The organism is Streptomyces sp. AC1-42W, from assembly GCF_003248355.1.
Lineage (GTDB): Bacteria > Actinomycetota > Actinomycetes > Streptomycetales > Streptomycetaceae > Streptomyces.
In genome coordinates this window covers 1,324,060-1,554,745 of the sequence record NZ_QKWY01000001.1, presented here as the reverse complement: position 1 = coordinate 1,554,745, position 230,686 = coordinate 1,324,060, and the positions used below count along the sequence as shown (strand labels likewise).

Annotated in this window: 184 protein-coding genes, 4 tRNA genes, 7 pseudogenes and 1 CRISPR repeat array (2 of these 196 running past the window's edge); of the genes and pseudogenes, 98 read left to right on the top strand and 97 right to left on the bottom strand. The window is 71.9% G+C overall.

What is annotated here, in order from left to right:
* On the bottom strand, window positions 1-2,062 hold the 5' portion of the coding sequence (locus DNK56_RS07035; RefSeq protein WP_111331490.1) for an alpha/beta fold hydrolase. It extends 599 nt beyond the left edge of the window; only the first 2,062 of its 2,661 coding nucleotides appear in the window; the start codon lies at window positions 2,060-2,062; its stop codon lies off the left edge, out of view.
* 162 nt (window positions 2,063-2,224) lie between these two features.
* On the opposite strand from DNK56_RS07035, the pseudogene DNK56_RS07030 reads away from it, so the two are divergent.
* Window positions 2,225-2,490: pseudogene (locus DNK56_RS07030) on the top strand (hypothetical protein); the annotation flags it as partial.
* Window positions 2,491-2,617: 127 nt separating this feature from the next.
* Here DNK56_RS07030 and DNK56_RS07025 read toward each other — a convergent pair.
* Window positions 2,618-2,824 (bottom strand): DUF397 domain-containing protein, encoded by a 207-nt coding sequence (locus DNK56_RS07025; RefSeq protein ID WP_111335565.1) that lies wholly within the window; start codon window positions 2,822-2,824, stop codon window positions 2,618-2,620.
* A gap of 16 nt (window positions 2,825-2,840) precedes the next feature.
* On the bottom strand, window positions 2,841-3,704 hold the full coding sequence (locus DNK56_RS07020) for a helix-turn-helix domain-containing protein (protein ID WP_111331487.1): 864 nt from the start codon (window positions 3,702-3,704) through the stop codon (window positions 2,841-2,843).
* A 1,251-nt stretch (window positions 3,705-4,955) separates the two neighbouring features.
* Between DNK56_RS07020 and DNK56_RS07015 the strand changes: the two genes are divergently transcribed.
* Together DNK56_RS07015 and DNK56_RS07010 are read left to right on the top strand one after the other, a co-directional pair.
* A complete protein-coding gene (locus DNK56_RS07015; RefSeq protein ID WP_111331485.1) occupies window positions 4,956-5,822 on the top strand; it encodes a radical SAM protein in 867 nt (288 codons plus the stop codon).
* Window positions 5,823-6,033: 211 nt separating this feature from the next.
* A complete protein-coding gene (locus tag DNK56_RS07010) occupies window positions 6,034-6,993 on the top strand; it encodes a methyltransferase domain-containing protein (RefSeq protein WP_342211061.1) in 960 nt (319 codons plus the stop codon).
* 230 nt (window positions 6,994-7,223) lie between these two features.
* Here the strand turns inward: DNK56_RS07010 and DNK56_RS07005 are convergent, their stop codons facing one another.
* Window positions 7,224-8,045 carry a hypothetical protein gene (locus DNK56_RS07005; protein WP_111331480.1) on the bottom strand — a complete coding sequence of 274 codons (822 nt, stop codon included), beginning with the start codon at window positions 8,043-8,045 and terminating at the stop codon, window positions 7,224-7,226.
* Window positions 8,046-8,295: 250 nt separating this feature from the next.
* Here DNK56_RS07005 and DNK56_RS07000 point away from each other — a divergent pair, with 250 nt between their 5' ends.
* Window positions 8,296-8,997 (top strand): VC0807 family protein, encoded by a 702-nt coding sequence (locus tag DNK56_RS07000; protein WP_111331478.1) that lies wholly within the window; start codon window positions 8,296-8,298, stop codon window positions 8,995-8,997.
* 77 nt (window positions 8,998-9,074) lie between these two features.
* Here DNK56_RS07000 and DNK56_RS06995 read toward each other — a convergent pair whose 3' ends face one another.
* From DNK56_RS06995 to iolC, 4 genes are read right to left on the bottom strand one after another with little or no spacing between them, the layout of a single operon-like run.
* Entirely contained in the window at window positions 9,075-10,574 is a 1,500-nt protein-coding gene (locus tag DNK56_RS06995) for a CoA-acylating methylmalonate-semialdehyde dehydrogenase (protein ID WP_111331476.1), read from the bottom strand.
* 11 nt (window positions 10,575-10,585) lie between these two features.
* On the bottom strand, window positions 10,586-12,556 hold the full coding sequence (gene iolD / locus DNK56_RS06990) for a 3D-(3,5/4)-trihydroxycyclohexane-1,2-dione acylhydrolase (decyclizing) (RefSeq protein WP_111331474.1): 1,971 nt from the start codon (window positions 12,554-12,556) through the stop codon (window positions 10,586-10,588).
* Window positions 12,553-13,431 carry a 5-deoxy-glucuronate isomerase gene (gene iolB, locus DNK56_RS06985; protein WP_111331472.1) on the bottom strand — a complete coding sequence of 293 codons (879 nt, stop codon included), beginning with the start codon at window positions 13,429-13,431 and terminating at the stop codon, window positions 12,553-12,555. The genes iolD and iolB overlap by 4 nt, the downstream gene beginning before the upstream one ends.
* Window positions 13,432-13,433: 2 nt before the next feature.
* A complete protein-coding gene (iolC, locus tag DNK56_RS06980) occupies window positions 13,434-14,453 on the bottom strand; it encodes a 5-dehydro-2-deoxygluconokinase (protein ID WP_111331469.1) in 1,020 nt (339 codons plus the stop codon).
* Window positions 14,454-14,635: 182 nt separating this feature from the next.
* Here iolC and DNK56_RS06975 point away from each other — a divergent pair, with 182 nt between their 5' ends.
* On the top strand, window positions 14,636-15,571 hold the full coding sequence (locus DNK56_RS06975) for a sugar phosphate isomerase/epimerase family protein (RefSeq protein ID WP_111331467.1): 936 nt from the start codon (window positions 14,636-14,638) through the stop codon (window positions 15,569-15,571).
* Window positions 15,572-15,591: 20 nt separating this feature from the next.
* Here the strand turns inward: DNK56_RS06975 and DNK56_RS06970 are convergent, their stop codons facing one another.
* Window positions 15,592-17,841 (bottom strand): MMPL family transporter, encoded by a 2,250-nt coding sequence (locus DNK56_RS06970; RefSeq protein ID WP_111331465.1) that lies wholly within the window; start codon window positions 17,839-17,841, stop codon window positions 15,592-15,594.
* A gap of 184 nt (window positions 17,842-18,025) precedes the next feature.
* Between DNK56_RS06970 and DNK56_RS06965 the strand changes: the two genes are divergently transcribed.
* The 3 genes from DNK56_RS06965 to DNK56_RS06955 all read left to right on the top strand — a co-directional run bounded on the left by DNK56_RS06965 (window position 18,026) and on the right by DNK56_RS06955 (window position 21,757).
* On the top strand, window positions 18,026-18,748 hold the full coding sequence (locus tag DNK56_RS06965) for a TetR/AcrR family transcriptional regulator (protein WP_111335563.1): 723 nt from the start codon (window positions 18,026-18,028) through the stop codon (window positions 18,746-18,748).
* Window positions 18,749-18,830: 82 nt separating this feature from the next.
* Window positions 18,831-19,142 (top strand): heavy-metal-associated domain-containing protein, encoded by a 312-nt coding sequence (locus DNK56_RS06960; protein ID WP_111335561.1) that lies wholly within the window; start codon window positions 18,831-18,833, stop codon window positions 19,140-19,142.
* A 125-nt stretch (window positions 19,143-19,267) separates the two neighbouring features.
* Window positions 19,268-21,757 (top strand): heavy metal translocating P-type ATPase, encoded by a 2,490-nt coding sequence (locus DNK56_RS06955; RefSeq protein ID WP_111331462.1) that lies wholly within the window; start codon window positions 19,268-19,270, stop codon window positions 21,755-21,757.
* 501 nt (window positions 21,758-22,258) lie between these two features.
* Here DNK56_RS06955 and DNK56_RS06950 read toward each other — a convergent pair.
* Both DNK56_RS06950 and recD2 read right to left on the bottom strand, forming a co-directional pair.
* Window positions 22,259-23,557, bottom strand: a complete 1,299-nt coding sequence (locus DNK56_RS06950; RefSeq protein WP_111331460.1) for a citrate synthase — start codon at window positions 23,555-23,557, stop codon at window positions 22,259-22,261.
* Between the two features lie 129 nt (window positions 23,558-23,686).
* Window positions 23,687-26,008 carry an SF1B family DNA helicase RecD2 gene (gene recD2 / locus DNK56_RS06945; protein ID WP_111331457.1) on the bottom strand — a complete coding sequence of 774 codons (2,322 nt, stop codon included), beginning with the start codon at window positions 26,006-26,008 and terminating at the stop codon, window positions 23,687-23,689.
* A 138-nt stretch (window positions 26,009-26,146) separates the two neighbouring features.
* Between recD2 and DNK56_RS06940 the strand changes: the two genes are divergently transcribed.
* Window positions 26,147-26,632, top strand: coding sequence for a hypothetical protein (locus DNK56_RS06940; protein WP_241989785.1), 486 nt, complete (start codon window positions 26,147-26,149; stop codon window positions 26,630-26,632).
* Between the two features lie 60 nt (window positions 26,633-26,692).
* On the opposite strand, the gene DNK56_RS06935 is transcribed toward DNK56_RS06940, so the two are convergent.
* From DNK56_RS06935 to DNK56_RS06925, 3 genes are read right to left on the bottom strand one after another with little or no spacing between them, the layout of a single operon-like run.
* Window positions 26,693-27,520, bottom strand: coding sequence for a sugar phosphate isomerase/epimerase family protein (locus DNK56_RS06935; protein ID WP_111331453.1), 828 nt, complete (start codon window positions 27,518-27,520; stop codon window positions 26,693-26,695).
* A complete protein-coding gene (locus DNK56_RS06930; protein ID WP_111331451.1) occupies window positions 27,517-28,662 on the bottom strand; it encodes a dihydrodipicolinate synthase family protein in 1,146 nt (381 codons plus the stop codon). The genes DNK56_RS06935 and DNK56_RS06930 overlap by 4 nt, the downstream gene beginning before the upstream one ends.
* A 40-nt stretch (window positions 28,663-28,702) precedes the next feature.
* Window positions 28,703-29,854, bottom strand: a complete 1,152-nt coding sequence (locus DNK56_RS06925; RefSeq protein WP_111331449.1) for a Gfo/Idh/MocA family protein — start codon at window positions 29,852-29,854, stop codon at window positions 28,703-28,705.
* A 118-nt stretch (window positions 29,855-29,972) separates the two neighbouring features.
* Here DNK56_RS06925 and DNK56_RS06920 point away from each other — a divergent pair, with 118 nt between their 5' ends.
* Both DNK56_RS06920 and DNK56_RS06915 read left to right on the top strand, forming a co-directional pair.
* Window positions 29,973-31,037 (top strand): LacI family DNA-binding transcriptional regulator, encoded by a 1,065-nt coding sequence (locus tag DNK56_RS06920; RefSeq protein WP_111331447.1) that lies wholly within the window; start codon window positions 29,973-29,975, stop codon window positions 31,035-31,037.
* Between the two features lie 77 nt (window positions 31,038-31,114).
* Window positions 31,115-31,903, top strand: coding sequence for a sugar phosphate isomerase/epimerase family protein (locus tag DNK56_RS06915; protein WP_111331445.1), 789 nt, complete (start codon window positions 31,115-31,117; stop codon window positions 31,901-31,903).
* 19 nt (window positions 31,904-31,922) lie between these two features.
* On the opposite strand, the gene DNK56_RS06910 is transcribed toward DNK56_RS06915, so the two are convergent.
* On the bottom strand, window positions 31,923-32,867 hold the full coding sequence (locus DNK56_RS06910) for an EamA family transporter (RefSeq protein ID WP_111331443.1): 945 nt from the start codon (window positions 32,865-32,867) through the stop codon (window positions 31,923-31,925).
* A gap of 102 nt (window positions 32,868-32,969) precedes the next feature.
* Between DNK56_RS06910 and DNK56_RS06905 the strand changes: the two genes are divergently transcribed.
* From DNK56_RS06905 to DNK56_RS06890, 4 genes are all read left to right on the top strand, one after another.
* On the top strand, window positions 32,970-33,890 hold the full coding sequence (locus DNK56_RS06905) for a LysR family transcriptional regulator (protein ID WP_111331441.1): 921 nt from the start codon (window positions 32,970-32,972) through the stop codon (window positions 33,888-33,890).
* 181 nt (window positions 33,891-34,071) lie between these two features.
* On the top strand, window positions 34,072-35,922 hold the full coding sequence (locus tag DNK56_RS06900) for a glycoside hydrolase family 3 protein (RefSeq protein WP_111331439.1): 1,851 nt from the start codon (window positions 34,072-34,074) through the stop codon (window positions 35,920-35,922).
* A gap of 736 nt (window positions 35,923-36,658) precedes the next feature.
* The gene (locus DNK56_RS06895) at window positions 36,659-37,978 is read left to right on the top strand and encodes a hypothetical protein (protein ID WP_111331437.1); all 1,320 of its coding nucleotides are present in this window, start codon (window positions 36,659-36,661) and stop codon (window positions 37,976-37,978) included.
* Window positions 37,975-40,185 (top strand): tetratricopeptide repeat protein, encoded by a 2,211-nt coding sequence (locus DNK56_RS06890; RefSeq protein ID WP_111331435.1) that lies wholly within the window; start codon window positions 37,975-37,977, stop codon window positions 40,183-40,185. Before DNK56_RS06895 ends, DNK56_RS06890 begins: the two co-directional genes overlap by 4 nt.
* A gap of 59 nt (window positions 40,186-40,244) precedes the next feature.
* Here DNK56_RS06890 and DNK56_RS06885 read toward each other — a convergent pair whose 3' ends face one another.
* Together DNK56_RS06885 and DNK56_RS06880 are read right to left on the bottom strand one after the other, a co-directional pair.
* Entirely contained in the window at window positions 40,245-41,759 is a 1,515-nt protein-coding gene (locus DNK56_RS06885) for a S28 family serine protease (RefSeq protein ID WP_111331433.1), read from the bottom strand.
* A 133-nt stretch (window positions 41,760-41,892) separates the two neighbouring features.
* Window positions 41,893-42,309, bottom strand: a complete 417-nt coding sequence (locus DNK56_RS06880) for a hypothetical protein (RefSeq protein WP_111331431.1) — start codon at window positions 42,307-42,309, stop codon at window positions 41,893-41,895.
* A 186-nt stretch (window positions 42,310-42,495) separates the two neighbouring features.
* On the opposite strand from DNK56_RS06880, the gene DNK56_RS06875 reads away from it, so the two are divergent.
* Window positions 42,496-42,987 (top strand): hypothetical protein, encoded by a 492-nt coding sequence (locus DNK56_RS06875; protein WP_111331429.1) that lies wholly within the window; start codon window positions 42,496-42,498, stop codon window positions 42,985-42,987.
* Here the strand turns inward: DNK56_RS06875 and DNK56_RS06870 are convergent, their stop codons facing one another.
* From DNK56_RS06870 to speB, 4 genes are all read right to left on the bottom strand, one after another.
* The gene (locus tag DNK56_RS06870) at window positions 42,988-46,749 is read right to left on the bottom strand and encodes an ABC transporter ATP-binding protein (protein ID WP_111331427.1); all 3,762 of its coding nucleotides are present in this window, start codon (window positions 46,747-46,749) and stop codon (window positions 42,988-42,990) included.
* A gap of 114 nt (window positions 46,750-46,863) precedes the next feature.
* On the bottom strand, window positions 46,864-47,823 hold the full coding sequence (locus DNK56_RS06865) for a serine hydrolase (RefSeq protein ID WP_111331425.1): 960 nt from the start codon (window positions 47,821-47,823) through the stop codon (window positions 46,864-46,866).
* Window positions 47,824-47,957: 134 nt separating this feature from the next.
* Complete coding sequence (locus tag DNK56_RS06860; RefSeq protein WP_111331423.1) at window positions 47,958-49,643, bottom strand: thiamine pyrophosphate-binding protein; 1,686 nt, start codon at window positions 49,641-49,643, stop codon at window positions 47,958-47,960.
* Complete coding sequence (speB, locus tag DNK56_RS06855) at window positions 49,640-50,608, bottom strand: agmatinase (RefSeq protein WP_111331421.1); 969 nt, start codon at window positions 50,606-50,608, stop codon at window positions 49,640-49,642. Before speB ends, DNK56_RS06860 begins: the two co-directional genes overlap by 4 nt.
* A 221-nt stretch (window positions 50,609-50,829) precedes the next feature.
* Here speB and DNK56_RS06850 point away from each other — a divergent pair, with 221 nt between their 5' ends.
* The 13 genes from DNK56_RS06850 to DNK56_RS06785 all read left to right on the top strand — a co-directional run bounded on the left by DNK56_RS06850 (window position 50,830) and on the right by DNK56_RS06785 (window position 66,032).
* A complete protein-coding gene (locus tag DNK56_RS06850; protein WP_111331419.1) occupies window positions 50,830-51,096 on the top strand; it encodes a hypothetical protein in 267 nt (88 codons plus the stop codon).
* A 119-nt stretch (window positions 51,097-51,215) separates the two neighbouring features.
* Window positions 51,216-52,556: a type VII secretion integral membrane protein EccD gene (gene eccD / locus DNK56_RS06845; RefSeq protein ID WP_111331417.1), complete on the top strand. Its 1,341-nt coding sequence runs from the start codon at window positions 51,216-51,218 to the stop codon at window positions 52,554-52,556.
* Between the two features lie 46 nt (window positions 52,557-52,602).
* Window positions 52,603-53,736 (top strand): MinD/ParA family ATP-binding protein, encoded by a 1,134-nt coding sequence (locus DNK56_RS06840; RefSeq protein WP_111331415.1) that lies wholly within the window; start codon window positions 52,603-52,605, stop codon window positions 53,734-53,736.
* Window positions 53,737-53,833: 97 nt separating this feature from the next.
* Window positions 53,834-57,844, top strand: a complete 4,011-nt coding sequence (gene eccCa / locus DNK56_RS06835; RefSeq protein WP_111331413.1) for a type VII secretion protein EccCa — start codon at window positions 53,834-53,836, stop codon at window positions 57,842-57,844.
* Window positions 57,845-57,965: 121 nt separating this feature from the next.
* Window positions 57,966-58,298, top strand: coding sequence for a hypothetical protein (locus DNK56_RS06830; protein ID WP_111331411.1), 333 nt, complete (start codon window positions 57,966-57,968; stop codon window positions 58,296-58,298).
* Between the two features lie 56 nt (window positions 58,299-58,354).
* The gene (locus DNK56_RS06825) at window positions 58,355-58,672 is read left to right on the top strand and encodes a pore-forming ESAT-6 family protein (RefSeq protein ID WP_111331409.1); all 318 of its coding nucleotides are present in this window, start codon (window positions 58,355-58,357) and stop codon (window positions 58,670-58,672) included.
* Window positions 58,673-58,698: 26 nt separating this feature from the next.
* Window positions 58,699-59,127, top strand: coding sequence for a DUF6507 family protein (locus DNK56_RS06820; RefSeq protein ID WP_111331407.1), 429 nt, complete (start codon window positions 58,699-58,701; stop codon window positions 59,125-59,127).
* The gene (locus tag DNK56_RS06815) at window positions 59,124-61,820 is read left to right on the top strand and encodes a hypothetical protein (RefSeq protein WP_111331405.1); all 2,697 of its coding nucleotides are present in this window, start codon (window positions 59,124-59,126) and stop codon (window positions 61,818-61,820) included. Before DNK56_RS06820 ends, DNK56_RS06815 begins: the two co-directional genes overlap by 4 nt.
* Entirely contained in the window at window positions 61,817-62,677 is an 861-nt protein-coding gene (locus DNK56_RS06810) for an immunity 49 family protein (RefSeq protein WP_111331403.1), read from the top strand. The genes DNK56_RS06815 and DNK56_RS06810 overlap by 4 nt, the downstream gene beginning before the upstream one ends.
* A 37-nt stretch (window positions 62,678-62,714) precedes the next feature.
* Entirely contained in the window at window positions 62,715-63,689 is a 975-nt protein-coding gene (locus tag DNK56_RS35780; RefSeq protein ID WP_241989784.1) for a hypothetical protein, read from the top strand.
* 26 nt (window positions 63,690-63,715) lie between these two features.
* Complete coding sequence (locus DNK56_RS06795; RefSeq protein WP_241989783.1) at window positions 63,716-64,186, top strand: hypothetical protein; 471 nt, start codon at window positions 63,716-63,718, stop codon at window positions 64,184-64,186.
* A 125-nt stretch (window positions 64,187-64,311) separates the two neighbouring features.
* The gene (locus DNK56_RS06790) at window positions 64,312-65,115 is read left to right on the top strand and encodes an immunity 49 family protein (RefSeq protein ID WP_111335555.1); all 804 of its coding nucleotides are present in this window, start codon (window positions 64,312-64,314) and stop codon (window positions 65,113-65,115) included.
* Window positions 65,116-65,297: 182 nt separating this feature from the next.
* Complete coding sequence (locus tag DNK56_RS06785; RefSeq protein WP_111331401.1) at window positions 65,298-66,032, top strand: immunity 49 family protein; 735 nt, start codon at window positions 65,298-65,300, stop codon at window positions 66,030-66,032.
* A gap of 20 nt (window positions 66,033-66,052) precedes the next feature.
* Here DNK56_RS06785 and DNK56_RS06780 read toward each other — a convergent pair whose 3' ends face one another.
* Window positions 66,053-67,009, bottom strand: a complete 957-nt coding sequence (locus DNK56_RS06780) for an Imm49 family immunity protein (protein ID WP_241989782.1) — start codon at window positions 67,007-67,009, stop codon at window positions 66,053-66,055.
* 228 nt (window positions 67,010-67,237) lie between these two features.
* Between DNK56_RS06780 and DNK56_RS06775 the strand changes: the two genes are divergently transcribed.
* From DNK56_RS06775 to DNK56_RS06765, 3 genes are read left to right on the top strand one after another with little or no spacing between them, the layout of a single operon-like run.
* Window positions 67,238-68,395 carry an acyl-CoA dehydrogenase family protein gene (locus DNK56_RS06775; protein WP_111331399.1) on the top strand — a complete coding sequence of 386 codons (1,158 nt, stop codon included), beginning with the start codon at window positions 67,238-67,240 and terminating at the stop codon, window positions 68,393-68,395.
* Between the two features lie 16 nt (window positions 68,396-68,411).
* Window positions 68,412-69,323: an acyl-CoA thioesterase gene (locus DNK56_RS06770; RefSeq protein WP_111331397.1), complete on the top strand. Its 912-nt coding sequence runs from the start codon at window positions 68,412-68,414 to the stop codon at window positions 69,321-69,323.
* Between the two features lie 60 nt (window positions 69,324-69,383).
* Window positions 69,384-70,361, top strand: coding sequence for a cation diffusion facilitator family transporter (locus DNK56_RS06765; RefSeq protein WP_111331395.1), 978 nt, complete (start codon window positions 69,384-69,386; stop codon window positions 70,359-70,361).
* A 49-nt stretch (window positions 70,362-70,410) separates the two neighbouring features.
* Here the strand turns inward: DNK56_RS06765 and DNK56_RS06760 are convergent, their stop codons facing one another.
* Window positions 70,411-71,190 (bottom strand): phosphatase, encoded by a 780-nt coding sequence (locus DNK56_RS06760; protein WP_111331393.1) that lies wholly within the window; start codon window positions 71,188-71,190, stop codon window positions 70,411-70,413.
* 251 nt (window positions 71,191-71,441) lie between these two features.
* On the opposite strand from DNK56_RS06760, the gene DNK56_RS06755 reads away from it, so the two are divergent.
* On the top strand, window positions 71,442-73,115 hold the full coding sequence (locus DNK56_RS06755) for a glycosyltransferase family 2 protein (RefSeq protein WP_199563861.1): 1,674 nt from the start codon (window positions 71,442-71,444) through the stop codon (window positions 73,113-73,115).
* A gap of 16 nt (window positions 73,116-73,131) precedes the next feature.
* Window positions 73,132-76,134 carry an acyltransferase family protein gene (locus DNK56_RS06750; protein ID WP_111331391.1) on the top strand — a complete coding sequence of 1,001 codons (3,003 nt, stop codon included), beginning with the start codon at window positions 73,132-73,134 and terminating at the stop codon, window positions 76,132-76,134.
* On the opposite strand, the gene DNK56_RS06745 is transcribed toward DNK56_RS06750, so the two are convergent.
* Window positions 76,131-76,799, bottom strand: coding sequence for an SACE_7040 family transcriptional regulator (locus DNK56_RS06745; RefSeq protein ID WP_111331389.1), 669 nt, complete (start codon window positions 76,797-76,799; stop codon window positions 76,131-76,133). The two genes, DNK56_RS06750 and DNK56_RS06745, sit on opposite strands and share 4 nt — an antisense overlap.
* Window positions 76,800-76,918: 119 nt before the next feature.
* Between DNK56_RS06745 and DNK56_RS06740 the strand changes: the two genes are divergently transcribed.
* The 5 genes from DNK56_RS06740 (at window position 76,919) to DNK56_RS06720 (ending at window position 83,953) form a co-directional block, all read left to right on the top strand.
* Window positions 76,919-78,526 carry a carboxyl transferase domain-containing protein gene (locus DNK56_RS06740; RefSeq protein WP_111331387.1) on the top strand — a complete coding sequence of 536 codons (1,608 nt, stop codon included), beginning with the start codon at window positions 76,919-76,921 and terminating at the stop codon, window positions 78,524-78,526.
* A gap of 13 nt (window positions 78,527-78,539) precedes the next feature.
* Entirely contained in the window at window positions 78,540-80,630 is a 2,091-nt protein-coding gene (locus tag DNK56_RS06735) for an ATP-binding protein (RefSeq protein ID WP_199563928.1), read from the top strand.
* Between the two features lie 23 nt (window positions 80,631-80,653).
* Window positions 80,654-81,580 carry a hydroxymethylglutaryl-CoA lyase gene (locus DNK56_RS06730; protein ID WP_111335549.1) on the top strand — a complete coding sequence of 309 codons (927 nt, stop codon included), beginning with the start codon at window positions 80,654-80,656 and terminating at the stop codon, window positions 81,578-81,580.
* A 23-nt stretch (window positions 81,581-81,603) separates the two neighbouring features.
* On the top strand, window positions 81,604-82,770 hold the full coding sequence (locus tag DNK56_RS06725; protein ID WP_111331383.1) for an acyl-CoA dehydrogenase family protein: 1,167 nt from the start codon (window positions 81,604-81,606) through the stop codon (window positions 82,768-82,770).
* A 196-nt stretch (window positions 82,771-82,966) separates the two neighbouring features.
* Window positions 82,967-83,953 carry an ABC transporter substrate-binding protein gene (locus tag DNK56_RS06720; RefSeq protein WP_111335547.1) on the top strand — a complete coding sequence of 329 codons (987 nt, stop codon included), beginning with the start codon at window positions 82,967-82,969 and terminating at the stop codon, window positions 83,951-83,953.
* Between the two features lie 71 nt (window positions 83,954-84,024).
* Here the strand turns inward: DNK56_RS06720 and DNK56_RS06715 are convergent, their stop codons facing one another.
* A complete protein-coding gene (locus DNK56_RS06715; protein ID WP_111331380.1) occupies window positions 84,025-85,674 on the bottom strand; it encodes a beta-N-acetylhexosaminidase in 1,650 nt (549 codons plus the stop codon).
* A 347-nt stretch (window positions 85,675-86,021) separates the two neighbouring features.
* On the opposite strand from DNK56_RS06715, the gene DNK56_RS06710 reads away from it, so the two are divergent.
* Both DNK56_RS06710 and glmS read left to right on the top strand, forming a co-directional pair.
* Window positions 86,022-86,297, top strand: a complete 276-nt coding sequence (locus DNK56_RS06710; RefSeq protein ID WP_111331378.1) for a hypothetical protein — start codon at window positions 86,022-86,024, stop codon at window positions 86,295-86,297.
* Window positions 86,298-86,350: 53 nt separating this feature from the next.
* A complete protein-coding gene (gene glmS, locus DNK56_RS06705) occupies window positions 86,351-88,180 on the top strand; it encodes a glutamine--fructose-6-phosphate transaminase (isomerizing) (RefSeq protein ID WP_111331375.1) in 1,830 nt (609 codons plus the stop codon).
* Between the two features lie 120 nt (window positions 88,181-88,300).
* Here glmS and DNK56_RS06700 read toward each other — a convergent pair whose 3' ends face one another.
* On the bottom strand, window positions 88,301-88,822 hold the full coding sequence (locus tag DNK56_RS06700) for a universal stress protein (protein WP_111331372.1): 522 nt from the start codon (window positions 88,820-88,822) through the stop codon (window positions 88,301-88,303).
* A gap of 901 nt (window positions 88,823-89,723) precedes the next feature.
* On the opposite strand from DNK56_RS06700, the gene DNK56_RS06695 reads away from it, so the two are divergent.
* The 3 genes from DNK56_RS06695 (at window position 89,724) to DNK56_RS06685 (ending at window position 91,744) form a co-directional block, all read left to right on the top strand.
* Entirely contained in the window at window positions 89,724-90,944 is a 1,221-nt protein-coding gene (locus DNK56_RS06695) for a helix-turn-helix domain-containing protein (RefSeq protein WP_111331369.1), read from the top strand.
* Window positions 90,945-90,954: 10 nt separating this feature from the next.
* Window positions 90,955-91,557, top strand: coding sequence for an oligoribonuclease (gene orn, locus DNK56_RS06690; protein WP_111335545.1), 603 nt, complete (start codon window positions 90,955-90,957; stop codon window positions 91,555-91,557).
* Between the two features lie 114 nt (window positions 91,558-91,671).
* Window positions 91,672-91,744, top strand: a tRNA-His gene (locus DNK56_RS06685).
* Window positions 91,745-91,810: 66 nt separating this feature from the next.
* On the opposite strand, the gene DNK56_RS06680 is transcribed toward DNK56_RS06685, so the two are convergent.
* The 7 genes from DNK56_RS06680 to DNK56_RS06650 all read right to left on the bottom strand — a co-directional run bounded on the left by DNK56_RS06680 (window position 91,811) and on the right by DNK56_RS06650 (window position 99,292).
* Entirely contained in the window at window positions 91,811-93,175 is a 1,365-nt protein-coding gene (locus DNK56_RS06680; protein ID WP_111331366.1) for a hypothetical protein, read from the bottom strand.
* Window positions 93,172-94,200, bottom strand: coding sequence for an SIS domain-containing protein (locus DNK56_RS06675; RefSeq protein ID WP_158558541.1), 1,029 nt, complete (start codon window positions 94,198-94,200; stop codon window positions 93,172-93,174). The genes DNK56_RS06680 and DNK56_RS06675 overlap by 4 nt, the downstream gene beginning before the upstream one ends.
* Complete coding sequence (locus DNK56_RS06670) at window positions 94,197-94,799, bottom strand: GNAT family N-acetyltransferase (protein WP_111331364.1); 603 nt, start codon at window positions 94,797-94,799, stop codon at window positions 94,197-94,199. Before DNK56_RS06670 ends, DNK56_RS06675 begins: the two co-directional genes overlap by 4 nt.
* Window positions 94,796-95,755 carry an O-methyltransferase gene (locus DNK56_RS06665; RefSeq protein WP_158558542.1) on the bottom strand — a complete coding sequence of 320 codons (960 nt, stop codon included), beginning with the start codon at window positions 95,753-95,755 and terminating at the stop codon, window positions 94,796-94,798. The genes DNK56_RS06670 and DNK56_RS06665 overlap by 4 nt, the downstream gene beginning before the upstream one ends.
* A gap of 62 nt (window positions 95,756-95,817) precedes the next feature.
* Window positions 95,818-96,951 (bottom strand): GNAT family N-acetyltransferase, encoded by a 1,134-nt coding sequence (locus DNK56_RS06660; protein ID WP_111331361.1) that lies wholly within the window; start codon window positions 96,949-96,951, stop codon window positions 95,818-95,820.
* Window positions 96,948-98,195 carry an MFS transporter gene (locus DNK56_RS06655; protein WP_158558543.1) on the bottom strand — a complete coding sequence of 416 codons (1,248 nt, stop codon included), beginning with the start codon at window positions 98,193-98,195 and terminating at the stop codon, window positions 96,948-96,950. Before DNK56_RS06655 ends, DNK56_RS06660 begins: the two co-directional genes overlap by 4 nt.
* Window positions 98,192-99,292: a GNAT family N-acetyltransferase gene (locus DNK56_RS06650; RefSeq protein WP_111331357.1), complete on the bottom strand. Its 1,101-nt coding sequence runs from the start codon at window positions 99,290-99,292 to the stop codon at window positions 98,192-98,194. The genes DNK56_RS06655 and DNK56_RS06650 overlap by 4 nt, the downstream gene beginning before the upstream one ends.
* Before the next feature lie 104 nt (window positions 99,293-99,396).
* Between DNK56_RS06650 and DNK56_RS06645 the strand changes: the two genes are divergently transcribed.
* On the top strand, window positions 99,397-99,822 hold the full coding sequence (locus DNK56_RS06645) for a gamma-glutamylcyclotransferase family protein (protein WP_111331355.1): 426 nt from the start codon (window positions 99,397-99,399) through the stop codon (window positions 99,820-99,822).
* Here the strand turns inward: DNK56_RS06645 and DNK56_RS06640 are convergent.
* The 5 genes from DNK56_RS06640 to gntD all read right to left on the bottom strand — a co-directional run bounded on the left by DNK56_RS06640 (window position 99,815) and on the right by gntD (window position 104,892).
* On the bottom strand, window positions 99,815-101,080 hold the full coding sequence (locus tag DNK56_RS06640; RefSeq protein ID WP_111331353.1) for an ATP-grasp domain-containing protein: 1,266 nt from the start codon (window positions 101,078-101,080) through the stop codon (window positions 99,815-99,817). The two genes, DNK56_RS06645 and DNK56_RS06640, sit on opposite strands and share 8 nt — an antisense overlap.
* A 4-nt stretch (window positions 101,081-101,084) precedes the next feature.
* Window positions 101,085-102,143, bottom strand: coding sequence for a diiron oxygenase (locus tag DNK56_RS06635; RefSeq protein ID WP_111331351.1), 1,059 nt, complete (start codon window positions 102,141-102,143; stop codon window positions 101,085-101,087).
* A 128-nt stretch (window positions 102,144-102,271) separates the two neighbouring features.
* Entirely contained in the window at window positions 102,272-103,207 is a 936-nt protein-coding gene (locus DNK56_RS06630; RefSeq protein ID WP_241989781.1) for an LLM class flavin-dependent oxidoreductase, read from the bottom strand.
* A gap of 32 nt (window positions 103,208-103,239) precedes the next feature.
* Entirely contained in the window at window positions 103,240-103,869 is a 630-nt protein-coding gene (locus DNK56_RS06625; RefSeq protein ID WP_111331347.1) for a LysE/ArgO family amino acid transporter, read from the bottom strand.
* 3 nt (window positions 103,870-103,872) lie between these two features.
* Window positions 103,873-104,892 (bottom strand): guanitoxin biosynthesis L-enduracididine beta-hydroxylase GntD, encoded by a 1,020-nt coding sequence (gntD, locus tag DNK56_RS06620; protein ID WP_111331345.1) that lies wholly within the window; start codon window positions 104,890-104,892, stop codon window positions 103,873-103,875.
* 264 nt (window positions 104,893-105,156) lie between these two features.
* On the opposite strand from gntD, the gene DNK56_RS06615 reads away from it, so the two are divergent.
* On the top strand, window positions 105,157-108,159 hold the full coding sequence (locus DNK56_RS06615; RefSeq protein WP_146610519.1) for an AfsR/SARP family transcriptional regulator: 3,003 nt from the start codon (window positions 105,157-105,159) through the stop codon (window positions 108,157-108,159).
* 121 nt (window positions 108,160-108,280) lie between these two features.
* Here DNK56_RS06615 and DNK56_RS06610 read toward each other — a convergent pair whose 3' ends face one another.
* The 6 genes and pseudogenes from DNK56_RS06610 to DNK56_RS06585 all read right to left on the bottom strand — a co-directional run bounded on the left by DNK56_RS06610 (window position 108,281) and on the right by DNK56_RS06585 (window position 115,635).
* On the bottom strand, window positions 108,281-109,312 hold the full coding sequence (locus tag DNK56_RS06610) for a LacI family DNA-binding transcriptional regulator (RefSeq protein WP_111331341.1): 1,032 nt from the start codon (window positions 109,310-109,312) through the stop codon (window positions 108,281-108,283).
* 255 nt (window positions 109,313-109,567) lie between these two features.
* A complete protein-coding gene (locus DNK56_RS06605) occupies window positions 109,568-111,034 on the bottom strand; it encodes a GH1 family beta-glucosidase (protein ID WP_111331339.1) in 1,467 nt (488 codons plus the stop codon).
* Window positions 111,035-111,157: 123 nt separating this feature from the next.
* A complete protein-coding gene (locus DNK56_RS06600) occupies window positions 111,158-112,078 on the bottom strand; it encodes a carbohydrate ABC transporter permease (RefSeq protein ID WP_111331337.1) in 921 nt (306 codons plus the stop codon).
* A 15-nt stretch (window positions 112,079-112,093) separates the two neighbouring features.
* On the bottom strand, window positions 112,094-113,089 hold the full coding sequence (locus DNK56_RS06595; RefSeq protein ID WP_111331335.1) for a carbohydrate ABC transporter permease: 996 nt from the start codon (window positions 113,087-113,089) through the stop codon (window positions 112,094-112,096).
* Window positions 113,090-113,216: 127 nt separating this feature from the next.
* Window positions 113,217-114,275 (bottom strand): annotated as a pseudogene (locus DNK56_RS06590) (ABC transporter substrate-binding protein); the annotation flags it as partial.
* 4 nt (window positions 114,276-114,279) lie between these two features.
* Window positions 114,280-115,635, bottom strand: a complete 1,356-nt coding sequence (locus DNK56_RS06585) for an RNA-guided endonuclease InsQ/TnpB family protein (protein ID WP_199563574.1) — start codon at window positions 115,633-115,635, stop codon at window positions 114,280-114,282.
* Between the two features lie 23 nt (window positions 115,636-115,658).
* Between DNK56_RS06585 and tnpA (DNK56_RS06580) the strand changes: the two genes are divergently transcribed.
* Window positions 115,659-116,087, top strand: a complete 429-nt coding sequence (tnpA, locus tag DNK56_RS06580) for an IS200/IS605 family transposase (protein ID WP_111331333.1) — start codon at window positions 115,659-115,661, stop codon at window positions 116,085-116,087.
* A gap of 104 nt (window positions 116,088-116,191) precedes the next feature.
* On the opposite strand, the pseudogene DNK56_RS06575 reads toward tnpA (DNK56_RS06580), so the two are convergent.
* A pseudogene (locus tag DNK56_RS06575) lies at window positions 116,192-116,461 on the bottom strand (carbohydrate ABC transporter substrate-binding protein); the annotation flags it as partial.
* Window positions 116,462-116,987: 526 nt separating this feature from the next.
* The gene (locus DNK56_RS06570; RefSeq protein WP_446750443.1) at window positions 116,988-117,692 is read right to left on the bottom strand and encodes a FadR/GntR family transcriptional regulator; all 705 of its coding nucleotides are present in this window, start codon (window positions 117,690-117,692) and stop codon (window positions 116,988-116,990) included.
* Window positions 117,693-117,858: 166 nt separating this feature from the next.
* Here DNK56_RS06570 and DNK56_RS06565 point away from each other — a divergent pair, with 166 nt between their 5' ends.
* A complete protein-coding gene (locus tag DNK56_RS06565; protein WP_111331329.1) occupies window positions 117,859-119,622 on the top strand; it encodes a 2-isopropylmalate synthase in 1,764 nt (587 codons plus the stop codon).
* Between the two features lie 230 nt (window positions 119,623-119,852).
* Here the strand turns inward: DNK56_RS06565 and DNK56_RS06560 are convergent, their stop codons facing one another.
* Both DNK56_RS06560 and DNK56_RS06555 read right to left on the bottom strand, forming a co-directional pair.
* Window positions 119,853-121,268, bottom strand: coding sequence for a sensor histidine kinase (locus DNK56_RS06560; protein WP_111331327.1), 1,416 nt, complete (start codon window positions 121,266-121,268; stop codon window positions 119,853-119,855).
* Window positions 121,265-121,978 carry a response regulator transcription factor gene (locus DNK56_RS06555; protein ID WP_111331325.1) on the bottom strand — a complete coding sequence of 238 codons (714 nt, stop codon included), beginning with the start codon at window positions 121,976-121,978 and terminating at the stop codon, window positions 121,265-121,267. The genes DNK56_RS06560 and DNK56_RS06555 overlap by 4 nt, the downstream gene beginning before the upstream one ends.
* Before the next feature lie 73 nt (window positions 121,979-122,051).
* Between DNK56_RS06555 and DNK56_RS06550 the strand changes: the two genes are divergently transcribed.
* Window positions 122,052-122,627, top strand: coding sequence for a hypothetical protein (locus DNK56_RS06550; RefSeq protein WP_111331323.1), 576 nt, complete (start codon window positions 122,052-122,054; stop codon window positions 122,625-122,627).
* Window positions 122,628-122,633: 6 nt separating this feature from the next.
* On the opposite strand, the gene DNK56_RS06545 is transcribed toward DNK56_RS06550, so the two are convergent.
* A complete protein-coding gene (locus DNK56_RS06545; RefSeq protein ID WP_199563863.1) occupies window positions 122,634-123,545 on the bottom strand; it encodes a spermidine synthase in 912 nt (303 codons plus the stop codon).
* Between the two features lie 93 nt (window positions 123,546-123,638).
* The gene (locus DNK56_RS06540) at window positions 123,639-124,016 is read right to left on the bottom strand and encodes a hypothetical protein (protein WP_199563930.1); all 378 of its coding nucleotides are present in this window, start codon (window positions 124,014-124,016) and stop codon (window positions 123,639-123,641) included.
* A 253-nt stretch (window positions 124,017-124,269) separates the two neighbouring features.
* Between DNK56_RS06540 and DNK56_RS06535 the strand changes: the two genes are divergently transcribed.
* A complete protein-coding gene (locus DNK56_RS06535; protein ID WP_111331319.1) occupies window positions 124,270-125,634 on the top strand; it encodes a tetratricopeptide repeat protein in 1,365 nt (454 codons plus the stop codon).
* Between the two features lie 30 nt (window positions 125,635-125,664).
* Here the strand turns inward: DNK56_RS06535 and DNK56_RS06530 are convergent, their stop codons facing one another.
* Entirely contained in the window at window positions 125,665-126,261 is a 597-nt protein-coding gene (locus DNK56_RS06530) for a histidine phosphatase family protein (RefSeq protein ID WP_111331317.1), read from the bottom strand.
* A gap of 241 nt (window positions 126,262-126,502) precedes the next feature.
* On the opposite strand from DNK56_RS06530, the gene DNK56_RS06525 reads away from it, so the two are divergent.
* The 4 genes from DNK56_RS06525 to DNK56_RS06510 are packed head-to-tail and all read left to right on the top strand — an operon-like array spanning window position 126,503 to window position 131,475.
* Complete coding sequence (locus DNK56_RS06525) at window positions 126,503-127,471, top strand: phosphatase PAP2 family protein (RefSeq protein WP_199563931.1); 969 nt, start codon at window positions 126,503-126,505, stop codon at window positions 127,469-127,471.
* Window positions 127,452-128,543: a hypothetical protein gene (locus DNK56_RS06520; RefSeq protein WP_111335535.1), complete on the top strand. Its 1,092-nt coding sequence runs from the start codon at window positions 127,452-127,454 to the stop codon at window positions 128,541-128,543. The genes DNK56_RS06525 and DNK56_RS06520 overlap by 20 nt, the downstream gene beginning before the upstream one ends.
* The gene (locus tag DNK56_RS06515; RefSeq protein ID WP_111331313.1) at window positions 128,534-130,144 is read left to right on the top strand and encodes a hypothetical protein; all 1,611 of its coding nucleotides are present in this window, start codon (window positions 128,534-128,536) and stop codon (window positions 130,142-130,144) included. The genes DNK56_RS06520 and DNK56_RS06515 overlap by 10 nt, the downstream gene beginning before the upstream one ends.
* The gene (locus DNK56_RS06510) at window positions 130,141-131,475 is read left to right on the top strand and encodes an AAA family ATPase (RefSeq protein WP_111331311.1); all 1,335 of its coding nucleotides are present in this window, start codon (window positions 130,141-130,143) and stop codon (window positions 131,473-131,475) included. Before DNK56_RS06515 ends, DNK56_RS06510 begins: the two co-directional genes overlap by 4 nt.
* 531 nt (window positions 131,476-132,006) lie before the next feature.
* On the opposite strand, the gene DNK56_RS06505 is transcribed toward DNK56_RS06510, so the two are convergent.
* From DNK56_RS06505 to DNK56_RS06475, 7 genes are all read right to left on the bottom strand, one after another.
* Window positions 132,007-132,765, bottom strand: a complete 759-nt coding sequence (locus DNK56_RS06505) for a GntR family transcriptional regulator (protein WP_111331309.1) — start codon at window positions 132,763-132,765, stop codon at window positions 132,007-132,009.
* A 110-nt stretch (window positions 132,766-132,875) separates the two neighbouring features.
* On the bottom strand, window positions 132,876-133,589 hold the full coding sequence (gene deoC, locus DNK56_RS06500; RefSeq protein WP_111331307.1) for a deoxyribose-phosphate aldolase: 714 nt from the start codon (window positions 133,587-133,589) through the stop codon (window positions 132,876-132,878).
* A 121-nt stretch (window positions 133,590-133,710) separates the two neighbouring features.
* Window positions 133,711-134,166, bottom strand: coding sequence for a D-ribose pyranase (gene rbsD, locus DNK56_RS06495; RefSeq protein ID WP_111331305.1), 456 nt, complete (start codon window positions 134,164-134,166; stop codon window positions 133,711-133,713).
* Window positions 134,167-134,222: 56 nt separating this feature from the next.
* Window positions 134,223-135,785: a sugar ABC transporter ATP-binding protein gene (locus tag DNK56_RS06490; protein ID WP_111331303.1), complete on the bottom strand. Its 1,563-nt coding sequence runs from the start codon at window positions 135,783-135,785 to the stop codon at window positions 134,223-134,225.
* Window positions 135,785-136,816 (bottom strand): sugar ABC transporter substrate-binding protein, encoded by a 1,032-nt coding sequence (locus tag DNK56_RS06485; protein WP_111331301.1) that lies wholly within the window; start codon window positions 136,814-136,816, stop codon window positions 135,785-135,787. The genes DNK56_RS06490 and DNK56_RS06485 overlap by 1 nt, the downstream gene beginning before the upstream one ends.
* A gap of 49 nt (window positions 136,817-136,865) precedes the next feature.
* Window positions 136,866-137,900 (bottom strand): ABC transporter permease, encoded by a 1,035-nt coding sequence (locus DNK56_RS06480; RefSeq protein WP_111331299.1) that lies wholly within the window; start codon window positions 137,898-137,900, stop codon window positions 136,866-136,868.
* Window positions 137,897-138,814: a ribokinase gene (locus tag DNK56_RS06475; RefSeq protein ID WP_111331297.1), complete on the bottom strand. Its 918-nt coding sequence runs from the start codon at window positions 138,812-138,814 to the stop codon at window positions 137,897-137,899. Before DNK56_RS06475 ends, DNK56_RS06480 begins: the two co-directional genes overlap by 4 nt.
* A 212-nt stretch (window positions 138,815-139,026) precedes the next feature.
* Here DNK56_RS06475 and DNK56_RS06470 point away from each other — a divergent pair, with 212 nt between their 5' ends.
* The 3 genes from DNK56_RS06470 to DNK56_RS06460 all read left to right on the top strand — a co-directional run bounded on the left by DNK56_RS06470 (window position 139,027) and on the right by DNK56_RS06460 (window position 140,224).
* Entirely contained in the window at window positions 139,027-139,368 is a 342-nt protein-coding gene (locus DNK56_RS06470; protein WP_111331295.1) for a hypothetical protein, read from the top strand.
* A 120-nt stretch (window positions 139,369-139,488) separates the two neighbouring features.
* On the top strand, window positions 139,489-140,160 hold the full coding sequence (locus DNK56_RS06465; protein WP_111331293.1) for a bifunctional DNA primase/polymerase: 672 nt from the start codon (window positions 139,489-139,491) through the stop codon (window positions 140,158-140,160).
* A tRNA-Lys gene (locus DNK56_RS06460) sits at window positions 140,151-140,224 on the top strand. Before DNK56_RS06465 ends, DNK56_RS06460 begins: the two co-directional genes overlap by 10 nt.
* 63 nt (window positions 140,225-140,287) lie before the next feature.
* Here the strand turns inward: DNK56_RS06460 and DNK56_RS06455 are convergent.
* On the bottom strand, window positions 140,288-141,502 hold the full coding sequence (locus DNK56_RS06455; RefSeq protein ID WP_111331291.1) for a M6 family metalloprotease domain-containing protein: 1,215 nt from the start codon (window positions 141,500-141,502) through the stop codon (window positions 140,288-140,290).
* A gap of 439 nt (window positions 141,503-141,941) precedes the next feature.
* Here DNK56_RS06455 and DNK56_RS06450 point away from each other — a divergent pair, with 439 nt between their 5' ends.
* A complete protein-coding gene (locus DNK56_RS06450) occupies window positions 141,942-143,744 on the top strand; it encodes a putative bifunctional diguanylate cyclase/phosphodiesterase (protein WP_111331288.1) in 1,803 nt (600 codons plus the stop codon).
* A gap of 12 nt (window positions 143,745-143,756) precedes the next feature.
* On the opposite strand, the gene DNK56_RS06445 is transcribed toward DNK56_RS06450, so the two are convergent.
* Together DNK56_RS06445 and DNK56_RS06440 are read right to left on the bottom strand one after the other, a co-directional pair.
* Entirely contained in the window at window positions 143,757-144,893 is a 1,137-nt protein-coding gene (locus DNK56_RS06445; RefSeq protein ID WP_111335533.1) for an LLM class flavin-dependent oxidoreductase, read from the bottom strand.
* 103 nt (window positions 144,894-144,996) lie between these two features.
* Complete coding sequence (locus tag DNK56_RS06440) at window positions 144,997-145,776, bottom strand: maleate cis-trans isomerase family protein (protein WP_111335531.1); 780 nt, start codon at window positions 145,774-145,776, stop codon at window positions 144,997-144,999.
* A 348-nt stretch (window positions 145,777-146,124) separates the two neighbouring features.
* Between DNK56_RS06440 and ehuB the strand changes: the two genes are divergently transcribed.
* From ehuB to DNK56_RS06405, 7 genes are all read left to right on the top strand, one after another.
* Window positions 146,125-147,027, top strand: coding sequence for an ectoine/hydroxyectoine ABC transporter substrate-binding protein EhuB (gene ehuB, locus DNK56_RS06435; protein ID WP_111331286.1), 903 nt, complete (start codon window positions 146,125-146,127; stop codon window positions 147,025-147,027).
* 19 nt (window positions 147,028-147,046) lie between these two features.
* Entirely contained in the window at window positions 147,047-147,784 is a 738-nt protein-coding gene (gene ehuC, locus DNK56_RS06430) for an ectoine/hydroxyectoine ABC transporter permease subunit EhuC (protein WP_111331284.1), read from the top strand.
* On the top strand, window positions 147,781-148,425 hold the full coding sequence (gene ehuD, locus DNK56_RS06425; RefSeq protein WP_111331282.1) for an ectoine/hydroxyectoine ABC transporter permease subunit EhuD: 645 nt from the start codon (window positions 147,781-147,783) through the stop codon (window positions 148,423-148,425). The genes ehuC and ehuD overlap by 4 nt, the downstream gene beginning before the upstream one ends.
* Window positions 148,415-149,266 (top strand): ectoine/hydroxyectoine ABC transporter ATP-binding protein EhuA, encoded by an 852-nt coding sequence (gene ehuA, locus DNK56_RS06420; RefSeq protein ID WP_111331280.1) that lies wholly within the window; start codon window positions 148,415-148,417, stop codon window positions 149,264-149,266. The genes ehuD and ehuA overlap by 11 nt, the downstream gene beginning before the upstream one ends.
* A 183-nt stretch (window positions 149,267-149,449) precedes the next feature.
* Window positions 149,450-150,208 carry an IclR family transcriptional regulator gene (locus DNK56_RS06415; RefSeq protein WP_111331278.1) on the top strand — a complete coding sequence of 253 codons (759 nt, stop codon included), beginning with the start codon at window positions 149,450-149,452 and terminating at the stop codon, window positions 150,206-150,208.
* A 76-nt stretch (window positions 150,209-150,284) separates the two neighbouring features.
* Window positions 150,285-150,358 (top strand) — tRNA-Lys (locus DNK56_RS06410).
* A 131-nt stretch (window positions 150,359-150,489) separates the two neighbouring features.
* Window positions 150,490-152,037, top strand: a complete 1,548-nt coding sequence (locus tag DNK56_RS06405; RefSeq protein ID WP_111331276.1) for an MFS transporter — start codon at window positions 150,490-150,492, stop codon at window positions 152,035-152,037.
* Between the two features lie 125 nt (window positions 152,038-152,162).
* On the opposite strand, the gene DNK56_RS06400 is transcribed toward DNK56_RS06405, so the two are convergent.
* The 3 genes from DNK56_RS06400 to DNK56_RS06390 all read right to left on the bottom strand — a co-directional run bounded on the left by DNK56_RS06400 (window position 152,163) and on the right by DNK56_RS06390 (window position 156,160).
* Window positions 152,163-152,753, bottom strand: a complete 591-nt coding sequence (locus DNK56_RS06400) for a lytic polysaccharide monooxygenase auxiliary activity family 9 protein (RefSeq protein WP_111331274.1) — start codon at window positions 152,751-152,753, stop codon at window positions 152,163-152,165.
* A gap of 166 nt (window positions 152,754-152,919) precedes the next feature.
* Entirely contained in the window at window positions 152,920-154,749 is a 1,830-nt protein-coding gene (locus tag DNK56_RS06395; RefSeq protein WP_111331272.1) for an SPFH domain-containing protein, read from the bottom strand.
* Between the two features lie 25 nt (window positions 154,750-154,774).
* Window positions 154,775-156,160: a peptidoglycan-binding protein gene (locus tag DNK56_RS06390; RefSeq protein ID WP_111331270.1), complete on the bottom strand. Its 1,386-nt coding sequence runs from the start codon at window positions 156,158-156,160 to the stop codon at window positions 154,775-154,777.
* A 181-nt stretch (window positions 156,161-156,341) separates the two neighbouring features.
* Here DNK56_RS06390 and DNK56_RS06385 point away from each other — a divergent pair.
* A tRNA-Lys gene (locus tag DNK56_RS06385) sits at window positions 156,342-156,415 on the top strand.
* Window positions 156,416-156,714: 299 nt separating this feature from the next.
* Here DNK56_RS06385 and DNK56_RS06380 read toward each other — a convergent pair.
* The 5 genes from DNK56_RS06380 to DNK56_RS06360 form a co-directional block, all read right to left on the bottom strand.
* Window positions 156,715-157,446, bottom strand: coding sequence for a class F sortase (locus tag DNK56_RS06380; protein ID WP_111331268.1), 732 nt, complete (start codon window positions 157,444-157,446; stop codon window positions 156,715-156,717).
* Between the two features lies 1 nt (window position 157,447).
* Window positions 157,448-158,008 carry a hypothetical protein gene (locus tag DNK56_RS06375; RefSeq protein ID WP_111331266.1) on the bottom strand — a complete coding sequence of 187 codons (561 nt, stop codon included), beginning with the start codon at window positions 158,006-158,008 and terminating at the stop codon, window positions 157,448-157,450.
* A 136-nt stretch (window positions 158,009-158,144) separates the two neighbouring features.
* Window positions 158,145-158,933 (bottom strand): HAD-IIA family hydrolase, encoded by a 789-nt coding sequence (locus tag DNK56_RS06370; RefSeq protein ID WP_111331264.1) that lies wholly within the window; start codon window positions 158,931-158,933, stop codon window positions 158,145-158,147.
* A 123-nt stretch (window positions 158,934-159,056) separates the two neighbouring features.
* Window positions 159,057-160,070, bottom strand: a complete 1,014-nt coding sequence (locus DNK56_RS06365; RefSeq protein ID WP_111331262.1) for a hypothetical protein — start codon at window positions 160,068-160,070, stop codon at window positions 159,057-159,059.
* A gap of 537 nt (window positions 160,071-160,607) precedes the next feature.
* Window positions 160,608-160,928, bottom strand: a complete 321-nt coding sequence (locus DNK56_RS06360; protein WP_111335529.1) for a hypothetical protein — start codon at window positions 160,926-160,928, stop codon at window positions 160,608-160,610.
* A 246-nt stretch (window positions 160,929-161,174) separates the two neighbouring features.
* On the opposite strand from DNK56_RS06360, the gene DNK56_RS06355 reads away from it, so the two are divergent.
* On the top strand, window positions 161,175-162,380 hold the full coding sequence (locus tag DNK56_RS06355; RefSeq protein WP_241989780.1) for an RNA-guided endonuclease InsQ/TnpB family protein: 1,206 nt from the start codon (window positions 161,175-161,177) through the stop codon (window positions 162,378-162,380).
* A gap of 163 nt (window positions 162,381-162,543) precedes the next feature.
* On the opposite strand, the gene DNK56_RS06350 is transcribed toward DNK56_RS06355, so the two are convergent.
* The 4 genes from DNK56_RS06350 to DNK56_RS06335 all read right to left on the bottom strand — a co-directional run bounded on the left by DNK56_RS06350 (window position 162,544) and on the right by DNK56_RS06335 (window position 165,529).
* Window positions 162,544-163,314 (bottom strand): YidC/Oxa1 family membrane protein insertase, encoded by a 771-nt coding sequence (locus DNK56_RS06350; protein ID WP_111331260.1) that lies wholly within the window; start codon window positions 163,312-163,314, stop codon window positions 162,544-162,546.
* A 146-nt stretch (window positions 163,315-163,460) separates the two neighbouring features.
* Window positions 163,461-163,796 carry a DUF6412 domain-containing protein gene (locus tag DNK56_RS06345; RefSeq protein ID WP_111331258.1) on the bottom strand — a complete coding sequence of 112 codons (336 nt, stop codon included), beginning with the start codon at window positions 163,794-163,796 and terminating at the stop codon, window positions 163,461-163,463.
* A gap of 66 nt (window positions 163,797-163,862) precedes the next feature.
* On the bottom strand, window positions 163,863-165,374 hold the full coding sequence (locus tag DNK56_RS06340; RefSeq protein WP_111331256.1) for a sodium:solute symporter family protein: 1,512 nt from the start codon (window positions 165,372-165,374) through the stop codon (window positions 163,863-163,865).
* A complete protein-coding gene (locus DNK56_RS06335) occupies window positions 165,371-165,529 on the bottom strand; it encodes a DUF3311 domain-containing protein (protein WP_111331254.1) in 159 nt (52 codons plus the stop codon). The genes DNK56_RS06340 and DNK56_RS06335 overlap by 4 nt, the downstream gene beginning before the upstream one ends.
* 132 nt (window positions 165,530-165,661) lie before the next feature.
* Here DNK56_RS06335 and DNK56_RS06330 point away from each other — a divergent pair, with 132 nt between their 5' ends.
* The 7 genes from DNK56_RS06330 (at window position 165,662) to DNK56_RS06300 (ending at window position 174,540) form a co-directional block, all read left to right on the top strand.
* Window positions 165,662-166,669 carry an SEC-C domain-containing protein gene (locus DNK56_RS06330; protein ID WP_111331252.1) on the top strand — a complete coding sequence of 336 codons (1,008 nt, stop codon included), beginning with the start codon at window positions 165,662-165,664 and terminating at the stop codon, window positions 166,667-166,669.
* A 5-nt stretch (window positions 166,670-166,674) separates the two neighbouring features.
* Complete coding sequence (locus DNK56_RS06325; RefSeq protein ID WP_111331250.1) at window positions 166,675-167,181, top strand: GNAT family N-acetyltransferase; 507 nt, start codon at window positions 166,675-166,677, stop codon at window positions 167,179-167,181.
* Between the two features lie 129 nt (window positions 167,182-167,310).
* On the top strand, window positions 167,311-168,840 hold the full coding sequence (locus DNK56_RS06320; RefSeq protein WP_111331248.1) for an ATP-binding protein: 1,530 nt from the start codon (window positions 167,311-167,313) through the stop codon (window positions 168,838-168,840).
* Between the two features lie 91 nt (window positions 168,841-168,931).
* Window positions 168,932-171,853 (top strand): Z1 domain-containing protein, encoded by a 2,922-nt coding sequence (locus DNK56_RS06315; protein ID WP_111331246.1) that lies wholly within the window; start codon window positions 168,932-168,934, stop codon window positions 171,851-171,853.
* Window positions 171,854-171,867: 14 nt separating this feature from the next.
* Entirely contained in the window at window positions 171,868-172,320 is a 453-nt protein-coding gene (locus tag DNK56_RS06310; RefSeq protein WP_199563864.1) for a very short patch repair endonuclease, read from the top strand.
* A complete protein-coding gene (locus DNK56_RS06305; RefSeq protein ID WP_111331242.1) occupies window positions 172,317-173,285 on the top strand; it encodes a DNA cytosine methyltransferase in 969 nt (322 codons plus the stop codon). The genes DNK56_RS06310 and DNK56_RS06305 overlap by 4 nt, the downstream gene beginning before the upstream one ends.
* A 127-nt stretch (window positions 173,286-173,412) precedes the next feature.
* The gene (locus DNK56_RS06300) at window positions 173,413-174,540 is read left to right on the top strand and encodes a DNA cytosine methyltransferase (protein ID WP_241989778.1); all 1,128 of its coding nucleotides are present in this window, start codon (window positions 173,413-173,415) and stop codon (window positions 174,538-174,540) included.
* A 23-nt stretch (window positions 174,541-174,563) separates the two neighbouring features.
* Here DNK56_RS06300 and DNK56_RS06295 read toward each other — a convergent pair whose 3' ends face one another.
* From DNK56_RS06295 to DNK56_RS06285, 3 genes are read right to left on the bottom strand one after another with little or no spacing between them, the layout of a single operon-like run.
* Entirely contained in the window at window positions 174,564-175,460 is an 897-nt protein-coding gene (locus tag DNK56_RS06295; RefSeq protein WP_111331226.1) for a DUF6339 family protein, read from the bottom strand.
* On the bottom strand, window positions 175,457-176,449 hold the full coding sequence (locus DNK56_RS06290; RefSeq protein WP_199563865.1) for a hypothetical protein: 993 nt from the start codon (window positions 176,447-176,449) through the stop codon (window positions 175,457-175,459). Before DNK56_RS06290 ends, DNK56_RS06295 begins: the two co-directional genes overlap by 4 nt.
* On the bottom strand, window positions 176,446-178,545 hold the full coding sequence (locus DNK56_RS06285; RefSeq protein WP_111331224.1) for a helix-turn-helix domain-containing protein: 2,100 nt from the start codon (window positions 178,543-178,545) through the stop codon (window positions 176,446-176,448). Before DNK56_RS06285 ends, DNK56_RS06290 begins: the two co-directional genes overlap by 4 nt.
* Before the next feature lie 606 nt (window positions 178,546-179,151).
* Here DNK56_RS06285 and DNK56_RS06280 point away from each other — a divergent pair.
* The 5 genes from DNK56_RS06280 to drmB all read left to right on the top strand — a co-directional run bounded on the left by DNK56_RS06280 (window position 179,152) and on the right by drmB (window position 191,307).
* A complete protein-coding gene (locus DNK56_RS06280; protein WP_241989777.1) occupies window positions 179,152-179,505 on the top strand; it encodes a hypothetical protein in 354 nt (117 codons plus the stop codon).
* A gap of 81 nt (window positions 179,506-179,586) precedes the next feature.
* Entirely contained in the window at window positions 179,587-184,353 is a 4,767-nt protein-coding gene (locus DNK56_RS06275) for a DEAD/DEAH box helicase (RefSeq protein ID WP_111331222.1), read from the top strand.
* Window positions 184,350-186,263, top strand: a complete 1,914-nt coding sequence (locus DNK56_RS06270) for a UvrD-helicase domain-containing protein (protein ID WP_111331220.1) — start codon at window positions 184,350-184,352, stop codon at window positions 186,261-186,263. Before DNK56_RS06275 ends, DNK56_RS06270 begins: the two co-directional genes overlap by 4 nt.
* On the top strand, window positions 186,260-189,475 hold the full coding sequence (locus tag DNK56_RS06265; RefSeq protein WP_111331218.1) for a helicase-related protein: 3,216 nt from the start codon (window positions 186,260-186,262) through the stop codon (window positions 189,473-189,475). The genes DNK56_RS06270 and DNK56_RS06265 overlap by 4 nt, the downstream gene beginning before the upstream one ends.
* Entirely contained in the window at window positions 189,472-191,307 is a 1,836-nt protein-coding gene (gene drmB, locus DNK56_RS06260) for a DUF1998 domain-containing protein (protein ID WP_111331216.1), read from the top strand. Before DNK56_RS06265 ends, drmB begins: the two co-directional genes overlap by 4 nt.
* 49 nt (window positions 191,308-191,356) lie before the next feature.
* On the opposite strand, the gene DNK56_RS06255 is transcribed toward drmB, so the two are convergent.
* Genes DNK56_RS06255 through DNK56_RS34625 form a run of 3 tightly spaced genes read right to left on the bottom strand, consistent with a single transcriptional unit; the run spans window position 191,357 to window position 192,342 of the window.
* Window positions 191,357-191,638 carry a hypothetical protein gene (locus tag DNK56_RS06255; RefSeq protein ID WP_111331214.1) on the bottom strand — a complete coding sequence of 94 codons (282 nt, stop codon included), beginning with the start codon at window positions 191,636-191,638 and terminating at the stop codon, window positions 191,357-191,359.
* Window positions 191,607-192,257 (bottom strand): RNA polymerase sigma factor, encoded by a 651-nt coding sequence (locus DNK56_RS06250; protein WP_111331212.1) that lies wholly within the window; start codon window positions 192,255-192,257, stop codon window positions 191,607-191,609. The genes DNK56_RS06255 and DNK56_RS06250 overlap by 32 nt, the downstream gene beginning before the upstream one ends.
* The gene (locus DNK56_RS34625; protein WP_146610520.1) at window positions 192,250-192,342 is read right to left on the bottom strand and encodes an LPXTG cell wall anchor domain-containing protein; all 93 of its coding nucleotides are present in this window, start codon (window positions 192,340-192,342) and stop codon (window positions 192,250-192,252) included. The genes DNK56_RS06250 and DNK56_RS34625 overlap by 8 nt, the downstream gene beginning before the upstream one ends.
* Before the next feature lie 330 nt (window positions 192,343-192,672).
* On the opposite strand from DNK56_RS34625, the pseudogene DNK56_RS06245 reads away from it, so the two are divergent.
* Both DNK56_RS06245 and DNK56_RS36655 read left to right on the top strand, forming a co-directional pair.
* A pseudogene (locus DNK56_RS06245) lies at window positions 192,673-193,590 on the top strand (DUF2716 domain-containing protein); the annotation flags it as partial.
* Window positions 193,591-193,619: 29 nt separating this feature from the next.
* Window positions 193,620-194,045: a DUF2716 domain-containing protein gene (locus tag DNK56_RS36655; protein WP_111331208.1), complete on the top strand. Its 426-nt coding sequence runs from the start codon at window positions 193,620-193,622 to the stop codon at window positions 194,043-194,045.
* 63 nt (window positions 194,046-194,108) lie between these two features.
* On the opposite strand, the gene DNK56_RS06235 is transcribed toward DNK56_RS36655, so the two are convergent.
* Window positions 194,109-195,236 carry an NADAR family protein gene (locus tag DNK56_RS06235; RefSeq protein ID WP_111331206.1) on the bottom strand — a complete coding sequence of 376 codons (1,128 nt, stop codon included), beginning with the start codon at window positions 195,234-195,236 and terminating at the stop codon, window positions 194,109-194,111.
* A 132-nt stretch (window positions 195,237-195,368) separates the two neighbouring features.
* Between DNK56_RS06235 and DNK56_RS06230 the strand changes: the two are divergent.
* Both DNK56_RS06230 and DNK56_RS06225 read left to right on the top strand, forming a co-directional pair.
* Window positions 195,369-195,548, top strand: a pseudogene (locus DNK56_RS06230) (hypothetical protein); the annotation flags it as partial.
* Between the two features lie 117 nt (window positions 195,549-195,665).
* Window positions 195,666-195,854: a hypothetical protein gene (locus tag DNK56_RS06225; protein WP_111331204.1), complete on the top strand. Its 189-nt coding sequence runs from the start codon at window positions 195,666-195,668 to the stop codon at window positions 195,852-195,854.
* A gap of 228 nt (window positions 195,855-196,082) precedes the next feature.
* Here the strand turns inward: DNK56_RS06225 and DNK56_RS06220 are convergent, their stop codons facing one another.
* From DNK56_RS06220 to DNK56_RS34620, 6 genes are all read right to left on the bottom strand, one after another.
* Window positions 196,083-196,277, bottom strand: coding sequence for a hypothetical protein (locus DNK56_RS06220; protein WP_111331202.1), 195 nt, complete (start codon window positions 196,275-196,277; stop codon window positions 196,083-196,085).
* A gap of 177 nt (window positions 196,278-196,454) precedes the next feature.
* Window positions 196,455-197,384: an aminoglycoside phosphotransferase family protein gene (locus tag DNK56_RS06215; RefSeq protein WP_111331200.1), complete on the bottom strand. Its 930-nt coding sequence runs from the start codon at window positions 197,382-197,384 to the stop codon at window positions 196,455-196,457.
* A gap of 233 nt (window positions 197,385-197,617) precedes the next feature.
* A CRISPR array of direct repeats spans window positions 197,618-197,948; the repeat unit is 26 nt; unit sequence ACCATCCCCGCGGGCGCGGGGAGCAG.
* A 187-nt stretch (window positions 197,949-198,135) separates the two neighbouring features.
* On the bottom strand, window positions 198,136-198,744 hold the full coding sequence (locus DNK56_RS06210; protein WP_146610522.1) for a hypothetical protein: 609 nt from the start codon (window positions 198,742-198,744) through the stop codon (window positions 198,136-198,138).
* A 444-nt stretch (window positions 198,745-199,188) separates the two neighbouring features.
* Window positions 199,189-199,902 (bottom strand): DUF4232 domain-containing protein, encoded by a 714-nt coding sequence (locus DNK56_RS06200; RefSeq protein WP_111331194.1) that lies wholly within the window; start codon window positions 199,900-199,902, stop codon window positions 199,189-199,191.
* 475 nt (window positions 199,903-200,377) lie between these two features.
* Complete coding sequence (locus tag DNK56_RS06195; protein WP_111331192.1) at window positions 200,378-201,592, bottom strand: methyltransferase domain-containing protein; 1,215 nt, start codon at window positions 201,590-201,592, stop codon at window positions 200,378-200,380.
* A gap of 52 nt (window positions 201,593-201,644) precedes the next feature.
* Entirely contained in the window at window positions 201,645-201,923 is a 279-nt protein-coding gene (locus tag DNK56_RS34620) for a hypothetical protein (protein ID WP_111415645.1), read from the bottom strand.
* 94 nt (window positions 201,924-202,017) lie between these two features.
* Here DNK56_RS34620 and DNK56_RS06190 point away from each other — a divergent pair, with 94 nt between their 5' ends.
* Window positions 202,018-202,857: a helix-turn-helix domain-containing protein gene (locus DNK56_RS06190; RefSeq protein ID WP_111335523.1), complete on the top strand. Its 840-nt coding sequence runs from the start codon at window positions 202,018-202,020 to the stop codon at window positions 202,855-202,857.
* A complete protein-coding gene (locus DNK56_RS06185; protein WP_111331190.1) occupies window positions 202,854-203,069 on the top strand; it encodes a DUF397 domain-containing protein in 216 nt (71 codons plus the stop codon). Before DNK56_RS06190 ends, DNK56_RS06185 begins: the two co-directional genes overlap by 4 nt.
* A gap of 34 nt (window positions 203,070-203,103) precedes the next feature.
* Here the strand turns inward: DNK56_RS06185 and DNK56_RS06180 are convergent, their stop codons facing one another.
* Together DNK56_RS06180 and DNK56_RS06175 are read right to left on the bottom strand one after the other, a co-directional pair.
* A complete protein-coding gene (locus DNK56_RS06180; RefSeq protein ID WP_111331188.1) occupies window positions 203,104-203,571 on the bottom strand; it encodes a GNAT family N-acetyltransferase in 468 nt (155 codons plus the stop codon).
* A 70-nt stretch (window positions 203,572-203,641) separates the two neighbouring features.
* The gene (locus DNK56_RS06175) at window positions 203,642-204,856 is read right to left on the bottom strand and encodes an RNA-guided endonuclease InsQ/TnpB family protein (RefSeq protein WP_111335521.1); all 1,215 of its coding nucleotides are present in this window, start codon (window positions 204,854-204,856) and stop codon (window positions 203,642-203,644) included.
* A gap of 50 nt (window positions 204,857-204,906) precedes the next feature.
* Between DNK56_RS06175 and tnpA (DNK56_RS06170) the strand changes: the two genes are divergently transcribed.
* Window positions 204,907-205,335: an IS200/IS605 family transposase gene (tnpA, locus tag DNK56_RS06170; protein WP_111331186.1), complete on the top strand. Its 429-nt coding sequence runs from the start codon at window positions 204,907-204,909 to the stop codon at window positions 205,333-205,335.
* A gap of 227 nt (window positions 205,336-205,562) precedes the next feature.
* Here tnpA (DNK56_RS06170) and DNK56_RS06165 read toward each other — a convergent pair whose 3' ends face one another.
* Window positions 205,563-206,297 carry a dienelactone hydrolase family protein gene (locus DNK56_RS06165; RefSeq protein WP_111331184.1) on the bottom strand — a complete coding sequence of 245 codons (735 nt, stop codon included), beginning with the start codon at window positions 206,295-206,297 and terminating at the stop codon, window positions 205,563-205,565.
* Window positions 206,298-207,451: 1,154 nt separating this feature from the next.
* Here DNK56_RS06165 and DNK56_RS06150 point away from each other — a divergent pair.
* Window positions 207,452-207,652, top strand: coding sequence for a DUF397 domain-containing protein (locus DNK56_RS06150; protein ID WP_111331178.1), 201 nt, complete (start codon window positions 207,452-207,454; stop codon window positions 207,650-207,652).
* Between the two features lie 1,012 nt (window positions 207,653-208,664).
* Here the strand turns inward: DNK56_RS06150 and DNK56_RS36650 are convergent.
* Both DNK56_RS36650 and DNK56_RS06140 read right to left on the bottom strand, forming a co-directional pair.
* Window positions 208,665-208,721, bottom strand: a pseudogene (locus DNK56_RS36650) (GNAT family N-acetyltransferase); the annotation flags it as partial.
* Window positions 208,721-209,035: a GNAT family N-acetyltransferase gene (locus tag DNK56_RS06140; RefSeq protein ID WP_342211068.1), complete on the bottom strand. Its 315-nt coding sequence runs from the start codon at window positions 209,033-209,035 to the stop codon at window positions 208,721-208,723. The gene DNK56_RS06140 and the pseudogene DNK56_RS36650, both read right to left, overlap by 1 nt.
* A 131-nt stretch (window positions 209,036-209,166) precedes the next feature.
* On the opposite strand from DNK56_RS06140, the gene DNK56_RS06135 reads away from it, so the two are divergent.
* The 3 genes from DNK56_RS06135 (at window position 209,167) to DNK56_RS06125 (ending at window position 212,639) form a co-directional block, all read left to right on the top strand.
* Window positions 209,167-210,090: an aminoglycoside phosphotransferase family protein gene (locus tag DNK56_RS06135; RefSeq protein WP_111331176.1), complete on the top strand. Its 924-nt coding sequence runs from the start codon at window positions 209,167-209,169 to the stop codon at window positions 210,088-210,090.
* A 343-nt stretch (window positions 210,091-210,433) separates the two neighbouring features.
* The gene (locus tag DNK56_RS06130) at window positions 210,434-210,790 is read left to right on the top strand and encodes a DoxX family protein (RefSeq protein ID WP_111331174.1); all 357 of its coding nucleotides are present in this window, start codon (window positions 210,434-210,436) and stop codon (window positions 210,788-210,790) included.
* 157 nt (window positions 210,791-210,947) lie between these two features.
* A complete protein-coding gene (locus DNK56_RS06125; RefSeq protein WP_111331172.1) occupies window positions 210,948-212,639 on the top strand; it encodes a cellulase family glycosylhydrolase in 1,692 nt (563 codons plus the stop codon).
* 59 nt (window positions 212,640-212,698) lie between these two features.
* On the opposite strand, the gene DNK56_RS06120 is transcribed toward DNK56_RS06125, so the two are convergent.
* Window positions 212,699-213,304: a dihydrofolate reductase family protein gene (locus DNK56_RS06120; protein ID WP_111331170.1), complete on the bottom strand. Its 606-nt coding sequence runs from the start codon at window positions 213,302-213,304 to the stop codon at window positions 212,699-212,701.
* Window positions 213,305-213,535: 231 nt separating this feature from the next.
* Here DNK56_RS06120 and DNK56_RS06115 point away from each other — a divergent pair, with 231 nt between their 5' ends.
* The 6 genes and pseudogenes from DNK56_RS06115 to DNK56_RS06090 all read left to right on the top strand — a co-directional run bounded on the left by DNK56_RS06115 (window position 213,536) and on the right by DNK56_RS06090 (window position 223,344).
* A complete protein-coding gene (locus DNK56_RS06115) occupies window positions 213,536-215,503 on the top strand; it encodes a serine/threonine-protein kinase (RefSeq protein ID WP_111331168.1) in 1,968 nt (655 codons plus the stop codon).
* A 646-nt stretch (window positions 215,504-216,149) separates the two neighbouring features.
* Window positions 216,150-216,599, top strand: a complete 450-nt coding sequence (locus DNK56_RS06110; RefSeq protein WP_111335519.1) for a hypothetical protein — start codon at window positions 216,150-216,152, stop codon at window positions 216,597-216,599.
* Window positions 216,596-217,246 (top strand): hypothetical protein, encoded by a 651-nt coding sequence (locus tag DNK56_RS06105; RefSeq protein ID WP_111331166.1) that lies wholly within the window; start codon window positions 216,596-216,598, stop codon window positions 217,244-217,246. Before DNK56_RS06110 ends, DNK56_RS06105 begins: the two co-directional genes overlap by 4 nt.
* A 3-nt stretch (window positions 217,247-217,249) precedes the next feature.
* Window positions 217,250-221,962: pseudogene (locus tag DNK56_RS06100) on the top strand (putative T7SS-secreted protein).
* A complete protein-coding gene (locus DNK56_RS06095) occupies window positions 221,959-222,765 on the top strand; it encodes a colicin immunity domain-containing protein (protein ID WP_241989776.1) in 807 nt (268 codons plus the stop codon). Before DNK56_RS06100 ends, DNK56_RS06095 begins: the two are co-directional and overlap by 4 nt.
* A 33-nt stretch (window positions 222,766-222,798) precedes the next feature.
* Entirely contained in the window at window positions 222,799-223,344 is a 546-nt protein-coding gene (locus tag DNK56_RS06090) for a hypothetical protein (protein WP_241989775.1), read from the top strand.
* Between the two features lie 64 nt (window positions 223,345-223,408).
* On the opposite strand, the gene DNK56_RS06085 is transcribed toward DNK56_RS06090, so the two are convergent.
* Window positions 223,409-223,987: a TetR/AcrR family transcriptional regulator gene (locus tag DNK56_RS06085; protein ID WP_111331164.1), complete on the bottom strand. Its 579-nt coding sequence runs from the start codon at window positions 223,985-223,987 to the stop codon at window positions 223,409-223,411.
* Window positions 223,984-225,486 (bottom strand): MFS transporter, encoded by a 1,503-nt coding sequence (locus DNK56_RS06080; protein ID WP_111331162.1) that lies wholly within the window; start codon window positions 225,484-225,486, stop codon window positions 223,984-223,986. The genes DNK56_RS06085 and DNK56_RS06080 overlap by 4 nt, the downstream gene beginning before the upstream one ends.
* 243 nt (window positions 225,487-225,729) lie before the next feature.
* On the opposite strand from DNK56_RS06080, the gene DNK56_RS06075 reads away from it, so the two are divergent.
* Window positions 225,730-226,032: a hypothetical protein gene (locus DNK56_RS06075; protein WP_111331160.1), complete on the top strand. Its 303-nt coding sequence runs from the start codon at window positions 225,730-225,732 to the stop codon at window positions 226,030-226,032.
* Window positions 226,033-226,084: 52 nt separating this feature from the next.
* Here the strand turns inward: DNK56_RS06075 and DNK56_RS06070 are convergent, their stop codons facing one another.
* Entirely contained in the window at window positions 226,085-227,296 is a 1,212-nt protein-coding gene (locus DNK56_RS06070) for a DUF445 domain-containing protein (RefSeq protein ID WP_111335513.1), read from the bottom strand.
* Between the two features lie 484 nt (window positions 227,297-227,780).
* Between DNK56_RS06070 and DNK56_RS06065 the strand changes: the two genes are divergently transcribed.
* Entirely contained in the window at window positions 227,781-229,031 is a 1,251-nt protein-coding gene (locus DNK56_RS06065) for an SGNH/GDSL hydrolase family protein (protein ID WP_111331158.1), read from the top strand.
* Between the two features lie 31 nt (window positions 229,032-229,062).
* Here the strand turns inward: DNK56_RS06065 and DNK56_RS06060 are convergent, their stop codons facing one another.
* Both DNK56_RS06060 and DNK56_RS06055 read right to left on the bottom strand, forming a co-directional pair.
* Complete coding sequence (locus DNK56_RS06060) at window positions 229,063-229,725, bottom strand: DUF1707 SHOCT-like domain-containing protein (RefSeq protein WP_111331156.1); 663 nt, start codon at window positions 229,723-229,725, stop codon at window positions 229,063-229,065.
* Window positions 229,726-229,786: 61 nt separating this feature from the next.
* Window positions 229,787-230,686: the 3' portion of an ABC transporter ATP-binding protein gene (locus DNK56_RS06055; protein ID WP_111331154.1), read on the bottom strand. It continues 93 nt past the right edge of the window; only the last 900 of its 993 coding nucleotides appear in the window; its start codon lies off the right edge, out of view — the gene reads right to left on this strand; the stop codon is at window positions 229,787-229,789.

Here is a 230,686-nt window from a genome sequence, read left to right as displayed (position 1 = left end):
GGCGGCCGGTGGCCTGCCAGTACAGCTCCAGATTGGCGCGGCCGGACAGATGCGGGAGGAAGCCGGCGCCCTCGACGAAGCAGCCGACGCGGGACAGCACGGGCGCGCCGGGGCGGATGGCCTGGCCGAAGACCCGGATCTCGCCGTCGTCGGGGGTGATGAGCCCCATGAGCATGCGCAGTGTCGTCGTCTTGCCGGCGCCGTTGGGCCCGAGCAGGCCGAGCACCTGCCCCTTCTCGACCCGGAAGGACAGGTCGCGGACGGCATACCGCTCGGCGGACCCGGCGTACTTCTTGGCCAGGCCGGTGATCCGCAGCGGTACGTCGGCGAGTGCCGGATCGGGTGCGGGCGTCGCGGTACGGCGCCGGGCGGTGAGCAGCAGGGCCGCGGCGGCGGCCAGCGCGGCGGCGGGCAGCCCCCAGGTCCACCAGGGCAGCGGGGCCGCGCCGGTTTCGAGGCCGGGCGCGGTGGGAAGCGTGAGAGGCCCTTCGAGGGAGACGGTGTACGTGGCCGGCGCGGCCGGGGACGCGTAGCCGAGGTCGGTCGTGGCGAGGACGAGCCGGAGCCGGTGGCCCGCTTCGAGTTCGTGGTCGATCGCGGGCAGCGTCAGCTCCAGCGGCTTGCCCTGCCGCTCGGGCGTGATCCGGTACGGGGCGACGAGCTGGGCGGGCAGTACCTGGCGCTTTCCGTCCGGGGAGACGTCGTACACCTTGCCGAACAGGACCGCGTCGCCGTGGTCGGCCTCGACGGTGACCCGGACGGTGGGGGCGCCGGTGACGCGGCGGGTGGTGGTCAGCGGGGCGGAGTCGAAGCGGGCGTACTGGCCGGGGAAGTCGAGGGCGAGGCCGAGGCCGAAGGTGGAGAGCCGGGCCAGTGAGCCGCCGGCGCCGGGGACCGCGGAGATGGCGGGCGGGTTGCCGCCGGGCGGGTTGGCGATCTTCTGCGGTTCGCCGCGCAGTTCGACGGGGACCCCGCCGCTGTGCAGCCCCGGGTAGGTGTCGGCGGTGGCGCCCCGGGTGAGGGCGGCGCCGTCGGTGGAGTCGAAGCCGCCGGTGCGGGTGGTGCGGAAGGCGGGGCCGGTGTCGGCGCCCTCCTCCCCCTTCAGATAGCGGTCGAACCAGGTGCCGATCCTCTTCTCGACCCGGTCGGTCTCGCGGTCGCCGCCGTCGTGGCCGCCGGCGATCCAGTCCACGGAGACGGGGGCGCCGTTGGCGGCGATGGCCTTCGCCATGGCGTCGGCCTGGCCGAGCGGGAAGAGGGAGTCGGTCTGGCCCTGGACGATGAGGGCGGGGGCCTTGATCCGGTCGGCGACGGCGCTCGGGGAGCGTTCGGCGAGCAGGGTGCGCGCGGCGGCGTCGGGCTTGCCGCTGACGGCGACCCGTTCGTACAGCTCGCAGAGCTTCTTCTCGAAGTTGCCGCAGCCGCCGCCGGAGTTGACGAAGATCCCGGCCCAGAGTTTCTTGAACACCCCGTCCGGGAAGAGCGCGTCGGCGAGGTTCCAGTAGGTGATCTGCGGGGCGATGGCGTCGACGCGGCGGTCGTGGCCCGCGGCGAGCAGAGAGACGGCGCCGCCGTAGGACGCGCCGGTGATGCCCACGCGGGGGTCGCCCTCGGCGTCGAGGCGCACCTCGGGGCGGCCGGCGAGCCAGTCGATCAGCCGTGAGACGTCCTTGACCTCGCGGTCCGGGGCGTTCAGCGAGATGGTTCCGCCCGACTTGCCGAAGCCGCGCGCGGACCAGGTGAGCACGGCGTATCCGTCGCGGGCGAGCCGCTCCGCCTGTGCGCGGGTCTCCGCCTTGCTGCCGCCGAACCCGTGGCCGATGAGCACGGCGGGCCTGCGCCCGGCGCCGCCGGCCGTGAAGTAGGAGGTGTCCAGGGTCACCCCGTTCACGTGCATCATCCGGTCCTGGCGGTGCACGGCGGGCCCGCCGTCGTCGGCCGCGGCGCTCCAGGTGCCCGCGCCGGCCAGTGCCAGGAGCGCGGCACCGGCCGCCGTCCAACGGCCTCGGGTGCGCGGCAGCAGCCGCCGCCACCGGGGCGTACGCGCAACAGGGGTGTCCATGCACCGACCCTATGCGGCCCGCCGCCCGGCCCCGCCTGCCCCGGGGCGGAACTCCCGCACCTCCTCAAGAGGTACGGAAGCGGGCCTCGTACTCCGGACGCGGTATGCCCGCACCGGCAAATCGCGTCGAGCGCCGCCCCCGCGCCCTGGAACGCTGCCGCCATGGAACAGCCAGAAGTACTGCCCATAGGCGGCCGCGCGGGCGTCGGGAAGACCACGGTGGCCCGGGAGGTGTCGGCGCGGCTGCGCGAGCGGGGGCCGTGCACGCCGTGGCCGACGGCGACTTCATGTACGCCGTGCACCCCGCGCCGGACGGCGACCCGCACCGCTCCCTGATCACCGAACACAATCGGACCGCGGTCTGGACCAACTACGCGGCCCTGGGCGTGCGCCACCTTGTCTACACCAGCACGGTGTGCGTGCTGCCCTAGACCGCCGCCATGTTCGAGCGCGCGATGGGGGCCGGAGCGCGGACTCGCCTTCTCACCTTGATCCCCGGCAAGCGCGTTGCACCGGAAAGCGAGGCCCAACCTTGCGGAGCGGGCACGTCAGAAGTCAGGAAGCGGCTCCGTGACCACCCTCACGCACCCCGGTCACGAAGGCGGACCACGTGTCGACGCCGAAAACCAGGACAGGGCCACTTGTGACTTTGCTGTCCCGTACGGGAACGGTGCCTCCAACAGTGGTGACCTCAACGCACTGACCGTTGCCACTGCTGTAGCTACTCGCCCGCCATACCAGGCTGGTGGCCTCGTACTGCACGTCCAAACACCCTCTCTCAGTCACTCTGACCAGCAACACTATCCAGCAGCCTGACGCTGTCGTCCATGTCCAGCGCCACAGCTTGCAGGTGCTCGAACATCGACTTGTACCACCGGATCTCAGTCTCGGACTCCAGGAACAAGTCTCCCGCCGGCGTGTCCACGTAGACCAAGTCCGGATCTTGCGCGTCCGGGAAGTCCATATGGACGAAGCTCCCGGTCATGCCAGCATGCGCCCCCTTCTCGAACGGGATCAACTGCAACGTCACGTGGGGCTCTTCCGCGAGTTGGGCAAGGTGCCGCGCTTGTTCGACCATCACCTCGCGTCCACCGACCACCCTGCGTACCGCCGCCTCGTCCATGATCGCCCAGAGCTGGAGCGGGTTGGACTTGGCGAGCACCGCTTGGCGCTCGATTCGCGCTTGTACACGCTGCTCAACTTCCTTCTGACTGGCAGTGGGCAACACGCCCTTGATCACAGCCCGCGCATAGCGCTCGGTCTGCGCCAGCCCCGGGACGAACAGCGATTCGTAGTTCCGTACGCTCCGAGCCTCGGCCTCGAAACCGATGTACGACGTGTATTCCTCGGGCAGCTCGGAGTGGTATGGACGAAGCCACCCCTGGTCGTTGGAACCGCTCTGCACGGCGAGCAAGTCCTCTCGCTGCGTGGCGCTCGCCCCGTAGAGGTCCATAAGCGCCAGCAGCGTCCGCTTCTGAGGACGGGCACGAGCCTTCTCGATCCGGTACAGGGTGACGCCGTTGATGCCGGTCCGCTCGGTGACCTCCTCGCGCGTCAACTGAGCCGCTGAGCGGAGAAGTCGCAGTTCGGCAGCCAGGCGCCGCAGCCTGACCGTGGGTGGGTTCTGCCGCTTCGCTGACACGGTGCGCGCCTCCCGGCCTCGGTGATACCGCGAGTCTCATCTCTGACCGCCCTCACCTCAAGTCAACACAAAACACCATCACGCATTTCGCAACCCTTGCGTTCTACCGCCATGCGGATGCATGCTGGTCGCGCAGCTACCCATCGTTGCCGTTTGGTGACGCTGGATAGTCATGGGCGAACACGCCTGCATGGAAAACCCCGGCGACGGTGGTAGCCGTCCCGGGGCGTGGCCAACGCTTTGAAGGAGCGTCAACATGCACAACCTTATCGCCCGGTTATTCGAACCGGTCTTCCTGTTCCTGCGGAAGCATCGCCGGGGCCCGTCAGCGCCCCCGACGCCACCCCCGCCGACACTGCCGCCCGCTGTTGCCGCTCCTCGGCGCCTGCTGCTGTGCCGAGCAACTATGCCGGTCGGCATGACTCCGCGACCGCCTCACGGGCCCTACTCCCAAGCTGCCTACAACCGCTGGAAGCGCGCAGAAGCCAGAATGCGGCGAGAGCGGCGGCGGACGCTATGGCTGGCGCCGCACGGCATCGACGTGGGCCCTTGCATCATCCACGGGATGGCGGTGCGGTGATGGACCTCGAAGAGTGGGAGGGGTCTGACCCGACCGGCAGGTCACCGCTTGTCTACCCTCCCTGCCAGTGCGGTGCGAATGGGTGCCCCGACAAGCCCGGCCAGAACGAAGAGCGCGCGGCGGATCTTCAGGTGAAGCCCGATAGCCAAGTGCTTACGGGGCTCCGAGCACGCGTCCGCGATGAAAACGCACGGCGCAAGTTCGGGAGGCTGTCGTGAGCACCCGAGAGATCAAGGCCCCCGCCGCCCCAACCGCGAGACAGCCTCGTATCCGTCCACAGCCAGGCATGTTCGCCGGCTGGCGCCTGAACCCTGGACAGGTCGTCTTCGATCGGGTCAAAGAGATGCCCTGCATGGTGATCCAAGCCCGAGTTGACTACGCCCTCGTTGTGCGGCCTGGTGGCTCGCCCTGGGAAGTCCCCACGCGGCAACTCCTGCCGGGCACCGAGTACCACTGCCGACAACTCGACGCCCTGGCCAAGCATGTCGCCTATCAGCGGCGCGGTGGGCAACACCCGTGCTGACTCCGGCTGCTGATCGTCAGTGCAGCCTGTGGTCCTGCCTGCCATGGAGTGTGGCGCCGCAGGCAGGGCCACCACCTCAAGCGTCCCGCCTGGCCTCGCCTGGCGGGGTCAGTGAAGCACACACCCACTCAGCGGAGAGGAACGCGGCGTGACCACGTTCGTTGAACGAAACGCCCATGAAGCGGTCGCCAACATCCAGTCTCTTGAACTGGAGATCACCGGTAAGTGTCAGCTGTCCTGCACTCACTGCCTGTCGGAGTCCAGCCCGCAGGCAACGCACGGAACGATATCCGTGGATGACTGGCGGGCGGTCATCACCGACGCCGCCGCTCTGGACATCCGCACAATCCAGATCATCGGAGGAGAACCGACAGCCCACCCCAACTGGCAGGCACTTGCTGAGCACGCTCTTACGCTCGGGCGTCATGTGGAGGTGTACAGCAACCTGTACAAGGTTCAAGAACAGTGGTGGGAGCTGTTCACACATCCCTCGGTGACCCTCGGAACCAGCTATTACAGCGACGTTCCCAGAGAGCACGACGCGATCACCGGGCGTCGTGGCAGCTACGCCCGGACCCGATCGAACATCCTCGAAGCGGTGAAACGGGGCGTCCCGATCCGGGCCGGAATCGTGGAAGTCCTGCCGGGACAGCATGTCGCCGGGGCTCGTGAAGAACTGCTATCCATGGGCGTGACCAGGATCAGCATGGACAGGGCACGGGCGGTCGGGCGGGCGCTTCCGCCGGGCCAGTCACCGACGCTGGATGAGATGTGCGGGCGGTGCACGCGCGGGCGTGCCGCCGTCCTCCCGAACGGGAACCTCGTGGGGTGTGTGCTGGCGCGGGACTTCCCGGCGGGCAATGTGCGCGAGAGCCGGTTAGCTGAACTACTCGGCGGCAAGACCTGGGCTGAACTGGCGGCACGGATTCCGCTGCCTGCCCGGAGCGCCTGCCCGCCTGACGACAGCAGCGACTGCAACCCGGCGAACACGACAGCCTGCGGACCAAAGTACTGAGAGGCTGATCAGCATGGATTGGCACAAGCCTGCGGAACGGCTTGCAGATCAGGTGACGGACCCCGATTCCCGGTGGTTGTCGAGGGTGGCGAGTGTGCCCCGTCACGAATTGGTTCCTCGGTGGTGGGAGGCGGACGGGGCCGGGTGGGTGCTGCGGGACGGTGCCAGTGACCCGGGTGCCTGGATGCAAGCGGCCTACTCGGATCGGTCCTTGATCACGAAGGTTGGCACGCTCTACGCCGATCACGCACGGACCGGGCAGCGGGCCAACGGGCTGCCCACTTCATCAGCCACGATGCCGAGCCTGCTGGTGCGAATGCTGCGGCACGGTCGGCTGGGCGACGGACTGCCGGTCCTGGACCTCGGAACTGGCAGCGGCTGCCTGACTGCATACGCGGCGCGCCGTGTCGGGGATCGGAACGTGACCAGCGTGGACGTGGATGGCTACTTGATCGAGGCGGCGGGACAACGACTGGCGCGGCTCGGGCTGCACCCTGAGTTCATCACCGCAGACGCGACCGAGCACATCCCAGGGGCGTACGAGCGGATCGTCTCGACGGTTGGCGTACCTGCCGGTCGGGGGCTTCGACCGCTGGTCGCCGCCCTGGTGCCCGGCGGGCACATCGCCATGACGCTCGGGCGGACTTGCCTGGTCGTCACCGGCTGGAAGCACACCAACGGTGAGGTGATCGGGCGGGTGGAGCGCGATATGGCCGGGTTCATGCTGACCCGGTCCGGCGACAACTACCCGCCCCCGCTCGTCGATCTGTTCTCCCTCGCGCGCACGGCGGACGGAGACGAAGCGAGCGTGGGCCGCTATCCCGTAGTAGACGTGGCAAATGCATGGGAGGTCCGTTCCATGCTGGAGATCACCACACCTGAGGTTGAACTCGCGTACGAGGAGCTGAACGGAACTCGTACCGCCTACCTCGTCCACCCCGACGGGTCCTGGGCGCGCGCCTCTGCCAAATGGACCGACCCGCCGGAAGTGCACCAGAGCGGACCTCAGCGACTTTGGACAGCGGTGGAACGCATTCTGAATCGCCTCATGATCGAGGGGGCCCTTCCCCTCCTCGGCGCACGAGTCCAGATCACGCCGGACGGCGTGTGCCACTTCACCCGTGGAGGGTGGACTGCGTCCCTCGGGGAAGCGCCGGCCACGAGAGACTGATCGTGCCCGCTGCTGATCTGCTCCAGGTGCCCGCCTGCCTACGCAAGGCAAGGAGGCGGGCACCTGTCTGCGAGACAACCACGGTGGTCCAGTCCGCGGCCCGAGCCCGTGGGCAGCGGGATGCCCTGCGGTAGCGGTTACGGCGTCTCGGTGGGGCAGAAGCTCGGTCGCGGCCTCCATCTCGCCCGCCAGGCCAGTGCGTGAATCGGCGAACGAGTTTGCGTACGTCCCTACCGGGCGGCGTGCATGATGCGGACGCCGGACCAGACGACGACGTGGTCACCGGAGGACGCCTTCGCGCCGGAGGTGGAGTTCCCGTAGTACTTCCATCGCCAGGTGCCCGACGTGGTCGCCTTCACGGTGGTCCTGAGCGCCCCGGTCGAGCTGGACGTCGCCTTCTTGACCGTGGTGTACGAGGAGGCGCCGTCGGCCTTGAACTGGAGGCTGACCGTGCGGCCGCCGTATCCCTGGTAGGTGTGCTTCTCCCAGTTCGCACGGGACACCTTGCCCGTCACGGTGATCGTCCTGCCCTTGATGACCGGTTCGGGCGCGGCGTTGACGGTGACACGGGTGGCGCGCTGGACCTGGACGGAGCGGTTCAGGTCGGTGGAGACACCGGCCCCGCCGGGGAGGGAGAGGTATGCGCCGCTCTTCCAGGTACCGGCGGCCCCGTTCGTCTCGATGACCGTCGGATTGATGGACAGCCGCCCGTCATTGACGACGCAGCTCCCCCGTCCCTGGACCGGGCAGTCGTTGTCGGAACCGCCGAAACCGCTGCGCAGGCTGTCCGATTTCCAGTAGTCGACCTTTCCCCGGTAGAGGTAGACGACCGGCGGCCAGTCCCAGGTCCGCGAGGTCGTCATCCGGTAGGTCACCGGCACCGTGACCTCCTCCTGGATGCCGATCACGATCGGCTTCCCGCCGTTGATCGAGACGCCGGAGTACGTCACTGCGCCGCTCGCGGCCCCGGCCGGGGCCGCCGTCAGCGCGGTAAGCGCGACAGCCGCGGCCGCGCCCGCGGCCCCCATCACGTTCCGTCTCTTCTTCGCCATATGTATGAGCTCGCTCTTCCTCGAAGCAACCGGACCGATTGTGGGACCGCGCAGGGCCGTTCACGGTTGTACGCCGCACGACAACGATCCGGTCACGCACCCGGAGCCGTGCGATCGCACGCGCATGCGGTGACATCTGTCATGCGGAGGTCGGGACACGCGGCTCTGCCGGGCAGGGGGGCCGGCGGAGCAGTCTGTACATGTCGAGAGCGGGAGCCGCGAGGGCGCCGCCGGAACGGGAGGAACCGACATGAGCAGCACGGCCGTCACACTCCACGCACCTGTCGCCGGCGCCGCTCCGATCGCTCCCCGCAAGGCGCTCGTGGACAGTCTGAAGCCGCTGCTCGTGGATGTCGCGCTGCCGCTCGCCTCCTACTACGCGCTGAAGGCTGCGGGGCTCAGCACCTTCGCCGCGCTGGCCTGGAGCAGTGCGGTGCCGGCGGTGCGCACGGTGTGGGGCGCGGTGCGCGAGCGGCGGCTCAACGGGCTCGCGGCGCTGATGGTTTCGGTGAACGCGGTGTCGCTGCTGCTGGGGCTGGTGGCCGGTGACCCGCGGCTGATGCTGCTCAAGGACAGCGGGGTGAGCAGCATCGTCGGGCTGACGTTCCTGGTGACGGCGGTGCGGGGGCGGCCGATGCTGTCGGCGGGGCTGCGGCCGTGGCTGACGCGGGGCGAGGCCGCCAAGTCGGCCGCCTGGGAGCGGCTCGCGGCCGGTTCGCCGGAGTTCCGGCGGGCGGAGACGCGGTTCTCGGCGGTGTGGGGCGGGGCGCTGCTCGCGGAGTGCGCGGTGCGGGCGGTGGGGGCGTACACCGTGCCGGTGGAGACGATGGTGTGGGCCGGGACGGTGCTGATGATCGGCGCGATGGTGGTGGCGTTCCTGGTGTCGGGGCGGTTCGGGGTCGTGCCCATGGAGCGCATGATCGCGGCCGAGGCCGGCACGACGGAGCGCTGAGGCCGTCCACCGGATTCCGCAGGGCCACTCCGGGGGGGGGTGGCCCTGCGGTCGTGTCCGCCCGTGCCGGCGCCGGGTCAGTGGTTGCGGGGGAAGCCCAGGTCGACGCCGGAGGGGGTGTCGGCCGGGTCGGGCCAGCGGGTCGTGGTGACCTTGGCGCGGGTGTAGAAGCGCACGCCGTCGCTGCCGTAGATGTGGTGGTCGCCGAAGAGGGAGTCCTTCCAGCCGCCGAAGGAGTGGTAGCCGACGGGCACCGGGATGGGCACGTTGACGCCGACCATGCCGGCCTCGATCTCCAGCTGGAAGCGGCGGGCCGCCCCGCCGTCGCGGGTGAAGATCGCGGTGCCGTTGCCGTACGGCGAGGCGTTCATGAGGGCCACGCCCTCCTCGTACGTGTCCACGCGCAGCACGCACAGGACCGGGCCGAAGATCTCGTCGCGATACGCGTCGGAGCCGGTGGCGACGTGGTCGAGGAGGGAGAGGCCGATCCAGTGGCCGTCCTCGAAGCCCTCGACGGTGAATCCGGTGCCGTCGAGGACGACTTCGGCGCCCTGGGCGGCGGCGCCCGTGACGTAGGAGGCGACCCGGTCGCGGTGGGCGGCGGTGATCAGGGGGCCCATCTCGGAGTCCGGGTCGGTGCCGGGGCCGATCTTGATGCGGCCGGCCCGCTCCTTGATCCGGGCGACCAGCTCGTCGCCGATCGCGCCCACGGCGACGACGGCGGAGATCGCCATGCAGCGCTCGCCGGCGGAGCCGTACGCGGCGGAGACGGCTGCGTCGGCGGCGGCGTCCAGGTCGGCGTCGGGCAGCACGAGCATGTGGTTCTTCGCACCGCCCAGCGCCTGGACGCGCTTGCCGTTGGCGGAGGCGGTGGCGTGGATGTGGCGGGCGACGGGCGTCGAGCCGACGAACGAGACGGCGGCGACGTCCGGGTGGGCCAGGAGCGCGTCCACCGCGGCCCGGTCACCGTGCAGCACGTTCAGGACGCCGTCCGGCAGCCCGGCCTCGGCGGCCAGTTCGGCCAGCAGGTTGGCGGCGGACGGGTCCTTCTCGCTGGGCTTGAGCACGAAGGTGTTGCCGCAGGCGATGGCGAGCGGGAACATCCACATCGGCACCATGGCCGGGAAGTTGAACGGGGTGATCCCGGCGACGACACCGAGCGGCTGCCGGATCGAGGAGACGTCGACCCGGCTGGAGACCTGGGTGGACAGCTCGCCCTTGAGCTGGGTGGTGATCCCGCAGGCCAGCTCCACGATCTCCAGTCCGCGCGCGACCTCGCCCAGCGCGTCGGAGTGCACCTTGCCGTGCTCGGCGGTGATGAGCGCGGCGATCTCGTCCCGGTGGGCGTCGAGCAGCGCGTGGTAGCGGAAGAGGATCGCGGTGCGGGCGGACAGCGACGACTGACGCCATGCCGGGTACGCGTCCTTCGCGGCGGCCACCGCGGCGTCGGTCTCCGCGGCCGAGGCGAAGGCGACCCGGGTGGTGACGGCCCCGGTGGCGGGGTCGGTGACCTCGCCGTGGCTGCCGGGCGTGCCCTCGACGGTCTTGCCACCGATCCAGTGGTTCACGGTCTTCATCTGCGACTCCTTCAGAGGTGATGGCGCCGGCCGGTGCGGTGTCGTTCGTACTCTTTCCGTGCTTCGACCGCCGGGGGGCGGGTGGCCGTCGCGGCCACGGGAACATCCCACCACGCCTGCGCCGGCGGGGGCCCCTGCCCGGCACCGGGTGTTTCGGTCTCGACGTGGACGCAGACGGGCCGGTCGGCGGTACGGGCCAGGGCCAGGGCCTCGCGCAGTTCGGCGACCGTCGCGGCGCGCAGCACCCGCATGCCGAGCGAGGCGGCGTTGGCGGCGAGGTCCACGGGCAGCGGCGGGCCGGTGAAGCCGCCGTCCTCGCGGTGGCGGTAGTCCGTGCCGAAGCGTTCGCCGCCGGTCGCCTCGGAGAGGCCGCCGATCGAGGCGTAGCCGTGGTTCTGCAGGACGACGAGTTTGACGGGCAGGTTCTCCTGGACGGCGGTGACGATCTCGGTGGGGTTCATCAGATAGGTGCCGTCGCCGACGAGCGCCCAGACGGGGCGGCCGGGGGCGGCGAGCTGGACGCCGATCGCGGCCGGGATCTCGTAGCCCATGCAGGAGTAGCCGTACTCGACGTGGTACTGGCGCGGGGAGCGGGTGCGCCAGAGCTTGTGCAGGTCGCCGGGGAGCGAGCCGGCCGCGTTGATGAGGATGTCCTCCTCGGTGACCAGCTCGTCCAGCAGGCCGAGGACCTGGGTCTGGGTGGGGCGGGCGGCCGGGTCGGGGGCGGCGTACGCGGCGTCGACGCGCTGCTCCCAGCGGGCCTTGGCCGCGGTGTACTCCGCCTCGTACGCCGGGTCGGCGCGGTGGCCGGCGAGGGCGTCGGTGAGGGCGTCGAGGGCGGTGCGGGCGTCCGCGACGAGTGGGAGCGCGGCGAGCTTGTGGGCGTCGAAGCCGGTGATGTTGAGGTTGAGGAAGCGGACGTCCGGGTGCGCGAAGAGGGTCGCGGACGCGGTGGTGAAGTCGGTGTACCGGGTGCCGACGCCGATGACCAGGTCGGCGGTGCGGGCGAGGTCGTCGGCGGTGGCGGTGCCGGTGTGGCCGATGCCGCCGACGTCGGCGGGGTGGTCGTGGCGCAGGGAGCCCTTGCCGGCCTGGGTGGAGGCGACGGGGATGCGGGTGGCTTCGGCGAACGCGGCGAGGGCGTCCTCGGCGGCGCTGTGGTGGACCCCGCCGCCCGCGACGACGAGCGGGCGGCGGGCGGCGCGCACCGCCCGGACCGCCCGGTCGAGTTCGCCGGGGTCGGGGGCGGGGCGGCGTACGTGCCAGACGCGCTCGGCGAAGAACTCGGCGGGCCAGTCGTGCGCCTCGGCCTGGACGTCCTGGGGCAGCGCCAGGGTGACGGCGCCGGTCGCGGCCGGGTCGGTGAGGACCCGCATGGCGTGCAGCGCGGCCGGGATCAGCGCCTCGGGGCGGGTGATCCGGTCGAAGTAGCGGGAGACGGGGCGCAGGCAGTCGTTGACGGAGACGTCACCCGCGTACGGCACTTCCAGTTGCTGGAGTACGGGGTCGGCGGGGCGGGTCGCGAAGGTGTCGCCGGGCAGCAGCAGGACGGGGAGGTGGTTGACGGTGGCGAGGGCGGCGCCGGTGACGAGGTTGGTGGCGCCGGGGCCGATGGAGGTGGTGACGGCCTGCGCGGAGAGCCGGCCCGTCTGGCGGGCGTGCCCGACGGCGGCGTGCACCATGGCCTGTTCGTTGCGGCCCTGGAGGTAGGGCATGGCGGGGCCGGTCTCCAGGAGGGCCTGGCCGATGCCCGCGACGTTGCCGTGGCCGAAGATGCCCCAGGTGGCGGTGATCAGCCGTTGGCGTGTGCCGTCGCGCTCGGTGTACTGGCGGGCGAGGAAGGCGATGAGCGCCTGGGCGGTGGTGAGGCGGCGGACGGACCGCCCGGTGACCGGGGGCGTCGGGGGCGGCGTGGGTGTTCCGGGTGTCGGGGGTGTTCCGGGTGTCGGGGGTGTTCCGGGTGTCGGGGGTGTCGCGGTCATGCGGGGTCCTCCGGGCCGTGGAGCGGGAGGCGGGGGTCGACGGGCTGGGACGGCCAGGTGTCGCGCACCCAGCTGTGGTCGGGGTGGTCGCGGATCAGCCACTCCCGCTGCTCGCCGGGGCCCGCCATGACGTTGAGGTAGTACATGGTGCGGCCGGGTGGCGCGATGGACGGGCCGTGCCAGCCGTCCGGAATGAGCACGGTGTCGCCGCTGCGGACCTCTGCCAGCACGTCCGTGCCGCCGGGGCGGGACGGTGAGACGCGGTGGTAGCCGAGGCCGCCGCCCTCCACCTCGAAGTAGTAGATCTCCTCCAGGACGGACTCCTGGCCGGGGTGGTGCTCGTCGTGCTTGTGCGGCGGGTAGGAGGACCAGTTGCCGCCGGGGGTGAGGACTTCGACCGCGATCAGCCGGTCGCAGTCGAAGGCGTCGGCGGCGGCGAAGTTGTGGACCTGCCGGGAGCAGGTTCCGGAGCCGCGCAGCTCCACGCGTACCTCCGGCGCGGGGCCGTAACGAGCGGGGAGTCGTCGCTCGCATTTCGCTCCTGCCAGGGCGAAGCGGCCGCCGGCGCCGGAGGCGATCTGTGCGTGGGCATCGCGCGGTACATAGGCGAAGTCGGTAACGCCGCTGAACACACTCCTACGGCCCAGCAGTTCAAAGATCTCATCTGAGGTGTGCACCGTACAGCCGCCGGTCAACGGCAGAATGATCCACTCGCTCTCCCCGGTGACAAGTGGGTGAACTCCTCCCGGTTCCAGCTCCACCACTTTGAGGCCGGATCGCTCCCAGCCGGCCTGTTCCGGCCCGATGTCCACGGTGTACGGCCCGTGCCCGGTGCTTCCGGCGGGCAGATGGTACGTCGTCGGTTCCCGTCGCATGCTCAGTTCCCCTTCCCCTGCTGGACGGTGACCGCGCCCTCGGCGAGGGCGGCCTCGACCTCGTGCGGGAAGGGCATGGCGGAGGAGCAGGCGAGCCGGGCGGCGACGATGGCGCCCGCCGCGTTGGCGTAGCGGATGGTGCGGGCCAGGTCCCAGCCGCTGAGCAGGCCGTGGCAGAGGGCCCCGCCGAAGGCGTCGCCCGCGCCGAGACCGTTGACCACGTCGACGGGGAGCGGCGGCACATCGGCGACGGTGCCATCGCGGTGGACGGCGAGGACGCCGGCCGGGCCCTGTTTGACGACGGCCAGTTCGACGCCGGCGTCGATGAGGGCACGGGCGGCCGCGTACGGTTCGCGCTCGCCGGTCGCCACCTCGCACTCGTCGAGGTTGCCCACGGCGACGGTCGCGTAGGCCAGGGCCTCGCGGTAGCGGGCGGCGGGCCGGGGCGCGGCGGGGTCGTTGCGCTCGGCGACGCCGGTGCGCTCGGCGGGCGGCCAGAACGCGGGGCGCCAGTCGAGGTCGAAGACGGTGAGGGCCGCGCGGTCGCGGGCGCGCAGCGCGGTGAGCGTCGCGGTGCGGCTGGGCTCGGCGCAGAGTCCGGTGCCGGTCATCCAGAAGACGGCGGCGGACCGGATCGCCGCCAGGTCGAGTTCGGCGGGGTGGATCTCCAGGTCGGGGGCCTTGGGCTGCCGGTAGAAGTAGAGGGGGAAGTCGTCGGGCGGGAAGATCTCGCAGAAGGTGACCGGGGTCGGGTAGGCGGCGACGGGCTTCACCCAGCGGTCGTCGACGCCGAACTCCCGCAACTGCTCGCGCAGATAGGTGCCGAAGGGGTCCTGTCCGGTGCGGGTCACGACGGCGGTGCGCCGGCCGAGGCGGGCGGCGGCGACGGCGACGTTGGACGGGGAGCCGCCGAGGAACTTCCCGAAGGTGTCGACCCGTGCCAGCGGCACGCCCGTGCGCAGGGGGTAGAGGTCCACCCCGATCCGCCCCATGGTGATCACGTCGTACGGCTGCTCGGGCATGCAGTGTCCCTTCCGCTGGGCACCGTTCGGGCTGCCGGAGGTACTGGCCGCCGCGTCGGTGGCGGCCGGGCTCCGGTACGGCTCTTCCCTGTCTCACTCTCCCTTTTGATCATCGTCAACCCTGTGCACGGACATGCGGGTGCGTGCTTGACACCCGTTTCACCGCGTGATGAGCCTTGGTCATGACCTCATCCACGGCTTCCGCCCCGGACCGCATCCGCATCGGATCGGCGCCCGACTCGTGGGGGGTGTGGTTCCCCGACGATCCTCGGCAGGTGCCCTGGCGGCGCTTCCTCGACGAGGTCGCGGCCGCGGGCTACGAGTGGATCGAGCTGGGTCCGTACGGCTACCTCCCGACCGATCCGGGGCGCCTCGCGGAGGAGACCGGCAGCCGTGGGCTCTCCGTCTCGGCGGGCACCGTCTTCACCGGATTGCACCACGGGCCGGACGTCTGGGACCGGACCTGGGCGCATGTCGCCGGCATCGCGGCGCTCACGCAGGCGATGGGGGCGGCGCATCTCGTGGTCATCCCCTCGTTCTGGCGGGACGACCGGACGGGCGAGGTGCTGGAGGAGCGCACGCTGACCGCCGGGCAGTGGCGGAACCTGACCTCGCAGACGGAGCGGCTGGCGCGGGAGGTGCGCGAGCGGTACGGGCTGCGCGTCGTCGTCCACCCGCATGCCGACACCCATATCGACACCGAGGAGAACGTCAGCCGGTTCCTGGACGCCACCGACGCGGGCCTGGTCTCGCTCTGCCTCGACACCGGGCACTACGCGTACTGCGGGGGCGACAGCGTGGAGCTGATCGAGCGCTACGGGGAGCGGATCGGCTACCTCCACCTCAAGCAGGTGGACCCGGAGGTCCTCGCGGAGGTGGTGGCGGACGAGGTGCCGTTCGGGCCGGCCGTGGCGCGCGGGGTGATGTGCGAGCCGCCGGGCGGGGTGCCGGCGCTGGAGCCCGTGCTCGCCGCGGCCCGCCGGCTGGACGTCGATCTGTTCGCCATCGTCGAGCAGGACATGTACCCCTGTCCGCCCGACCGGCCCTTCCCGATCGCCCGCCGCACCCGCGACTACCTCCGCTCCTGCGGCACGGGCGGGAGGCCCCGGGGGGCGTGAGGCTCCCCCGCCCCTCGGGGTCAGGTCCGGCTGGGGACCCGCTCCGGCTCGCTCACCCCGGGGCTCGGTATCGCCCCGTCCCCGGGGCGCGGCGCCTCGCCCTCGCTCAGCCCGAACCGTTCGTGGAACCTGCGCAGCGGGGCCGGGGCCCACCAGCTCGCGCGGCCCGTCAGCTTCATCACCGCCGGGACGAGCAGGCTGCGGACCACCATGGCGTCCATCAGCACGGCGAGCGCGATGCCGAGGCCGAGCATCTTGGTGTTGGTCACCCGCGAGGTGCCGATGGCGACCATCACGACCGCCAGGATCACGGCCGCCGCGGTGATCAGGCCGCCGGTGTGCCGCAGACCGAACCCGACCGCGTGTTCGTGGTCGCCGGTGCGGTCGTACTCCTCCTTGATCCGGGAGAGCAGGAACACCCCGTAGTCCATGGAGAGCCCGAAGGCGACGCAGAACATGAGTACCGGCAGCGTCGTCTCAATGTCGCCCGTGCTGGTGAAGGAGAGCGGCCCGGACAGGTGGCCGTCCTGGAAGACCCAGACCACCGCCCCGAACATCGCGGTCAGGCTCAGGGCGTTGAGGACGACGGCCTGGATGGGGATCAGCACACTCCCGGTCAGCAGGAACACCAGCAGCAGCGTCACGACGGCGATGATGCCCACCGCCCACGGCAGCTTGTCGCCGATGGCCTCCTTGGAGTCCACCAGGACCGCGGCCGTGCCCGTCACGGAGGTCTCGAAGGGGGCGGGCTGCGCCCGCAGGTCCTTCACCAGGCGCTGGGTCTCCTCCCCGACCGGCTCGCCCTTGCCCAGCACGCCGAAGTAGGCCGTCCGCCCCTCGGTGAACGGGCCGTCCACCCGGAGGACGCCCGGAAGCGCGGCGATCCGGTCGCGGTACGCGGCGTACTGGGCGGGGGTCGCCGCGCCCTCGGCCAGGATGTCGAGGCTGCCGCCGGGGCTGCCGGGGAAGCCGTCCCGTACGTGCTGCTGCACCACGTGGGACTCGGCCGTCGCGGGCAGCTGCCGGTCGTCCGCCGTACCGAACTTCACGCCCAGGAAGGGCAGCCCGAGCAGGACGAGCCCCACGCTCGTGGCGATCGCGAACAGGGGCGCCCGGCGCATCACCAGCTTCGCGAACCTCCCCCAGCCCGCGCCGGCCTCGGTCCCGGCCCCGGCGGAAGCGGCGTCCGCAGCCGATGCCGGCCGCCTCCGGCGCAGCGCCTTGCGCAGGTCCAGGGAGTTGACGCGGGGGCCCAGGAGCATCAGGGCGGCCGGCAGGAGGACGAGCGCGGCCGCTGCGGCCAGCAGCACCACGGCGATCCCGGCGTAGGCGAAGGAGCGCAGGAAGTACTGCGGGAAGACCAGCATCGCGGCGAGCGACACGGCGACCGTCAGCGAGGAGAACAGCACCGTACGGCCCGCCGTGCGCAGCGTCGTCCCGACGGCCGTCCGGGTCGGGGCGCCGGTCGCCAGCTCCTCGCGGAACCGTCGCACGATGAACAGGGCGTAGTCGATGGCGAGCCCGAGGCCGAGGGCCGTGGTGAGGTTCTGCGCGAAGACGGAGACGTCGGCGAACTCGGTGATGCCGCGCAGCACGGCGTTGGTGCCCAGGATGGCCACGATGCCCACGCCCAGGGGCAGCAGGGCGGCGATCGCGCTGCCGAAGACCATGACGAGCAGCACCAGCGTCACCGGGAGGGCGATCATCTCGGCCCTCAGCAGGTCCTCCTGGATGATCTTCTGCATCTCGTGCTGCACGGCGACGGGGCCGCCGACCGATACGTTCACCGGGCCGTGCCCTCCCCGGAAGACCGGGGCCAGCCGGTCCAGCACCTCGCCCGCCGCCTTGTCGTCCCCCTTGATGCGGGCGGCGATGAGCGCTTCCCGGCCGTCCTTCGCACGCAGCGCGGGCGCCTTGTCCTGCCAGTAGGAGCGGACGCCCACGACGTCCGCCTCCTGGGCGAGCCGGGCGGCCAGGCGGGTCGCCTCGGCGGCCACGGCGGGATCGTCCACGGAGGCGGCGCCGCTGTCCACGAGCAGCAGGAGGTTGGGCTGGGAGGCGGGGAACTCGCGCTCCAGGGCCTTGGTGGCATAGGTCGACTCGGCGTCCGGCGCCTGCCAGCCGCCGCTGCCCATCCGGTCGGCGACCCCGCCGCCCGCGAGGACCGCGAGCGCCGTGATCACCAGAGCCGCCAGCAGCGTGAGCCGGGGGCAGGCGGTCACGAAGCGCGTCCAGCCCCCCGGACGCTGTGGACCATTGACTTCGGGCATGGTGCGAGATCCCCTTTTCCCCCGGACCCGGGCACGCCAGGCGGCCGCACGAGGCGGTCGCGCAGGGCAGCATGGATCAGTCGTTGCCACATACACTGGCAAACACGAGTCTTCGCTCGCGTTTCATAAGAATGCGAGCGACCACTCGTGTTTGTCAACCGCTCACGAAAGCTGGGGATTGACCGTGTCGCAGGCCAAGGACACAGGGAGCGCCGGAAGCACAGGGAGCCCCGGAAGCGCCGGAAGCGCCGACCGGGCGGACGCCCCGGCGCGTCCGCGCCGGCGGCAGGCCCGGGGCGAGGCCCGTATCGCACAGCTGCTCAAGGCCGCCGCCAACGTCTTCTGCACGACCGGCTACACCGCCGCCAGCACCAATGCCATCGCCCGCGAGGCCGGAGTGTCCCCCGGCACGCTCTACCAGTTCTTCCCGAACAAGGAGGCCATCGCGGTCGAGCTGGGCGACCAGCTCCTGGCCAGCTGGCGGGAGACGTACGGGGCCGCCTTCCTGGTCGACCACCTGGAGCTGCCGCTGGACCGGATGCTCGACGCCACCCTCGATCCGCTGATCGAGTTCAACTGCGCGAACCCGGCCTTCACGGTCCTGATGCACGGCTCCGAGATCCCCGGCATGATCACGCGGGAGCACGACGCCGTGCACGTCACGATGCTCGCGCGCGTCGAGACGATCCTCACCGGCTACCTGCCGGACACGCCGCCCGCCGACGTCACCCGGGTCGCCACGATGATCTTCACCGTCTTCAAGTCCGGGCTCGACGTGATCATGGCCCACGAGGGCGAGGAGCGCGAGGCGTACATCCGGGAGCTGAAGACGATCCTCTTCCGCTACCTCGAACCCATGCTTCCCGACGACACGTGCCCGCACACCGACTCGCGTTATACCCCCTAGGGGTATACAGTGGGGACATGGAAACGCACCGAGTGCGTCTCTCCAGCCCTGTGTGTCCGTCGAAGTCGAAGAGGAGAACACCATGACCGCCGAGACCCAGCTCCCCCAGGCCACCGGCTCCTGCTGCTCGCCGAGCGGTTCCTGCCACGGCGACGCCGGGGCGGACACCTCGCAGACGGGCGGGGTGACCACCGTCTACCGGGTCACCGGCATGACCTGCGGTCACTGCGAGGGCGCCATCTCCCAGGAGGTCTCCGCCATCGAGGGTGTCACCTCGGTGCAGGCCGTGTCCGCCACCGGGCTGGTGACGGTGGTCTCCGCGAGCCCCCTGGACGACGAGGCCGTACGCGCCGCCGTCGACGAGGCGGGTTACGAGCTCGCCGGCCGCGCCTGACGCCCTCCGGGAGCCCTCGCGCTCCGCACCACCAGCACCATCCGCACCACCCCTTCGCCGCCGGGCCGGCCCGACCAGCAGATACTGGTGGGGTACGGCCCGCTCGGCGTTCCAGGAGCTCGGACATGCACAGCGCATCGGACACCCCCGGCACGACGGGGTCCGGCACCCCGACCGCGGAGCCCTCGCGGGCCGAATTCCTGATCGGCGGCATGACCTGCGCCTCGTGCGCGGCCCGCGTCGAGAAGAAGCTCAACCGGATGGACGGCGTCACCGCCACGGTGAACTACGCCACGGAGAAGGCCCGGGTCAGCTACGACGGGGCCGGCGTCAGCGTGGACGACCTCATCGCCACGGTCGAGAAGACCGGCTACACGGCGAAGCGGGTCACCCGGCCGGGCGAGGAGCGGACCGCCCCGGCCCCGGAAGCCCAGCGTCCGACTCCGGAAGCCGAACGTCCGGCTCCGGAAGCCCAGCGTCCGACTCCGCCGCCGATCCCGGCATCCCCCCGGCCCCCGCAGCAACCGGAACCGGAAGCGGAGGCCCCGCACCGGCCCGAGTCCGACCACACCCCCGGCCACGCCCCCGAACCCGATCGCACCCCCGAACCCGACCGCACCCTCGAACCCGAGCCCGACAACGACCCCGCGCTCAGCTCCCTCCGGCAGCGTCTCGTCGTCTCCGCCATGCTCGCCGCCCCCGTCGTCGCCCTGGCGATGATCCCCGCGTTGCAGTTCGACTCCTGGCAGTGGCTCTCGCTCACGCTGGCCGCGCCCGTCGTCGTCTGGGGCGGGCTGCCCTTCCACCGGGCCGCCTGGACCAACCTCCGGCACGGCGCGGCGACCATGGACACGCTCGTCTCCGTGGGCACCCTGGCCGCCTTCGGCTGGTCCCTGTGGGCACTGTTCCTCGGGGACGCCGGGATGCCCGGCATGCGGCACGGCTTCGACCTCACGGCCACCCGGACCGACGGCTCCTCGACCATCTATCTGGAGGTCGCGGCGGGCGTCGTCACCTTCATCCTGCTGGGCCGCTACCTCGAAGCGAAGCCCAAGCGGAGGGCCGGGTCCGCGCTGCGCGCGCTGATGCACCTGGGCGCCAGGGACGTGGCGGTCCTGCGCGGCGGCGCCGAGGTCCGCGTGCCCGTCGACCGGCTCGTCGTGGGCGACCGCTTCCTCGTCCGCCCCGGCGAGAAGATCGCCACGGACGGCACGGTCGTGGAGGGCTCGTCCGCGGTGGACGCGTCCATGCTCACCGGCGAGTCCGTCCCGGTGGACGTGAGCGCCGGGGACCGGGTCGCCGGGGCGACCGTGAACGTCTCGGGCCGGCTCGTCGTGGAGGCGACCCGCGTCGGCTCGGACACCCAGCTCGCCCGCATGGCGAGGCTCGTCGAGGACGCCCAGAACGGCAAGGCCGAGGTGCAGCGGCTGGCCGACCGGATCTCGGCGGTGTTCGTCCCCGTCGTCCTGCTGATCGCCCTCGCCACCCTGGTCGCCTGGCTGCTGGCCACGGACGACGTGACGGCGGCGTTCACGGCGGCGGTGGCCGTGCTGATCATCGCCTGCCCCTGCGCCCTGGGCCTCGCCACCCCGACCGCCCTCATGGTCGGCACCGGACGCGGCGCCCAGCTCGGCATCCTCATCAAGGGCCCCGAAGTCCTCGAATCCACCCGCCGCGTCGACACCATCGTCCTGGACAAGACCGGCACCGTCACCACCGGCCGCATGACCCTCCAGACCATCCACACCACGACCGGCACCACCGAAACCGACGTCCTCCGCCTGGCCGGAGCCCTCGAACACGCCTCCGAACACCCCATCGCCCAAGCCGTCGCCACCGGCGCCACCGACCGCACCGGCACCACCCTCCCCACCCCCGAGGACTTCACCAACGTCCCCGGACTCGGCGTCCAGGGCATCGTGGACGGCCACAAGGTGCTCGTCGGGCGCCCCAGCCTGCTCGCCGAGGCCGGAATGCCCCTCCCCGACACCCTGGCCGCCGCCGTCGCGGACGCCGCCGCCCGGGGGCGTACGGCCATCGCGGTCGGCTGGGACGGCGAGGCGCGCGGGGTCCTGGAGGTCGCCGACGCGGTCAAGGAGTCCAGCGCGCAGGCCGTCGCCGCACTCCGGGACCTCGGCCTGAAACCGATCCTGCTGACGGGCGACAACCGCGCCGTGGCGGAGGCGGTCGCGGCGGAGGTCGGGATCGACGAGGTGCGCGCGGAGGTGCTCCCGGAGGAGAAGGCACAGGTCATCCGGGATCTGAGGGAGCGGGGGCGGGTGGTCGCCATGGTCGGCGACGGGGTCAACGACGCGGCCGCGCTGGCCACCGCCGACCTCGGACTCGCGATGGGCACCGGCACGGACGCCGCGATCGAGGCGAGCGACCTGACGCTGGTTCGTGGAGATCTCAAGGTGACAGCCGACGCCATCCGCCTCTCGCGGCGCACCCTCACCACCATCAAGGGCAACCTCTGCTGGGCATTCGGCTACAACGTCGCCGCCCTACCCCTTGCGGCGTTTGGGCTGCTCAACCCTATGATTGCCGGAGCGGCGATGGCCTTCTCATCGGTCTTCGTCGTGACGAACAGCCTGCGCCTGCGGTCCTTCACGTAACTTCCACAATGAGATTCAGATCACATCGGTTTCAGGGTAACCATTCGATGGGTTCGTAAGTCTTAGAGTGCGATGCCAAGGATGTCTTGGGGGACGTCCGGCGGAGTGTCTTGGGGGACGCTCCGGGCTAGCGTGGGCCGGGGCACGTACACCGGGGAGCTTTGAGCGGCCCTCCCGTCGGTACGTACCCCGGCAGACCACAGCAGCAGTGCGCAGTACCGAGGCACGGCTCCCACCGAACGCCCGGCCGGATCCCGTGGGGGGAATCCGCTCCGGGACATGGGAAGCGCCTCGCTGTCGGCCCGTGGGGGGATCGACGGCGGGGCGCTTCTCGCTTACACGGGAGCGCTCCCGGCGCGAAACCGCAGCGCACGCGGCACAAAGCACACCCACCGCACACGCACCGCGCCCCCGGCTCCGCGTCGCTCGGGGCGAGGCGCGGCAGGCGGGGGCGCGGGGGTCCGGCGTCAGTCAGGGCCGGGGTGATGCGGAAGAGGTCGTTCAGCGGCTCTCGACCGGGACGAAGTCGCGCAGGACCTCGCCGGTGTAGATCTGGCGCGGGCGGCCGATGCGGGAACCCGGCTCCTTGATCATCTCGTGCCACTGGGCGATCCAGCCGGGGAGCCGGCCGATGGCGAACAGCACGGTGAACATCTCGGTCGGGAAGCCCATCGCGCGGTAGATGAGGCCCGTGTAGAAGTCCACGTTCGGGTAGAGGTTGCGCGAGACGAAGTACTCGTCGGAGAGCGCGTGCTCCTCCAGCTTGAGCGCGATGTCGAGCAGCTCGTCGGACTTGCCGAGCGCGGACAGCACGTCGTGGGCGGCGGCCTTGATGATCTTGGCACGCGGGTCGAAGGACTTGTACACCCGGTGGCCGAAGCCCATCAGGCGGACGCCGTCCTCCTTGTTCTTCACCTTGCGGATGAAGGAGTCGACGTCGCCGCCGTTGGCCTGGATGCCTTCCAGCATCTCCAGGACGGACTGGTTGGCGCCGCCGTGCAGGGGGCCCCAGAGGGCGGAGATGCCGGCGGAGATCGAGGCGAACATGTTCGCCTGCGAGGAGCCGACCAGGCGCACGGTGGAGGTCGAGCAGTTCTGCTCGTGGTCCGCGTGCAGGATGAGGAGCTTGTCGAGCGCCGAGACGATGACCGGGTCCGGCACGTACTCCTGGGCCGGCACGGAGAAGGTCATGCGCAGGAAGTTCTCGACGTAGCCGAGGTCGTTGCGCGGGTAGACGAACGGGTGACCGATCGACTTCTTGTACGCGTACGCGGCGATGGTCGGGAGCTTGGCGAGCAGCCGGATCGTCGAGAGGTGGCGCTGCTCCTCGTCGAACGGGTTGTGGCTGTCCTGGTAGAACGTGGACAGCGCGCTGACGACCGAGGACAGCATGGCCATCGGGTGGGCGTCGCGCGGGAAGCCGTCGAAGAAGCGCTTGACGTCCTCGTGCAGCAGGGTGTGCTGGGTGATCTCGTTCTTGAAGGCCGACAGCTCGTCGACCTTGGGAAGCTCGCCGTTGATCAGCGTGTAGGCGACCTCGAGGAACGTCGAGCGCTCGGCGAGCTGCTCGATGGGGTAGCCGCGGTAGCGCAGAATGCCCTGCTCACCGTCGAGGTAGGTGATGGCCGATTTATAGGCAGCGGTGTTGCCGTATCCGCTGTCCAGCGTCACCAGGCCGGTGTTCGCCCGGAGCTTCCCGATGTCGAAGCCCTTGTCGCCGACGGTGCTGTCGATCACCGGGTAGGTGTACTCGCCATCGCCGTACCGAAGTACCACAGCGTTGTTGGTGTGCTCGCTCACGTCATCCCTCACCGACGTAGTGCCTCTTCTTCGAGGTTCCCTGACTGTCTCCACCCTCCCCCATTTGGCTCAGGAGAGTGCACTCGGGGTCGTCCATTGGACCTACTCGCGGCACTGAGTGCCGCGAGCTTAGCCATCCTGCCCCCTTGACTCCGGTTCCGGAAGACCTCCGTGATGTTTCCCACCGTTTTGATCGATCATTTTTACCGACGCTCCTCCATCGAGGTCTCCGGAGAGCCGGTGATCCAGCGCCGTACAGCGTCTGCCTGCGGAAACCGTGCGGACCGCCTGGCCGATCGCCTGCCGGGAACCGACGAGGACGACGAGCTTCTTGGCCCGGGTGACGGCGGTGTACAGAAGGTTCCGCTGGAGCATCATCCAGGCGCTCTTGGTGACGGGGATGACCACGGCCGGGTACTCGCTGCCCTGGGAACGATGGATCGTCATGGCGTACGCGTGGGACAGCTCGTCCAGCTCGTCGAAGTCGTAGCCGATCTCCTCGTCCTCGTCGGTGAGCACCGTCAGCCGCTGTTCGTCCAGGTCGAGGCCGGTGACGACGCCGACCGTGCCGTTGAAGACGCCGTTGGCGCCCTTGTCGTAGTTGTTGCGGATCTGGGTGACTTTGTCGCCGACCCGGAACACCCGGCCGCCGAACCGCTTCTCCGGCACGTCGGGCCGGCCGGGGGTGATCGCCTGCTGGAGCAGCCCGTTGAGATGACCGGCCCCGGCCGGGCCCCGGTGCATCGGCGCGAGCACCTGTACGTCCCGCCGCGCGTTCAGTCCGAACTTGGCCGGAATACGGCGGGCGGCGACGTCCACCGCGAGCACCCCGGCGTCCTCCGTCTCGTCCTCCACGAAGAGGAAGAAGTCGCTGAGCCCCTGGGTGAGGGGCGGTACGCCGGAGTTGATGCGGTGCGCGTTGGTGACGACGCCCGACTGCTGGGCCTGGCGGAAAATAGTGGTCAGCCGGACCGCCGGCACCGGGCCGCCGTCCGCCAGCAGATCCCGCAGCACCTCCCCCGCCCCCACCGAGGGCAGCTGGTCCACATCGCCGACGAGCAACAGGTGGGCACCGGGTGCCACCGCCTTGACCAGCTTGTTGGCCAGCAGCAGATCGAGCATCGACGCCTCGTCCACGACGACGAGATCGGCGTCCAGCGGACGGTCCCGGTCGTACGCCGCGTCGCCGCCGGGCTTCAGCTCCAGGAGCCGGTGCACGGTGGACGCCTCGGCCCCCGTCAGCTCCGAGAGCCGCTTGGCCGCCCTGCCGGTGGGCGCGGCGAGCACCACCTTGGCCTTCTTGGCCCGCGCCAGCTCCACGATGGACCGGACCGTGAACGACTTGCCGCAGCCGGGGCCGCCGGTCAGCACGGCGACCTTCCGGGTGAGCGCGAGCCGTACGGCGGCCTCCTGCTCGGGCGCCAGCGTGGCGCCGGTCCGGCCCGCGAGCCACCTCAGCGCCTTGTCCCAGTCCACGTCCGCGAAGGCCGGCATCCGCTCCTCCGGTGTCCGCAGCAGCCGGCGCACCTGGGCGGCGAGCGAGATCTCCGCGCGGTGGAACGGCACCAGATACACCGCCGTGACCGGCTCGCCGCCCTCCGGCGACGGCACCTTCTCGCGTACGACGCCCTCCGGTTCCCCGGCCAGCTCGGCCAGGCAGTCGATGACGAGGCCGGTGTCCACCTGGAGCAGCTTCACCGCGTCCGCGATGAGCCGTTCCTCGGGCAGGAAGCAGTGGCCCTGGTCGGTGGACTGCGACAGCGCGTACTGAAGGCCGGCCTTGACCCGTTCCGGGCTGTCGTGCGGGATGCCGACGGCCTGGGCGATCCGGTCGGCGGTCAGGAAGCCGATGCCCCAGACGTCGGCGGCCAGCCGGTAGGGCTGGTTCTTCACGACGGAGATCGAGGCGTCCTCGTACTTCTTGTAGATCCGCACGGCGATCGACGTCGAGACGCCGACGCCCTGGAGGAAGACCATGACCTCCTTGATCGCCTTCTGCTCCTCCCAGGCGGCGGCGATCATCTTCGTCCGCTTGGGGCCGAGGCCGGGCACCTCGATGAGCCGCTTGGGCTCCCGCTCGATGATGTCCAGCGTGTCCACACCGAAATGGGTGGTGATCCGGTCGGCCATGACGGGCCCGATGCCCTTGATCAGACCGGAGCCCAGGTAACGGCGGATGCCCTGGATGGTGGCGGGCAGAATCGTCGTGTAGTTCTCCACGACGAACTGCTTGCCGTACTGCGCGTGGGAGCCCCAGCGCCCCTCCATCCGCAACGACTCCCCCGGCTGCGCGCCGAGCAGCGCCCCCACCACGGTGAGCAGATCGCCGCTCCCCCGCCCGGTGTCCACCCGCGCGACGGTGTACCCGTTCTCCTCATTGGCGTACGTGATCCGCTCCAGGACGCCTTCGAGGACGGCCGGGCCGGAGTGGTGGGGTGCGTCGTCAACCATGCCGCGACGCTACCGCCCGGCCCCGACAACGCGACCCGCGCACCGGGAATCGGTGGTCGGGCCCGCCCGGCGCACTGTCGGGTGGTGGTGGGTCGGTTGTACGTTGGCGTTCCGTTCGGCCGGTGAAAGGTGTCGCGTGTGTCCAGGTCCCGTGCGTTGTCGCTGTCTCTCGTGGCGCTCGCCGCTGCCGCGCTCGCGCTGACCGGCTGCTCGTCGGACGACGGCGGCTCCGGCAAGGGCAGCGAGGGTACGAGCGGCGGCAAGGGGAGCGCCGAGTTGACCTACAAGGGCGGGGACGGCGGGAAGCTGAGCATCGACAGCGTCGGCTGCGCCACCCTCGACGGCAAGCTCACCGCCATCACCGCGCCCGCCAATGCGGACAGCGAGAACCCCGCGAAGCCGTCCTTCACCGCCGCCGTGAGCGGCGAGAAGGCGATGGTCACGCTCACCACGAAGGACGGCACGACCTATCTGCACGCCGCCGCACCCGGCGTCACCGGCCGTGAGAGCGGCGACACCTGGGTCGTCACCGTGGCCGGGCTGAAGCTGGAGCCGACCGATCCGAGCGGCGCGTCGATCACCGTGGACGGCACGATCACCTGCGGCAGCGTCGTCGGGATCTAGGGCCACGCCCTCCTCGGGGCCCGGACCGCACAGCCGGGCCCCGGGGAGCGGGGGCGTCGTTCAGCAGGCGTGCTCGGTGTAGCGGGCCGCCACCTCCGCGAGGACCTCCGCGCCGTCGCGCGCCCACAGGGCCTCGTTGAAGATCTCCACCTCGATCGGGCCGTCGAAGCCCGCCTCTTCCACCGCGCGGCGGAAGAACCGGAAGTCCACGCTGCCGTCGCCGAGTTGGCCGCGGCCCAGCAGGACGCCCGCCGGGAGCGGGGTGATCCAGTCCGCGAGCTGGAAGGAGTGGATGCGGCCGCCCGCGCCGGCCCGCGCGATCTGGGCGGGCGCCCGGTCGTCCCACCAGAGGTGGTACGTGTCCACGACCACGCCGACGTGCTCGGCCGGGAAGCGCTCCGCGAGGTCCAGGGCCTGGGAGAGCGTCGAGACGACGCAGCGGTCGGCGGCGAACATCGGGTGCAGCGGCTCGATGGCGAGCCGCACCCCGCGCTCCGCCGCGTACGGGACCAGTTCGGCCAGGGCGTCCGCGATGCGCTCGCGGGCGCCGTACAGGTCGCGGCTGCCCTCCGGCAGCCCGCCCGAGACGAGGACCAGGGTGTCCGTGGCCAGGCCCGCCGCCTCGTCGAGCGCGGCCCGGTTGTCGTCCAGGGCGCGGGCCCGCCCCGCCGGGTCCGACGCGGTGAGGAAGCCGCCCCGGCACAGGCTGGTGACGGACAGTCCGTGGTCGGCGAGGAGGCGGGCCGTCGCCCCGACCCCGTACGCCTGCACCGGGGCCCGCCACAGGCCGACCTTGTCGACGCCCGCCTTCGCGCAGCCCGCGGCCAGCTCGGGGAGCGACCACTGCTTGATGGTCTCCTGGTTGAGGGAGAGCCGGCCGTCGCTCATCGGGTGCCTCCGTTGACGGTCAGGAACGCGCGCATCCGGGACTCCGCCAGCTCCGGGTCCGGGAACAGGCCGAGCCGGTCGGCGAGTTCGTACGCCTTCGCCAGGTGCGGCACCGAACGGGCCGACTGCAGGCCGCCCACCATCGTGAAGTGGTCCTGGTGGCCGGCCAGCCAGGCCAGGAACACCACACCCGTCTTGTAGTAGCGGGTCGGCGCCCGGAAGAGGTGCCGGGACAGCTCGACGGTCGGGTCGAGGAGTGCGCGGAAGCCCTGGGTGTCGCCCGTGTCCAGCACCCGTACCGCGTGCGCGGCCAGCGGGCCCAGCGGGTCGAAGATGCCGAGCAGCGCGTGGCTGAAGCCCCGGTCGTCGCCGGCGATCAGCTCCGGGTAGTTGAAGTCGTCGCCGGTGTAGCAGCGCACCCCGCCGGGCAGCCGGCGGCGCACGTCGATCTCGCGGTCCGCGTCGAGCAGCGACATCTTGATGCCGTCGACCTTGTCCGGGTGCTCCGCGATGACCTGGAGGAAGGTGTCGGTGGCCAGGTCCAGGTCGGTGGAGCCCCAGTAGCCTTCGAGCTCCGGGTCGAACATCGGGCCCAGCCAGTGCAGGACGACCGGTTCGGTGGCCTGGCGCAGCAGGTGGGCGTACGTGTCCAGGTAGTCCTGGGGGCCCTTCGCGGCGGCGGCGAGGGCGCGGGAGGCCATGAGGACGGCCTGGCCGCCGCTCTCCTCGACGACGGCGAGCTGTTCCTCGTACGCGGCCCGCACCTCGGCGAGCGTGGCCGGGCCGGGCGGCAGCTGGTCGGTGCCGACGCCGCAGGCGATGCGGCCGCCGACCGACTTCGCCTCGGCGGCCGAGCGGCGGATCAGCTCCTCGGCGCCCGCCCAGTCCAGGCCCATGCCGCGCTGCGCGGTGTCCATGGCCTCGGCGACGCCCAGCCCGTGCGACCAGAGGTGGCGGCGAAAGGCGAGGGTGGCGTCCCAGTCGACGGCGGCGGGCGAGTCGGGGGTGACGTCGGCGTACGGGTCGGCGACGACGTGCGCCGCGGAAAAGACCGTACGGGAGGCGAGCGGCGCCCCGGCCGGGGCGAGGTCGAGCGGGATGGCACGGGGCTCGTAGGGGCCCTGCGGGAGGTGAAGGGTCACGGTGACGGCTCCGTTGGTCCGTGGGAGGGATGGCGACGGGTCACAGCGACAGCTCGGGGACGTCCAGGCGGCGGCCCTCGGCGTGGGACTTCAGGCCCAGCTCCGCGAGCTGCACACCGCGCGCGCCCGCCATCAGATCCCAGGTGTAGGGCTCGTCCAGCACGATGTGACGCAGGAACAGCTCCCACTGGGCCTTGAAACCGTTGTCGAAGACCGCGTTGTCCGGGACCTCCTGCCACTGGTCGCGGAACGGCTCGGTGACGGGCAGGTCCGGGTTCCAGACCGGCTTCGGGGTGGCCGAGCGGTGCTGGACACGGCAGTTGCGCAGGCCGGCGACGGCGGAGCCGTGGGTGCCGTCCACCTGGAACTCGACCAGTTCGTCGCGGTTGACCCGGACCGTCCAGGAGGAGTTGATCTGGGCGACGGCGCCGCCCTCCAGCTGGAAGATGCCGTAGGCGGCGTCGTCGGCGGTCGCGGCGTAGGGCTTGCCGTGCTCGTCGCGCCGCTCGGGGATGTGGGTCTGGACGTGGGCCTGCACGGTGGTGACCCGGCCGAACAGCTCGTGGAGCACGTACTCCCAGTGCGGGAACATGTCCACGACGATGCCGCCGCCGTCCTCCGCGCGGTAGTTCCAGGAGGGGCGCTGGGCCTCCTGCCAGTCGCCCTCGAAGACCCAGTAGCCGAACTCGCCGCGCACGGAGAGGATCTCGCCGAAGAAGCCGCCGTCGATGAGGCGCTTCAGCTTCAGCAGGCCCGGCAGGAAGATCTTGTCCTGGACGACGCCGTGCTTGACGCCGGCCTCCTGGGCGAGGCGGGCCAGGTCGAGGGCGCCCCGCACGTCCGTGGCGGTGGGCTTCTCGGTGTAGATGTGCTTGCCGGCGGCGACGGCCTTCTTGATCGCCTCCACCCGTGCCCGGGTGACCTGGGCGTCGAAGTAGATGTCCACGGTGTCGTCCGCGAGGACCGCGTCGAGGTCGGTGGACCACTCGGTGAGGCCGTGGCGCTCGGCGAGTTCCTCCAGCGCGTGGGCCCGGCGGCCGACGAGGACCGGTTCGGGCCACAGCACGTCGCCGTCACCGAGGTCGAGGCCGCCCTGCTCGCGGATCGCGAGGATCGAGCGCACCAGGTGCTGCCGGTATCCCATGCGTCCCGTGACGCCGTTCATGGCGATGCGCACTGTCCTGCGTGTCACGAAAGTTCCCTCCATACGGCCGTAGCAAGCGCTTTCTATACGAGATGACGCTAGCCTGCGGACTGCGGCCCGGACAAGAGGGGGCGCCCCGATCCGTTTCAGGCCCCGGAGGAATGCGATGACAGTCACCCTGGCGGACGTGGCGGCCCGCGCCCGGGTGTCCCCGGCCACCGTGTCCCGTGTGCTGAACGGCAACTACCCGGTGGCGGCCGCCACCCGGGAGCGGGTGCTGCGCGCGGTGGACGAGCTGGACTACGTGCTGAACGGGCAGGCCAGCGCCCTGGCCGCCGCCACGTCCGACCTGGTCGGGGTCCTCGTCAACGACATCGCGGACCCGTTCTTCGGGATCATGGCGGGCGCCGCGCAGACCGAGATCGGCGGGCCGGGCGACGGCTCCGGGCGGGCGGGCGGCGAGAAGCTGGCGGTCGTCTGCAACACCGGCGGCTCCCCCGCCCGCGAGCTGACCTATCTCACTCTGCTCCAGCGCCAGCGCGCCGCCGCCGTCGTCCTCACCGGGGGCGCGGTGGAGGACCCGGAGCACCAGTCGGCGATGGCCGCGAAGCTGACGAAGCTCGCCGAGGCGGGCACCCGCGTCGTGCTGTGCGGGCGGCCGCCGCTGCCGGACGGGGCCTCCGTGGTGGCCGCGCTCGCCTTCGACAACCAGGGCGGGGCCGCGCGCCTGACCCGGCATCTGCTCTCGCTGGGCCATCGCAGCATCGGCTATGTCGCGGGCCCGCTGGAACGCACCACGACCCGCCACCGGCTGGCCGGGCACCGCGAGGCGATGCGGTCGGCGGGCGCGGCCGGCGACGAGGACCGGCTGACCGTGCACGGCTCGTACGACCGGGGCTCCGGCTACGACGCCACCGTCGAACTGCTGCGCCGTGAACCGGGGATCACCGCCGTCGTCGCCGCCAACGACACGGTGGCGCTCGGCGCGGCGGCGGCGATCCGGGACCGGGGGCTGCGCATCCCGGAGGACATCTCGGTGGCCGGCTTCGACGACCTGCCGTTCTCGGTGGACGTGGTCCCGGCGCTGACGACCGTACGGCTGCCGCTGTTCGAGGCGGGGGCGCGGGCGGGCCGGCTGGCCATGGGCAAGGAGGAGCCGCCGCCGGGCGGCATCGCGCTGATCCCGGCCGAGCTGATGGTGCGCGGCTCGACGGCCCCGCCCCGGGCGTGAGTCCCGCGCGGGACGGGGTACGCGAGGGGGCACCCGCCTGCTGACCTGCGGCGGCGAATGACGGAAGGACCACGGACGTGAAGCTCGCTTTCTCCACCCTCGGGGTGCCGGGACTGCCCCTGCCCGAGGTGGTCCGGCTGGCCACCGGGCACGGCTACCAGGGGGTGGAGCTGCGCGCCCACCCGGAGGAGCCGGTGCACCTGGGGCTCGACGCCTCCGAACGGGCCGCCGCGCGCGCCGCGTTCGAGCGCGCCGGGGTCGGGGTCCTGGGGATCGCCGGGTACGCGAAGGTCGCCGCCGAGGGCGACGACGGGCCGGTCCTGGAGGAGCTGGCCGCGCTGACCCGGCTGGCCGGCGAGCTGGGCGCGCCGTACGTCCGGGTGTTCCCCGGCGGCGGTGATCAGGCCCCGGGGGCGGCCGACGCGATCGCCGCGCGCCGGCTGGGCGCGGCCGCCCCGTACGCCGCCGATCTGGGCGTACGCATCCTGCTGGAGACCCACGACTCGCACCGGGCGGGGGCCGACGTGGCCCGGGTGGCCGGTGCGGTGGGGCACGGGGCCGTCGGCGCGCTGTGGGACGTCATGCACACCTGGCTGGCGGGCGAGGAGCCGGTGGCCAGTCACGCGGTGCTGGCCCCGCACCTGGGCTACGTACAGGTGAAGGACATCGCATCGGCTGCGGACACCACGCCGCTGGTGCCGGGTGCGGGGGTGCTGCCGCTGCGGGACTGCCTGGACGCGCTGGACCCGGACGGCTGGGTCTGCTGGGAGTACGAGAAGCGCTGGTACCCGGAGGCGGCGGAGCTGCCGGGGCTGCTGGGCGCGGGGCGCGAGTATCTGCTGCGGCTGGGGGCGCCCAAGCAGTAGGCCGGGGCAGCGGTCCGGGTCAGGCGGGGGCAGGCTCCTCGGCCGGCTTCTCGGCGGGCTTCTCGGCGGGCGCGGGCGCCGGCTCCCGTACCGCCGTTCCGCGCGTCCGGCGCGTTCCCGCGAGAGACGTGAGCGCGACCCCGCCGACCAGCAGCGCCGCCGCGCACCACCGCAGCGCGCTCACCGACTCGCCCAGGAACAGCGCGGCCGAGGACATCCCGAAGACCGGCACCAGCAGGGTGAACGGGGCGACGGAGGACGCCTGGTAGCGGCTGAGCAGGAAGCCCCAGGCACCGAAGCCGAACACGGTGGTGATCCAAGCGACGTAGACGATGATCCCGGCGCCGCTCCAGTCGAGCCCGGCCAGCGCCGCGCGGTCGCGGTCCCAGCCCTCGAAGAGCAGCGAGAGCCCGAGCAGCGGCAGTACGGGCACGGTCGAGACCCAGACCATGAAGTTGAGGGCGTCCGGCGGGGCCGCCTTCCGGGTCAGCACATTGGACACGCCCCAGCAGGCCGCCGCCGCGACGACCAGGACGAACGCGAGGACCGGCCCGCTCGCCCCCTCGTCGACGGCCGCGACCCCGATACCGGCCAGCGCCACCGCCATGCCCAGGAGCCGTACCCCGCCCGGCCGTTCGCCGAGGGCCACGGCCGCGAAGAGGGCGGTGAACACGGCCTGGACCTGGAGGACAAGCGAGGAGAGCCCGGCGCCCATCCCCCGGTCCATCCCGATGAACAGCAGCCCGAACTTGGCGACCCCCAGCACCAGCCCGACGCCCACGATCCACTTCCAGGCGACCTTCGGCCGGCCGACGAGGAGGACGGCGGGCAGCGCGGCGGCCAGGAAGCGCAGGGCGGAGAACAGGAGCGGCGGGAAGTGGCCGAGACCCAGCTCGATGACGACGAAGTTGACACCCCAGACGGCTGCCACCAGGGCGGCCAGGGCGATGTGCAGGGGACGCATGCAGCGAGGATCACCCGGCCCGACCATGTAGCACCAGCGCGCGTTTCTTCATGGTGGAATTGAGCAACGCTAATGACTCATGGCCCGCTCGGGAGGTCCCGGATGCTCGATCTCGCCCGGCTGCGCGCCCTGCACGCGGTCTCCGTCCACGGATCGGTCGCGGGTGCGGCGGCGGCCCTCGGCTACACCGCGTCGGCCGTCTCGCAGCAGATCACCAAGCTGGAGCGGGAGACCCGCACCACCCTGCTCGAACGGCGCGGGCGGGGCGTGGCCCTGACCGACGAGGCGGTCCATCTGGTGTCCGCCGCCGAACAGCTGCTGACGATCATGGAGAGCGCGGAGACCTCGCTGGAGGAGCGCAGGGGGCTGCCGACCGGGCGGCTCTCGGTGGCCGCGTTCGCCTCGGCGGCGCGCGGGCTGCTGCCCGGTGTGCTGGCGGATCTGGAGCGGGCCCACCCGGAGCTGGACGTGCGGCTGACCGAGGTCGATCCGCATCTGTCGGTGGACCTGGTGGCCAAGGGCGTGATCGATCTGGCCGTGGCGCACGACTGGGACATCGCCCCGCTGCCGGCGCCGGAGGGCGTGGCGCAGGCGGTGATCGGGGACGACCTGTGCGATCTGCTGGTCCCGGCGGGGCACCGGCTGGCGGGCCGGGACGGGGTGCGGCGCGAGGAGCTGGCCCGGGAGCGGTGGATCTGCCAGCCGCCGGGCACGGTCTGCCACGACTGGCTCGTACGGACGCTGCGCGCGGCGGGGTACGAGCCGGACATCCGGCACCGCGCGGAGGAGAACCACACCCAACTCGCCCTGCTGGCCGCGGGGCTGGGGGTGGCGATGATCCCCCGGCTGGGGCGCGGCCCGCTGCCGCAGGGTGTGGTGGCGGTGCGGATGGACCCGGTGCCGGTGCGCCGGCTGTACGCGCTGTGGCGTACGGGCGCCGCGCGGCGGCCCGCGATCACGGCGGCGGTGGCGGCGCTCCGGGCGCACGGGGCGGGCGCGGGGCTGCGGTCGGACAAGGTGTAGCAGCGGCGCGCGCGAGAAGCGGCGACGAGCGGTGGCGGGCCGGCAAGGAGCGGCAACGGACAGGAGGGACGCGCGCGGAACCGCCCGCACCCTTGACCGGAAGTTATTTTCTGGATATCCGTGCTTCTTGGCAGTTTCTTTCACCACCCCCTCGTCACCGAGTACGGCCGAAGGAGCTCACGTGCCCCACCGCACCTCCAGACGGACCCTTCTCACCGCCACCGCAGCCACCGCCGTCGCCGCGGCCGCGGGCATGGCCACCGCCCCCGGCGCCCTCGCCTCCCCCGGCGCCGCGCACAGCAGCCACACCTCAGCCGCCACGACCCGGCGGCTGAAGCGGCTCATCTCCCGGATGAGCCTGGAGGAGAAGGTCGGCCAGCTCTTCGTCATGCGGGTCTACGGGCACTCGGCCACCGACCCGGACCAGGCCGACATCGATGCCAACCTCGCCGAGATCGGAGTGCGTACGGCGGCCGAGATGATCGCCAAGTACCACGTGGGCGGCATCATCTACTTCGCCTGGGCGCACAACACCCGTGATCCGCACCAGATCGCCGAGCTGTCCAACGGCATCCAGCGCGCGGGCCTGGCGGGTCCGACCCCGCTGCCGCTGCTGATCTCCACCGACCAGGAGCACGGCATCGTCTGCCGCGTCGGCGAACCGGCCACGCTGATGCCCGGCGCGATGGCGCTGGGCGCCGGGGGTTCGCGCTCCGACGCCCGCCGGGCCGGGCGGATCGCGGGCGCCGAGCTGGCCGCCATCGGCATCCGGCAGAACTACGCGCCGGACGCCGACGTCAACGTGAACCCGGCCAACCCGGTGATCGGCGTCCGCTCCTTCGGCTCGGACCCGCAGTCCGTGGCGGGTCTGGTCGCCGCCCAGGTGAAGGGGTATCAGAGCGCCGGAATCGCCGCCACCGCCAAGCACTTCCCCGGCCACGGCGACACCAGCACCGACAGCCACACCGGCCTGCCGGTCATCGGGCACACCCGCGAGCAGTGGGCCGAGCTGGACGCGCCGCCGTTCCGGGCGGCCGTCGCGGCGGGCATCGACTCCATCATGACCGCGCACATCGTGGTGCCCGCGCTCGACCCGTCCGAGGACCCGGCCACGCTCTCCGCGCCGATCCTCACCGGCATCCTGCGCGAGGAGCTGGGCTACGACGGTGTGGTGGTCACCGACTCGCTGGGCATGCAGGGCGTGCGCACGAAGTACGGGGACGAACGGGTGCCGGTCCTCGCGGTCCGAGCCGGTGTGGACCAGCTCCTCAACCCGCCGAGCCTGGACGTCTCGTGGAACGCGCTGCTGGCGGCCGTCAAGAGCGGCGAGATCACCGAGGCCCGGCTCGACGAATCGATCCTGCGCATCCTGCGCCTCAAGGCGAAGCTGGGGCTGTTCGACCGGCCCTACGTCACCGCGCGCGGCGTGGACCGCACGGTGGGCACCCACGCGCACCTGGCCGCCGCCGACCGGATCGCCGAGCGCACGACGACCCTGCTGGCCGACGAGGGCCGGCTGCTGCCGCTGTCGCGCCGCTCGCACCGCAACCTGCTGGTGGTCGGCGCCGACCCGGCGTCCCCCTCGGGCACCACGGGGCCGCCGACCGCGACGCTGGCCGGGGCGTTCACCGAGCTGGGCTTCACGGCGACCGCGCTGTCCACCGGGACCGCGCCGAGCCGGGCCGCCATCGACGCGGCGGTGGCGGCGGCCGCGGGCAAGGACGCGGTGGTGGTGGGGACGTACAACGTCTCGGCGACCAGTTCGCAGCGGACGCTGGTGAGCGCGCTGGCCGCGACCGGCATCCCGGTGATCACCCTCGCCATCCGCAATCCGTACGACATCGCCCAGCTGGCGGGGACCGGGCACGCGGCGCACCTGGCCGCGTACTCCTGGACCGATGTGGAGCTGCGCGCGGCGGCCCGGGTGATCGCGGGCCGGGTCCGGCCGGAGGGGAAGCTCCCGGTGCCGGTGCAGCGGGCCGACGACCCGTCGAAGGTGCTGTATCCGGTGGGCTACGGGCTGACGTACTAGGGGCGCCGGGCACCCCCGCCCAGGGGTCACCGGGCTCCGCCGCCAGGGGTCGAACGTTCGCCGCGCGTTCACGCCCCCTCCACAGTTCGGGGTCGGCGTCCCGGCTGCACGGGGCCCCGATGACGAGTTCTGGTCAGGAGTACCGGGGGCGGTGCGCGCGCCCCGGCGGGGGCGCCGGCGGGGGTCGCGGTACCCGGGCGGGCCGCCGGATTCCGCTTCCGGTACCCCGTGACCTCGGGCTTCGGGCCCGTCACCCCGGGAAGAGGCGTTCCGCTTCCTGGGGCGGCGGGCCCGCGCCCTGCCCGGCCCCGTGCGCCGGACGACCGTTCGAACAGCAGGTGGAATGGTCGTGGCCGCGTCAAACCCGTAATCCCCACCTCGGCCGAAATAAATCCCACCGGCCGCACGGGAACTTTCACGTCCTGGCAACAAACGGGGAGCCGGTGCTATAACTGACGAGCCCAAGGCCCAGGACTGAATGCAATTCGCAGTCCGCACGCCGGCACCGAAAGATCATTCCATCGAAAAGGGGGGATTCCCATGAAGAAGATCGTCGTGCGCAAGACCGGTGGCGTGAAGCTCACCACGAGCGCCAGTGCTTACTGGCCGACGATGTGCATCGCGGCCCAGAACTGACGCAGTACATGGTGCCCGGAATTCAGTGAATTCCGGGCACCACGCCGGTTCACCCACACAATGCCGGGAAGTTCGCCGGCGCATCCGACACGGAGAAGGCATGGCGGATACTCGGCGGACCGCGGGGCCCGCCTTCCATCGACTCACCTTCGTGCCCGAGGGCGACGAGGTGCTCGTCGGCCGGACCGGCACCGACTCGTACGCCCTCTTTCCCGCCGACGGCGCGCTGCTGCTCCACAAGCTCACCACCGGCATGCCCCTGGCCGAGGCGGTCGCCTGGTACAACGCCGCCTACGACGAGCCCGTCGATATGGACGCCTTCCTGGAGACCCTGGATGACCTGGGGTTTCTTCTCAGCGAGGGGGAAGAGCCGGCTCCGGAGGAACCGGCTGCGGTGCGGTACGAACGGCTCGGCCGGGCCGTCTTCTCACCTGCGGCCTGGATCGTCTACGCGGCGGTGGCCGTGGTGTGCGTGGTGCTCCTGGTACGCATGCCCGATGTGCGCCCCTATCCGAGGACCCTGTTCTTCACCGAGTCGCTGCTGCTGGTGCAAGTCGGCCTGCTCTTCGCGCAGCTCCCGTTCGTCTTCCTCCATGAGTCCTTCCACGCGCTCGCGGGCCGGCGCATAGGCATTCCGTCCAGCCTCGGCGTGGGGCGACGGCTTTATTTCGTGGTGTTCGAAACAACACTGAACGGACTGCTCGGAGTCCCCAAGAAGAAGCGATACCTGCCTTTCCTCGCCGGAATGGTCGCCGATACCCTGGTGTTCTGTCTTCTGGTCTTCGCAGCCGCTCTCGACGCGCATCTGAACGGCAATGAACTTACCCTTATCGGGCGTTTCGCGGTGGCCCTCGCATTTGCCACCGCACTCCGGTTCGTCTGGCAGTTCTACCTCTTTCTGCGCACCGACCTCTATTACGTCTTCTCCACGGCTCTCGGCTGTGTGGCCCTGCACGACACGACGCGGGCGCTGATCCGCAACACCGGCTGCCGGCTGCTCGGCCTGCACCACCGCATGGTCGACCTGGAGCAGTGGTCGGAGCGGGACCGCAGGGTCGCGCGCTGGTACGCGCCGTTCGCCGCGGTCGGTGTCCTGGTGATGCTGCTGACGGCCGCCCTCACCGCGGTTCCGGTTCTCGCCCACTTCGTGCGCCTCCTCGTCGACCGGCTCGGCCGGGCCGGCGACCCGGACTCCGGTTTCTGGGACACCGTCGGCTTCCTGGTGCTGAGCGTCGTGCAGTTCGGGCTCGCCGGTGTGGTCGCCCTGCGCGACCGCTCCCGCGCCCGTGCCGAGCAACGGCTCCGGCAGGAGCGCAAGCAGAACGGGAACCCCGCGCAGGCCGCACCGGCCGACACCCCCGCACCCGAACCCGCGCCCACCACCGCGGCCCTTCACGCAGAACAGGAACACAGCCGATGAGCGAGCAACCCGCCCACCTGTGGATCGTCGGTGGCACCCGCCGGGACCGTGACGCGGCGCTGGACGCCGTCCTGCCCCGGTCCGCCGCAGGGGAGTTCCACGCGGTCGCCGCCCACCGGGACGGCCGGGGCCCGTACGCGGGCACCGCCGCCCTGCTCGACCGGGTGGTGCCCCGGATACGGGCCGGCTCCCCGGACACGGTCACCGCCCACGACGTGGAACTCCTGTCGGTCGCCCCCGGCCTGGAGTCCGTCGTACGGCCCTCGCGGGAAACGCTCACCTCGCTGGCCGTCCCCGAGGAACGCACCCGCTTCTACGGCCCGGCCCGGACCCGGCGGCTGGTCCACGGGGTGGTGGAGTTCCTGAACCAGTGGGCCGCCGCCACCGACCGGCCGGTCACCGTGCGGTTCGACGCCGTGCACGCGGCCGACGCCACCGAGCAGGAGCTGCTCGCCATCGCCCTGCGCCGCGTCGATCCGGCCCGGCTGCGCATCGTCGTGGCCACCACCGGCGACCCGCTGCCCGCGCACGCCGCCGAACTGGCCGGTGCCCTGGACCGGTACGCCGTGCGCGTGGACGCCCCGGTCGCCGCCCCGCCCGCCGCGCCCGCCGCGCCGAGGGAGGCCGCCGAACTGGTCCGCGCCTACGTGGAGTCCGACGGCGGCTGCGACGACGCCGACGAGCGCGCGGCCTACGAGGCGGCGCCCGCGACGGTACGGGCCGCGCTGCACGACGCCAGGGCCGCCGAGCTGGAGCGGACCGCGCCGCAGGCCCACCGGCTGGGCGCCCTCCCGTACCACCTGGAGCGCGGCAGCGACCCGCACGGGGCCGGGCTGCGCGCGGTCCTGGACGCGGCCGGCCGCTGTGTGGACATGGGCTTCTACCACGCGACCGCCGACCTGGCCCAGCGGGCGCGGGCGCTGGCCGACCCGGAGCTGCAGGAGGACGCGTACTGCACGGCGAGCACCCGGCTGACCAGCGCGCTGGCCGTGGTGGGCCGGGTGGACGAGGCCGAGGAGATCTACTTCGATCTGCGCAGCCGCTTCACCACCCCGATGGTCCATCTGTTCTCCAACTACGCGCTCGGCATGCTGTACACCCGCCACCGCGCGCCCGGGACCCGCAACCACCTCACCGCCCGCGTCCATCTGCACACCGCCATCGCGCTGGCCTCGCAGATGCCCGAGGCCACCCGCTCGTTCCAGAAGGTCTTCCAGGAGAACGGACTCGCCCTGGTCGAGATGCACATGGGCAACCTGGAGCGGGCCGAGGAGCTGGTGACCGAGGGGCTGGCCCGGCTCGACGCCGACCTGGCACCGGGCGAGCACGAGCTGCACCGCTCGGTGCTGCTGCACAACCGGGGGCAGGTACGGGCCGCGCGGGGCCGGATCGAGGAGGGGATCGCCGACCTCTCCCGGGTGATCGCCGCCGACCCCAACCACCCCGAGTACTACTTCGACCGGGCCTCGCTGCACCGGCGGGCCGGCGACACCGACGCGGCCCTGGCCGACTACCAGACCGCCATCGACGTCAGCCCGCCGTTCCCCGAGGCGTACTACAACCGGGGCGATCTGCGCGCCGAACTCGGTGACGTCAAGGGAGCCCTGGCCGACTTCGGGTACGTCCTGGAGCTGGAGCCGGACTATCTGCGGGCCAGGATCAACCGCGCGTCCCTGCTGCTGGAGGGCGGTGACCCGGAGGGCGCCCGCGCGGACGTGGCCGAGGGGCTGCGCCATGACCCCGACAGCGCGGATCTGCTCTGCACCCGGGGCCTGCTCGCCCTGGAGGACGGTGACACCGCGGCCGCGCTGGCCGACTTCACCGCGGCCCTGGAGCACGACCCGGAGCTCTACGAGGCGCTGGCCAACCGCGCGGTCATCGCCCAGGAACAGGGCCGGACCGACGACGCGGTGGACGACCTCACCCGCGCCCTGGAGCTGGTCGGCCCCGACGCGTCCCTGCTCTACAACCGCGGCTATGTGAACCGCTCCGCCGGACGGTGGCCGCAGGCGATCGACGACTTCACCGCCGCCCTCGGGCTGCCGGACGCCGAGCGGGACGAGCTGCTGTGGGAACGGGCGGGCTGCCGCGCCGAGAGCGGCGACCTCGACGGCGCCCGGAGCGACCTGGGGCTCTGCGCCGGGCTGGACCCCTCCCCGTACGCCGACCGGGCCCGCGTCCGCCTCGCGGAACTCGCCGGGGCGTAGTGCGGCACCGGGCCCCCGTCCGCCGCCGGGTGCGGCGGACGGGGGCCCGGTCAGTCAGCTCACGGGCGCCGGACGCCGAGCCGGTGATCCGTCGTCAGGTCCTTGTTGTCCAGCCGGGCGTCGAACTTCGCGAGCGGCTTCGCCTTCGACTCGTCCTGCTGGACGGCGGCCGGGGCGACGCCCGCCCAGCGCAGGATGGCGGCCGTGGCCGTGGCGTTCTCCGAGGGGACCAGCCCCGCGACGTTCGAGCCGTGGTTCCCGCCGGGCACCGTGAAGACGTAGCTGTCACGGGCGCCCGCGCCGAGCCGGAAGCGCTCGGCGCCCCACGGGTCGTTCTCGCCGTAGACGTACAGCATGTTCCGGGCGTGGTGGCGCACCCAGGTGTCGACGTCCCGCATCGCCCGCGGCCGGAACCGCATCGGGATGGAGCGCGGGACGAAGTTGCGCGGCGGCTGGTAGCCGTAGCGGCTGAGGTCACCGAGCCAGGGCTGCTCGATGTCCGGCGAACCGAGCTGGGTGCCGGCCTGGTAGTAGTACGGCGTGTAGCGCTCCAGGCCCTGGTCGGTGTAGGCGGAGAAGCCGGAGATGGCGTCGACGGACTTCCAGATCTCCTCGTCGCTCGCCTTCGCCGCGTCGGCCGGCAGGCGGTCGCAGTCGGCGAGGAGGCTGTACTGCCAGAACGCCCACACGTAGTCCATGACGACGGCCTCGTACGCCCGGTCCAGGGAGCCGGTGGTGCGGAAGGTGTAGCCGTTCTCCCGCGCGTACTGCTCGTACATCTCCTCCAGCGGCCCCCGGCGGATCAGGGCCTGGCGCTGGACGCCGCTCAGCTTGTCGCGGCACTCCTTCGTGCCGACGCGCGCGAAGAAGCGGTCGTACGCGGAGTCCTCCCTGTTCACCACGTCGTTGGGGGCGACGTACGCGACGACGCCGTCCATGTCCCTCGGGTAGAAGCGCTCGTAGTACGTGGCGGTCATGCCGCCCTTGGAGCCGCCGGTGGTGATCCAGTTCTCGGAGTAGATCCGCTTGAGCGCGGTGAAGATCCGGTGCTGGTCGCTGGCCGCCTGCCAGATGTCGAGCTTGGACCAGTCGGCGGGCGAGGGGCGCGACGGAGTGAAGAATCGGTACTCCAGCGACACCTGGTTGCCGTCCACGATCCGGGTGGGCTCGGAACGGCTGGGGTTGGTGGAGACGTTGTAGCCGCCGGTGTAGAAGACCGTGGGGCGGGAGGTGTCCTTGTGCAGCACGGTGAGGCGCTGCTGGAACGTTCCCTTCCACGGGCGGCGGTGGTCGACGGGCTGGGTGTATTCGAGGACGAAGTAGCGGTAGCCCGGAGTGGGGTCTCCCCTGTTCGAACGAAGTTGAGAACTTGGGGAAGGCTTCTCCTCGACGAGACGCATGCCCGGGATGGCCAGGATGCGGTCCTTGATGTCCGTACTCGTGCCGCGGTCGCTCGCTGCGGTGCCGAGCGGGGCCGGTCCGGCGGCGGTGGCCGCCCCGGCCGAGGCTCCCGTCGCGCCGACCGTGCCGATGAGCACCGCGAGCGACAGGATTCCTCTGAGCGCCTTGCGCATGACGCGTCCTCCCCTGAGACGTCTCCGGAATCCCGCGAGACGCCTCTTGGTCCACAACTGACGCGGTGAACCTAGCGGGGCAACACGCCTGCCACCAGACCGCCTTGCCCGGGGTCCAGGAGGTGTCACCCGGTCAGCACAGAATCCAGTTCGTGCGGCTGCCCTTGCCCGCGACCGTGCCGGAGACGCGTACGCACCGGTTGAGCGCGTGGACGGTCACCGGGCCTGCCTGGCGGGTGTAGCGCCCGCTGTCCGTGACGGGGTGGCCGCCGCGCGGCTGGATGGTCACGGCCATCGGGCGGCGCTTGCCGGGTTTGGCGGCGACCGCGGTGGCGCAGGCATAGGCACGGGACTTGTACACGCGCAGCTCGCCCGTCGCGAACTTCACCGTCGTGCGGGGGCGCCCGGCGCACACCGAGGCCGCGTCCGCGCTGCCCGCGACCGCCCCACCGAGAACCAGTGCGAAGGCCGTCGCCAGGGTGAGCGCCGCGAAGCGGCGGCACAGCCCGCGCCGTGCGCCACAGGCGTGTCCTACTGTCCCTCTGGTCACCGCAGCCCCATCACTTCGTCGAACATCTGCGCCCGAATCCGACACCTGGGCGCATAGGTGTGTACCTGCGTACGACGCCGGAGGCCACGGAGAGGTTGCGTTCGGCGGGTCCGGCATATGCCCGGGACGCCCCCGGCCCACCATGGACCCCGGCAGGACAGACCCCCACGAAAGGCAGGAACCGCCATGACCCGAATCGGCTCGGCCCGGCGCCCCCGCGGCCGTACGCTGCTCGCCGCCGCCCTCCTGGCCGCCACCGCCCTGGCCGTCCCCTCCGCCGCCGCGGCCCCGCGCGCGGCGGACCGGACGGCGCCCGTCCGCGACGAGACCTCCACGCAGGAGTCCCGGCTCGTCGACCACTTCTACGCCGCGTACATCGACGCCGCGGCCGCCGAGGACGGGGGCTCGCTGGCCACCGCGCTGCGCGGCTTCTACCTCACCCCCGCGCTGCGCGACCGCCTCCGCGACTGGGAGGCGGCCCACCACGCCGACGGGGTGCTGCTCGCCCAGGACGTCCCGGTGGACCACCGGGTCACCGCCGGACACAGCGGCGCCGGCCACACCTGGTCCACGGTCCGCCTCACCTGGGGCACCCCCGACGACCCCTCGTACACCTATGTGACCGTGCGCTCCGACCTCGCGACGGGGAAGATCTCCGGCATCCGCGAGGGCGACTGATCACACCCCGGCCGGCTCGTCCTCCCCTATGAACGTGCGCCACAGCACCGCGTAGTGCCCGTCGCGGGCGAGGAGTTCGCCGTGCGTGCCGTCCTCGACCACCCGGCCGTGGTCCATCACCACGACCCGGTCGGCACGCGCGGCGGTGGTCAGGCGGTGGGCGACCACGAGCGTGGTGCGCCGGCCCGCGAGCCGGTCGGTCGCCTGATTCACCAGGGCCTCGCTGGCCAGGTCGAGCGAGGCGGTGGCCTCGTCGAGCAACAGGATGTCGGGGTCCACGAGTTCGGCGCGGGCGAGCGCGATCAGCTGGCGCTGACCGGCCGACAGGTTGCGGCCCCGCTCGGCCACCTCGTGGAGGTAGCCGCCGTCCAGCGTGGCGATCATGTCGTGTGCGCCGACCGCCCGCGCCGCCGCCTCCACCTGCGCGTCGGAGGCGTCCGGGCGCCCGTAGGCGATGGCGTCCCGCAGCGTGCCCGCGAAGAGGTACGCCTCCTGCGGGACGACGCCGAGCCGGCGCCGGTACGCGGTGAGCCCGAGGCCGCGCAGATCGGTGCCGTCCACCGTGACCCGGCCCTCCGTGGGGTCGTAGAACCGGGCGACCAGCTTGACCAGGGTGGACTTGCCGGCCCCGGTCTCACCGACGAACGCCACGGTCTGGCCCGCCGGGATGCGCAGGTCGACGCCCCGGAGGGCGGCCTCCTCGTCCCCGTACGCGAACGACACGTCCTCGAAGGCGATCTCGCCGCGCAGCTCGGTCACCTCGCGCGTCTCGCCCCGGTCGGTGGTGGACGCCGGTTCGCGCAGGAGCTCCTGGATGCGGCCGAGGGAGACGGCGGCCTGCTGGTAGCCGTCGAAGACCTGGGAGAGCTGCTGCACGGGCGCGAAGAACAGGTCGATGTAGAGCAGATAGGCCACCAGCGCGCCCGCCGTGAGCGTGCCGTCGTCCACCCGGCCCGCGCCGACGATCAGCACGGCCGCGGCGGCCACCGAGGACAGCAGCTGGACGAACGGGAAGTAGACCGAGATCAGCCACTGTCCGCGCACCCGCGCCTCGCGGTACTCGTCGCTGCGGGCGGCGTAGCGCTCGGCGCCGTCCCGCTCGCGGCGGAACGCCTGCACGATCCGCAGCCCGGCGACGGATTCCTGGAGGTCGGCGTTGACGACCCCGATCCGCTCACGGGCCAGCTCGTACGCCTTGACGCTCTTGCGGCGGAAGAAGATCGTCCCGACGACGAGCAGCGGCAGCGTCGCGAAGACGACGAGCGCCAGCTCCACGTCGAGGACCAGCAGCGCGACCATGATGCCGAGGAAGGTGACCACGGAGACGAAGGCGGTGACCAGGCCGGTCTGCAGGAACGTGGACAGCGCGTCCACGTCGGTCGTCATCCGGGTCATGATGCGGCCGGTCAGCTCGCGCTCGTAGTAGTCGAGCCCCAGGCGCTGGAGCTGGGCGAAGATCTTCAGCCGCAGCGCGTACAGCACCCGCTCGCCGGTGCGGCCGGTCATCCGGGTCTCGCCGATCTGGGCCGCCCACTGCACGAGGACGACGACCAGCGCGACGGCGGACGCCGTCCACACCGCGCCCAGGGCCAGCTTGGTGACCCCGTCGTCGATGCCGTTCCTGATCAGCACCGGCAGCAGCAGCCCGGCCCCCGCGTCCACGGCGACCAGGCCCAGGCTCACCAGCAGCGGCAGCCCGAAGCCGCGCAGCAGCCTGCGCAGCCCGTAGGAGTCCTCGGCGTGCACGGCACGGGCCTCGTCCACGTCCGGCGTGTCGGTCGCCGGGGGCAGGGCCGCCACCTGGGCGAGCAGCTCCGGGGTGGCCGGGGTGCCCGCCGTGTCGGTGCCGCGGCCCTCCTCGCGGCGCACCCACAGCTCGGGGGTGATGCCGCGCTCGGCGTCGAACTCGGCGTCGATCTCCTCCTGGAGGGCGCGGTCGCGCGCGGGGTCCTCGACGGCCTTCGCCACGGCGGCCGGGCGGTGGCCGGGCGAGGGCGCGCCCAGCTCGTCCGGGTCGGTGAGCAGGCGCCGGTAGAGCGGGCAGCGGCGTTCCAGTTCCTCGTGGGTGCCGAGGTCGGCGAGCCGGCCGTTCTCCAGGACGGCGATCCGGTCGGCGAGGTTGAGGGTGGAGCGGCGGTGGGCGATGAGGAGGGTGGTGCGTCCGGCCATCACCTGGCGCAGCGCCTCGTGGATCTCGTGCTCGACGCGGGCGTCCACGGCGGAGGTGGCGTCGTCGAGGACGAGGAGGCGGGGGTCGGTGAGGATGGCGCGGGCGAGCGCGATGCGCTGGCGCTGGCCGCCGGAGAGGGTGAGCCCGTGCTCGCCGACCTTGGTGTCGTAGCCGTGGGGCAGTTCGGCGATGAACCGGTCGGCCTGGGCGGAGCGGGCGGCCTGTGCTATCTGTTCGTCGGTGGCGCCGGGCAGCCCGTAGGCGATGTTGGCGCGGACGGTGTCGGAGAACAGGAAGCTGTCCTCGGGGACGAGTCCGATGGCGGCGCGCAGCGAGTCGAGGGTCAGTTCCCGCACGTCGTGGCCGCCGACGAGGACGGCGCCGTGCGAGACGTCGTAGAAGCGGGGCAGCAGCAGGGAGACGGTGGACTTGCCGCTGCCGGAGGCGCCGACGACGGCGACGGTCTCGCCGGGTTCGATGGTGAGCGAGAAGCCGTCCAGGACGGGGCGGTCCTCGTCGTAGCCGAACCGCACGTCCTCGAACTCGACGCTCGCCGGGGCGTCGGCGGGCAGTTCCTTGGTGCCGTCGGTGAGGGTGGGTTCGGTGTCGATGAGTTCCAGGACGCGTTCCACGCCGGCGCGGGCCTGCTGGCCGACGGTGAGGACCATGGCGAGCATCCGGACCGGGCCGACGAGCTGGGCGAGGTATGTGGAGAACGCGACGAACGTGCCGAGGGTGATCTCGCCGCGGGTGGCCAGCCAGCCGCCGAGGGCGAGCATGGCGACCTGGCCGAGCGCGGGCACGGACTGGAGGGCCGGGGTGTAGCGGGCGTTCAGCCGGATGGTGCGCAGCCGGCCGGCGAACAGCTTGCGGCCGACCTCGCGCAACTTGCCGGTCTCCTGCTCCTCCTGGCCGAAGCCCTTGACGACGCGGACGCCGGAGACGGCCCCGTCCACGACGCCGGCGACGGCGGCCGCCTGCGACTGGGCGTACCAGGTGGCGGGGAAGAGGCGGGTGCGGGAGCGGCGGGCGATGTACCAGAGGGCGGGGGCGACGGCGACGGCGACGAGGGTCAGCAGCGGCGACAGCCACGCCATGATCACCAGGGAGATCAGGAAGAGCAGGACGTTCCCGATGGTCATCGGGAGCATGAAGAGCAGACCCTGGATGAGCTGGAGGTCGCTGGTGGCGCGGCCGACGACCTGTCCGGTGGACAGTTCGTCCTGGCGTCTGCCGTCGAGCCGGGCGATGGACGCGTACATGCCCGTACGCAGGTCGTGCTGGACGTCGAGGGCGAGCCGGCCGCCGTAGTAGCGGCGGATGTACGTGAAGGCGTAGACGACGACGGCCGCGGCGATCAGCAGTCCGGTCCAGACGGCCAGGGAGCGGGTGTGGCCGACGACCACGTCGTCGATGATGACCTTGGTGAGGAGCGGGACGAGGGCCATCACGGCCATGCCGCCCAGCGAGGAGCCGAGCGCCAGCAGGACGTTGCGCCGGTAGCGCCAGGCGTAGCCGCTCAGTCTGCGCGCCCAGCCGCTGTGCTGCCCGTGCCCCGCGTCCCGTGTGTCCGCGTCCCGTGTGCCCGCCACCCGGTGCCTCCCGTCCGACCTGATCCGACGGAAGGCACCAACGCGGTGGGCTGCGGATTTCATCCCGCCGCAATGAAGACGAGACCTTGGTCGTAGGTCCCGTACGGCGGGTCGCTAGCGGAGCCGGGCGGTGAACATGCGGCCGGCGGGGGCCTCCGGGACCGGCGGGAGGGCTTCCTGCGGGGCGGCGGGGACGGTGAAGGTCGCGGCGTGCATGATGCGCGGGTTGAGGTCCGTGTGGACGACGCGGGCCACGGCCTGGATGGTGTTCACGCCGTCGCTCATCGTCTTGTTGTCCTGGGTGAGGACGGTGAGCGCGTAGTCGTGGCGGTTGCCGGTGAAGGCGCCGATGCTGTGCACCCGCCAGCCGTGCGTGGAGCGCTGGAGCCAGCCGTTCTTGACCTGGACCGTGGTGCCGGGTCGGGCGCCGGCCGGGGTGCCCCAGCGCTGCGAGGCGACGACCTTCTTCATCAGGCCCAGCTCGTAGGTGCGGGAGCCGGCGGTGAGCACGGAGTTCTTCGAGGTGAGCAGGGAGAGCAGCCGCTGCTGGTCCTGGGCGGTGATCTGGGTCAGGCCCCAGTAGCCGCCGGAGCCGGGGACGGTGTGGGTCATTCCGGCCGCCTTGAGGAAGGCCTTGACCTTGCCGACGCCGAGCTGCTTCCACAGGGCGGTGGTGGCGTCGTTGTCGGACTTGGTGATCATCCGGGTGCTGAGGTCGATCTCGCGCTGGGTGAGGTGGCGGCCGCGCTTGGCGTTGTCCCACAGGAGCGTGGCGAGCACGGTCGCCTTCACTATGCTCGCGGAGTCGTACTTGGCGGTGGCGCGGAGGGTGCAGGTGGTCTTGGTGCGCCGGTCGTAGAGCGCGACGGACACGGTCGACTTGCGGCCCTTGAGCGCGGCGGTGATGTCCTTGGAGAGCTTCGCGGCGAGGCCGGCCCGGCCGGAGGTGCAGCTCACCTTCGCGGTCGCGGCGGACGCGGGCGCCGCCGCGAAGGTTATGGGTGCGAGGACCCCGGCGGCGACGGCGGCACAGAGCGCGGCGCGGGCGCGGGCGGCGGTACGGGACGTGGTCATGGTGCGTTCCCCCTGAGTGATCCGGGCGTGGTCCGGGCGGCCCCCCCGGCACGCCCGCAAGTGATGACTCACGGGCGCCCGGAAGGTTGTACGCGCCACCGGGATCCCGGCGGGGCCCGTCACAGGTGGGTCCTCTACAGGTGGGTCGGCTCGAACATCTTCAGCAGGGCCGGGAGGACGACGACCGAGGGGCCGGGCCGTCCGAACGCCTCCGCCAGGTCCGCGGCGAGCGTCTCGGGGCTCGTCCGCACGGCGGGCACGCCGAACGACTCGGCGAGGGCCACGAAGTCGGGCCGGGCCAGCTCCGTGCCGGTGGTCTCGCCGAAGGCACCGGTCAGGTACTCGCGCAGGATGCCGTAGCCGCCGTCGTCCACGATCAGCCAGGTGACCGGGAGGTTGTACTGCCGGGCGGTGGCCAGTTCCGCCAGCGAGTACATCGCGCCGCCGTCGCCGGAGACCGCGAGGACCGGCCGCGTCGGGTCGGCCACCGCCGCGCCGAGCGCCGCCGGGTAGGCGTAGCCGAGGCCGCCCGCGCCCTGGGCGGAGTGCATGGTGTTCGGGCGGCGGGCGTCGAACGCGGCCCAGGCCCAGTAGCCGAGGATCGTCATGTCCCAGAAGCTGGGCGAGGCGTCGGGCAGGGCGGTCCGGATCGCGGCCAGGAGCCGCTGTTCCAGGTCGCGCCCCTGGCCGGCGATCCGGTCCCGTACGCGGTCGAGGACGGCGGTGACGCGGGTGGCGGCGGCCGGGTCGGTGCGCGGGGCGACCGCGTCGAGGAGGTCGGCGAGCGCGTCGCGGGCGTCCGCGTGGATGCCGAGCGCCGGGAGGTTGGCCTCCAGCTTGCCGGCGTCCGCCTCGATCTGGATCACCCGGCCGCGCGGGGCGAAGGTGTAGTAGTTCGAGGAGAGTTCGCCCAGTCCGGAGCCGACGACGAGCAGGACGTCGGCGTCCTCCAGGAAGTCCGTGACGTGCCGGTCCTCCACCCACGACCGGAGCGAGAGCGGGTGCTCGTGCGGGAAGGCGCCCTTGCCGCCGTACGTGGTGACGACCGGGGCGTCGAGCCTCTCGGCCAGCGCGCGCAGCTTGCCGGCGGCGTCGGCGCGTACGACCCCGCCGCCGGCGAGGACCGCCGGGCGCTCGGCGCCGGACAGCAGGTCGGCGGCGACGGCGATCAGTTCCGGGCGGGCGTGGAGTGCGCGCGGGGTGGCGTCCGGGGCGAGCACGACGGGCAGCGAGGTCGCCGCCTCCAGGACGTCCTGCGGGATCTCGACCCAGACGGGGCCGTGCGGGGCCGTCAGCGCGGACTCCCAGGCGGCGGCGATCGCGGAGGGGATCTGCGAGGCGGTCCGCACGGTGTGGACGGACTTCACCACGTCCCGGAACGACGCCTGCTGGTCGCGCAGTTCGTGCAGCATGCCGTGCCGGCCGCCGCCGAGGCCCCGGACGGGGACCTGGGCGGAGACGGCGAGGACGGGCGCGGAGGCGGCCGCGGCCTCCTGGAGCGCGGCGAGCGAGGTCAGCGCGCCGGGCCCGGTGGACAGGAACAGCGGGGCGGCCTCGCCGGTGATCCGGCCGTAGCCGTCGGCGGCGAAGCCCGCGTTGTTCTCGACGCGCAGGCCCACGTACTCCAGCGGCGAGCGGCGCAGCGCGTCGAACAGCGCGAGCGCGTGCTGTCCGGGCAGCCCGAAGACGGTGGTCGCGCCGAGGCCGCGCAGCGTCTCGACGACGAGGTCGCCGCCGGTGCGCCCGGGTGGAGGATTCAGCGCGGCCTCGATCTGCGCCGGGGTGAGCTCGGGCCGCTCGTCGTGGTGGTCGTGACTCAACTCTGCCGGGCCTCCGCGATCTGGCGGGTCATGATCGTCGTCAGCTCGTACGCGGTGTGCGAGGCGGCGACGGAGGTGATCTCCGCGTGATCGTACGCGGGGGCGACCTCGACCAGGTCGGCGGAGACCAGCCGGCAGGAGGACAGGCCGCGCACGATCTCAAGGAGTTCGCGGGAGGTGAGGCCGCCGGCCTCGGGGGTGCCGGTGCCGGGGGCGTGCGCCGGGTCGAGCACGTCGATGTCGATGGAGATGTACAGCGGCCGGTCGCCGATGCGCCGGCGCAGCTGGTCGGTGATCTCGTCCACGCCGCGCCGCATCACGTCGGCGGAGGTGACGATCCCGAAGCCCATCTTGGCGTCGTCGGTGAGGTCCTGCTTGCCGTAGAGCGGGCCCCGGGTGCCGACGTGGGAGAGCGCCGAGGTGTCGAGGATGCCCTCCTCGACGGCCCGGCGGAACGGGGTGCCGTGGGTGTAGGCGGCGCCGAAGTAGGTGTCCCAGGTGTCGAGGTGGGCGTCGAAGTGGAGCAGCGCGACCGGTCCGTGCTTCTTGGCGACGGAGCGCAGCAGCGGCAGCGCGATGGTGTGGTCGCCGCCGAGCGTCATCAGCCGGGCGCCGGTGTCCAGCAGCGCGTCGGCGGCGGCCTCGACGGTCTCCACGGCCTCCTCGATGTGGAACGGGTTGGCCGCGATGTCCCCGGCGTCGGCGACCTGCGCGAGGGCGAACGGGGAGGCGTCCTGCGCCGGGTTGTAGGGGCGCAGCAGCCGTGACGCCTCGCGGATGGCGTTCCCGCCGAAGCGGGCGCCGGGCCGGTAGGAGACGCCCGAGTCGAACGGCACCCCGACGACGGCGACGTCCGCCGTGCCGACCTCGTCCAGGCGGGGCAGCCGGGCGAACGTCGCGGGCCCGGCGTAGCGGGGTACGCGTGAGGAGTCGACGGGTCCGCGCGGCGTCTCGTTGCTGGTCATGAGCGGTGTGCCCTTCCTCGGATGCGATGTGCCGGAGCGACGCTAGGCGGCCTCGGGGCCGGACTGAAGTGTACGTTTCGTCCACTGACCCACCGGAACGGATGAATCGCGCCGCCCCGCCGGTCCCGGGCGCTCCCGCGCCGTACCCGCCCCGATCCGGCCACCCGGTGTGCCGATCATCGCTTCATGTGACATATGTTGCAGTGGCAAAGGGGGGATGCATGGCGCGGGATTACGACAGCCAGCTGCTGGAGTCGGTGGGCGTACGCCGCCGCCGGATGCGGGACGCGCTGCTGTTCGGTACCGGACGCGCGCGGCGCACGGCGGACGAGCGCCTGGGCAAGGTCTTCGCGGGGATCGCGATCACCGCCGTGCTGTGCGCCGGCTGCGTCGGCTGGTCCTTCCTCCAGCACACCCTGGACAAGCAGAGGGCCGAGCAGGAACAGCGGCAGCGGCAGTCCCAGCAGTACGGCCTTCCGGCCCGCTGACGCCGCCGTCCCACCGGTCCTGCGATCCGAGCCTGGAATCCGGGTCTGGAATCCGGTCCTGGACCGGTCATGGAGTTCCGAGAAGTCACGACGATGGGGTTTCGCCAGTGAGTACGGCAATGACGTCCCGTGCCGAGATGAGCCGGGTGACCCTGGTCGGCGAGCGGCGCCGCGCCGATCTCGTCCTGCCCTCCGACACCCCGGTGGGGCAGCTCCTTCCGGACATCCTCCGGTTGCTCGACGACCGGGCCGCCTCGCGTCCCCTGACCAGGCAGCTGCTCACCGCCGACGGCTCGGCCCTGCCGCACGACTCCACCCTGGCCTCCGCCGGCGTCGGCGACGGCGCCGTCCTGCGGCTCGTCCGCATCCACGCCGCCCCGCCCGCGCCGGTGGTCCACGACGTCACCGACCAGGTGGCCGACAGCCTGGACCTCCAGGCGTGGCGCTGGCGCCCGGCCGCCCGCCGGGTCACCGCCGGGGTGGCGGCCGTGGTCTTCGCGGTGGCCGCCGCACTGCTCGCCCGCCGGGAGTTCCCGCTGGGCGCCCTGGCCGGCGCGCTGGCGGGCGTCACGGTCCTGCTGCTGGCGGCCGGGGCGCTGGTCGCCCGGATCGGGCGCGGCCACCACGCGCCGGCGACCGCGCTGCTCCTGCTCGGCGCCGGGCTCGGAGTGCTCGGCGCCTGGACCGCGGCCGACGCCCACGACTGGCCGGGCGCGCTGCGGCTCGCCGCCGTCGCCGGGGCCCTCGCCCTCTCGCTCGCCCTACTGGGGCTGCTGACTCCGCTGGGCCGGGGCGGCCTGATCGGCGCGCTGGCCACGGCCGTGCTGACCGGGGTCTGGGAGGCCGTCGCCGCCGCCGCTTCGGGCCCGGCCCGGCTCGGCGCCGTGATGGCCGTGTTCTCCGTCGTGCTGCTCGGTCTGCTGCCCCGGCTCGCCCTGATGGCGTCGGGCCTCACCGCGCTGGACGACCGGCGCTCGGGCGGCGCCTCCGTCAGCCGCCACGACGTGCGCAACGCGCTGGCCGCCACGCACCGGGGCCTCGCCCTGGCGACCCTGGTCACGGCGGTGTCGGCCGCCGCCGGGGGCGTCCTGCTCACCTCGGCGGACCGGCCGACGGTGTGGACGGTGCTGCTGGCCTGCCTGGTCGCGGTGGTGCTGCTGTCCAGGGCGCGGGCGTTCCCGCTGGTCGCGGAGGTGGTGGCGCTGTTCGCCGCCGCCGCGTTCGTCGCGGTGCGGCTGGTGGTGCTGTGGCTGGACCACTCCGGGGGCGCGGGGCCGATCGCGGCCCTGTGCGCGGCGGCGCTCCTGCCGCTGCTCGCGCTGGTGGCGGAGCCCCCGGAGCACGTACGGGTCCGGCTGCGGCGGACGGCGGACCTCATCGAATCCATCGGCGTGGTGGGGCTCTTCCCGCTCGCCGTCGGGGTGTTCGGCGTCTACGGACAACTGCTGAACAAGTTCTGACCACCCCCGACACGACGACGCGGGCGCTCCGGGAGAAAGCGACGACATGCCGAACGCGGACCACAACTGGCAGCACGACATCCTGCGCGACCTGCGGGGCCCGGCGGACCCTGCGGACACCCCGGGCCCGGCGGCCCCCGCGCCGTCGCCGCGTCCGGCCCCCGCCGCCCCGGCCGCCACCGAGCGGCCCCGGCCCGCCGTGCCGGAGCAGCCCCACGCCCCGGCCCCCGCCGCGTCCGCGCGGCCGGCGCGGCCCGCCGCCCCCGACTCGCTGCCCGCCCTCGACACCGCCATGGCCGCCGTCGCGCGGCGCCCCACGCGCGGTGAGCCCGCCGTCGTACGGGGAGCGCGCGCCCTGCGCCGGATCGTCTCCGGGTCCGCGTCCCGCGAGGTCGCCGTCCTCACCCGTACCGCCGAAGTGCTCCAGCGACCCGTCACGACGGGGCGGCAGATCGCGGTCACGTCCATCCGGGGCGGCGCCGGCAAGACCACGGTGACCGCCCTGCTGGGCACCACGTACGCGCACTACCGCCAGGACCCGGTCCTGCTCGTGGAGGCCGACCCGGCCCTCGGCTCGCTGCCGCTGCGGCTGGGCGCCGCCTCGCTGCGGTGGACCACCGCCGACCTGGCGGACATCGTGGCACCGCAGATGTCGCTCCTCGACATCACCGGCTACCTCGTCCAGCTCCCGGACAACGCCTGGCTGCTGCCCGGCAGCCAGGGCCGGATCGGGGCGATGGTCGACACCGTCACGTACGAACGGGTCATGGTCGCCCTGCGCCGCTACTTCGGCGTGACCGTGGTGGACTGCGAGACGCTGCCCGCCGAGGTCGCCCGCGCCGCGCTGTCCGCCGCGCAGGCCCGCGTACTGGCGGCGCCCGCCACCCTGGACGGGGTGGCCGGCACCTACGCCGTGCTCGAATGGCTGCGGTCCCTCCCCCCGCACGTCATCGAGGGGACCGTCGTCGCGCTCTCCGTCATGAGCCCGCGCCCCGGCATCGACGTCGAAGCGGCCGCCGAACGCCTCGCGACGACCGGCGCGCGCGTCCACGTCCTGCCCCACGACCGGCACCTCGCGGCCGGCGGCCGGCTGCGCACCGACCTCCTGTCCCGGCCCGCCCGGCTGGCCGCCACCCACCTCGCCGCCGAGGTCTTCGAACTGTCCCGGAAGCGCCGGTGAACCCGGAACCGAGGGCCTGTCCCCCGCCTCCCGTCCGCCGCGCGACGCCATGCCCGTACGCCCACGCCCACCCGGCCGCGACCCCCGGACGGAGCCGATGAGCACCCGCCTGATCCACCGCCCCGCCCGCACCACGCGCCCGCCGGCCGACTCCGAGCCGCGCACCGTCGAGGCGCCGCCCAACCTGCCCGAGGGCAAGTCCGGGAACATCGCGATGTCGCTGCTCCCGGTCGCCGGGGTGATGTCGTCCGTGGTGATGATGACGGTGGTCCGCAACAGCCAGTTCGCCGGGCTCGGCGCGATCATCCTCGTCGTCACCGTCATCGGCTCGGCCGTCCTGCTGCTCTCCCAGCGCGGCAAGGCCCAGCGCACCCGCCGCACCCAGCGCGAGGCGTACCTCGCCTACGTGGAGGACCTGCGCGAGGAGCTGTCCGCCGAGGAGCGGGTCCGGCGCGAGCGGGCGGACGTGCTGAACCCGTCCCCGTACGCCCTGTACGACGTCGTGCGCGACCCGGCCCGGCTCTGGGAACGGCGCAGGGCCGACGACGACTTCCTGCGGATACGGGCCGGCACCGGCGAGATGCCGCTGCGCGACCTGCGGATCGGCGAGCAGGGCTCCTCCGTCCTCACCCCGCCCGACCTGTTCATGCTCAACGAGGCGTCGGCCCTGGTGAACCGGTTCCGCAACGGCACCGAACTACCCCTGACCGTCCCGCTGGACCGGGCCGGCAACGTCAGCGTGGTCGGGCCCCGCGAGGACTGCCTGCGGGTCGTACGCGCCCTGCTCGTCCAGGCCGCCGCCCTGCACGCGCCGGACGACGTGGGGATCGCGATCGCCGCCCCCGGCGAGCGGGCGGCCGACTGGGAATGGACCAAGTGGCTGCCGCATCTGCTCGACCCCGAGCAGTCCGACGGCCCGGTCGCCGCCCGCCGCATCGCCCCCTCCGCCCCGCAGCTCGCCCGGCTGCTCGGCCCGGAGCTGCGCCGCCGCGCGTCCTACGCCGCCGAGGTGCGCCGGGGCCTGGCCGGCCGGGACGCGCTCGCGATGAACTCCCGGCTGCTGGTCATCGGCGACGGCCACGGCGAGGACGCGGTCGAACTGCCGCGCCCGGACGACGCCGTGGGGCTGCGCGAGATGGGCGTGACCGTGATCCATCTCCTCGAACGCAGGGTCCAGGAGCCGGACCACGTCGGTGTCCGCCTCACCGTGGACGGCACGGACGTGGTCGTGGAGGACCTGCGCGGCACGGAGAGCGTCGAGTCGCACGGCACGGTGGACGAGGTCGGGGTGCCGTTCGCCGAGGGCCTGGCCCGGATGCTCGCGCCGCTGCGGCTGTCCGCCGAGTCCCTGGTGGACGCCCCGCTGGCCGGGCCCGTCGAGTTCGCCGCGATGCTCGGCATCCAGGACGTGGCGGCGCTGGACCTCGACCGGCTGTGGGCGCCGCGCGGCGAACGCGCCTTCCTGCGGGTGCCGATCGGGATCAGCGACGCCCACGAGCCGGTCCTGCTCGACCTCAAGGAGTCCTCCGAGCTGGGCATGGGCCCGCACGGGCTGTGCGTCGGCGCGACCGGCTCCGGCAAGTCGGAGCTGCTGCGCACCCTGGTCCTCGGTCTCGCCGCCACCCACCCGCCGCAGGACCTGGCGCTGGTCCTGGTCGACTACAAGGGCGGCGCCACCTTCGCCCCCTTCGCGGACCTGCCGCACGTGGCGGGCGTCATCACCAACCTGGAGAACCAGGCGGGCCTGGTCGAACGCGTCCACTCCTCGCTCGCCGGCGAGGTCAAGCGCCGTCAGCAGGCGCTCAAGGACGCGGGCAACGTGGCCGACATCGGCGACTACGCGGCGCTGCGCGCCCAGCGGCGCCCGGACCTGGAGCCGCTGCCGCACCTGTTCGTGGTGATCGACGAGTTCGGCGAACTCCTCACCGCCAAGCCGGACTTCATCGACCTGTTCCTGTCCATCGGCCGGATCGGCCGCTCCATCGGCGTCCATCTGCTGCTGTCCAGTCAGCGCATCGAGAGCGGCAAGCTCAAAGGTCTGGAGACCTACCTCTCCTACCGGCTCGGGCTGCGCACCTTCTCCGCCGACGAGTCGCGCATGGTGCTGGACACCGCGGACGCCTTCCAGCTGCCGCCGCTGCCCGGCTTCGGCTTCCTCAAGGTGGACACCAGCCACTACACCCGCTTCAAGGCGGGGTACGTCTCCGGCGCCTACCGGGGGCCCGTACGGACCGCCGACGCGGAGGAGACCGGGCCGCTCGTCCTGCCCTACGAGGCGTACAACACGCTCGCCGGCCCCGACAGCGCCGCGCGGGAACGGGAGCCGTCGGCCCGCCGCCGCGAGACCGGGCCGACCGAACTCGGCGTCATGGTGGACCAGCTGACCGGCGCCGCACCGGGCGTACGGAGCATCTGGCTGCCGCCGCTGCCCCCGGCCCTCACCCTGGACGCCGTCGCCGGACCGCTGGACGCCGGGCCGCGCGGGATGCGGCTGACCGGGGTGCGGCCGGACGCGGGCAGGCCGGGCACCCGGCAGCGCGGCCCGCTCCTGGTCCCGCTCGGCCTGCTGGACGACCCGGCCAAGCAGTGGCAGGGGCAGTGGCTCCTGGACCTCACGGTGGCCGGCGGGCACGCGGCCGTCATCGGCGGGCCGCAGTCCGGCAAGACGACCCTGCTGCGCACCCTGGTCCTGTCGCTGGCGCTCACGCACACCCCGCAGGAGGTCGGCGTGTACGGCCTCGACCTCGTCGGCGGCGGCCTCCAGGCCCTCGTCGGGCTGCCGCACGTCGGCGGGGTCGCGGGCCGCGCCGACCGGGAGCGGGCCGCGCGCACGGTCGAGGAGGTGCGCGCCATGCTCGCGCTGCGCGAGGACCTCTTCCGCGAGCACGGCATCGACTCCGTCGAGCAGCTGCGCACCCTGCACGCGGCGGGCCGGCTGCCGGAGCTGGCCTCCGCCGAGATCGTCCTGGTCGTCGACGGGTTCGGCGCGCTGCGCGACGACTTCGACGAGCTGGACGACGCGGTCGCCGACATCCTCAAGCGGGGCGGCGGCTACGGCATCCACGTCGTCGCCGGCATGCTCCGCTGGAACGACGTGCGCATCGCCATCCAATCCAACTTCGGCACCCGCGTCGAACTGCGGCTCAACGACGCGGGCGAGTCCAGCATCGACCGCAAACTCGCCGAGACCCTCTCCCCCGACGAGCCCGGCCGCGTCCTCACCGACGGCAAACTGTTCGCACAGGTCGCCCTCCCCCGCACGGACGGGGTCGCGGAGACGGCGGAACTGGGCGCCGTCCTGGAGCGCGCGGCCCGTACGGTCCGGGCCACCTGGCACGGCGAGGTCGCCCAGCCCGTACGGGTGCTGCCGCATCTGCTGGAGCCCCGGCTGCTGCCCAGCCCGGCGGCCGAACCGGAGCGGGTGCCGCTGGGGCTCGACCAGTCGGCCCTCGCCCCGGTGCTGCTCGACCTCTTCGGCCACGACCAGCACCTGCTGGTGCTCGGGGACAGCGAGTGCGGCAAGACGAACCTGCTGCGGACGGTCGCCGAGGGCCTGGCCCACCGCTACGGCGAGGACGACCTCGTCTTCGCCGTGATGGACCCCCGGCGCTCGCTGCGCGGGGTGGTCCCGGAGGAGCTGAACGGCGGCTACGCGTACAACTCCAAGCTCTGCATGGGCCTTTCGGCCGCCATCGCCTCGGAGCTGGAGAAGCGGCTGCCGGACGAGAACGCGCCGCTGGAGGACCTGGAGCCGGGCAGTTGGGGCGCGGGCCCGCGCATCGTGGTCCTGGTGGACGACTACGACGTGCTCACGACGGCGGGCCAGTCGCCGCTGGCCGCGTTCCTCCCGTACATCCCCTCGGCCATGGACATCGGCCTGCACTTCGTGCTGTCGCGGCGCGTGGCGGGGGCGGCGCGCGGGATGTACGAGCCGCTGGTGCAGAGCCTGCGCGAGTCGGGGGCCTCGGCGCTGGTCATGTCCGGCGACCGCAGCGAGGGCCAGCTCTTCCCCGGTGTGTACGCCTCGCAACAGGCGGCCGGCCGGGGCGTGTTCATCCGGCGCGGGCGCCCGAACCGGCTGATGCAGACGGTGTACGCGCCTCGCTGACCCGCGCCCCGGCGCGGTCACCGTGACGATATGGCCGATTGCAGATTGCAGTAGCGACGCGCGCATTGATAGACATGAGTGCGGAGAGGACACGTTCGTTCGATCACTGGGGGGGAAACGAATGAAGTTCGACATGGGGTCCACGGTCCTGTCGACCCTGATCTCGCACTCACAGGGCTCCAGCACGGATCTGGGCACGCTCATCCGGCAGTTGATCCAGGCGGCGGAGCCGCTGGAGGGCAAGTTCAACGGCTCCGGCAAGGTCGCGTTCGACGACTTCAAGAACCGCTCCGACGAGATCACCGCCGCGCTCAACGCCTCGCTGTCCGGCATTCTCGGCGGCCAGCAGGGCATGGACGCGGCGTTCGGCTCGGGCGACCAGGAGCAGGGCGAGAACGCCCGTACGCAGATGGCGTCGGCCAACTTCGACGCGGCCCGGTTCGGCGGCCGCTGACCCGGCGCGGGCTTCCACGCATCCGTACACATTCCTGACGGGGAGAGACAAGAGTCATGGGGAACGCGGGCAACACCGACCGGCGCTCGTACGACACCGGCGCGTCGACCGAGGTACAGGCCAATCTGCAGGTGGTCATCGCCCAGCTTGAGCTCGTCATCACGGCGCGGGACGGCCAGGTCAAGGCCGCGATGAGCGACTTCGCGGCGGACGGCGTGGCCGACGAGTACCACGGCAAGGAACTCCGCTGGAACGCGGCGTCGCAGGAGGTCAAGAACATCATCCACCTGCTGCGCTCCACCCTGGAGAAGAACGACGGCACCGCCCAGCAGACCCTGGCCCGCGCGAAGGCGGCCGTGGACAACATCGGCTGACGTTCACGACTCGGGGGGGGCGGCCGGTGACGGCTTGGGACATCGAACCGCAGGGTGTGCAGGGGCAGTTGAAGAAGGTCGGCGCGCACGCCGGTGACCTGGAGAAGGCGTTGAACGCCCTGGTCACCGCGATGTCGGACGCGGCGACGCACGCGGGCACGGCGGTCCCCGGCTCGGCGGCGTCGCTGCCGGTGGCCGGGCCGGTGGCGGTGGGGGCGGAGCCCCTCTCCCACCCCACCCTGGGGCCGGTCGCCGCGGCACTCGGCACGTACGTGACCGAGCGGAAGCCGCAGCTGAAGTCGATGGCGGAGCGCATCCAGGCCGCCGTGCTCGGCGCGGCGACGGCGACGAGCGAGTACGTGGAGGGCGACCTCGACACGGCCAAGCGGGCCCAGGACGCCGCCAGGTCCGTCCGCCTGGACGTGCTCAAGGACATACGGGCGGGCGGCAGGTGAGCGAGAACGAGGCGGTCATCCCGTCGGGCATACCCGTCTTCACCGGCAATCTCGCCCTGCTGGACACCAGCGTGACCACGCTGACGAAGAGTGCGGCGTCGACCGCCACCGCCGCCGGTGACGTCCACAGCAGCTTCGGCGGCCTCCAGGCGTTCTACAAGGCGCCGGAGGCCGACCAGCTGTTCGCGACGACGCAACCGGTCGCGGACCGCGGGACCTCCCTGAAGTCGGAGCTTGAGACGATCACGGCCGCGCTGTCCGCGTACGGGACCGACGCCGCCCCGCTGGTCGAGAAGCTGAGGGAGCTCAAGCGCGAGGCCGAGTCCTTCGTCGTCCGGATCAAGGACGACGACAAGTGGCGCGAGGACGGCGACCTGGTCGAGGAGAACAACCGCCGCCACGACGAGATCGCCGAGACCTGGGCGGCGTTCCAGGCGGTGGAGCGGGCCTGCCACGACAAGATCGTCGCACTGGTCGGCGGCCCCGCGCTGAAGACCGACGACGGCTCCGGCAAGAAGGGCACGTACGGCTACGACGCCGAGACCCTCAAGCACGCCGAGGGCCTGCCCTGGGGCGACCCGGTCGAGGAGTCCAAGCCCTGGTGGCAACTGCACGAACACGCCTGGGACTTCGCCAAGGGGTTCTTCGTCGACGGCGTCTGGGGCACGATCAAGGGCCTGGGCACCCTGGTCGGCACCGAGGGCTGGGACTCCGCCAAGCAGGCGTGGTCGGGCCTGGGGAAGCTCGCCACGGGCGTGGTGATCTCCACCACCCCGTTGGCCGGCCTGTACTGGGGGCTGCCGGACGACCGGCTCCCCGCCTATCTGCGGGACTCCCGCAAGGCGATGAAGGAGACCGGCAAGGCGCTCCTGGCCTGGGACCAGTGGAGCGAGAACCCGTCCCGGGCGCTGGGCGCGGTGGCGTTCAACGTCGTCACGACAGTGTTCACCGGCGGCACGGGCGGCGCGGCCTCCGGCGCCGGAAAGGCGGCCGTCGCGGCGAAGGCCCTGTCCACGGCGGGCAAGGTGGGCCGGGTCGTGGACCCGATGACGTACGTCTTCAAGGGCGCGGGCATGGGCCTGACGAAGATCGGCGACGGCCTGGCGGCGCTCAAGGGTCTGGGGCAGTTCGAGATACCCGCCTTCCCCGAGGGCACGGTCACCCTCCCGGAGGGCGCGTTCAAACTACCCGACGGCACCCTGCACCTGCCGGAGGGCGCGGCGGTCCCGGAGGCCGCGTTCGAGGTCCCGGCCAACTCCTTCAAACTCCCGGACGGCGCGGAGGTCCCCCCGGGCGCGATGGACCTGGGCGACGGCGTGGTCCGCCTCCCGGAGGGCGTACATCCCCCTGAAGGCGCCCTCCGCGTACCCGAAGGCGCGCTCAAACTCCCCGACGGGACGACGGCCCTCCCCGAGAACGTGCTCAGGGGCACGGACGAGGCCGGCAACACGGTCTACCTGGACGGCCACGGCAACCTCCTGCGCGAGGACGGCACCCTCCTCCAGCACAACTCGGCGGCCCGGCAGGAGGGGGCGGGGGTGGGCGCCACCCGCCCGGATACGCCGAGCAGGGTTTCCGAAATGGCCGGCGTCGGCGCGCACTCCGCTCAGAACTCGGTCAGCCATCAGTCACCTGGCTCCGGCGCAACTGACAGCACCCCCACCGGCGGACACGGCGACGGCACGCCGACTGCCGCCGGCCACGGCGGCGGAACCGGCCGTGCCGTCCCTCACCAGAGCGCCGGCCACGGTGGAGGCGACGGCGGCGGACCGGGTCACCGTCCCGCCGCCGGGCACGGTCTGCCCGACCCCCGCGATCCACGCACGTACACCCCCGCTGAACGCCAAGCAATCATGGAACATCAAGTGGAGCGCGCGAATTCCGATCCCGCGTACCGCAAGGAGTACTACCGAAAGAACGGCTACCGCCTCAGCGAGACCCGCACCGACTGGACGAATACTGTCCCTCCGCAACTCGTCGAATTGCCCGATGGTACCTGGGTGGCGAAATCAGATCTCGCACCCCCGCTGCCCCCTGCCTACCTCGACGACATGCCGGTGGAACGAGGACGAACTGCGGCCACTCCAGAGGCGCGCGCGGAGCTCGACGAATTGGCGAAGGCCCGGCACGACGCCATAGCCGCAGACCACCCGTTCCATGTGGAGCACGGCAACGCCAGGAGGGAATACAAGCTCCACCGAACCGACGAATTGCGCGCAGCATTGGACGAAGCAGCCGAAAGACACAGGGGCCCACACAACGCATCAACCAAAGCCAGCGAAATCTACGGGGAGGGCGTAGCACGCCTGCACGCGATCCCTGAACTTTATCCGAACGCCAAGCCGGAAACCTTGCACGGGCCTAAAAATGGCAACGCCCAGTTCGATCAAGTCTATAAGGACGGAGATCGATTCATCGTCGTTGAGGCAAAGAGTCACGTGGATACACCGCTGGGGGAACGCCTGATCAATGGGGCGCGCTACTCTCAGGGGTCACGTACGTACTTCCTCGACATTCTCGACCAAATGGAAAAGAGACGGCGTAATTTTCCCAGCGACGGAAGATTGTCGGCTGACCTACGAAGCGCGCTTCGGGACGGTCGAGTCGATTACATCGTCGTCAGGGGCCAGGACAATGCAGGCACATACACTGGGTACTCCACTCAAAAGTTCGACATCAGGGAGCCTTCGTGACCACCATCCCTCGCCATGGCGTGCCAGGGCCCGACGACGAAGGCTTTGCACGAGCCCTGACCGAGGAGACCATCGAGGAGATCTCCTCGATCGAGCAGTCGCCGCACATGCTCGACGCCCTGTGGAACTCCGTGCGAACGTGCGTCGGCGCCCGTTCGACGGTCGACCCGACGTGCTCAGGCATCGAAACCTGGGAAGCCGTGGTGAACGCCATGCAAGTGGGATCGGCGATCTTCCGCGCCGCCACTGCCACAGGTGACACCTTCGAGTGCCGCATCCATCACGAGACGCGCACGCTCCCTGTCACCGGCCCCAGGATCTACGCCAACGCACCCTCGTGGATCGATGCCTTCTACTTCGCCCTCATCTGCCGGGACCAAGAACGGCTGACCGAACTGTGCGAAGTACCCATGGCCGTGCTGCGCGACTCCGGTGCACAACACGACGAATACCTCTACCACTGGGTAGCCACGCTGCAGACGTATTGGTCACGTCAGCAACCCGCAATGGTCGAGGCCCTCACAGCAGCCTTCCGGACCTCCCACCCGGACGTAACCCAGATCGCCCCGCGAGACTGGCTGCAGAACATCTCGTACCCGCCGATCAATCTCTTCTACCGGTTCATCAAGCATGACCATGACGGTTTCAACGCTGCCCTGATCGAAGCCCTTGAACTTCACAAGAGCTACTGGACAAAGACCGAGGACCGCGAGGAGGACACCGAGGGCCTGTGGGCCGTCGGTCCACTCGCCATCGCGTGCCTCGCCTACGACGGCGACTTCCCCATCGACGTCGAATCCGAATACCTCCCTCAGCACCTCCTCCAACGCAGCTGGGTCGGAGAATTCCCCGTCTGACGCTCCGTGCGAACCGTTTCACTTTGGAGGAATACCCATGCTTGCCAGCACCCCTGTCGCCCGCTGGACCTGGGGACGTAGCGACGCCGACGGGGATGACTTGGCGCTGTGTTTGCGCGACGCGTTGGCCGCGCACTCCGTCCTCGCTGCACATGGGCTCGCTGCCGCCGAGGCCCAGGTGCGCCTGTCCGTCGCAGAGCGGGGTAGGCCGCAGAACTCATTGTTCCGGGGCGAGTTGAGAACGTCCGACGATTCGGGGCGCTTCAGCGAGACGGTCAGAGCCCACTTGGGCGACCACCCAGTCGGCCCTGTGGACGCCAACCTGCGGTGCGACGGGATGCTCGCGTCGACCGAAGGAGACACGCTCCAGTGCGGCCTGTTCGAGCTCAGGGCCTCGGCGTACGCCGGCTTCGTGTCCGTGGAACTGGTGACGCTCCACGACTCCTGGATGCCGTACGACCTCAGGGGGCGTGCCCAGGGCGCCGGCTATCCGGTGAATGCGGCGCGCCTGGCCGCCGCCCTGCCCGCACTCGCCGACGCTCTCCATGCCGAGACCGACCCGGACAACCAGAGCCATTTCGCCAGACCGACCACGACCGGCGCCGACAATGTCTACGAGGAGGGCGGAACCCCGTCCGACGTGTGGGCCACTTTCGAGATTCCCCGTAGGTATGACGAATTCACTCACGCCCCGGGCTTCGGCCGCATCGGCTACAAGCGCACGGCGGAAGGCGAAGTCCAGTACGTGCCCGTGCTGGTTGGGCACGCGGTGCTGGGGTACCTCTGGGCCTCCGACGCGGAGAACGCTGCAAGCTTCGAGCCGAAGGATGTCGGCGACGACGAGACGTACCACGCTGGACTCCACTGGCTCGACCGCCTGCACACCGCACACGACCAGGGCCTCGCACCGTCCGAAGCCCTTCAGCAACTCACCGATGGCCTCCCCCAGGGGGACCACGCCCCCGGCCGCATGCGCCTCGGCGCCCTCCGGGAAATGGCTGCCGACCTGTGAGGGGGCCTTCGGCAGGAACCGACCCCATGACCGGCGCTACGGAATCCGGCTCGTACGCCTCCGAGTGGACCGCTGGCATGCACCGCCACGCCGTGGGCCTCGCCGAAATGCTGGGCCTGAGCGGGCAGCGGTACATGAGAGACCCGCTGGTTCTCCTGCCAGGCCTCCAGAACTATGTGGACCGCCTTCCGCTCGCAGAGTTCGAGCAGTCGGACTGGATCACCCTTCACACAGACCTCACCGCTTACCTGGGAGACCTCATGGTCCTGCGCCATGAGGCGACCTGGGTGAATGCGGAGGACTCCACGTCTCCTGCTGGGTACCGGTGGTACATCGAGGCGACCGGCCTCGACGGGATCCGCTATCGCGTAGAGCCGTACGACGTCGCCATGGAGGAATTCGAGCATCTCCCCATCGAGGTCGGTCGATTGATCGCAAACGCCGAAGCAGTACTGCACCTGACACCCTCACCCGGCACGGGACGCCCGAGCCTGTAGTGCCCCGAGGGTGGCAGCATCGACAGACGGCTCGACATCAGCAGGGGGACCCTGTCGTGACCACCACCAATATCGCCCGCCATGACGTATTCAAGGGGCGCAATACGGAACAGTTCGCAGCCGACTTGGAGGAATACCTGTTCGAAGACATCAACGAGCTGGCCAGAAGCTCCAAGCTCATCGATGCAACCTTCAACACCTCCGTGATGGGTCTGCGTGCCCGGTGCCTGATTGATCCCGAGGCTGCTGCGATCGAGACATGGGAGTCAGCGGTCAACGCCCTGCAGATGGGCTCGGCACTGTTCGCCGTCGCCGTCGCCGGCGCCGGCGAGGGAACCGTGGAGTGCCGGATCAATCACAAGCTGCGGACCATCCCGGCCCCCGGCTGCAGGCTGGTAGCCGGCGAGGGTGCCTGGCTGACCAGTTTCTGGCTGGCCCTCATCTGCCGCGACCAGCCACGCCTGACCCAGCTCAGCCAGATCCCGCTGGAACAGCTGCGCTCACCCCAGGCTCTGGCCGATGAATACCTCCACCACTGGATCGACACCCTCCAGACCTGGTGGCTCCGCGGACCCGGCCTCGCCGACAAGCTCATCGCCACCATCGAGACGTCCGACCCCTCGGTCGCACGCGTCGCACCCCTCGACATGCTGCAGGGCGTGCTCTACCCGCCGATCAACCTCTTCTACCACTACGTCCGCCAAGACCAAGACGGCTTCGCCCCCGCCCTCGCCGAGGCACTCCAACTCCACAAGGCGTACTGGACCCTCAACGAAGAACGCGCCACGGACATCGACGGCTCCATCGCCCTCGGACCCCTCGCCATCGCCTGCCTCGCCCACGACGCCGACTTCCCCCTCGACATCGAATCCGACTACCTCCCCAAGCACCTCCTCCAGCGCACCTGGATCGGCGAATTCCCCACCTGAGCCCTCAGCCACGAGGTCGCACCGAGCGCACGTTTCCGAGAGAGTGGGGCCCAGTGACCAGAGCCATCGCCCGACACGCGATCACCCGACAGCATTTGCCCGAGCGGAAACCGTCTATTTTTCCGCATACCGAGCAATTGCTGGAAAGAATCCACAAAGCGCCTTACGCTCTCGAGAGCGTCATGTCCACGTCGCTGGTCATGGCCTACGAGAAGTCTGCGGTCGATCCCACCGCCGCTTGGATCGAATCGTGGGAGGCCTGGGTCGCGGCCATGCAGGCCGGGTCGGCTGTCTTCGCAGCCGCTACGACCGCCGAGGACAGCGTGGACTGCCTCATCCACCATGAAGTGCGTGTAGTTCCCGCCTTCGTCCGTCCCGAGTCGTACGCGGACGCGGGGCACTGGCTCACTGCCTTCTACCTGGCGGTCGTCTGCCGCAACGCCGAGCGGCTGACGGCACTTTGCCACGTCCCGACTTCGAAGCTGCATGAGTCGGGAGCAGTGTGTGACGACTACCTTTACGCGTGGATCGAGGCGCTGCAGGCGTTCTGGCTGGGCCGGCCGGAGTTCGCCGACAAACTGGTCAAGGCAGCATCGGGAACGGCTCCCGGCGTGCCGTCCGTCACCGGACAGGATTACGTCTCCCAGCTCATGTGGCCCCCCATGGACCTCCTCCGCCGACGGGCCACCGGGCAGCACGCCGAGTTCAACAGCGCGCTGGAGCAGGCGCTCCGCGCCCACAGGGCCTATTGGTCGGCCGACCAGGAGCGATCCGACTCCTGCTTCGGCTGGGTCGCCCTGGCCCCGCTGGCCATAGCCTGCCTGGCAGCCGACGCCGATTTCCCCGTCGACATCGAATCCGAATACCTCCCCAAGCACCTCCTCCAGCGCACCTGGATCGGCGAATTCCCCACCTGAGGAAGCAAAGCGCGACCGCGCTACTCGCCCGGACGCCCGAAGAGTTCCGCCCCCGAGCGGAGCGCGGCGATCATGTCGGCCCGGTGGGTCGTCGCGGGCCGGCCGGCCCCGAAGCCGGTGATCACGGCGTGGGGAAGGTAGTCGCTGTCCACGGCGGGCGCCCAGCCCCGGCGGCGGTGGGCCAGCGCGGCGAGCGCCAGGGGTGTGAGCGGCAGGAGGGAGCGGGGGTGGGTGCTGACCTCCCCGAACGACTTGTACGTCAGCAGTAGTCGGCCCAACGCCGCGTCGAATTCCTCCCCGTCCCCGGCCGCAAGGGCGCGCAGCGCGAGGAGGGCCAGGTAATCGCGGCGGCCCCCGACGTCGCTCCCCAGCTCGGCGACGAACGCGCGGATGAAGGCGAGCCCGCCGTCGATCGCCGCGAGCACCTGCGCCTCCGTGGGCGGGTAGTCCGCGTCTTCGTCGTCGCCCAGGTCCCCCAGTACGTACGCCATGAGGCCGTCGGCGAGCGCGCCAATGGGGAAGCGGGCCTGCTGAGGGTCGCGTGCGTGGTAGAACGCCTCGCGGTGGCGCTCGACCGTATCCGTGAGCACGGCCAGGCAGAAGGCGTCGAGCCAGTCGAACGCGCCAAGGGAAACAGGGCTTCCGTCCGCACCAGCGTCGTAGGACACCCCGAAGTTCACGTAGTCCAGGGAGACCGTGAAGGGGTGGCCAGGGAAGTACGCGGCGAAGGCTACGGCGCCGCTCGCAGCCTGTTCCGCGGCGCGGAGGACGGCTTCCGCCTGCGGGGTGTCGAGAGCGGGGTGGCGTACGGACAGCGCGCCCAGATGGTCGAGCAACTCCCCCGCCAGCAGGGACCAGTCGTTGGCGGTCATCCGCTCCGAGGACAGACTCCGCACCAGCCCGCCGATCCGGCGGTCGAAATCGTCCCGGGCGGCCGCCACGTGCGCGTCATCGAGTACATGCCGCTGCAGGTGCACAGCCCAACCATCCCGTCCCGTCCCGCCCCACGTCCGGCCGGATGTGGATCGCGCATCACCCTACTGACCGGCGGTCGCCGCCGTCCCGCTCCCACGTGCTCCGCATCACCCTGGACAGCCCCATGACCGCCGGGTAACTTTTAACCATGGCTGAGCAAGCGCTTAGCCATGCTCCGGAAGACGTAGCCCCAGAAGACGTAGAAGTCGCAGCCACCAGGGAGGCACCCCGTGCGCCGTACGGTATTCAACGAGGACCACGAGGCGTTCCGGGAGACCATCCGGGCCTTCATCGCGGCCGAGGTCGTGCCCGTGTACGAGGAGTGGTTCGCCGCCGGGCAGGCGCCGCGGGAGTTCTACAAGCAGCTTGGTGAGCTGGGCGTCTTCGGGATCAACGTGGACGAGGAGTACGACGGCGCGGGCATCGACTCGCACAAGTACGAGGCGATCATCTACGAGGAGACCGCTCGGGCCGGCGTCTCCTTCGGCGGCTCCGGCGTGCACACGCTGCTCGGCCTGCCGTACATCAAGATGCTCGCCACCGACGAGCAGAAGAAGCGCTGGCTGCCGAAGTTCGTCAGCGGCGAGGAGATGTGGGCCCTCGCGATGACCGAGCCGGGCACCGGGTCGGACGTGGCGGGCATGAAGACCACCGCCAAGCTCTCCGAGGACGGCACGCACTACGTGCTCAACGGCGCCAAGACGTTCATCACCGGCGGCGTGCACGCCGACCGCGTCATCGTCTGCGCCCGCACCTCCGCCCCGCGCGAGGACGACCGCCGCTTCGGCATCTCGCTGTTCGCCGTGGACACCAAGTCCGAGGGCTACTCCATCGGCCGCAAGCTCGACAAGCTGGGCCTCAAGGTCTCCGACACCGCCGAACTGGCCTTCGTCGACGTCAAGGTGCCCGCCGAGGACCTGCTCGGCGAGGAGAACAAGGGCTTCGGCTACCTCGGCACCAACCTGGCGTCCGAGCGCTGGGGCATCGCCTTCGGCGCGTACGCCCAGGCCGCCGCGGCCGTCCGGTTCGCCAAGGAGTACGTGCAGGAGCGCACGGTCTTCGGCAAGACCGTCGCCTCGTTCCAGAACACCAAGTTCGAGCTGGCCGCCTGCCAGGCCGAGGTGGACGCGGCCCAGGCCGTCGCCGACCGCGCCCTGGAGGCGCTGGACGCCGGTGAGCTGACCGCCGCCGAGGCCGCCTCCGCGAAGCTGTTCTGCACCGAGGTCGCACACCGCGTGATCGACCGCTGCCTCCAGCTCCACGGCGGCTACGGCTTCATGAACGAGTACCCGATCGCCCGCCTCTACGCCGACAACCGCGTCAACCGCATCTACGGCGGCACCAGCGAGGTCATGAAGTCGATCATCGCCAAGTCCATGGGCCTGTAGGGACCGCGTTCCCCCCATGAGCACCGCACTCGATTCCCTGCTCGATCTGCTCGACCTGGAGCGGATCGAGCAGGACATCTTCCGGGGTGCCAGCCGCTCGGCGGTCGTGCCCCGGGTCTTCGGCGGACAGGTCGCGGCCCAGGCGCTCGTCGCCGCGGGCCGCACCGTCCCCGCCGACCGGTCCCCAAGCTCTCGAATGAACTCGAGCAGGGGAGGCCCCATTGCCCACTCGCTGCACTCGTACTTCCTGCGCATGGGCGATCCGGGCGCCCCGATCGTCTACACCGTGGACCGCATCCGCGACGGCCGGTCGTTCACCACGCGCCGGGTCGTCGCCGTCCAGCACGGGCAGCCGATCTTCCACCTGTCCGCGTCCTTCCAGACGTACGAGGAGGGGCTGGAGCACCAGACGGCCATGCCGGCGGCGCCCGACCCCGAGACGCTGCCCACGGCCGCCGAGATGCTGCCCCGCCACGCCCACCGGTTCAGCGACCCGGGCATGGTGGACCGGCTGATCGAGGCGCGCGCCGCGGTCGATCTGCGGTACGTGGACGCGCCGCCGTTCGGCACGGTCGGCGTGCCCCGCGAGCCCCGGTCGCAGGTGTGGTTCCGGACCAACGGCAAGCTGGCCGACGACCCGCTGCTGCACGTGTGCATGGCGACGTACGTCTCCGACATGACGCTGCTCGACTCGGTGCTGCTCGCCCACGGGCGGGGCGGCTGGGCGGTCGGTGACGTGGTGGGCGCGAGCCTGGACCACGCGATGTGGTTCCACCGGCCGTTCCGGGCCGACGAGTGGCTGCTGTACGACCAGGAGTCGCCGTCCGCGTCCGGCGGGCGCGGGCTCGGCCAGGCCCGGATCTACACCCGGGACGGCCGGCTGGCGATCACCGTCATCCAGGAGGGTGTCGTCCGCGTCCCCCGCTGACCGGCCGGCCCCGGCCGCGCGTCGGACACCGGCGGCCCGGCCGCGGACATACTCACCGGCATGACTGACGCGAAAAGCAGTGGCGGCGGGTCCACCTTCACCGTCGTCGTCGCGGCCCTCGCCAACCTCGGCATCGCCGTGGCGAAGGCGGTCGCCGGGCTGATCAGCGGATCGAGCGCGATGCTCTCCGAGGCGGCCCACTCGGTGGCCGACACCGTCACCGAGGTGCTGCTGCTCACCGCGCTCAAACGCAGCGAGAAGCCGGCCGACGAGGACCATCCGCTGGGGTACGGCCCCGAGCGGTACATCTGGGCGCTGCTCGCCTCCGTGGCGACGTTCGTCGGCGGCGCGGTCTTCTCGATCTACGACGGGGTGCACACCCTGCTGGCGGGCGAGGAGCTGGGCGACCCGCTGCTCTCGTACCTCGTGCTCGTCGTCGCCTTCCTGCTGGAGGGCTTCTCGCTGCGGACCGGGCTGCGCCAGGTCCGGGAGGAGGCCGTACGGCTCGGCGCGCCCGCCCGGCACTATTTCCGGCGCACCCCGGACACCGCGGTCAAGGCCGTCGTGATGGAGGACTCGGCGGCCCTGGTGGGGCTGCTGCTCGCGGCGGGCGGGCTGCTCGGCGGGCAGCTGACCGGGTCCGGGGTGTGGGACGGAGTCGCCTCGCTGCTGATCGGGGTGCTGCTGGTGTACGTGGCCTGGGTGCTCGGGCGGTCCAATGTGCAGCTGCTGATCGGGCGGCCGGTGTCCGCGCCGATGCGGGAGGGCATCCGGGAGGAGCTGCTCGCGGTGGAACACCTGGTGGCCGTGCTGGAGCTGACCACGCTCATCCAGGGGCCGGACGAGATCCTGGTGGCCGCGAAGGTGGACTTCGTGGACACGGTCAGCGCCGGGCAGATCGAGTCGGCGTGCGAGCGGGCGGAGCGCCGGCTGCGGCAGCGGTACGCGTCGATCAAGCGGGTGTACCTGGACCCCACGTCGGGCCGGGAGGCGCGCCGCCGGGCCCGCGCGGCGGAGGACGGGGAGCCGGGGGCCTGACGGAGCGGCCCCGAAAGCGGCCCCGCCGCCTCGGGCCGGCCCCGTCGCGTCAGAGCAGTCCCGCCGCCGCCAGCAGGTAGTCCGTCATCGGGTCGTAGAAGCGCGGGTCCAGGACGTGGTCGTCGAGCGGGACGGCCACCTGGAGGGTGCCCTCCGCCTCGCCGAGGAACAGCGCCGGGTCGTTGCAGTCGGCGTACCCGATGGCGTCCAGGCCGCGCTGCGCGGCGCAGCCGGCCCAGCCGTGGTCGGCGACGACGAGGTCGGGCAGCGGGCGGCCCTCCCGTTCCAGGCCGTCCAGGACGGCGGCCATCGGGGCCGGGGAGTGGGTGTGCCAGAGGGTCGCGCCGCGCTCCTGGACGGCGACGTCCGCGAACTGGAAGACCATGCCCTCGTCGGCCATCAGCCCGCCCGGAATCCGTACGATCTCGCAGCCGGCCGCCCGCAGCGCCGCCGCCGTCTGCCGGTGGACGTCCAGGAGGCCGCCGGGGTGGCCGGTGGCGAAGAGGACCCGTTCGCGGCCCTCGGCGGCCTTGCGCAGCAGGGCGGCGGCCCGTTCCAGGGCGTCGACGGTCAGCTCGGGGTCGATGGTGTCCTGGCCGAACCGGTGCTCCGGATCGTCGCTGACCCCGCACCTTTCGGCCATCACGGCGAGCACGTCCTGCTCGTCGCGCCACCGGTCGCCCAGCTCAAGGCCCAGCCAGTAGTGCCGGTCGCCGTTGGCCAGGCTGCGGTAGTGGGCCAGGTTGTTGTCGCGCGGGGTGGCGACGTCCCCCGCGATGCGCGTACGGACGAGGTGCTCGACGAGGGCGGCGCGGCTGGGTATCGGCATGGGGCCATTGTGCCGTGGCCGGTGCGCGGCGTCCCGGCCATCCGCAGGCCGGATGTTGAGTGAGCGTTCACCCGCCGGTGACCTGGAACTTTCCGCTCCGCCCGGCCTCCCCGCATGAAATGGGTATAGACCACTGACTTTGCGCCAAACCCCTGTCTCATTCACCCGCGAGCGCCAAGTGGTCTATACCTCTGACACTAGGGTGGGGTGGGTCACCCGATACCAGGATATGCACAGCCGTGGGGGGCTTTATGTCCGTGCGTCACTTACCGCAACCACCGTCCGATCAGGAGCTCTACTGGTACTTCGGGCCGCAGCGCCGCTGGGTACTGATCAGCTCCTCGCTCGCCTTCGTACTCACGGCGGCGACCATGCTCACCTTCGCCCTGCGCACACCGGCCCTCTGGGCCTTTCTCGCGGTGCTCTCGCTGAACGTCGTCGCGCTCGCGCTGTCGTCGGTCAACAGCCTGCGCGCCCGCCGGCTGACCCGGCGTTCGCACGAGGTGCTCGTCCACGCCTGGGACCCGCCCGAACTGCCCACCGTCGACCTCTACCTGCCGACCTGCGGGGAACCGCTCGACGTGCTGGAGAACGCCTACCGGGCGGTCGCCGCCCTGGACTGGCCGGACGCGCTGACCGTCTGGGTACTGGACGACGCCGACAGCCCCGAGGTGGCCGCGCTGGCCGCCGCGTACGGCTTCCGTTACGTCGTCCGGCCCGACCGCGGCCATCTGAAGAAGGCGGGCAACCTCAACCACGCGCTCACCCTGAGCAGCGCCGAGCACATCGCCATCCTGGACGCCGACTTCGCGCCCAGGCCCGACTTCCTGCGCCATCTGGTGCCGTATCTGGCCGACCCCGGCGTCGGCATCGTGCAGAGCCCGCAGTGCTTCGACACCGACGAGACCATGGGGTGGATCCAGCGCGCGGCCGGCTCGGCGCAGGAGTGGTTCTTCCGCTGGATCCAGCCGTCCCGCGACGCGAGCGACGCGGCGATCTGCTGCGGGAGCAACGCCGTCTACCGGCGCAGCGCCATCGACCGGGCCGGCGGCTTCGCCCGGCTCGACCACAGCGAGGACCTGTACACCGGACTCGCCCTGCACGCCGAGGGGTTCAGGACCCTGTACGTGCCGGTGCTGGTCGCCAAGGGCACCTCGCCGGACAACCTCGCCTCCTACCTCAACCAGCAGTACCGCTGGGCGATGGGCAACCTGCATCTGCTGAGCACCCCGGTCCTCAAGGAGATGGGCGCGCCCCGGCGGATGCGGCTGTGCTTCTACGAGGGGATCGTCGGCTATCTGACGACCGTGGTGAACACGTTCGCCGCGCCGCTGCCGCCGCTCGTGATGATGATCTGGTACCCGGACGACATCCGGCCCTGGCACGTGCTGCCGCTGCTCGCCCCGCTGTGGCTGTGGCACGTGCTGCTGCCGCAGGTCAGCCGGACCCGCTGGCGCGTCGAGGTGATCCGGGCCAACGTCCTGATGAGCGTCGCCGCCGGAGCCGCCGTCTGGCACACCCTGCGCGGGCGCAGCGCCGCCTGGGTGCCGACCGGGGCCGGCGGTGGCGGATCGGGCGCGCTGGCCCACCGGGTGGTGCTCGTCTCGCTCGGCTGGCTGGTCTGCTCCACCGCTGCGGCCGTCGCCGGGCTCGCCCTGGCCGTCGCCCGCAACGGCTGGGAGCCCAACTGGGGCCTCGGGCTCTATCTGCTGGTCCAGCTCCAGATCAACGTCCCGCTCGTACGGGACCTACTCACCGAGCTGCGTCCGGCCGCCGGGCCCCGGCCCGCCCGCGCCCCGCGCGGTTCGCGCACCGCCGTCCTGCCCCGGCGCTGGCCGGAGGCGCTGGCGGTCACCGCCACCCTCGTACTCACCGCACTGCTCGCGTCCGGCTGGGTCAACCCCATGCTGCCCTGGCTGAGCTGAAAGGCCCTCACCCGCGATGCCCACTCCCGCCACCGCCACCCGGCGGCCCGGCCGTCCCACCTCCCTGCCCGCATCCGCGTCCGCGCCCCGACCCGCCCACCGGACCCGCTTCCGTCCCGACATCGAGGGGCTGCGCGCGTTCGCCGTGCTGGCCGTCCTCGCCTTCCACGCCTCCGTACCGGGACTGGCCGGCGGCTTCATCGGCGTGGACGTCTTCCTCGTCATATCCGGCTACCTGATCACCGGCCTCCTGGTCCGGGAAGCCGTCACCACCGGACGCGTCCGGCTGGGCGAGTTCTTCTCCCGCCGGGCCCGCCGGCTGCTGCCGTCCGCGGCCGTGGTGCTGGCCGCGGTCGCGGCGGCCGGTGCCTGGCTGACGGTGCCGCTGCGCCGTACGGACCTGGAAAACGATGTCGTGGCCGCGGCCCTGTCGGTGGCCAACTGGCGGTTCGTCCACCAGCGCACCGACTATCTGGCGGCCGGCCAGGACGAGAGCCCGCTGCTGCACTTCTGGTCGCTGGCGGTCGAGGAGCAGTTCTATCTGTGCTGGGGCCCGCTGCTCGCCCTGCTGGCCGCCCTCACCGCCCGCGCGGTGCGCCGGGGACGGGCCCTGCGGCCGGTGGCCGTCGCCGTCACCGCCGTACTGACGCTGGTCTCCTTCGCCCTGGCGCTGCGCTGGACGGGCGACTCCGTCTCGCTGGCGTACCTCGGTACGCCGTCCAGGGTCTGGCAGTTCGGGGTCGGGGCGCTGCTGGCGCTGCTGCCCTGGCATCTGGTGCCGGGGCCGCGCGTGCTGCGGCTGCTGTGCGGCTGGGCGGGCGCGGGGGTGCTGGTGTGGTGCGTGCTGCGGTACGACGCCTCGACCCCGTACCCCGGATACGCGGCGCTCGCCCCGACCCTGGCGACGGCGGCGGTCCTGCTGGCGGGGGCGCCAGGCCGGGGCTCCGGCACGCCCTCGCGCTACGGAGTCGGGCGGCTGCTGGGGCTGCGCGGCCCCCGTGCGCTCGGGCGGCTGTCGTACACGCTGTACCTGTGGCACTGGCCGGTGCTCGTCCTGGCCGAGGCCCGCTACGGCACCCTGGACTGGCCGGTCCGGGTGGCGCTCACGGCCGCCGCCGTGCTGCCGGCCCTGGCGACCCGGCGCTGGATCGAGAAGCCACTGCGGCACAACCGTACGGTCTCCGAGCTGCCCCGGCGCGGTCTCGCGCTGGGCGTCGCGTCCGTCGTCATCCCGGTCGTCCTGGCCCTGGTGGTCGGCACCACCACGCTGCGGCTGCTCGGCCCGGCCACCCCGGTGGACATGAAGGGCCTGCCGCCCGGCGCGGTCACCGGCCCCACCCTGCTGGCCCGGACCGCCGGGGCGGCGGCCCCCGAGGGCCCCGTCGTGCCGAACCCGGTCCAGGCCCGCAAGAGCTTCCCGCCGGACGGGGAGTGCGAGGTGGCCCCGGCGGTGACGAGCAGCCCGCCCTGCCTGTTCGGGGCGGTGGACAGCCCCGACCGGATCGTCCTGCTCGGCGACTCGCACGCCGGGCAGTGGTTCTCGCCGATGCTCAGCCTGGCCGCCCGGCGCGGCTGGGCGCTCCAGGAGCTGGTGAAGCAGGGCTGCCCGCTGCCGGAGCTGTCGGTGGTGAACCCGCAGCTGGGGCGGACGTACCACGAGTGCGACACCTGGCGGAAGGACAGCCTGGAGCGGCTGGCCGCAGGCCCCCGGCCCCGGCTCGTCGTCATCTCCTCGCTGAACCGCTACACGGACGACGAGCGCGCGCTGCTCAGGGGCTGGGAGCGGACGCTGAAGCCGCTGCGGGCGCTCGGGGTGCCGATCGTGTACATCGAGGACACCCCGATCCCCGGCCGCGACGTCCCCGCCTGCGTCTCCGGCCACCTCACGGACCCGGAGGCCTGTGCCTTCGACCGGAAGAAGTCCCGGTGGCCCGACCCGCTGGCGCGGAAGGCGGCGGCCGGCGCGCTGCCGGGGGTGCGGACCGTCTCGGTGAACCCGGTGCTGTGCCCGGCCGCCGGTCCGACGTGCCCGGTGGTCCTGGACCGGGTGCTGCTCTACCGCGACGACACCCATCTGACCGATGTGGCCGCCGTGGTGCTGGCCCCCCGCCTGGAACGGCTCCTCACCGAAGCCGCGGGCCTGGCCGGCGGGGGCGGGGACGGCGGCGGGGACGGGGACGGCGGCGGGGCGTCCCGCGAGGGCTGGACGACCCTGCTGGACGAGAGGTTCGACGGCCCGGCGGGCAGCCGCCCGGCGGCCTCCCGGTGGCTGTACGACAAGGGCACCTGCTATCCGGGCTGCCCGGCCGCGCAGTGGGGCACGGGCGAGATCGAGACCATGACGGACTCCGCGGACAACGTCCGGCTGGACGGCAAGGGGGCCCTGGAGATCGTGCCCACGCGGCGCGACGGGCGGTGGTACTCGGGCCGCATCGAGTCCCGGCGCTCCGACTTCGCGCCGCCGCCCGGCGGGGTGCTGCGCATCGAGGCGTCGATCGCCCTGCCGGACGTGTCGGGCGCGGCCGCCGCGGGCTACTGGCCGGCGTTCTGGACGATGGGCGCCAAGCTGCGCGACGGGTACACCGGCTGGCCGGCCACCGGCGAGATCGACGTCATGGAGTCCGTCAACGGGCGCGACGCGGTCTTCGGCACCCTGCACTGCGGGACCCTGGACGGCGGCCCCTGCCGGGAGCCGGTGGGGCTCACCTCGCCCCGGCAGAAGTGCGCGGGCTGCCGCGGCGCGTTCCGCACGTACGCCGTGGAGGTCGACGCCACACCCGGCGCCGAGGAGATCCGCTGGTACCTGGACGACCGGGTGTACCACCGGGTGAAGGCGTCCACGACGGGCCGCGAGGCCTGGGACGAGGCGCTGTCGCGCGGCCAGTTCCTGATCCTGAACGTGGCGATGGGCGGAGCGCTCCCGGCCGCCGACGGCGGTACGCCGGGCCCCGCGACGGAACCGGGCCACCCGATGCGGGTCGACCGGGTCACCGTGTCCACCCGGGAGGGTGCCTCCTAGGCGGGCTCCCCCGCCGCCGCGAAGGCGCCCCGGGCCAGTCGGTGCAGCAGTGCGGCGGTCTCCGCACGCCCCGGCAGGGCACCGGGGCTCGGGGTCGGTCCGGAGGCCCCCCGCGGCGTCGCGGCGGGCCTCCGGACCGACCCCAGATGGGGGGTGGAGTTGAGGAGGCCGAAGACGGCGTGGACGGTGGCGCGGGCCTCGTGCTCGGGGAGGTCCGGGTAGAGGTCGCGGACGACGGCGACCCACACCTCGACGTACTGCCGCTGGAGCCGGCGCACCCGCTTGCGGTCGGTGTCCCGCAGGCGGTCCAGCTCGCGGTCGTGCAGGGTGATCAGGGGGCGGTCGTCGAGGGCGAAGTCGATGTGGCCCTCGATGAGCGCGTCCAGCAGGGCCTCCGGCGATCCGTCGCCGGAGGCGGCGTCCTCCGACACCCGGAGCTTCCCGCCGGTCAGCAGGCGTTCGCTGATGCCGACGAGCAGCTCGGCGAGCATCGCGTCCTTGCCGGGGAAATGCCGGTAGAGACCGGGGCCGCTGATGCCGACGGCGGCCCCTATCTCGTCGACGCCGACACCGTGGAAGCCGCGCTCGGCGAAGAGGCGGGCGGCCTCCCGGAGGATCTGCTCGCGGCGGGTGGGGGCCGCGACGCGGGCGGCATGGGTGCTCATGAGCAGCCATTCTAGACAGGCGGGTTAGCGCTCGTTAACCTGTAGCGACGTTAACGCTCATTAACCGAGTGGCGTGGACGCTCAGGAACACCGCGGTACGGGCAAGGGGGCTCGACAGGATGCAGCAGGCACCGGTGCTGGCGAGCGCGGCCGATCCCGCCTCGGAGGCTTGGCAGGCCAACGAGGCGGCGCATCACGCGCTCACGGACGAGCTGCGCAAGCGGCTCGCCACGGCCAGGCTGGGCGGGGGTGAGAGGTCCCGCGCCCGGCACGTGGCGCGCGGCAAACTGCTGCCCCGCGATCGGGTGGACACCCTGCTCGACCCCGGCTCGCCCTTTCTGGAACTGGCCCCGCTGGCCGCCGAGGGGCTGTACGGGGGCGCCGCGCCGGCCGCCGGGGTGATCGCCGGGATCGGCCGGGTCAGCGGGCGCGAGTGCGTGATCGTCGCCAACGACGCCACGGTCAAGGGCGGCACGTACTACCCGATGACCGTGAAGAAGCATCTGCGGGCCCAGGAGGTGGCGCTGGAGAACCGGCTCCCCTGTCTGTATCTGGTGGACTCGGGCGGCGCCTTCCTGCCGCTCCAGGACGAGGTCTTCCCCGACCGGGAGCACTTCGGCCGGATCTTCTACAACCAGGCCCGGATGTCCGGCGCCGGCATCCCGCAGATCGCGGCGGTGCTCGGCTCCTGCACGGCGGGCGGGGCGTACGTCCCGGCGATGAGCGACGAGGCGGTCATCGTCCGCGGCCAGGGGACGATCTTCCTGGGCGGCCCGCCGCTGGTGAAGGCCGCCACCGGCGAGGTGGTCACGGCCGAGGAGCTGGGCGGCGGCGAGGTGCACTCGCGTACGTCGGGCGTCACCGACCACCTCGCGGAGGACGACGCGCACGCGCTCCGCATCGTGCGGAACATCGTGGCGACGCTGCCGGACCGGGCCCCGCTGCCCTGGTCGGTGCGGCCGGTCGAGGAGCCGAAGGTGGACCCGGCCGGGCTGTACGGCGCGGTCCCCGTCGACTCGCGCACCCCGTACGACGTGCGCGAGGTGATCGCGCGGGTGGTGGACGGCTCCCGGTTCGCCGAGTTCAAGGCGGAGTACGGCCAGACGCTGATCACCGGCTTCGCCCACATCCACGGCCACCCGGTCGGGATCGTCGCCAACAACGGCATCCTGTTCTCCGAGTCCGCCCAGAAGGGCGCGCACTTCATCGAGCTGTGCGACCAGCGCGCCATCCCGCTGCTGTTCCTGCAGAACATCTCGGGCTTCATGGTCGGCCGGGACTACGAGGCCGGCGGCATCGCCAAGCACGGCGCGAAGATGGTCACCGCCGTCGCCTGCGCCCGCGTCCCGAAGCTCACCGTGGTGGTCGGCGGCTCCTACGGGGCGGGCAACTACTCCATGTGCGGCCGCGCCTACAGCCCCCGGTTCCTGTGGATGTGGCCCAACGCCAAGATCTCGGTCATGGGCGGCGAGCAGGCCGCCTCCGTCCTCGCCACGGTCAAGCGCGACCAGCTGGGCGACGACTGGAGCGCCGAGGACGAGGAGGCGTTCAAGGCGCCGATCCGCGAGCAGTACGAGACCCAGGGCAACGCCTACTACGCCACGGCCCGGCTCTGGGACGACGGGGTGATCGACCCGCTGGAGACCCGCCAGGTGCTGGGCCTCGCCCTGACCGCGTGCGCCAACGCCCCGTTGGGCGACGCCGGCTTCGGCGTCTTCCGGATGTGAGGAAGAGATGACGATGTTCGACACGGTCCTCGTCGCCAACCGGGGCGAGATCGCGGTCCGGGTCATCCGGACCCTGCGCGAGCTGGGCGTGCGCTCGGTCGCCGTCTTCAGCGACGCGGACGCCGACGCGCGGCACGTACGGGAGGCCGACACGGCGGTACGGATCGGGCCCGCGCCCGCCTCGGCGAGCTATCTGAGCGCGGACCGGCTCCTGGAGGCGGCCCGCCGCACCGGCGCGCAGGCCGTCCACCCCGGCTACGGCTTCCTCGCCGAGAACGCCGCGTTCGCCCGGGCGTGCACGGAGGCCGGGCTGGCCTTCATCGGGCCGCCCGCCGCCGCGATCTCGCTGATGGGCGACAAGATCCGGGCCAAGGAGACGGTCGCGGCGGCCGGCGTCCCCGTGGTGCCCGGCTCCTCCGGCAGCGGGCTGAGCGACGAGGCGCTGGCCGGGGCGGCGGCCGGGATCGGCATGCCGGTGCTGCTCAAGCCCTCGGCGGGCGGCGGCGGCAAGGGCATGCGGCTCGTCCGGGACGCGGCACTGCTCGCGGACGAGATCGCGGCGGCCCGGCGCGAGGCCCGCGCCTCCTTCGGCGACGACACCCTGCTGGTGGAGCGGTGGATCGACCGGCCGCGCCACATCGAGATCCAGGTCCTGGCCGACGCCCACGGCAACGTGGTGCACCTGGGCGAGCGCGAGTGCTCCCTCCAGCGCCGCCACCAGAAGATCATCGAGGAGGCCCCGTCCGTCCTGCTGGACGAGGCGACGCGCGCCGCCATGGGCGAGGCGGCCGTGCAGGCGGCCCGCTCCTGCGGCTACGTCGGCGCGGGCACGGTGGAGTTCATCGTGCCGGGCAACGACCCGTCCTCGTACTACTTCATGGAGATGAACACCCGGCTCCAGGTCGAGCACCCGGTCACCGAGCTGGTCACCGGCCTGGACCTGGTCGAGTGGCAGCTGCGGGTCGCGGCCGGTGAACCGCTGCCGTACGGCCAGGACGACATCACGCTCACCGGGCACGCCGTGGAGGCCCGGGTCTGCGCCGAGGACCCGGCGCGCGGCTTCCTGCCCTCCGGCGGCACCGTGCTGGCGCTCCACGAGCCGCAGGGCGGCGGGGTGCGCACCGACTCGGGGCTCGGCGAGGGCGGCGAGGTCGGCAGCCTGTACGACCCGATGCTGTCCAAGGTCATCGCGTACGGCCCCGACCGGGCGACCGCCCTGCGCCGGCTGCGGGTGGCCCTGGCGGACACGGTCGTCCTCGGCGTCCCGACCAACGCGGGCTTCCTGCGCCGGCTGCTCGCCCATCCGGCGGTGGTGGCGGGCGAGCTGGACACCGGTCTGGTGGAGCGCGAGGTGGACGGGCTGGTGCCGGAGGGCGTGCCGGAGGAGGTGTACGCGGCCGCCGCGCTGCTGCGGCGGCACAGCCGGGCCGCCGCGGCCCGCCCGGCCGCCGGTGCCTGGGCCGACCCGTTCTCGGCGGGGAACGGCTGGCGGCTCGGCGGCACCCCGGCCCGCACCGTGCGCGACTTCCGGATTCCCGGCCACGACCCGGTCCAGGTGAGCCTGCGCCCGTGCGGCGGCGGGGACACCGAGCTGACGTTCGGCCATGTCGGCGAGGGCCCGACGCCACCCGCCCCGGAGTCGGGCGCCTGCGGGCCGCTCGGACCGCTGCCGGGCACCGCGGAGAAGGCCAGGACGCTGTCGGTCGGCGACGGCCGCATCGCGCTGGAACTGGCCGGGGTCACGCATGTGTTCGCGTACGCCGTCTCCCCGGAGGGCCACTGGCTCGGCCGGGACGGCGACAGCTGGCACGTCCGGGACCACGACCCGGTCGAGGCGTCGCTGACCGGCGCCGCCCGCTCCGGCGCCGACACGCTCGCCGCGCCCATGCCCGGCACGGTGACCGTGGTGAAGGTGGCCGTCGGGGACGAGGTCGTCGCCGGGCAGAGCCTGCTGGTGGTGGAGGCGATGAAGATGGAGCACGTCATCTCCGCGCCGCACGCCGGCACCGTCACCGCGCTCGACGTCACCGCGGGCACCGCGGTGGCCATGGACCAGGTGCTGGCCGTCGTCGCGCCGGCCGACGCCGCCGGGGAGGACGCGTGACGACCGCCGACCGCGCCCTGCCGATGACCGTCCCCGCCGACGGTCTGCCCGCCCGCGTCCGCATCCACGAGGTCGGCGCCCGCGACGGGCTGCAGAACGAGAAGACGACCGTCCCGACCGCGGTGAAGGCGGAGTTCATCCGCCGGCTCGCGGTCGCCGGGCTGACCACGATCGAGGCGACGAGCTTCGTGCATCCCAAGTGGGTGCCCCAGCTCGCCGACGCCGAGGAGCTGTACCCGCTGCTCGGCGACATCGCGGACGTGGGCGACGTGACGCTGCCGGTCCTCGTGCCGAACGAACGCGGGCTGGACCGGGCGCTGGCGCTGGGCGCCCGCTCGATCGCGGTGTTCGGCTCGGCCACGGAGACGTTCGCGCGGCGCAACCTCAACCGGACGGTCGACGAGTCGCTGGCCATGTTCGCGCCCGTGGTGGCCCGCGCCAGGGCGGACGCGGTGCGGGTGCGCGGCTACCTGTCGATGTGCTTCGGCGACCCGTGGGAGGGCGCGGTGCCCGTGCCGCAGGTCGTCCGGGTCGCGAAGGCGCTGATGGACCTCGGCTGCGACGAGCTGTCCCTCGGCGACACCATCGGGGTCGCCACCCCCGGCCATGTACAGGCCCTGCTCACGGGGCTGAACGAGGCCGGTGTGCCCACCGACGCGATCGGGGTGCATTTCCACGACACGTACGGGCAGGCCCTGTCCAACACCCTGGCCGCGCTGCGGCACGGCGTGTCCGTGGTGGACGCGTCGGCCGGCGGCCTCGGCGGCTGCCCGTACGCGAAGAGCGCGACCGGAAACCTGGCCACCGAGGATCTCGTGTGGATGCTCGACGGCCTCGGCATCGAGACCGGGGTCGATCTCGGCGAGCTGACCGCCACCAGCGTGTGGCTCGCCGAACACCTGGGCCGACCCAGCCCTTCCCGTACCGTCCGCGCACTCGCGGCACAGTGACATCCCACAAGGAGAACGTCCCCATGTCCCTGGACCACCGGCTGACCGCCGAGCACGAGGAACTGCGGCGCACCGTCGAGGAGTTCGCGCACGACGTCGTCGCCCCGAAGATCGGCGACTTCTACGAGCGGCACGAGTTCCCGTACGAGATCGTGCGCGAGATGGGGCGGATGGGCCTGTTCGGGCTGCCGTTCCCGGAGGAGTACGGCGGGATGGGCGGCGACTACCTCGCGCTCGGCATCGCCCTGGAGGAGCTGGCCCGCGTCGACTCCTCGGTGGCGATCACGCTGGAGGCCGGGGTGTCGCTGGGCGCGATGCCGGTGTACCGCTTCGGCACCGAGGAGCAGAAGCGGCGCTGGCTGCCGAAGCTGTGCTCGGGCGAGGCGCTGGGCGCGTTCGGCCTGACCGAGCCGGACGGCGGTTCGGACGCGGGCGGCACCCGTACGACCGCCGTGCGCGACGACGCCACCGGCGAGTGGGTGATCAACGGCTCCAAGTGCTTCATCACCAACTCCGGCACCGACATCACCGAGTTGGTGACGGTGACGGCGGTGACCGGCCGCAAGGAGAACGGCGCCCCGCTGATCTCGTCCATCATCGTCCCGTCCGGCACCCCCGGCTTCACGGTGGCCACCCCCTACTCCAAGGTCGGCTGGAACGCCTCGGACACCCGTGAGCTGTCCTTCGCCGACGTCCGCGTCCCGCTGGAGAACCTGCTGGGCGAGGAGGGCCGGGGCTACGCGCAGTTCCTGCGCATCCTGGACGAGGGCCGCATCGCCATCGCGGCGCTCTCGACGGGCCTGGCGCAGGGCTGTGTGGACGAGTCGGTGAAGTACGCCGCCGAGCGGCACGCGTTCGGGAAGCCGATCGGCGCCAACCAGGCGATCCAGTTCAAGATCGCGGACATGGAGATGCGCGCGCACATGGCCCGCATCGGCTGGCGGGACGCGGCGTCCCGGCTGCTGGCCGACGAGCCGTTCAAGAAGGAGGCGGCGATCGCCAAGCTGTACTCCTCGACCGTGGCCGTGGACAACGCCCGTGAGGCGACGCAGATCCACGGCGGCTACGGCTTCATGAACGAGTACCCGGTGGCCAGGATGTGGCGGGACTCCAAGATCCTGGAGATCGGCGAGGGCACCAGCGAGGTGCAGCGCATGCTGATCGCCCGCGAACTCGGCCTCCAGGCCTGACGGACAGGCGGGCGGCCAGACGGGCGGAGAACCGTCGAAGAGGCGGGCGGAGAGGTGGACCGACGGGCGGACCGCAAGGCAGGTTAGGCTAACCTTCCTTTAACGTGTCACCCGCCGGTCTCCGGCGCGTACGAAAGCGGATTCCGTCATGAGCACCTCACGCGTGTCCCGTCCCACCCGCCGCGGCCTGCTGGCCATGGGAGGCGCCGTCGGCCTCGGCGCCGTGCTCGCGGCCTGCGGCGGTGACGGCGACGCGAAGGACTCCGCCGCCGCCGAGCCCAAGGGCGGGAACGCCGGGCCGTGGAAGTTCGAGGACGACCGGGGCAAGGTCGCCGAGGCCAAGTCCGTCCCGAAGAACATCGTCGCGTTTACCGGGGTCGCCGCCGCCCTGCACGACTACGGCATCGAGGTGAAGGCGGTCTTCGGGCCGACGAAGACCAAGGACGGCAAGCCCGATGTGCAGGCCGGCGACCTGGACATCGACAAGGTGGAGATCCTGGGCAACGTCTGGGGCGAGTTCAACGTCGAGAAGTACGCGGAGCTCGGCCCCGAGCTGCTGGTCACGGCGATGTGGGAGAAGGACGCCCTCTGGTACGTGCCGGACCAGTCCAAGGACAAGATCCTCCAGCTGGCCCCGAGCGTCGCCCTGTGGGCCGCCGGGACCACCGTCCCCAAGGCCATCCAGCGCCACGAGGACCTGGCGGCCTCGCTCGGCGCCGATGTGAAGTCGGCGGCGGTCACCGAGGCGAAGACCCGCTTCGAGAAGGCCGCCGCCCGGCTGCGCGCCGCCGCGAAGTCCAAGCCGGAGATCCGGGTGATGATCGGCTCGGCCAGCCAGGACCTGTTCTACGTCTCGCTCGCCAAGACGTCCGCCGACACCCTGTACTTCCAGGAGCTGGGCGTGGGGTTCGTCGAGCCCAAGGTGAACGCGGCGGGCTTCTTCGAGGAGCTGAGCTGGGAGAACGTCGGCAAGTACGACGCCGACGTCATCATGATGGACAACCGCTCCTCGGCGCTTCAGCCAGAGGCGCTGACCGCCAAGCCGACCTGGAACCAGCTGCCCGCCGTCAAGGCCGGCCAGGTGATCCCCCGCACCACCGAGCCGATCTACAGCTACGACAAGTGCGCGCCGATCCTGGAGGACCTGGCGAAGGCCATCGAGAACGCCAAGAAGGTCGCCTGACCCACCCCGCCCGTCCGGCGGTCCGGGACACCTCGCCCCGGACCGCCGGACGCCGCCGTTCCGGCCCCGTCTCAGTCCCCGGTCGTCTCCGAGGCCGGCCACGGCACCTGCGGCGAGCGGTAGTAGTCGATGCCCTGGGCGGTGAACCGCTCCCCGAGCCCGGCGAGCCGCACCTTGTACGTGTCCCAGTCGTGCGTCGAGGCCGGCGACCAGCCCAGCTCCGCGGCGCCGGGCAGCCGGGGGAACGCCATCGCGTCGAGGTCGTCGCTGTCGTCCAGCGTCTCCGTCCACATCGGCGCCTCGACGCCGAGCACGGCGTCCGCCGGGGCGCCGGTGAGGTAGGTCGCCGGGTCCCAGTCGTAGGAGCGCCGGACCTCGACCGGGCCGGCCCACTTGAGGCCCAGTTCGGTCTCGTCGTTGTACTTCATGTCGAGGTAGATCCGGTCCGCCGGGGAGAGCACCAGCCTGGTGCCGTTCTTCGCCGCGTCCACCACCTGCTGCCGGTCCGCCGCGCTGGTCCGGTCGTAGCCCCAGTACTGCGCGACCGCGCCCTTGACCGGGTCCGCCCCGGTGAGCTGGTGCCAGCCCATCACGGTCTTCCCGTACGCGCCGACGACCGCCTGGGCGCGGTCCATGATCTCGGTGTAGTCCTCGTGACTGGTGGAGTGCGCCTCGTCGCCGCCGATGTGCAGGTAGCGGCCGGGCGTGAGCGCGGCCACCTCGCGGACGACGTCGTCGATGAAGTCGTACGTCACGTCCTTGCCGGCGCACAGGGAGCTGAACCCGACCTTGATGCCGGTGTAGAGCGGCGGCGCGACCCCGTCGCAGTTCAGCTCGGCGTACGAGGCGAGGGCGGCGTTGGTGTGGCCGGGCAGGTCGATCTCCGGGACGACCTCCAGGTAGCGGGACGCCGCGTACCGGACGATCTCCTTGTACTGGGCCTTGGTGTAGTACCCGCCGGGTCCGCCGCCGACCTCGGTGGAGCCGCCGTACGTGGCCAGCTTCGGCCAGGAGTCCACGGCGATGCGCCAGCCCTGGTCGTCGGAGAGGTGGAGGTGGAAGGTGTTGATCTTGTACTGCGCGATCTGGTCGATGTAGCGCTTGACCTCGTCCACCGAGAAGAAGTGGCGCGAGACGTCGAGCATCGCGCCCCGGTACGCGTAGCGCGGGGTGTCGGTGATCGTGCCGCCGGAGACCCGCCAGGGGCCCTTCTGCGGACTGTCGCGCTCCACCCGGGCCGGGAACAGCTGACGCAGCGTCTGGACGCCGTGGAAGAGCCCCGCGGCCTTCCGGGCGGTGATGGTGACGGAGCGGCTCGTGGCGGTGAGGGTGTAGCCCTCCGCGCCGAGGCCGCCGGCGCGCGGGTCGATCCTGAGCCGGATGCCGTCGGCGGCGTCCCGGTCCGTGACCGGCAGGGCGAACCCGGTGGAGGGGCGCAGCACGTCCGCGAGGTAGTCGCCGATCCGGCGGGCGTCGCCGGAGGACGGGGTGGTCCGGATGCTGGTGGACGGGGTGAGGAGATACGGTTCGCCGCCGGGCCTGACCGAGGCCGGGGCGGGTACCACCTGGCCCAGCGGTCTCAGGGCCCGGGCAGCCGCGTCGGAGTCCGCGGCGGACGCCTCGGGGGCGACGCACGCGCTGGAGAGGCCGGCCGCCGCGACGAGCAGCAGCGAGCCGAGCAGTCGGGGAAGGGCACTGCGCCGGGCCGTGTGCAGTCTCACAAGCCTGGTCCCTTTCTTCGGGGGGTCACTCTGCCGGTTCCTTCGCGATCGCTGCCGGGGCCGTCGCCCCCGGCACCGTCGCCATGCGTACCGCGCGCCTTACGGCTGGTCAAGGTGTAGACCACTTCCCGGCGTTGGTCACCCAGGCGCCTCGGGGGCGTTTTGCGCCGTATGCGGGACTTCACCCCGTTGGCTCCGACCACTGCCGCGCGACCCCCTCCCGGAGCCCCCGAATCACCCCCGCGTAATCCACCCAAGTCAGAGAAAAGAGGACCACCAACCCCATTCCCTGCCCGAAATCGGGCAGGATTGTTGCGCTCGACCCCCGTCCGCAGCAGTATCGACGGGTGCTCGAACGCCGCTCGTCGTACGACGACCTCATTGACCACGTGGTGCGCAGCACCGCGCTCCCCCGCGGTGAAGCCGCGCGGGTGATCCTCGACGTCCTGGCGTACTTCGACGAGACGACCGAAGTCTTCGTGCGCCGCCGCCACCGCGAACTGCAGGCGGGCGGACTGGTGAACGCGGAGATCTTCGAGCGGATCGCGGCCGAACTGCCGCACCGCGCGGTCGCGCCGCCGGAGCTCTCGCTCCGCCAGCTGCGCCGCATCGTCTACGGCTGAGGCCGCCTCCCGGCCGGGTACCCCTTACTTCACGACGGAGGACAGAACTCTTCATGTGCGGAATCGTCGGATACATCGGAAAGCGTGACGTGGCCCCGCTGCTGCTGGAGGGCCTGCAGCGGCTGGAGTACCGCGGTTACGACTCCGCCGGCATCGTGATCACCGGAAAGCCCGCGGCCGGGAAGCCCGCCGCGCTGAAGTCGGTCAAGGCCAAGGGCCGGGTCCGCGAGCTGGAGTCCCGGGTGCCCAAGCGCTTCGCCGGGACGACCGGGATCGCCCACACCCGCTGGGCCACCCACGGCGCCCCCAGCGACGAGAACGCCCACCCGCACCTGGACGCCTCGGGCCGGGTCGCCGTCGTGCACAACGGGATCATCGACAACGCCGCCGAACTGCGCGCCCGGCTGACCGCCGAGGGCGTCGTGTTCCTCTCCGAGACCGACACCGAGGTGCTGGTCCACCTGATCGCCCGCTCGCAGGCCGCGACGCTGGAGGAGAAGGTCCGCGAGGCGCTGCGCTCCGTCGAGGGCACCTACGGCATCGCCGTCCTGCACGCCGACTTCCACGACCGCATCGTGGTGGCCCGCAACGGCTCGCCGGTCGTCCTCGGCATCGGCGAGAAGGAGATGTTCGTCGCCTCCGACGTCGCCGCCCTGGTCGCCCACACCCGCCAGGTCGTCACGCTCGACGACGGCGAGATGGCCACCCTCAAGGCCGACGACTTCCGCACGTACACCACGGAGGGCTCGACCACGACGGCCACGCCGACCACCGTGGAGTGGGAGGCCGAGTCGTACGACATGGGCGGCCACGACACGTACATGCACAAGGAGATCTCCGAGCAGGCGGACGCCGTCGACCGGGTGCTGCGCGGCCGGATCGACGACCGGTTCTCCACGGTGCACCTGGGCGGCCTCAACCTGGACGCCCGCGAGGCGCGCGGGGTCCGCCGCATCAAGATCCTGGGCTGCGGCACCTCGTACCACGCGGGCCAGATCGGCGCCCAGCTGATCGAGGAGCTGGCCCGCATCCCCGCGGACGCCGAGCCCGCCTCCGAGTTCCGCTACCGCAACCCGGTCGTGGACCCCGACACGCTGTACGTCGCGGTGTCCCAGTCCGGCGAGACGTACGACGTGCTGGCGGCCGTCCAGGAGCTGAAGCGCAAGGGCGCGCGGGTGCTGGGCGTGGTCAACGTGGTCGGTTCGGCGATCGCCCGCGAGGCGGACGGCGGTACGTATGTGCACGCCGGGCCCGAGGTCTGCGTGGTCTCCACCAAGTGCTTCACCAACACCGTGGTCGCCTTCGCGCTGCTCGCCCTGCACCTGGGCCGCATCCGGGACCTGTCGGTGGCGGACGGCAAGCGGATCATCGACGGCCTGCGCAGGCTGCCCGCCCAGATCAGCGAGATCCTGGAGGGCGAGGACGAGATCAAGCGGCTGGCCGCCGAGTACGCGGACGCGAAGTCGATGATGTTCATCGGGCGCGTGCGCGGCTATCCGGTGGCCCGCGAGGCGTCGCTGAAGCTCAAGGAGGTCTCGTACATCCACGCCGAGGCGTACCCGGCCTCCGAGCTGAAGCACGGTCCGCTGGCGCTGATCGAGCCCGCGATGCCGACCGTGGCCATCGTGCCGGACGACGACCTGCTGGAGAAGAACCGCGCCGCGATGGAGGAGATCAAGGCCCGCAGCGGCCGCATCCTCGCCGTGGCCCACCAGGTCCAGGAGAAGGCCGACCACACCATCGTCGTGCCGAAGAACGAGAACGAACTGGACCCGATCCTGATGGGCATCCCGCTCCAGCTCTTCGCGTACCACACGGCGCTGGCCATGGGCCGGGACATCGACAAGCCGCGCAACCTGGCGAAGTCCGTCACCGTCGAGTAGGCGGGCCCGCGTCGCACGGAGCGGCCCCGCGGTCACGGGAGGTGACGGCGGGGCCGCTTCCGGTTGCGCGGAGGTGGCGCGAACGCGCCGGCGGCGCCGTCACGGGCCGCGGCCGGGACGTCACGGGATGACGACGACGGGCCGCTGCGCGCGGCGGGCCAGCCGGCCGGCCACCGAGCCGAAGAGCTTGCCGACCAGGCCGTGCGTGGAGCCCACGACGATCGCGTCGGCCGAGTACTCCCGGCCGACCTCCTCCAGTTCGTGGCAGATGTCGCCGCCGCGCTCCACGAGCACCCAGGGCACCTCGGCGAGGTAGTCCGCGCAGGCGAGCTCCAGGCCGAGCACCTCGGTGCGGTGGTCCGGGACGTCCACGAAGACGGGGGGCTCGCAGCCCGCCCAGACGGTGGTCGGCAGCCGGTTGGCGACATGCACGATGATCAGCCCGGAGCCCGTCCTGCGGGACATGCCGATCGCGTAGGCGAGGGCCCGCTCGCTGGAGGTCGAGCCGTCGAAGCCGACGACGACCCCATGCCGGAAGGCGGGATCGCAGGGACTGCGCTCTTGTTCGGCCGCCAGCGGGTCCGACACGGGGTCGGCTACCTGCTTGCGGTCCGCGGGTTCGGGGATTTCGTGACCGGCCATCGGTGTCTCGGCGAAGAGAGTCCTCGTGAGGAGATCGACGTGGAAGGTGCGTCAGCGGGCGGTGTCGTGGTGTCCGGGAATCATCTTCCCAACCCCTTACCCCCAAGGGTACGGCCCCATTCCTCCATTGCCCGCACCGTGCACGGCGCATGCGGCGTTTTCCGGAGCATGCCCGAGACCGGGCCCGTCTGGCAATGCCGGTTGCCCCGTACACAGACGTACCGGCCACCGCCCGGTCCCCTTCCGGCGCCCGGCGCGAGCGGCTCCGGGGGGCCGGGACGGGCGTCGCCCCGGCGTACCGGAACCCACCCTTCCGGGGGAGCCGGGCGGACGCGGGGTGCCGTCCGGAACCGACCGCGCGGATTGCCGGCGGCCGTGGCCGGTGAACGGTATCCGGTGACCCCCCTCCGGCCGTCGCGCCGCCGGGCGCGTCGGACCCGCCCGATGCCCGCCCCGCCCAGCGAGGGGGCGCACGGGGGCGCACAGGTACCTCGGGTCGTACGCCGGTAGAACGACTGATTTCCGCACACGCGACCGTACATTTTCAGCCAACTTCTGGGACCGGTCCATTCCTTGTCGAAATGGCCGATCAACCCCCTTGCCACCAGGCAGGAAGAGACCGCGCGGTACGCTTCCGCCCAATGGGGACGGGCCATGAACGCCGGGCGCACTTCCCTGCACGACCTGTGAGTGAAACGCTTCGTGATCGAACGCTTCCCGCCAGGTTGCCTTGTCGACAATGAGCCGGTTGGTGAACTTGTCACGACGGCACCACGGGACGCAGTAGATTCGATCTTGGGCGTCGAAGGCCGGGGACTCGTGCACGACCGAGGGGACATGTGCAGGTGCGACAGGCCCGTAAGGACCAGGAAGACGCGAACACCGAGGGGGGCTTAGCGTCATGAGCCAGGACTCCGCCACCGCAACGGAGGCTGTACGGAAGCTGGGCGGACGACGACGCCGGGAAGTCGTCGCCGTACTACTGTTCAGCGGTGGCCCCATCTTCGAGAGCTCCATCCCGCTGTCGGTGTTCGGAATCGACCGCCAGGACGCGGGAGTTCCGCGCTACCGGTTGCTCGTGTGCAGCGGTGAAGAAGGGCCCCTGCGCACCACCGGCGGCCTCGAACTGACCGCGCCCTACGGGCTGGAGGCGATCAGCAGAGCCGGCACCGTCGTGGTGCCCGCCTGGCGCTCGATCACCTCGCCGCCGCCCCTGGAGGCACTGGAGGCGCTGCGCCGCGCCCACGAGGAGGGCGCCCGCATCGTCGGGCTGTGCACCGGGGCCTTCGTCCTGGCCGCCGCCGGGCTGCTGGACGGCCGCCCCGCGACCACGCACTGGATGTACGCGCCGACGCTGGCCAAGCGCTACCCGTCGGTGCACGTCGATCCGCGCGAGCTGTTCGTCGACGACGGCGACGTGCTCACCTCCGCCGGGACGGCGGCCGGCATCGACCTCTGCCTGCACATAGTCCGCTCGGACCACGGCACGGAGGCCGCCGGGGCACTGGCCCGCCGGCTCGTCGTGCCGCCCCGGCGCAGTGGCGGCCAGGAGCGCTACCTCGACAGGTCTTTACCGGAGGAAATCGGCTCCGACCCGCTCGCCGAGGTCGTCGCCTGGGCGCTGGAGCACCTCCACGAGCAGTTCGACGTGGAGACGCTCGCCGCGCGCGCCTACATGAGCCGGCGGACCTTCGACCGGAGGTTCCGCTCACTCACCGGCAGCGCGCCGCTGCAGTGGCTGATCACCCAGCGGGTGCTTCAGGCACAGCGCCTCCTGGAGACGTCGGACTACTCGGTCGACGAGGTCGCGGGCCGCTGCGGCTTCCGTTCCCCGGTCGCGCTGCGCGGGCACTTCCGCCGCCAGCTCGGCTCCTCCCCCGCCGCGTACCGGGCCGCCTACCGGGCCCGCCGTCCGCAGGGCGGGGTGCCGGAGCCGGTCGCGGTGACGGAGGTGGCGGTGCCCGCCCAGGGCTCCGCCGGGAACCGCCGGGCCGCCGTGGCGGGCCCGTCCGCCGCCGCATCCGCGGCACTGGACACGGCCCGCCCGGACCACGGCAAGGCGGCCACCGACGTATTCGCCACCGGCCGCCCGGCCCTGCCAGGACAACGAAGCGCCCCGTAATGTGGAGCGCATGAACGACCGCATGGTGTGGATCGACTGCGAGATGACCGGGCTCTCGTTGGCGGAAGACGCACTCATCGAGGTGGCCGCCCTGGTCACCGACTCGGAGTTGAACGTGCTCGGCGAAGGGGTGGACGTCGTGATCCGCCCGCCGGACGCGGCGCTGGGGACCATGCCCGAGGTGGTGCGGCAGATGCACACCGCCTCGGGCCTCCTCGACGAACTGGCCGGCGGCACGACGCCGGCCGACGCCGAGGAGCAGGTCCTCGCCTATGTCCGCGAGCACGTGAAGGAGCCGGGCAAGGCCCCGCTGTGCGGAAACTCGGTGGGGACCGACCGCGGCTTCCTCTCCCGTGACATGCCGCTCCTGGAGGGCTACCTCCACTACCGGATCGTCGATGTCTCCTCGGTCAAGGAACTGGCCCGCCGCTGGTACCCGAGGGCGTACTTCAACAGCCCGGAGAAGAACGGCAACCACCGGGCGCTCGCGGACATCCGCGACTCCATCACGGAGCTGCGGTACTACCGCGAGGCGGTCTTCGTCCCGCAGCCCGGCCCGGACTCGGAGCAGGCGAGGGCCGTCGCGGCTCGGGTCTCCGGGACCCACGGCTGAACCCCTGGTCACGGCCCTTCCGGGGGCCGTGACCCACCGCCGGGCAATGAGTGCGCGAGCACCCTCCCGGACCCTGTACACTTTTTCTCGGCCGGTCGGAAACGACCGGGCGCGGTGGGTATAGCTCAGATGGTAGAGCACCTGGTTGTGGTCCAGGATGTCGCGGGTTCGAGTCCCGTTACTCACCCTCTCAAAGGAGCCCCTGATCTGCGGAAGCGCAGGTCAGGGGCTCCTTCGTGCCCGGAGTCGGCCGTCAGCCGACGGTGAAGACGCCCGTCGTGCGGGTGAGCGGGTTGGTCCCGTAGTTCACCACGGCCGACGCCTCCACCGGGGCCGCCCGGACGTCGGTGCCGGCGTAGCCCTGCGGGGTGAGGAACATGCCCCAGGCTGCGACCCAGTCGGTGAGCGCGTTCGTTCCGGGGGCCGTCGCCGGTTCGGTACGGGGGACGACCCGGCGCTGCACGATCCACCGGTTCCCGGGCTCGGCGGCGGCCGCGGTCAGACAGCCGCGCAGCGCCTCGTTCCACCGGGCGTCGTCGCACTCCCAGCCGGGCGTGATCCCGCTGCCGCCGAAGTCGCGCAGCGGCTTGAGCAACAGCTCCGCCCGGTGGGCGCGGCAGTGGTCCAGCAGGTCGGTCTCCCGGCCGTCCAGCTCCACCGGGCCCTCGGCCAGAATCCGGGTCCACGGCAGCAGCCGACCGACGAGGTCCCGTTCGGCGGGTGTGAACGCGGTGCTCAGGCGGGGGTCCGAGAGCAGGGCGAGCGTGCCCTTGTTGGAGTAGAGCGAGCTGTCCATGGGCGTCCACAGAATCGCCCGGCCCTCCTCGTGCGCGCGGAAGGCGAGCTCCGCCCGCGCAGCGGCCGCGGGGTCCGCGCAGAGGTCGTCCACCGTGAAGAAGCGGAAGACCACGTCGACCGGTGAGCCGGCCAGGTGGAGGCGGTCACCCCGCTCGGTGAGGGCGTCCAGCTCCCCCAGCTCCAGCGCGATGCCGAGATTCCGCATCATCGAGGCGAAGGCCAGCAGCAGGTGCCGGAAGGCCACCAGGCCGCCGGGCGCGCAGACCAGGCCGACGCGGGGCTCCCGGCCGCCGGTGACCGGGGTCGCCGCCGTGCGCAGGGCGGCGGCGATCCGCTCGCCGGTGTGGACGTGCGCGAGGCCGTGCTCGGCGGCGAACGCGGCGAAGGCCGGGTGGCCGAGCAGGGCCCGCTGCATCTCCGAGCGGTCCGTGCCACCCAGGTCGCTGGCCACGTTGAATTCGAGCAGCTTGAACGAAGAGCCGTCGTGGTAGAGGTCGGCCCGGCCGTAGCGGGTGGCGCCCGTGGTGGCGAATCTGCCGAGGACGGCCGCGCGGTCCGGTGCGATGCCGAGTTCGGCGCAGTAGCGGTCGGTGTCGCCGTCGAACAGCCGTTGCGGAAGGGAGCCGAGGAGCGTGAACAGGGCGTTCACGTCCTCGGCGGTACGCCGCAGTTCCGCACCGTCGACGAAGAGGGGACGAGAGAGCATCCGGTCCCCCCAGCAGTCCTGGAAGGCGCGCGGGAACGAGGTCTCCGCCACAAGGGCGGCGAGCCGTTCGTCGCGCAGATAGGCGTCGGTGACCTCGGCCGCGGTGGCGGTCACAGTGTGACCGCGCGAAGTGCGGAGGCCCAGGGCTCGGCCTCCAGGTGGGTGAGGTCGGGGCTCGCCCCCGTCCGGGCCGCCGCGGCGGACACCAGGCGCTGGAAGGGGACCACGGTGACCAGCGGCCGGACCAGGTCGGGGACCGGTGCGAAGGGCAGCGCGGCCGATGCCTCGGTGTCGCAGAGGAAGACCGGGGCGCCGAGTGCGCGGAGCAACGTACCCAGGTCGTCGGTGCGGCCGCCGTCGGACCAGGCGGGCCGGATCAGGAATCCGGCGGTGGAGGAGGTGAAGACGGCGGGGGTGCCGTGGAGGGCGAATTCGGTGTGCAGCGCCTCGGCCCAGCGGTAGGTGCCCTCCTTGATCTTGAGCGCCGCCTCGGCCGCCGTGATCGCGTCCAGGCCGGTACCGGCGACGAGCACCGGTGCGGTGGCTTCGGCCAGGGTGTCCACGGCGGCCGGGGCGAGGGGCAGGTCCAGGGTGCGGCGCAGCGCGTCGGGGACGGTGCGCAGCGCTTCCGTCAGGGGCTCGGCCCGGTCGCCGAGGTAGGCGGCGACCAGGCGGGCGAGGAGGGTCAGCGCCGTGACGTACGAGACGGTGTGGGTGCTGGCCTTCTCCTGCGGGCAGGTGCGCAGGAGCGTGTCCGCGAGGGGCGCGTGGGCGCCGTCGCCGGTGATCGCGATCGTCGTGGCGCCCGCCTCGGCGGCGAGTCGCAGCACCTCGTTGGGGAACGTCTTGGTCCCCCGGTGGCTGACCACCACGACCTGGTCAGCGGGGGTGACCCGTTCGGTCAGGGCCAGGTCGTGGGCGTCGACGGCGGCGGCCCGTACGGTTCCGCCGCTGAGCAGGCGCACCCAGGCGGCGGCCGTGCGGCAGGCGTGCAGCGAGGTGCCGATGCCGGTGAACAGGAGGGGACGGGCGGGGTCGAGTGCGGGCAGTTCGGTGTCGAGCAGGGCGGCGACGGCGTCGGGCTGGGCGGCGACGTGGCGGTCGAAGGCAGCTGATCCGGAGGGGGCGGGAACGGTCACGGTGAGGTCTCCTCGGTGAGGCGGGCGAGTACGTCGTCCAGCGGGCTGCCGTCGTAGCGGGCGCAGTTCCGCGGGAAGGTGTGCTGGTAGATGTCCAGGTCGATCAGGTGTCCCCGTTTGTAGCCGATCTTCCTGAGTACGCCTTCGTGCCGGTAGCCGTTGCGCAGGACCATCCGGCGGGACGCCTCGTTGCCGGACGAGATGAAGGCGACCACGGTGGACATGCCGGCCCGTTCCGCCTCCTTCGTCAGCCGGGTGCACAGGGCGCTGCCGACGCCTCGGCCCCGGGCGTCCGGGGCGAGGTAGACGGACAGTTCGGCGCTGGCCAGATAGCCCTTGCGGGCGGAGAAGGGGCTGAGTGTGCCGTAGCCGGCGAACCGGCCCCCGGCATCGGCGGCCAGGGCCGGGTAGCGGCCGTGGTGCGCGGTGAGCCAGGCGCCGAGTTCGTCCAGGGACTTCTCCCGGTAGTCCAGGGTGGCGTCGGTGTGGTGGACGGCGTGGCGGAGCGTGGCCTGAACGTCGGGCAGGTCGGCGGCGGTCAGCGGGCGCAGCACGATGTCGGCGGCGGTGGCCGCGGTGGCGGCCGGGGAGCGGGTCACCGGGCGGCCTCGCGGACGGTCGCGCCGGGGTTGCGGCGGTAGATGCCGGTGCCTTCCGAGCTGGGTACCAGGTGCTGGCTGTCGTAGTGCGCGTCGAGGTGTTCCTGGAACCGGGCGTACTGCGCCCGGTTGTTGGCGATCCGGCCCGCGAAGTAGCGGTTGTCCGTGAGGTTTTCGAGCAGCATGTTGTGGGCGATCAGCAGGCCGCCGGGGCGCAGAGCCGGGGTGGTCGCCGCCATGATCGGGTAGTAGATGGCCTTGTCCACGAGGTCGGGGTCGGTGCCCTTGGGGGCGTGCTGCGGGGCCGGGCCCTCGGCGTCCAGTACGCACAGGTCGACGGGTTCCAGCGTAGTGCCGAAGGCGATGGCGTCGGTGGTGGCGAACTCGACTCCGTCGGCGAGGCCGAGGGCTTCGAGGTTCCGGGCGGCGAGCGCCATGGTGCCCGGGTCGATGTCCACCAGGGTGGCGGTGCCGCCGGCCGCCCGGATGCCGGGGATCGCCCACACGGCCCAGTAGCCGTAGTAGGAGCCCGGGAAGACGGCGCGGCGCGGGGCCAGGATGTGGCCCAGGGCGAAGAGGAGTCTGGCTTCCTCCGGGAAGATGTACGTCGTCCTGCCCTCGTGTGCGAAGCCGGCGGCGACCCGGTCCCGGAGGGCGTCGAACTCGGCCTCCGGGTAGGCGACGGAGCCGATCAGGCCGTCCTCGTGGAGGGTGTGCAGGACCTGCTCGGTGAAGCCGCGTTCGTCGGCCGGGAACCGGGTGGACAGGTGCAGCTGGTCCTCGGTCAGCCCGGCCGCGGACGCTGTGAGCGCGCCCGAGTGCAGCCAGGAGCAGTAGTCCGCACGGCTGAGTCGGCCGCTGCGGAACGCCTGGTACTCCGGGACCTCGCGCAGCGCGCGGTCGATGATGTCGAAGGCGACCCCGGCTGCGGGCGGGGCATGGGTGGTGACGGTCACCGTCGGACACTCCAGGTTCTGGTTCGGTGGAGGAGCAGGGGAAGAGCGGCGGGCGCGCGGTGTCAGTCGTTGCGGGCCGGCCGGTCGTCGGGTTCCAGCGGCAGGACGTAGGTGCGCTGGGTGGTGGAGGTGCAGCCTCGGGAGCGCTTGGCGTCCTCGCTGCCGAGTCCGTAGTGGACGGTGTGCACCGCGTCGCGTGCGGCGTGCTCGACGACCCGGTAGTAGAGCGTCTCGTAGTAGAGCGGCAGTTTGTCCTGGAAGGCGTAGTCGAAGCCGGCCCGCAGCGCGTACCAGCAGGACGCGTGTTGGGCGAGCAGCCCGAATCCGCGTACCTCGCCGTCCGCGACGGCCGCCGAGACGAATGCGTCGTCCCCCAGGACGGCCAGGGTGCGTTCCAGCACCTCCAGCGACTGTTCGGCCTTCCAGTGCCCGAGGCCGTACTTGGCGAAGAGTTCGGCCTCCAGCGCGGCCAGGCGCGGCAGCGGGAAGTCGCCGAGCGGCGCCATGACGTGTTCGACGCCCGCGGCCTCCAGGGCCCGGCGCTCGGCGCGGATACGGCGTCTGCGGTGGCCGGTGAACCGGGTGAGGTAGTCCTCGAAGCCGCCTTCGGGAATGTCCAGGCGGCTGTACCGTCCGGCCTCGGCGGCGAGGTAACCGCGTTGCGTCAGCGCTTCGTTGAGGAGTGTGTCGGACTCGTCGGTGTAGAGGAACGAGACCGACCGGGCGCCGCGTGACCTCGCCCATTCCTCCGTACGGTCGAGCAGGCGGGCCACTTCGGCGGGGCCGGCGTCCGGGGCGAGCAGCACGCGGTTGCCGCCCACGTGTCGCCCCCCGGCGACCACCCCGGGCAGCAGGACGTCCGCGGCGTCGCCGCCGAGGGCGGCCAGCAGTTCCGCCGCGCCGGGCAGTCCCTCCCCGGCCGACGAGGCGAGCACGGTGTCGGGGCGGACGAGGGTCCATGGGACGGTCCGGTCCGCCAGGGCGAGGGAGACTCCGGCGAGCGGGGTGCCGTCGCCGGCCGGGACGGTGAGGTAGCGGGTGTCGACCTTGCCGGTGGACTCCACCACACTCATCCAGCGGCGGCTGAGGAAGAAGTCGTCGTCCCCGACCAGGGGGTCCCAGCCCGCCGCGGTCAGACCGGCGACACGGTCCGCCCCTGCGGGCAGGGTGCCGGGTGTCGCGGTGTCGGATGTCATGGTGTCGGGCTCTCCTTACGGGCGAGGAAGCCGGCCGTCAGCGCCAGCGCGCCGAGCACCCAGAACAGGGCGGCGGGGCGGACGGCGAGCATCGAGGTGACGAACAGGGGGGCCAGGGCGGTGGCGACGCCGACCGGGATCTGGTTGGCGGCGAGATAGGCGCCGCGCTGCCGTTCGGTGGGGATCGAGGTCAGCACCACCGCGACCGTCTGGAAGACGATCATTTCGCTGACGGTCCACCCGGTCATCGCGGCGGCCAGGACGGCCACGGACGCCCCGGTGCCGTTCCCGGCGCCGAGCGCCCCGGCGACCGGGAACAGGAGGAACGACACCGTGGCGATGAGCGCTCCCGCCAGCAGGACCCGGCCGGGGCTGTGGCGCTCCAGGCGTCGGCTCAGGGGAAGTTGGCCGAGGATGAGCAGGGCGGTGTTGAGCGCGAACAGCGCGCCGACCGTCCAGCCGGGCAGGCCGAGAACGGTGAGGAGGTAGACCGGCACCGCGCTCTCCAGGGCCGCGGCGGCGAGGAACAGCAGGGCGCCGGCGAGCGCGACGCGCACGAAGCGGGGGTCCCGCCAGGGCGATCCCCCGGCCTCTTCCGGCGGGGTGCCGCTCCCGGCTGCCGCGGCGTCCGTACGGTCCGCCGGCCGTCCGTCCAGCGGCAGATAGAGGAGCGCCGCCAGCAGGAAGCCCACCGCTGTCATCAGCCCCAGCGACGCGTAGCCGAAGCCCCAGCCGACGAGCAGTCCGCCCAGCAGCGCCCCGCATCCCACGCCCGCGTTGAACACCGTGCGGGACAGCGCCAGCCAGCGCCCTCGCTCCGCCTTCGTCGTCCCGGCCAGGGTGACGGCGAGCAGCGGGCTGCCGATCTGCTCGGCGCGCGCGCCCAGCGACGACAGCATGGCCAGGGCCAGGAACGCGGCCAGTCCGTCGGCGGCCAGGAACCCGGCGAAGGCCGCGCTCCGGGCGAGCGCGGCCCCGATCAGCAGGGCCCTCGGCCCGACCCGGTCGGCGAGCCGGCCCAGTACGGACATCAGCGGCAGCACCGCCAGGGTCACCGCGGTCAGCCCGGTGCCCACGGTGGCCAGCGGCAGGGCCGCGACGTCCTGGAAGAACAGCAGGGCGAACGAGAGGAAGAAGCCGGTGCCCAGCGAGTTGAGCAGACCCGCCGAGGTGAACCACCACACACCGGTCCCGCCCGGCAGCACGCCTTCCCTGCCCGGCCCGGTGTCCGTGGCCGTGCTCACGACTCCTCCAGCCGCAGCAGGTACGCGAACTGCGTGTCGGCCAGACAGCCTCGGGAGCGCTTGGCCTCCTCGCTGCCCAGGCCGTAGTGGATGCCGGTGACACCGTGGGCGGGCGCCTCCAGGGCGGGGCGGTAGTACAGGGCCTCGAAGTAGAGTGGCAGCCGCCCCTGGTAGGCGTAGTCGAAGCCGGTCTGCCGGGAGTACCACTGGTCGCGGTAGCGCAGCAGTACGGCGTAGCCGCGGATCTCGCCGTCCCCGGTGACCCGGGAGACCAGCGCGTCGTCGCCCATGAGGTCCGCGATGCCGTGCAGCGCCGCCTCGGTGTTCGCCGGGGCCCAGTCCAGCCCGTACTTGGCCATCAGCTCCGCCTCCAGGACCGCCAGCCGGGGGATGTCGGCCCTGTCGAGCGGGGCGACGGAGGAGGTGATACCGGCCGCGCTCAGCTGCCGGCGGTCCGCCTGCGCCCGGCGGCGCCGCTTGCCGGGGAGCGCGGCGAGATAGCCGTCCAGCCCGCCGGCGGGCAGCGGGAGCCGTGCGTACCGGCCCGACGCGTGGCAGCGGTAGCCGCGCCGGTCCAGCAACTCCCGCAGCGGGGTGTCCCGTTCGTCCACGAAGGGGAAGGCGACCGAGGCCGCGCCGATGGACCGGGCGTGCCGCTCGGCCCGGTCCAGGAGGCCGTCGGCCGTGTCGTCCGGAGCGCCGTCCCGCAGGAGCAGCCGGCTGCGGCCCATGTGCCGGCCGCCGCAGACCAGGCTCGGCAACAGGGAGGCCGGGTCGCCGGCCTCGGCCAGCAGGCCGGCCGCGCCCTCGCGGCCCTCGGCGGCGCAGGCGGCGAGAAGTGTGTCGGGGCGGGCGAGCACCCAGGGCGCGTCGCGGTCGCCGACGACCGTGACCAGGGCGCCTTCCAACTCCTCGCCCCGGTACCGGGTCAGATAGCGGATCGGGGCCGCCGTGGTGCGTTCGGCGAGTTCGAGCCAGCGCCGGGAGAGGTGGAAGTCGTCACCGCTCAGCAGCGCCTCCCAGCGCTCGTCCGCCGGTCCGGCGCTGCTCGTGTGCTCCTGCCAGGTGCCGGGCGGGTGCACCGCGATGTCCGTCATGGCTGTGTGTGCCTCTCGGTGGCGGGGGTGGTGGGAGGGAGCGGCGGACGGGACGCATAGGCTCCGTCGGGAACGCGCAGGCCCCCGAGGGAGGATTCGCCGCGATGAGCGTCCCGATCGCCGACCCGTTGTTCGTGTACGGCAGCCTCACCTTTCGCGAGGTGCAGGAGGCCCTGCTCGGGCGGGTGCCGGACGCCCGTCCGGCGGCCGTCGCGGGCTGGCGCAACGCCGCGCTGCGGGCCCGCCCCTTCCCCGGTCTGGTGGCCGGTGCGGGCCGGGTCTCCGGGTTGTTGCTGACCGGCCTGGACGCGGACGAACGGGCCCTGCTCGACGCGTACGAGGGCCCGATGTACGAGGGCCGGACGGTGTCGCTGGAGGGCGGCGGGGCGGCGTGGACGTACGTCTGCGTCGACCACGGCCTGGTGCTGGACGAGGACTGGGACCGGGAGCGTTTCGGGACCGAGCTGCTGGCCTCGTACACCGCCGGCTGTGTCCGCTGGCTGAACTCCCGCGCCCGCCACGTCAGCTGACCCGGACATCGATCGAGGCAATCAGCGAGTCGGCCAGCGGGGCGGCCTCGTGCGGCCGTTCGGTGCCGACGATGATCATTCCGTGCCGGTCACTGTTGGACGCGCCGGTGCCGACCTCGTCCCCGGCCGCCAGGGTGCTCGCGGCCGCCAGCACCGACGGGTGAGCGGCCACCGCGTCCCATCCGGAGACCCGCTCCACGGTGCCGGGCGGCGGTACGAGGAAGCGCACGGCCGCTCCGCGCCGGGGGGCGCCGGGCAGTTCGGCCGGGCGGCCCAGCAGGTCGTCCAGCCAGCTCCCGTACAGCTCGAAGCCGGGATGGCACCATTCGAGCAGTGCGTGGATGCCGTCCCCGCCCTGGCGTACGTGCACCTCGCCGAGGACCACGCCCTGCCCGGTCAGCCAGCACTCGACGTGGAACGGCCCGGTGGTGAGGCCGAGCGCGGTCAGGGCGCGGACGACCTCGTCGGCGATCTCCTGGCGCAGCGCCTCGGGCAGCGGAGCCGGCACGGTGTGCCCGGACTCCACGAAGGAGCCGGCCGACAGCTGCTTCTCGGTCACCGCGAGGACGGTGGGCCGGCCGCCGGTGAACAGCCCCTCGACGCTGTACTCCGGCCCCTCGACGTACGACTCGACCAGGACCAGCCCTTCGTCGTCCCGGGCCGCTTCGAAGGCCGACGCCAGCTGGTCCTCCTCGGTGACCAGGCTCACGCCTTCGCTGTTGCACCGGTCGCGCGGCTTGACGATCACGGGCGCGCCCCCTCGGGACGCGAGGAAGGCGGCCGCCTCGGCCGGTTCGGAGCAGAGCCGAAGTCCGGGCTGGGTGAATCCGGCCGCGCGCAGGAACTCCCGGCAGGCGTCCTTGCTGCGGACCCTGCGCACCGCCGCCGGCGCGTTGCCGCGCAGTCCCAGGGCGGCGGCCGTCTCGGCGACCGCGACCACCGCGTATTCGCGGAAGCCGACCACCGCGTCGACCGGATGGTGCGCGGCGTAGGCGGTGGCCCACTCCACGCAGGCGGCCGGGTCGGTGAAGTCCAGCGGGTGTGCCTCGTCGGCGGCGTCGGCCAGCTCCGGGCAGGCGCTCAGGGCGGCCGCGGTGTCGGTGAGCACGATCCGGCAGCCCCTGGCGCGGAACTGCCGCATCGAGCGTTCGCTGATGTCGCGTCCGTCGGCGGCCCGGACCGGCGCGGTGCCGCCCAGTACGAGGACGGTGGGCGAGGCCGGTGCCGCGGTCTCCGCAGGGGTTTCGTCAAGGGGCATGTCGTCACACCAACTCGTAGTTCTCGAAGGCTGCTTGTACTTCCGGCTCGTCCAGGGCGCCCAGCTGGGCGAGGTAGCGGACGGTCTGCCGGGCGGAGTTCCGGGAGGCCGCGCGGACCAGGTCCTCGGGAAAGACCTCGGCGAGGATCTGTTCGGTGGCATCGCGCCCGATGCCGTAGCCGGCCAGTTCCGCGCGCAGGGCGGGGAGGTCCGGGCGGAGGAAGGCGTCGATCATCCGTGGCACGAGCAGCGCCACATCGCGCCGTGCGGCCCGGTCCGACTGGGCCCACAACTCCTTGAGGAACAGGGCGAAGTAGGTGTGGTGGCGGCCCTCGTCGGCCGCGTGGTCCTGGACGACGTCACGGACCGTCGACACCACCCGGGGATCGTCCGGCACCTCGCCGAGGGTGCCGGAGATCAGCGTCTCCGACACGATGACGAAGACCAGCTCGGCCAGCGCCGCAGGCTCGGTGCCGTTCTGCTGGATCTCGGCGAGCCTGGTGAGGAAGTACGGCTCCCGGGGCAGCCGCGGGGCGATGCCCGTACGCCGCTCCGCCTGCCGCATCAGGTCGGCGGAGAACAGGGCGTGATACGCCTCGTCGCAGTAGACGCGGTACGCGTCGAAGCGCATGTCCGGGTGCAGCCGGAGTCCCACCGTGCCCTGGGCGATACCGAGGGCCGTCCGGTTGACCACGACCTGCTCCAGCTTCGCGGTGAAGTCCAGGTACCGGTACAGGTGCTGGACGAGCACCTGCTCGTACAGCTCGGGGCGCAGCCCGTGCACCAGCTCGTGCCGGGCCAGCGGCACCAGGTCGGGCGAGAAGAAGTACAGGCCGTCCGTCTCGGCGGGCAGTTCGCGCCGGGGCGCGGAGCGGACGGCTGCGCGCTTGTCCCAGCTGCGGAAGGGGCTGCGGTAGGCGTCGGCGGAGTCCGCCGCGCCGGAGGACGTGTCACCCGCGCCGGAGGACGCCTCGCCTTCGGGCGCGGGGGGTCGGGACAGTAGCCGCTTGGGGCAGTAGCTGACCGACGTACAGCCCACGAAGAGGCCGACGATGCCACACATGACGGGTCTCCTCAGCCGGTGGTGGTCGGACACGGTGGCAGCTCTCCGCTCGCCACGGACGGGCGCAACGGGCTCATGGTCATGATTCGTCCTTCACACGCATTCGCATTCATGGGCATCGCCGGGTGTCACAGGTACGGCAGGACTTCGGTGTTGAGCAGTTCGACCGACTCCATCGCCGCCGCGAACGGCGCGCCCGGGCTGTGCACGCGCAGGATGACCTCGGTCGCGCGCAGCCGCTCCGTCCAGGCCCGCAGGATGCGCAGGCAGTCCTCCGGGTCGCCGATCACCAGACGATCGCGGGTCAGCCCGGCCAGCGGGGGATCGAGCCCGGCCGCGGTCCCGGTGCCGGTGCCCGGGGCGCAGCCCCGGTCCAGGGCGCGGGCCACGGCCGTCGCTCGGTCGGGGGCGCAGACCACCTCGCGGATCAGGGCCACTTCGGTGTGCGGCGGCAGTCCCGCCCCGGCGCGCAGGGACCGGACCAGGTCCGTCCGGGCGGCCGCGGCGGTCATCGTCGCCGGTGCCCCGGTCAGCCAGCCGTCGCCGATCAGGGCCGCCTCGGGCACCGGCAGTCCGTCGTCCGCCGCGACCCACACCCGGGGCCGGGGGCGCTGCGCCGGCCGCACCGTGAGCCGGGAGGCCGCGGTGCCGGGCCGGCCCGGTCCGGCGTCCTCCCCCGCCCAGAGCCGGGCGATGGCGCCGAGGTCCCGGGCGGCCCGGTTGTCGCCGGCCCGGCCCGCCAGCGCGGCGGCGAAGACCAGCCGGCCCCCGCTCAGCGCATCGGCGACGGCATACGTCTCGGCCGTCCGCACGACGTCCCGCGGGTCCGCCATGCGCACCCCGGCCACCAGCCGCATGTCCCCGGACACCGCGGACACCCGGCCGAGCAGCGGCAGCGGCGTGGCCGCGGCCCCGTGCCGGTCCTCGGCGTGCCCCACGAAGACCGAGTCCCAGCCGGCCGCCCGTACCGCCGCCAGCAGGGCCAGCTGTTCGTCCATGACGGCCGACTGATCGGCGCCCGTCGGGCCCCGGAAGGTGAGGTCCACCCCCATACGGAGGGTCACCGCCCTCTCGCCCCCTCTCACGGTCCGGCCGGTCACCAGCTGTCGGGAATCGCCTGGCGCAGCAGCATCAGGGCGAAGAAGACCATCACCGCGGACGAGACCCAGGAGATGACCCGCTGCACGCGCGGCGTCAGCCATTTCCGTACGGCCACCGCCGCGCCGCCCAGCACGCTGAACCAGAGCAGGGAGGCCAGGACCGCCCCGCAGGCGAACCAGAGCCGGTCGGTGCCCGCCCGGGTGACCGCCATGGCGCCGAGCACACCGACCGTGTCGAGGAGGGCGTGCGGGTTGAGCAGCGAGACAGCCGCGGCCCGCAGGACCACCGTCCCCCACCGCCCCGTCCCGTCGTCGGTGCCGGGTTGCAGCACGCTGCTCGCCGACCGGACGTTCTGCGCGGCGAGGTGGAACAGGAACAGCGAGCCCGCGACGACGAGGACCGTCCGGAGCAGGTGGTTCGCCTGGAAGACGGCGCCCACCCCCAGCGCCCCGACGGAGATCATCAGGGCGTCGCAGACGGTGGTCGCCAGCGTGGCGTAGAACACCCGGGGATATCCGAGCGAGAGGCCCTGCTGGATGATGAAGAGGTTCTGCGCCCCGATCGGCATGATCAGGCCGAACCCCAGCAGCATCCCGGCGAGCAGCTGGGACAGCGTGCCGGACATGGTTCAGCCGATCTTCCGGGACGAACACGACGCGCGCAGCCCGCGGGAGGCCCGCAGGTCGCGGGAGACCACGATCTTCTTCAGCCAGCGGTCGGTGCCGTCGAACCGGGCCTTGAACGCCCTCCGGCCGTGCACCGCGCGGAAGTTGTCGACGATCAGCAGACTTCCCTGGTCGACCACCACGTCCTGCTGGGCCGCGTCCAGCTCCGCGATCAGTTCCTTGAGCGCCAGCTCGGCCGGCTGATCGCCCTCCGCGCAGCGCATGAAGTAGGGGTCGATCCGAAGATAGGGGTCGTCGGGTGCGCCGAAGAGCACCGCGACGGGCCTCGGGTTGTCCCGCAGCTCACGCATGCGCGCCAGCCCGGGGTGGTCCGGGTCGACGGCGGCCAGCTGGTGCAGGTGCTCGTCGTCGGGGAGGATGTGGAACCGCTCCTGGGACAGGATCTCCCGGCGCTCGTCGGAGAGTTCGACGTCCTGCACCGAGGCGAGGGTGGTCGGGACTCCGGTGTGGTTACGGACCCCGAACAGCATCAGGTAGTCGCAGCGGTTGGGGTGGAAGCCGTCCTCGGTGTGCCACTCCAGCAGCACCTGCCCGTGGCCGCTCTGCTCGCTCTCCTCACCCCGCATGGGCAGCACGTTCTGGATCATGCGCCCGCCCTGGAGCGTCGACCAGGTGAACGGCTCGCCCATGGCCATGGCCACCAGTGCCAGGAAGCACTCCTCGCGCCGGCCCTGTCCGCTCGCCGCCGCCGTGCGCCAGTCGGCGGGCGTCGGCCCGATCCGCGCGTCGTCCACAGGCAGGCCGTGGATGAGGGCGGCGGCCGTGGACTCGCCGGACCTGAACTCGTGGAGGAATCGGCGCAACCCGTCCGGCAGTGCCGCCACCAGCTCCCAGGAGCGTGCGTAGAAGGACTCCGCGCCCGGGTCGGCCCCCAGCTCCAGCACGTTGTCGATCAGTGCGTCGATGGCCCGGATCTCGGCCAGGCCGAGTGTGTAGCCGGCCGGAAGATCTTTGCGGCTCATGCGGTTCCCCCCACGGAACGGACGGTGAACGGGCTTCGCACAGCACCCGTTCGCGGACGGTCCGACTCTGCGGCAGGGCCGTCTCATGTCCGTGTCACCTGGATGACGGCCTGCCCGGCGAGGTGACATTCCGCAGGTGCGCGGGGTGGGGTCGGCGGGCTCAGCAGTTGAGACGACCTTTGCCGGAAGATCGTGTTCTGCGACACTCGACCGATCGCCCTCCCGGACGGCTGCCGTGAGGGCCGGCATACCGGGGGAGCCTCAGTGACCTTCGAGAGCGGTGGTGGAGCCGGGCAGCGCACGAGCGGCGCCGGGAACGCCCCGGCGAGCGGCCTGCGGATCGGCATCCTCGGCCCGCTCCAGGTACTGGCGGACGGCGCGCCGCTCGCCGCCCCGCAGGGCCGGCAGCGGAATCTGCTGGCCGCGCTGCTGCTCAGCCCCGACCGGGTCCTGTCGCACGACGACCTCGTGGACCTGGTCTGGGACGGCACACCGCCGCAGGACGCCCGCGGCGCCCTGCGTACGTGCGTCATGCGGCTCAGGCGCTCGCTGGGCAGCCGGTGGGCCGGGCGCCTCATCACCCACGACTCCGGCTACCAGGTCCGGGCCGACGTCGGCGAGGTCGACTGGCTCGCCCACCGGGAGCACCGTCAGGAGGCCGCCCGGGCCGTCCGTAAGCAGGACTGGGCGACGGTCCTGGAGCAGTTGGACGCCGCGCTCGCGCTCTGGCGGGGACCCGCGCTCGTGGACGTACCCTCGCAGCGGCTGCGCGAGGCGCACCTCGGTCATCTGGAGGAATCGCACGCGCAGGCCCTGGAATGGCGTTACGAGGCGCTGCTCGGCCTGCACCGGCACAGCGAAGTCACCCTGGACATCCAGCAGTCGATCGGCCGGTATCCGCTACGGGAGAACTTCCGGGCGCAGTTGATGCTCGCGCTGTGCCGCAGCGACCGGGAGGCGGAGGCGCTGGCCGCGTACCAGCAGGCGCGGCGGGTCCTCGTGGACGAGCTGGGCACCGAGCCTTCGGGCCGGCTGCGGGAGATCCACCAGAAGATACTCACCGGAACGCTGGCACCGGCACCGGCCGCCGTTCCCGCCGCACGGGGCGGTGCCCCGGTCCCGGCGCAGAGCCGGGGCGAAGGCGCCGTCGCACCCGGCCGGGCCTCGGGCGACGGCAAGCAGCCCGCCGCCGTACGACGGCTGCCGCTGCCCTCACGCAATTTCGTCGGCCGGTCCGCGGAGCTGACCGCGCTGGACGCACTGGGACAGGGGCCGGTCGCCGGCGGCCGGCCCGGCGGGGGCCTGGTCGTCATCACCGGCCCCGGCGGCATCGGCAAGACGAGCCTCGCGCTGAGCTGGGCGCACCGCCAGGCCGGTACGTCCCCGGAGCGCTTCCCCGACGGCCGGCTGCTGGTCAACCTCCACGGCTTCGACCCGGTGGTGCCCGCGCTCGGCCCGCTGGAGGCGCTGGGCCGGCTGCTGACCATGCTCGGTGTCGTCGGCGAGGCCATGCCGAACGACCTGGACAGCCGCATCCGCATGTACCGCGATCTGATGGCCCAGCGATCCGTCCTGGTCATCCTCGACAACGCGGTGGACGCCGAGCAGGTCCGCCCGCTGCTGCCGAACTCGCCGGACGCGCTGGTCCTGGTGACGAGCAGACACCAGCTGCCCGGCCTGGTGGTCACGGAGGGAGCCGGGGTGCTGACCCTCGGGCTGCTGGACGCGGGCGACAGCCTCGCGCTGCTGGAGCGGATGCTCGGCCCCGCCCGTATCCGCGAGGAGCCCGAGGCGGCGAACCGGCTGGCGGACATCTGTGGCCGGATGCCCCTCACCACGTGCATCGCGGGTGCCCGGGCCCTGCTGGAGCCGGCCCTCTCGCTCACGGACCTGTGCCGCGAGCTACAGGAGGAGCCCGACCCGCTGGAACGCTTCGAGACCGGTGACCAGGACTCCAGCCTCCGCCGCATCCTGGACGGCTCCTACGCCCGGCTGGCCCCGGCCGCGGCCTCCGTGTACCGGCTGCTGGGCGTCCACCACGGCTCCCACATCACGCTCGGGGCCGTCGCCCATATGACCGGGGTCAGCCTGCCCGAGGCCAGGAAGGTGCTCAGCGAACTCGTCCGCTGCTCGCTGCTCACGATCGGCTCGGCCAACCTCTACACCATGCACGACATCGTGCGCGCCCACGCGGCCGAGCGGGCCCATGCCACGGACCCCGCCGCCGCGCGGACGGCCGCCCGGCACCGGCTCTTCGACCACTACCTGAGCTCGGCCGAGGCGGCGGCGTCCCTCATCGACCCGTTCCGCGCCTTCCACCCCGCCCCCTCGGGCCCGGAGCCGCTGCCCGGCGAGTTCGGCGCTCCGGGGCAGGCCGCCACCTGGTTCGACACCCACGGCCCGGTCCTCCTCACGATGATCGACAACTGTGCCCAGGACGGCACCGCCGAGCGGGCCTGGCTGCTCCTGGAACGCATGTCGCCGTACCTCTCCCGCAACGGCAACTGGCGCGAGCAGGCGCGTGGCGCCCAGTGCGTGCTGGCCGCCACCAGGCATCTGCCCGAGCACACCGGGGCCGCCTTCGCCGAGCTGGAGTGCGGCTGCGCGCTGGACCGGCTGGGTGAGGACGAGGAGGCCCTGAGCCACCTCGGCCGGGCGCTGCGGCTCTACCGCGCGCGGGGGGACAGCCTCGGCGAGGCCCGGGCCAGGCTCGGCCTGACCCGGTTCTTCGGCCGCCGCCGCGACGCACCGGCCTGCCGGGAGCACGCGGCCCACGCCCTGGCCGGGTTCGAACGCAACCAGGACACCAACGGCCGGGCCGAGGTGCTCAACGCGCTCGGCTGGTACGGCATCGGCTTCGGTGAACCAGAGGCGTCGATCGCGCCCTGCGAAGAGGCCCTGAGCCTGTACCGGTCCGTGGGCAACGCCTTCGGAGAGGCCGATACGTGGGACACCCTGGCCCACGCCGGCGAACTGCTCGGCGACTTCGCCGAGGCACTGCGCTGCTACCGGAACGCCATCGCCCTGGACGATCGGCTCGACCGGGTCGGACACCGCGTCAACCGGGCCGACACCCTGCTCAGATACGGCGACCTCAGCAAGGCGACGGGCCACGCGGAACAGGCGCTGGAGGCATGGCGGTCCGCCGCCGCGGTGCTGGCCCCGGTCGAACACCCGCTGGTCGCACGGGTACGGTCCCGGCTGGCGGCCGGCGCGGCGACCCGGCCGGTCAGCCCTGTGCCGTCAGCCGCTCCACGGAGCCGGTGAACGCCGACCACGCGTCCCGTGCGCCGTACGGCCAGGGCCTCGCGGCGTTCGTCCGCCGGCGGTTCCTCCCACCGCAGCCGCTCCGCACGGTCGAGCTCCACCGAGTCGCGGCAAGCCGGTGTCACGAGGAGTCGCGGACCACCAGTTCCGTGGGAAGCACGATCTGGGCCCGGTCCGCGTTCTCCCCGGCGATCATGTCGAGCAGCAGCCGGGTCATGGTGCGGCCCATCTCCTCGATCGGCTGGCGCACGCTGGTGAGGGCCGGGTCCATGTGACGGGCGACGGCCGAGTCGTCGAAGCCGATCAGGGCGACGTCTTCCGGGATGCGGCGGCCGGCCTCGCGCAGGACCTGGCGGGCGCCGGCGGCCATCACGTCGGAGGCGGCGAAGACCGCGTCCACGTCGGGGCGGCGGGCGAGCAGCTCGCGCATGGCCCGGGCGCCGCCCTCCTCGGAGAAGTCGGCGGGGGCGACGAGCCGTTCGTCGGGCTCCAGGCCCGCGTCGCCGACGGCCTGGCGGTAGCCGTCCAGGCGGCTCTGGGAGGCGTAGACGTCGAGCCGGCCGGTGATGGTGGCGATGGTGCGCCGGCCGCGCGAGACCAGGTGCTCCACCGCGCCGCGGGCGCCCTCGAAGTTGTCCGAGTCGACCGAGGAGAGCGATTCGGCGGCGGATCTGCGGCCGTTCATGACGGCGGGCATGCCGAGCTGTTCGAGCAGATCGGGCAGCGGGTCGTCGGCGTGCACGGAGACGAGCAGCACACCGTCCACGCGGTGCGCGGTGAGGTACTGGGCGAGCCTGCGGCGCTCGCGGTCGCTGCCGACGAGGGTGAGCAGCAGCTGCATCTCCGTGTCGGCCAGGGCGGCACCGACCCCGCGCACGATGTCGGAGAAGTACGGTTCGGCGAAGAAGCGGCTCTCGGACTCGGGGACGACGAGCGCTATGGCGTCCGTGCGGTTGCCCGCCAGCGCACGGGCCGCTCGGTTGGGCACGTAGCCCAGCTCGGCGACGGCCGCCTCGACCGCCTCCCTGGTGTGGGCGCTGACCCGCGGCGATCCGTTGATCACGCGCGAGGCCGTGCCCCGCCCCACTCCCGCCCGCGCCGCGACTTCTTCGAGCGTGGGCCGGCCCCCGCTCCGTACTCGCGATGCCGTCATGGCTGCCTCCCGTTCGCGGTCAATTTCTCACAGTCGGATAACCAAACCAAGTCCTGGCGTTGGTTCCCTTGACACTCTGAGGGACCGGTCGGCCGCTCCCCGGCTCCCCTGATGGGAGCGCTCCCACTCTACGCGCGTGGTCAAGCGGGACGCACCCGCCGGGGGTGATCCGGCCTGGTCGGGGGCGGAAACGGCTGAGACCCGGCACCGGGGCCGGGTCTCAGGGACGGTACGTACGGGGCCGTACCGGACGGGTCAGGCCAGGTCCTCCCGCGGCGGCAGGGCGTGCCTGCGGATCACGTCGGCGTACCAGTGGGCGCTGTCCTTGGGGATGCGGCGCTGGCTGGCGTAGTCCACGTACACGGCGCCGAACCGCTTCGAATAGCCGTACGCCCACTCGAAGTTGTCCATCAGCGACCAGAGGAAGTAGCCGCGCACGTCGGCCCCGTCGGCGACCGCGCGCCGCACGGCGTCGAGGTGGCCGTGCAGGTAGGCGATGCGCTCGGGGTCCTGGACCCGGCCCTCGGGCGAGACGTAGTCGTCGAAGGCGGCGCCGTTCTCGGTGACCATCAGCGGGATGCCGGGGTGGTCGCGGGTGACGTCCATGAGCAGGTTGTAGAGCCCGTTGGGGTCGATGGACCAGTTCATGGCGGTGCGCTCCTTCCCCTCGGCGAGGTGGAAGGCGACGTGCTCGGAGCCGGGCCAGGGCGAGTAGTCGCTGGCGCCGTGGCCGTCGTTGCGGGTGTCGCCGGCGCCCTCGGCGGGCGTGGAGACCAGGGTGGGCGTGTAGTAGTTGATGCCCAGGACGTCGACCGGACGCGAGATCGCCTCCAGGTCGCCGTCCTGGACCAGCTTCGACCAGTCCACCAGGTGCGCGGTGTCCGCGAGCAGGTCCTCCGGGTAGGCGCCGTGCAGCATCGGGCCGGTGAAGACCCGGTTGCCGACCGCGTCGATGCGGCGGGCGGCGTCGGCGTCCTCGGGGCCGGCGGTCAGCGGGCGGACCTGGTGGAGGTTGAGGGTGACCGAGGTCTGCGCGCCGGCGGGGAGTTGAGCGCGCAGAACCTCGATCGCCCGGCCATGGGCGAGGTTGAGGTGATGGGCCGCCCGCAGGGCGGAGGACGCCTCGGTGCGGCCGGGGGCGTGCACGCCGGAGCCGTATCCGAGGAAGGCCGAGCACCACGGCTCGTTGAAGGTGGTCCAGGTGGGGACCCGGTCGCCGAGGGCGCCCGCCATGATCTGCGCGTAGTCGGCGAACCGCTCGGCGGTGGCGCGCTCCGGCCAGCCGCCGGCGTCCTCCAGCTCCTGGGGCAGGTCCCAGTGGTAGAGGGTGGCGACGGGCGCGATGCCGGCCTCCAGCAGCTCGTCGACGAGCTTGCGGTAGAAGTCCAGGCCGCGCTCGACGGCCGGGCCTCGGCCGGTGGGCTGGACGCGGGACCAGGAGACGGAGAAGCGGTACGCCTTCAGCCCCAGCTGCTTCATCAGGGCCACGTCGTCGCGGTAGCGGTGGTAGTGGTCGGCTGCGATGTCGCCGGTGTCGCCGTTGCGGACCTTGCCGGGGGTGCGGCTGAAGGTGTCCCAGATGGAGGGCGTGCGCCCGTCCTCGGCGGCGGCACCCTCGACCTGGTAGGCGGCGGTGGCCGCTCCCCAGAGGAAGCCCGTCGGGAACCGGGTGGGTTCGTCGGGGGCCGGCTTCGGGGCGATGTCGGGTCGTACTGCAGTCATGCGGGAGCGCTCCCAAGGATGTGACGGACAGGGGCGTGACGGGGTGGGGCTCGGGACCCGTACGGCCGGCGGGGCGGGCGGGGCCGTACGGGGCCCACTGCGGGGGAGGCGGCAGACCGGGCGTCAGCCCTTGACGGCGCCGGACATGATGCCGCCGACGATCTGCTTGCCGAAGATCACGAACACCACGAGCAGCGGCAGGGTGCTGATGAGCGCGCCGGCCATCACGATGCTCGTGTCGGGCGTGTAGGAGGCGCTCAGCCGGCCGAGGGCCACCTGGAGCGTCGGGTTCTGCTGGTTCAGGGCGAGGTAGGGCCAGAAGAAGTCGTTCCACGTCTGGACGAAGGTGAGCATGCCGAGCACCATCATCGCGGGGCGCGCCACCGGCAGCACCACGCTCAGCACGATGCGGAAGTTGTTCGCGCCGTCGATCTTGGCGGCCTCGATCAGCTCGTACGGCAGCGCCTCCATGAGGTACTGGCGCATGAAGAACACACCGAAGGCGCTGACCAGGGTCGGGAAGATCACCGACTGGAGGTTCCCGCCCCAGCCGAGGTCGGCCATCATCATGAACAGCGGGACGACGCTGAGCTGCGGCGGGATCGTCAGGGTGAGGATGACGCCGGTCATCAGGGTGTTGCGGCCGCGGAAGCGCATCTTGGCGAAGGCGTAGCCGGCCAGGGTGCAGAAGAAGAGCGTCGCCGCGGTGATGCAGCCGGACACGATCACGCTGTTGACGATCGCCTTGCCCAGGTGGGCCTGGTTCCAGGCGGCGTCGAGGTTGTGGAAGAGGCGGTCGCCCGGCAGGAACGGCGGGGTGCTGGCCAGTACCTCGTCCTGGGTGTGGGACGCGGCCACGAGGGTCCAGTACAGCGGCAGCAGCGAGCCGATGCCGACGACGGCCAGGGCGATGTAGGCGAACGGGCCGCCGTTCAGCTGCTGGCCGGCGCCGGGCCTGAAGCGGCCGGCGCGCTTGGGCGCGCGGTGGACGGAACGCGCCGCGAGGCCGGGTCCCGAGACTTTGGCGGGGCTGGTCATGGTCATGGATATCGCTCCCCGTCAGACCGCGGATTTGCGTACGTAGCGGCCGATGAGCCAGTTGACCGCGGCGATGAGCAGCAGGAGGGCGAGCATCGCCCAGGCCACTGCGGCGGCCGGACCGAGATGTCCGAGGTTCCAGCCGTAGTTGTAGAGGTAGACGCTGAGCGTCTCGTACTGATTCTCGTTGCCGCCGGTCGCGCCGAGGGTGCCGCCCTCCAGCAGCAGCGGTTCGCCGAACAGCTGCATCGAGCCGATGGTCGAGATGACGATCGTGAAGAGGATCGTGGGCCGCAGCGAGGGGATGGTCACCTTGCGGAACTGCTGCCAGCGCGAGGCGCCGTCGAGCGAGGCCGCCTCGTACAGGTCGGACGGCACGGCCTGCATGGCGGCCAGGTAGATCAGGGTGTTGTAGCCGGTCCAGCGCCAGATCACGATGACCGAGATGGCGATCTTGGACGTCCAGTGGCCGTTGGCCCAGTTGGTGTCGCCCAGGCCGATGAAGTGCAGCGCCCAGTTCAGCAGGCCGCCGTCGGCGCGGAAGACCAGCGCGAAGACGAGGGCCGCGGAGGCCACGGAGGTGGCGTACGGGGTGAGGATCACCGTGCGCCAGAAGGTGCTGGCGCGCAGCTTGTAGTTGAGCAGGTGCGCGAGGCCCAGCGCGACGAGCAGCTGCGGGACCGTCGACATCACACCGATCACGAAGGTGTTGCTGACGGCCGTCCAGAACTCGGAGTCGTGCAGGATCTTGTCGAAGTTCTCCCAGCCCACCCACTCCATCTGGTTCATGCCGGTCATCTCGACCCGGTGCAGGGCGATCCATCCGGTGTAGATCAGCGGATAGAGCCCGAAGGCGCCGAAGACGAGGAAGAACGGTGCGATGTAGGCGTACGGCGACGCCTTGTCGTCGAACCGCCAGAGCCGGCTGCGCCAGTTCTGCCGGCGGGGCGCCGGTTTGCGCTGGGAGCCGCGGGGTGGCGGCGCGTATGCGTCCCGGGTGGGAGTCGAGGTGGCCACGAGCGGGAGTCCTTCCCTGGAGTGCTTGAGTTACCCGGCTGCGGGGCGACACGCGGGTGCGGGCGGCCCGGAGGCCGCCCGCGCCGGGCGCGTCCGGCGGATCGGACCGGACGCGCCCCGGCGAACGTCAGCCGATCACCTTGTCGATCGCCTTGGTCGCCGCCTCCCAGGCGTCGTCCGGGGCGGTGCCGCGCTGCTCCATGTTGTTGATCTGCGTGGAGATGGTGTCCTTGATCGCGGCGTCCTTCGGGCCGAGGATCGCCTCGGGGATGGACTTGGCCTCATCGGCGTAGATCTGGCCGATGGGGGCGTCGTTGAAGTACGGCAGGGTCGCGTTCTTCACGTCCGGCAGGTCGTAGGCGCCCTTGTTGGACGGGAAGGAGCCGATCGCCTTGAAGACGGCGGCCTGCTGCTCGGGGGCGGTCAGCCACTTGACGAGCTTGGTGGCCTCCTCGACGTGCTTGCCCGACTTCGGGACGCCGAGGAAGGAGCCGCCCCAGTTCGCGGCGGTCGCACCGGGGGCGGTGGTGATGTCCCACTTGCCCTTGTTCGCGTCACCGGCGTTCACGGAGATCTGGCCGGCCATCCAGGCGGGGCAGACCACGGTGGCCATGGTGCTCTTGCGCAGCGCGGCCTTCCACGGGTCGCTGAACTGGGCGAGGCCCTGGGTCAGCTTCTTGTCCGCGGCCTCGGCGGCCAGGTTCCAGCCCTGCCGCACGCTGGGGCTGTCCTTGTAGACCGGCTTGCCGCTCTCGTCGTAGTACTGCTTCGCGTTGGAGCTGACCACGGCGTTGAACATGGCGCTGGCGGAGTCCATGAAGTAGGTGCCCGCGGGGGCCTTCTTCTTGTACTCCTCGCCGAGCTTGAGGTAGTCCTCCCAGCCGCCGGAGATCTTGGCCGCGACCTCCTTGCGGTCGGTCGGCAGGCCGGCCTTCTTGAACAGCTCGGTGTTGTAGCAGAGGGACATCGGGCCGATGTCGGTACCCGCGCCGATCACCTTGCCGTCCGGCGTGGTGGCCTGCTTCTCCTTCCACGACACGAACTCGTTGACGTCGATGACCTTGCTCAGGTCGGCGAACTGGTCCGCCTTGGTGTCGACGAGCTCCTTGATGCGGCCGACCTCGAGACCCTGGACGTCGGCGAGACCGCTGCCCGAGTTCAGCTGCTGGAGCAGCTTGGGGTATTGAAGCTCACTCCCTCGTGAACGAGGGAGATTCCCGCCTGGCTTGCGCCGGTGGGTTGGACGGCTTACGCCGCCTGACGACTGCCCTCCCGGCAGCCGGGATGACCACGGTGTGGCCGATCCGGTACAGGTGCAGGATGTTCCGGGCCGCGTTCTCGTCGGCGTTGCCGGTCCATCCGCACATGCTGTTCTTGCACACGAACGTGGCCTGGTCCTCGCGGCTGCCGGGTGTGACGAGCCCGCAGGCGTGGCAGCGCTGGGAGGTGTACGGGGCCGGGACCTTGACCAGGGTGCCCCCGTTTCGGGCGGTCTTGTACCCGAGCATGGTCATGGTCCGGCCCCATGCCTCTTGGGCTATGGAGCGGTTCAGTCCGGCCTTGGCCGCGACGTTCCTGCCCGGCTCCTCGATGGTGCCCTTGGCGCTCTTGGTCATGTTCGTGATGTGCAGGTCTTCCACCACGATCACGCCATACGTGCGGGCGAGCATGGTGGTGGTCTGGTGCTGCCAGTCGGTTGCTCGTCGCGTGGCTGTTGCTCGGAGTCTGCCGATCCGGCGGTACACAGCGCGCAGGCGGCCTGAGAACTTCTCTCCGCGCTTGCGGTGCTGCTTGAGACGTGCGGCGTGCTGCTCAAGGCGGAGCAGCACGGTTTTTTCCTTCTCGGTGAGCCACTTGTCCCGGTCGGCGGTGCCGTCGGGAAGGCGCGGCGCGTGGCTGTGGTCCTGGTGGTTGCCGTCCGATAGGGCGAGGGGGAGGTTCACGCCGAAGTCGATGCCGATCTCGGGACCGGTGTGCGGGGCCGGGACGGCCTCTCGGGTCTGGACGCGGAAGGCGATGTGCCAGCCGAGCGAGTCCTTGACCAGCCGTGCCCCGGTGATCCGGTTGTCGGTGTCGGCCCGCTTGCCGATGGGAAGGTCGCGGGTCCAGCGGAACCGGACCCGTCCGATCTTCGGGATCTGGGCCTCGCCCCAGCGGCGGTTGATCCGAACGATGTTCAGATCCCGGCCCTGCGGCACGTCCACCGTCAGCGGAGTGCGGATGCGGGCCTTGAAGTTCGGCTCGTCCGCCCGTCCTTCCCAGCAGTTCTTCCATGCCTGGAAATACGTCTTGAGGACGGCCTGTGCCGCCTGTGCGGGCAGCACACCGAGCCAGTCGATCTCTTTGCGGGCCTGCCGGATCGCCTCGTCCGCAGCCTTCAAGTCGCGGCGGTACTTCGGCGTCATCGTCCAGAAGTCGTGCAGCAGGTTCCACGTCGTACGCGCCGCGTGGCCCTGGTCGTCCATGAGCCGGACTTGCGCAGGAGTGAGCGCCAGTCGGGCGCGGTGCCCGAACTGCCGCTTCTCGTACGCGATTTCCTGACCCATGATCTTCACCCTAGCATAGGTTTATGTCACCACGATGGAACCCCAATCCCGATGTACGCACAGGACGTCACGTCGTCTACAACTTGCACGTCCACTTGGTTTTCGTAACGAAGTACCGACGCAAGGCCATGACCGACGCCATGCTGACGCGGTGCGAAGAGATCATGCGGGAGGTGTGCAGCGACTTCGAGGCCGAGCTGAAACAGTTCAACGGCGAGGACGACCACGTGCATCTCCTGGTGCACTACCCGCCAAAGGTCCAGCTCTCCAAGCTGGTCAACAGCCTCAAGGGAGTCTCGGCCCGGCTGCTGCGCAAGGAGTACGACAGCCACGTGCGCCGATATCTGTGGGGCGGACACTTCTGGTCCGGCTCCTACTTCGCAGGCTCCTGCGGCGGCGCACCGCTGACCGTGGTCAAGCAGTACATCGAGAACCAGAAGCGGCCCGTCTGACCGTTGCCCCGGAGGCTCGCAGCGAACTCCGGCGCTGCGCGCCTCCGCGCCAAGGGTGGCCTTCACCCCCGCCCTGAAGGGCGGAGCACTGGCCAAGATCAGAGGTAGACCTTCTCATCGGCGGTGGTGTCTTCCTTCACCGTGATGTTCGGGTGCAGCTCGTGGTACTTCTCGAAGAGGCCGGCTTCCTTGTAGCCGAACTGGCCGAAGTCGGCGACGGTCAGCGTGATCTTCCCGTTCGCGTCGGACGACTCGTTCGAGTCGGAGTCGTCACTGCTGCAGCCGGTCAGCAGCAGCGCCGAAGCGGTCAGGCCCGTGGTGGCCAGAACCGCGACTCTGCGGCTCCGACCGGCGACGGTGCGGGTGATACGCATTCCACTACTCCTTGTTCCAGGGTGGGACTGGCTCACTGCGTGGCATACGCGCTGGTGAGTGCGGGTGCCGGATGGGTTTGGGGGGAGAACACGAGTGGTGCCGTCTCACGCGAGAAACCTCGTGCGATGTGGGAGCGCTCCCATGCGTCGATGTCGGAAGATTGCTGCCTGCGGGGGGTGGGTGTCAAGAGTTGAAGACGCTTCCGTTGCGCGAGCGTGTCCTGCAAGTCACGAGACCGTGTCCGCCCGAAGGCTTGCCAAAGCGGGGCGTCGCGTCGCGGCGCGCGACGGGATTCCGAATTCCCGCAGGTGGGGTGTGGGTTGACAATTGATCTTGGTTGAGCCACCAGAAACAACCGGCCGCCGTGCCGGTATTTCGGCACGGCCCGGAAACAGTCCGCCGGAGCACCGGGGACCCCACCGGGAAGTGAACGGGCCATGGCGCGAAGGGGGCGCGGATTCGGACCCGCGCGTTCTTTGCCCGAAGCCGGGGTCCGGATGGCGGCGGAGCGGGAGCGCTCCGGCGTCACGCCCCGCGCAGCCGGGACAGCGTGGACTCCAACTCCTCCTGGGCCGCCCGGGCCGCCCGCTCCGGGTCGCCCGAGACGATGGCGGTGACCAGGGCGCGATGGCCCGCGTGGCCGTGCTGGGGGTCCTCGCGGCGCAGGGCGAGCAGCTCCACCAGGTCGATCAGGGCCTGGCGCAGGACCGGGGCGAACTCGGCGAACAGGTCGGCGAGGACCGGGTTGTGCGCGGCGGCCACCACGGCCCGGTGCACCGCGATGTCGGCGTCCACGAAGTCCGCGTCGTCGAGGCCGGCGCCCGCGGCCAGCCGGGCGGTGAGCGCCGCGTCGAGCGCGGCGAGGTCCTCGTCGGTGCGACGGCGGGCGGCAAGGCGGGCGGCCTGGACCTCGATGAGCATCCGGACCTCGTAGACGTCGGTGACCGCGGCCCGCCGCAGCCGGACGGGCCAGTCCTCCGTGACGCGGTCGGCGACGACGAAGACGCCCGCGCCCTGCCTGGAGCGCAGGAGGCCGAGCGTGGCGAGCGTGCGCACCGCCTCGCGGACTGTGGAGCGGCCCACGCCCAGTTCGCGGGCGAGGGTCGTCTCACCGGGCAGTTTCGTCCCGACCGGCCAGTCCCCCTCGGTGATCCGCGCACGCAGATGGCCGGCGGCCTGTTCGACGAGGGGGCTGGGGCGGAGCGGACCGAGCGCGGACACGTGGTTCACCTGTCAGGTTGTCTGAGGGGTTGTGTTCTGGTTACTGTACCGGCCATGACGTACCGCGGTCTCCTCCTTCTCGGCTGCCGCGGCGGGGCCTGAAGCGATCGGCACCCCGCCGCGGGGTGTCGTGCTGTGCCGGTCGCGTCCGGCGATGCGAGAAGAGACACCGTTCATGCCCGAGCCCATGTCCGCGATGCACAGCTTCCCCACCATCTGCACGCCCCGCGGCCCGGTCCCCCGGGCCGCGCCCCGCTGGAACCCCCAGCGCTCCAGCTCCATGCCGTCGCACCGCTACCGGTCCGCGTACGACCGGGTCGCCGTCCCGCTGACCGGGCGGAGCTGGCCGCAGGCCCGTATCGAGAGTCCTCCGCTGTGGGTGCCGGTGGATCTGCGGGACGGCAACCAGGCGCTGGCCGAACCGATGGACACACCGCGCAAGCGGCGGATGTTCGATCTGCTGGTGGCGATGGGGTTCAAGGAGATCGAGGTCGGCTACCCGTCCGCGAGCCGTACCGACTTCGACTTCGTCCGGCACCTGGTGACGAGCGGCGCCGTCCCCGACGACGTCACCCCGGTCGTCTTCACCCCCGCCAGGGCCGACCTGATCGACCGCACCTTCGAGTCCATGGCCGGCCTGGACCGGGTCGTCGTCCACCTCTACATCGCGACCGCCCCCGTGTGGCGCGAGGTGGTCCTGGGCCGCGACCGGGCCGAGGTGCACGGCGTGGTGCTGGAGGCCGCCCGACAGATGGACCGGCTGGCCCGGTCCGGGCCCGGCGCCGACATCCGGTTCCAGTTCTCGCCCGAGGTCTTCAACCTGACCGAGCCCGACTACGTCCTGGAGATCTGCGACAGCCTGACCGAGCTGTGGGACGCCTCGCCGGACCGGCCGGTCGTCCACAACCTGCCGGCCACCGTGGAGATCGCCACGCCCAACGTCTACGCGGACCAGATCGAGTACATGCACCGCCACCTGGCCCGGCGGGACTCGGTGATCCTCTCCGTGCACCCGCACAACGACCGAGGTACGGGCGTGGCCTGCGCGGAGCTGGCGGTGCTGGCGGGCGCGCAGCGGGTGGAGGGCTGCCTGTTCGGCAACGGGGAGCGCACCGGCAACGTCGACCTGGTCAACCTGGCGCTCAACCTGCACGCCCAGGGCGTCGACCCGATGATCGACTTCTCGGACATCGACGAGATCCGCCGCACGGTCGAGCACTGCAACCGGCTGCCGGTGCCGCCGCGCCATCCGTACGGCGGGGACCTGGTGTACACCGCGTTCTCCGGCACCCACCAGGACGCCATCAGCAAGGGCTTCGCCCGCCGCGCGGACAGCGCGTCGGAGCTGTGGGAGGTGCCGTACCTGCCGATCGACCCGGCCGACGTGGGGCGCACGTACGAGGCCGTCATCCGGGTCAACTCGCAGTCGGGCAAGGGCGGCATCGCTCATCTGCTGCGCACCGGCCACGGGGTGGACCTGCCGGCCGGGATGCGGGCGGAGTTCTCCCGTACGGTCCAGGAGGCGACCGACGACAGCGGCGCGGAGGCCACCGGGAAGGACCTGTGGAACCTCTTCGAGGCGGCGTATCTGGTTCCCGGGCGGGACGGCGGGGTCGCCCTCACCTCCTGGTCGGCGCAGTCCGGCCCGGCCGGTGAGCACCGCTTCGTCTGCACGCTGCGCGTGGACGACCGGGAGGGCGATTACGAGGGAACGGGCACCGGCCCGGTCACGGCGTTCGCGGACGCGCTGGCGGCGGCCGGGGTGGAGGCGGGCATCCTCGAACTGTCGGAGCAGCACCCGGACGGGGCCGGGACGACGACCGCGTACGCGCGCTGCCGGACGGGCGGCGAGGAGCGCTGGGGCGCGGGCCGGGACGTCTCGGGCGTGGCCGCCGCGGTGGCGGCGGTGCTGTCGGCGGTGAATCGGGCCCGGCCCTGAGAAAGAGGGGGCGCGCACCCCGGCCGGGGTGGGGGGATGGGGCCGGCCGGGATGCACGGGCGGGGGAGGTTGGTCCTGTGTGCGGGCGGGCAGCTGCTGGGCGATCGTGCTGCGGGGGTGTCATCGGTCCAGCCGCTGGCAGCACGCTAGCGGCTGGGGAACGGGCGATCGGGGCGAACCGGACCCGCTCCGGCATTCTTAGGGTGGGCTTAAGGAACGCATCGGCCGCGCTAAAGGTTGGCCCGCCCCGCACCCCGCCCCGCGCCCCGCGGCCGGCGCCGCTGGCGCCCCACCCGGGGGCCCCGTCCGCCGTTCTCCGGGCGCTGTCCGGCGAGCCCGATCCAGACCCGGATCTCCGCCCCGCCGAGCGCGGAGCGGCCGATGCGCACCTCGCCCCCGGTGGACTCGGCGACCCGGCGGACGATGTCGAGCCCGAGCCCGGTCGAGCCCACCGCCTCCCGTGCCTTGCCGCGCTCCAGGGCCGCCTTCGGGTCGGCGATCCCGCCGCCGGCGTCCGAGACGAGCACGATCACCGCCTCCCCGCTGTGGTGCACGTCGACGGCGAAGGCGGTGCCCTCCGGGGTGTGCCGGAAGACGTTGCCGAGCAGCGCGTCGAGCGCGGCCGCCAGTTCGGGGCGGGCGACCGGGATGCGTGCCGCGCGGTCCACCCCGGCCAGGCACACCTCGCGGCCCTCGTCCTCGGCCAGGGCGGACCAGAAGGCCATGCGTTCGCGGATCACCTCGGAGGCGTCGCAGCCGGCGGTGGGCCCGCCCGGCTGGGTCTGCGGGCGCTGTTCGCGGGCGGTCCGGATGATGGTGTCCACCTCCCGCTCCAGCTGTTCGACGGCCGCGCGGGTCTGTTCGGCCGCCGGGCTCTCGCCGAGGGACGCGGCGTTCAGCCGCAGGACGGTGAGCGGGGTGCGCAGCCGGTGCGAGAGGTCGGCGGCCAGTTCGCGCTCGTTGGCCAGGAGCTGGATGACCTGGTCGGCCATGGAGTTGAACGCCACGGCGGCGGAGCGCAGTTCGTCCGGGCCCTCCTCGGGGACGCGGGTGCCGAGCCGCCCCTCCCCCAGGTCGTGGGCGGCGCCGGCGAGGCGGCGGGCGGGCTCGACCATGCGGACGCCGAGGCGGTCGGCGACGGCGACCGATCCGACGACGAGCGCGACGCCGACGCCCGCCAGGATCAGCCAGGCGCTGGTGACCCCGTAGGAGACCTCGTCGTCGGGGACGAAGACCTCGACGACCGCGATGCCGCTGGGGCCCACGGCGGTCGGCTGGAGCAGCACGGAGCCGCCGGTGACCTCGGTGATGGTGGCGCGCCCGGAGGTGCGCACGGTCTCCAGGTCCTGCGGGGTGGCGCGAGTGCGGCCGATGTCCGCGGCGAAGCCCTCCCGTTCGCCGGTGGCCGGGATGTGGAGGGTCATCCGGCCGGCGGCGCCGGGTTCGGTGGTCAGGACGGCCTTCTCCAGCTGGGTGCGGTCGGTGGTGATGGAGAGGGTGGGCGCGATGGTCGCGGCCTGGCGCTCGGCGTCGGAGAAGGCGCGGTCGCGGGCCATCTCCTTGACGACGAGCCCGAGGGGCACGGCGAAGGCGACCACGACCATGGTGGTGACGGCCAGGCAGACCTTGGCCAGTGCCCATCTCATTCCGGGTGCTCCGGCTGCTCCGGGGCCGGGGGCTGGAGCTTCACGCCGACGCCGCGCAGGGTGTGCAGATAGCGGGGCCGGGCGGCGGTCTCGCCGAGTTTGCGCCGGAGCCAGGACAGATGGACGTCGATGGTCTGGTCGTCGCCGTAGGACTGCTGCCAGACCTCGGCGAGGAGTTCTCTGCGGGGGACGACGACGCCGGGCCGGCCGGCCAGGAAGGTCAGCAGGTCGAACTCGCGGCGGGTGAGGTCGAGCGCGGTGCCGTCGAGTTCGGCCTGCCGGCGCAGCGGGTCGATGGCGAGCCCGCCGACCCGGATGACGCGGGAGGGCGGGGCCTCGCCGCCGGCGGCGCGGGCCCGGCGGAGCACGGCGGCCATCCGGGCCGACAGGTGCTCCACGGAGAACGGTTTGGTGAGGTAGTCGTCGGCGCCGTCGTTGAGCAGCCGGACGATCTCGCTCTCGTCGTCGCGCGCGGTCGCGATGATGACGGGGACGTCGGTGATGCCGCGCAGCATCTTCAGGGCCTCGGCGCCGTCGAGATCGGGCAGCCCGAGGTCGAGGATGACCACGTCGAAACGGAAGTGGGCGACCTCCCGCAGCGCTTCCAGGGCGGTACCCACGCTGCGTACGGTGTGGGCGGCCTCGGTCAGGTGCCGGATGAGCGCGGAACGTACGAACTGGTCGTCCTCGACCACGAGCACACTGGGCATGGGCGGCACCGTACGCCATCCGACCTGGACCGGGGTGGCATGCTCACCGGGTTTTTGGTGCAGGATATTGAAGATGCAACGAGGTCTGGTACACGCGCTGGCGTGGTCGCTCGCCACCGGCGGGGCGGTCACGGTGTCGTGGTGGGGTGTGCACGCGGTGCTGGCGGGCACGGTGTACGACCCGCCGCGGGCGGTGCCGGTCTCCGCGCCGACGGCGGAGGACCTGACGTCGTCGACGCACCGCCCGCCCTCGTCGGCCCCGGCCGATCCGACGCCCCGGACCACCTCCTCCGGCAAGCCGGCCGTCCCGCCGTCCCGTACGCCGCCGTCCCGTACCCCGCCGTCCCGTACGCCGTCGCCCTCGCACACGCCGGCCCCCAACACCCCGCGCCCGGCGTCCGTGGCCGCCGCCGCGACCCCGACCGGTCAGGCGCGCGTCTACACGACGAGCGGCGGCCGGGTCGTGTTCGAGGTCCGCGCCGACTCGGCGGCGCTGGTGTCCGCGACCCCGGAGCCGGGCTGGTCGGTGCAGACATGGACCAACACGACCTGGATTCGGGTCGACTTCGCACGGGACGACGGGAAGCGGGTCTCCCTCTTCTGCACCTGGAACGATCACGCGCCGCAGGTGGACATCGTCAACTCCTGAACCGGCTCAGCGGAAGGCGTCCGGGGGCGGCGGGGGCGAGGGGCGGGCGTCCGCGTCGTGGACGGGGGCCGCGCCGCCGGTGAAGTCCGCCAGGGCGCGGCCGTGTTCGACGCGTCCGGGGTGCGGGTCGGTGGCGACCCGGCGGGTGAAGCGCGCGATGTCCGGCGCGGTGTCCGAGGCGACCAGCACGGCGTTGCCGAAGCGGCGGCCCCGCCACACGGTGGGGTCGGCGGCGAGGGCGAGTTCGGGGAAGACGGTGGCGGCGGTGGCGATCTGGCCGCGCAGATGGGCCAGCGGCGGCCCGTCCGCGAGGTTGGCGAGGTAGCTCCCGCCGGGTTTCAGAACGCGGCGCACCTCGGCGAGGAACTCGGTGGTGGTGAGGTGGGCGGGGGTGCGGGCGCCGCTGAAGACGTCCGCGATGACGAGGTCGGCCCAGGCGTCCTGGATCTTCCCGAGTCCCGCGCGGGCGTCGGTGGACCTGACCCTGATCCTGGCCTGCGGGTCCAGCGGCAGTTCGCGGCGCACCAGCCGCACAAGGGCGGCGTCGGCCTCGATGACCTGCTGGGTGGACCGGGGGCGGGTGGCGGCGGTGTAGCGGGCCAGGGTGAAGGCGCCGCCGCCCAGGTGCACCACGTGCAGCGGCTGCCCGGCGGGCGCGGCGAGGTCGATGAGGTGGCCGATGCGGCGCTGGTACTCGAAGGAGAGGCGGGCCGGGTCATCGAGGTCCACATGGGACTGCGGGGCCCCGTCGATGGTCAGTGTCCAGGCGCGGCGGCGCTCCCGGTCGGGCACGAGTTCGGCCAGGCCGCCGTCCACGGGCTCGGAGATCCCGGCCGCCGCGCCGGCCCCGCGGCCGGCGCGCTGCCTGCCGGCGGCGCGCTCCTTGCGGTCGCCGCCGGCCGCTCCTCGACGTGCCACTGCCTCTCGCCCCTGCCCACTGCCGATCGTGTCCGGTACGGGCCGCTCCGGGCGGCCCGCCGTCCATTATCGGCACTGCCGGAACGGTTCGGCTCAGCGGCAGCTGTCGGCGGCCTCGATGAGCCGGGCGGCCTGGTCGAGCGCGGCGCGCAGCACGGCCGGGTCGGTGACCGGGGTGCCCGCGGCGGGCGGCAGCAGCCAGCCGCTGCCGGAGACCGGCGGCTCGGCGGGGATGCGCAGCCCCCGGCCGTCGGTCCGCGTACAGGCGCTGCCCGGTACGTCCCAGCCCTGGGCGGTGCCCGGTGGCACCAGGAAGCCGAGGGTGTCGCAGGTGCCGTCGTGGATGACGGGGCCCACGGCCGGGCGGTCCGCGCCCCGGCGCAGGATGTCCACGGCCTCCAGGCCCTGCCGGGCGGGCACGGTCACCAGATCGCAGGGTTCGTCGGCGGACGCCGAACCTCCGGTCGCCATGTCGATACGCAACAAGGGACTCTCCTCTCATCGCCGGGCGGAGTCGCACTCCGTCTCCGCAGGGACCAACGGCCCGACCACGTCAAGGGCTACGGTGCGACACCGCCGCAAAGGGTGGCAGTTCATGGCAGATCGCGACCGAGATGCCCGGTTCGCCCGGAAACTCTGTGTGCGCACATCGTCACAGCGGGTACGTTCTTGCTCCGCCGGGACACCGGAAACTTCGCCCGGCTCGCAGCGAGAGGGTCACGCCATGGTGTCGGCAGGGGCAGTTCCCAACCTCGCCTTCCGGCGGCTGCGCGGACCGCGCTCCGCCGGTGAGTTCGCTGCCGCTGTACGCAGGGCCGCCCGCGAGATCGGCGAGCAGGTCGCCTGCGACGCCCGGTACATCGGGCGCGTGGAGTCCGGCGAGATCCGCTGTCCCAACTACGCGTACGAGCGGGTCTTCCGGCACATGTTCCCCGGCACGACCCTGGAGGACCTGGGCTTCTCGCCCCGTGCCTCCGTACGCGGGCGGGCGGCCGGGCCCGCGCCGGACACCCCCACGCACCCCCCGACCGCTCCGCCGCCCGCGCCCGGCAGCGACACCGACGAGGAGAGCGACGTGCTGCGTCGCGTATTCATGACGAGCGGCACCACCACGGTGGCGGCCGCTTCCCTGGGGCTGGGCCTCGGCGGCCCGGCCGCCTCCCTGCCCCTGCAACGCCGGGTCGGCGAGACGGAGGTGAGCGCCGTCGAACGGGCGGTGCGGCAGATCCGGCTGCTGGACGACCGGCACGGCGGCGACCGGCTCTACCGGCGGGCCGCGCAGCCCCTGCGGGCGGCGTACGCGCTGCTCGACGCCGGCACCGCGCAGCGCCGCTCCATGGTGGACCGGCTGCACTCCGGCGCGGGCGAACTGGCCCTGTCGGTGGGGTGGCTGGCCCATGACTCGGGCCGCTTCGAGGACGCCCGCTCGCACTACGCGGAGGCGCTGGCCACCGCGCGCGTCGCCGGGGACCCGGCCCTGGAGGCGCACGCCTTCTGCAACACGTCCTTCCTGGCCCGCGACACCGGGCGGCCGCGCGAGGCGGTGCGGGCGGCGGAGGCCGGGCTGCGGGCCGCCGAGCCGCTGGGCTCGCCCCGGCTGCGGGCGCTGCTGGCGCTGCGCGAGGCGGGCGGCCGGGCGGGGCTCGGGGACCGTACCGGCTGCGAGCGGGCGCTCGGGCAGGCGCACACCGCGTTCGCGCGGGGTGCGTCGGGGGCGGACCCGGAGTGGATGAGCTTCTTCCGGGAGGCGGAGCTGGAGATGCTGGAGGCCCAGTGCTGGGCGGCGCTGGGCGACTGGTCGCGCGCCGCGCGGCACGCCGGGCGGGCGGTGCGGCTCCAGGACCCGCACTTCACCCGGAACCTCGCGCTGTACCGCGCGGAGCTGACCGTGGACCTGGCGCGGGCGGGCCGGGCGGAGGAGGCGGCGGCCTCCGGCCACGAGGTGCTGGACCTGCTGGACCGGGTGCAGTCCTCGCGGATCAGGGCCATGCTGCGGGACGCGGCGGCGGCCCTGGAGCCCCGGTCCGGGGTGTCCGGGCCGGTGCGGGCGTTCCTGGACCGCCACCGGGCGGGCCGGGCCGGCGTCTGAGGACGGCGCCGGACCGGGTCCGGCGCGTGCTCACCGCTCCAGGTGGCCCGTGTCGTTCCAGCGCTGGATGGCCGGGGCGCCGTACGCCCAGCCCAGGACGGAGAGCGAGGTCGGGGCGAGCCGGATGCGCGCGCCGAAGGCGATGTCCTCGCCGAGCCACCGCGCGCCCAGCGCCCGCAGGATGTGGCCGTGCGCGAAGACCAGGACGTCCCGGTCGGCCGAGCGGGCCCACTCCACGATCTCGTCGGCCCTGGCCGACACCTCGGCGGTGCTCTCGCCCTCCGGCACCCCGTCGCGCCAGATGAACCAGTCCGGCCGGCCCGCCTTGATCTCCGCCGGGGTCAGCCCCTCGTACGCCCCGTAGTCCCACTCCATCAGCGTGTCCCACGGCTGTGCGCGGTCGCCGAAGCCGGCCAGCTCGCAGGTCTCGGAGGCCCGGACGAGCGGACTGGTGCGGACCTCCAGGTCACGCAGTTCGACCCACGGACCCCGGTGCAGCCGCTCGCCGAGCAGCTTGGCCCCGTCGCGGCCCGCGTCGAGCAGCGGGATGTCCGTCCTGCCGGTGTGCCTGCCGTTGAGGGACCATTCCGTCTGCCCGTGCCGGGCGAGCAGGATGCGCGGTGCCATAAAGGGTTCTCCCTGAAAAAGCCGGGACCTGGGGTGCGGAATCTGAGATCTTGTTCCCATCATCCCGTACGTGCCGATGGGGCAACCCGGCGGGCCGCCCCGGCGTCCCACACACCACAGAGGGAAACGGGCAGTGACCGAAGGGGTGCCGACCACACCCCAGGGGGACACACGGCCGACAAGCACCGTACGGTTGGACGCCCGCAGTCGGCCGCATGAAAACGTGATGGAGAAGTTCCGGATGCCGCACGCCACCACCGCGCCCGCTCCGCGTCACCGGCCCCGCTGGTGGACCGAGCTGCCGCTCCTGGCCCTGGTGTACGCGGCGTACTCCGGGGGCCGCCTCCTCGTACGCGGCGACGTGTCCACGGCCGTGGACCACGGCCTGGCCATCCTGCGCCTGGAGAAGGCGCTGTACCTGAACGCGGAGCACCCGCTCAACCGCCTGTTCACGGCACACCCCTCCATCGGCATACCCTCCGACTTCGCGTACGCCTCGCTGCACTACGTGGTCACACCGGCCGTGCTGATATGGATGTTCCGGCGCCACTCCGCGCTCTACCGCCGGGCCCGCACCTGGCTGATGACCTCCACCATGCTCGGGCTGATCGGCTTCACGCTGATGCCGACCTGCCCGCCCAGGCTGCTGGACGCGAAGCACGGCTTCGTGGACACGATGGCCCAGTACAGCTCGTACGGCTGGTGGGGTGCGGAGGCGAGCGCGCCGCGCGGCATGGGCGGCATGACCAACCAGTACGCCGCGATGCCCAGCCTGCACGTGGGATGGGCGCTGTGGTGCGGCATCCTGCTGTGGCGGCACGCCAAGCACCCGCTGCTGCGGGCGGCCGGCATCGCCTACCCGCTGGTGACCACGTTCATCGTGATGGGCACCGCCAACCACTACTTCCTGGACGCGGTCGCCGGCTGCGCCGTGATGGGCGTCGGGGCCCTGCTCGCCCGGCCCGTGACGCGCCTGGCCGGCCGGGTCAGGGCGGCGCTCCCGGTCCGCTTCGGCAAGCCGGGCACGGCGGTGGAGTCCCCGGATGTCAGTGCCGGGTGCGAGACTTCGGCGGGTGAGCGAATCCCCGGCCAGCGGACCTCCTCCGCAGAACCATCCGACGCGGCGGCGGACGGCCCGCCCCGCCGGGCCGACGCCTCCGACCGGGCGGGACGCGCCCCCGACGGGGACCCTGCGACGGCGGCTCGCTGAGCTGAGGGGCCCGGCGGTCGCGCCGCGTCCGCTGGACGCCCGCGCGCTCGCCGCGCTCGCCGCCAATCCGGGCTGCAAGCGGCGCGCCCTGCTCGACGGCGCCGGGGTGGACAAGGGCGCGCTCGCCTCCGCGCTGGGCTCACCGGCCCCGTTCGGCCAGTCCCAGTTCGCCTTCATGCGGGGCAACGCCTTCGAGGCACGGGTCAAGGCCGACGGCGGTACGGAGCTGATGCGGCTGCTGTACGAACGGCTCGGGGGCGGCGGCGAACCGCCGCGCGAGGTGCGGGTGCCCGATCTGGCCGCCGCCGGGCCCGAGGGCCGCGCCGCCAGGACCGCGCTCGCCCTGCGGGAGGCGACGGAGGCGGCCGGCTGGGCGCTGCTCGACCATCCGATGCTGGCCCTGGAGGTGGCGGGCTCGCCGGCCTATCTGGAGCCGGACGCGGTGGTGGTGCATCCGGACGGCACCTGGACGGTCGTCGAGATCAAGTCGTTCCCCATGATCGACGGCTCGGCGGACGCCGCGAAGGTGGGCGCCGCGGCCCGCCAGTCCGCGGTCTACGTGCTGGCGCTGGAGCGGGTCGCCGAGGTCACGGACGGGGCGCGGGTGGGCCACCGGGTGCTGCTGGTGTGCCCGAAGGACTTCTCCAACCTGCCGGCCGCCTCCGTCGTGGACGTACGCAAGCAGCGCGCGGTCACCCGCCGCCAGCTGACCCGGCTGACCCGGGTCGAGGAGATCGCGGCGGCCCTGCCCGAGGGCGCCACCTTCGATCCGGAGCGCTCCCCCTGCGAGCTGGCGTCGGCCGTCGAGTCGGTCGCCGCCGCCTACGCGCCGGAGTGCCTGTCCGCCTGCGAGCTGGCCTTCCACTGCCGGGCGCGGGCCCGCGCCGAGGGGGCCGTGGAGGCGCTGGGGCGCGGGGTGCGCGGTGAGCTGGGCGGGCTGACGACGGTCGCCGGGGTGCTGGCGGCGGCTTCGGGCAAGGAGGGTGATCCGGCGGACCCGGCGGTCGCCGCCCTGCGCCGAGCGGCCGCCCTGCGCGCCGAGGCGCTGGAGGGGCGGGCCCTGTGTCACTGATCAGCACCCTGGCCCGGATGGAGGCCGTGGAGAGCGGCCGGGCCCGGCCCACGGCCACCGTCCGCCACCGCCGGCTGACGGACCGGCCGCTCGTCCTGGTGCCGCTGACCACGGCGGGCGAGGCGGGCGCCCCGCTCGGCGCCCTCGTCGGCACGGACCGGGACGCGCCCCGGCTGCTGGCCGTGCCCCAGCCCCGCGACCGCGACCTGCGCTTCGCGTTCCTGGCCGACCTGGCCGAGGCGGTCCTGCCGCACATCGAGGCGTACACCGACGTGGTGGAGCCCGCCGAGCGCAGCGAGGCCGATCCGGCGACGGGCAAGCGGGTCAAGGTCGAGACGGAGCTGTGCGTGGACGCCGCGCAGCTCGTGGTACCGAGCCGGGCGGGCATCGAGTTCGTCCGGCTGCTGGGCCGCTCGATGCGGTTCCGGCGCACCGCCGAGGACGATCCGGACACCCCGTACCCGGCGCCCGCGCGGGTGCCGCTGCTCGGGCGCTGGCTGACGCATTACGGGGAGCGGGCGCGGGTCCCCGGCTCCTCCCTGCTGCTGGCCTGCACGGACCTGCTGAACCGGCACTGGGCGACCGGCCAGTCGAATCTGGAGGACCAGCATCTGGGGGCCCTGCTCGCCTGGATCGACCCGCCGGCCGGCGCGTCGGGGGCCGAGGCGGCGCTCCGGGCCGAGCTGGCCAGGGACGCGGCGGGGCAGCTGTTGTGCCCGCCGGCCGGTCCGGCCACCGATCCGGACTTCGACAACCGGCTGCTGGCCCCCACGATCGAGAGGTACGACCGGGCGCGCGGCTCGCTGGCGGCGGCGGAGGACGGGCTCGCGGCCGATGCCCGGCTGGCCGAGCTGACCGGCGCCGAGCGGGAGATCAGGGCGCTGCTGGCCGGGGTGCTCCGGCCGACCTGGGACGCGGTGTGGCGGGGCCTGGACCTGCTGCGGGAGCTGCCCGAGGGGGCCAGGGCCGAGGACCGCTGGACCAGGGACCGCTGGTCGTTCACCGCGCACCGGGACCGGGTGCGCTCCGGTGAGCCGCCGCAACCCCGCCGGGACGACGCGGTGACGGCCGCCCGCAAGCTGGCCTCGCGGGAGACGGCCCAGGCGCAGCTGGAGGCGCAGGAGGCGCTGGACGATCCGCTGGTCATGGCGGGCCGCCGGCTGGCCGGGGAGGCGTTCGTGGGCGAGGTGTGCGACGTGGAGATGGCGTACTCCGAGTCGAAGCGGCCCACACCGCGCCCGCTGGTCACGGTCCGCACGGACGAGCGGCCGCAGCTGGCCGCGGGCGTCAAGGTGTACCGCTCGCTGGACGGCAGGCCGCAGACCGCCGAGTTCGTGGCGCTGGAGCCGGCGGACGAGGAGGGCGGCGCGCTGTCGCTGGTACTGCGGATCACGGACCGGATGGGGCGCGGCAAGGAGCCGGTGCCGGGTTCGGTCCCGGAGCGGGGCGACCGGATCGCCTGGACCCTGTTCGAGCACGACCAGCGCGGCGGGCCGCGGCTGCCGGACGCGGAGGAGACGCCGTGGACCCACGGCGGTCCGCCGGGCGGCCTCGACGCCGCGGAGCAACCCGATCCCGTGACCCAGGAGGACCTGCTGTGACGGCCGTTTTCGATCCGGGCGCGGCGGCGGGCCTGGCCACCGCGAAGATCCTGGACGACACGTTGAACGGCTCGGCGCGGGGGGTCGTGGTGGACTCCCCGCCGGGGGCCGGGAAGTCGACGCTGGTGGTGCGCGCCGCGCTGGAGCTGGCGGCGGCGGGGCGTCCGCTGATGGTGGTCGCGCAGACGAACGCGCAGGTGGACGACCTGGTGGTGCGGCTCGCCGAGAAGGAGCCCGAGCTGCCGGTCGGCCGGCTGCACAGCAGCGACTCCGATCCGTACGACAAGGTGCTGGACGGTCTGGCGAACGTGCGGAAGTCGGCGAAGGCGGCCGATCTCGCGGACTTGGACGTGGTGATCTCGACGGCGGCGAAGTGGGCCCATGTGAAGAACGTGGAGCCGTGGGGGCACGCGATCGTCGACGAGGCGTACCAGATGCGGTCGGACGCGCTGCTGGCGGTGGCCGGGCTCTTCGAGCGGGCCCTGTTCGTGGGTGACCCGGGGCAGCTGGACCCGTTCTCGATCGTCGGCGCGGACCAGTGGGCGGGGCTGAGCTACGACCCGGCGGCCAGTGCGGTGAGCACGCTGCTCGCGCACAATCCGGAGCTGCCGCAGCACCGGCTGCCGGTCTCCTGGCGGCTGCCGGCGTCGGCCGCGCCGCTGGTGTCGGACGCGTTCTACCCGTACACGCCGTTCCGCAGCGGTACGGACCACGGTGACCGGCGGCTGTCCTTCGGGGTGGCGTCGGACGGGTCGGCGGCGGACCGGGTGCTGGACGAGGCGGCGGAGTCGGGCTGGGGCCTGCTCGAACTGCCGGCCCGGCACACCCCGCGCACCGACCCGGAGGCGGTGGGGGCGGTGGCCCTGGTGGTCCGCCGGCTGCTGGACCGGGGCGGCGCGGCCACGAGCGAGCGTTCCCCGGACCCGGCGCCGGTGACGGCGGACCGGGTCGCGGTCGGCACGGCCCACCGGGACCAGGCGGCGGCGGTGCGGGCCGCGCTGGCGGACCTGGGCGTGACCGGGGTCGCGGTGGACACGGCGAACCGGCTGCAGGGCCGCGAGTTCGACGTCACGGTGGTGCTGCACCCCTTGTCCGGCCGCCCGGACGCCACCGCGTTCCACCTGGAGACGGGCCGGCTGTGCGTGCTGGCCTCCCGCCACCGCCACGCGTGCGTCGTGGTCTGCCGCGAGGGCGTGACGGACCTCCTGGACGAACACCCCTCGACGGAACCGGTCCAACTGGGCGTCACGGTGAAGTTCCCGGACGGCTGGGAGGCCAACCACGCGGTCCTGGCCCACCTGACGGAACACCGGGTGGCCTGGCGTTCCTGATCGCCGCTCCGGAGGCCGCCCCGGCAGGCGTTCAGCCCGGCGCCACCCCACCTGCCGGACGGAGTCCGGCACGCCGCCGGAGGCGGCCAACGGTCACAGCCCCCGACGGCTGGGAGGCCAACCACGCGGTCCTGGCCCACCTGACGGAACACCGGGTGGCCTGGCGTTCCTGATCGCCGCTCCGGAGGCCGCCCCGGCAGGCGTTCAGCCCGGCGCCACCCCACCTGCCGGACGGAGTCCGGCACGCCGCCGGAGGCGGCCAACGGTCACAGCCCCCGACGGCTGGGAGGCCAACCACGCGGTCCTGGCCCACCTGACGGAACACCGGGTGGCCTGGCGTTCCTGATCGCCGCTCCGGAGGCCGCCCCGGCAGGCGTTCAGCCCGGCGCCACCCCACCTGCCGGACGGAGTCCGGCACGCCGCCGGAGGCGGCCAACGGTCACAGCCCCCGACGGCTGGGAGGCCAACCACGCGGTCCTGGCCCACCTGACGGAACACCGGGTGCGGTGGGCCCCCTGAGCGCCGCCGCGTTCAGCGGCGCAGCAGGAGGGATGTCGGACGGAGCCGGCCGCTGTGGATCCAGACGTCGGAGTACTCGACGGGTCGGTCGTCGGCGAGGTAGGTGACCTGCTGGAGGTACTGGACCGGGGCGCCCTCGGCGAGGTCGAGGTCGGCGGCGACGTCGGCGCCGGCCGCCTCCGCGCCGAAGGTGCGACGGGCCGTGGCGATCTTCAGCCCGTACGTGCCCTCCAGGACGCCGAAGAGACTGGCCGAAGTGAAGTCGACCTTCTCGATGCCGGGCGCGAGGTCGGTGCGCACGAAGTTGAACAGCAGGGCGACCGGCCCCTGCTCGGTGCGCCGCACCCGGACCAGGCGCAGGACGCGAGTTTCCGGGGACACGTCCAGCAGGGCGGAGACCGGTTTGGGCGGCTCTATCAGCGCGCACTCGCGCACCGTCGTCGTGGTCACCACGCCCTGGTCGGCGAAGTCCTCGGACAGGGTGCTCAGCTTCTGCGCGATGGCGGGTTCGATCGTCGTCGAGGTCACGAAGGTGCCCCGGCCCCGGACCTGGCGCAGCAGGCCCTCCTCGATCAGGGTGGTCAGCGCCCTGCGCAGCGTGCCGCGGCTGACCCCGAACTCCCGGGCCAGCTCCGGCTCGCTCTTGAGCCGGTAGTGCGGCGGCCACTCGCCGCCGGCGATCCGCAGCCGGATGTGCTCCGAGATCTGGATGTGGATCGCCGTGGGGACGTCCCGTTTGATGCCTGGGAGCCCGCCTTTGTCGGCCGTCACAGTGGTCGCATCTCCTTACTGCGCAGTCGCCGGGGAGACGGGTGTCGCCCCGGCGTGGAAGCCGTACCCCGGCCGCGCGGGCGGCCGGGGTACGGCTGGGTGGTTTCCGGTCAGTAGCTGGCGGTGGACGCGTCACCGGTGTCGGTGATGATCGCCAGGCCGGCGCTGGTCCCGAGCAGGGAGGCACCCGCCCGCAGCAGCTCCAGGCCCTGGCGGTAGCTCTTGATCGAGCCGGATGCCTTCACCCGGACCCCTTCTCGCGCCCGGTCAACAAGGTAACGAATGCTGGTGGGATTCGCAGTCTCGATCTGGCCGCTGCTGGCGTTCTTCAGGAAGGACGCGCCCGCCTCCATCGCGAGTTCGACGGCGGCCTCCTTCTCGGCGTCGGTCAGCAGCGGCAGTTCCAGCATGACCTTGACGGGCAGGCCGGAAGCGCGCACGACGCCCGCGATGTCCTCGCGGAAGTCGTCGTAGCGGCCGCTCTTGATCCAGCCGACCTGCACACCCATGTCGAGCTGGTCGGCACCGAGGCGGGCTATCTCGGCGGCCTCGGCGGCCTTCCCGGCGCTGGTCATGACGCCGACGGTCGGGAAGTCCAGGGCGGAGGCCACCTCGACGCCGGTGCCCTTCAGCTCGGCGACGACGACCGGCAGCCAGGAGGCGGGGACCATCGCCGCGTTGAAGCCGTGGGTGACGGCCTCCCGGGCGTGGGCGATCATCTCGTCGCGCGTCGCGTCCGGGTCGATCTTGGTGTGCTGGATGAAGGGCGCCAACTCAGCAGGGGTGAGGTCGAGTTCGGCGGGATTGACGATGGTTTCGGACACGGGGTGATCTCCCTCGGTTGGGGTGGCGGCGGGAGTCCGGCGGATCGGCCACCGGGTCTTCTCCACGGGTTGCCGCCGCGAGTTGACGGTGCCGTCCGGCCCGGGTGCGGGCCGGCACGGTTCAGACCTTGGAGGCGTACTGCTCGGGGACGACGACGCCCTCGCCGCCGAACCAGCGGGGCGCGTCGACGCCGCAGTAGAGGCCGATGTTGCCCCAGGGCTCGAAGGCTCCGGTGCGCACCACGGCCTTGGCCTCGCGGGCGAGGTCGCCGAGGACCTCGGCGTGCGGGCGGGTGGTGAACTCGGCGCCGGCGAAGCGCTCGTGCAGCCAGGAGTCGAGGCGGGGGTTGTGGCTCGGGACGTCCTCGGCGCGGACGACGCCTTCGACGACCAGTTCGTCGGCGATCAGGCCGAGGACGGTGCGCAGGTCGGGCAGGTTCTCGGCGAGGGCCAGGTCGATGCGGTGCGCGTCGCGCGGTACGGGGAAGCCCGCGTCGACGACGAGCAGCAGGTCGGTGTGGCCGAGAGTGGCGAGGACTCCGCCGAGTTCGGCGTTGAGGATGCCGGAGCGCTTCATGGTGGGTTCCTTTCGGGTGGGGCCTCGGGGACCGTCGGGTCTGTGGGCGGGCGGGGTCAGGCCGCGGCCGGTGCCGCTCCGGTGGCGAGGGTCATGACGGATTCCTCGGTGGCGTCGACGGAGTCGACGACGGCCACCAGGCGGCCTTCGCTCATCACCGCGATGCGGTCGGTGAGGGTGAGCAGTTCGGGCAGGTCGGAGGAGGAGCAGAGGATCGCCAGGCCCTTGTCGGCGAGTTCGGTGAGCTGGGCGTAGATCTCGGCCTTGGCGCCGATGTCCACGCCGCGGGTGGGCTCGTCGAGGATGAGCACGCCCGGTCGGATGGCGAGCCAGCGGCCGAGGACGGCCTTCTGCTGGTTGCCGCCGGACAGGCTGGTGATGGGCTGGGTCATGGTGGCGGTCCTGACCCCCAGCCGCCGGGCCTGCTCGGTGGCTGCGGCGTCGAAGGCGCGGCGGCGGATCAGACCGAGCCGGCTGAACGCCTTCGTGGTGAGGGCGCCGACGTTCTCACCGACGCTCATCGTGGTCAGCAGGCCCTGTGCGCGGCGCTCACCGGGAACGAACGCGAGGCGTCGTTCGACGCTGGCGATCGGGTTGCGCCGTTCGTAGGGCTCGCCGAGCAGTTCCACGGTGCCGCCGGTGCCGGAGTCCCCGCCGAAGAGGTTGTGGAGCAGTTCGACGCGGCCGGAGTCGGGGAGTCCGGCGACGCCGAGGATCTCTCCGGGGCGCAGGTCGAAGGAGATGTCCCGGTGGCGCCTGCCGCTCAGTCCGCGGACCTTGAGGGCCGGTTCGGCAGTGGGCACGGTGCCGGCGCGGCGGGTGAACCGGCCCAGTTCGCGGCCGACCATGGCGGCGACGGCCCGGTCGGGGGTGGTGTCCTCGCTGCGCCAGGAGGCGACGTGGCCGCCGTCGCGCAGGACCTGGATGTGGTCGGCCAGCCGGAAGACCTCCGGCATGCGGTGGGAGACGTAGAGCATGGTCGTCCCGGCGGCCTTGAGCTTGTCCATGAGGGCGAACAGGCGGTCGGCCTCGGCGGGGGTGAGCATCGCCGTGGGTTCGTCCAGGATCAGAACACGGCAGCCCCGTGCGATGGAGCGGGCCACCACGATGAGTTGCTGGGTGGCCAGGTCCAGGGTGCGGACGGAGGCGTTCGGGTCCAGGCGGAGGTCGAGTTCGGCGAGGAGTTCGGTGGTGCGTTCCACCATGCGGCGCCGGGAGGGGAACCAGCGGTTGCCGGGTTCGACTCCGCTGAGCACGTTCTCGGCGACGGTGCGGTCGGCCAGCAGCGACAGTTCCTGGGGGACGATCGCCACGCCGTGCCGGCTGAGCATGGTGGCCGGTTCGAAGGAGGTGACCTCCTCGCCGAACACGGTGACGCTGCCCTCGCTGGGCGGCTGGAGACCGGCCAGGATCTTGAGCAGGGTCGACTTGCCGGCGCCGTTCTCGCCCAGGAGGGCCGTGATGTCGCCGGCGGGGACGTCGAAGGAGACGTCGTGCAGGGCGCGGACAGGACCGAAGTTGCGGGAGAGGCCGCGGATCTGGACGGCCGGTCCGCCGGTGCCCCGGTCCGCGGTGCGGTCCGGGCCTCCGGGAGAGGCGTCGCGGGGTGCGGTGGTCATCAATCCTCCACGGCCACGTCGGCGAGGTTGTCGCGGGTGACGAACTGGGCTCCGGTGTCCACGCCCTTGATCTCGGTGCCGTCGGCGAGGAAGTCGTGCAGCACCTTGACGGCCTGGTAGCCCTGCTCGGCCGGGTTCTGGCTGATGCTGAAGTTCAGGACGCCGCGCTCGATGTACTCGGCGGTCTGGGTGAGGAGGTCGAAGCCGCCCACGGTGATGTCGTCGGCCTTGCCGGACTGGGCCACCCACTTGGCCGCGGCCGTGGTGGAGCAGCAGTCGAGGCCGGCGACGGCGGCCACACCGGACTGGCCGGACATGGTGGACTCGACGGTGTTGTAGGCGCTGCTGGGTTCGTTGCCGACGTTGACCGGGCCGACGATCTTCAGTCCGCTGCCGTCCAGGCCCTCCTTGAAGCCGTTGAAGCGGTCGTGCGACCAGCCGGCCCCGGTGTCGACGGAGAAGACCACGACGGACTTGCCGTTGACGTCGCCCTTGAGGTCCTTGCGCAGCTGTTCGGCCTGGGACTTGCCCGATCCCTTGAGGTCCTGGCCGACGAATCCCATCTGTTCGGAGTCGGGGTTGTCGGTGTTGAAGGAGATGATCGGGATGCCCGCCCTGTACGCCTGGCTGATGACGGGCTTGAGCGCGTCGCTGGAGGCGGAGGAGACGGCGAGGCCGTCGACGGCCTTCTGCTGGATGAGGGTCTGGATCTCGGAGACCTGCTTGGCGGCGTCGCCGCCGGTGGGGCCGATGAGGGCGACGTCGGCGCCCAGTTCCTTGCCGGCCTTCTTCATGCCGGCGGCGATCGGTGTGGCGAAGGCGAGGGACGGGTCGTGGTAGCTGAGCTTGATGCGCATCGGCTTGTCGTCGTCGATCCGCTGCTGGATGTACGAGGCGAGCTCGAAGGAGCCGTCGCCGGAGTCACCGGAGCCGCCGTCGGCGGAGGTGACGGCGCCACAGGCGGTGAGGGAGAGGACCACTGCTGCGGCGGTGGCCGCGGTGAGGCTTCTGAGGAGGGTGCGCGGGGACATGGGAGAGCTCCTTCATCGAATCCGTGGGTCAGCGGAAGAGCGGTGCGGATCAGGCGCGGGTCTTGCGTTTGCGCTGCCAGGTGTCGGCCGCGACGGCGGCGACGATGACGAGACCGGTGACGACGGTCTGCCAGAAGGACGAGATGCCCTTGATGTTGAGGATGTTCTGGAGGAGACCGATGAAGGCGACGCCGATGATGGTGCCCCACATCGTTCCGGAACCGCCGAAGAGGGCGGCGCCGCCGATGATGACGGCCGAGATGACGGTGAGTTCCAGGCCCTGTCCGGTGACGCCCTGCACGTAGGAGAGGAAGGACAGGCCGAGGACACCGGCGAGGCCCGCGGTGAAGCCGGAGAGGACGAAGGCGGTCAGCTTGACCCGCTTGACGTTGACGCCGACGAGCCGGGCGGCCTCCTGGTTGCCGCCGACCGCGTACGTGTTGAAGCCGAAGCGGGAGCGGGCCAGCAGCACGACTCCGACGGCGGCGACGGCCGCGAAGAAGACGAACTGCATGGGCACGAGGCCGAACAGCCGTCCCTGGCCGAGCAGGTTGAAGTCGGCGACGCCGGGCTGGGAGGAGCTCAGCGAGATCGGGGCACCGTCGGAGATGAGCAGGGCGATGCCGCGGAAGACGCTGAGCGTGCCGAGGGTGACGATGAAGGACGGGACGCCGAGGACCACCACGGCGAGGCCGTTGAGCAGCCCGGCGAGGGCGCCGACCGTGAGGCCGACGAGCATGGCCGCGGGCCAGTTCCAGCCGTCCGATATGAGCATTCCGGTGGAGATCGCGGAGAGGGCGTAGGTGGAGCCGACCGAGAGGTCGATCTCGCCGTTGAGGATGACGAAGGTCGCCCCGACGGCCATGATGCCGATCTGCGCGATCTGCTGGCCCACCGAGAGGAGGTTGTCGGACTGGGCGAAGGTCGGCGAGAGCACGGTGCCCAGGACGAAGAGCAGGACGAGCGCGGCGAAGACACCGCCCTCCCGCGCGTGCAGCAGTCTGCGCAGCGCGAGCGGGAACGGCCGGCTGCCCGCGTCGGAGGGCGCCGCGGCCGCGGGCGGCTTGGTGGTGGTCGAGGTCACGAGGCACTTCCAATCAGGGCGTTCAGCTGAGCTCTGGTGGGCAGGGCGGGGATGACGCCCGCGATCGACACGGTGTGCGAGCCCGCGACGGTGGCGAACTCGACGGCCCGGTCGACGGGCCGGCCCTCGGCCAGGGCGACGGCGAAGGCGGCGGTGAAGGAGTCCCCGGCGCCGGTGGTGTCCACGACCGTCCGGGCCGGGTGCGGGGGCACCTCGGTGACGCCGGTGTCCCGGGCGACGAGCGCGCCCTCGCCGCCCCGGGTGATGACGACGGTGCCGCCGGTGCGTTCGTGCAGCGCGCGGGCCAGGTCCGCGTCGTCGAGCCCGTGTTCGTCGCCGAGGCCGAGGAGCACGGGGGCCTCCGTCTGGTTGGGCGTGAGCACGTCGATGAGGGGCCAGCACGCGTCGGGCAGCGGCCGGGCGGGGGCCGGGTTCAGCAGGGTGCGGGTGCCGCTCTCGCGTCCGGCACGGAGGGCGGCGACGACGGCTTCCTCGGGGATCTCCATGGAGACCACGAGGATGTCGGCGGAGGCGATCTCGGCGCGGAAGGCGTCGACGGCGTCGGCGTTCAGCTCGTCCAGAGCGCCGGGGGCGATGGCGATGCGGTTCTCTCCGGAGGGCTCGACCAGGATGAAGCCGACCATGGTGGGCGCCCCGGCGGTGACCACATGCTCGGCGCTCACCCCTTCGCGCCGCCACAGCTCGCGCGCGGAGCGGCCGAACTCGTCGTCGCCGACGGCGGTGAGGAGCGCGACCTCGGCACCCAGCCGGGCGGCGCCGACGGCCTGATTGCTGCCCTTCCCGCCGGCGCCCGAGTCGAAGAGGCCGCCCGAGACGGTCTCACCCGCCGCGGGCGTCCTGGGCACCCGCATGGTGAGGCCGGCACCGTAACTTCCGACAACCGCGATCTTCATCGGTACCCCACTTTGTATATGGACAACCATGAACAAGAGGATCGTAGGTATAGGGATGTCCATAGTCAAGGGTCGGACATACGGCGGAAATCGAGCGTGCGACACCCGGTCTCCGAGACATGGACCGGCGGCTCCGGGGACGGCCTTCGCGGCGCTCTTGCGGCGGGCCGGACAATGGAGGGTGGCCGTCCGGCCGTCCGAGGAGGAAGCACATGGCACAGACCGAGCGGAGCGACCAGCGGCGGCTGCGGCCCGCACCCCTGCTCTTCGAGCCGGCGACGGCCGCCGCCGACCCGGAGCACTTCTTCGACCTGGAGTCCCTGGAGGACCCGAAGGAGCTGCTGGGCCGGGCGACGGAGCTGGCGCTGGCCTTCCGGGCCGCGACCGACCGGGCGGTGGAGTTCCAGGCGATAGCCGCCGCCCAGCTGGCCGATCCGCGCCGGTTCGACCGGCTCACCACGGCGGACATCGCGCGGCGCGCGGAGTGGACCGAGGACTACGCGAAGAAGATGGTCGAGTTCGGCCGGACCCTGCTGAACGCACAGCCGTCCTAGAGCCTCCGGCTACCACCAAGGGCATATGCCCGCGCGAACCATACTCCTCGCGCGGTTATCGCGTCCCGGTTTTCGGCAACTCTCGGAATCCGGTCGATCACTCCGGGTAGACCTGTCCACATGACCGCATGGCTGCCTGACGAAACGACCCTGCACCACGGCGACGGACCCTGCCTCCGCGCCGGCCACGACAGCGACCCCTTCGCGGAGCTGCGCGAGCCCGCGCGGCACCAGACGGCGCAGATCACCGCCGCCGGTGCCGCGTGGCTGGCCGGGGCGACGGCGTATCCGCGCAGCGCCCTGTCCCAGTGGGAGGCGCGCCCCACGGCGCCGGGGGTCCTGCCGTGCGGTACGGCGTTCGACGTGGTGAACGTGCCGACGCTGTTCGGGCGCCGGATGCTGGAGCATCTGTGGGCCGACGGGCCGGGTTCGGGCCCGGTCGCCTCGCACCGGGGGCGGATGCTGCTGTTCGCCTCGCCGGGCACCGCGCAGCGGCTGCCCTCGCTGCTGGACTGGGAGGAGTGGGGCGACGGCGCGCGGACGCCCGCGCTGCTGTGTCACGGCACCGGGGATGCCGTAACGGTTCCTCCGCTGACCTGCGGCGACAGCTGTGCGGGGCCGCGCTGGCTGGTCGCCCCCGACACGCGCAACCCCTGGCTGCCGGGGCCGGACGTCCTGCTGTGGGCGTGCGTCCGGGTGGCCCGTTCGGTGCCCGCTCCGACGCCCCGGATTTCGATTTTTCCTCTCACGGATCAGGGTGCTAAGGTCTACGACGTCAGCAGGCGCCGCTAGCTCAGTTGGTTAGAGCAGCTGACTCTTAATCAGCGGGTCCGGGGTTCGAGTCCCTGGCGGCGCACAGACGGAAGAAGCCCCCTCGCTCTCGCGAGGGGGCTTCTTCGCTGTCCGGGCGCGGACCGGGTCAGGTGCCCGTGGTGATGCGTACGGTCCAGTCGCCCGAGGGCGTCCGGTCGGCGACCTCGACCGTGGTGTGCGCGCCGGGCACGGTGTACGTCTCGCCGACGCGCAGGGGTGCGTCGGCGAGCGGCGGGTAGACCGAGCGCTCCCAGCAGGCGTCGGTCTCCGGATGCGTGTCGAGCACCTCGACGGGCCCCCCGCCGGACGGCGTCTCGTTGCGCACCCGGTAGAGCAGGACGCCCTCGGCGCAGGTCGAGCTGTCGTTGCCGGTGGCGCCGCGGGCCTCGACGGCCACCGCGGTGCCCTCGCCGGTCCTGATCACGGCGAGCCGGGTGCCGAGCGTGGCGCCGCGTACGGGCACGGCGGCCATCGGTTCGAGGGTGACGACCCGGTCGCTCTGGACGCAGACCACCTGCCGGTCGTCCAGCCAGCCCAGCTTCCACTTGTGCCAGCCGAAGAGGTCGGGCGCCAGCCCGAACTGGCTGCCCATGACGTCCCAGTCGCCGACGAAGGTGTCCCAGTCGCCCTTGTCGTCCGAGGGACGGTGGTAGAGGTCGGGCAGGTCGAAGACGTGACCGGTCTCGTGGGCCAGGACGTTGTGGTCGGGCGGATGCTGTTCGAAGAGGGTGACGACGCGCCGGATGTCCGTGCCGTCCGCGCGCACCGGGCGGTCGAAGTTGACGACCTTGGTGGCGTCGGAGTCGACGCCCGGCGCGTCCGGGTCCGCGACGAAGTAGACGATGTCGTAGCGCGAGAAGTCGATCCGGGCGTCGGCCACCCGGATCGCGTCGCGCAGATAGGCGCTGCGCCGGCCGCTGTCCCAGTCGCGCTTTATGCCGTACCAGGTCGAGGGTTTCGGCATCGCGATCCACTGGCGCTGCGGGTGCGGGCGCAGGGTGAACTTCCCGTACGAGGCGCGGCGGAAGAACCGGGTGGTGGCCGGGAAGTAGTCGGCGGTGAGTTCGGCGGGGGTGGTGGCCGGTCTGGCGTCGGGGAACGAGAGGAAGACCATCACCGCGTCCAGGGTGCGGACCGGGCGCGGGTAGGCGCCGTTCCAGCGGTCGACGCCCAGGGAGTGGTGGGCACCGGTGCGGGGCAGCGCGCAGGGGGCGGCGTCCCCGGTGGCGGCGGCCACGGGCCCGGCGACGAGGGAGGTGGCGACGAGCGCCACCAGCGAGAGCAGCCCGGCCGTGAGCCCGCGGGGGCTGAGCCCCTCCACCCGCCTCCCCACCCGCCTCCCCGCCCCCGACGAGGGCCCGGACTGACGCGGCACATCTACCTCCGGCGCGGCGAGCGGATACCTGCCGTCCACCTTGTGCCGTTATAGGCGTTTCGTCACGCCATGGTCGCCCAGTCGGGTCCAGTCGCCTCACTCCGTCACCCCCTCACGTACAGTCACAATCGATCACGTGGGCAACGGGAGGAAACAGAGGCGCGCAGAACCAATCACCCGAGGCCGGACCGGATCGGGTCCGCCTGGGCCGTGCGAGTCGTACGCGGCCCCGCCGGGGGCCCGCGCGCTGGAACCGCCGGGGCGCCGCCCTCTATGCTTCACCTCGCCTTTCCTGCGCGGTTTCCGCCTCTCACGACGGCGAACCGGCACGGCGGGCCAGTCCGACCAGGGATGTCCGGGAGAGCACGGCAGGGCGGAGCGAACGGTGAGCGCAACCCCCGAGGGGCCGGTGCCCGCGGCGGGCCCGGCACCTTCCGCACAGCGACCCGAGGTCACGGAGCGTGATGATTATCGGGCCGCTTTCCGTGCCGCCGCCCTGCCGATGGCCGTCGTGGACCACGAGGGCCTGATCGTCACCGCCAACGAGGCGCTCGGCGCCCTCACCGGCACCCGCGCCGCCGCGCTCACCGCGCGGTCGGCCGCCGATCTGGTGGACCTCCCGGCGGACGCCCGCGACTGGCACGCGTACCGCGAGGTGCTGCGCGGCCGGCGCCCCCGCTTCCGCGGCACCCGCCGGCTCAAGCTCCCCGACGGCCGCACGCTGTGGGCCGAGATCACCGTCGTACCGATGCCCGGCCGGACGGCGGACGCGGACGGGCCGGGCCGGGTCCTGCTCTCCGTCGCGGACGTGGGCGACCGGCGGGAGCTGAACCGGCGGCTGCGCCATCTCCGGCTGCACGATCCGGTGACCCGGCTGCCCAACCGGGCGCTCTTCTTCGAGCGGCTGGCGGCGGCGCTGCGGCCCCCGGCCGACCGGGACGGCACCGCCCGCGTCGGGCTCTGCTACCTGGACCTGGACGGCTTCAAGGCGGTCAACGACACCCTGGGGCACCCGGCCGGCGACCGGCTGCTCGCGGCCGTCGCCGGACGGCTCACGGACTGCGCCGCCCGGCAGGACGCGCCCGGCGCCCCGCTGGTGGCCCGGCTCGGCGGCGACGAGTTCGCGATCCTGGTCGAGGAGTCCACCGGCACCGAGCAGCTCACCGAGCTGGCGCGCTCGGTCCTGGGCGCCCTCCAGCGGCCATTCGACCTGGCCGGGCAGCGGCTGGCGGTCTCGGCGTCGATCGGCGTGGTCGAGCGGCCCGTCGCGGGCACCTCCGCCACCGGTCTGATGCAGGCCGCCGACACCACGCTGTACTGGGCGAAGGCGGACGGGAAGGGCCGCTGGACCCTGTTCGACCCGGAGCGCAACGCCCACCGGATGACCCGCCAGACGCTCTCCTCGACACTGCGGCCGGCCGTGGAGCGCGGCGAGTTCACCATCGAGTACCAGCCGCTGGTCGGCATGGCGGACGGGGTCGTGCACGGGGTGGAGGCGCTGGTGCGCTGGAACCATCCGCAGTTCGGCCTGCTCGCGCCGAATCGGTTCGTCGCCATCGCCGAGGAGGACGGCTCGATCGTCCAGCTCGGCCGGTGGGTGCTGCGCTCCGCCTGCCGGCAGGCCCGCCGCTGGCAGCTCGACCACCCGGCCGAACCACCGCTGTTCATCAGCGTCAATGTCGCGGTGCGCCAGGTCTGGGACTCCGACCTGGTCACCGATGTCGCGCAGATCCTGGCGGAGACCGGGCTCGACCCGGCGCTGCTGCAACTGGAGCTGACCGAGTCCGCGGTGATGGGCTCGGCGGGCCGGCCGCTGCGCGCCCTGCGCGCCCTCAGCGACATGGGCGTCCGCATCGCCATCGACGACTTCGGCACCGGCTACTCGAACCTCGCCTATCTGAGCCGGCTGCCGGTGTCCGCGCTCAAGCTGGACGGCGCGTTCGTCCGCGGTTTCCGCCACGAGGACGGGACGCGCCCCTCCCCCGCCGACGAGACGATCGTGGAGGCGATGGTGGGACTGGCGCACCGCCTGGGCCTGACCGTCACCGCGGAGTGCGTGGAGACGGCCGGCCAGGCGGAGCGGCTGCGCCGGATCGGCTGCGACACCGGACAGGGCTGGCTCTACTCGCGGGCGGTGGCCCCGGAGCGCATCGCCGAACTCATCGGGACGCGCGCCCCGGGCGCGTAGCACCGCACCCGCTCACTCCCGCGGCAGCCCGTACGCGTCCGCGATCAGGTCGTAGCTGTGCAGCCGGGCGTCGCCGCCGTGGGCGTTGGCGGTGATCATCAGCTCGTCGGCGCCGGTGCGCTTCACCAGGTCGTCCAGGCCGGAGCGGACCGCGTCGGGGGTGCCGTGGACGATGTCGGCCAGCCAGTTGTCCACGAATTCGCGCTCCATCGGGGAGAAGGCGTACGCCTCCGCCTCCTCGGGCGTCGGCACCAGGCCGGGCCGCCCGGAGCGCAGCCGTAGCATCGACAGGGCCCCGGTCAGCACCTGGCGCCGGGCCTCGCGCTCCTCGTCGGCGGCCAGGGCGGCGACCCCGATCAGCGCGTAGGGCTCGTCCAGGACCGTGGACGGCTGGAAGGAGTCGCGGTACAGCTCCAGGGCCGGCACGGTGTTCCGGGCCGAGAAGTGGTGCGCGAAGGCGAACGGCAGCCCGAGGACCCCGGCCAGCCGGGCGCTGAAGCCGGAGGAGCCGAGCAGCCAGACGGGCGGGCGCGCCGGGGACTGGACGCCGCCTTCGGCCGTGGCCTGCACGGGTCCGGGGACCGCGTGGATGCGGGCGTAGGGGTGCCCGTCCGGGAAGTCGTCGTCCAGGAACCGGGTCAGCTCCATGAGCTGCTGCGGAAAGTCCTCCGCCCCTTCGCCCGGCCGGTCCGTGCGGCGCAGGGCGGCGGCCGTGGCGCCGTCCGTGCCGGGGGCGCGGCCGAGTCCGAGGTCGATGCGGCCGGGGGCCATCGCTTCCAGGGTGCCGAACTGCTCCGCGATGACGAGCGGGGCGTGGTTGGGCAGCATCACGCCGCCCGAGCCCAGCCGGATGCGCTCGGTGCGGGCGGCGGTGTGGGCCAGCAGCACGGCCGGGGACGAGGAGGCGACGCCGGGCATCGAGTGGTGCTCGGCGACCCAGTAGCGGTGGAAGCCCCGGCGGTCGGCGAGCCGGGCGATCTCGACGCCGGTGAGCAGCGCCTGGCTCGCGGTGCGACCCTTGCCGACGGTCACCAGGTCCAGCACGGACAGGGGCACGGGGGCGGTCCCCCGCGCGGTGCCCCGGATCTCGTCGCCCCGGCCCCCGTCGTCGCCCGGGGTTCCGTCGCTCAGGGTTCCGTCGCCTCGCATCTCGTCCACGTCCTGGCCTTTCCGGTGGTGCGCGTCAGTGCCTCGTATCTCCGGGAAGAACAAACAGGAGGACGACTCCGCTTATTCCGCGGTCGCGGCCCGCTCAGCTCCTCTTTCCGTGTGCGTACGCCCGGCCGCTCCCCCGGCCCACCGGTGCGGGCGGCTGCTCGCGGCCGGCGAAGAGCGCGCCGAGGCGGGGCGCGAAGGCCGGGCGGTCGGCGAGGCGCAGGGCCTCGCGGGCGGCGACCTGGTTCGCGGTGAGGACGGGCTTGCCGAGGGCCTCCTCCAGCGCGGGCAGGTGGGCGACGGTGTGCAGGGCCGTGTCGGGCAGCAGGATCGCCTCGGCGTCGGGGCGGTCGGCGGCGCGGGCCAGGCCGAGGACCCGGTCGCCGTCCCAGGAGGCGGCCTCGGCGGCGTCGGCGACGCCCGCCGCGTAGGTGCCGGTGACCTCCGTACCGCTCTCGCGGAGGAAAGCGGCGAACCGTTCGGCGACGGGTTCCGGGTAGGTGGCGCCGACGGCGACGCGGGCGGCGCCCAGCTTCCGTACCGCGTGCACGAAGCCGATGGACGCGCTGGAGGCGGGCACGCCCGCCGCGCGGGCCAGGGCGGCGACCTGGTCGTGGGCGCCCTGCCACCCGTACGGGAAGCTGCCGCCGTCGCAGGCCCAGACGATGGACTGGACGCCGGAGCGCTGGAGCTCCTCGATGCCGGCGGCGAGCCGGCCGCGCGTGCCCAGGGCGCGCAGGGCGTCCTCGCGGTAGGCGCCGTCCGGGCTCTCGGTGTGGTGGACGACGAGTCTGATGGTGCTGTCGAGAAGGATCTCCATGCGCGGGTAGTCGTCCTCGGCGAAGTGGCCCGGATAGAGGAATCCGACGGTCGTCATGTCCATCCCTTCCCTGCGCCTGCGTCCGTGCGCCGGTGGTTGCGGCGGCACTGACCGGTTTCCCCGCTCCTGTTCCAGTATTCCGCCATCCGTCCCGGATATCGCCCGGAGCGGAGGATCGCACGGCCCCGGACGCATGAACGGCGCCCGCGCGGGCAGCCGACGCGGGACGGCGCCGTCCACGGGACATCCCGCCCAAACACCGCCTACCGTCCCAGCCGCGGACACGGGAAGGTCACCCTCCGGCCACCGTTCGATTACATGCGCTTTCTCCCTGCATAGACGCCCCGGATCGGGCAGGCGCCAAGCCTGTCCGGACTGGTCGAACCCTTCAGGAGACTGCGAACCATGGCTGACTTCCCGAACCTGTCCCGCCGGGGATTCATCAACCGATCGGCAGCGGTGGGCGGTCTGCTCGTCGTTCCGGGCCTGCTCGCCGCGTGCAGCAAGACCGGTGAGGAGTCCGCCGACGGCGAGGGCGCCCTCAAGAAGCTCCGGAAGCAGGGCTTCGTACGGGTCGCCTACGCCGACGAGGCCCCGTACGGGTACATGGAGGGCAAGGAACTCAAGGGCGAGGCGCCCACGTTGCACCGCGAGATCTTCAAGGCGCTGGGCGTGGACGAGCTGAAGCCCACGCTGTCCGAGTGGGACGGCCTGATCCCCGGCCTCCAGGCCGGCAAGTACGACGTGGTCAGCGCCGGCATGGCGATCACCCCGGAGCGCTGCGCCAACGCCCTGTTCTCCGAGCCGGAGTTCATCTCGCCGACCGCGATGATGGTGAAGAAGGGCAACCCGAAGAAGGTCACCGACCTGGCCTCCGCGAAGGCCGCCGGCATCACCATCGGGGTGATGGCGGGCGCGGTCGAGGGCAAGTACGCCGAGGGCGCGGGCATCCCCGAGAGCAAAATCAAGACGCTCCAGAAGCCGCAGGACGGCGCGGACGCGGTCAAGGGCGGCCGGGTGGACGCCTTCCTGCTGACCGGCATCTCGCTGCGCTGGCTGGCCAAGACCAACGAGGAGACCGAGGTCACCGAGGCGTTCCTGCCCGAGCTGGACGGCGTCAAGCAGTACAGCCCCGGCGGCGCGGTCTTCCGCAAGGGCAACGAGGAGCTGCGCGACGCCTTCAACCGGGAGCTGAAGAAGATCATCTCCGACAAGTCCCGCTATGTGGAGCTGCTGCGCGACTACGGCTTCGGCGCGACGGAGCTGCCGCCGGCCGATCTGAAGACGGCCGATCTGTGCAAGGGCTGACGGGGACGGGGCCCACCGCATGAATGATTTCTTCTCGGCCTTCGCCGACGACCTGCCGCAACTGCGGTCGGGGCTGTGGGTGACCCTGGAGGCCACGGTCCTGGGCGCGCTGCTCGCACTGTTCCTGTCGTTCGTCCTCGGACTGATGTCGCTCAGCCGGCTCATGCTGTCGCGCGGGGTCTCCCGTGTGGTCGTGGAGTTCTTCCGGGGCACCTCGCTGTACGTCCAGCTGTTCTGGCTGTACTACGCGATGCCGTCGCTGACCGGCTACGACCTGGACCCGCTGTTCTGCGGGGTGCTGGCGTTCGGCCTCAACTACGGGGCGTACGGCGCCGAAGTGGTGCGCGGCGCGGTCAACTCCGTACCGCGCGGGCAGTACGAGGCGGCGATCGCGCTGAACATGTCGCCGGCACACCGGATGCGGAAGGTGATCCTGCCGCAGGCGTGGGTGCAGATGATCCCCTCGTTCACCAATCTGCTGATCCAGCTGCTGAAGTGCACGCCGCTGCTGTGGCTGATCTCGGCGGCGGATCTGATGACGGCCATCGAGAAGTTGCGCAGCCGTACGGGTGAGACGCTCACCGCGTATCTGACGCTGCTGGTCTGCTACTTCGTCCTGGCGTACGCGCTGACCCTGCTGATGAACCTGCTGGAGCGGTCCGCCAAGCGGCGGCTCGGCCTGGCCACCGGCGGCCGGAGCCTGCTGAAGTCCCGCAGCGCCGTGCCGGCCGCCCGGACCACCGGAGGTGCCGGGTGAGCGGCGATTTCGACTGGGGCACGGTCCGCGAGGCGTTCCCGCAGCTCCTCGACGGTTTCTGGACGACCCTGCTGGCCACGGTGTTCGGCATCCTGGTCGCGGCGGTGCTCGGGCTGGCCATCGCGATCGCCGGACGGGCGCCGACCCGGCTGGTGACCGTGCCGGTGAAGGCGGTGATGGAGTTCATCCGCTCCACCCCGCTGCTGGTGCAGCTGGTGGGCGCGGCGACGCTGTTCACCTCGGTGGAACCGCTGACCGTCGGCATCGTGGTGCTGGGCATCCACTACGCCACGTACACCTCGGAGGTGTACCGGGCGGGGATCGACGCCGTGCCGAAGGGGCAGTGGGAGGCGTGCCGGGCGCTGTCGCTGACGCCCCGGCGGACCTGGCAGGCGGTGATCCTGCCGCAGGCGGTCCGCAATGTGGTGCCGGCGCTGGGCAACTACGCGATCTCCATGTTCAAGGAGACGCCGTACCTCGCCGTGATCACCGTGCACGAAATGGTCTACCAGGCCCGCGACTACGGGACGGACAACTTCCGCTTCACGGAGGTGTTCACCCTCGCCGGGCTGATCTTCCTGGTGGCGAGCTACCCCACCTCGCTGTTGATGAGAAAGCTGGAGAAGCGCCTTGGCCACTGAACCCCTTCCCCTGCAGAAGAACGCGGCCGCGGCACCCGAGGCGGCCGTGCCCGTCGCCGTGTCCGGGGACGACGGGCATCCGCTGGTCCGCTTCGACAAGGTCGTCAAGCGCTACGGCGACCATACGGTCCTGGACCGGCTCGACTTCACGGTCGAGCGCGGCGAGCACGTCACCCTGATCGGGCCCAGCGGCTCGGGCAAGACGACGATCCTGCGGCTGCTGATGACGCTGGAGCGGGTCAGCGACGGCGTGATCCGGATCAACGGCGAGCCGCTGACGCACATGCGGGCGCCGGACGGTTCGCTGAAGCCCGCGTCCGAGAAGCATCTGCGGGCGGCCCGCCGGAGGATCGGCATGGTCTTCCAGCAGTTCAACCTGTTTCCGAACATGAAGGTGCTGCAGAACATCACCGAGGCGCCCGTCAACGTGCTCGGCATGGACCGGGACCGGGCGGAGGCCAGGGCGCGGGAGCTGCTGGACCTGGTCGGGCTCTCCGGCAAGATCGACGCGCATCCCTCGCAGCTCTCCGGCGGCCAGCAGCAGCGGGTGGCCATCGCCCGCGCGCTCGCGATGGAGCCGGAGATCCTGCTCCTGGACGAGGTGACGTCGGCGCTGGACCCGGAGCTGGTGGCCGGGGTGCTGGAACTGCTGACGGACATCGCCCGGAACACCGACATCACGATGCTCTGTGTGACCCACGAGATGAGCTTCGCCCGGGACGTCTCGGAGAAGGTACTGATGTTCGATGCCGGGCGGGTCGTGGAGTCCGGTTCGCCGGAGAAAATATTCACCGACCCCTCGCACGAACGCACGCGCGAATTCCTCAACGCGGTGCTGTGACCTCGGCTTCCTCGGCGCAGTCATGACAGAGGCATATGCCGATCGGGTGCGTCCCTGCTGGCGGGGCCGGGACGCACCCGCGAGTCCGCCGCACGGCCCCCCGGACGGACGCCCGGCGGCTATCGTGGGTGCGAAACCTCCGGCCGCGCGCCGGCCTCCGGTTCCCAATGGCAGGGGGATGCCGTGGCGTTGAAGCCAGAACCGACCGCCCCGTTCATCTCCGTGCAGTACGCCCTGCGCGTCCTCGAATCGGTCTCCAAGCACGGCGACGGGGTCACCACCGCCCAGCTCTCGCGCGACACCGGCCTGCCCGCCGGCCACCTCTCGCCGCTGCTGCTGACGCTGCGCCGCGAGGGCTACGTCGAGCAGGTCGCCGACGGGGCGTACGTGATCGGCTCCTCGCTGCTGCTGATCGGCTCGGGCGCGGCCCGCCGCCAGGCCCTGGAGACCCGGCTCCAGCAGACCCTCGCCCAGCTGCGCGACTCGGTCGGCGCGGCGGTCTACATCAGCCGCTACGTGGACGGCGAGGTCCGGGTCACGCAGTACGCCGACAGCCCGCTCACCCCCGCGGTCAACGAGTGGGTGGACTTCCGCTCGGCGGCGCACGCCTCGGCGATCGGCAAGTGCCTGCTGACCCAGCTGGACCAGAACGCCCGCCGCGACCATCTGGCGCGGCACCGGCCCGCCCGGCTGACCTCGCGGACGATCACCAACGAGAAGGTCCTCTTCTCCAAGCTGGACAGCCAGCCGGCCACGGTCCCGGTGCTCGACCTCCAAGAGTACGCGGTCGGCACGGTGTGCGCGGCGGTGCCGCTGACCGCCGGGGCGTCGGCGGGCTGCCTGGCCCTGTCGATGCCGGTCGAGGACGCGCACCGGCTGCGCGCGGCGGCGGACACGCTGAACCGACGCGCGGCCCCGATGATGCTGTCGCTGGCCCTCTAGGAGGCGGGCGCGGGGCCCCGGGGGCCGCCGTGTGAACAGCACCCCTCCGGACCAGGTATTATTTTCACGTCAGCAGGCGCCGCTAGCTCAGTTGGTTAGAGCAGCTGACTCTTAATCAGCGGGTCCGGGGTTCGAGTCCCTGGCGGCGCACAGACAACGCACGAGGCGGTTTCCGTATCCACGGAGACCGCCTCGTGCGTTTTGCGCTGCCCGCAGACATGTACGGGTGTTTTACACAGACGTACTAGACAGCTGTTTTAAACAGTCGTATATTCCTGGGCATGACGAACCCCACGAGCACCACCGCCGCCCCCGGCGCACTCGCCGGACGTCGGGAGTGGACCGCGTTCCTGGTCCTCCTCCTCCCGCTCCTCCTCGTCTCGATGGACGTGTCCGTCCTCTTCTTCGCGATCCCGTCCATCGACCGCGACCTCGCCCCCAGCGCCACCCAGCAGCTGTGGATCTTCGATGTGTACGCGTTCGCCCTGGCCGGCCTCCTGATCACGATGGGCTCGCTGGGCGACCGCATCGGCCGCCGGAAGCTGCTGCTCATCGGGGCGCTGGCCTTCGGCGCCGCCTCGGTCTGCGCCGCCTACGCGAGCAGCCCGGAGATGCTCATCGCGGCCCGCGCGGTCCTGGGCATCGGCGGGGCGACACTGATGCCGTCCACCATCGGCCTGGTGCGCAACATGTTCCGGGACGAGCGGCAGCGCGCGAAGGCCATCGGCATCTGGTCGGGCGCCATGGCGGGCGGGGTCGCGCTGGGCTCGGTGCTCAGCGGGGTGATGCTGGAGCACTTCTGGTGGGGTTCGGTCTTCCTGATCAACGTGCCCGCGATGCTTCTGCTGCTGCTCCTGGTCCCGCTGCTGGTCCCGGAGTTCAAGGACCCGGAACCGGGCCGCTTCGACTTCCTGAGCGTGCCGCTGTCCATGGCCGCGGTCCTGCCGATCGTGTACGGCGTCAAGGAGAGCGCCGCCCACGGGCCGGACGCCGAGCGCGCCCTGATCATCGCCGCCGGGCTCGCCGTCGCCTGGGTCTTCGTCCGCCGGCAGCGCACCCGCTCCGACGCGATGATCAGCCGCGAACTGTTCCGCAACCGGGGCTTCGGGGTGGGCATCGGGCTGAACGCGCTGGCCGCCTTCGCGATGATGGGCTCGGCCTTCTTCACCACCCAGTACCTGCAGTCGGTGCTCGGCATGGGCACCCTGGAGGCCGCGCTGTGGAGCCTGGCCCCGTCGCTGGCGGTGGGGGCGGCGGCGCCGACCGCGACCGCGCTCGCCCAGCGGACGGGACGCGCCGTCGTGGTGTGCGGCGGCTTCGTCACCGGGGCGGCCGGGTTCGGGGTCTTCTGCCTGGCCGGGACCGACTCGCTGGCCCTGCTGCTGATCGGCTCGGGCGTGATGAGCAGCGGCATCGTCGCCGTGATGGCCCTGGTCTCGGACATGGCGATGGCGGTCAGCCCGGCGGAGAAGGCCGGCTCGGCCGCCTCGCTCCTGGAGACCGGGCAGGAGTTCGGCGGTGCGCTCGGCATGGCCCTGCTGGGCGCCGTGTCCACCGCGGTCTACCGGGCGGACATGCCCGCCGCCGCGCCCGAGATCGCCCGCAAGACCCTGCCGGGCGCGCTGGCCACCGGCGACGGCTCGCTGATCGCGCTCGGCCGGGAGGCCTTCGTGCACAGCATGCGGTACGCCTCGGTGACCGGTTCGCTGGTCCTGCTCACCGGTGCGGTGCTGGCGGCGACCCTGCTGCGCCGGGCGGCGCGGCCGGCGCCGGCCGCGCCGGAGACCGCCGCCGAGGCACAGGCCCCCGCTCCGGTACCGGCGGTCTGACGGTGGCGCGGCCGTCGACGGCGACGGCAGGAGCGACAGCGAAGCCCCGGAGTGTGCTGCCACACTCCGGGGCTCGCCGTGCTGCCCGCCGACAGCACGTCAGGATCGGGTGCGGTGCCCGTGCGTCAGAACTTCACGTCCGAGCAGGCGTAGAACGCGTTGCCCGTGTCCGCGACGTTCCAGACGCTCAGGATGATGTGCTTCCCGGTCTTCTGGGTGGGGATGGTGCCCTGCTGGGTCAGCGTCGACGGGGGCTGCTTGCCGCCGTACGGCACCGTCATGAAGGGCTGCGACTCCAGGTCGGCGCGGGTGAGCGGCTTGGTGGGGTCCCAGCCGTTCTTGGTGATGTAGTAGCGGAAGTCCGACGTGGCGTGTCGGGCGGTGAACTGCCAGCGGAAGCTGAAGCCCTGACCCGCCGTCACCTTGGTGGCCGGCCAATTGCCGCCGCGCGGGTCGTCGAGCTGGGCGAACGAGCCCTTGCCGCCGGAACAGATCTTGCCGTCCGCCGGTCCGGCCGCCGGAAAGCCCTTGGGGCCCTCGACGCTCTGCGGCTCCCACTGGATGTTGCCGCAGCCGGTCACCGTGCCGTTGGCGCACAGCTTCTGACGGCTGATCGGGTTGTCCGTGTAGCCGTGGCTGCTGGCGCTGCCGGTCGCGAACATCGAGACGCCCGCTACCGCGAGACCGACCAGGGCCGCGCTTGTCTTCATACGCATGTGATGACGCTCCTCGGATGTGGGGGGAGGTGGGGGTTCTCCATGGGGAGTGCGCGTACGTATGTCCTTTGGTCTGGACCAGGTTCAGGCTATGGACACGTCGTGGACATGTCCAGACCAATGAGCGCCGGACTCCGCTTGCCCCCGAAACCTCCCCGACACCTCCTCAGACGCCGTCTCCGCCGGTCCGTCCCGTGTAGAACGCCACCGTCAGGTCCTTGACGAGCAGCTTGCGTTCGTAGTCGTCGAGCTCGACCAGGCCGCGCTCCGTCAGCCGGGTCACGGTGTCGTCCACCGCGTCGACGACCGAGGTCAGGACGCTGTCCCGGTGCTGCGCGTCGATGGCCGCGATCCGCCGCCGCTGCATGGCCGCCGCCACCTCCGGCGCGTATTCGATGCCGGTCGGCTGCGCCGAGTACACCTCGATGCCGACGGGTTCGCAGTCCGCCTTCAGCATCCGGGTCAGCGCGTCGCCGACCGCCTCCGCGTTGCGCAGGGTGTGCGCGTCCTCGTGGAAGGCGTCGGCGGGCAGCTGGGACAGGACCCGCGCCATCGCGGCCTCGACCTGCTCGCGCAGATACGTCTCGTGGTCCTCGACCCCGAGCGCCGCCCGCACGGTGTCCTTGACCCGCCACACCACCTGGACGACGACCCGCAGCGCGGTGCCGTTCGCGTCCACGGCGGGCAGCGGCTCGCTGCGCCAGTGCCGCAGCCGCACGTCCACCCGGCGGCGCAGCAGCAGCGGGCTGATCCACATCAGCCCGGTCCGCCGCACGGTGCCCCGGTACTGCCCGAAGAGCGTGAGCACCCAGGCGTGGCCGACCCGGCCCCGGCTCAGGCCGCCGAGCGCGAACAGCACCGCGGCGCCCAGGAACACCAGCGCCGCCCAGGCGCCCGTGCCGAGCCCGTCGTACGGTCGCGGGCCGAGTCCGAACCGGGCCAGGACGGCGGCCGGCACCACACCGGTCCACCACAGCACGGCGGCCGACGCCGCGATCCCGCCGGACCCGGTGAGCAGCGCGGCCCAGCCGGGCAGCGCCGGTCCGGGCCGCTCCCGCAGCCGGGGGTCGGCGTCGGGCGCGGGTCGCGTCGGCGGCCGCACCTGACCGCCTCTGGGCACGGGGGGCCGCCGCACGACGGAGGGCGCGGTGGCCTGCCGGTCCTCCCGGAAGAGGAGGTGCACGGGGATGGAGGCGGTGCGCTCGCCGCCGATGACGGCCTGGTGGCGCCCGGTGTCCCGGAGCGGGTCGGGCCGGGGCGCGGCGTCGGCCCCGGCCCCGGCCCCGGACAGCACGAGAACGGGCTCGGCGACGGGGGCCACCTCACTTACTGCCTCGGCCTCCCCCACGGCCTCGGCCGCGCTCACCGTCTCGCTCACGACCTCGGCCTCGGGCCGGTTCTCGGTCGCGGCCCCGGTCACGACCTCGTTCGCGGCCTCCGCCCCGGCAGCGGCGGCGGGCCGCTTGTCCTCGGCGGACCGCTCGTCCTCGGCGGTCGGCTCGCGCTCGCCGCTCTCCGCAGCGCGTGCCTCCTCCTTCGGTGCCGGGACCGACACCGCCGGAACCGACGCCGAAGGGACCGACACCGACGCCGACGTGGCGCCCAGCGGGGTGGCCTCGACCGGCGTGAGGTCGAGGACCAGGTCGACGGCGTCGTCGGGCTCCCGGCTCGCGGGCGGGGCCGCCTCCGGCACCTCGACCACCACCTCGCCGCCGGCCTCCGGGACGGACACGGAGACCGGCGCGAACAGCGGGGGCGCCTCGCGCGAGGGCCCGCCGCCGTCCCGGCCGGGCACCCTGCCCTTCACGGGCAGCCCGTCTGCCACCGGCGCCGCGTCCGGGCCGGCGGCGCCCGCCGCCCACGCGTCCGTGACGCTGCCCGCGCCGCCCGGTCCGACCCACTCCCGTACCGGGACCGTCCCGTACCGCTCCTCCCCGTACTCCGTCTGCTGGCCGTCCTCCGGGTTTCCGGAGCTGTCCGACACCGTGGTTCGCATTACCGCCTCCGTCATGTGCGTCGTGTCACGCGAAGAGTCGCCGCCAGGTCTCCGGGCCCGGATAGCCGTCCGCCTCCCGGCCCCGCCATCCCTGGGCCTTCTGGAACGCCTCGACATTGCGCCGGTCCGCCTCGGTCCACCGGGGGTCGGGGCCCGAGCGGTAGTGCGCGCCGTATCCCTTCTTCACCAACTGTTTTCCGAGGTTCTCGACATGGCCGCTGACCTGACCCGGCCGGAAATAGCCCCGTCCGGGGAAGGCCGGGACCGCCTTCGAACCGCTCTGCCCGCCCGCGGCGGGGATGTCGCGACCGGTTCCGGTCACCAGCCGCTGCCAGGTGTCGGGGCCGGGGATGCCGTCGGCCTCGGCGCCCTTCCAGCCCTGGGCCCGCTGGAACGCCTGGGTGGCGTTGCGGTCGGCGGCGGTCCACAGGGGTCCCGGACCGACCTTGTAGAAGCGCTTGCCGCCCCGGCCGACGAGCATGGTGCCGAGCCGGGTGACCTGGGTGTTGTTCGTGCCGGGCCCGAACTTCGTCGCGCCGGGGAACGGCGCGGTGGTGGCCTCGCCGCCGGAGTTCCCGGTGGCCAGGCCCTTGTACCGGTAGGCGACGTAGCTCGCCGAGTTGGTCCAGTAAGCCATGGGCGTCGTCTGCTTGCGGGTGCTCGGCTTGGTCTGCTCGTACGCCGTGTAATGGGTGTGCGTGTGGTCGGTCCAGCCGCCGAAGATCGTGACGTGGGAGCCCCGGGCCGGGTCGGCGAGGTTGTGGAAGAGCAGGATGTCGCCGGGCTGCAGATCCTCGCGGGCGATGCGGGTGCCGTACACGGCGAGGCTGCCGGTCCACTCGTTGCCCGGCAGGTTCCAGGCCATCGAGACATAGCCGGAGCAGTCCTGCCGGTAGCCGTCCGTCCAGTACGTGGACATGCTGTACGGGACCTTCGCGGCGACCCACTTCTTGGCCCGGTTGATGATCTCGGTCCGGGTGGTCGCCGGCAGTACGGGCGCCGCCGAGGACGACAGGCTCGTCCCGGCCTCCGCCGCCCCCGCGTCCGCGGCCCCGGACGCCCCGGTCCCCGGCGCGTCCGCCCCCGGCGCCTCCGCGCCCGGCGAACCGGTTCCTCTCAGCGGGCCCGGCATGCCCTGCGGGCTGTCCGGGAACGGGGAGAGCCCGGCCGGCACCCCCGTACCGGGCACCGGGGCCGGGTCGGCGGGGGCGCCGAAGGACTCGGCGATCCCGCCGCCGAGCACCACCCCGGCCGCGGTGACCAGGACCATCGCGCGCCGCGCGCCGTGCGCGGCGGGATTCCCTCCGTATCGCGTGGGCAGTCCCCCGGCGGCGGTCCGCCGCTGGGCGGCGCACCCCGGGCACGGACAGTCGGTGGCGGGTACGTACTCCTCGAAGGCCGGCACGGTCATGCGATCCCCTCCGCAGTCGTCAAGATCCTCGGGCCATCTGCTCGGGCGCCAGTGTCGCAACAGTCACGACATACCGCAGTTTGACGGATAGAAGGGAAAAAACGACCATCCGACAGGCCGGGAGACGGCACAGCGGTCGGGAGCACCGCTCGGGATCGGGTAGAGTTCTCGACGTCAGCAGGCGCCGCTAGCTCAGTTGGTTAGAGCAGCTGACTCTTAATCAGCGGGTCCGGGGTTCGAGTCCCTGGCGGCGCACAGACAGTCAAGGCCCCCTCGCTCCGCGCGAGGGGGCCTTGATGGTTTTCGGCCCGCTCTCCGCCCACCTGACATCTGCGGAGGGTGACCGATTATCGACGTAACGTCAGAATCCGGGTGGGGTGGGCGGGGCTCGTCCCCCTACAGTGGGGCCTGCGGCGGACCCGGGCGTTCCGGGGTCCGCCCGGTGGGTCTCCCGCGTCCGTGCCGGGCCACTCCCGCGGCCCGCGCACCGCGGTCGAGGACCGGCCCGGCCGCCACCCGGTGACGGGCGGCGGCCGGGCCGGGTACCGAACGGGTCAGACGGCCCCCGCCAGGGCCTTCGCGCTCGCGGACTCGCCCGACGGCGCCGTACCGGCGGGTTTCTCCGCCGTGAGGTAGGCCGAGACGACCACGTTCGCGGTGTACGAGTGGGACTCCTGGTCGTACGTGCCGCCGCAGGTGATCAGCCGCAGCTCCGCCCGGCCGTCCTTGCGGGGCCCGTACGCCTTCTGCGCGTCGAACCGCGCCCGGGTGAGGACCTGCACGTCGTCGATGGTGAACTCGGCGACCGTGCCGTCGGTGCGGGTGACGTCCACCTTCGCGCCGGGGCGGGCGGCGCTGAGCCCGTAGAAGACGGCCGGCTTGGTCTCGGTGTCGACATGGCCGACGAACAGGGCGGGACCGGCCGCGCCGGGCTCGGTGCCGGCCCCGTACCAGCCGACCGTCTGGGGCGTGTCGAACGACGGCGGCTCGATGGCGCCGTCCGCGTCCAGGCCGCGCGGGACGACGGGGGCCCGGACGCCGATCGACGGGATCTCGACGCTCTTCGGCGCGACGCCCCCGATCGGCTCGTGCGCCGGGGGCAGCGGCACGCCGAGCGGACGCCCCACGGCGGCGACGTCGCCGGTCGTCGGGGCGGAGCCGATGCCCGAGCCGTCGGTGATGCCGCGCCCCCACAGCCACAGGCCCAGCAGGATGACCGCCCAGGCCACTCCGGTCAGCAGCCTGCCGCGACCCGCCGAGCCCCCCGAGCCCTCCGATGCCGTCATGTCAGTCGGCCGCCGGACGTCGGCGGCGCACGCCGCGGAAGGCGACGGCGGCGGCCGCGACGGCGGCCAGGCCGAAGCCGATGACCTCCTGGGTGGTGCCGGGGCCGTCCTGTTCGACGGTGTCGCTCGCGAGCACGGCGGTGCCGCCGCCGCCCGCGTGGACCGGGGCGACGGGCATGGGCCGGGAGCGGTGGACGACGGTGAGGGTGGCGGTCACCGTGGTGTGCTTGTCGTCCTTGCAGACCGCCCGCACGTCGTAGTCGCCCGGCTCCGCGTCGGCGCGGACCCTGGCCTCGGCGTAGAGCGTGCGGTCGCCGCCGGACGAGAACCGCGCCTCGGAGACGAAGGCGTCGGAGCTCCCCTTGGCCTCCTTGGCCTTGCAGCCGGCCAGCTCCAGCTCGACCTCACCGCCCGGCGCGAGGGACGACGGGGTGACCGACAGGGTGACGCGGGACCGTGAGTCCTCGTGGCCGGAGCCGGATTCGGCCAGTGCCGCCGGGACGGGCACCACGGTCGCCGCGGCCACTGCGGCGGCACAGAACGTAAGGGGTATGGAACGCATCGTGAACCTCCTGATGGCAGGTTCACGCGCGCCCGGCCCTTCCGCATCCGCAGCGCGGAGGCGTTGGGCCGGTGGAGTGGGGCGTACGGGGGAGGCGGGCGCGGTACGCCCGCCTCCCCCGGTCCGGGGCCCGGTGTCAGCTCGGGTCGACGAGCTCGACCAGGTCCGCGATGGAGTCGACCACCGTGGACGGGCGGAACGGGTACTTGTCGATGTCGGCGACCGTGGTGAGCCCGGTGAGCACCAGGAAGGTCTGCATGCCGGCCTCCAGGCCCGCCAGCACATCGGTGTCCATCCGGTCGCCGATCATGGCGCTGGACTCGGAGTGCGCGCCGATCGCGTTGAGGCCGGTGCGCATCATCAGTGGGTTCGGCTTGCCCGCGAAGTACGGCGCCTTGCCCGTCGCCTTGGTGATCAGGGCGGCGACGGAGCCGGTGGCGGGCAGCGGGCCCTCGGCGGACGGGCCGGTCTCGTCCGGGTTGGTGCAGATGAACCGGGCGCCGGCGTTGATCAGCCGGATCGCCTTGGTGAGCGCCTCGAAGGAGTACGTACGCGTCTCGCCGAGCACCACGTAGTCGGGGTCGTGGTCGGTGAGCACGTAACCGATGTCGTGCAGCGCGGTGGTGAGCCCGGCCTCGCCGATCACGTACGCCGTGCCGCCGGGGCGCTGGTCGTCCAGGAACTGGGCGGTGGCCAGCGCGGAGGTCCAAATGTTGTCCACGGGCACGTCCAGACCCATGCGCTGGAGGCGGGCGTGCAGGTCGCGGGCGGTGTAGATCGAGTTGTTCGTCAGGACCAGGAAGGGCAGCCCCGAATCACGCAGCCGCTTGATGAAGGCATCGGCGCCGGGGATCGGGGTGCCCTCGTGGATGAGGACGCCGTCCATGTCGGTGAGCCAGGACGAGATCGGCTTGCGCTCTGCCATTGTGGGACTCCAGTTGCCGTACGCCAGGTGCGGGGACGCCGGCGGCACCGCGTTGTGCAGCGCCGACGCCCCAGAGTTTAGGCGGAGTGCCCGACCTGGAGGTAACGGCCGACCACCTGGTGATCAACGGTGCGCGCGGCGGGTGCGGCGGGTGTGCCGGGTCGTGAGCACCATCGCGCCGCCGCCGATCAGGAAGCCGGAGACGGTGAGGGCGGGCAGGGTCACGGGGACGGAGATGCCGGTCCTGGCGAGTTCCGGCAACCCGGCCGGGTCGGTGCCGGGCGGAAGGGGGCGGCGGGCCGCGCCGGGCGGCGTCGTGTCGGTCCTGCCGGGGTCCGCGTACCCCTCGTCGCCCTTGCCCCTCACCGTGCCGCTCCCCTCTTCCCGCGTTCCGTCGATACCCATGTCGTCCCTGTCCGTCGCGTCCGTACCGCCGCCCTCGACCACGGTGAACGGGTAGTCGCCGGACTCGCCGACCCACTCCCCGTCGCCGCCCCCCGCCCCGTCCCCGGCGCCCCGGCGCTGGACGACCGCGGCGTTCGCGGTGATCCGGCCGGGGGCGGCGTCCGAGGTGAAGGCGAGCCGGACCTGCACGGTGACGGTGCGCCCGGCGGGCACGGTGAAGCCGGGGAAGGCGTCGTCGCCGTCACCGCCGAAGACCCCGATGTGCTCGTCCCGGTCCGTCGTCTCCCAGGTCACGCGGTGCTCGACGCCGGGCCGGGCGCGCTCGGAGAACCGGAGCCGGATCTGGTCCGAGGTCAGGGTCCGGTCCTCGTCGGTGAGGACGAGGACGGGGTGGACGGCCCGGCAGGGCTCCGCCGTGGTGTTCGTCAGGTCCAGGAACCAGGTGCCGTAGCCGCCGCCGGACGCGTAGGTGTCGGGGCCGCCGTGGATACGGGTGTCGATGGGGAAGTCGTCCGACGCCGGGTCCCCGCAGCCGGTCCGGCCGGGCGCGGGCGCCGCCGGGGTGGCCGCCTTGGTGACGGGGCCGCGCTGCGGTGCGGCGGACGCGGTCGCCCCGCCGAGGACGACGGGCATGACGCTGGCGGCGGCGAGACCGAGCGCGAGGCCGTGCCGTGTCCGGCCGCTCCCGGGCGGTTCGGGGGCCTCGGCGGGCTCAACGGGTTCGGGCGGCATGGCGGACCGGCCTCCACTTCGTACGACGACGGTCGGCCGGCGCGGACCGGCGGATCAGGACCGGGGTCGCGCCCCTGATCCGCCGGCCACGCCGCGGCCCCGGACCCGAAGTGCACCGGCCCGGAAGACGAGCCGCGGCCCCGCCCACCGGTCGGACGAGCGGCGCGCCGCGGAACACGCCTGCCCGGCGACCCTGCCACGCGCACCCGGCGCCGCGCGGCAGACGTGCCGGTGCCCACCGGAACGACGGCCGACGACCGCCCGATCGGCGGCGGGCGCACCATCGCGGGCGGGCGGCGAGCTGACCGGGCGGCGCGTGGCCGCCGCCTCCGGGCCCCCTCCTGCCGACGGCGACATCCTGGGAGCCGGTGGACCGCATCGTGCACGGGCTGGACGACCAGTGTCTTGGATCCTCCTCCAGTTGGAGGATTCAAGCACCGATGGTCAGTGGTGGCCGTACCCATGTCCGAACAAGATCCACCAGCACGATCGGCCCCACCCACCCCACGCGGTGAGCGAACTCGACGGTGCCCACCGTCAACAGCGTGGAGCAGGACCGAGCGACTCGACCCAGGACGTGAAGTCTACGGAAACGACGTCGAAGTCCGCAGGGTCCAGATCACCCAGCCCGGAGGAGAACACGGCGGAGTCCGGGTCATCGGCACGCAGGAGGAAACCGCGGCCACCGCTGTCATCACCGACGAGGAGAAAACCCGGCGCATACCGCGCGACTTCGTACGTGGCATTGCGTTCACCGATGTCCCCCGCCGAGTACACGGCGACACCGGACTCGGTGAGAAGGCCGTCCCTCACGCTCCACAGCGCCAGCAGCGGAGCCGGCAGGTTCACCTCCGCCATGGCCTGCGCCCGCATCACATCAGCCCGCGTCGCCGCCGGCGACCTGGAAACCGAGCCCGTCACCCCGCACCCCACCCCTCCGAACAGGATCTGACTTCCCTGACAATCAGCGGCACAGCAACTCCCATCAGGACCGCTCCCAAGCAAACCACCACAACCAAGCAGGCCGCCAGGCGGAGTTCGCTGTTCATTGGTTCCGACCTGCGTTCTCTTTCGTTGTCAGTGGGGGCTGTTAGGTTGCGGATCATGGCGACGACAGCAACGGCCGAGCAGGGTTCCGGGCTCGCCCGGCTGGAGGCGGAGTGGGCGCGGTGCAGGTGGGTGTGGAACGAGTGCGTGGCGGTGTCCCGCAAGGTTCACGCCGCGAACCGGGACGCGGCTGAGAAGACGACGTGTGGTCCGGGCCGGCTCGACAGGTTGCTGACCGGGGCTCGGCAGTCGATGGTGTGGCTGCGTGAGGGTGCGTCGGTGCCGCAGCAGCAGGTCATCCGTGACTTCGCGAAGTCCCGTGCCAAGGCGGTCAAGGACATCGAGGCCAGGGTGCCGGTGCGGCGGCGGGCCGGGATGCCCCGCGTCAAGCGAAAGCGGGACGCACTGCCCACGCTGAACTACACCCGGCGCGGATTCCGCCTCAAGGAGGGCCGTCTCCACCTTGCGGGCGGCATCGTCCTGACGGTCGTGTGGTCCCGTGCCCTTCCGGCCACACCCTCCAGCGTGCGGGTGTACCGGGACGGTCTGGGGCACTGGTACGCGTCGTTCGTCGTCGCCACCGAACCCGAGCCGCTGCCCGCCACAGGGCGCGTGCTCGGCGTGGACTGGGGCGTGAAGGAGACCGCCACCACCACATCCGACGCCCACGACCTCCCCCACCCCGAACACGGCAGGAGCGCGGCGCAAAGGCTTGGGCGTTATCAGCGGATGATGGCCCGCCGCCGCCCCGCCAGGGGCAAGGCAGCGTCCAGGGGCTACCGCCACGCCCGGCGGCAGGCCGCGAAGGTGCACAAGAAGGTGGTCCGGCAGCGGCAGGACACCGCCCGCAAGTGGGCCAAGGCGGTGGTCCGCGACCACGACGCCATCGCCATCGAGGACTTCCGGCCGAAGTTCCTGGCGAAGACCAGCATGGCCCGCAAGGCCGCCGATGCCGCGATCGGCGCCACGAAGACAGCCCTCATCGAGATGGGGCGTAAGCACGGCCGGGACGTCCGTCTCGTGCATCCCGCGCACACCACCATGGACTGCGCACAGTGCGGAGCGAGAACCAAGCACGCACTACCTCTCTCGGAACGTACCTACACCTGCACCGCGTGCGGAGCCGTGTCCCCCAGGGACAAGAACTCCCCCCGCGTGATGCTGGTCCGGGCTGGTCTCAACCCGGCTGGTGCCGATCGTGCAAGAGCCGGCGGACCGCAGGTCCCCAGCCAACGTGAGCCAGAAATCCTCGCCCTTTCCTAGGGCGGGGAGGATGTCAAGAGTCTTCTCTCCTCGGTCGGTCCTCGGTCGGGATCGGGCCCGTCGGATGGGTAGCGGCCATCGCAGGCTTGTCCGATCCTCCAAGACGTCCGATCACCCCGCAAGACCCTGTTCACACCCTGGACCGGCCGGGCCGGCCCCGCCGTCAGGCGGCGGGGGCGACGGCGGTGCCGGGGGCGGTCATGTCGCGGTACAGGTAGGCCCGCTCGATCGCGGTCCAGGTGGTACTGGTGACGACGTACAGCGCGGCGGCCAGCGGCACGAACCCGACGGTGAACAGGGTGAAGAAGGACATCATCGGCATCAGCCTGGTCATCGCGCCCATGCCCGGCATCGGCTGCCCGTCCGGGCCGGTCACCGGGGCGGCCGGGTTCGCGGCCATCTGGCGCTTGGTCCGCCCGTAGTTGAACGTGGCGACGGCGGCGACGATCGCGAAGAGGCCCAGGTAGACGAGGCCCTGTGCGCCGAAGACCCCGCCGTGCGCGAGGGCGTCGTGCCAGCGCTCGCCGAGCGGGGCGTCGAACAGCTGGTGGTCCAGGAGCGCGTTGGCCTCGTCGCCGATCCGCCGGCTGGAGAAGAGGTGGTAGAGCAGGAAGAACGCGGGCATCTGGAGCAGGCTCGGCAGGCAGCCGGAGAACGGCGAGACCTTCTCCTCGCGGTGCAGCTCCATGAGCGCCTTCTGCATCCGCTCGGGGTTCTTGGCGTGCTTCTCGCGCAGTGCGGCGATCTGCGGCTGGAGCCGGCGCTGCGCCTTCTGGCCGCGTGCGGCGGCGCGGGAGAGCGGGTGCACGGCGAGCCGGACGAGCGCGGTGAACAGGACGATCGCGGCGGCGGTGGCGGCGCCCTGGAAGAGCGGGTGGAGGAGGTCGGCGAGGGCGCCGACCAGAGCGGCGAATGCGGACATGAACGCGGACATGGCTGAGGTGTCTCCGGGAGGCTCGTCGTGCCGGGAAGCGGAAGGGAACTGCTTCGGCGTGACGGTCCGCGAGATGCCCGTGCCCGTACGGGGTCGGGGCGCTGCCCGTACCCCTGCGGGGTCGGGAGGAGCGGGGGCGGGGTGCCCTACGCGGCCGTCGGGACGGCGCGGCCCGGTGCTCGGGGACGGCGGCGCCCCTGCGCGTCGGGGTCCCGCTGGGGAAGGAACGCGGTGCGTTTCTCCCGGTCGCGCATGGCCGTACGGACCCGGGTGCGGGGCACCGGGGCGGCGCAGCGGGCGCTGATGACGGCGCAGGCGGCGAGCGCGGTGCCGGCGGCCGCGGTGGCGGCGAGCGCGACGGCGGCGGAGAGGGTGCCGCCCTCGGCGAGCAGCACCTCGGTGAGCAGCAGGAGCAGCAGCCCGGCGGGGCGCAGAAGGCGGGAGAGTCCGTCGCGTACGCGGTTCACGGCGTAGCTGCCCATGGGCGGTTCCCCCCTCTCCGGATGGCTGCGGCCGGTCCATCCGTTATACACGACGAACCCGTGCCGTCAACGTGCATTGACAACCGGCTCGTCGCGGGCCAGCACCTCCTCGTCCGGCCGCGCGTCGTGCTCGCGCGGCCCCGCGTACGTCACCGCCAGCGCGACCACGAGGTTTGCGGCGAGGGCGACGATGCCCGCGTTCACGCCCCACACGGGGTCGTTGTCCGTGAACACGAACCCGCACACCGCGCCCACCCCGACGACGAGCCCGCTCAGCGCCCCGAGCAGCGTCAGCCGGCGCCACACGAGCCCCAGCAGCACCATGGGCAGCAGTTGCGCCATGCCCTCGTACGAGATGAGGGAAAGGCGGACGAGAGTGTTGGGGGCGGTGTACGTGAGCAGCAGCGCGAGGGAGCCCGCGACCACGACGACCAGTTGCGCGGCGCCCTTCTGCCGGCGCTCCCAGCGGGGCACGAGCGAGAGCACGCTGCGGCCCCACATCGTGCCGATGACCAGCATGAACACGGCCATGGGCACGATCGAGGAGAGCGCGGCGGCGACCCCGATGACGCCCACCGACCAGGCGGGCAGCGAGTCCGTGACCAGCTCGAACAGAGCGAGGTTGGACTCGGCGCCGACGAGCCCCGGCACCACGAACAGCGCGGCCATGCCGAGGAGCATCGGGACGAAGAGGAGGACGTTGTAGGCGGGCAGCCACATGGCGTTGCGGCGCAGCACGTCGGCGTTCCTCGCGCCGAGGTAGCCGGCGACGGTGGTCGGGAAGATCACGACGGTGAGGGAGTTGAGGAACGAGGTGGTGATGAACCACGCCTGCCCGAGGCCGCTGTCGCCGTGGCCGGGGAGGGTCAGCCAGTCGCTCTTCTCGGTGACGAGCCGGTCGAGGAAGGGCCCGTACCCGCCGAAGTAGTGCGCGGGCACGTACACGGCGAGGAATCCGAGCGTGACGATCACCAGCAGGTCCTTCAGCACGGACACCCAGGCGCTGCCGCGCAGCCCGCTGACGACGACGAAGCCGGTGGTGACGGCGAAGGCGATGAAGTAGGCCCAGTTCAGGCTGATGGCGCCGTAGGAGATCGTCGAGACGACGACGCCCATGCCGGTGATCTGGAGCTGGATGTACGGGAGCAGGAACACGGTCGCCAGGACGGCGACGAGCGCCCCGAGCCAGGGCCGCCCGAAGCGGTGCGCCACCATGTCGGTGATCCCGACGAGCCCGTGCTCGCGCGCGTACGCCCACAGCAGGGGCCCGACGACGTAGCCGAGCGCGTAACCGCAGGACATGTACGCGACGACGTAGAGGACGGGCGCGCCGTAGTTGTAGCCCCAGCCGGCGGCGCCGAGGTAGCTGAAACTGGTGTAGCCCTCGCCTGCCATCAGCACCCAGATGAAGACGGTGCCCAGGCTGCGTCCGCCCACCGACCACTCGGCGAGCCCGCCGCCGCCCTCACCATGCTGGCCGCCCTTGCCGCCGCGCCGACCGCGTACGGCGAGCAGGCCGAGGGCGACGGTGGCGACCATGAAGACCCCGAAGACGGCGGTCGCGACGGTGGCGTTCACCGGCGGTCACCCCGCCGGGCCAGCCAGACGGCGACGGGGGTCAGCAGGGTCGCCCCGAGCAGCCAGAGGAAGAGGAACGGCAGCCCGAGAACGACGGGTTCGACCCGGTTCACGAACGGCAGCGCCCCGAGGTAGAGGACGTAGGGGACCAGCAACCACAACAACCGCGGACGTCGTCTGAGCACGTCGGAGTACCTTACGGGCTCGGCCCCGCGCGGACCGGAAGGCTCTCCCCACCTGTGGACAAGCCCCCCGTTCCGGGCCCGTACAGCAGTACGGTGTGGTCCATGCGCCCCGACACTCCTTCCGACCACATCACCGAAGCCGAGCGTCTGCTCCGCACCGCGGCGCAGTACCCCGAGGACCACGAACCACTCCTCCTCCAGGCGGCGGCCCACCTGGAACTCGCCGGCGAACGCGCCCGCGCCGCGACGCTCTACGACGAACTCCTCAACTCCCCCGGCACCGAGCACCCGCAGCTGGTGAAAGCGCTGAGCGCGTCGAACCTCTGGGAGTACGGCCACGAGGCGGAGGCCCGCGCGCTCATCGACGGCGTGCGCGTGGCGGCCCCGCAGGAGGCGGCGCCCTGGGAGATCGCGGCCGAGACGCTGGAGGCCCACGACGAGCTGGAGGCGGCCCACGACCTCTTCTCCACGGCCCTGCGGCTGCTGATCGCCCCGGGCGAGGAGGTGCCGTACGCCACCCAGTCGCTGCTCACCGGCCGCCACCGGGTGCGCAGGCTGATGGGCGCCGCGCACGACGCCTGGGACGAGCTGGCCGACACGCTGCACACGGCGGCGGTGCCGCTGGACGAGTTGCACGACCCGAAACGCCTGTGGTCGCTCGGCTCCTCGGACCCGGGCGAGCTGCGTGCCGAGATCACCCGGCTCCGCGCCGAACTGGGTACGTACCGCACGGCGTTGTCGCGCCCGTTCCCGGTGGCGGTGCTGCACTGGCCGGCGGACGAACTGCGCGAACTGCTCACCGCCTACCCCGGCCTGGGCAGCGAGTACGCCTCGCACCCGGACCATCTGGCGCGCCTGGAGACCGCGCTGCGCGACCTCCAGGCGGCGGGCACCCCGAACCTCGGCATCGTCACCGGCACGGTCCCCTCCTACGAGGCCTTCGCCGCCTCGGAGGCCGCGTCCCCGGCGGACCCGGACCTGCTCCCCCAGTACGCCACCACCCTGGCCGCCCGGGGCCGCGCGGTCCCGTGGCCGCCGCCGAAGAGCGGGGCGTGCTGGTGCGGCTCGGGCGAGTCGTACCGGGAGTGCCACGGCGGGCGGGTGGGCTGACGGACATGCCCGCGCTCCAGCGCCTGCGCGCCGACCACGCCCCCGCCGTCCTCGCGTTCGAGGAGGCCAACCGGGCCTTCTTCGCCGCCTCGGTCCCGGACCGCGGCGACGCCTACTTCACCGACTTCCCGGCCCGCCACGCCGCCCTGCTCGCCGAACAGGAGACGGGCGTCTGCCACTTCCACGTCCTGGTGGCGGAGGACACCGGCGAGGTGCTGGGCCGCTTCAACCTGCTGGACGTCTCCGACGGCGCGGCCGAACTCGGCTTCCGCCTCGCGGAGAAGGCCACCGGCAGGGGCCTGGCGACCGCCACGGTCCACCACCTCTTCGGCCTGTGCCGCACCACGTACGCCCTCACGATGCTCCGCGCCCGCGCAAGCCTGGCCAACGCGGCCTCCCGCACGGTCCTGCGCCACACGGGCTTCGTGGCCACGGGCGAAGAGGTCCTGCTCAACGGCGAACGCGGCCTGGAATTCGTACGCGAACTGGGAGCGGGCCACCGCGAGGCGTGAACGGGGGGCGCGGCGGCCACCGGGATTCCCGGCTGTCCCATCTTTGCAATACCATCACATCCCATCTAGTCATCAGGGCCGCGCCTCCCCACCCAGGTCCCAGCTCTGTGTGCGCGCGAGGAAGGCTCCATGGCCCCGTACCAGCCCTCTGCCGACTGGCAGTTCGAGGTCCCCACCACCGGCGCCAAGCGGCTCCCGCCCGCCGCCCGGTACGTCGAGTCGCTGACCCACCAGGGGTACGGGTTCGAGGCGGCCATCGCCGACCTCGTCGACAACTCCATCGACGCGGGCGCCCGCAACGTCGTCGTCAGCCTGCTGCGGGACGACGACCGGCTGGTCAGCCTGCTCGTCATAGACGACGGCTGCGGCATGGACGACGCGGCGCTGGACACCGCGATGACGGTGGGCGGCCGGCAGGGCTACGCGGAGGCCGCGCTGGGTCACTTCGGCGCGGGGCTCAAGGCGGCCTCCCTGTCGCACGCCGGATCGCTCACCGTGATCAGCCGCACCAAGCGCAGCCCGTCCACCGGCCGGCGCTGGCTGACCGCCCGCGCCCAGGCCGACTTCAGCTGCGACATCGTGGACCCGGAGTACTGCCAGGACCTCGTCGACCGCTACGACGGCGTCATCCAGTGGCACGGCACGATCGTGCGCTGGGACCGGGTCCGCGCCTTCGAGACCATCACCGCCGGGCAGACCGACCGCTATCTCAACGACGCGATCGAGAAGCTGGAGACCCATCTGGGCCTCTACCTCCACCGCTTCCTGGCCCGCGACGGCTTCAACATCGACATCGTCGTGGAGGACGTACGGACCAGGGAGGAGCTGGACCACCGGGGCGTCGAGCCGATCGACCCGTTCGGCTACCGGGTGCCCGGCCGGGCCGGCTACCCCCGTACGTACTCCGCGCCGGTCGAGGGCGTCGGCGAGGTCCCGCTGACCGCGCACATCTGGCCGCCGAAGTCCCCGCTGGTCAGCTTCCGGGGCATCGGGCCGCTCGCCGAGCGCCAGGGCTTCTACATCTACCGCAACGACCGCCTCGTCCAGGCGGGCGGCTGGAACGGCACCCGCAGCCCGGAGGGCCACCTCGCGCTCGCCCGGATCGCCGTCGACCTGCCGCCCGGCCCGAACGACGTCTTCAACCTGACCGTGAAGAAGGACGGCGTGACCGTCACCCCCGCGTTCGCGCGCGGCCTGGAGCGGGCCGCGGACGGCTCGGGCCACGCCTTCGCCGCGTACGTCCAGGAGGCGGCGCTCACGTACCGGGAGGCGGCCCGGCGCGCCACCGAGCCGCAGCGCAAGGCGGTCCTGCCGGCGGGCAAGGGGATGGACCCGAAGCTGCGGCGCACGCTGCGCGACGAGCTGCCGGAGCTGGAGGGCGAGGACCCGATCGCGTTCCGCTGGGACACACTGCCGCCGGACGTGTTCTTCGAGCTGGACCGCGAGCACCGGGAGGTCCGGCTCAACCGCGAGTACCGGCAGGTGCTGAACGGCGGCCGGCGCGGCGGGCTGAACGACGCGCCGGTGATCAAGAGCATGCTCTATCTGATGGTCAACGAGATCTTCCAGAAGGAACGGGTCCGGGCCGTCCACACCGACAACGTGGCGCTGTGGAACAGCGTCCTGGTCACGGCGGCGCGCTGCGAGATGGAGCGCTGAGCCCCCGCTTCCTCCTCCCCATTTCCCCCGTCCTGGCCGCCCCCGTCCTGGCCGCCCCCGTTCCCGCGCCGATCCGAGAGAGCCGCCCGTCATGACCGACCACCTGTTCACCCTGCACGGCGATGTGCTGGCCGCGATGCGCCGGGGGCCCAGGCCCTTCGCGAAGCTGGCCTTCGCGCTCTCCGAGGACGAGGAGCCCGCCGACACCACGCTCTCCCTCTTCCTGGACCGCGTGCTGGCCGCCGATCCGGGGGACGGGCTGATCGCGCTGTGGCACCGCACCCTGACCGCCTGGGACCTGGCCGAGCAGGCCGACTGGTCCCAGGCACCGCCCCGTACGGACGCGCGCCGCGCGGACGCGTACGACCGGCTGGGCTTCGCCGCCGGCCTCCGCAAGGCGCTGGACAGCGCCGTCCCGGTGTTCAAGGAGCCCGGACCGGCCGTCATCAGCAAGGAGTTCACCTCCTGGTACTCGCGGGACACCGCCGCCGCCCGCTCGTTCTACTGGAACGCCTACGAGCGGCTGCTGCGCGCCAAGGGCTGGCCGGACGCGGCGGTCTCCGGCCTCGACGAGGCGAGCCACGCCGTGGTCGAGCGCCTCTCCGACCCCACCCGCCCCGAGGCGTACGACGCGCGCGGGCTGGTCGTCGGCTACGTCCAGTCGGGCAAGACCGCCAACTTCACCGGGGTCACCGCCAAGGCCATCGACGCGGGATACCGCCTGGTCATCGTCCTCGGCGGCACGCTGAACCTGCTGCGGGGCCAGACCCGGCGCCGGCTCGACATGGAGCTGATCGGCCAGGAGAACATCCTGCGCGGGGCGGACCCGGCCGACCCGGACGCCCTGGTCGGCATCGACTACCAGGAGGACGCGGACTGGCCGGAGAAGTTCGTCAGCCACGGCGGCCGGCCCTCCTCCCTCGGCGCCTTCGACATCGAACGCCTCACCACCCGCGACAACGACTACAAGAGCCTGCTCAACGGCATCCGCGCCCTCGAATTCGAGAAGCAGTCCCGCACCGAGCCGCTGTACGCCCCGGCCAACCTGCACCACGCGGCGGCCCGGATCATGGTCGTGAAGAAGAACAAGTCCGTCCTGGCCAAGCTGATCAACGACCTGAAGAAGATCGGCCCGATCCTCTCCGAGATCCCCGCGCTGATCATCGACGACGAGTCGGACCAGGCGTCGGTCAACACGACGGACCCGAAGAAGTGGGAGGAGGGCAAGGTCACCCGTACGGCCATCAACGGCCAGATCTCCGAGCTGCTCGGTCTGCTGCCGCGCGCCCAGTACGTCGGCTACACCGCGACCCCGTTCGCCAACGTCTTCATCGACCCGGGCGACAGCGCGGACATCTTCCCGCGCGACTTCCTGATCTCGCTGCCCCGCCCGTCCGGCTACATGGGCGTCCAGGACTTCCACGACCTCGACACGGACGAGGGCACCGCCGAGGAGACGCACATCCGCGGCATCTACGAGTCCACCGGCGACCGCCTCCAGGAGGCCCTCGACGCGTTCGTCCTCACGGGCGCGCTCAAGCTGTACCGCGCGGACCGGGGCGTGCTGGAGGGGCCGTTCCGCCACCACACGATGCTCGTCCACGAGTCGGTGCGCATGGCCGAGCACACGGCCCTGGCCCTGCGCATCAGCACCATGTGGCACCAGGCCGGCTACACGGGCCGCGCGGGCCACGACCGGCTGGCCGCGCTCTTCTCCGCCGACTTCCACCGCTTCGCCGACCCGGAGCTGCCCACGCCGGACTCGTACGAGGAGCTGCGCGCGTACGTCTCGCGGGCCCGCCAGCTCATCAACGCGGGCGGCACCCCCGTCCTGGTCGTCAACGGCGACACCGAGCGCGACTACGACCAGCCCGACCTCGACTTCGAGCGGACCCCGCACGTGTGGAAGATCCTGGTCGGCGGCACCAAGCTGTCGCGGGGCTTCACGGTCGAGGGCCTGACGGTCACGTACTACCGCCGCACCACCCAGCAGGCCGACACCCTGATGCAGATGGGCCGCTGGTTCGGCTTCCGCCCCGGCTACCGCGACCTGGTCCGCCTCTACATCGGCCGCGAGGAACCCCTCGGCAAGACGAAGACCATCGACCTGTACGAGGCCTTCGAGGCCATCTGCCGCGACGAAGAAACGTTCCGCGCCCAGCTGACCCGCTACGCCACCCTGGTGGACGGCAAACCCCAGGTCACCCCGGCCCAGATCCCCCCGCTGGTCTCCCAGCACCTGTCCTGGATCAAGCCCTCGGCCCGCAACAAGATGTTCAACGCCGAACTGGTCGAGATCCGCTCCCCGGGCCAGTGGGTCGAACCGACGGCATACCCGGTGGAGCCCACGGAACTCCGGGCGAACGCGGCAGCGTGGGGGGTGGCGCTGGGGGCGCTGGGCCCCGACCTCGTCACCCTGCGCTGCGCCGCCGCCGGGCGCGACGACAGCTACCGGGCGCGCATCGGCACGATCGACCACGGCACGCTGCTCGGCATCCTGTGCGAGCTCAAATGGTCGGCCCCCGCCCAGTTCTCGCCGCATCTGCAGTCCCTGGTCTCCGCGGGCGAGGCGGGCGACGGCATCGACGACTGGTTGGTGATCGCCCCGCAGCAGACGTCGGACCGGCGGGTCGAGGCGAGCCTCCTCGGGCACGGACCGCTCTCGCCGGCCCGCCGTACCCGGCGCCGCGGGGACCTCTTCGGCGCGATCAGCGAGCCGAAGCACCGCGGGGTCGCCCTGCGGGTCGCCGGTGCGCTGGAGGACTCCGGAGACCCCTTCGTCGAATCGTTGGTCCGCGAGCGGCGAGGCGTCGTGGTCCTCTACCCGTTGACCGAGTCGGAGCCGAGCCCCGGTCCGGACGGCGCGCTCGACGCCGGGGAGGTCGTCATGGCCTTCTGTCTGGTCGCCCCGGCCTCGGCGAGCGCGGGCCGGCGCAACCTCGTGCGCTTCCGCACCATCGATTCGAGCAAGGGCGATTCCGTCGTCATCGACCGCGAAGAGGGCCGGGCGTAGGAGACTTGGTCGTGATGAGTACCGCCAGACCCTCCTCCCCGGCCGTGTCCGCCCGCATGAGTCGCCAGGCGAGCCGCGACACCGCGCCGGAGGTGGCGGTCCGCAAGCTGCTGCACGCGTCCGGCTACCGGTACCGCCTCAACGAGCGGGTGCCCCACATGTCCCGGCGCACGATCGACATCGCCTTCACTCGGGCCAAGGTGGCGGTGTTCCTGGACGGATGCTTCTGGCACGGCTGTCCCGAGCACGCGACGCAACCGAAGTCCAACGCCGAGTGGTGGCGGCAGAAGCTCGATCGCAACATGGCGCGGGACGCCGAGACCACGGCTCATCTGGTCGCCGAGGGGTGGACGGTCCTCCGCTTCTGGGAACACCAGGCGCCGGCCGCTGTCGCCGAGAAGGTCGCGGAGACGGTCGATCGCGAGAGGTCCACCAGGGGAACGGGGCGAGGGGGCGGGGGCTCGTGAGCGACCTGCGGTTCGTGGATGTGTGCGCGGGGGCCGGTGGGCTGGCCCTCGGTCTGGAGCGCGCCGGGTTCGATCCGGCACTGCTGCTGGACAGGAAGACGGTGGCCTGCGAGACGCTCGCGCTGAACCGGCCGCACTGGAAGGTCCTGGAGATGGACCTGCTGGACTTCGTGCCGGACGAGCACCCGCACACGTACGACGTCGACCTGCTGTCCGCCGGCCTCCCCCGTCTGCGGTCGAGCGCGACGGTCGCCCGGGCGGAGACGGACGAGGAGGAGCGACTTCTCCGGGCCGCGGTGCTCCTCGCCCACTCGATCCAGCCGCGCGCGGTGATCCTGGAGAACGTGCCGGGGCTGGTCGACGCCGGTGCCTTCGAGCCGCTGCGGGAATTCGTCCGCGAGGAGCTGGAGCACCTGGGCTACCGACTCCACTGGTTCGTCGTGAACGCGGCGGACTTCGGTGTGCCCCAGGACCGGAGGCAGGGGGTGCTCGTCGCGCTCAAGGAACGGTACGCCGGCCGGTTCCGCCCGCCGGAGCCCACGGTGAAGGAGCATGTGCCGGTGGGCACGGCGCTGCGGCGATCCATGGCCGCCCGGGGGTGGACCGGCGCCGACGCCTGGGCGGCCAGGGCGGTATCCGTGGCTCCCACGCTGGTCGGCGGCTCCGACAATCGCGGGGGCGCGGATCTCGGCCCGACGGGCACGAAGGCCGCCTGGGCCCGGATGGGGGTCAACGGAGGGGCCCTGGCCGACGAGGTGCCCGGCCCCGAGACGGACGCGGATGGCCTGGTCAAGCTCACGGTCGCGCAGGCGGCGCTGTTGCAGGGCTTCCCGGCGAAGTGGCGCTTCGCGGGCCGCAAGACAGCCCGGTACCGACAGATCGGCCACGCCTCGCCGCCCCCGGTGGGCGAGGCGCTGGGCGCGGCGGTCGCGGCGGCCCTGCGGACCCGATCACTTGGCGATTGACCAGCAATTTGGCCGGCTACACTGGCGTATCATGACCCACCCACGCCATCCGTCACTCTCCACCGCGAGATTTCGGATCGTTGATCTTTTCGCAGGGCCAGGCGGCCTCGATATCGCCGCCACGATCATGGACGACGTGGAAAGCGTGGGCGTCGAGTGGGACGAGGCAACCTGCACAACACGCCGGGCTGCCGGTCTGTGGACCACCAAGGTCACGGATGTCGCTGCTCTCGGCCCTTGCGACGACGAAGTCGTTTGCGCCAACGTCCTTACCGGTGGGCCCCCGTGCCAGTCATTCTCGGTCGCCGGCAACCGGGAGGGTCACAAGGCACTGGAGGACGTGAAGCGGCTCGCCGACTGCTTGGTCCTCCCCCACACTCTCCGTTCCTTCGAGAAGGCGTGGAAGGCAGTCAAGCGCGAGACCGACGCCATGTCCGACGACCGCACCGGCTTCGTGCTCCAGCCGCTGCGTTGGATCATGGAGGCCAAGCTCAAGCGCGGGGAGCCCTACGAGGTAGTGGTCCTGGAGCAGGTCCCCACCGTGCTGCCGGTGTGGAACCACTACGCGAAGCTCCTGAGAGGCATCGGCTACGCCGCCGAGGCCCATGTGCTGCACGCGGAGGACTTCGGCGTACCGCAGACGCGACGACGTGCCGTGCTGATCGCCCAGTTGGACAAGGGGAACACGGAGCGGCGCGTCTACTTCCCTGAGCCGACTCATCAGCGGTACCGCAAGGGCGTCGAACGGCTGCGCCCGGTAACGCACGAGGACCCGGCCGCCGACCCCCGGGACGGCGCCCTGTTCACGACGCCGAAGCCCACCAAGCTGCCCTGGGTGTCGGCCGGTGACGCCCTGGCCGCCACGCGCCCCCGCGACTTCGTCCTGGTCTCCAACTACGGCTCCGGAGGCGACCCGAAGAACCGGGGGCGCCGTACCTCCGAGGAGCCGGCCGCGACGATCACCGGCAAGTTCCGCCGCAACCGGCTCTTCGTGCTGAAGGAGAACGAGGCGGGCGAGAAGGAGATGGGCGAGGAGCTGGAGCGGCTCTCACCCCAAGAGGGCGGACTGCTCCAGTCCTTCCCGGCCCGCTATCCGTGGCGGTCCACCGATGTGGCCCAACAGATCGGCAACGCCATCCCGCCACGCCTCTCCCTGCACATCCTGAGCGCCGCGCTGCTGCGCGAGCCGCCGAAGGACGAGTGGTTCACGCAGCTCGCGAAGTGGGCGCCGAAGGACCGGCCCGAAGGACCCTGACACGGGGCCTCCGGGCCGCCCGGTCACTCCGTCTCGTCGCCCTCCTCGGCCTTCTTCCCCCGTACGGGAGCGCCTGCGAAGAGTTCCGCGAAGTGCTCGGCGAGGACGGCGACGGAGGCTTCCGGGGCCCGCTCCTCGTCCGGTCCTTCCGGGAGCGCTCTGCGTGGCACCGCCGGCGCCCACTCGGCGTCCTCGATCCACCGTGCCACCGCCCGGCCGTCCCGTTCGGCGTCCGGGGCGATGACGTCGTACATGAGCGTGGCGGCGGACGCGTTGACCGCCTGCGCCAGTGCGTTGATCTCCCGGCCGGTGCGGACGGTGCCGCTGTCGATCAGCCTCACCAGCGCCTGTGCCGTGGGCCGGTGGTCGATGACGGCGAGCCGCAGGGCCGTGTTGAGCATGTCCTGGTGGGCACAGACGGTGGCGACCGGTCCGTAGTCGGAGCCGTTGCGGAACAGCTCGGCCGCCCACCACAGCCGGGCGAATGCCTGGGTGTACGAGGCGCCGCGAAACCGTGTCGCCGCGGCCTTCGGCACGTCCCGCTCCTTGCGAGGTTCCGTCGTGTGCCGCCACACCACGTAGTCGGGGGCCACCCCCAGCGCCAGGTAGTTCCACAGCCTGCGGTCGGCCGCCTCCCGGCGGGTGAGCCGCAGGGTCGCGTGGAGGCGAGGGGCCAACCACGCGTCGGCGGCGGTCACCTTCTCGTCCCGGAAGGCGTGCATGGCGTCGTCCACCAGGTCGCGGACCGGCTGGAGCGCTCCTCGCGCCTCCTCCCGCGGCAGCGGCTCGGTGACCTTGTTGAGCGCGATGGCGGGAACGTCCTCCTTCCCGGTGAGCAGTCCCTCGGTGATGTAGCGGGCGGCGTTCAGGTCCGCGAGGAGCGCGAGGCGCTCGGGAAGGTGGCTGGGTCTGTCGGTCACGCGTCGGTCCCCCGGTCGAGTCGGTCGAGGCCGCGAATGGTCGCCGTCAGGGCCTTCGGTACGTCCGCCCGGCGTGTCGCGGCGTAGTGGATGCGCGGCTGGAGATCGGTCCATCCGGACGCGCCGGTCCGGCGGCCGTGGACCTCCCGGAGCGCGTCGCCCAGCGGCCGGTCGGGAACGACGTCCGGGAGCATCTCCCGCAGCACCTCGCCCCGCCAGTCCTGCGGGAAGAGCGGGGTGCCGTCGTCCTCGACCTCCAGGTCGCCGATGGCCGTGTGGAACACGGCCGTCCACACGTCCGTGCACATCTGGGCGATCAGGAGGTCGCGGACCAGGCTCTCGACCGCCGTGCCGGTGCCGTCGACCAGTTCCGTGACTCCCTCGAAGTCGGTGTTCACATGGACGGTGGGCACCTCTCCGGAGGTGTCGACGGTCCACGGCACGTCGGCGAAGGGCCTCAGCCACTCGGGGCCCTCACGGAACCCGACCTCGGACACGTCGAGTTCCCTCTCGCGCAGCGGGGCATCGGACTTCATGTCGACGATCCAGTCCTTCGCGGACTCGGCGATCATGCGTCCCCGCACTCCGCCGACGGTCGCGACCACGTGTGCGGTCATCGTCGCACGGTCGAGGTGGTCCGCCCGCCACAGGTCGATGTGGCCGGCCCACTCACGACCGCCCTCGGCGAGCGGCTCCAGGCAGACGGTGGTCCGGGTGTTGGTGGCGCCCTCCGTGACCACGACCGCGACCGACACGTCGGACCAGGGGCCGTCGGGGTCGGTGGCGCGGCCGGGAACGACGACCGCGAGCGACAGCCTGGCCCGCTCCCAGTCGTCCCGTTCGGCCAGGCCCAGGGCCACCACCTGCTCGATGGTGGAGAACGTCTTCGTGTCGAGCGGTTCACGGGCTTCGCCGGGGCCCCGCAGTTCCACGCCCGTGACCCGCAGCGTCACCGTGCCGGGCAGCCGCTGGTACGGATAGCCCCTCATGCCTGGCCCCCCTTGTCGGTTCCGAGTTCCACGACGAGGCCGGTGTACACGGCCTTCACCGGGTGTGTGGCGACATCGGTCGTACCCCTGAACGTCGCCTTGCGGGCTCCCGGCGCGAAGTGCAGGGAGCCGTCCACCACTTCGCAGTTGTGTACGCCCGCGAGCTGCGCCCACTCCAGGACGGGGCGCGGTCCGGAGCGCACGTCGAGTTTCGCCACGGGGGTCGGTCGAGCGCCGTCCCCGCCGGCGGGGATCTTCACCTCCCCGGTGACGCACCACGCGCCGTTCTCGTCGACGAAGGCGTCCAGTTCCTCCAGCGTCGGCAGTGCCGAGGGCCCGGCAGGACGTGGGGCTCGCTTGCTGCCCAAGGTGAGCTTCTTGCGCAGCCGGGTGGAGCCGCCCGCGCGTTTCGCCTTGGGGACGGCGACGAGGTCGCGCACGGCCTTGTTCGTCTCGGTGGTGAGCTTGGCGATCTGGCGGTACGCGGAGGGCGAGTACAGCATGCGCAGCTCCTCCGTCTGCCCCCACTTGTTGTGCTCGGGCGGCTCGGAGGCGCGGAGGAACGCCTCGGCCTCGTCCGCGCCCGGCGCGTCCTCCCCGGCGGCGTGCCCCGTGAGCAGTACGGCGTGGAAGGGGTTGGTGCCGACGGCGAGGTCCCCCACGCGGGCTTCCCGCACGGCCATGCGGTTGCCCCGCATCGTGACCACGTGGTTGTGCTTGCCGACGTCGTCCGCATCGGTGACGAGAACGACGGCCCGGTGCTCGACCTTCTCCTTCCCTCCCCCGAGAGCGGGCACTCCGAGCGTCACCTCGGCCCTGGCCACCTGCCCCGAGGCGGTGAGCCGGTCCACGGTCGTCCCGTCGAAGAAAGCCCGCAGCGCGCGGGTGCGTGCGGGCTGCTCGGTGCCCGGGTCGACCCGCTCCTCCGCGAAGATCTCCGCACCGTTGCGAAGCGTTCTGACCGATGCCTCGAGCAGCGGTCGTCGCGTCTGCCCCGCGGTCATCGCGGCCCAGAAGTTCCGGCCGAGGGCCTGGACGAGACGTTTGTGCATCCGTTGCACGCTGTCGTCGTCCTCGACCCCGTTCCGCTCCGCCTCGGGATCGACGAGGCTGGCCACGTCGTGGGCGCCGACGATCAGGAACGACGTACCCGGCTCGTCGCTCTCCCGCGTGAGGTGGAGGCGCTCGACCCGCTCCTCGTCGGCCCACCACGACCGGGCGACGTCCGTGCTGTCCGCGTCCGGGTCGGGGCGGCCGAACCAGGCCGGTCCGGCCCAGTGGTGGCCGTCGACTTCGCGCCAGGGAAGGTCCAGCCGGCCGATGAGACGCCGCTCCGTGCGTCCCTCGTGGGGCTCGGAGAGGGTGGAGTTGATGAGGACGAGGCCGAGACGGCTCGTCGCCCAGAGCGTCGCCTTGCCGAGGCCGTACGAGCCGCCCGCCCCGCTCCCCGTCTTGTGACTGTCGAGCTGGCGCCGCACCACGGCCGCGAAACGGCCGTTCTCGTAGTCGTCGCCGGTCAGCCCGGAGGCGTTGTAGTCGTCGACGCGCAGGAGCACCAGCCGGTCGCGGTCGTACATGTCGCTCAGACCGGCCGCGATGACCCGGCCGACCTTCTGCTGCTGGGCCGCCGCCGCCTGGTAGTGCGGGAGGAGGTCGTCCCAGCGGATCTCCTCGCGGAATCTGGCCAGGGTCTCGCCCGTCAATTCATGGAGCGTGTAGCGCACTCGGACCGGCTGGTTGCGGTCGAGCCGTTCGTCGAGACTGTTCTGCGTGGCCTCGCGGGCGAGGACCTCGACGTCGGCCTCGAAGGCGAAGGCGGCGGCGTTGCCGAAGTCGCGCCCCCCGTCGGCGTATCCGGGCCGGTGGTACCAGGTGACGGGAAGCCCGGACAGCGTGTCCGCGGTGCGGGTGTAGATCGTGCCGAGGTCGGTGCCGAGGGCCTCGGCGATCTTGGCGATGGTCTCCGTACGCGGTGTCGCCCGGCCGGTGATCCAGGCCGACACCGCGGCTCGCGTCATCCCGATGCGCTCACCGAGGTCGGCCTGGCTCATGCCTGCCTGCTTCAGCTGTCGGGCGAGCCAGGGCCCGAACTCCATGCCGCTGTCCAACGTCACCACTCCTCGGCTGCGCGCGTGACCAGGGGACCACCGTACCCCAAATTTGACACTGCCCGAGGAGTGATAACGGGATTTGACACGCCCCGGAGGTAGCCGGAATGTTCGCTCTTCCCCCTGGACCAATTGCACGGAGACATCCCCAATCGGCCGCCTTCATTCACCTTCGAGCCTATTGTCCGAACAGTCCGAATCAACCTCTCGACGGCCCGCTTCGAGCCTCCGAGAACCGCACCCGGAGCCTCTTGAACAGACCCGTCCGAGCAGCTAAGGTCGGTATCGGAGAGTTCTTACCAGGGCTCGGGAGGCACGCTTTTCCAGGTGCCTTATTTGCCATGCCCGGACGCCACCCACGCGTCTGATCACGGATTTTTCTGCAGGGCGAGAACCCCTTGACCGCATCCACGAAATGCACTTCTCTTCTCTCACCCGCCCATCCGAAACGTCGTACTCACCGGACAAAATTATTCACTTGCTGAATTCGCGTACACACATGCATTCAGCCCTCTGCACGTGCGCCACCGCCATTGCCGATCCCGGCACCGTTCACCCGCGCCATTTCATGAGAGCAGGGGGCCCCAGCCACCCATGAGTTCCAGCGATTTCGACCCGGACGAAGAATTCGGGCTCGTCGACCAGTACGACTCCTTCGAGGACCCGTGGCTGCGGTCGGAGTTCCTCGACGCCATCGGCAGGACCCGTCCCTGCATCGACGCTCTTCGCGCCCGTCGGGACGCCGCCCCGACGGAGGACACCCCCGGCCCGGTACCCTCGCGTCGCCGCAGGCCCGGCAGCCGCCGGGCGGCCCCGACGCGTCCCCGTAACCGGACCGACCTCCGGTACCCGTACGGCGCCGTCTCCCCCGCACCGTCGTGCTCGTCATCGTCATCGGCGGGCTGGACTGAACCCGGCGTCCGGTCGGGCGTCCACACCTATCGTTGAGTACGTCGGCCGGCCGCACCCCCGCTGCGGCCGGCCCCCGCTCCCCCCACGTCCATCCCACTGCCATGAAACGGGAACACCTTGAACCACAGCGACGTGACGGGTACTTCGGGAGCCTCGCCCGTCATTCGGAAGATCCTCGAACAGTCGGCGCGTGTTCTGGAGACGTATCGCGTCGACCCCGGACTGATCCTGGAGCACGCCAACGGCGAGCGCAGGATCACTCAGGGCGGTTATGGCGACCGGCAACTGTTCGAGCTCGTGCAGAACGCGGCGGACGAGATCGCCGCGGAACCGGGCGGCAAGGTGCACGTCGTCCTCACCGGCGCCCACCTCTACTGCGCCAACGAGGGCACAGCGGTCACGCCCGAGGGAGCCGAGACCATCCTCCGCATGAGCGTGTCGAGGAAGCGCGGCGGTCAGATCGGACGCTTCGGCGTCGGTGTGAAGTCGATCCTGGCCGTGACGGACGCACCGCAGTTCTTCAGCGCCTCGGGAGCGTTCGGCTTCGACCGGGCCTGGTCGTACGAGGAGATCCGCAAGGCCCGGGGCGCGGCCGCCGACGAGGACTTCGAGGCGCCCGTCCTGCGGATGGCGCGACCGCTGGACGCCGAGAAGGAACGGCTCGCGGACCCCGTCCTGAACGGCCTGCTCGGCTGGGCCACCACGGTGGTCCGCCTCCCGCTGCTGCCCGGAGCCGCCGATCGCCTCGGCAAGGACATCCACGACACCGGGAACAAGGGACAGGGCGGCCGCGAGTTCCCCGCCGGATTCCAGTTGTTCTCCCACCACGTCGGAACCGTGATCCTGGAGGACACGCGGTCGATGCCGCCGATCCGCCGTGAGATCACCGTCGACCACGACGGCTTCCTGCACACCATTCACGAGGCGCGGACCGGCCGGCCCCGGTCCAGCTCCGCCTGGAAGGTGTTCTCGTACGCCCACCAGCCCTCCCGGACCGCCCGGGCGAGCGCCGGCGAGATGCACGACCGGGGCACCATCGACATCTCCTGGGCCGTCCCCGAGTACACGGGCGACACCGTGCTCAGCACCCCGCGCGGCCGGGGCGAGTTCTGGTCGTTCTTCCCCACCAAGTACCCGATGACACTGCGGGGGGCGCTCAACGGCGCCTGGAAGACGAATGAGGACCGACAGAACCTCCTGGACTCCAGTCCGTTCAACCAGGAGATCATTCAGGTCGCCGCCCGCCTCGTCGTCAAATCCCTGCCGCATCTGGCGCCCGCGCAGGACCCGGCCGCGTACCTCCCGCTGCTCCCCGGCCGTACCAAGGAATCGGAGACCCTGAACTGGGCGGACAAGTACCTGACGGAGCAGATCTGGAAGCTCGCCGCGGAGCATCCGTCCCTCCCCGACCAGGACGGCGTGCTGCGGGTTCCCCGTGACATCCGCGTGCATCCGGCCCCGCACAACAAGATGCCGATCAAGCAGGAATGGCTCCGGATGTGGAGCGCCTGCCCCGGTCGGCCCGCGAACTGGATCCACCCCTCGGTGGAGGCCGCCGAGTTCCGCGCGGGCAAGGTCGGGCACATCCTGGACGAGGCCGGGCTGCGCCGCGCGACCGTGCGCGAGTGGCTGGAGGCGCTGGTGGTCGAGGAGACGGTGGAGGCGTCCGCCGTCGCGATCCGCATCCTGGCCGCCATGGTCCGCGAGGCATCCCCCTTCGCGGCCGAGGCCCGCACGGCGCGCATCGTGCTGACCGAGGAGAGCGGGCTGGTGGCGCCCGTCGTGGGCAAGGTCTTCCGCCGCACGGTGCGGGACGGGTTGCGCGACGGAACGACGTACATCGATCCGAGGCTCTCGGAGGACGAGTCCCTCATCCACGACCTCAACGAGATCGGCATCCGCGAGGCGGACCCCCGGGGCCGCTTCATCGGGGTGCTGGAACAGGGCCTCGACCACTACGGGCCGCAGGACTGGAACCGCTTCTGGGAGCTGTTCCACAGCGCGGGCGGCAGCCGGGTCGGCGGCGAGGTGACGGCCCGGGTGCCCGACCCGTCGGACACCCTGTTCGTGCGGACCGCGGACGGGCGGTTCCACCGGATGCGGGAGTGTCTGCTGCCGGGCCCGGTCGTGCCGGGCGACGGCTCCAGGGACGCGTCGGTCGCCGTGGACCCGTCCTTCCACTCGGACGACCTGCGCGTGCTGCGCGAGTTCGGCATGCGGGACCGCCCCACGCACGGGCACAGGCCGTCCGACGAGTCGTGGTTCGAGGACTACCGGGCCGCGATGTACGACAGCTACTGCAGGACGCTGAGCAGTGACGCCCCACGCCCCCAGCCTTCCCGGATCAAGCTGGAGGGCTCCCCCGTCGGCGGCCCCCTCCACCTGCTGGAACTGCTCTCGGACGAGGGCCGCGCGGCCTTCGTCAAGGCGCTGCCCGACGACAGTGTCATCGACACCTGGACCCTGCGGGTCGGTGTCCAGGCATCGACCCGCAAGGTGATCTACTCGCCACTGCGCTGGATGCTGCACCGATACGGACGTGTGTCCACCTCACAGGGCATCGTGCCGCTCGCGAGCGCCGTCGGCCCCCAACTGCACGCGTACGCGGATGTGCTGCCCGTCGCCGACATCAGCGCGGAGAAGGCCCGCAAGCTGCACCTTCCCGTGGTCGTGGACAAGGTTCCGGCCACCCAGTGGGACCGCCTTCTCGAACAGCTCCTCACCAGCGAGGACGACGCCTTCGTCGGGCGCACCTATGTGCTGCTGACCCGGCTCGGAGTGGAGTTCCCGAACCAGCTCACCCGCTGCCGGGTGGGCGCGGAGTGGGGCACCCGCGAGGACGGCGAGATCGCCGTCGCCGCGACCGAGGCCGAGTACCGCGCGCTGCGTGCCGAACAGATCCCGGCGCTGTTCGCGGGAAGTGCCGAGGACGCCGAACTGCTGGTCGGCACCTGGGGGATGCTGCGGCATGCCGACGTCATCAGCAAGGAGATCCGTCATGTCGCGGTCGGTGAGGCCGTCCTCCTGAAGGACGAGTTCCCGACGCTTCGCCAACGCCTGGGCTCCACCGTGAACAACCAGCTCCTCCTGCGCTGCTCGGAGCTGGAAGAGGTGCTGCGTACGCCCCGCGGGTCCGCCACCACCCCGCTCGACAGCGCGGTGCAGGGCACGACCGTCCTGGTGCCGGACTCCCTGGACCGTCTCGCGACCCTGGTCGCCGTCGACCGCGAACTGCGCTGGGGGCTCAAGGAGTCCGGGTGCCGGGCCGTTCTCGAAGCGCAGGCCCGACAGGAGGCCGACCAGGAGTTGCAGGCGACCCTGCGACGCGTCCGCGAGGCGAGCGGTGTGGACGAGAAGCTGGAGTTGCTGATCGGCGCGACGGCTTTGCGCGCCGGTCTCCCGCCGGGCCTGCTGGAGAGTGAGCCGCCGGAGCCCGGGGGCGATGAGCCGTCCTCGCGCCGCATCGCGCGTCTGGCGTACGACGCGCACGGCGACGGGGTGCTGCAGATGCACGTCAGGGATCTGCAGGCGGCCTACCCGACCCATGCCCCCTCCGGCTTCACCGGGTCGTCCGCGGCCGTGAAGTTCGTCTCGGAGTTCGGTTTCCCCGCCTCCTTCGCCGGTGCGCGCACCCCGTCGTTGCCGCCCCGGATCGAGGTGCCGGGTCCGACGGAGTTCCCGCGTCTGCACGACTACCAGGAGCGGTTGGCGGCGAAGGTGTTCGCCATGCTCGATCGCCTCACCCCGCAGCGCGGGATGCTGTCGCTGCCCACCGGTGCGGGCAAGACGCGGGTCGCGGCGGAGGCCGTGATCCGCTGGGTCAAGCAGATGGGCGAGCTGAGCGGCCCCATCCTGTGGATCGCCCAGACCGAGGAGCTGTGCGAGCAGGCCGTGCAGAGCTGGAGCTTCGTCTGGTCGAAGGTGGGGGCCGAGACCCCGCTCACGATCAGCCGGCTGTGGACGACCAACGAGGCCGGGCCGGTCACGGACCGCCCGCACCTGGTCGTCGCCACCGACGCCAAGCTCCGCAACTGTCTGCACACCGAGACCTACGGCTGGCTGCGCGATGCCGCCCTGGTCATCGTCGACGAGGCGCACGTCGCCATCTCGCCGCAGTACACCGAGATCCTGGCGCACCTGGGGCTGACGGCGCACGAGACGAAGCGCCATCTGCTCGGGCTCACCGCCACCCCGTTCCGCAACACCAACGACGTCGAGACCAAGCGCCTCGTCCAGCGGTTCGGTGCCACCCGGCTCGACGACGGGGTCTTCCCGTCCGGCGACCCGTACGCGGAGCTGCAGGAACTGGGCATGCTGGCGAAGGTCGCGCACCGGGAGCTGCCCGGCGGCACCATCGAGCTGACCCAGGAGGAGAAGACACGCGCCGACCGGATGAGCCTGCTGTCGAAGGCCGCCGAGCAGCGCCTCGCCGACGACCAGGACCGCAACAAGCGCATCCTCGAAGAGATCCGCGCCATGCCGGACGACTGGCCCGTGCTCGTCTTCGCGACGTCCGTCGCGCACGCCAAGGTCCTCGCGGCGAAGCTGAAGGGACTGGGCATCACCGCCGCCTCGGTCGACTCGGCCACCTCCACGGGAGAGCGTCGGAACAGCATCGACGCCTTCCGACGCGGTCGGGTGCGGGTCCTGACGAACTACGGCGTCCTGACCCAGGGCTTCGACGCCCCGGCGACCAGGGCCGTCGTCATCACCCGGCCCACGTACAGTCCGAACGTCTACCAGCAGATGATCGGCCGCGGCCTGCGCGGGCCCCGGAACGGTGGCGAGGAGGAGTGCCTGATCCTCAACGTCCGGGACAACATCACGAACTACGACAAGGCGCTCGCCTTCACCCGGTTCGAGCACCTGTGGAGCGCCAAGTGACCGAGACCTACCTCGACAGCCCTCCCCTCACCCCGGAGCAGCGGGCCGTCGTCGAGCAGCCCTGGGACACCCGGCTCCTGGTGACGGCGGGCGCCGGCTCCGGCAAGACGCACACGCTCGTCCGCCGGCTCGACGCGCTCATGAGCGACGAGGAGGACGCGCTGGAGGCGCGCGAGATCCTGGTGCTCAGCTTCTCCAGGGCCGCCGTGCGGGAGCTGCGGGAACGGATCGCGCTCCACGCCCGCACGGCCCGCCGGGTCCGGGTGCAGACCTTCGACTCCTGGGCGTACGCCGTACTGCGCGCCGAGCAGCCCGACCGGGACTGGGGCGCGCTGCGCTTCGACGAGCAGATCGGTGAGGCCACGGAGGCGATCCTGCGGGGTGCCGTGGAGGAGAGTGAGCAGGGCGCCCCCGCCCATGTCGTGATCGACGAGGTCCAGGACCTGGTCGGTGATCGGCGCGACATGGTGGAGACGCTCCTCGACCGGTTCCAGGACGACTGCGGCTTCACCGCGGTCGGTGACGGGGCGCAGGCGATCTACGGCTTCCAGGTGTCCGACGAGGACGCGCGCGCCGCGGAGACGAACTACTTCTTCGACTGGCTCCGTGCCTCCTACCCGGACGATCTGGTGGAGCTCCACCTGTCCGGCAACTTCCGGGCGCGCACGCCGGAGGCGGGTCTCGCGCTGCCGCTGGGCGGCTCGCTCCAGCGACTGCCGTCCGAGACGTCGGCGGCGGCGGCCGCGGGCGAGGACATCCATCGCGAGCTGACCGACCTCCTGCGCACCTGTCCGTCGTTCGGAGCCGTCGACGACGCCTTCACCATCGGCTCCCTGAGAGATTTCCGGGGAACGTGCGCGATCCTCTGCCGGGACAACCGGCAGGCCCTGGTGCTGTCGGAGACCCTGTTCGCCCGCGGTGTGCGCCACCGGCTCCAGCGGGACCTCCAGGACCGGCCGGTGCCGGCTTGGGTGGCCGCGGTGCTGCGCGGCACGGGTTCCACGACCCTGACGGAGGACCGCTTCCAGGAGCTGCTCCTCTCGGGGCCGCTCGCCCCGGTCGGGGACCGGACGAGGATCTGGCGGTCGCTGCGCGGCGCGGCGGGGGCGCCCAGGGGGCTGCTGGACGTGTCCGCCGTCCGGCGGGCGGTGGCGCAGGGCCGGTTCCCCGACGACCTGGCGGCGGTCGAACCGGCCGATCTCGTGGTGTCGACCGTGCACCGGGCCAAGGGGCTCGAATTCGACCGGGTGATCGTGGTCGAGCCCGCCTCGATGGCCGAGCTGCGCAAGCAGCACACCCACATCGACCCCGCCGCGGAGGCCCGAGCCCTCTATGTCGCGATGACGCGCCCCAGGGACGACCTGTTCCGCCTCGACGCGCCGGAGACCGCCCTGATCCGCAAGGACCGGCGCACCGGCCGGTTGTACCTCGGTGGTTGGAAGTCGTACCAGCGCCACGGCATCTCGGCCGCGGGCCCGGACGTCTCCCGCGAGCACCCGCCGGGCACCGACGGCTTCGAGCACGACGCCGGGGCACTGCAGGAGTACCTGGCCGCGTCCGTCGTCGCCGGGGACGCGCTGGAACTGCGCCTGCAGCACGCGATGCCCCTGGCCTCGGACGAGAGCCCGCCGTACACGGTCTTCCACGGGGACTGTCCGATCGCCGTCGTCTCGGAGCGGTTCCGGCAGGACCTGTACACCTCGCTCAAGATCAACAAGACCTGGGACGTCACCTGGCCCACGTGCATCGAGGGCTTCCGCGTCGACTGTCTGGAGACCGTCGCGGGCAGCACCGCGTCCGGCGCCCGCGCGGGTCTCGGCGAGCACGGGCTGTGGATGGTCCCCCGGCTGTCAGGGCTGGGCCGTCACCGGTGGACCGACGCGCACACACATGAGGAGAACGACCGATGAGCAACGCGTCGAACCCGCACGCCGCGCACTACGCCGTACGGGAGGAACTCGTCGATCAGCTGCGCCGGGACCTCATGGGCCCCGGCGCCCCCGACGAGATCCTGACCCAGGACCCGCCGGTCACGGCGTACCCCGTCGGGGTGCTGTTCCCCCGGCCCGCGAACCGGGAGGCGGAGCAGGCTCGCAGCGACGACGAGGCGGAGACCGAAGGACTGGACGAGGCCCCGCTCCTGCGCGGAAGCCGGGACGTCGAGGAGTCGACCCCGGATCTCGGCACCGCCGGTACGGGGGACCGCCGCCCGTCGTCCATGGGGATCACCTTCGCCGTCGACCCCTCGGTCGCGTCGAGCATCGTCGTGCACACGGAGGCCGCGAGGTACGACCCGGTCGATCCCGAGGGGCGCGCCACCTCCGCCAAGCGGGCGGAGGCCCGCAGCACCTCGGACCAGCGGGAGCACTGGCGTCGGCGGGCCCTGGACCTGGAACCGATGACGATCGACGTCACCGTCCCCGAGCAGCACCGTAAGTCCCTGGGCGAAGGCGCGGGCATCGAGGTCTTCGTACGTCCGCCGGCCGCCGGCACGGTCACGGTCACCGTCACCCTGGTCAACACCGAGACGGTGAGCGAGCGCGAACTCCAGGACGCGCACTGCCTCTACCAGCCCCGTCTCACCGTGACCACGCCGACGGGGGTGCGCGCCTTCGTGGAGCGCCCCGCCGGCCGTCGCGCGAACGACCCCGAGGTGGCGACGAGCCGCCTGCTCCACCGGCACGCGCCCACCTTCGCCATGGGTCACGGCTGCTCGGCGGAGTGGGACTGGACCCCTCCGGCCATCGGCACACCGGACCACGCGCCCGCCGCGATCACGGCCGTACGCACCCAGTTCCTGCCGGCCCACGAAGTCCTGCTGACCGATTCGAACCCGGACATCGACGACTCCGCCCTCACCATGCACGGCCTGGCGACCCGCCCGGAGAACGAGGTCCTGGCCGCGCTGAACAACCTGATGGCCGACTACGCGCAGTGGATCGATCGCACGGAGAAGGAGGCGGAGGGCTTCCGGGACACGCCGTACGAGGCTCCCGCGCGGGAGCGGATCGAGCAGTGCCGCGCGGCCCACGCCCGCATGCGCCGGGGCATTCGGGTGCTCGGCGAGAACCCGGACGCGATGCGGGCCTTCCGGCTCGCCAATCGCGCCATGGCCCACCAGCGCGCCCGGAGCGAGTGGGTGCGGAACGGACGCGAGGGAGCACCCGACGAGACCGTCGGGCGGTGGCGGCCGTTCCAGATCTCCTTCGTGCTGCTCTGCCTGGAAGGCATCGTCGACCCGAACCACGAGGACCGGGCGGTGGCGGACCTGCTCTGGTTCCCCACCGGTGGTGGCAAGACCGAGGCGTACCTCGGCCTCATCGCGTTCACCACGTTCCTGCGCCGCCTGCGGCTGAAGGAGCGGGGCGCCGGCGTCACCGTACTCATGCGCTACACCCTGCGGCTGCTGACCCTCCAGCAGTTCGAGCGTGCCGCGGCCCTGATCTGCGCCATGGAACGTCTCCGGCTCGACAGCGAGGAGGCGCTCGGCACGGAGCCGATCTCGATCGGCATGTGGGTCGGCCAGTCCGCCACCCCCAACCGACTCGCGGACGCGGAGAAGAGCCTGGTCGAGCTGCGCAAGGAGAAGGACCTCCAGGAACGCAACCCCGTACAGCTGCACGCCTGTCCCTGGTGCGGCACCCGTCTGGACGCCTATCAGTACGAGGTCGACGAGGACGCCAAGCGGATGCACGTCCGCTGCCCCGACGACTGGTGCGACTTCCGCGACGGCCTGCCGGTCCATCTCGTCGACGAGGCCGTCTACGACGCCCGGCCCACCCTGGTGATCGCCACCGTCGACAAGTTCGCGGCGATGCCGTGGCGGGTGCAGACCGCGGCCCTCTTCAACCGGGACCGCGCGGACGGCACCCCGCCCCCGGAACTGATCGTCCAGGACGAGTTGCACCTCATCTCGGGCCCGCTCGGCACGCTCACCGGCCTGTACGAGACCGCGGTGGACCTGCTGGCCGACAGCCCGAAGGTCATCGCGTCGACGGCCACGATCCGTCGTGCCTCGGACCAGGGGAGGATGCTCTTCGACCGCAAGGTGGCGCAGTTCCCCCCGGCCGGGATCGATGCCCGCGACTCCTGGTTCGCGGTGGAGACCCCGAGGGAACGCAAGGCGAGCAGGCTGTACGTGGGGCTCCTCACCCCGAGCACCAGCCAGTCGACCCTTCTCGTCCGCACCTACGCGAACCTGCTGCACCGGGCCGCGCTCGCCGATGCCGACGACGGGGTGCGCGACGCGTACTGGACGCTCGTCGGCTACTTCAACAGCCTCCGACTGCTGGCCGCGGCCGAACTCCAGGTCCACGACGACGTCGACGCGCACCTCGGATACCTGGCGTCGCGCGGGGACCTCCCCAGGCGCAAGGTGCTGGAGCAGACCGAGTTGACGAGCCGGGCCAACTCCAGCGACATCCCGAAGCGGCTCAAGCAGTTGGAGCGGCGCCTGCCCCATCCGGACACCGTGGACGTCCTGCTGGCGACGAACATGATCTCGGTCGGGGTCGACGTGGACCGGCTCGGGCTGATGGCGGTGATGGGCCAGCCGCAGACCACCGCCGAGTACATCCAGGCGACCAGCCGCGTCGGGCGTCGCCATCCGGGTCTCGTCGCCGTGATGCTGAACTCCGCCCGGTCCCGCGACCGTTCCCACTACGAGAGCTTCCAGCACTTCCACTCCGCGCTGTACCGGGAGGTCGAGTCGACCAGCGTCACGCCCTTCTCGTCCCGCGCCCGCGACCGGGGGCTGCACGCGGTGGTCGTCGCCCTGGCGCGCATCCTCATCCCGGCGGCGGCACCGAACGACGGAGCCGGACGCATCGACGAGTTCCGTACGGAACTGGAGGAGGTCGTGCGCACGGCGCTCCTCGCGCGCGTGCAGTCGGTCGCTCCGGACGAGTACCGGGCGACGGCAGACGCCTTCGACGAGTTCGTGGAAGAGTGGGAGGACAGGGCCTTGGCGAACGGCGGCCTTCTCTACGAACCCAAACGCGGCAACCGCGCACCGTCCCTGTTGCGCGCGTTCGACAGCGAGGACGAGGACGCGTGGCCCACCCTGTGGAGCCTGCGTGACGTCGACGCCGAATCCGCCCTGTTCATGGAGGCATCCCGATGACCCCGCCCCCCGCCCGCCGCCGCCGGGCCGGCGCGCCCGAGCGCAGCTACCCGCGACGTGGCTCGGTGCGACGTGCCCAGATGATCACCACCTACGGGGTGGGTTCGATGATCGCGGTCGACAACGAGTCGTTCATGGTGAGCGGCATCGACTCGTGGAACATGACCGACGCGCCGACCGTCCACGAACACCGGCTCGCCCGTGTCCTCGGCGTGAAGTTCTTCCGTCTCCCGCCGGCGTCCGACGACACCAGCAAGGACGGAGTCCACGTCCGCCGTTTCCCCCTGTGGCACTCGTGCCCCGGCTGCAATGCCCTCCAGCACGTCAGGCAGTTCAACTCCCCGCCGGGAAAGAACGAATGCGGGGACTGCCACGAGGAACTGGTGCCCTCACGCTTCGTCATGGCCTGCCCCAAGGGACACATCGAGGACTTCCCGTACTGGAAGTGGGCGCACCGCAACAATCGTCAGGACGGCGACGCCGGACTGTGCGGCGGTGAGCTGCGGCTGCGCACCAGTGGCAAGACCGCGTCGCTCAGGTCGATCCTCATCTCCTGCACCTGCGGAATTCCGGAGGTGTCCATGGAGGGCGCGTTCCGCCGCACGGCGCTGTCGGACCTGAAGGTCTACTGCAACGGTCGCCGCCCCTGGCTGGGGAACGCGCCCGCCGAGCACTGCGGGGAGAAGCCGCGCACGCTCCAGCGCGGTTCGTCCGTCGCCTGGCAGCCCATCGTGCGGACGGCCCTGTCCATCCCCCCGTGGAGCGACGGACACGCCGCCCGCCTGGGGGCGTACTGGGACGACCTCCGCACGATGAAGGACAACCCCAGCGAGATGGTTGGGTTTCTGAAGGCCCTAACGCTCCAGGAGGACTACGAGTTCTCTCTGGACAAGGTCATGGCCCTTCTGGAGGCGGAGAACCACGAGGACGACCCGCAGGAGGAGGACAAGGGCGTCGACAGCGCGTACGTCGCTCTGCGCAAGCAGGAGTACGAGCGGCTGGTCGCGGGCCGGCCGGAGAGCGAGACGGACCACGAGGACCAGTTCGTCTGCGAGCCGCCCCGCTCCTCCGAAGCGATCCTGACCCCCTACGGGGTGACGGGGCCGATGCTGGTCAAGCGTCTGCGGGAGGTGCGTGCCCTGAAGGCGTTCTCCCGCGTCGACACACCGGAGACGCACACCGACGTCCATGAGGCGGCACTGTCGCTCGCCCCGATGGACTGGCTGCCGGCCATGGAGGTCCAGGGCGAGGGCGTCTTCCTGCGTCTGGACGAACAGCGCCTCGACGACTGGGCGCGCAGTGCCGCCGTGGCCGCCCGTGCCGACCGCATCCGCGCCAACCATGTCCGGATGCTGCGCGAGCGCGCCCAGGACCCCGCGAACGTGCCCGACTCCCCGGCGGACGCCCGCATGGTGCTCCTGCACACGCTGGCCCACGCCCTGATCAACGAGTGGAGCCTGGACGGCGGTTACCCGGCAGCCTCCCTCCGAGAGCGGTTGTACGCGGACGAGTCGATGGCCGGACTCCTCATCTGCACGGCCACCAGCGACTCGGCCGGAAGCCTCGGCGGCCTGGTCGCGCAGGGGGAGCCCGACCGGCTGGAACCCGCCCTGCACTCGGCTCTGCGTCGCGCCCAATGGTGCTCGGCCGATCCACTGTGCGTGGAGTCCACCGGCAGCGGTGTGGGCGGCATCAATCTGGCCGCCTGCCACGCCTGCGTGCTCCTGCCGGAGACCAGTTGCGAGCACAACAACGGCCTGTTGGACCGCGCCCTGCTGATCGGCACGCCGGAGGACCCGTCCATAGGGTTCTTCCACGAGGCACTGCGCTGAGCCCACCGGGGCCGCCCCTGCGGGCGGGGCGGCCCCGGTCCGCCGCCCCCTACCCCCCGTCCCCCACCCGCAGCCGGCACTCCCCCGTCTCGCAGTCGCGGCGGAGGCGGCCGCGGGAGAGGGTCTGGGCGAGGCCGATGGTCCAGCACAGGGGGCAGCCGCGCAGGGCGAGCAGCCCCGCCGGCAGGAGCAGCAGGTTGAGCGGGCCGGTGAGCGGGAGCAGCGCGAACGCGCCGACCAGGCCGCCGAACCCTGCCGCGCCACGGGCCAGATGACGGGGCAGGGTCGCGCTCGCGAAGTCAGGGGCGCCGGCCCCGGTCCGCGTCGTCATGGGCACCTCCAGGTGTGGGTTCGGGTTCGGATACGGGCCGGAGGGATCGCTGGACCGCGGCACGGGCGCGGTGCAGGCGCGACTTCATGGCGGCCGTGCTGAGGCCCAGCGCCTCGGCGGCCATGCGCCCGCTGTAGCCCTGGACGTCCCGCATGATCAGGACCCGGCGCTGATCGGCGGGCAGCGCCGCGATGGCCGCCGCCACCTCGGCGGCCTCCATCCGCCGCAGCACCTCGTCCTCGGCGGAGGCGGAGGTGGACGCGGACGCGGACGCGGCCCCGAAGGCGGGCGCGTAGGAGGAGGAAGCGGAGCCCCGCGCATCCTCCGGCAGCGCCACCGGCGCCCGCATCGCCCGTGCCCGCCGCAGGCACTCGTTGCGGACGATCCGGAACATCCACGAGGCCGGCGCCCCCGACGCCCGGAGCATCCCGATCTTGCGGTAGAGGATGATCAGCGCCTCCTGCGCCGCGTCCTCGGCGTCCTCCGGCGAGGCGCAGAGGGAGCGCGCGAAGCGCCGTACGTTCGGATGCGCCCCCGACACCAGCGCGGTCAGCGCGTCGACGTCCCCGTCCCGCGCCGCGACCACCAGCTGCTCACCGGGCCAGGACGAGTCAGCCACGGCCCTGCCTCCTCCTGCGTACGACGAAGTAGCCGCACGTACACAGCAGTACGGCCCCGGCGACGACGGCGATTCCCACGATCACGAGTCCTCCTCCACTCACGCCGACGCCCGTCGGCACACCTATAGGAGACGCGCGCCCCGAAAAGGATTCGCCGCCACAAGAACGCCCCGCGAGCCTGCCCGCCCGCGCCCCGGCGGAACGGCCCCCTTCCTGCCGCCCACGTCCTGGCGAGCACGCGTGTCCCACGCTGCTCGGCCGGCCTTGATCAGTGGCTGATGTCGGCGATCGTTCCGATAATCGCCACGGCCATGGGCAGAGGTCTGCCCGGCCAAGGACTTGATCGATGGGGTGGACGCGCTGCTGGCCGCGTACGACGAGCGGGTACGGGGACATGACCCGGAACGGGCACCGATGGGGTCGGTGGTCGAGCGGGACGGGCCGGCAGTCCGGATCCACTACGGCACGCACGGCACCGTTCGGCACGCTCCCCTGGGCAAGGAGACCGACCGGACGGAAATCACCAGGCTGATCCGCCGACAGCAAGAGGCCTTCGCCGCCCGGTGCGAACCGGCCGAGTGGCGGTCCTACGGCCACGACCCGATCCCCATGAAGGAGCCACTGCGCGCCGCCGGCTTCACGGCCGTCGGGCCGCCCCGGACGCTCCTCATCGCCGAGCTGGGCGATCTGACGGGCACGGCGCCAGCACGGGGCCTGCGCGTGCGCCGACTGGGCCACGGCTACCGCCGGATGCGGGAGCTCGACCGGCTCGTCGCGGCCTGCGAGCCGCACCCGCGCGGCCTGGCGGACATCCGCGAGGACCACGGAAGCCTGCTGAACCGGGCGTTGAACGTCCAGCTGCTGGAAGCGGAGACCCGACTCGCCGGTGCAGGCTGGGCGGAGGCCGTGGGGGCGACGGAGTTCGTCGCAGTCCGGGGCATGACCGGCCCGCACACAGAATTCCTCCCCCACTGGGTCCGCTGGGCCCGCAACAACCACGCTCTCCACCTGGGCGCCGGCAAGGCGCCGGAGCGCCTCTACCTCACTGCCGAGGCGCCGGAGGGACCGATCCTGGACGCCCTCCTCACGGCCGGCTTCCGCGCCCTGTCGAGCGTGCGCGACTACCTCTGGCCCCCGGCCGGCCCACCGCCCGCCGCACAGCGCCCCGATTCCATGCTGCTCGACGACCCGGATCACCACGCGCTGCGCAAAGCCTTCGAGGCCGACTTCTCCTTCAAGCCCAGCCACACCTACTACCCGGCCATCGAAGAGCCGCCCGACTCAGTCACCTGGCATGTCGGGGACGTCACTGATACGCGCCACCCGTACGGCCTGATGCGAGACCTCCCCTCGACCACCGGGTGGCGCGCCTCCAGGACATCGTCGAACGCGGACTACGCGCCTGCGCCCGGCCCGGCAAGCAGCTCTACTCGGTCAGCTGGTGGCATCAGGGCTACCGATTCGACCCGGCCCGCTCCGGGCAGCCGGCCTGGCCCGGCGCGGCGTGCTGGGAAGGCGAGTACTACAAGCTGCTCACGCGTGACCTGCGCATGGGCACGTTCTGGCATCCCTGGGAGGAGTCCCTGTGCGTCTTCGGCACCGAGCTCCTCGCCGAGGTCGAGGACGAGCTCACGGCCACCCTCGGTATGGTGATGCGCCGCGGCGGCCGCAATGTCGGCAACGTCTGGACGTACGAATCGCAGAGCGACCCGCATGTGAGAGCCGCATGCAGCACTTCCAGAGCCCCGTCCGCCCCGTCGGGAGACGGTGTGCCCATTTCCGGCTGAGGCCTCCCGCGACATTCCCGGCACCCGATGAGAGACGGCTCATGCCTGCGGGGGCTCGACGGGCTACGGCTGGAGTCCGCTTCCGGCACTCTGCGCGTGCAGCTCAGAGCGGACGAGTTCGAGGAGGCGACCGTTCCAGTTGCGGCCGCGGCCGGCGTTGTCGCCCCAGAAGTCGGAGTCGACGTCATCGTAGACGAGGGTGGCGTCGCCCGTTTCCAGCAGGATTTCGGCCAAGTCGGGGTGCTGCACGTACTTGGCGCGCAGGAGTGTGGTCATGACGGCCGTACGAGCATGCTCCCAGCCCTCGCGACGAGTGGCGGCTGCGGCCAGCTTGCGGGCGCTGTACGAGGTATCCGCTGCGGCGACGGCGGCTTGCACAGTGGAGTCGGCGACTGACAAAGACCAATAGGCGTGGGAGACCGACGAGTAAACGATACCGTCGATATCGATGGACGCAGGGTAGTCGTTGCGCAGGGCTACCGTGCCCGGGTCGTCGACCTGCTGCTGCGGGTGCGAGTGGTACAGCTGGATCGCCGGTGCGTAAGGCGTCGCCGGTCCATCCGCAGGGACCCACGAAGGCCGTTCGGAGGTCAGTCGGCCTCGCTCCTCGAAGTAGGCGACAGCGTCAGCGTAGGCCTTCTCGGACACAGGCTTGCCGGACCGCCGCCCCTCCGGCACGACACCCGGCCCGGCAACCAGCACTCTGAGCGGCCCGTCCTTGCGGTCCATGTCGCGCAGCGCATAGCGGCGCTGGGTCTTCGGGATGGCGAGATAGGCGGCGTGTGCGGCAGCGCGGTTCTCCTCGGTCCGGTCGGCGAGAAAGACATCGACTGCGGCCAAGCACCGCGCGGTCGAATCAGGGCGATCGTTCAGTTGGTCGATGGTGTCCCGCACCTCGGCGAGCAGCAACTTGGGAGTGAGCCATGCACGTGGCTCACTGAACTTCCACACGGCCAGGTCGTGAGCCGATACCTCAGCACCTTCCGGCAGGTCGGTGGCCACCCAGCCGGAGCACAGCTTCTGTTCGAACTCGTCGATGGTGACCAGGCCCCAGCAGTCGATGAGCCCGTCGGCGTAGATGACAAGGTCCGTGAGAAAGTACTTCCCACCGTTGCAGATGAAGGCGTGACGCCAAGTCCCGGGTATGCGGACGCCGTCCGCCTTGCGGTATGTGATCCGGTTGCCGATCATCCTGTCATTGTGCCGGGCTCCACCTCCCATCCCCACTGTCTTTTCGGCAGAGAGAATCCCGTCGCGAGGCGCAAGGCCGTTCCCCCCGGCGTCCGCAGGAATCCGCCGGACATTCTCATGTCCGCATAAGACCGCCCCTTCGCCTGGGTGGACGATGAGCAGGGCGACGCCGACGAGACCTGCGTACGTGTCCGGCACGCGGCCCCCGCGCGCCTCCATCACGTCAATCCGCGCATCGGGCTGCGCGACGACGACTTCGCGGCGCTCGCCTCGTTCGCCGCGTCCCTCAGCGCGCCCGACCACGGGTTCTGAGGGCAGCGGCGGCGTGATCGGGCCGGAATCGCCCTTCCGTTCGGGTCGCTGAGGAGCGACGATGGGAGGAACCAGCGGGGGCCGGGACGCGGTCGCTCCTGTGGAACGGGGAACATCATGGTCGTAGCCGTAACCGTCGTGGCAGTTGTCGCCGTGGTTCTCGTCGCGTGTCTGCTCGTGCTGCGCCGACGAGGCGGCTCCGGCGAGCAGGGCGCCGCACGTCGCGGGGCGGCACAGCAGGGGTACGCCCAGGGCCTCGCGCACAGCCACGCGCAGAGCCAGGGGATGGGACCGTACGGGGGCTGAGCGCGCCGCGATCCGTTACGGGTTTGAGGGCCGGCGGGCGTCGTGGCTTGAGGCCCGCTCGGGTGCGTGAGCTTGAGGGCCCCCGGCCGGGCCGCTCGTCGGGGGCGCCGAGCGGTGGGGCCGGTACGGCTCGCCCGCTGTGACGGCGCCGACCCGAGCAGACGGGCTCCGGGGAGGGCCCGCCGCCCCGCCCAATGCCCCTCCCCCGGTCCTCCTTGGCCGTACGCCCTACCCTCGCGCCTCGATGTACGCGTAGGCGGCCAGGACGACGATCACCGCCACCGCGCCGATGGCCGCGAGGAGGGCGCAGCCGAGTGTGCCCACCGTGGCCCCGATCGTCAGCCAGCCGAACCGCGTTGTGCGTTCGGCACGTTGGACGGCGTCCTTGTACGCGCTGTCGTCGTCCCAGTCGCCTTCGGCCATGGCCGCCCCCGCCCCTCCCCGTACCGCCGAACCGGCAACCGGCCCTGCGGTGGCACACGTCCATCCGCCCCTGCCGGTCGGCGGGTTGGTGGCTCAGGGGGAACGCTACTCGGGCCGGTTCCCCGTGCTCACGGCGCATCCGGCGATACGGGAACGGCCACACCACCCGCTACGGCCTTACCGCCCCGCAGTCGCCACCAGCCGCTCCAGCGCGACCCGCGCCGGCGGGCCCCAGGTCGGCTTCCCGTTGGACAGGCCGCGATCGCCGTCGTCCCCGATCAGCAGCCCGGACATCCCGCGCATGACCGCCCATCCTCGGGCGCGGCGCAGAGTTGCCACGTCGGGGGTCGGTTCGTAGGCTGCGTGGAAGCGGTCGGCGACCCCCTCCGGGAGCAGGTTCCACACGGCAGCGAGGTCGCAGGCCGGGTCGCCGGCGAAGAGGTCGCCGAAGTCGATGACGCCGCAGAACGTGCCGTCTGCCGTCAACACGTTGGCGGAATGCAGGTCCCCGTGCACCCACATCGCCGGTCCCGTCCAGTCGGGGGCCGCGGCCGCGTCCTCCCAGACCGCGCGGATACCGTCCGGGTCGGGGACGAGACCCCGCTCGGTGACGGAGGCGAGCATCTGCTCGAAGTACTTCCCGTACGGGGCCAGCGGCCCGCCCCGCCCCCGGCCCTCGGGCGCCCCGGCGGGAGCCGGCCGGTGCAGCGCCGTGAGGAACCCGGCCAGCGCGTCGGCCGCCTCCTCGCCCCGCGTCACCGGAACCCGGTCACCGGGTTCGCCCGGCACCCAGGTGGTGACCAGCCAGCTCCGCGGAAACCGCTCGGACGGCACGCCCAGGCGCTGCGGCACGGGAACCGGCAGCGGAAGGTCCGGGGCGAGACGGGGCACCCACGCATGCTCCTTGAGCAGCAACTCATCCGCCCCCGCCGTCGCCCACGGCAACCGCACGGCCAGCTCGTCCCCCAACCGCCACAACTGGTTGTCCCACCCCCGCGCACCGAGGCTCAGCGGAAGCCCGGCGAGATCGGGATGCTGGTCACGGAGAAGATCGCGAATCAGGTCGGCGGTGATGTCGACGGGTGCATGCGTGTGCGTATCGCTCATACGGCACCACGGTAGCGGGGCGGTACGACGGACGGCGGCCAACGGGAGTTGGGGCGGGGTGGACGGGCCTGTTACCGGGGGCTGGAAGCGCGGGGAGCGGCTTGCTGGGTAGCCCTGTTGGGGCGCTGGGACCGTCCCCGCGAGCGTACGGGGAGCAGCGAGCGGGCTTGCGGGCGCCGCGCCGGCAGCGGGGAGCAGCCGAGCATCGTCCAGCGGTAGCCGTCGGTGGAGGGACCATCCCCGCGTGCGCGGGGAGCAGCAGCTCTTCCCCGAGCTGTACCTCCCGAACTCGGGACCATCCCCGCGGGCGCGGGGAGCAGTTGAGCTCGGCAAGCTCGCGGGCGGCCTCGGCGGGACCATCCCCGCGGGCGCGGGGAGCAGGATGCGCTCTTCGACGGCGAGGACGCTGCCGAGGGACCATCCCCGCGGGCGCGGGGAGCAGTGGGCTGAGCGGGTCTGATCCGTTACAGTGGCGAAACCATCCCCGCGGGCGCGGGGAGCAGTCCATGAAGATGGGCCCGGCCGGGGCCACGTCGGGACCATCCCCGCGGGCGCGGGGAGCAGAGTGCGTGACCTGCTTGTTTGTATCGTGGGGACCCGGTTTTTGACCACTTTCGCTGGAACCGGCATAGCGGTCAAAGTCCTCACAGTGGGTATTTCAGGTAGGCCGAGTCACGGCTCCGTCGTTGCATCGTCGCGCGGGAAGCGTTTCGGTGCCAACTCGGCGCCCACCCCGTGGGCCTCCGCTCGTTCAGGCTGCGGTGTGGCGCGCATCGCCGGGGCCGGGGCCGTAGCGTTCGGCGCGGAGGCGCTTGCGGTGGTCGCTGCGGCGGACGGCGACGACGATCACGATGGTCAGGCCGATGCCGAACCCGCACATCGGGAGCACGATCGCCAGAACCGAGCCGCGCATGAACTCAACGAATCCACCGGATTCCCCGACTGCGTATTGTGACGGCCCCTTGGACTCACAGGTGACCTCGTACGTGCCGGCCTGGCTCACTTCCAGGGCGAAGAGCGGGTTCCAGGTCTCGTCGCGGGTCCAGTAGAAGTCGATCCCCGGACCGCCGAGGCTGGGATCGCCCGGTCCGGCGATGCCGCACTTCTGGTCGTCGGACGGCCCACGGTTCTTGATCCAGATCGACTTGTCGCTGTCCGGTCCGAGCTGGAGGGAGACGGTGTCGCCGTCGGCGAACCTGTGGTGGGTGTCCACGGCGTCGGTCACGCTCTTGAACTGGTACACCCCGACGACCACGCCCAAGGCGGCCAGCACAACTACGATCGCGGCCGCTATGGCGTACCAAAAGCGGCCGGGTCTCAGTTCGTTCGCCGGTATCTGCGGCGGTGCGAAGGGCAGCATCGGTGCATCGTAAACCGGCCGTTATGGCTGGTTGGCGAGTGCCAAGTGCTTTGTGACTCAACGCGTACACCCCGCCGGAGAGCGTGTGGTTGGGGGCCGCCCTGCGCCTACGCCTCCTGCAACGATCGGCTCCGCGATGGCCCGCCGGCGCCGTGCCGAACGGTCCCCCCGGAGAACGGGCAGGTGGAGGCACGAGCTGCGCCCTTGGGGCGAGACCATCCCCGCGTGTGCGGGGAGCAGTTCCACACCTCCTGCCGCAGGAGCAGATGCAGGGGGCCATCCCCGCGTGTGCGGGGAGCAGGCTCTGCCGCCTGCGGGTTTACGTCGCCTGGCTACGGATGCCAACCGCCCCAGCAGCCCGGCGCCCCGCACCCACCCTCCGCAGGGTACGGGCGGCTCGGCGCCGAGCAGGCGGCGTCCTCTCCCTCCGGGAGAGGACCCACCTCACTGCTTGCCGTAGCCGACGGGCTCGACCGTGACGCCCGGGCCGGAGTCCGAACCGGCCTCCGTCACCGGGAGGCTGAGGCCGATGCGGAGTGTCTTGGAGTGCGTCTCGTTCGGCGGGGTCACGACGATGGAGACGATCCGGAGGCCGGTGCCGCCGGTGTTGTTGGGCGGGGTGTGGAGCATGAAGTGGGTCGTCCCGCCGCCGCCGAGCACAACCGCCTGCGGCGTGTTCGCGCTGCGGTCCGCGCTGAACGTGTCGCCGTCCGACGTGTTCAGGTCGACGCCGGGGAAGCCCTTGAGCGAGCAGGCGTCGCTGTCGTTCTTCATGCTGACCAGCACGTCCCCCTCGGCCATCCCGTGGTGGGCGGTGATCGTGAGATTGGCCGTCTTGCACGGGCCGGTGTTGACCTGGCCGCCACCGCTGCCCTTGTCGCTCCCGGAACCGGAATCGCTGCCGGAGTCGCCGCCCGTACCGCCACCGTCCGTACCGCCACCGTCCGTGGCGGCGCCACCGTTACCGCCGGTGCTGCCGCCGGTACCGCCAGTGGTGCCCGAGGAAGCCGCCGAGCCCTCGGCGGCGGGGGAGGACGCGGCGCCCTGCGGCGAGGACGCGTCGGTGCTGTCGTCCTGGCAAGCCGTCAGGCTCAGGCCCGCGAGGACGGCCACGGCGGCGAGGGTCAGCTTCTTCGTCAGCTTCGGCTGAGCGTGCATCGGGTCATCCTTGCTGTGATGTGGGAGGTGGTGCGCTGTTGATCATTAGGACAGGACCTCAACCCGCCTCGTTCCGATCGCGCGCCGCTGGAACGTGTCCCTGACAGACCTGTTACACAGCGTCCGGCACCCGGCCCGCCGTACGCAACTACCCGCGCACCGCCCGGAGCTGGGAGCCGGCCGCCCGTTGCCGCCCCCGTCCGCAAGGTGGCGGAACCGCTCCGTGTAACGAGCGGGCCGCGTTCACGGCAGCGCGTACGCGTACGCGCTGACCGGCCGGGGCCCACGGGCCCACGCCATCCCCGCACACGCGGGGAGCACTCCTTGGCGAGGCGGCGGGCCTCGTCCACCTTCGGGCCACCCCCGCGTCCGGCGGGGAACCGATCATCGCCCGGCACATTCCGGCTGACGCCCCGGAGGCCGTCCCCGTCCGCCTCGCGAATGCGCCGTTCCCGGCCTCCCCCGTACCCCCACCTCACAAACCGCGCCCCTCCTCGTCCAGCCAGACCCGCTCCCCCTCCCCGTTCACCGTCAGGCCGAAGCGTTCCCAGCCCGGACGCCCCTGCGCCACCCACCACTCGAAAGCGGCCCTCGCCTCGTCCCACAGGTGCCGGCCGCCGTGCTGCCATACGCGGGCCGCGTCCTCGCCGTCCGTCAGCAGCGCGCACGCCCAGGAGCGGTCCCTGCGGCTGTAGAGCCAGTGGGGCCGGGTGTCGCCGCGCGCCGGCGCGGCCACGTACGAGCAGTGCGGTACGCGCAGCCCCAGGGCGAAGGGCAGCGCGTCGAACCGGTCCGCGTCCGCCAGAGCCCTCACCGCATCCGCCGACACCAACGCATGCGGTACGGCCGGGAGTTGATGCGCGTACGCCTCATGGTCGAGCGGCGCCGTCCGGTGCGCCCGGAGCTTCATGAACTCGACCGGGCCCAGAAACCTGCCGCTCGCGCTCTCCCCCTCCGGGCCCACCCGGAGTCGTACCAGCGCGTCGGCGTTCGTGAACGCCGTACCCCACGGCGCCACGATGACGCCCCCGGGGCGCGTCTGCGTGATCCACGCGTACGGGATCGAGCGCACCCCGCACGTCGCGACCACCCGGTCGAACACCCCGCGTCCCGGCGCCCCCGCGCGGCCGTCGCCGTGCAGAACGTCCACCGGCATCCCGAAGTAGTGGGCGAGGGCGTCCCGCGCGCGGGACGCCACCCCCTCGTCCACCTCCACGGTCACCACGTTCTCCTCGCCGACCTTGTGGGCGAGGAGCGCCGCGTTCCAGCCCGTGCCCGTGCCGATCTCCAGGACACGGCAGTAGTCGTCCACCCGCAGGGCGTCGAGCATCCGGAACACCACGCTCGGCATCGACGCCGAGGACGTCGACACATTGCCGGGTTCGCGGCCCGCGTGGTGACCGTCGTCCCACTGCGTCACGATCGGCACGTCCGCGTGCGCGTACCCCCGCCACGCCTCCGCGTCCTCGGACCGCGATACGTGGATCGCCTTTCCGGCCGCCATGTCGAACGGCCAGATCGTGTCCGGCAGGAACGCCTCGCGGGGCACCCGTGCGTAGGCGTCGAGCCAGGCCGCCTTCAGGACGCCGCCCGTGGTGAGCGCGTAGCCCACCTCCTCGCGGGTCGGGTACTCCCGTACCGTCCACCCGCCCCCAGTGCTCGTGTGCGCGTGCGTGTTCGTGCTGTTCATCGTCGGTTCCGTCCTCTCTCCGTGTGTGCTGCCGGCGCGCCGTACGGGCCTGCTACAGGCGGTACTTGGCGCGCATCGCGTTCGTCTCCCGTACGCGTGCGCGGATGCCGTCCACCCGTCCCGCCGCGTCGGCCTCCGGCTCGGGCGGCTCCGGTCGCGGCGGGGCGTCCGGGCAGATCGCGGCCCCGCACTGACACGGCGGATACGCCGCGAGGGACGCGTAGCGGGAGAGGTCCGGCCCTCGCCGCAGCCCGCGATCCGGGGCGCTGCCGCCGGCGCGAGTGGGGAGCGGGCCGGGGGCCGGGGCGGTTCCATGCTCGATTCCAGGCACTCTTTCGTGTCCCTCCGTAGCCGTACCACTACCAGGAGCGCTCAGAGTGACCTAGCCTCACGGAGTCAGCAACGTGGCAGACAGGGAGGGCATCTTGGTCAACATCAAGGAACTGAATCCGGACGCATCGCCGCAGGCGGCCTACGGAGCACGGTTACGCAAGGTGCGCGAGTCACGCGGCTGGATTCAGGACCACCTCGCCTCGCTGGTCGGCTGCACCGGGCGCCACATCTCGGCAATCGAAACTGGTCGCAAATCTGCAACCCTGCCCTTCTCGCGGAGAACTGACATCGCGTTCGATCTGGTGGGGACACCTGAGTCGTTCGAACGCGAGTGGCGCGAGATCAGGCACGGCAGCATGCTGGAGGGCTTCCCGGAGTACGTGGGTTACGAGGGCCGGGCCGTGGAGATCCGGCTGTTCCGGATCGGCCTCGTCCCCGGGCTGATGCAGACTCGTGAGTACGCCCAAGCGCTGGCGGACGGTGACCTGCGACGTGGCTCCGTCACTCCCGAACAGGCGGAGGAACGCGTCACGTTCCTGCAAGAGAGGCAAGCAGCTCTCGTCCGGCCCCGACCACCGATGGTCTTCGTCGTCATGGACGAGAGCTGTCTCTTGCAGGCTGTCGGGGGGCCGAAAGTCATGGCTGCCCAACTCCAACGGCTGGAAGAGTTGGCGGCGCTCCCCAACTGGATCATCCACGTGGCGCCGTTCGAGATAGGAGTGCGGCGGGCATTCGACATGCCCATCAACCTGCTGACGCTGGCGGACCGATCCGTTGTCGCGTACGCCGAGTCCCAGATGCAGGGGTACGTCGAGCGAGAACAGTCGGCCGTGGTTCCCATGCTTACGACCTACCATCAACTGCAGGGCGAGACGCTGTCTCAAGCGGCGTCATTGGCCATGATCAGTCAGTTGCGAAAGGGCATCCCGTGACGAACGAACCCCTCTGCTGGTACAAGTCCTCGTACAGCTCGAACGGCGGCGACTGCATCGAGGCGGCCTTCAACCTCGTTGCGACGACCGGGATCGTCCCTGTCCGTGACTCCAAGCAGGGCGGCGGGCCGGTTGTAACCGTCTCCGCCGACACGTTCGCTTCGTTCGTACGCTGGGCCGGGGCTCGGGACGGCGAGTTCGGGGACGTCTGAGGCGCCACCGCCGCGCCCCCGATCGCGGGCGGCCTTATGCGAGCGGCTTGTGCATGACGATGCATGGGCGGCCGTGGGCCCTGTCGGTGCGCCGGTCGATCTCGCGCCAGCCGAGGGAGTGCCAGAAGGCGACGGCGTCGGGGTTGTTCTCCAGCACGGCGAGCCGAAGGCCGGGTCGGCCTTCGGCTCGGTACCGCTGTTCGACGAGGGCGACGAGTTGCCGGCCGATGCCCGTACGGTGGGAGTCCCCGCGCACCATCAGCAGCCCGATCCAGGGCAGGCCGTCCACCGGGTGCCGCGCGAGCAGGCAGACGATTCCGACGACTCGCCCGTCCTCGTCCCGCCCGAGCAACACCTCCCCGCCCTCCACGGCAGCCTCCGCCCGGAGATCGGCCTCCACCTTCGCGGCCTCGATGTGCTCGGGGTCGTGCTCGCCGGCGGCCTGCCAGTAGGCGGGGTTACCGGCGTAGAGATCGACTACGTCGGCGATCTCGTCGGGCAAGAAGGCGAGGGGGCCGAGGGTGAGGTGGGGTGGCGTGACTCCTCCCCCGGCTGAAGCCGGGGGCTTCTCGTTACGCCGGGTTGGCGTCGCGACGGACCAGCCCGGCCCGTAGAACGTTGGTGGCTCCCACTGTGTCGGCGTGCGCGTGGTGGCCGCACGAGACGCAGTGGAACTTTTCCTGTGTGGGCCGGTTCCCCTTCGCTGTGTGCCCGCATTCGGGGCAGGTGCGGGAGGTGTTGCGGGGGTCCACGGCGATCACTTCCCGTCCGGCGCTTTCAGCCTTGGCGTGCAGGATCGTCAGGAACACCCCCCATCCGGCATCGTTGATCGACTTGTTGAGCCCGGCCTTCGCGGCGGCGCCGTTGGGCAGGAAGGTGCCCGGCCGGTCGGGGTCGGGTTTCGGTGCGGGGGCCTTGCTCATGTTGCGGATCTTGAGGTCTTCGTGCGCGATGAAGTCGTGTGCGCGGACCAGGCCGAGCGCGGTCTTGTGGGCGTGGTCGAGCCGCTGGCGCCGCACCTTGCCGTGCAGTTGGGCGACCTTCTCCAGCGCACGCCGGTGGTTGGCGGTCCGATCCTTCGCCTTACACCGCGGGAACCGGGACAGGGCCTGCTGCGCTGCCTCCAGTTTCGCGGCCGCACGGTGGCCGTGGCGCGGGCTGGGCACGAACCCGCCGTTCGAGTCGGCGAGGAAGTTCGCGATGCCCAGATCGATACCGACCACGGAGCCGGTGGCGGGCAGCGGTTCGGGCTGGTCCTGCTCAGCGGTCAGCACGACGAACCACTTTCGGCCCTCGCGCTTCACCGACACCGTCTTGACGTGGCCGGCCACCGGGCGGTGCCGGTTGACCCTGACGTGGCCGACGCCCTGGAAACGGACCCGGGTGACGGGGTCGTGCGGGGTGGAGTTCCACCGGCAGCCGTCCCCGTCCTTGGGGAAGTCCACCGTGTCGAACCAGTTCACCCCGCGAAAGCGCGGATAGCCCGGGGCATCGCCGGACTTGACCCGGCGGAAGAACGCGGCGAACGCCTTGTCGAGACGGCGCAAGGTGGCCTGCTGTGAACTGAACGACCAGCGGCCCTGACGCTCCGGGTCGAACGCCCGGATCTCCTTGAGCTGCGCGGACTGCATCCCGTACTTGACGGTGGTCTTCGAGACGTGCCGCCAAGCGTCGCGGCGTTCCTGCAACGCCCCGTTGTAGAGGGAGCAGTGATCGGCCAGCATCTCGGCCAGCGCCTGCTCCTGGCGGACGGTGGGCCGCATGAGGAACTTGTACGCACGGATCATCCAGCCCACCCCCTCCGGCCAAGTCGGCTCGATCCTACTATACTTGGCGCATGTCACCGCGCTGGGAGCCAGACCCCGACATCCGACGAGGAAACCACGTCATCTTCAACCTCCACGCGCACTTGGTGTTCGTCACCAAATACCGACGCGAGATCTTCAACGACGACATGCTGACGCGCTGCGAGGCGCTCATGCGGGACGTGTGCGAGAGCTTCGGCGCACAGCTGCGGGAGTTCAACGGCGAGGGCGACCACGTCCACCTGCTCGTGCACTACCCGCCGAAAATCGCCCTGTCCAAGCTCGTCAACTCCCTCAAGGGCGTCAGCTCCCGATACCTGCGCGCGGAGTACACCGGCCGGATCAACCGGATCGGGACGGGATCCGTGTTCTGGTCCCCGTCCTACTTCGCGGGGTCCTGCGGCGGCGCACCCCTGAGCATCGTCAAGGACTACATCGAGAACCAGAAGCGCCCAGCCTGACCGTCACCCCGAAGAGCAGAGATCTCCGGCGCTGCGCGCCTCCGGGCCGAGGATCGCATTCCCGCCCGGCCTGAAGGCCGGGATTCCCTGCGAAGAACAAGGGATGGGGGTCAGGGTACGGGGGCTCGGTCCGGGCCGAGGCCGGGTGCTGGTGGGGCGGGGCCGCCAGGTGCGTACGGGGGGCCGGACCAGGGTGTTCCCGGGTGGTCCGGCCCTTGCCCGGCCGGTCAGCCGTTGCGCAGTGTGCGGTCGAGGAGGGGCAGCAGGCGGTCCCAGTGACGTTGCAGCCCGGCGGGGTCGAAGACGTCGGTGTCGGACACCGTGAACCCGTGGGCCGTGCCGGGGTAGATCTCGGAGGTGTAGTCGGCCTTCGCGGCGTCCAAGGCCTGGTTCAGCTCGCCAAGGGCTTGCGGTGTCAGGTCGTCCTCGGCGTGGCCGAAGTGGACCTGGGCGGTGATCGCCGCGAAGGCATCCGGCCCGGCCGCGCCCACCGGGGCGTGGAACGCGGCGAGGGCGGCCACCTGGGCGGGGAGGGCCGCGGCGGTGTGCGTCGCCAGGAGGCCGCCGATGCAGTAGCCGGTCACCCCGACCGGTCCGGCGCCGACCTCGGGCTGAGCGGTGAGGAAGCCGAGGTAGGCGTGGGCGTCGCTGAGGATGCGTTCGGTGGTGTGCGCCTCGATCAAGGGCACCAACTGGGCGATGAGCGCGGGCCGGTCCTCCTCCCCGATGTGCTCGGGAAGCTCGAACACCGGTGCCGGGCCGTTCCGGTAGAAGAAGTTGGGGACGAGCACGTAGTAGCCGTGGCCGGCCAGTTCGAGGGCCATCTCCCGCACCACGGGCCGGATGCCGAAGCCGTCCGCGTACATCAGCACGCCTGGGTGCCGCTCGCCGCGATCGGGGAACGCGGCGAAGGCATCGGCCTGGCCGTCCGGGGTGGGAATCCGCAGTGTCTTGGTGGGCATGAAGTCTCCTGTCGCGGTTGGTGTGTTGAGCCTGCGATCAACACGACGGAGGCGGTGCCCGTGCGGTGGTGCGGGGCCCTCGATCGAACGGCGGGCGCGGGCCGGACCGCCCGGCGCTCAGCAGAGCACCGGGTCACCGATCCGTGTGTGGCGCGATGCCGTCCCGGTATTCATCGCTGCGGAGTGTAGCCCACCGGGGGGGGCGGGGCGGTGTCCGGTACGTGGCGCGGCGCGGCGCGGCGGCGTTGGCCTCGATGGGAGGCGGCGCCCCTCGCCGTACGGTAGAACTCGCGCCTGGGTGCGTTGGCTTACGGGGTCGGGCCGGGGCCGGGCCTGTACGTGGCGGTGGGTTCGCTTGGCTGCTGCGGGGCATCCCTGCGGGGGCGGCGGGGAGCACGACTCGGCAATCCGGTCCAGGGTGTACTCCTCGTTCGTGTACGGGCCGATCAGCATGATGTCGAGCCGCCGCGAGATGACCTCGGTCCAGGATCATCGCTCGGAGTCGGTTGGTACCGGGCCCGCACAGACTCGCGGCCTCCAGCACGCCGTGCTACCGGGCCAGGCCGTCGTAGTGGGGGTGGAAGGCGCAGGGGTCGTCCCCGTCGCAGAAGACGATGTCCGTGGCATCCAGTTGCCCGGCGACCAGGTGGCCGCAGAGATGTCTTCTGTGATCCCTGGGGCCCGCCGGACAGAATCATGCGGGGCGCGTCGCGAGAGGTGTGACGGGTGAGGCCGGAACGTACGTCCTCCTGGAATATCTCTTCGATCCGGCTGTCGGTCAGGTGCCGTGCGACGGGGTCACTCACCGGTTCCCCCGATGCCGCAGATCGCGGCCGACTTCCCCGAGGCCTCCCGGAGGATCTCCTCGATCCGTTCCCGGTCGTCGGCGGACAGGCTGTCCCGCTCGGCCGGAAGGGGCGCGCTCCGCCCGCAGCTCCTGGGCGGCCTCCCGGGTCGGCGCTGCCCCTATTCGGGCGCTGTACGCGGAGATCAGCGCGTTGAGCAGAGCGCGGGCCTGCTCGTGGCGTCCATCTCGGCGACTGTCTGCCGAGCCTTGCCTGGCATCATTTCTCCCTTGGGCTCAGGCCATGGGTCCTACACTTCCACGTGGCAGTGAGCGGTCTGCCACATTCCCCATACCCGGGAGGCCCCCCATGGCACTGTCGCCCAGCGGATGGCGCAAGAGCACCTACAGCAGCGACTTCGAGGACGCTTGTGTGGAGGCCCGAGCAGCTGCGTCCACCGTGCACGTCCGAGACTCCAAGGACCTCTCCCGGCACCCTCTGGAGTTCTCCGGGCCGGCATGGCAGGTATTCCTCTCTGTCTGCAAGCAGCCGACGCCCCGAGACGTGTGACCCCGCTCACGCCAAAGGCCTCCGGGACACGGGGCCATCCCCGCGTGTGCGGGGAGCACACCGGCGCGAGGTCGTTGACCCTCCAGCCGGAGGGACCATCCCCGCGTGTGCGGGGAGCACGAAGTACAGGCCTTTGCCCTTCTCCTGGACGAGGGACCATCCCCGCGTGTGCGGGGAGCACGAGGACTGGGCCCTGTTGGTCCACACCGGCATGGGACCATCCCCGCGTGTGCGGGGAGCACTCTTCGTGACCTGCGCTTTTATCTCAGTGTTGCGTGGAAACTGACCACTTTCACGGACTCCGGCATATCAGGCCCATCATCTTGCTCCTATGCATACCAGGCCAACCCGCTCACCGTTCGGGTCCTCCATCGTGACGCGGCCGTTGAACCAACGTCTCTCCGTCAGCCTAGGCTGCGGTGGCCTGTCCGATCATGTTCGAAGGAGAAGTTCATGTTTGGCGCACCGCAAGGGGCTCGGCGGTGGGGGCTTCGGCTGGTTGTTCCAGGACCGGTTGTTCCACCCCTTCGGGGACTCCCGTGCGTGCGACGGCAGTCAGACGCGGCTTCCCCAGGTCATCCCTGCCGGAGACGCGCCGATACCCGTCGGCGCGTCCGACGTCCACTACTACACCCGGAACGGCATCGCCGAGGTCACCTTCACCAGCGCGGCCGGGTCGCCGACTACCTCCACCGTGTCGGCGTCCTCCCCGACGACGCGTCCCTGTTCGACCGGGAGTACGGTTCCAAAGCGGACGCCGAGGACGAGATCGCGCTGCCCGATGGCTTGTGCGGGTCGCCCCTGCGCGGCCCCGTCTGGGTCTACCGCGTCAGCGTCATGGTCGAGCGATCCCCCACCGACAACCTCTCCCTCCCCTGACGTGGACGGCCGGCGAGAAGCGCTCCCCGCCTCACTCCCCCGACCCCACCCGGTACACCACCTTGCCGTCCAACTCCTTGAAGCCCAGGCCCTCGTAGAAGCGTCGCGCGGGCGGGTTGTTCGTGTCCGCCATCCACTCCACCCGGCTGCACCCCGGCCGCGCCGACGCCACTTCGCGCAGTCCGGCCATCAAGCGGGCGCCCACCCCCTCGCCGCGCCACACGCGTCGCGTACGTACAGCTCCTTCAGGAACAGGGCGTGGGTCGTCCCCCGCGCCGGCCACAGAAACGAGTACGCGGCCAGGCCCGCGAGTCGGCCGTCGTCCGTGGCCGCGACCAGGGCGTGGGCCAGGGGTTGCGGGCCGAACAGGGCCTCCTTCGTCTGGGTGCGGCGTTCCGGCAAGGGCTGGAGGGCCGTCCCGCCGTAGAAGCGCTCGATCTCCTCGATCAGGTCCGCCAGCGCGGGGACGTCGTCCGGGTGGGCGGGGCGGATGGTCACGGTCATCGGTACGGCGCTCCTTCGGGTCGCGGCGAGGCGCGCCGGAGGGGCGCCCCCGTGTGACCATGCCCCCGCACGGGCCTCCGCCTCAACCGCGTACGCGCCCCGCCCCGCAGGGCCGGGCGTAAGGTGCCCGGATGATTGTGATTCCGGAAGAGTTCGCGCGGACCACCATCGCGCGCGAGGGGGACGCCGGGGCCGACTGGCTTCGGGAACTGCCGGGGCTGGCAGCCGAGTTGATCGACGGCTGGGCCTGTGTGCCGGACGGCGAGGTCATGTTCGGGGGCGTCGGCATCATCGTGCCGGTACGGCGGGACGGGGCGCCACCCGCCGTGCTGAAGGTGTCCTTCCCGCACCCCGGCAACGACCACGAGCCCGACGCCTTCGTCGCGTGGGGCGGGCGCGGGGCCGTCACGCTGTACGAGCGGGACGACGCCCGGTACGCGATGCTGCTGGAGCGGGCCACGCCGGTAACGCTCGCCGGGGCCGCCGAGGGCGACGAGGTGGTGACCGTCGCCGCGCGGCTCGGGCGGCGACTGGCCGTGCCCGCCCCGGCCGGGCTGCCCCGGCTCAGCGACCAGGCCGACGCGTGGGAGGCCGAGCTGCGCAAGGACGCCGCCGAGCTGACGCACGCGCTGCCGCGCCCCGTGCTGGAGGCCGCCCTCGCGACCGTACGGGAACTGGCCCGACAGCAGCCGGACACCCTGGTCCACGGCGACCTGCACGCCGGCAACATCCTGCGCGCCGAACGCGAGCCCTGGCTGGCCGTCGACCCCAAGGGCTACGCCGGCGACCCGGCGTACGACGCGGGCACCCTGCTCAAGTCGCGGGCGTTCACCCTCGCCGAAGCGGACGACTTGGACGCGGCCGTGCGCCGGGTGATCGCCGTCTACGCGGACGCGGCCGAGCTGGACCGCGAACGCGTACGCCGCTGGGCCCAGTTGCACGCGGTGCAGGCCGCGTTCTGGGCGCGCCGGCACGGCTTCCGCGTGGCCCGGGGCGGCCCGCAACTGGAATGGATCACGGCGTTCGCGGACCGGCTGGCGGAGCTGCTCACCTAACGGACGAGCCGAGGCCGGCGGGCGCCCCGCCCAACACCCCGGTCCCCCACCTCGTACGCCGACCCCGCCCCGTACGCCGATTCCGTTCCCGTACCCCGCGTGCCCAAACGCCGTCCCGTGCTCGTACGCCGGCCCCGTCCCCGTACCCCGTGCCCAAACGCCGTCTCCGTCCCCGTACCCGTACGCCGCCCCCGTACCCCGTGCCCGTACGCCACCACCCCATGCGCACCCCACCCCTCCGACCACTCCCCCTCCGGCGACCCGACCTCACAAAACAGCCGCCCACTTCGTCGGACCCTGTGAAACGACGACAGCGCCCCATCTCGCCACGCCGGAGTCCCTCATGCGTATCGCCTACCTCACCGTCACCGCCCTCGGCATCCTCTTCAACGGCGCCGCGGCCGTGACGTACCTCATCGGGCACGACTACCCCAAGACGCAGGCCGACATGAAGGGCATCCCGCGCAAGTACGTGCCCGTGCTCGGGCTGTTGCTGGCCGCCGGGACCCTCGGGCTGGCGGCCGGGTTCGCCGTGCCGGCGCTCGGCACCCTCGCCGCCTCCGGGCTCGTCCTCTACTTCATCGGGGCGATCACCGCCCACCTGCGGGTCGGCTCCCGGAACATCGTCGGCGGGATCGTCTTCCTCGCGACCGCCGTCGCGGCTTTGATCCTGGGCGTGCAGCACCACGGCGCCTGGTAGGCCCCACTCCGAGGCCCCAGCCCCCCACCCCGCCCCATCCCAAGCCATCCGACCTCTTGACGTGCTCCTGACCGGAATGGCTTCATGGTTGCACACTGAGCATGGGAGCGCTCCCACACTCAGTGACCGCCCCTCCTCCCCCATCCCTGGAGCCGCAATGAGTACCGCGAGCTACGCAGCGAGACATACCGTGAAGCGCCCCGCTTCCGTCATTCTCACCGTCCTGGCCACCCTCCTCGGGGTCCTCGGCCTCGGCGCCCTCACCCCCGCGCAGGCCGCCCCCGCCCCGGCGGCCCCGGCCGACGCCGCCGCCACCACCGGGCTGCACATCAGTGACGGCCGGCTCGTCGAGGGCAACGGGAACGACTTCATCATGCGCGGGGTCAACCACGCGCACACCTGGTACCCCGGCGAGACCCAGTCGCTGGCCGACATCAAGGCGACCGGGGCCAACACCGTCCGCGTCGTGCTGTCCGACGGCTACCGCTGGAGCGAGAACGGGCCCGACGACGTCGCCTCCGTCGTCGCGCAGTGCAAGGCGAACCGGCTGATCTGCGTCCTGGAGGTGCACGACACCACCGGGTACGGGGAGGACTCCGCCGCCGGCACGCTGGACCACGCGGCCGACTACTGGATCGGCCTCAAGGACGTCCTCGACGGCCAGGAGGACTACATCGTCATCAACATCGGCAACGAGCCCTGGGGCAACACGGACCCGGCCGGCTGGACCGCCCCCACCACCGCCGCGATCGAGAAGCTGCGGGCCGCCGGGTTCGCGCACACGATCATGGTGGACGCGCCCAACTGGGGCCAGGACTGGCAGAACGTCATGCGGGACAACGCGCAGGCGGTCTACGACGCCGACACCACCGGCAACCTGCTCTTCTCGATCCACATGTACAGCGTCTACAACACCGCCCAGAAGGTCACCGACTACCTGAACACCTTCGTGGACGCCGGACTGCCCCTGGTCATCGGTGAGTTCGGCGGGCCCGCCGACCAGTACGGCGACCCGGACGAGGACACCATGATGTCCGAGGCGCAGCGGCTCGGGCTCGGCTGGATCGCCTGGTCCTGGAGCGGCAACACCGACCCGATCCTCGACCTGACCATCGGCTTCGACCCGGCGCGGCTCAGCTCCTGGGGCGAGCGCGTCTTCCACGGCGCGAACGGCATCGCCCAGACCTCCCGCGAGGCCACGGTCTACGGCGGGCCCGCCGAGGAGGACACCGAGGCCCCCACCGCACCGGGCACCCCCGTCGCCTCGGCCGTGACCGACACCTCCGCCACGCTGACCTGGGCCGCCTCCTCCGACAACGTTGCTGTCGCCGGGTACGACGTCGTCCGCGTCAACGGCACCGCGGAGACCGTGGTCGCCTCCTCCGCCACCACGGGCGTGACCGTCACCGGACTGACCGCCGACACCGCGTACTCCTTCGCCGTCTACGCGCGCGACGCGGCCGGCAACCGTTCCGTTCGGTCGGCCGCCGTGAGCGTGACCACGGACGAGGCCCCGACGACGCCGGCCGGCAGCTGCACGGTCGGGTACAAGGTGGTCGGCCAGTGGCCGGGCGGCTTCCAGGGCGAGATCACCATCCGCAACACCGGCACCGCCGCCGTCGACGGCTGGACGCTCGGCTTCGACTTCGCCGACGGCCAGACCATCACCAACATGTGGGGCGGTACGCCGACCCGGTCCGGCGCCTCGGTGAGCGTGGCGCCGGCCGCGTACACCGCCACGATCGCCCCGAATGGCTCGGTGACCGTGGGCTTCACCGGCAGCCAGAACGGTACGAACAGCGTCCCGGCCGCGTTCACCCTCAGCGGCGCGGCCTGCGCCACCGCGTGACCCGGTGCCGTCCGGCGGGGGCCGCGACCCCCGCCGGACGGTGTCCGTACCGGCCGCGCCTAGCCGGTGACGGAGGCAGCACGCTCGTACGTCACGTACGCCGCTCCGCTTCCCAGGACCGTGTGGTCCGCGAGCACCCAGGCCGCAGGTTCGAACGCCGCGTTCCGGCCGAACAGCGGAATGCCGGAGCCGATCGTCGTCGGGCTCAGCTTGAGGATCAGCCGGTCGATCTGCCCGTAGAGGACCCCGGCCAGTTCGCCGCCGCCGACCAGCCAGATGTCCTTGCCGTCCTCCCGTTTCAACTCCCGTACGCGCGCCACCGGGTCGGTCGCGACGATCTCCACGGCCGGGTCGGGGCTCTCGCCGAGGGTGCGGGAGAAGACGAGGTGGCGCAGATGCGGGTAGGCGTCCGTCACACCGGCGTCCAGGCCGATCCGGTAGGAGCGGCGGCCCTCCAGGATCGTGTCGAAGTGCGTGCCCTCCGCCGTCACGCCGAGCGCGGCCCGCGCCGGGCCGGGCAGCGTCTCCGGGTACTCGGCGATCAGGTGCTTGAGGTAGTCCTCCGGGATGGGCCAGAAGCCGTCGGGCCCGGTGGGGTCGGAGCCGTCCGGTCCGGCGATGAAGCCGTCCAGGGTCGCGGCGATGTAGTAGACGAGCTTGCGCACATGGGGCCTTTCGTCCGGGGGCGGCCACCGTACGCGGGACCGCCGGCCGCCCATGATCAAACAGGCGCCCGGAGCAGGCAACGGGAATCCGGTCTTCCGGTGAGTGGGGGCAGCGGGGGCACACCCCTTGGGCCCGCTGGGTCCGATAGGTGCTCAGGGGGCGCCGTGCCCCGGCGATTTGGATAAAGTGCCGTTTCTACAGCAGCGGCTCTCCGGGGGAGTTACGAGTTCATGAGCGGTCAGCAGCCAGCCAGAGGCGACGCCTCGCAGGTCTTCCAGCCCCTCGCGGCCGACGACCCGACCACCATCGCCGGGTACCGGCTGGCCGCCAAGCTCGGCGCGGGCGGCATGGGCAAGGTGTATCTGTCGTACACGCCGGGCGGGCGGCCCGTCGCGATCAAGGTGATCCGGCCCGAGTTCGGCGAGGACGCGGAGTTCCGGCGGCGGTTCGCTCAGGAGGTGCAGTCCGCGCAGCGCGTGCAGGGGCTGTTCACCGCGCCCGTGATCGACGCGGACACCGAGGGCGCGCAGCCCTGGCTCGCCACCGCGTACGTGCCGGGTCCCTCGCTCGCCGACGCGGTCGTGGCGCACGGCGCGCTGCCGGTCGAGACGGTGCTGCTGATGATCGCGGGCATGGCGGAGGCGCTGCACGTCATCCACGGGGCGGGGATCGTCCACCGCGACCTCAAGCCGTCGAACGTGCTGCTCGCGGCGGACGGGCCGCGCGTCATCGACTTCGGCATCGCCTACGCGGCGGACGCCACGTCGCTCACGGGCAGCGGGGTCACCATCGGCACCCCGTCGTTCATGGCGCCCGAGCAGGCCGCCGGTCGCCGGGTCACGCCCGCGACGGACATCTTCGCGCTGGGCCAGGTCGCGGCGTTCGCCTCCACGGGCTCGCCCGCGTTCGGCGAGGGCACCTCACACGGGGTGCTGTACCGGATCGTGCACGAGGAGCCGGACCTGACCGGGGTGCCGGAGCGGCTGATGGAGCTGGTCGGGCGCTGCCTGGCGAAGGACGCGGCGGACCGGCCCTCGGTCGCCGAGGTGATCCGGCTGTGCCAGACCGCGAACGCGGAGACGGTGCTGCGGCGGCCGGAGGACTGGCTGCCGAAGCCGGTCGCCGCCGACATCACCGTACGGGCGGCCGCGCCGGCCCCCGTACAGACGCCGCCGCCTCCGCCGTCCGCACCCGCCGCCGCGCCCACGCCCGCGCCCACTCCCACGCCCGCCGCGCCCGCGACGCCGCCGGCCCAGGCGCCCGCCGCCCCCGCGACGCCCGCCGCGCCGCCGGTGCAGGACGCGCCCCCCGCTCCCGCCGCCCCGGTCGCGTACTCGCCGACCGCTCCGGCGCCGAGCACCCCGCCGCCGGGGTACGGTCCGCCGGTCACGCCCGCGCCGGGGCACGGGCCCGCGCCGGTGGCGCCGGGGCCGTACGGCGCGCAGGGCGGCTACCAGCAGGCGCAGCCGTCGTACGGGTACCCGGGGCCCGCGTACACCGGGGGCGGCGTCACGCAGCCGACCGCGCAGGTGGCGCAGCCCGCGCCCCCGAAGCGCCGGCGCGGTCGGGCCGCCGCCCTGGCGATCGTCGCCGCGCTGCTGTTCGGTGTGGCGGGCGGGGGTACGGCGTACTTCCTGCTGAAGGACGACGGCAAGGAGGACAAGGCCGGGGCCGTCACCCAGGACAAGAACGAGCCGAAGCCGACGAAGAGTTCCCGGCCCAGCTCGGACGACACGGCCGGGACGGACTCGGGTGCGGGCACGGAGGACGACGGGGAGACGCGGCAGCCGGACGGGCAGACGCCCGCGACGACTGACCCGACGCCGGACGACTTCCCCGGCATCAACCTGACGCGGGGCTACCACCTGACGTTCGGGGACGCGGAGGTGCGTCCGCAGGACGGTGTGGACGGCGAGTACGAGCTGGCGTACGACTCCGGCTACCTGGAGGCGGAGAGCGACGGCGGCAAGCTGACCCTCCTCGACCCCGGCCAGGAGGGTTCGCTGGACGTCTGCCGCGCGGAGACGCGCTTCGCGTCGAGCATCTCCATCGAGAAGCTGTCCAAGGGCCGCCAGGTGTGCGTGACCACCGGAACCGGGCACATGGGCCTGGTGACGTTCCAGGCGAAGTCCCCGGAGGACTCACCGAGCGACTACATCACCCTCGACGTGACGGTATGGCGCAACGCGGTCCGGTGACACCGGCCTCCGGACGCGGTTGCCGAGGTGTGGGAGCTGTCGGAGATGCCGAGAATCCGGGCGACTCGTTCGGGTAGGTCCCGGATGATGCGGTCAGCCAGGCAGGCACCGCCGACCACGCCCAGGGCATCGGCGTCCGCTGTCGCCGGGACCGGGTGAGGACGGGCTGGAACGGGGAGCGGCACCGGCCGGGCACATGGCAGCGGAAGCCGAGCCGGCCAGCGGGCCCCGGAGCAGCCCGCTGCCCCCCTGCTCTGCGATCTCCTCAATGGTTCAGGCTGGCACACATCAACAACACGCTGCCCAGGCGATACCACCGCCCCTGACGGCTACGAGAATCGGGCACGCGATCCAGATAGCGGCGCAGACGGCCGGTATCAGCCTGGCCCGGAGAGCCCGCCCCGGCCAGGACAGCCGGGATCGGGCAGGATCGGGACACCGCCACGGAACCTCACCGTGGTCAACTGGCGCAGAACTATCTACGCGATCAGAACCCGACGCCCCCCTGTCCCCGCGCGACTGCGCCGCCCATGCCGCCCCCGCATGCCTCACCGGTCGAAAGCAGTCAGGGTCGTGGAACCGCTGATGGTGGCGGGTGTGGTGTCCTACGGTGTTCGAGGTCGATAGCGAATGCGAACGGGGGGCCATGGCTGAGGGGTCAACGCTGGCGGATCGGATTGCCGATCAGCGGGCCGGGGTGGGTGATCCGCGGGCGTTGCTGGGGGAGTTCCGGCGGGCTGTGGTGTTGGTGCCGTTGGTTGACGGCGGGTTGTGGACTGCGGAGTTCGGCGGGGTGCGCTGGGTGTGCGGGTTCACGGACGAGACGGCACTGGCTCGGTTCGCGCGGGGACGGGCTTCTGTTGACGGCGCTGGGGCGGCTGGGCAGTCGTGGGAGTTCGCGGAGTTGCGGGGAGCGCGGCTGCTGGACGAGATCGTTCCGGCGATGGGGGTGCCGGCGGGCGTCGCGGTGAACATCGCTGATCCCGAGGGGTCCATGTTCTTCCCTCCCGTGGCGGGGATCGTGCCGGACGCCGTTGCCGTCGGCCAGGAAGGCACCGTGGTGGCGCCGAGTGAAGGCATGGGGCGTGGGCTGTGAGCGGTGGCGGTACGGGGGATCTGCACGTTGATCCGGGGAGTGTCCAGAAGATCACCAGTGGGCTGCGCGCGACGGTGGACGAGCTGGGGGAGATCGGTTCCGGTACGGGGGCGGCGCTGGGCAAGGGCGTGTCGGGGCTGTCGATGACCGGTATGGAGGCCGGGCATTACGGGTTGTCGGTGACCTTCGGGGACTTCTGTGAGCGGTGGGAGTGGGGGGTGCGGGCGCTGGTCCAGGACGCCAACGCCATCGCTGCGAAGCTGGGTCTGTCGGCGGGGGTGCTGTGGGAGGAGGAGCGGTACATCGAGGGCACGTTGAAGATCGTGGTCAACGCGGGTGTGGGCAATCCGAACGCGTCCGATGACGACATCGTCAACCAGGGGTGGGGCGAGGTGCTTACCCCGGACTATCTGAGCCCGGATTACAGCGTGGAGTCGTTCGAGCGGGCCGGGGACGAGGCCGGGCAGACCTGGAATGACACCGGTCGGGCGGTGATGACCGAGGGCGTCGGGGGCCTGCACAACGACGTGATGAACAGCCTGCTCGGCCGCGACCAGGAGACCTTCGACCGGGACGTGGACGAAGCGTTCGGCCCTTCCGCCGAGGAGCGGGCCCGGCAGCAGCGGCCTGACGACGGGGGGAACTGATCCATGGGGCTCGGGGATCTTGTCGGCGATCTGACACCGGACTTCATCGAGGATGCCGTCGACGGCGGTAAGAAGTGGGTGGGTGACCGGGTCGAGGACGCCGGGGACTGGACGGCCGACCGGCTGGAGGACGTGGGCTGGGACTCCGGCGCCGACTGGGTGCGCGAACAGTCGCGCTCGGTGGCGAACCGGATGGGCGCCGAGGCCGAGGAGATGGACCTCGGTCAGACGGAGGACAAGAAGAAGCTGATCTATGGCAGCCCGTCCGAGATCCGCTCGACCGCCACGCACCTGAAGAACCTGCGGAGCTCGCTCGACAAGGTCGGCGACGGGCTCAAGGGGCTGGACGCCTCCGAGCTCAAGGGGCAGACGGCGGACGCGTTCCGGGAGTCGGTCTCTGTGGAGCCGCCCCAGTGGTTCAAGGCCGCCGACGCCTTCGAGAAGGCCGCGGGCGCGCTGGATTCGTTCGCCGGCACGGTCGAATGGGCCTAAGGCCAGGCCCAGTTGGCGATCGACAAGTGGAAGGCGGGCACCAAGGCCTCCGAAGAGGCGATGGACGCCCACAAGGAGAGGTGCGACACCTTCAACAAGGCCGTCGACACGTACAACGCCCTGCCCGCCGACAAACGCGACCCGTCCACGCTGCCGCCCCGGCCCGGTGAGTTCACCGACCCGGGCAAGGCGCGCATGGAGGAGGCGCAGCAGCTCCTCGCGGAGGCCCGTACGCAGCGCAACACCGCGGCGGAGACCGCCCGCACCGCGGTGGCCGCCGCACGGGACGCCGCGCCGGCGAAGCCGAAGTACGCCGACCAGGTCGCCGACTGGCTCGCCGAGACTCAGTTGATGAACACCCACTTCGTCGGCGGGGTCGCCAAGGGCACGGCCGGGCTCCTCAACTTCGTGCGCACCGTCAACCCGATGGACCCGTACAACATCACGCACCCCGCCGAGTACGGTCTCGCGCTGAGCAACACCGCCGCCGGGCTCGTCCAGGTCGCCAACGACCCCTGGGGCACGGGCAGGCAGATGGTCACCGAGTTCATGAAGGACCCGGCCGAAGGGCTCGGCCGCCTCGTCCCCGACCTCGTCCTCACCGCCGCGACCGGCGGCGGAGGCGCCGCGGTCAAGGGAGCCAGGACCGCGAAGGAACTCGCCGACCTCGCCCAGGACGCGAACAAGGCCCGCCGCCTCGTCGACGACGCCCCCGAAGGCACCCACAACCGCACCCCCGAGGAACGCACCACCAAGGGCACCGACCCGGTCGACCTCGCCTCCGGCCGCATGTTCCTGCCCCAGACCGATGTGGTCCTGCCCGGCGTGCTGCCGCTCGCCTTCACCCGCCGCGTCGAGTCCGGCTACACCGCAGGCCGCTTCTTCGGCCCCTCCTGGTCCTCCACCGTCGACGAACACCTGGAAATCGACGCCAACGGCGTCATCCACGTCACCGACGACGGCCGCCTCATCCCCTACCCCCACCCCGCCCCAGGACTGGCCACCCGGCCCGAAACCGGCACCTCACGCAGCGTCCTGGAACGCGAGGCGTCCGGCGACTACCGGCTCACCGACCCCGACACCGGCCTCACCCACCACTTCGACGCCCCTCGCGGAACCAGCCCCGGCGAAGACGGCACCGCCTGGCTCGGCGAGATCAGCGACCGCAACAACAACACCATCACCGTCGACCGCACCGACGACGGCACACCCCTCGCACTCGTCCACTCCGCCGGCTACCACCTGAAACTGGCACTGACAGACGGACTCGTCACAAGCCTGGCGCTGCTCGCCCCCACGACGAACGAGAACGGACTGACGCCCGCCGATCCGGGCACGATCATCCCCCTGCGCACCTACGGCTACGTCGACGGCAACCTCACCACCGTCACCAAACCATCCGGCACCGCCCTCACCCTTGCCTACGACGAACGTCGCAGGGTCACGGCCTGGATCGATTCCAACAACAGCCGATACAGCTACGCCTACGACGACCGGGACCGCGTCGTCGCCGAGGGCGGCGTGGCGGGCCACTTCCAGCTCACCCTCGCGTACACCGAACCCGACCCGTCCACGGGCAACCGGACCACTACCCTCACCACCGCCGACGGCCGCTCCACCCATCATCTCGTCGACCGCAGGTGCCGAATCCTCGCCACCACCGACCCATTGGGCAACACCACCCGCAACACCTTCGACGCCCACGGGAACCGCCTGACCCACACCGACGCACTGGGACACACCACGATGTTCTCCTACGACGAAGAGAGCAGACCTGTCGGTGTCAGGCGGGCGGATGGCACCGAGCTGCGGGCTCAACGGGATGCATCGGGCCTCATCACCACGCTCACCCATGCGGACGGCAGTCGATGGCGTCAGGAATTCGATGAACGTGGCAACCGCACCGCACTGACCGACCCAACCGGCCGCATCACTTCCTACTCGTACGACACCTACGGTCGGCTGGTCTCTCTCACCGAGGCGGACGGAGCTACGACCGAAGTGCTTCATGACCCCGCAGGGCTTCCGATCCGAGTCACCGACTCGCTCGGCGCCACCACACACTTCCAATTCGATGTCTTCGGCCGTCTGGTCCACATCACGGACCCACTGGGGTCCGAGACCGTGTGCCAGTGGACGCTTGACGGTGAGCTTGCCAGCCGTACGCGCCCCGACGGCGCAACGGAATCGTGGACATATGACGGCGAGGGCAACCGCACCAGTTACACCGACCCTATGGGGCGGTCCACTCACTTCGAATACACCGACTTCGACCTCCTCACCACCCGCACAGATCCTGACGGAGCGCGCTACGCGTTCCAGCACGACAGTGAACTCCGTGTCACCCATGTCACTAATCCTCATGGGCTGATCTGGACGTACACCTACGACTCCGCCGGTGAGCTCATATCGGAAACGGACTTCGATGGCCGCACCTATACCTATACACGTGACCCAATAGGGCAGGTGATAGCCCGTACGAACCCGCTTGGCGAGTGCGTTGCTTACGAGCACGACGCACTGGGTCGCGTCATCCGTAAAACCTCCGCCGGCAAGGAAACGACCTACGTCTACGACGACGCGGGGCGCCTGGTCCGGGCTGTCGGTCCGGACGGCGAACTGACCCACCAATACGACCGGAGTGGACGCCTCCGAACAACGATGGCTGACGGGCACGTCATGACCTTCGCGTATGACACTCTTGGCCGCCGTGCGCAACGTGTGACGCCCACTGGCCGGTCCACCAGCTACGGCTACGATGCTGCCGGCAGACTCGCTCGTCTGAACGCGGGCACCCAACGCATCAACTTCACCCTTGATGCGGCAGGCCGCGAACTGACACGCGCATTCGGCGACACAATGACCCTCACCTCGACCTTCGACAAGGCCGGCCAGCTCTCCGCTGAGCAGCTGACCCACGGCGGGCGCGCTCTGGTCAGCCGCACCTACAACTACCAGCTCGACGGACATCTCACAGACCTCAACGACACTCTGCGTGGGCGTCGGCATTTCGATCTTGACGCGGTCGGTCGAGTCACCAAGGTCACTGCTGCGAACTGGACGGAGACGTACACCTACGACGGCGCTGGTAATCAGACGACCGCCTCATGGCCGGCTTCTCATCCCGGCAGCGAAGCCACCGGGCCCCGTGCGTACGTCGGCACGACCATCACGCGCGCCGGAAGGGTCCGCTACGAGCACGATGCTCTTGGTCGCATCACCCTGCGACAGAAGACCCGCCTCTCCAGGAGACCCGACACCTGGCGATACTCGTGGGACGCCGAGGACCGTCTCATCGCCGTCATTACACCGGATGGGACACAATGGCGTTACCGGTATGACCCGCTGGGTCGGCGCACCGCCAAGCAACGCCTTGGCGACGACGGATTGACCGTCGTCGAGGAAACCCGCTTCACCTGGGATGACACTACCCTCTGCGAGCAGACGACCACGTCCCCGAGCCTCCCCCGCCCGGTCGTTCTGACCTGGGACCACCAGGGCACACGCCCCATGGCCCAGCACGAACGCATCATTGCTGCGGAGACCGATCCATCGACGACAAACGAACGCTTCTTCGCGATCACCACGGACTTGATTGGTGCTCCCGCCGAACTCGTTGACGAGTTCGGAAATCTCGCCTGGCGCTCTCAGGCAACACTCTGGGGCACCACCGCCTGGGGAAAAACCAATACCGCTTATACCCCACTCCGTTTTCCCGGCCAATACCACGACCCCGAGACCGGCCTCCACTACAATCTCAACCGACACTACGATCCCGAGACTGCTCGCTATCTCACCCCGGATCCCCTCGGCCTCATACCGGCACCCAACACTTTCACCTATGTTCACAACCCCCATTCGTCATCCGACCCACTCGGCCTCGCCCCCTGCCCTCGCCGCGGCTGGGAAGAGAAAGCAGATTTCTCGAACCAGAAAGTAATGAGCAAGAAGTTTCATGCACATGGCGACGATTTCCTGGACGCGAAAGGAAATCTGAATGGAGCAAACCTGAAGCGATTCGAAGAAAGTATGCGCTCCCACATGACCGCAGATGGGACTAAGATTTACCGCTTTGATTACAGAGGTCAGGGGCAAGCCGTGGGATTCATTAATCCAACCACGCAAAAAATGGTCATGCTCCACGCGGACGGAAGATTTTGGTCGGCCTGGAATTTGGGAGACAAGCAATTTAAAGACATCATCGACAAGGGATTCCTTTGGTGACTGATTACAGCATTCCGAGCGAAGCGAACTCCGATCAGCCGGGGATTTTGTCCAGCATCGGGGATTACAACTCGGCCTGGCTGGCCGTCGGCCCCAAACTCGTCGTTCCGGTGCCCGCCGGCTCGCGCGTGGACGACGCTCTGGTCCAACGCATCATTGAAGGCTGCCACACGGGAGGAGCAGACGCTGTACTAGTGATGGCGATTGGTTCCGAAACGGCTAGCCGAACCTGGCGTCTGCTCGCACCGGACGTAGCGGCATCAGAATTGGATGGAGTCACTCCCCCTCTCCTCCTTGCCTCATCGGACCGGCAGGGTGCGATTCTTTTCCCCCGCCCTGGTTACGTGCTAGTGGCAGGAACAGCAGGATTCCTCAAGGGCGCCGTCCCGGAAGGAGTGGACGGAGGGCGAGCCCGCTTCGGACGATACGCCCGTGCTGCAGCCAAACGGTGGCCTGACCTCAAGGACATCTCGCAGTCATTTCCTTCCCGCCACATTGCCTGGGCCCGCGCGCGGGAAATTCCCGCCGGAACAAGCGCTGCTCGTCAGGTGAAACTAATGCAGGCCTTCACCGTGGGGTCCATCAGCGGAGCGGACTTCGCCCGCGAATGGCTGGACGCCCGCCGCGCATCCCAGAACAACGGCGAGAGGCTTCGCGACCCACTCCTCACGGCCTTCGATCAGATCTTCTCTCTATTGGAGGACTATTCCATCGATCCGGCCCTCAAAGATCCTGACGACCTATCGGATGAAGAGCTGACAGATGCGGTACGGAAAGTCATGGAGCGTACCGATGGAATTTGATGATCTACGGCGTCCACCTACCTTCGGAAGCTCATGACGACCTTGGAGTCAACCGAATCAACTGGGCCACCGGCGAGGTCGCACGAAAAGCGCGTCCGTGACCTGGGCGTACCGGCCCGATGGCTGGCCGGCGACGAGGACTACGGGCTTCCTGCCGAGGACGGGCTCTACTTCGCCGACGGGCGCGCGTACGACGTCGCCCTCGCCCCCGGCACGCCTGCGCGCCTCACCGTACTCGACCCCTTCGACGTCGACGCGATACTGGCGGACGATCCGTCCTGGGTGACCTCGGTCGACGGGCTCGCCTCCGTGGGCCTAGGGGACGGGGGGTTCCTGTGGGGCGGCGAGGGCACGATGGGCGCGGACGGGTTCGTCGCCCGGCTGACCGCCGACCGCAAGCTGGTCTGGGCGGTGTTCTTCGCGGACTCCAATCCGTTCGACCGGATCCGGGTGTCAGGGAACGTCGCCACGTTCCACTCGACCGCGGGGTTCGAGCTCGCCGTCGACATCGACGATCCCCGGAACCCGGTCTCCCGGGTCAGCGACGGTCCTCCGGACGCCCCGGCATCCACTGGTTGATCGGGTCACGCAGGCCGATCAGCTTGTCCCGGTCGGCCTCCAGACCAGCCCCTGCCGCGCGGGATCAGCCCGTGATCAGGTTCTGGAGCGCGGGGGCGTAGAGGTTCGCGATGTGGTTCGGGGTCGCGGCGGCTCCGGCGCCCTCGCGGTGCAGGCTCAGGGTGGCGCCGAGGCCCAGCAGGTGGCCGGCCAGGAGCTCGGCGCGCAGGGCGCGGTCGTCGCCGGGGAGGCGGGCGGTGAGCGCGTCGGTGACCTGTTCCTGGAACCGGTCGCGGAGCAGGGAGCGTTCGTCCTGGTTGCCGAGCGAGAAGACGACGCGCAGCAGCGGGTCGGAGTGGAGCGCGCGGCGGTGGGTGATCAGGGTGACGACCATGTGCCGGCCCAGGGCGTCGAGCGGGGCGTCGAGGAGGAGGGCCGCGGCCGGTCCGAAGTCGGCGACGGTGTTGAAGAGTTCCTCCTTGCGGCCGAAGTGCTTGACGACGAGTGAGGGGCTGACGCCGGCGTCCGCCGCGATGCCCCTGATCGTCACCTCCGCGTACGGGCGCTGGGTGAACGCCCGGCGGGCGGCCCGGAGGATCGCGTCGCGTCCCGTGCCGGTGTCCGCGGCCGGGGTCGCCGCGACGGCCTGGCCACCACCGGTCATGCGCCCTCCTGGATCTCCGCCGGCCGCGCACCGCCCTTCCGGGTGCCCGGCGCCTTGCGGCTCTCCTCGACCGTACCCGTACCGGTGGGCCTGCCGCCCGGCAGCAGGAGGGTGACGGCCAGGGCGGCGAGGGCGGCGCCCCCGGCGATGACGAAGACCAGCTGGTACGCGTACAGGGTGGGGGCGGTGCGGCCGCCGGCCCGGAAGGTGATGTTGGCCAGGACGGCGGCGACGGTGGCGCTGCAGAACGCCTGGCCGATCGAGCGCATCAGGGTGTTGAGCCCATTGGCCGCGCCGGTCTCGCTGACCGGGACGCCGCGCATCACCAGGGCGGGCAGCGCCGAGTAGGCGATGGCGGTGCCGGCGGAGACGACGGTGGCGCCGGCGATGATGAGCCACAGGCTGTGGCTGGTGAAGTACCGCACCCCGTAGCCGGCGGCGATGATCCCGGCCGCGAGGGCCAGGCTGACCTTGGGGCCGTGCTTGGCGGAGATCCGGGCGGACACGGGCGAGAGCGCCACCATGGACAGCCCGCCCGGCAGCAGGCACAGTCCGCTGACGACGATCGAGGCGCCGAGCCCGTAGCCGGTGGCCTTGGGTTCCTGCACCATCTGGGCGGTGACCAGCGAGTTCGCGTAGAAGGCGAAGCCGATGAGCAGGGCGGCGATGTTGGTGAACAGGACCGCCGGGCGGGCCGAGATCCGCAGGTCGACCATGGGCGTCGGGACGCGGAGTTCGTACGCGCCCCAGATCAGTCCCACGACGACGGCCGCCACGAGCAGTCCGAGCGTCCGGCCGGACGTCCAGCCCCAGGCGCCGCCCTGGGTGACCGCGAGCAGCAGGCAGACCAGCGCGCCGGACAGGCCGAGCGCGCCGAGCGCGTCGAAGCGGCCCCGGGTGCGCAGCGGGGACTCGGGGACGCAGGCCAGCACGAGCGCGATGTCGATGAGGCCGATGACGCCGGAGACCCAGAACATGGTGTGCCAGTCGTAGTTCTCGACGACCAGCGCGGCGATCGGCAGGCCGACGGCGGCGCCGATGCCGAGGGTGGAGCTCATCAGCGCGACGGCGGACAGGACGCGCTCGGGCGGCAGTTCGTCGCGCAGGATGCTGATGCCGAGCGGGACGACGGCGATGGCGGCGCCCTGGAGGGCGCGGCCGGTGATCAGTACGCCGATGTGGGAACTGGCCCCGCACAGGACCGAGCCCACCACGAGCACGGTGAGCGAGGCGACGAGCACCCGCCGCTTGCCGTACATGTCGCCGACCCGGCCGAGGACGGGGGTGAAGACGGCGCCGGTGAGGAGGGTGACGGTGACCAGCCAGCTCGCGGCGGCCGGGGTGGCGCCGGTGAGCGCGGGGATGTGCGGGAGGAGGGGGACGACGATCGTCTGCATGACCGCGACGACGACCCCGCAGAAGGCCAGCACGCCCACCGCGAAGCGCGGGTGCGGGGCCTGGGTCGCGGGGGTGGCGGGGGCGGGTATCTCCGCGGGCATGATTCTCCGTTGCGGGCTCGGCGGGGCGCGTCCTGCGCGCGGTGCGCACGGTGGCGCGGGGCACGGACAGGGGGTGCACAGGCGTTCACCTCCAGGGTAAACACGTGTGCACCCCCTGGGCGACGGGAATGCCGAAGCGCGAGTTAGCCTCGATCCGGGCGCCGGTGCGGTGCTAGGCGCGGGGCGCGTGTTCGTACGCGCCGGGGCGCGCCCCTGACGTGGACGTAGGCGGAGGTGGCTGTGATGGCGAAGGTACCGGCGGCGGCAGTGGCGGCGGGCGGACTGGTCGGCGGTTACGCCGTCGCGCGGTGGACCCGCAAGCGGCCGCTGGGCGGGGTCGCGCTCGCGGCGGCGGGCGGCGTCGCCGCGTACGAGTGGAACCGGCAGGCCGGTCCGCGCGCGGCGGTCGCGCTGACCACCGCGTACGTCGCCGCGTTCGCGGGCTCCCACCCGCTGGCCAGGAAGGTCGGCGCCTGGCCCGCCGTCTTCTCGGTGGCCGGAACCGTCGCCGCCGCCTCCTGGGCCGTCACCCGCCGGGCCTCCTGACCCGTACCGGAACGCACGGCTCCCGGCGCGCCGCGTGGACGGCGGCGCGCCGCTACCCCCAGAACACCTGCGACACCGAGTAGATCGCCAGGCCCGCCAGGGCGCCCACCACCGTGCCGTTGATGCGGATGAACTGCAGGTCGCGGCCGATGTGGGCCTCGATCTTGCGGGAGGTCTGGTCGGCGTCCCAGCCGGCCACGGTGTCGCTGATCAGTGAGGTGATCTCCGCCCGGTACGTCGTCACGACGTACACCGCGGCGTCCTCCAGCCAGCCCTCCAGCTTCGCCCGCAGCCGGTCGTCCGACGCCAGCCTGGCACCCAGCGACATCAGCGAGGCGCGGGCGCGCAGCCGCAGCTCGCTGCGCTCGTCCTCCGCCGCCGCCATCACCATCGCCCGCACCGAAGCCCAGGCGGAGGCGATGACGTCCTGGACCTCGCCGCGCCCCAGGATCTCCGACTTCAGCCGCTCCACCCGCTCCCGGGTCTCCGAGTCGGAGCTCAGATCGGCCGCGAAGTCCGACAGGAACGTGTCGATGGAGTGGCGCGCCGGGTGGCCCGGCATGTCCCGCATCTCGGTGACGAAGCGCAGCAGCTCCTTGTAGACCCGCTCCCCGACCCGCTTGTCCACGAACCGGGGCGTCCAGCCGGGCGCCCCGCCCTGCACCGCGTCCATCACGGAGTCCCCGTGCAGCACGAGCCAGTCGTGGGCGCGGGCGCAGACCAGGTCCACGAGCTTGCGGTGCCCGCCGTCCGCGACGATCTTCTCCAGCATCCGGCCCAGCCCGGGGCCGATCTCCACGGCGTTGGCCCGGCGGGTGATCGCCTCGCCGACGACGGCCTGCACATCCGCGTCCCGCAGCACGGTCAGCGCCCCGCGCAGCACGGTCGCCAGCTCCGCCGTCACCCGGTCCGCGTGGTCCGGTTCGGCGAGCCAGCCGCCGACCCGGCGGCCGATGCCCAGGGAGTGAATCCGGTCACGAACGACGTCCCCGGAGAGAAAGTTCTCGCCGACGAAGGAACCGAGGGACGCCCCGAGCTGGTCCTTCTTGGTGGGAATGATGGCGGTGTGCGGAATCGGCAGACCGAGCGGACGCTTGAAGAGGGCCGTGACGGCGAACCAGTCGGCCAGCGCACCCACCATGCCCGCCTCGGCGGCCGCCGCGACGAAGCCCGGCCAGCCGCTCACCCCCTCGTTCTTCGCCCAGGTGGCGAGGACGTACACGAGCGCGACCAGCAGAAGGAGGCCGGTGGCCGTGGTCTTCATCCGGCGTACGCCACGACGCTTCTCCTCGTCCGCCTCGGTGTACGCGAACGAGGCGAGGCCCGCGGGGCGCTCCCGCGCGCCCTCGTCCCGCCGCTTCCCGCCGGGCCCGGGGGGCAGCTCGCCCCGCGCGGCCCGCCCGGTCCCATCGATCCGTTCCATCCGCTCCACCCGTCCGCGTCAGCGCGGCACCCCGCGCCCCCTACGCATTGTGCCTACCTGAGCCTAGGTCCTTCCTGCAGCTCCCCCGCGGCGTCGCAGCGCCCGGTGCCGCCGCCTCCGGCGTTGTCGTCACTCGCCGACGCTCCGCGTCGACTCCTTCCTCCGCCTTGGATTCGACGACACCGGACACCGCTCCTTCACCCGCGCTGGAGCTTCAGGAAGGACCTACTCCCGAACCGCACGCCGAGTTCCCCGCGCGCGCTGCCTCATCATGGGAGCAGGCCACCGGCCCGCCTCCCCCGTTCCGCAAGGAGACACACCGTCCATGCCCAGGCGCCAGGGTCTCGCCCTGCTCATAGCCCTGCTGGCGGGCACCGCCGCGCTCGCCGCGGCCGTGGCGTTCGCCGGTTCGCTGCTGTTCACCGGGCCACGGGCGACCGCCGCCGCCTCCACCGCGCCGCAGGGCGCGGCCAAGGCCCCGGCCGCCCCGGCGCACTCCTCCGGGCACTGGCTCGCCACCTGGGCGGCGGCCCCCGTCACGGGCGTGGCCGACCCGGCGCAGGAGGGGGACCAGAGCCGGCGGATCATCCGTAACGTCGTGCACACCAGCATCGGCGGCTCCGAGGCCCGCGTCACCCTGTCCAACCTGTTCGGTACGCGGCCCCTGCTCGTCGACCACGTCACCGTGAACACCCGCCCGGTGACATTCGGCGGGGCCGGGTCCGCCACGATCGCGGCCGGCGGGCAGACCGTCAGCGACGCCGTCGCCGTCCCGGTCGGCGCCGACGCGGACCTCGTGGTCGCCCTGCGCACCCCGACCGCGGACGGGCCGGTCACCGCGCACCCCAACAGCCACCAGACCTCGTACACCGAGGACGAGCGCGGCACCTGGAGCACCACGCAGTGGCGCTACCTCACCGCCGTGGACGTGCGGGGCGGCGGCACGGCGGCCAACACGACGATCGTCGCGTTCGGCGACTCGCTCACCGCGGGCTCCGGCTCCACCACCGACGCCGACGCCCGCTGGCCCGACGTGCTCGCCGACCGGCTGCACGGCCGGTACGCGGTCGTCAACCAGGGCATCGGCGGCAACCGGCTGCTGCTCGACGAGACCGGGCCACGCGCCCTGGACCGCTTCGACCGGGACGTCCTCGGCGTCTCCGGCGTGAAGACGGTCGTCATCGCGCTCGGCATCAACGACGTGCAGGCGCTCCCCAGGGAGACCGACCCCGCGCGGATCACCGCCGCCCTGCGCGAACTCACCGACCGGGCCCACGCACGCGGCCTGCGGGTCATCGGCGCGACCCTCATGCCGTACGGCGGCTGGCGCAACTGGACGGCCGACGGGGAGCGGGTGCGCCAGGCCGTCAACACGGAGATCCGGTCGGGCGGCGTCTTCGACGAGGTCCTCGACTTCGACGCGTCCCTGCGCGACCCGGCCGACCCGCGGCGGCTGCGCGCGGAGTACGACTCCGGCGACCATCTGCACCTGAACGACGCGGGTTACGCGCGCCTGGCCGCCCTCCCGGACCTCGGCACGCTGCTCGCCACCAGGCCGACGACGGACGCCCTCTGAGACGGCCGGGCCGCCGGAGAAGGGGCCGGGGTCAGCGGTCCTCGCCCTTCTCCAGGCGGCCCCGCTCGCGCCGCGCCTCGCGCAGCCGCTGCTTCTCCGCCTTGCTGCGCTTGTGCTCCACCCCGACGCCGCCCATCAGCGCGAAGCCGGTGATCCGGACGCGGGGCGCGTCCGGGGCGGGGACCGACTCGTCCCTCGCGTCCTCGCCGAACCCGCCCATGATGCCGACGCCCCGCACGTCCACGTTCAGGTCCGGCGGGACCGTCACCTGGATGCCGCCCATGATCGTGAAGCAGCGGATCACGGTCTCGCGGTCCTCGAAGTTCGCCTCGCGCAGGTCGATCTCGCCGCCGCCCCACATCGCGAACGCGGTGAAGACCTTGCCGACCGTCCAGTTGCCCCGGCGCCGGAACCCGCCCCAGAACGCGAACGCGCCGCCCGAGGTGGCCGGCTTGCCGACGCGCTCCGCCCAGCGGGCCGCCGAACCGGTCCGGGGCCGTACCGCGGCCGGGGCCGGCGCGGGCGCGCCGACGGCCGGCAGGTCGCGGACGAGCGGTTCCAGCTCCCCGTGCGTACGGGCCTTGTACGCGCTGTCCAGACGCTGCTCGAACTCCTCCATCTCCAGCCGGCCCTCGGCGACCGCCTCACGCAGGATCTCGGCAACTCGTTCACGCTCGGCGTCGGAGGCCCGCATATCCGGAAGTTCGCTTGTCATACCCCGCAGCCTATTGAACGCACCCGCTCACGTCACCGGCCTACGGAGCGGTGGCCGACGCGTACATCCGGGCGATGACGGCCTCGATGTCGGGCTCCCGCACCGAGAGGTCCACCAACGGGTACTCCGCGGCGATCCGCGCCACCAGCGGGGCCGCCGACGCGGAGGCCGGGAAGGCCAGCCACTGGCGCGGCCCCTCCACCTTCACCGTCCGCACACCGGGCTCCGACTCCAGGCGGATCGGCGGGAGTTCGCGCTCCAGGTCGACCACCAGGGTGCGTTCGCTCTCCCCCACCTCGTGCAGCCCGGCCAGACCGCCGTCGTACATCAGCCGGCCGTGGTCGATCACCATCACCCGGCTGCACAGCTGCTCGATGTCCGTGAGGTCATGGGTGGTCAGCAGCACCGTCGTACCGCGCTCGGCGTTCAGGTCCCGCAGGAAGCCGCGCACCTTGGCCTTGGAGACCACGTCGAGGCCGATCGTCGGCTCGTCCAGGTACAGCACCTCCGGGTCGTGCAGCAGCGCCGCCGCGATGTCCCCGCGCATCCGCTGCCCCAGCGACAACTGACGCACCGGCACGTCCAGCAGCTCGCCCAGGTCCAGGAGTTCGACGCACCGGTTCAGATTGGCGCGGAAGCGCGCGTCGGGCACCCGGTACATGCGGTGCATCAGCCGGTACGAGTCGCGCAGCGGCAGGTCCCACCACAGCGTCGTGCGCTGCCCGAAGACCACACCGATGCGGTGCGCCAGCCGCGTACGCTCCCGCGAGGGGTCGATGCCCGCGACCCGCAGGGAGCCGCCGGTCGGGGTGAGGATGCCTGTCAGCATCTTGATCGTCGTGGACTTCCCGGCTCCGTTCGGCCCGATGTAGCCGACCATCTCGCCGCGCTCCACCCGGAAGCTGATCCCGTCGACCGCCCGCACCTGGCGGCGTTCGCC

Bases quoted from the DNA above. Each gene is read 5' to 3' on its own strand.
- DNK56_RS06405 (WP_111331276.1), top strand. From the start codon at position 150,490: ATGACGAACCCCACGAGCACCACCGCCGCCCCCGGCGCACTCGCCGGA.
- DNK56_RS06720 (WP_111335547.1), top strand. From the start codon at position 82,967: ATGGGAGGCGCCGTCGGCCTCGGCGCCGTGCTCGCGGCCTGCGGCGGT.
- DNK56_RS06735 (WP_199563928.1), top strand. From the start codon at position 78,540: ATGTTCGACACGGTCCTCGTCGCCAACCGGGGCGAGATCGCGGTCCGG.
- eccCa (WP_111331413.1), top strand. From the start codon at position 53,834: ATGAGCACCCGCCTGATCCACCGCCCCGCCCGCACCACGCGCCCGCCG.
- DNK56_RS06070 (WP_111335513.1), bottom strand. From the start codon at position 227,296: ATGAAGACCACGGCCACCGGCCTCCTTCTGCTGGTCGCGCTCGTGTAC.
- DNK56_RS06610 (WP_111331341.1), bottom strand. From the start codon at position 109,312: ATGACGGCATCGCGAGTACGGAGCGGGGGCCGGCCCACGCTCGAAGAA.
- DNK56_RS07000 (WP_111331478.1), top strand. From the start codon at position 8,296: ATGAGCAGCACGGCCGTCACACTCCACGCACCTGTCGCCGGCGCCGCT.
- DNK56_RS06390 (WP_111331270.1), bottom strand. From the start codon at position 156,160: ATGACCGTGCCGGCCTTCGAGGAGTACGTACCCGCCACCGACTGTCCG.
- DNK56_RS06350 (WP_111331260.1), bottom strand. From the start codon at position 163,314: ATGTCCGCGTTCATGTCCGCATTCGCCGCTCTGGTCGGCGCCCTCGCC.
- DNK56_RS06725 (WP_111331383.1), top strand. From the start codon at position 81,604: ATGTCCCTGGACCACCGGCTGACCGCCGAGCACGAGGAACTGCGGCGC.
- DNK56_RS06565 (WP_111331329.1), top strand. From the start codon at position 117,859: ATGCCCGAGCCCATGTCCGCGATGCACAGCTTCCCCACCATCTGCACG.
- DNK56_RS06910 (WP_111331443.1), bottom strand. From the start codon at position 32,867: ATGCGTCCCCTGCACATCGCCCTGGCCGCCCTGGTGGCAGCCGTCTGG.
- DNK56_RS06135 (WP_111331176.1), top strand. From the start codon at position 209,167: ATGATTGTGATTCCGGAAGAGTTCGCGCGGACCACCATCGCGCGCGAG.
- DNK56_RS07005 (WP_111331480.1), bottom strand. From the start codon at position 8,045: ATGGCGAAGAAGAGACGGAACGTGATGGGGGCCGCGGGCGCGGCCGCG.
- iolD (WP_111331474.1), bottom strand. From the start codon at position 12,556: ATGACCGCGACACCCCCGACACCCGGAACACCCCCGACACCCGGAACA.
- DNK56_RS06935 (WP_111331453.1), bottom strand. From the start codon at position 27,520: ATGAGCGACGGCCGGCTCTCCCTCAACCAGGAGACCATCAAGCAGTGG.
- DNK56_RS06115 (WP_111331168.1), top strand. From the start codon at position 213,536: ATGAGCGGTCAGCAGCCAGCCAGAGGCGACGCCTCGCAGGTCTTCCAG.
- DNK56_RS06970 (WP_111331465.1), bottom strand. From the start codon at position 17,841: ATGCCCGAAGTCAATGGTCCACAGCGTCCGGGGGGCTGGACGCGCTTC.
- DNK56_RS06300 (WP_241989778.1), top strand. From the start codon at position 173,413: ATGGACGACGTGGAAAGCGTGGGCGTCGAGTGGGACGAGGCAACCTGC.
- tnpA (WP_111331186.1), top strand. From the start codon at position 204,907: ATGTCACCGCGCTGGGAGCCAGACCCCGACATCCGACGAGGAAACCAC.
- DNK56_RS06320 (WP_111331248.1), top strand. From the start codon at position 167,311: ATGGCCCCGTACCAGCCCTCTGCCGACTGGCAGTTCGAGGTCCCCACC.
- DNK56_RS06885 (WP_111331433.1), bottom strand. From the start codon at position 41,759: ATGCGCAAGGCGCTCAGAGGAATCCTGTCGCTCGCGGTGCTCATCGGC.
- DNK56_RS06650 (WP_111331357.1), bottom strand. From the start codon at position 99,292: ATGACGGACATCGCGGTGCACCCGCCCGGCACCTGGCAGGAGCACACG.
- DNK56_RS06060 (WP_111331156.1), bottom strand. From the start codon at position 229,725: ATGCGGGCCTCCGACGCCGAGCGTGAACGAGTTGCCGAGATCCTGCGT.
- orn (WP_111335545.1), top strand. From the start codon at position 90,955: ATGAACGACCGCATGGTGTGGATCGACTGCGAGATGACCGGGCTCTCG.
- recD2 (WP_111331457.1), bottom strand. From the start codon at position 26,008: ATGGTTGACGACGCACCCCACCACTCCGGCCCGGCCGTCCTCGAAGGC.
- DNK56_RS06290 (WP_199563865.1), bottom strand. From the start codon at position 176,449: ATGAGGGGCTATCCGTACCAGCGGCTGCCCGGCACGGTGACGCTGCGG.
- DNK56_RS06395 (WP_111331272.1), bottom strand. From the start codon at position 154,749: ATGCGAACCACGGTGTCGGACAGCTCCGGAAACCCGGAGGACGGCCAG.
- DNK56_RS06165 (WP_111331184.1), bottom strand. From the start codon at position 206,297: ATGCCCACCAAGACACTGCGGATTCCCACCCCGGACGGCCAGGCCGAT.
- DNK56_RS06085 (WP_111331164.1), bottom strand. From the start codon at position 223,987: ATGACCGGTGGTGGCCAGGCCGTCGCGGCGACCCCGGCCGCGGACACC.
- DNK56_RS06220 (WP_111331202.1), bottom strand. From the start codon at position 196,277: ATGGCCGAAGGCGACTGGGACGACGACAGCGCGTACAAGGACGCCGTC.
- DNK56_RS06090 (WP_241989775.1), top strand. From the start codon at position 222,799: ATGACGACCTTGGAGTCAACCGAATCAACTGGGCCACCGGCGAGGTCG.
- ehuC (WP_111331284.1), top strand. From the start codon at position 147,047: ATGAATGATTTCTTCTCGGCCTTCGCCGACGACCTGCCGCAACTGCGG.
- DNK56_RS06995 (WP_111331476.1), bottom strand. From the start codon at position 10,574: ATGAAGACCGTGAACCACTGGATCGGTGGCAAGACCGTCGAGGGCACG.
- DNK56_RS06640 (WP_111331353.1), bottom strand. From the start codon at position 101,080: ATGCCCCTTGACGAAACCCCTGCGGAGACCGCGGCACCGGCCTCGCCC.
- iolC (WP_111331469.1), bottom strand. From the start codon at position 14,453: ATGCCCGAGCAGCCGTACGACGTGATCACCATGGGGCGGATCGGGGTG.
- DNK56_RS06485 (WP_111331301.1), bottom strand. From the start codon at position 136,816: ATGTCCCCGCGCACCCTCCTCAGAAGCCTCACCGCGGCCACCGCCGCA.
- DNK56_RS06375 (WP_111331266.1), bottom strand. From the start codon at position 158,008: ATGCGTTCCATACCCCTTACGTTCTGTGCCGCCGCAGTGGCCGCGGCG.
- DNK56_RS06530 (WP_111331317.1), bottom strand. From the start codon at position 126,261: ATGGCACCGCGCATCCTGCTCGCCCGGCACGGGCAGACGGAATGGTCC.
- gntD (WP_111331345.1), bottom strand. From the start codon at position 104,892: ATGAGCCGCAAAGATCTTCCGGCCGGCTACACACTCGGCCTGGCCGAG.
- DNK56_RS06470 (WP_111331295.1), top strand. From the start codon at position 139,027: ATGGCACAGACCGAGCGGAGCGACCAGCGGCGGCTGCGGCCCGCACCC.
- DNK56_RS06325 (WP_111331250.1), top strand. From the start codon at position 166,675: ATGCCCGCGCTCCAGCGCCTGCGCGCCGACCACGCCCCCGCCGTCCTC.
- DNK56_RS06740 (WP_111331387.1), top strand. From the start codon at position 76,919: ATGCAGCAGGCACCGGTGCTGGCGAGCGCGGCCGATCCCGCCTCGGAG.
- DNK56_RS06315 (WP_111331246.1), top strand. From the start codon at position 168,932: ATGACCGACCACCTGTTCACCCTGCACGGCGATGTGCTGGCCGCGATG.
- DNK56_RS06365 (WP_111331262.1), bottom strand. From the start codon at position 160,070: ATGCCGCCCGAACCCGTTGAGCCCGCCGAGGCCCCCGAACCGCCCGGG.
- DNK56_RS06345 (WP_111331258.1), bottom strand. From the start codon at position 163,796: ATGGGCAGCTACGCCGTGAACCGCGTACGCGACGGACTCTCCCGCCTT.
- DNK56_RS06975 (WP_111331467.1), top strand. From the start codon at position 14,636: ATGACCTCATCCACGGCTTCCGCCCCGGACCGCATCCGCATCGGATCG.
- DNK56_RS06875 (WP_111331429.1), top strand. From the start codon at position 42,496: ATGACCCGAATCGGCTCGGCCCGGCGCCCCCGCGGCCGTACGCTGCTC.
- DNK56_RS06465 (WP_111331293.1), top strand. From the start codon at position 139,489: ATGACCGCATGGCTGCCTGACGAAACGACCCTGCACCACGGCGACGGA.
- DNK56_RS06235 (WP_111331206.1), bottom strand. From the start codon at position 195,236: ATGATCGGCAACCGGATCACATACCGCAAGGCGGACGGCGTCCGCATA.
- DNK56_RS06540 (WP_199563930.1), bottom strand. From the start codon at position 124,016: ATGGCGACCGGAGGTTCGGCGTCCGCCGACGAACCCTGCGATCTGGTG.
- DNK56_RS06660 (WP_111331361.1), bottom strand. From the start codon at position 96,951: ATGACATCCGACACCGCGACACCCGGCACCCTGCCCGCAGGGGCGGAC.
- DNK56_RS06635 (WP_111331351.1), bottom strand. From the start codon at position 102,143: ATGTGTGGCATCGTCGGCCTCTTCGTGGGCTGTACGTCGGTCAGCTAC.
- DNK56_RS06745 (WP_111331389.1), bottom strand. From the start codon at position 76,799: ATGAGCACCCATGCCGCCCGCGTCGCGGCCCCCACCCGCCGCGAGCAG.
- DNK56_RS06285 (WP_111331224.1), bottom strand. From the start codon at position 178,545: ATGGAGTTCGGGCCCTGGCTCGCCCGACAGCTGAAGCAGGCAGGCATG.
- DNK56_RS06065 (WP_111331158.1), top strand. From the start codon at position 227,781: ATGCCCAGGCGCCAGGGTCTCGCCCTGCTCATAGCCCTGCTGGCGGGC.
- DNK56_RS06865 (WP_111331425.1), bottom strand. From the start codon at position 47,823: ATGACCACGTCCCGTACCGCCGCCCGCGCCCGCGCCGCGCTCTGTGCC.
- DNK56_RS06585 (WP_199563574.1), bottom strand. From the start codon at position 115,635: ATGGGTCAGGAAATCGCGTACGAGAAGCGGCAGTTCGGGCACCGCGCC.
- speB (WP_111331421.1), bottom strand. From the start codon at position 50,608: ATGACCAGCAACGAGACGCCGCGCGGACCCGTCGACTCCTCACGCGTA.
- DNK56_RS06830 (WP_111331411.1), top strand. From the start codon at position 57,966: ATGAAGTTCGACATGGGGTCCACGGTCCTGTCGACCCTGATCTCGCAC.
- DNK56_RS06605 (WP_111331339.1), bottom strand. From the start codon at position 111,034: ATGACTGCAGTACGACCCGACATCGCCCCGAAGCCGGCCCCCGACGAA.
- DNK56_RS06765 (WP_111331395.1), top strand. From the start codon at position 69,384: ATGACTGACGCGAAAAGCAGTGGCGGCGGGTCCACCTTCACCGTCGTC.
- DNK56_RS06150 (WP_111331178.1), top strand. From the start codon at position 207,452: ATGGCACTGTCGCCCAGCGGATGGCGCAAGAGCACCTACAGCAGCGAC.
- DNK56_RS06210 (WP_146610522.1), bottom strand. From the start codon at position 198,744: ATGCTGCCCTTCGCACCGCCGCAGATACCGGCGAACGAACTGAGACCC.
- DNK56_RS06310 (WP_199563864.1), top strand. From the start codon at position 171,868: ATGAGTACCGCCAGACCCTCCTCCCCGGCCGTGTCCGCCCGCATGAGT.
- DNK56_RS06550 (WP_111331323.1), top strand. From the start codon at position 122,052: ATGCAACGAGGTCTGGTACACGCGCTGGCGTGGTCGCTCGCCACCGGC.
- DNK56_RS06215 (WP_111331200.1), bottom strand. From the start codon at position 197,384: ATGAGCGATACGCACACGCATGCACCCGTCGACATCACCGCCGACCTG.
- DNK56_RS06200 (WP_111331194.1), bottom strand. From the start codon at position 199,902: ATGCACGCTCAGCCGAAGCTGACGAAGAAGCTGACCCTCGCCGCCGTG.
- DNK56_RS06370 (WP_111331264.1), bottom strand. From the start codon at position 158,933: ATGGCAGAGCGCAAGCCGATCTCGTCCTGGCTCACCGACATGGACGGC.
- DNK56_RS06960 (WP_111335561.1), top strand. From the start codon at position 18,831: ATGACCGCCGAGACCCAGCTCCCCCAGGCCACCGGCTCCTGCTGCTCG.
- DNK56_RS06560 (WP_111331327.1), bottom strand. From the start codon at position 121,268: ATGAGATGGGCACTGGCCAAGGTCTGCCTGGCCGTCACCACCATGGTC.
- DNK56_RS06645 (WP_111331355.1), top strand. From the start codon at position 99,397: ATGAGCGTCCCGATCGCCGACCCGTTGTTCGTGTACGGCAGCCTCACC.
- DNK56_RS06360 (WP_111335529.1), bottom strand. From the start codon at position 160,928: ATGGCGGAGGTGAACCTGCCGGCTCCGCTGCTGGCGCTGTGGAGCGTG.
- DNK56_RS35780 (WP_241989784.1), top strand. From the start codon at position 62,715: ATGCTTGCCAGCACCCCTGTCGCCCGCTGGACCTGGGGACGTAGCGAC.
- DNK56_RS06785 (WP_111331401.1), top strand. From the start codon at position 65,298: ATGTCCACGTCGCTGGTCATGGCCTACGAGAAGTCTGCGGTCGATCCC.
- DNK56_RS06770 (WP_111331397.1), top strand. From the start codon at position 68,412: ATGAGCACCGCACTCGATTCCCTGCTCGATCTGCTCGACCTGGAGCGG.
- DNK56_RS06400 (WP_111331274.1), bottom strand. From the start codon at position 152,753: ATGCGTATGAAGACAAGCGCGGCCCTGGTCGGTCTCGCGGTAGCGGGC.
- DNK56_RS06355 (WP_241989780.1), top strand. From the start codon at position 161,175: ATGGCGACGACAGCAACGGCCGAGCAGGGTTCCGGGCTCGCCCGGCTG.
- DNK56_RS06330 (WP_111331252.1), top strand. From the start codon at position 165,662: ATGCGCCCCGACACTCCTTCCGACCACATCACCGAAGCCGAGCGTCTG.
- DNK56_RS06695 (WP_111331369.1), top strand. From the start codon at position 89,724: ATGAGCCAGGACTCCGCCACCGCAACGGAGGCTGTACGGAAGCTGGGC.
- DNK56_RS06280 (WP_241989777.1), top strand. From the start codon at position 179,152: ATGAGTTCCAGCGATTTCGACCCGGACGAAGAATTCGGGCTCGTCGAC.
- DNK56_RS06195 (WP_111331192.1), bottom strand. From the start codon at position 201,592: ATGAACAGCACGAACACGCACGCGCACACGAGCACTGGGGGCGGGTGG.
- iolB (WP_111331472.1), bottom strand. From the start codon at position 13,431: ATGCGACGGGAACCGACGACGTACCATCTGCCCGCCGGAAGCACCGGG.
- DNK56_RS06490 (WP_111331303.1), bottom strand. From the start codon at position 135,785: ATGACCACCGCACCCCGCGACGCCTCTCCCGGAGGCCCGGACCGCACC.
- DNK56_RS06905 (WP_111331441.1), top strand. From the start codon at position 32,970: ATGCTCGATCTCGCCCGGCTGCGCGCCCTGCACGCGGTCTCCGTCCAC.
- DNK56_RS06380 (WP_111331268.1), bottom strand. From the start codon at position 157,446: ATGACGGCATCGGAGGGCTCGGGGGGCTCGGCGGGTCGCGGCAGGCTG.
- DNK56_RS06895 (WP_111331437.1), top strand. From the start codon at position 36,659: ATGGCGGATACTCGGCGGACCGCGGGGCCCGCCTTCCATCGACTCACC.
- DNK56_RS06535 (WP_111331319.1), top strand. From the start codon at position 124,270: ATGGTGTCGGCAGGGGCAGTTCCCAACCTCGCCTTCCGGCGGCTGCGC.
- DNK56_RS06825 (WP_111331409.1), top strand. From the start codon at position 58,355: ATGGGGAACGCGGGCAACACCGACCGGCGCTCGTACGACACCGGCGCG.
- DNK56_RS06175 (WP_111335521.1), bottom strand. From the start codon at position 204,856: ATGATCCGTGCGTACAAGTTCCTCATGCGGCCCACCGTCCGCCAGGAG.
- DNK56_RS06125 (WP_111331172.1), top strand. From the start codon at position 210,948: ATGAGTACCGCGAGCTACGCAGCGAGACATACCGTGAAGCGCCCCGCT.
- rbsD (WP_111331305.1), bottom strand. From the start codon at position 134,166: ATGAAGCGCTCCGGCATCCTCAACGCCGAACTCGGCGGAGTCCTCGCC.
- DNK56_RS06750 (WP_111331391.1), top strand. From the start codon at position 73,132: ATGCCCACTCCCGCCACCGCCACCCGGCGGCCCGGCCGTCCCACCTCC.
- DNK56_RS06255 (WP_111331214.1), bottom strand. From the start codon at position 191,638: ATGACGACGCGGACCGGGGCCGGCGCCCCTGACTTCGCGAGCGCGACC.
- glmS (WP_111331375.1), top strand. From the start codon at position 86,351: ATGTGCGGAATCGTCGGATACATCGGAAAGCGTGACGTGGCCCCGCTG.
- DNK56_RS06445 (WP_111335533.1), bottom strand. From the start codon at position 144,893: ATGCGAGGCGACGGAACCCTGAGCGACGGAACCCCGGGCGACGACGGG.
- DNK56_RS06525 (WP_199563931.1), top strand. From the start codon at position 126,503: ATGCCGCACGCCACCACCGCGCCCGCTCCGCGTCACCGGCCCCGCTGG.
- drmB (WP_111331216.1), top strand. From the start codon at position 189,472: ATGACCCCGCCCCCCGCCCGCCGCCGCCGGGCCGGCGCGCCCGAGCGC.
- DNK56_RS06265 (WP_111331218.1), top strand. From the start codon at position 186,260: ATGAGCAACGCGTCGAACCCGCACGCCGCGCACTACGCCGTACGGGAG.
- DNK56_RS06795 (WP_241989783.1), top strand. From the start codon at position 63,716: ATGACCGGCGCTACGGAATCCGGCTCGTACGCCTCCGAGTGGACCGCT.
- DNK56_RS06140 (WP_342211068.1), bottom strand. From the start codon at position 209,035: ATGACCGTGACCATCCGCCCCGCCCACCCGGACGACGTCCCCGCGCTG.
- ehuB (WP_111331286.1), top strand. From the start codon at position 146,125: ATGGCTGACTTCCCGAACCTGTCCCGCCGGGGATTCATCAACCGATCG.
- tnpA (WP_111331333.1), top strand. From the start codon at position 115,659: ATGTCACCACGATGGAACCCCAATCCCGATGTACGCACAGGACGTCAC.
- DNK56_RS06475 (WP_111331297.1), bottom strand. From the start codon at position 138,814: ATGAAGATCGCGGTTGTCGGAAGTTACGGTGCCGGCCTCACCATGCGG.
- DNK56_RS06225 (WP_111331204.1), top strand. From the start codon at position 195,666: ATGGTCGTAGCCGTAACCGTCGTGGCAGTTGTCGCCGTGGTTCTCGTC.
- DNK56_RS06955 (WP_111331462.1), top strand. From the start codon at position 19,268: ATGCACAGCGCATCGGACACCCCCGGCACGACGGGGTCCGGCACCCCG.
- DNK56_RS06920 (WP_111331447.1), top strand. From the start codon at position 29,973: ATGACAGTCACCCTGGCGGACGTGGCGGCCCGCGCCCGGGTGTCCCCG.
- DNK56_RS06080 (WP_111331162.1), bottom strand. From the start codon at position 225,486: ATGCCCGCGGAGATACCCGCCCCCGCCACCCCCGCGACCCAGGCCCCG.
- DNK56_RS06555 (WP_111331325.1), bottom strand. From the start codon at position 121,978: ATGCCCAGTGTGCTCGTGGTCGAGGACGACCAGTTCGTACGTTCCGCG.
- DNK56_RS06700 (WP_111331372.1), bottom strand. From the start codon at position 88,822: ATGGCCGGTCACGAAATCCCCGAACCCGCGGACCGCAAGCAGGTAGCC.
- eccD (WP_111331417.1), top strand. From the start codon at position 51,216: ATGACGTCCCGTGCCGAGATGAGCCGGGTGACCCTGGTCGGCGAGCGG.
- DNK56_RS06730 (WP_111335549.1), top strand. From the start codon at position 80,654: ATGACCGTCCCCGCCGACGGTCTGCCCGCCCGCGTCCGCATCCACGAG.
- DNK56_RS06840 (WP_111331415.1), top strand. From the start codon at position 52,603: ATGCCGAACGCGGACCACAACTGGCAGCACGACATCCTGCGCGACCTG.
- DNK56_RS06625 (WP_111331347.1), bottom strand. From the start codon at position 103,869: ATGTCCGGCACGCTGTCCCAGCTGCTCGCCGGGATGCTGCTGGGGTTC.
- DNK56_RS06600 (WP_111331337.1), bottom strand. From the start codon at position 112,078: ATGACCATGACCAGCCCCGCCAAAGTCTCGGGACCCGGCCTCGCGGCG.
- DNK56_RS06130 (WP_111331174.1), top strand. From the start codon at position 210,434: ATGCGTATCGCCTACCTCACCGTCACCGCCCTCGGCATCCTCTTCAAC.
- DNK56_RS06850 (WP_111331419.1), top strand. From the start codon at position 50,830: ATGGCGCGGGATTACGACAGCCAGCTGCTGGAGTCGGTGGGCGTACGC.
- DNK56_RS06440 (WP_111335531.1), bottom strand. From the start codon at position 145,776: ATGACGACCGTCGGATTCCTCTATCCGGGCCACTTCGCCGAGGACGAC.
- DNK56_RS06760 (WP_111331393.1), bottom strand. From the start codon at position 71,190: ATGCCGATACCCAGCCGCGCCGCCCTCGTCGAGCACCTCGTCCGTACG.
- DNK56_RS06075 (WP_111331160.1), top strand. From the start codon at position 225,730: ATGGCGAAGGTACCGGCGGCGGCAGTGGCGGCGGGCGGACTGGTCGGC.
- DNK56_RS06110 (WP_111335519.1), top strand. From the start codon at position 216,150: ATGGCTGAGGGGTCAACGCTGGCGGATCGGATTGCCGATCAGCGGGCC.
- DNK56_RS06755 (WP_199563861.1), top strand. From the start codon at position 71,442: ATGTCCGTGCGTCACTTACCGCAACCACCGTCCGATCAGGAGCTCTAC.
- DNK56_RS06890 (WP_111331435.1), top strand. From the start codon at position 37,975: ATGAGCGAGCAACCCGCCCACCTGTGGATCGTCGGTGGCACCCGCCGG.